We start from the raw sequence: 230,686 nt of genomic DNA on the forward strand, positions 1-230,686 counted from the left end.
CATAGGTGTCAAACATGGCTGAATGTATCAACAGACGAACGATTGTTCCGGCCTTGATTTCTGTTTCGTGGTTCGTACCTTTGGCCATTGTATAGTCACTGGCGGCTTGACGAAAAATATCTGGTCGTATTGGCCTGAAACGTAACGCTTCCCAAACCATAGCATCAAAAGCCGCTACATCACTACCTTGCGCTTTATCTTTTGCCTGCTTCAAGATGGTAGGATGTTCAATGAAATATTCAACCACCTGCGCCACGGCCTGAGACGTTGTTTCGATCGCCCCGATCAACAGGCCCCCCGCATTGGTGCCCACGCGGGTCAGCGGAAAATCAACCTGCTTCGCAAACTTCGTCCGGATCATGCGCATGACCATCGTGTCTGATCGTTTCGGTGAACCCATACCCAAAACACGATAGATCAGCTTCTGGATTGGGTTGAGGATCATATAAAACACACCCATAACTTTAACGCGAATAATCTTGCGCAACATCAAAACCGCAATATAGGCAACCAGTTCTTTTGATGCTTCGTCGTGATATTCTACGATACGCTTGTGTTCCTGATCAGAAAGCATATCAAAGGGCTGATTATTAAAGGCATCATACTGGTTCCAATAGGACCAACGGATCAATTTTTCCCGGTCGATCCCATCCAGACCAAAGTATTCCTGTACCAATCTGACCGGCACCATGCGGCAATAGTCATTGACCAGCTCGATACCGCCATCAGCATCATCCAGGATTTCCCGAGAGAATTCGGTGATCATTTTCCGAACACGCGGCAGATCGTTTCGGTTCAATAGCCCCTGCATCAATGACTTTTCCCGATAGTGCAACGCATCGTCATCATGCGCCATCAGGTATCCATCATCCGGCCCGGTCACACTCATTTTGACCTTGTACAAATCAACGGTGAATATCTTGGGCATCTGTAACATATCCCGCACATCGGTAAACTTGGCAACCAACGTACATTCCGGTGTTTGCAGGACGGGGCGTTCTTCTCGAAGCTGCTTGAAGAAGGGTAAAGGCTCTGTTCTCATCCAGCCCTGAACCAAAGGATATTTTTTATCTTCCGGCGCTGCATCATATTCTTTCAGATAATCTTTTCCAGCGGTATCCATATAACTCGCTCCCCTTCAGCTGCTGCCCTGCTAATGATCACTAGATTACAGTTCTCAATACCCTCAACGTCCCTAATAATCCTCATAGGGATTTCAGATACTCAACCAGATCCCAGCGATCTTGATCGGAAAATTCGCAAGCACCATATTCATGGCCAATATTCTTATTGCCCCTGATTGTGGTATCAAACCTGAAACCATTATAGCCCTCGGTCAAAAAGCCGACCTTTATTGGATCAAATTCACGCGCCCCAACCATAAAGGAATTCGTCCGGACGGCTGTAGTGGTACAGCCCCGATCATTGCCATATTTGTCCTGAAGCGACTTGGGCAAAAGCAACTCATAAAGGCTCGGCACAGACCCGTTGTGCAAATATGGCGCCGTGGCCCAAATACCGTTCAATGGCCGAGCACGATAAGATTTCAGGCTGTTATAGGGTTGCGCCGTGTTATCTGGAATATACTCACCGGCCTTCAGACTGGCTTTCACAGGGTTATCGAACAGTGTCATGACAAGAGCATAAATCCATTCAACAAAGCGTCTCGGCCACCATTTATCCGGATCAGGTGTCGTTACTGTGCCTCTGGTCGCTGCGGTTAATATTTGCGCAACCGGGGCTCTCCCCCGCTCAACAACCTTGCCAATACCAACATCCTGATAGGTGTCTTTAAAATTACCAGAATTCCCAAGATAGCTCGAACTGTTCTCTGCCATAGCATTATCGGTTGTTTCAGGGTGATTGATGCCAACCATATTACTCACAACTTTTCGATCCCAGTCATCGCGGACAATAACCTCGTGACAGGATTGGCATTTATCAGCATACAGCACCCGTCCCCGGGAAATTTTCTCCGCATCAAGCCTGATATCACCTTCCGCACACTTTCGTTCGTCGACGGGACTGTCGACAACACCCGTTGGCAAGTAGTATTCGCTCGTTTTTCCGGAACGACAGAAAGGCCATCGGGGTGATTCCAACGTTACAAGATGGCTTTCCAGACGCTGGAGATTAAAAAGATCAATGGACGATTTAAAATTGATAACTTTGCCTTTGGTCGCTTGACCACTGATAAAAGCTGGCAGACTGAACTTGGAAAACTCAGCCCAGAACCCCGTTTGCTCATGCCAGTCCAGGGTCGCAAAAACACCCGTTACTTCACCCGCATTACGCCCCAACGGACCAATAGCAGCATTACTTGCCAATCCGTTCCACTGAACGTAATCCGCACGCGTTATATCCCACAAAAAGGGGTAGCTAACGGGTGCATTTGCCGGATTGAAAATTTTATCCCGGACACGTAGCAAATCACGAATACCCAAATTGGGATACCCCGGTTTGTCAGATTGCAGGTTGACCAGAATTTTCCAGAATTCATCATCGTTCAGGATTGTTTCCCCCCGAACATCAGCTAGAACTTTATCAACCTCGGCATCGGTCAGTACACGCTGTTGAATACCGTTTCGCTTGACGGTAACCAGTTTAAGCGTCGTTTCTACCTGCTCATGATTAATTGCATGCTGTAAAACACGGTTGAAAATTCGGCCAAAGGCATCCAGACGTGCATAGCCATATCGTACTCGTTTATTTTCATAAGTACTTCGATTAACAACATTATAGAGCGATCTGACATTGACCCATTTTTCAAGATCCGCTTCGACTTCTTCTTGGGATGAATAGTCATTATCCATCGCCAATACACGCTCAACAAATCGATCCAGTCTCGGGTTTTCCTGATCCGGATTGCGTTGGGTTTCCTTTAGTGCCGTTGTCAAAGATGTTAAAAAACCTACCATATCTGCCATGGCTGGGCCGCCATCAATTCGCAAGGCACGCCCTTGATAGTTCACCTGTCCGGTATGACAGGCTGCGCAGGTATAACCGACATAGTCCCTTCCCTGATAAACGTCCTTAACAAATCCAACGGGCAGAGCATCCGGATTAAAAAGAGTATCTTTTTGGGGTAAATACCGAAAGTAATCAACATTCTCATCGCACAGAAACCACGGGCCTGTCTCCCCGTTCCGCGCGCATTCAAAAGGCTGCTCCCCTTCCGGCTGTTCCAGGGCCAACAAAAAGTCGTAGGGCAAAAGATTAGACCCCTGCGTGGTATTATAAAACCAGAGGCTATCTTGCCGTTTCCATCCCTGAGCCAGATATTCGGGCGTGGTGTAACTTTCGCCAAGCGTCGCTTGCTTGACAGCAAGAGCTCCCCGGTTTTCATCCCTGTCCAGATTTTGGTATATTTTTGTCCCGACTATCCCGATAAAAGGAAGTCCGACAATGACAAAAAGAAGCCCGAAAACAAACCACTTCGGTTTTTGAGATATGAACAACGCGATGTAGTACAACAGCCGACTTATCATAATGCTCTCCCGAACCAATAAATTGACTTTTTGGGAATTAATTATACCTATGATAGTTAAAAAAGGAAGCAATAACACTTAAACAGATAAAAAGGGTCCAGAATTTAGATACTAAAGCACGGCACACGAACTCATTAACTTAGAGTTTATGTATAATCTTCGGGCCTTTATAAAATTCTACTGCTAATTATTCTCTACAAAATAAGCACCAGACAGAATTAATCCCCATCTACACGCCTATTATTCTGCACAACAAGATCCCAAAAAGCCTCCGCAACAGGACCAAAGGGATGACCTTGGCTACGAGAAATATAGGCTTCGATCTCAACAGGACCGAAATCTGGTGAACTCAGAGCGATTAAATCGCCTGAGGCCAGCTCATCGCCGATCATATGCCTGGGAACACGCCCCCATCCCAGACCGGACAGAATGATCTGCTTTTTGGTTAGAAAGTCATTCACCCGCCAGGGTACACTGGTTTCCAGAACACCGTATTTACGCTCGTCACGGTTACGACTTCGATCTGCCACCACAATCTGTGTCGTCCCGTCCATATCCTCGACGGTAAGTTCAGCTGCATTCTTTGTCTGATCCGAACAACCTGACACCACCGGGATCAAGCTTACGGGGCAAAGCTTTTCATAGCGGGTCATCTCTATTTTATCGAACAGCTCTCCGCCCGCGACCAAAGCAATATCTGCTTCCTTGTCTTCCAGAATTTCCAGCGGCGCATTGAAGTTCTCGACAAACAAAGTCAGACGCGTTGCGGGATATTGATCACGAATAATACGCAACGCATCAAGAACGTGCTGAATGTCAAAAACTTCCGAGACAACAATACGCAATTCAGCCTCAATTCCCTGCGCATAGTGCTGGGCCAAATCACTCAATCCCTTGGCTTGAGAAAGAACAGTGCGGGCTTTTTGCACCAGAACTTTACCATGATCTGTCAGGGTCGGGCGATAACCGTCACGTTCAAAAATTTCAACGCGAAGTTCTTCTTCCAGGTTGCGGATTGCAATAGAGATCGCAGATTGGCTTTTATGTAAGGCTTCTGATGCAGCGCGAAAGCCGCCATGATCAACAACACTACAAAGTGCCCGTAACTGATCCAGGGTCATCAACAAACTCGATTTAAAAAATATATCAATTCAATCTAATATTTATACTTTTTTAAATCATGTTTCATCCGATATTTCAAGTGTAAGACAATGAATGGTTTCAATGCTCAACAACAGAACAATGAAATCACCAAACGCCAAGAGATGGAAGAAATGTTCAACACGCTTGAAAGTTATGGCTGGGTCGCCCGATTATTACACTGGAGCATAGCCGTGGCCGCAACAGGGCTTTTCGGCTTGGGCCTCTATATGGTTGAGCTAAGCTATTACGACCCCGCCTACAAAACTTATCCTGGCCTGCATAAGTCCATTGGCATTTTGGTGGCTATACTCATGGTTTGTCGGTTGATCTGGCGACTGGCTAATTTTGTACCCTTGCCGCTTTCAAACTCGACAGCGAAAAAACAAAGGCTGGAACACAGAGCAGCTTCACTGGTTCATTTTCTGCTCTATGCTCTCCCTTTTGCCCTCTTTCTATCCGGGTATCTAATCTCGACAGCTGATGGTCGCCCAATATTTGTCTTTGATGTCATCAAAGTTCCAGCACTTTTCCCCCCAAGCAAGGGACTGGAAGATACCGCCGGATTAATTCACGAAATCATCGCATGGTCACTGGCGGGCTTTGTCATCCTGCATGCCCTTGCCGCGTTGAAACACCACTTTATCAATAAAGATCGCACCCTAAAACGCATGCTTTGGGAGGCAACAAATCCGTCCCCCCAGGGAACCGCGCTCGGAAGTCACGGTAAATCAGCGACGGTAAATCAAATCAAGAAACGTTAAACATGCGCTCGGCCTATTAATCAGGTGCAGTTTTTCTTCACGTCAAACCCTTTATTCAATCATCTAAAACAGGAAAATACTGATGTTTAAATCCAAAATTAAATCTACCCTCATTGCCTCTCTGCTGGCTTTTGGTGTTTCTGGTGGCCTCATCGTAAACGCGACCACGGCACAGGCCGAAACTTATCAACTGGATACCCAGGGTGCCCATGCATCAATCCAGTTTAAAATCAGCCACCTTGGTTATTCATGGATCCTGGCACGCTTTAACAAGTTTGATGGTCAGTTCGAATTTGACGCCAACAAGCCCGAAGCCTCTTCCATTTCCATTACCGTCGACACCGCAAGCCTTGATTCCAATCATGCAGAGCGTGATAAACACCTGCGTAGTGCTGATTTTCTGGACGTTTCCAAATTTCCGACAGCCACCTTTGTTAGCACCGGCCTGAAACCCGTGAGCGAGAAAAAAGCCATCCTGAGCGGTGATCTGACCATCAAAGGCATTACCAAACCAATCACAATGGATGTGAACTGGATTGGCGGCGGTGACGACCCATGGGGCTATGTACGTCAAGGCTTTGAAGGCTCTGTGGTTATTCCTGTTGGTGATTACGGCATGATGGACATGGGCCCAAGCGCACAGGAAGTCGAAATCCTTGTCTTCTTCGAAGGCGTCCGCCCGAAGGGCTAAAACACTTCGTTGGTACTCAACAAGGTACGCACGAATCATAAAAGAGGAAGCCATCGCTTCCTCTTTTCTATTTTCAGATCAGCTTTTAATTTTTGAATGAAATCAAAAACCTAAATCAAATTTCAGCGCCTGATTTCATTCCAAAAATTCCGCTATTTATTATCAAAATATGAAAGAAACTTGACAATCTAAATTGGTCTGACCATTATTTAAACCCAAATGGTCAGACCAATTTTAATGGAGCGGATTTTGTCCCCTAGCGTTACCCCCCATACAGAACAAGATCCCAAAATATCGCGGACCCATGACGCCCGGATACTGGATGATCTGGCCCAGCTAATCGCAGACGAGCACATAAAACCGGGGGATAAGCTACCGCCTGAGCGAACACTGACAGCCCGCTTAGGTGTTGGCCGCTCGACCATACGCGAAGCTCTCACACGGTGGGAAGCCCTCGGCATGGTCGAGCGGCGTCAAGGCAGCGGTACGTACTTGATCACGCCTATTGAACCCACCTCTCCCCATGTTCCTATTGCTCTAAAAGTCGAGGCTGAAAGCCTGATCAGAACCATCGAAGTTCGTAAGGTTCTTGAGTGCGAAGCAATCGCCCTTGCCGCAGTCAATCGAACCGAAAAACAAATGGACGAAATTCGAAACTGTTGGCAAACCCTGAAAGATGCCCACGAAAAATTCGGCCCATCCCATGACGAAGACGTCGAATTCCACAGCGCCATAATGCGGGCCAGTGGCAACCCACTCTTCAATCAGATTGTTAACCAATTACAAGAAGCAATGCGGGTAGTTTACACCCGAAAACCACTCGGCAATGAACATATCGGGGACACGTCTTTCCCTCTTCATTACGACCTGTTGCTTGCGTTGGAAGCCAAAGATCCCGACGCAGCGCGCGAGACAATCAAGGATATTATTGAGATCACTGAAAACGAAGTCAGAGAGTTTTTGAAATGAACGAGAAAATCAATCAAAACTCTTTGGCTAAACCCACGGTAAGTGAAAACGATTTACCTGATCACCACGCTTTGGCTGGCAAGCATTCACCTGAAAACTCTGCGGATTTTATGCCTGACACGTTGTTAGCACATGATCCCGCATGGGCCGATAACGCAATGGTTCCCCCTATCGTCCAAAGCAGCCTTTTTACCTTTAAAAACTACAATGAAATGGTTGCTCGTTTCAAAGGTGAAAGTGACAGCAATATCTATTCGCGCATATCAAACCCGACCGTCAGGGCGTTTGAAGAGAAAATGGCCCTGATGGAAAAGGGGGACGAGGCTTTGGCTTTCGCCAGTGGGATGGCCGCAATTTCAGCCGCCGTCCTTGCCCACGTTCAGACTGGCGACCGTATTTTGTGTGTGCGCCATGTTTACCCCGATGCCTATCGCTTGTTTCAAGGTTTCATGCCCCGTTACGGGGTTCATACCGATTATGTTGACGGCACTGATTTAGCAGCAATCGAGGCCAAGTTGTCAGGTGCAAAGATCTTGTATCTGGAAAACCCGACAACCATGACCTTTGAAACACAGGATTTGGCCGCAATCGCCAAACTGGCCAAGGCCTATGGCGTCATAACGATTATAGATAATTCCTACGCAACCCCGATCAACCAGACGCCCTTGACCCATGGTATTGATATTGTTGTTCATTCCGCATCAAAATATATCTCAGGTCACAGCGATACTGTTGCCGGGGTACTGGTCGCCAATTCAAAAATCATAGAACATATTCGTAGTGTGGTCGTGCCCTATATGGGCGGCAAACTCGGCCCCTTTGAAGCCTGGTTACTTTTGCGAGGCATGCGTACCCTTTCGATCCGCATGGCCAGACATGCGCAAAGTGCCCAGATTTTAATCGATGATCTAAAATCACACCCCGCGATCACCAAAGTACTAACCGCGAACTATGAACAAAGTGCCAGCCTCAAAGCCACGTCTGGCCTATTTTCCATAGATCTGGACCCACAGATTAATATTCCTCGTTTTGTCGATAACCTGAAACTGTTTCATCTGGGCGTTAGCTGGGGCGGGCACGAAAGCCTCGTCATCCCCGCAAAGGCATCTTTGGAACAGGCAGGCACACATACGTCAATGCGAGATTTCGGTATCCCCGAGACCATGGTTCGTTTGAACATTGGTCTCGAGGATGTGCAAGACCTGAAAGCAGATCTTCACTCTGCTCTCAAACTGGCGGACGAGAGAAAATTGTAAGAACCCCGCCACCGTCGCCTTAACAACAGGGAGTCTAATATGAAAAAAATAATAAATGCAATGGTTCTGGGCGTTACCGTGTTATCTGGTTCGGCCTATGCTGATACCACCTTGAACCTTGTCGAAGTTATCACAAGTCCAAAACGGACAGAGCTTCTCAAACAACAGGTTGCGGCCTTTGAAGCTGCGAACCCCGGCACAACAGTTGAAATAACGTCTCTTCCTTGGGGGCAAGCCTTTGAAAAGCTGGCAACGATGGTCAGTTCTGGTCAGGCACCAGATGTTGTTGAAATGCCCGATAAATGGATGGGTGTTTATGGCAACGCCAATCAATTGGAAAACTTGGAAAGTTATTACAAAGACTGGGATCACGCCGCGACATTATCAGACAAAGCACAAAACATGGGGCGTCTTGTTGGTGGTGATCTTTATCAGATCCCTTATGGTTTTTACCTGCGCGCGATGTTCTACAACAAAACACTTTTTAAACAAGCTGGCATAGAACAGACACCTCATACAATTGAAGAATTCAAAGAAGCAGCCCGTAAAGTATCCGAGCTTGATGGCAAATACGGCTATTGCTTGCGGGGCAGCAAAGGCGGCCACGGCGGCTGGTTGATGTTCTCTTCCATTATGAACGGTTCTGCAGATTTCTTTGACAGCAACGGAAAAAGCACCATCGACAGCGAAGGCTCTAAACAAGGTCTTTCCCTGCTAGTTGATATCTATAAAAACGGCTGGGCCCCGAAAGACAGTGTGAACTGGGGTTTCAATGAAATTGTCGCAGGTTTCTATTCCAACACCTGTGCCATGCTTGATCAGGATCCCGATGCTCTTATTGCCATCGCGGATAAAATGTCCTCGGAGGAATTTGGCGTTATCCCAATGCCTGTTGGTCCCAGTGGCAAGTCCTACCCCGTTATCGGTTTTGCTGGCTGGTCCATGTTCTCTAGCTCGGAAAACAAGGATCAATCCTGGAAGCTTATTTCCCATCTGACCAAGCCGGAAAGCAATGTTGACTGGGCACAGTTTGTCGGCGTCATTCCTGTGCACAAAGGGGCCGAGCAAGATCAGCACTTTTCAAGCGAACAGTTTGCCGGTTGGTTTGAAGAGCTGAACAAACCTGAATATGAACCACTGGTCTTCCCCCATCATCTGAAACAGTTTGGTTACTTTGCTGACGTCAAACTGATCGAAGGCGGTCAGGAACTGTTGCTCGGCACCCGCTCTGTCGACGAAGTCGCCGCAGAATGGAGTGAATACCTGACTGAAGCACAGACTGAATGGTTGGAAAACAAGAAATAATGTCCAGCTCCGCTTCTACATCAGGCCCGGTGATCTCATCGGGCCTGACACCCCCACCAACTACGCATAGAAAAAGATCCTTCAAACGTCTGGCGGAGCCCTATTTCTATCTTAGTCCAGCCCTTATGCTCTTGGCGCTGGTGATGATCCTGCCGCTTGTGGTTGGTCTTTCCTATGCCTATCAAAATATCGAACTGCTGAATCCCTTTGATCGCGGCTGGGTTGGCTTCAAACACTTCATCGCGCTGGAAAGTGATCGCGTTTTCTGGTTAGCGTTGAAAAATACCTTTGTCTGGACTTTCGGATCACTTGGGTTGCAATTCATTTTTGGCCTTGGTCTGGCACTGTTACTTAATCAGGCATTCTATGGACGCAAGTTGATCCAGGCACTGGTACTTCTGCCATGGGCGGTACCAACGTTCCTTTCCGGTTTGAACTGGGCATGGCTGTTCAACCCGGTTATCAGCCCAATCCCACATTGGCTGGCCGCTCTCGGCATTCTGAACGAACCCTATAACATTCTTGCCGATCCTGAATTGGCAATCATCGGACCTATCGTTGCAAACGTCTGGTTTGGTATTCCCTTTTTTGCCATTACCCTTATGGCGGGGCTTCAATCTATCCCAAAAGACCTGTACGAGGCCGCCGTCATTGATGGCGCAACGCTGTGGCAGCAATTCACACGTATAACCCTGCCCCTGCTTGCCCCCATTATTGCCATTACCCTTTTGCTCAGGACCGTATGGATTGCCAATTTTGCCGATCTTATTGTGGTCATGACAAATGGCGGCCCCGCAAATTCCAGCCAGACCATAGCCTCTTATATTTTCTCAACAGCCTACAAGAAACTGGATTTTGGCTATGCCTCTGCTGTTGCAACGGTATTGCTTTTACTGCTGATCATCTATGCCGCACTTCTGTTTGGTATGCGGAAAAAGCTTCTGGAAAATTCAGGTAACTAGGAACCGGGTACATGACTGCTTACACAATCAACAGAAGACTTTGGTCAACCGGACGTTATCTGGCCCTGTCACTATACGTCCTCTTTGCCCTCTTCCCGCTTTTTTGGTTGTTCAGAGTTTCGATATCACCAACAAAACTGCTCTACACCGAGGGTACATCCTTGTGGCCGTCAATGGTTACAATTGAAAACTATCTGATTGTCTTGCAAGACACATCCTTTCCGACCTATTTCCTCAATAGCGTCACGGTTTCCTTGGGAACAGCCCTGTGCACAACCTTGATTGCCTCTGCAGCAGGATACGCCTTTTCCCGTTTCAAGTTCAAAGGCAAAGCTATTATCGCCTTTTTGCTTTTGCTCACCCAGATGTTTCCGCTGGTGATGGTCATCGCCCCGATCTATCGCCTGATGCAGCCCTTGGGGCTGACCGATAGCCTGACAGGATTGATTGTCGTATACACTGCTTTTAATACGCCTTTTGCGACCTTCCTGATGCAGTCATTTTTTGATGCTGTTCCCAAAGATCTTGAAGATGCCGCCATGATTGATGGCTGTACCCGTTTCCAGGCATTGATCAGGATCGTTTTACCCCTGACCCTGCCCGGTATGATGGCAACCCTCGGCTTTATCTTTACCGCTGCGTGGAGCGAATTGCTCTTTGCCCTGATGCTGATCAATAGCGAAAGCCAGGTTACCTTCCCTGTCGGGTTGCTCAATTTTATCTCAAAGTTCTCTGTGGACTGGGGACAAATGATGGCCGCTGGCTTTCTGGCCCTTATACCAGCCTGTATTTTCTTTGCTCTCATTCAAAAATACCTCGTCACAGGCATGACTGCCGGCGCAGTCAAAGGTTAAAACATTTAACAGGAGTACCGATAATGTCGGCAGTTACATTAAATAACTTTAGCAAGTCCTATGGCAAAATGTCTGTCTTGTCCGGTATTGATCTGACCATTAACAGCGGCGAGTTCATTGCTTTGGTCGGGCCATCGGGCTGTGGTAAATCCACCCTGTTACGGATGATCGCCGGATTGGAAGAAATTACAGGCGGCAATATAGAAATCGGGGATAGAACAGTTACCGACCTTGCCCCAAAAGATCGTAACATAGCCATGGTCTTTCAATCTTACGCGCTCTACCCACACCTGAGCGTACGCTCAAACATGGGCTTTAGCCTAAAGCTCAGAAAGGTTGCCACTGAAAAGATCACGTCTGCGATCAATAGTGCATCGACAATGCTTGGTCTGGATCAGCTTCTTGAACGCCTTCCAAAAGCATTGTCCGGTGGGCAACGCCAGCGTGTTGCCATGGGGCGGGCAATCGTCCGACGTCCCGATGTGTTTTTGTTTGACGAGCCCCTGTCTAATCTGGATGCAAAACTTCGGGTGCAAATGCGCTCGGAAATCAAAAGCCTTCATCAGGATATAAAAACCACGTCGATCTACGTTACTCATGATCAGATCGAAGCCATGACCATGGCCGATCGCATTGTTGTTATGAACAAAGGTAATATAGAACAGGCGGGCGCCCCGCTAGATATCTATGACAGGCCAGAAAGTAAATTTGTTGCCGGGTTCATCGGCTCCCCCGCCATGAATTTTTTCACCGCAGAATACAAACCGAATGGTTCGGATGGTTTCATTAATATCAACGATGAGTGCACCATCCCCCTTCCCAAGCTCAGGACCTTACAACAAGGAACTGTAGAATGCGGCATCAGGCCGGAACACCTGAGCCTGTCAAAAGAAAAGAAAACGGGTCATAGCATAAAGGTCACCGTTGATGTGGTCGAGCCAACAGGCTTGGCAACGATCGTGTATCTAAGCTTTGGCGATCAGAAAATATGTTTTTATACCAGCGATCGCCCTGATATAGGACCGGGAGATACAGTCTATCTTCAGCTTTCGGAAAACAAGTTGCATCTATTCGATGTAAATACCGGCAAAAGACTGAATTAACCTTCCTTTACCCAGTTAAGGTACCCAGTTGAGGTTGTGCTTGAATTATTTTTTGCACAGTTTCTTTTCTTTCACTACCGTAGCTTTGACAATATTGGAAACCAGATGCAGAAGCGATAGAAATGGCCTCGCAACCTAACACACGTCCAAAGATCAGAACCCGGTTGACCGACTTACTTGGCATTGAACACCCCATTCTTTGTGGCGGGTTGATGCATTTGGCTGATGCGAACTATGTTGCGGCTGTGGTAAATGCCGGGACCATGGGGTTTATTTCTGCATTGACCTTTCCCGACCCCAAACAGCTTCAGGACGAAATCCAGAAATGCCGGGATCTCTCCGGCGGTAAATCCTTCGGGGTAAACCTCTATATATCTCCCCGACAGGACGCCAATGACCGACTGGAAAAACTGCTGACAGTGGTACGGGATGAAAACGTTGCGGTGGTCGAAACGGCTGGCGGCAATCCCGGCCCTATCATCCCCTTCATGAAAGAAGCCGGGATCAAAGTCATTCATAAAGTTCCGGCCGTTCGCTTTGCCCTTTCTGCTGAACGTGCAGGTGTCGATGCAATCAGTCTGGTCGGGGCTGAGTGTGGTGGGCACCCCGGCTACATGATGGTCGGGTCAATGGTTCAAGCTGCTGACGGGCCGCAAAAACTATCTGTTCCCGTCATTCTCGGCGGTGGCATTGGTCACGGCAGTCAGCTAACAGCGGCCCTTGCCATGGGATGCGACGGCATTCTGATGGGGACCCGGATGCTGGTTTCCAGTGAGCTCCAAGCCCACAAAGACTATAAACAGCGCGTAGCCGAAGGCACCGGATTGGACAGCATCGTGGTTCAAAGCAAATTGAAGAACCACCACCGGGTTCTGGATAATCAAACAGCACAGGCAGTCCTCGCGCTGGAAAATCAGGGCAAGGAAACTTACGAAGATTACACGCATCTGCTCAATGGCAAGCTCGCAAAAGAAGCCTACACATCCGGCAATACGGATCAGGGATTACTCGATTACGGACAAAGTGCCTGTTTTGCCAATGCCATTGAGTCCGTAGAGACAATTATCACCCAATTTATGGATGAAGCATTCACTGCCAAGGGCCGGATATTAAAGCTAGATTTTTAGGGTTTCGAGATAAAGAACTCAATCCCGCTTGATCATAGGTTGGTAAAAATAGGGAAAACCTTCATCATCTCTATTGATAATCAAACTACCGCACACGTCCCATCCCTCATTGAGCAAGGAAGTCACTTTTTCATTGAGATCTTCGCGACTGTGTTCCAGAACCAGTTCATATTTCTTCATCTGAAATCCATATCCCTTTTCGGTATTGGTTTTATCTGACCTTTGTTAAGCATGCACCAGAAAGATTAAAAGGTTCTGAAAATTTGCAATTAACAGGTTTCAGGCATTGACTTGATATGCCCTAACTTTGTGGAATAATCATATCCTGTTGAATAATTGCGTTGAGCTTCTTTAACAGATCTGGAGACAGACTGTTTTTACCCAACATGATATGCACAGGTCCCAACTCCACCTTGACGTTTTCATGGGGAATAACAACACCTTCCAGGCCATCGGCCTTAATCCGCGCTTTACCTGTTTCCTTATCAACAAGAAACCCATCTACACGATCACTGATCAACATCTGGAAATTTTCACCACCTATCGCCTGAAAAACCCGGTCTTTAAATTTCGGATTTTCCATCAGCGTCAAATATTCTTCACCGTAATAGGCATTCCGTGAGACACCCAGCCTAAAGGATGAGCCGATAATATCTTTCAAACTCGTAAAATGGTCAAAGTCGTGCTGGTTGGCCAGCATGAAAAGCCAGACGGTTTCATTTCGATACGGCGCACTAAAGTTGGCGTATTTACGGCGCTCTTCTGTATTGGACATGCCCAAAAGTACGTCCAAACGTCCCTCTTCCAACGCTTTCAATAAACGTGCCCACGGCTTGGAGACATATTTCAGATCACAACCCAAAGCGCCGAGATATTTTTCCGCAGCGCTGATATCAACCCCTACAGGTTGAGTATCGTCACCGTTTTTGCCGACCATCTGATAGGGGGGCCAGTCAATCCACCCCACTGTAAGCTCTCCACAAGCCTCTTCGGCCTGTACAGACGACGCAAAAGTCAAGATTAAACCAGCTAAAACACCAGCAAAACCTCTTGCACCCAGCTTCTGCCCCCAAATCATTTCACACCCCTTTTCCAAAGAAATTCGGCTATTCCTTTGAATACGTTACATTTTACAAGCATTAACAGTGATATTGCGCCCGGCAATACCTTGTGATCAAGTGTTTATGTTTTAGAGAAGTAGTTTTAAGAAGCAGTTAACCGAAGTGTCTCTTTTTATTAAAAAATTATGTAAATAAAACTATATCAATACTGTGATTTCAAAATCCCAGAGTTCAAGTTATACAACTCAAACTCTGGAGCTCAAATTCTGGAACATCGACCAGGTATCGCCTCTGTACCCTCATATTGCACCTTACTGTCTTTCACTTCAGGCTCACTCGCATGCGGCAATGAGTTTTTTTGCCGCTGATCCAGCAAAGAAGATACCAGATGGTATTTCGCCATTATGGCAACCCATTCAGCATCTCGTTTCATAGAAACCACAACATCATTCAAAAACTTTTTAAGTCTTGGCATATAGCCATTAATCAATATCTGACGGGCAAAGATACTCTGTTTTCTTTCCCCCAGATGGATCTGATCCTCAAGACCAATTTCTTTGATCAAATATCTGGCAGAAGACTGAGATAAGATCCCCACATCGACACGATGATGAGAAACCAAACGAAGTAAAGCACGCTCATCCGGTACATTTGTGCGTTTCAATCGCCCCCTGCGCACACCTTCATCCACGCCTCTATAACGATACCCCAAAAGCCCACCGATCAGCTTGTCATCCAAGCTAGAGAGATCACTGACTTCGACGGGATTATTGCTGGCAGAGATAAACACATTCTCATCGTTCATAAGGGGATCAGTCCAACGATAGCGGTATGAATAGGGCCCCTGAAACTCTTGGGTAGAAGCCCAGGGAACAATAACTTTCCGGCCAAGTTCCAGTTCTCTTTCCAGACGCTTTTTCGGCAAGTGTGTGAGGACAAAATGATAGCGTCCCACTCCCTTACGGTTTAAATACGTTACGAGATCATAACTCAGGCCTCGTTGGGGACCGATAACAAAGGGCGGTGTTTTGTGATAATTATAAACGTTGACAGTTGTTACTCTTGCCTCTGTTGATAGAGCATTTAACGGCCACAGAGAACCAACTGCAAGAACAACAGAAAAGGCTACAAACACTTGATAAAAGAACAACGCACGCACAAGGTATAACATAACGAACACCTATCGCTTGTTTACCCCCCATTTCCGCATGCAACCACTTAGTTATACCATGCAAGACATCAAGCCTGAACCCGCAAAACATGTAAATTATTGTTTTCACGCTTAGCAAAAGTTGCAAAAAAATTCATAAACCTTCCGGCTACTCTACATACCTCGATCGAGTAACTGTTTTGCTCAGCTCAAACAGTTACTTAAAACAACCCACAAAACATAACTAAAAAATTATCTTTATTTATGTGCCAGAATAACAATTCGTCACTATTCACGATCAATTCACGCAGGCAAAGAAAATATCCCTTGGGAAGACTCCGCCCATCATCAGGTCAATCAAATGCCTATAGCTCTCAATATATACTCTTCACGTATAGACACAGCGTGTACAAGAACACCATAGAGATCACAGTCAGAAACCCAGGCATTCTGCCAAATATCACGATATTATGAACGTAAAACAGATTTTACCTTTTCTTATTCATGGCCCGAAAGGTATAAGCTGCCACTCAAACAAGCAGAATTAAGCAAAGGCAAAATGCTTTATTCACACATTTCATGGCAGAATAATATTGCACGATTACATGTGAAATAGCGCCGTGACGAAATCATGTTTAGTACGAACACTGGATAAGAGCTAGCGTGGCAGAAATACGCCGAGATCTGGAAGAAAGCATTAATCATCCCGCCATCAAAAGGTTCCTTGAGCTTTGTGATAAGGCAAGCGGTGACCGTGCGATGTCCTTACCCCTGATCCAAAGCCGACCTTTTGTCAGCTACTGGCCAACGCTCATCCTTAATCGCTGGCACGAAGATAAAAAAGATTTCCTCTATAGCTTTTGGGGATCAAAATTATCCGCTGTCTATGGAATGGATCTAACGGGAAAATATATTCTTCGCGGAGAATTCAAAGAGACCGAGACTATATTCTGGACGGCCCATAAAGATGTCATTACCGACCTCAAACCAGTTTACCTGAACACCAGCATTCACTGGCTCGATAAAGAGCACAAGACATTTAACGCCGTGATTATTCCCATGGAACGCGACGGAAAAATAACCGAGACTATCGCCTACGTCGCCTTTGATGGGTGAGCTATTTTTCGTGAATTATATAAATCACCACAAGGCATAACGACATACGGTTCAAAGGTTGGAGAAAATCAAAATTCCCGACTTTAATAATACTCGCTATACATCTGACAGCTTGATGAAATGCAGGCTTTGAGGGCCGCTGTCGTTGCCTCGTTTGCAATGCCATCTACGGCGCCAGAATAGTATCCCTTTTCGCTGAGCCAGTTTTGATCGCTCTCGATGCGTTCCTGCCCACCGACTTCCTGTGCTTTCAAATAGGCTTTAAGAGCTTCTTCCCACTGTCCATCTTCCACATAGGCAGCAGCCAGTGTATCCCATATTTCATAGTCATCTGGGTCGAGTTCCACAGCCCTTTTTGCAAAGCCAATGGCCTCTTTGCCATTTCGTGCAGCCTGGTCCGGATTGATAGCAAGAAGCCACGCCAGTGAATTCAATGCGTAGGAATCCTTGGGATTAAGGCGGACCGCAGCTCTGTAATCCAGAATGGCCATATCAAGTTGATCTCGATCAGAAAAAATACCGGCCCGATAATAGTAAGCATCTGCATTGCGCGGATCCCTGAAAATTACCGAATTATAATCTTCCAAAGCCAGATCATAGTTATCAAGATCACTATAGGCGGATGCTCTTTCAAGGTAATTGGATACCCGCTTGGGGTCATAAGAAATTGCCTGCGTCAAATCCGCAACCGCAGCCTCATACTGCCCGTCCTCAATCTGCGCTAGCGCCCGCAGCCGATAGACAATCCCATACCCTTTGTCCGGCAAATCACCGGAATGGATAAGCCAACTACAAGCCTCAACCCGCAATGCCGCCGAAGCATCCGGATTATTGCAATGTTTGGATTGCGTTTGAAAACTCTGCGCAAAACCCAGATGAGGCCAGAGAATAAAGTAAGACAATACAAAAGCGCACCAGGTTGGTTGCCAGAAAATCCGCCCCATTAGCTGCTTAAACAACCGCATCATTTTTCGCTTTTCTCCATATTACCTGTTTGAGCTATTATTAAAGACGCCAGCTTACAGTGGTTCAGTTCCCTTGTTTAACAAGGATATAAATTGATCATACATAAAGACTTTGTTTCGATCTTTCCCTGTAATCTCCTTAACAATTCCCAAATCCTCCAAAGCTTTCAGGCTTCTTAGAACAGTAGGCAACGAAACTTCTAGCGCTGTCTTAATTTTGCGTGTTGTCGTAACAGGATGGCTTTGCAGATAATAATGAATGGCCAGTACAGCAGCCGTCGATTTCCCTGAATTGTGAATGGTATCTTTATCCTGAGCAAACAGAGCGACAATTGCCTGCGCTGTTTCTGATGCCTGCTCTGCCGTTTCAATAACTCCGGTTAAAAAGAATTCAATCCATCTTTCCCAATCACCAGTTTCCCGCACTAACTGTAATAGTTCATAATAACGCTGGCGATGGGTTTTAAGATACAAGCTCAAATATAGAAGTGGCTGCCTTAAAACACCTTCGTGACACAGAATAAATGTGATTAACAGCCGCCCTAACCGTCCGTTCCCGTCCAGAAAGGGGTGTATGGTTTCAAATTGAACATGAGCCAACGCAGCTTTTACAAGAGCTGGTAACTTGACCGCCGGGTCATGCAAAAAAGTCTCAAACGTGTTTAAGTTGTCCATCAAATATTCCGGTGGTGGGGGCACAAAAGTTGCCGTACCGGGGCTGACACCGCCAAGCCAGTTTTGTGATGAACGGAACTCTCCCGGTTGTTTGTTTCCGCCGCGAGCATTATTCATCAGCTTTTCGTGGATTTCCTTAATCAAGCGAAGAGAAAGCGGAAAATCTTTCATTCTCTCCAGGCCATAATTCATTGCAGCGACATAACAGGAAACTTCTGTTACATCATCAATAGGTGCACCGGGGGCTTCCTCTGATTCAAACAGAAGCAAATCAGACAGCGAAGATTGCGTTCCCTCAATCTGAGAAGATAAAACAGCTTCTTTTCTGATATACATATACAAAAAAAGCGATGCATCAGGCAGCACGAGGCTCATACCATCCAAACGTCCCATCGCCGTACTGGCCTGATCTAGTAAAGGAAATAAATTAGTCATATCCAGCGGCGGCACTGGCGGCAGAGGTTTAGGGACATAAGCATGATAATTTTCCCCGGCCACAGCCGATCCCTTAACGAAGTGACCAACTCTGGATTTTTTGTCCATCCGCATACCTAACTAAAATTTTCAGCCATTTTTGTGAGTTGTTGAATGTAACTAACATCAATGAGAGCTACAAGCCCACAACTAACAAAATACGGCTTTTTTGTTAGTTGTTTAAATTTAACTAACACAGATGATAGCAGAAATAAATCAGCGCAAGAATAAGCGCCAACTTGCTAGTAACTGGACCTTTGTTCTGAGCCCCCATACTATAAGAAGGCAACCATACATAATAACAAAAGGCAGAGGTATGACACAGGCAACAAACGAACTTCTAATCTCATTAACCACACTCATTCTCGCAGGTTCTGTTATTGTCGTTCTGATTATCGGGCATCTTAATCGTAAAAGCGGCAAAGACGGGGAAACCCGGGGGATTGGCTGGCAGTTTATCCGCTACACTGTGCTGAGTATTGCCTTGCCGATTGTTGCTATCCTTGCGCTCAACGGCGCGTTGGAAGGCGAAGCAGCCACTATTATTGCCGGGGCGCTGGGCTATGCTTTTGGCAAAAAGGATGATAGCTAAGGTACGCGTACCCTTGATTTATAATTGATTTTACAGCTTATTTTCTATTCCCTGCCATCAACTATACAGCTTTCATCCCGAGAACATCTTTTCATGACAAAAACAAATAGCCTCGCTGGCGCAGCGTTTAAACAAACTGAAATAGAGGACTGGGAACGTGCTGCTTCTGACTGGCACAGATGGATGCCCGTGGTGAACGATTTCCTGAGCGTCGCTACAGAAATCATGCTGGATCAAGCAGGCGTAGAAACAGGACACCACGTTCTGGATATTGCCGCTGGTGATGGCAGTCAGTCACTTATAGCCGCAAAGCTGGTTGGTGAAACAGGGTCCGTTCTTGCCACGGATATTTCGCCCGCCTTTATCAAAATTTCTAAGGAAATCGCACAGGCAAGGGATGTCAAGAACATCGCTACCGAAGTAATGGACGCAGAAAACCTTGCCCTGATAGATAACAGCTTTGATGCCGTCATTTCACGTCTGGGTATGATGTTCCTGCCCGATCCTCTCAGGGGTTTACAGGAAATCCATCGCGTCCTGAAACCATCAGGGTCCTTTGCCGCCGTTGTCTTTACCACAGCTGATAAAAGCCCGTTCTTTACGATACCGCCACAAGTTATCCGGGATCGATTAAACCTGCCAAACCCATCAGATATGTCACCCGCCCCAAAAACACATCAGCCCGGCCCCTTCGCTCTGGGCACGCCGGATTTATTTGCAGATCTCTTTTCTCAGGCCGGGTTTATCAATATCGAACAGGAAATCATAGAAGCTCCTTTGCGATTTAAAACGACAGAAGATTTTGTCCAATGGCGCCGTGATATTGCCGTCTCCCTACAAAGGATGTTGGCAGGACAAGATACAGAAATACAGGAAAAGATATGGCAAGACGTGACCGAAGCCATGCGCCAATTTGAGGCCAATGACGGTTTTGAGACCCCTAGTGAACTCCTGATCTGTTCGGGGCAAAAGCCATCTGTCCAGAAATGAAAAACCCCCGCGCCTTTAAGCCGGGGGTTTCTTTAACGCCTGTCCTTTTGGATAAGCGTTTGCGTATTCATACAGTTTATAGAACGTGTTCTAGCAACACCGCTCTCACCGTATTACTACAGCATTTTTTACTGTATTCTTTACTGTGGAATAATGTCACGTACGAGGCGTGGATCCAGATTGTTCAGGATCTTGGCAACACGGCGTTCCTGACGTTTTGCTTTATGAGCAACAATCGCGTCTGAAACAGCGGTTTTAACAAGAGCAACGATGCCTTCTTTAAAGAAAGAGACGGGTTGTGCAACATTTACTGACACATGTGCCATAGTCTTAATCCTAATCAAGGGCCCGGTTCCGCAAATCCCGACAGCCAAGTTGTTTTTACTGAATCCTAGGTACGCTCAGTTAATCAAATCGACAATTGAAATTTCTTCATTCTGGCTATGCGTTTTGAGCATGGAACACCCCTTTAAAGCCCCTATTGATAAGGGTTTTGTCGCGTTTAAGATAAATGAGTGTCGCAAGTAAAGTTTATGGCCAAATTGCCATATTTCCCCGTGTTTCTTTTTGCAATAAAAATTTTCTGTTCCGGCCTTATTTGACGTCGTAATTAGCATAAAAATGACGTGATTTTTACACTCTGTATTTATAGCATCACGGCTCCAAATATTTTGAGCCATTTCTAAAAACATAAACACACCGAGTCTTCTCAAGAACATCCCTGTTCGAGAGTTTAACCAAGGAGGCTTCGCTCCCGCCTCACTGGGCATTTCGACATGGAGTAAGAAGCCACATAGAGTAGAAAATCTATTTATGTCAGCCCCTTTTTTAGAGTACCATCACGATAATTGTAGATTTACGCCACTTGATATATACAAAGCGGAATCAAAACTTAAGATTAAGTAGTGGGGACAAATGGCGATTGAAAATGCAACAGCCAACGAGGGCTTGGGAAGAAAAATACTATCAAGAACAGCATGGCCTGTGCTTCTTGTCTTTTGCATTTGTACTACAGCTTATGGATTTGCCATTGATCGTCCGGTGATCGTCTTTAACCTGACCTATCTGGCCTTGGCAATTGCGCTCTTTTTGCTGGAACGCAAAATGCCCTTCGAGCAGACGTGGTTGGAAAACGATGGACAGACCTTTGCCAATATCGCCCATACCCTGACAAGTAAAGGGCTTGTCCAAGGCTTGGTGACCTTTAGTGGTGTCATTGGCATTACCGCCTATATTACGCCGATGCAGGGCGAAGGTTATGGTATCTGGCCACGCGACTGGCCGCTGGCTATTCAGGTGATCATGACGCTTGTTGCCGCTGAATTCGGTCTCTATTGGGCGCACAGAATTTCCCATGAGTGGAAACCGCTTTGGAAATTCCATGCCATCCACCATTCCGTCACAAGACTGTGGATCGTCAACACCGGACGTTTCCACTTTATTGATTCCCTGCTGTCCATTATACTGGGCATCAGTATTCCTCTCGCCCTGGGCGCACCGTTAGAAGCAATCACGTGGCTATCCGCCATAACCGCCTATATCGGTATGTTGACACATTGTAACGTGGACATGCGCTTTGGCCTGCTTTCCATGGTCTTCAACACCCCCGGTCTGCACCGCTGGCACCACAGTAAAAAGATTATCGAAGGGAACAGAAACTACGGCGAAAATCTGATGGTTTGGGACATGGTTTTTGGCACGTGGATCAATCCTGATCGCCGCCCCCCAGCCAAAATTGGCATAACAGAAGAAATGCCCGCAAGCTTCCCGGCCCAGCTGGTCTGGCCCTTCAAAGAGATCAAGGAACTGGATCAAGAAGGCTGGACCACCCTGATCTCGGAAGAAAATACAAAGCCCAAAATTTAAGCCAGAAACAGATATTCAGAAGCAGATAGAAAAAGTCAGAATATCAATATTGAGTCATCAACCTCAGGAATATTAATCTCGTAAAAGAAAAATAAAGCCTGATCGGATTAAATAGGGTATGTTTAAATTCCAGGAATAATCACTTTTATTACAAACAGGTAGCAGTTCCTCTATATGCGCATTCTCTACGTAGAAGATGATCAGGAAGTCCTGAACTATATCAGCAACGGCCTCAAGCAAGAGGGGCATAATCTGGATACCGCAGACAACGGCAAAGACGGGCTGTTTCTGGCGACGACTGAAAATTATGACGTCATTATCGTTGATCGTATGCTACCGGAACTGGATGGCCTGACCATTATCAGAACATTGCGTGGTACTGATAATCACACCCCAGTTTTAATCCTCAGCGCACTTGGCGAAGTCGATGACCGGGTGAAGGGACTTAGATCCGGTGGCGACGACTATCTGGTAAAGCCCTTTGCCTTTGCCGAACTGCTTGCCAGAATAGAGGTCTTAGGCAAACGTAATGGCCCCCAGGGAAACCAGCAAGAAACGCGTTTAACCGCACAGGATCTTGAGGTGGATTTACTCTCTCGCAAGGTCAAGCGTGGCGGAGAGGCCATAGAACTGCAATCCCGTGAATTTCGACTGCTGGAATATTTGCTAAAGCACAAGGGGCAGGTTGTAACCCGGACCATGTTGCTGGAAAACGTATGGGATTACCATTTTGACCCGCAGACAAATGTGATCGACGTGCATATCAGCCGCCTTAGAGGTAAGGTCGATAAGGATTTTGATGTTTCACTGATAAAGACAATACGTGGTGCCGGATATATCATCGAAGACAACCCATAGATCTTACGCCCGCAGCTCAAGCTTTCAGATGGCCGTTCTGTTTCTCATGCTCTGTGGGACAGCGGTTATCATACTCGGTTATTTCAGCTACTATTTTACCCGTGGGCATTTTGTCCATGGCACCGAAGCCATCATCGACACCGACTTGAGTTACGTATCTCAGTGGCAAGACCCTATCCGTATTGCCAGCGCTTTGGACAGGCCTGATCGGGTTTACCTGCTCCTGTCACCGGATGGAAAAAAGATTGTCGGAAACCTTGATGAGTTGCCAGAAACAGTTTCTCTTCTTGCCGAAGGAACTCTGACTTTTTCGATACCGGTCGCTTCTGAGGCCAACAGTCCGGACACCGAAAAGGATTATGCCGCAAAGATATATACCTATCCCAATAAAAACCGTTTGCTGATAGGTGTCGACATCACACCCGTAACAAGTGATTACAAACTGATGCAATGGCTGAGCTTCCTCAGCATCGGCTTTATGGTTCTTGTTATCATCACCAGCTATCTGATCAGCCGTTTTGTCGCGACCAACACCAACCGTATTGCTCTTACGGCAAAACAGATTATAGAAACCGGGGATCTTTCTCAGCGCATAGAACTAACATCCCGCTGGGATGATCTTAGCTATATGGCAGGGGTTATCAACGATCTTCTCGATCGCATCCAACTGCTGATGCGGGGGATCAGGCAGGTATCGGATAACATTGCCCATGACCTGCGGACTCCGTTAACCCGCCTGCACCACAATCTGGAAGACCTGCGCTCGCAAGATCATATCGCTCAAAACCAACAAGCTTATGAAACTGTCGATAAACTGGTCAATGAAACAGATCAGATGCAGCGCACGTTTAATGCTCTCTTGCGCATATCCCGAATTGAATCAGGCAAACAACATTCCGCTTTCGAACCGCTTGAACTGGGTGAGTTACTCCAAGATGTCATTGAGCTCTATGAGCCTCTCCTTGAAGAGAAATCCATCACACTGAAGAAGGATTTCGAAACTCTTGTCTTACAGGGTGACAGGAACCTGTTATTTCAGGCTTTTGGCAACCTGATGGATAACGCGGTTAAGTTCACCCCGACCGGGGGCAGGATCGACCTCGGCCTTCACAAACAGGGAACAGAGACCGTCTTTGTCATTGAAGATAATGGCCCCGGCGTTCCCTCGACAGATCTGGAAAAAATATTCGAACGCTTCTACCGCGCAGAAAGCAGCAGACATACCCCCGGCAGTGGGTTGGGTCTTAGCCTCGTCGGGGCTGTTACTGATTTACATAAGGGACATATATCAGCAGAAAACGGTGAAAAAGGCCTGCGCCTAACCATCCGCTTTTCATGAAATCAAACACACCCATCAAGAAATCCACTATCAGTTAAACCAGCAAAGGATAAAACAAACCATTTCGTTCATTACCATTTTGTAATGTTCAGGACAGAAAGAGGTAAGACGGGATAGCTGATTGTAATCATATGAAAATAGCAATCATTGGCTCAGGTATTTCCGGTCTGGGAGCAGCATATTTGTTGCATCCCCATCATAACATTACCGTTTATGAAAAAGGGAACTATCTGGGGGGACATAGCCGTACGATCGACATCTCTCCCAAAGGGACGCGAACTCCTGTGGATACGGGATTCATAGTTTTCAACCACAAAAATTATTATCACCTGACCCGTCTGTTCAAGCACCTGAATGTGCCGACAATAGAAAGCGATATGTCTTTTGGTGCCTCTATTCAGGACGGCTGGCTGGAATATGGTAGCAAAGGTATGTTCGCGCAAAGGCGAAACCTGTTGCGGCCCAGATACTGGAAAATGATTTGGGATATTCTGAGCTTTAATAAAAAAGCCCTGCCCTATCTAGAAAAGAATAAAGATGCTTCATTGGAACAGTGCCTGAATGATCTTAATCTTGGCGATTGGTTCAAACGTTATTACCTACAAGCCATGGGTGCTGCCATCTGGAGTTGCTCAGTCGAAACCATTCTCAAATTCCCTGCCCGCACCTTTATTCGCTTCTTCGACAATCATGGCCTCTTAAGTGTTAATCAACATCCCCAGTGGTATACGGTAAAGGGCGGAAGCCGGGAATACGTACAGCGCTTAAGTACCAGCTTCTCAGATCATATAAGACTGAATTGTGGTGTCGTCTCTGTCAAAAGAGAAAAGGGAAAGGTTCAGGTATTGGACGATCAGGGCACGAATGAAATCTATGATCAGGTTGTTTTTGCCTGCCACGCCGACCAAGCCCTCAAAATGTTGCACAACCCGACCGAAGACGAACAACGTATTCTTGGAAACTTCACCTATCAAAAAAATACGGTTGTTGTTCATGGGGACACCAGCTTTATGCCACGTAAAAAAGGGTCATGGGCAAGCTGGGTTTATCTGTCCGAACAACAGGACGATCAAAGCGAAAGTGTTTCCCTCAGTTACTGGATGAACAATCTTCAAGACATTGATCACGATAATCCCGTCATCATTACGCTAAACCCCGGTAGACGCCCTGCCGGTCATCTTGTTTATGATGAGAATGAATTCGAGCACCCCGTTTTTACAAAAGAAGCTGTCGACGCCCAGGAACAGATCAGCACTATTCAGGGTGAAAACAATCTATGGTTCTGTGGAGCCTATCAACAATATGGATTTCACGAAGATGGGCTGGCAAGTGCCGTCAGGGTTGCGCAACAGATTGGAGTATCAATTCCATGGGAATAGCGCCCAAACGCCTTCCGAAACTTTTAAATGCCAAAGTTTTTCACAAGCGCTTTTCTCCAAAGGTGAACAACTTTACCTATGGCATCTATTACTATTGCCTACCGCTTTCACAACTCTCCCCCACGAGTACCAATCTGGAATTTCCTATAAATAAAAAAGGATTGGTGAGTTTCTATGAAAAAGATCATGGAAAAAAAGATGGCAGTTGCCTGAGATCGTGGGCCAGAGAATTACTTGAACGATTTGGAGTAACACAAGCTGATGGTGAAATCATGCTTGTAGCTATGCCGCGTATTCTTGGATATGTCTTCAATCCCGTAAGTTTCTGGCTTTGCCTTGATCAGGATGAAAAGCTTCGCGCCGTTATTTGCGAGGTAAACAATACATTTGGTGAAACCCACTGCTATCTATGCAAACACGAAGATGGCCGCCCCATTGAAGCAAACGACACGCTACAGACAAAAAAGCTGTTTCATGTATCTCCTTTTATAGAACGCGAAGGGCATTACGAATTCCGCTTCAATTTCAAAGTAAACCACTTTGCCGTCTGTATTGACCTTTTCAATGCCAGTGGAGAAAAAACCTTGGCAACGTCCCTGTGCGGCAAGTTATCCCCCCTGACAAAAGCGGCTGTAACCAAGGCCTTCTGGCAACACCCGCTGGTTACCTTCAAGGCTATTTATCTTATCCACTGGCAAGCAATCAAACTGATCGTAAAAGGTATAAAACACCTGACGAAACCCGACCAAAAGTCAGAAAAATTCAGTGTAACCAATAACCTTACTAAAAGTTCCAGTAACCTTACTAAAAGTTAATGTACACGTAATGTAGGGGTTATTTTCACCCCCGTATTCTGTAACCATCACAAAAGAAAAACCGTTTTAAGCGACCCAAAACAATTAACGAAACCCAACGAGGCCTGATAAAAAATGTTTGGACTAAAAGCATCATCACAACTGTTCAAAAGTCTAGATAGTCTCCAATATGGTTCTCTCGCCCTAACAACGCCAGATGGTCAAGTTCGTATTTTCGAAGGCAAACAACCCGGTATCAAGGCCAAGATGGAAATGCATGACTGGCGTGTGGTCACAAATCTGGCTGCACGCGGTGATGTCGGCTTTGCCGAAGATTATCGCCAAGGACACTGGGAAACAAATAACCTGCCCAACCTCATCGCTTTGGGACTACAAAACGATCAGGCATTCAGACGCTTTGTTTTTGGCAGCCGTATCTTTCAAACCTTTTCCCGCCTGACCTACCTCTTTCGTTTAAATACCCTGCAGGGCAGCAAAAGAAACATCCATGCCCACTATGACCTAGGGAATGATTTTTATAAGCTTTGGCTTGATCCCACCATGACCTATTCTTCTGGTTTGTACCTGAACGAAACAGATGATTTGGAACAGGCGCAAAACAACAAATATGATCGACTGTTAAACAAACTGGATCGAAAATCCGGATCACTTCTGGAAATTGGTTGTGGTTGGGGCGGTTTTGCAGAACGGGCCGCCAACCAGGGCGATTTCGACATAAAGGGCATCACCTTGTCGAACGAGCAACATCACTATGCTAGCTCTCGTTTGGGTGCGCGCGCCAAAATCGCCCTTGAAGATTACAGACATCAACAAGACAAATTTGACCATATCGTTTCCATTGAAATGTTTGAAGCAGTCGGTGAACGCTACTGGTCCACCTATTTTGACAAAGTCAAATCATTGCTGAGCAAAGACGGCAAAGCAATGATACAGACGATCACAATCGACGACAGCCGTTTTGAAAAGTACCGTCGCGGCGGTGATGTTATCCGCAGCTATATATTCCCTGGCGGCATGCTCCCCAGTCCCAGCAAGTTTAGACAAGAAGCAGCCAAATCAGGGCTTGTTGTCAACGAAGAGTTCCACTTTGGTCAGGATTACGCCCGTACACTCGAAGAATGGTTACATCGCTTTGACAGCCAGCGAAACAACATCAAAGCACAAGGCTTTGATGACAGTTTCATTCGCCTGTGGCGGTTTTATCTGGCGGCCTGTATTGCAGGTTTTTCAACCGGACGCACCAGCGTCATGCACGCAGAGTTGCGCCATGCGTAAAAGATATATTGCACCACGCTTCCTGTCGCGTCATTTGTCACTTGCCATATGCTTGACTTTGTCTCTGGTTTTAGCAAGCCATATTGCAATGTCCTCACCAGCCGCAGGCAATGATCTCGTCGCCCAGCATGTTCCCTCTGCTCAGGCCGTTGGCAAAGGTCGGCTGTCTATCTTGTTCTGGGATGTTTATGACGCTGAATTACTGGCCCCCAATGGTCAATGGAGTGCAGAAAAACCTTTTGCGCTGAGCTTGACCTATCTGAGGGACATTGATGGTCGAGACATTGCCGACAAGTCCGCAGAAGAAATTCGCAGCCTTGGGTTTGACGACGAAGTCAAGCTTGCGGCCTGGCATAACCAGATGCTCAACATCTTTCCGGATGTCAAAGAAGGCACCAACCTGACCGGGATCTATGCGGGAAATGGTGAAAGCATTTTCTTTCATAAAAACAAAGAGATTGGCCGGATAAGCGACCCAGATTTCGGGCATTATTTTTTTGATATCTGGCTCAATACAAAAACCAGTGCCCCGCAATTACGAGCAAAGCTTTTGGGGCAATCATGACCGATAACAATACCATCTCGAGAAAAAGCCTGTTCCAATATAGCTTTCTGGCAATTCCGCTGGCCTTTGCCGGATTGCCACTCTATATCCACGTGCCGGATTTTTATGCCACAACAATGGGGCTTTCTTTATCCGGGATTGGTATTGTCATTATTCTTGTACGGGTTTTTGACGCTGTTCAAGACCCCTTGATCGGTGTCTTTTCCGATCTCTACAACGACAAGCGACCTTTAATCATATTCATCGCCAGCCTTCTTATGGCGCTTGGATTTTTCATGCTCTTTCATCCTCAAAAAAGCATGGGGCTAGCAGGTTTGGCAATAAGTCTGGTTCTCGCGACAACCGCCTATAGTATTATGATCATCAACCTTAATGCTTTGGGCAGTACCTGGAGCCAGAACGGGGTTCAAAAAAACCGTATTACTTCATGGCGGGAAGCTTTTGGATTGATCGGTCTGATTATTGCCGCAGTTCTTCCGGGAATTATCACCTTTAATGAATATTCCTATGTGTTGATCCTCTTTCTTGTTCTCGGGTTTTCGGTTTTTATAATCTGGAATAAAGAGCACAAAAAGTATGATGCCCTTGTAAACTTGCGGAACAGAAACAACAAAGAATCAATCAACCTGAACGAATTGCTTCTGCCATCCAACAAATGGTTCTTCGGGATTTATTTTATCAGCACGTTGGCCTCTGCTATTCCCGCGGTTCTCATGGTTTTCTTCACACGGGATCTGTTGGGAGCAGAACAGTACACAGGTGCTTTTCTGCTGGTCTATTTTCTGTCCGGTGCTTGCGGTATGTCGGTTTGGTTGACCATCGCCAAACGATCCTCAAAGCTTTTTTCCTGGGCAATTGCCATGCTGCTTGCCGCCACAACTTTTGTCTGGGCCTTTTTCTTACAACCCGATGATATCTGGCAATTTGCAGTAATCTGCATTCTTTCCGGAATTGCCCTTGGCGGTGAACTATCACTTCCTCCTGCAATTCTGTCAGAACTAATCGACGCACAGGATAAAACGCGAAATACATCCTTTCTGTTTTCCATCCTTGCTTTCCTGTCTAAAACGGCGCTGGCCCTGGGCAGTGGTATTGCCTTCCTGATATTGGGAGCGACATCTTTTTCACCAGCAACACAAAATGATAGCGAGGCACTTTTGGCCCTCAGTTTCACCTATGCACTGGCCCCCTGCATCATCAAAGTATGTGCAGCTTTGGGGCTTCTTTCGTGGATTCGAAAATTAAAACAAAGGGAAGATCATGCGTATTCTTCTGGTTCTAACTCTTCTTTTGGGGGGCAGCATGATGCTTAGCGGTTGTTCCGGTCCTTCACTCAAACACTATGAAAATTCCGAACCGACAATGGATTTACAGGAATACTTTACCGGTCCAATCAAGGCTTGGGGACTGGTACAAAACCGTAAAGGTGAAGTGGTCAGACGCTTTGATGTGGTTATGCACGGATCCTGGGATGGTGATACAGGTACATTGGAAGAAACCTTTGCCTATTACGACGGCGAAACACAGGACAGAACCTGGACCATTAAACGCCTGGCATCAGGTCGTTACGAAGGGACAGCCGCCGATATCCTGGGTAAAGCCGATGGTCAGGTTACCGGTAGTGCCATGCGCTGGGCCTATCAAATGGATCTGCCCGTTGGTGACACGACCTACAAAATCACCTTTGACGACTGGATGTTTCGAATGAATGACGGCATTCTCATCAATCGGTCCTATCTCAAGAAATTTGGGTTTACGGTTGGCGAACTGACACTCTTCATGCAAAAGCAGGACGGATGATTAAAAGCTTCAAAGGGGCACATATCTGGATTTTAGGGGCCAGTAGCGGCATAGGACTGGCGCTGGCCCGCGAGCTTTCAGATGCGGGGGCTATTCTTGCCCTCTCGTCTCGCCGCCGCCCGGAACTGAACGACATTAACGAAGCCTTGGGTGGGCAGCATCTTGTTGTCCCCTGTGATGTCAGTGATGCCGCTTCCATAGAAGAAGCTTGTAACAAGATCACAAAACACTTCCCCAGGATTGATAGCGCAATCTACATGGCGGGCTATTATAACCCGACCAAATTTGAAGACATTGAAATCCAAGAGGTGCGGAAAACCATTGATGTAAATCTAACCGGTGCTTTTGTTTTCAGCACGCATATCCTGAAAGTTCTACGCAAACAGGACAAAGGACAAATAGCCCTTTGCGCCAGTGTCGCTGGTTATAGAGGACTGCCCAACGGTCAACCCTACAGCGCGACCAAAGCCGCTATCATCAACATGGCTGAAAGCCTACGCATAGAGAACAAAAACCCCGCCATCGACATAAAAGTCATCAATCCCGGCTTTGTCCGAACCCCCATGACGGATAAAAATCCGTTCAAAATGCCGATGATTATAGAACCTGAAAACGCAGCCAAAGCCATTGCTTCTGGCCTGCAAAGCCGAGCTTTTGAAATTCACTTCCCCAAAAAATTCACTTATTTCCTCAAGCTTCTTAGAATACTACCGAGCTGGATTTATTTTAGACTGATGAAAGATCAATAACACGCGTTATCATAAGCTTTGCTGGCGCATAATTTATTTGGACAAGCTATTTTATTTAGCTAAGTCTTGTATTCCCATAGCCCCTGCAGTTGAGTACAGTCCGCTAATCTTTAAAGTCAGATACCCCGGCACCGATATCCATAAAATCGCGGCGCATAACCGTTATGTTTTCCAACCTGGCATTATCGGGTATCTGCTCGTCTGTATCCGGTTTAATCTCATTACTCTGACACAAAACGATAGGGTTCGGGCTCATGTCGTTTTCCAATGGTAACATGAAAACTTCCAAAAACATGCGTCGTCCCGAAGACATCCCATGGTTTGAAACAACCCGCATACCGCAAGGCTGTTCAACCACAGAAAAGAATGACTGACTGGCCTTTACCTTGCGTTCATCAGCAACATAATCCAGATAGTTTTGCCCGGTAGGGTCAAAACCCATACGCTCACGCACTGCCGTTCCCGCAAGGCGAAATCGAATAAAATCCTTATTTACCATCTCATAGATAATCAGGCTGGGTAAAATCTGGGGCACTTTTTCTGGAAAAAAACTACTCCGCAGAGGCAAAACACCCTCACGAGGCAAACTTTGCCAGTAGTCCAACAACGCCTGACTACGGGGATGAAAAAGTTCAATAATTGCTCAAACTCCACACTGTCACACAAACAGTTTGATTGTACTATTTCATATAATAGCATTCATTCTTGAGGAAAAAGGTAAAAATTCAACGAATATACAAACTTTTATTTCAATCCTTTAGGAAAGCACCTTACTAATTCCTCAGAAAATTTCACTTCAATAACACATTGTAAACAAAAGAATTTTCGCATAATATTCTATAATAAATTATCCGATCCTGCTTCTAAAATGAGAAATCAATGCCTGTTTACCTAATTCGCCATGGCCAGTCAGAATTCAATGCAACAGCCCGTGACGGAATTGACCCTCTCATCTATGACGCCCCCTTGACGCCCTTGGGTCAATCACAGGCAGACCGGGCACGAGAAATGATTGCAGATCTCAACATTCAGCATGTTATTTGCTCTCCCCTTACCCGCGCAGTTCAGACGGCATTACGTATTTTCAAAGAAGATGTGCCAATAACCATCGAGGCCGGACACAGGGAAATGGTCTGTAACAGCTGTGATGTTGGCCGCCACCCTGATACGCTATCCCGTGACTTTCCAAATCTCTGCTTCGAACACCTTGATGATCACTGGTGGCATAAAGGTCCGGAAAACGAACACGGTGTTCCCCATGAGCCAGAAGATATTTTCAACAAACGTATAGAAGACTTTGCCGCACGTCTGAAAAACACGACTGTGCCCCCACTGGCAACGCGTCCACTCGCTATTGTCGGGCATGGGTTGTTCTTTCAGGGCCTGGTCGGACGCCTGATGGATAACTGCGAAATCATAAGATACAAATAGTCATGGTAAGGCACTCAGCCAATCCAGCGCCGAATACCAATCTCTCCCATAAATCCAACATCCGGATAAATAGCTCCGTACAAGCACCTAGTTGATAAATACTTCGGGGCAACTTGGTTGAGGAAAAGTTTGTCCAGAGATTATCTTTCCCGTAAAAACATTCGACTATTGTTTTAACTGCGATAGCGTCGTGATTTCGGCCTTAAAACTCTCCGCAATTGCCATCAACCAATCCCGAAATGTCTCAACATGTGATAACCCGGTCTTTGCTTTTTCAGTTACAAGGTAATGCGCCCCAATGGGTAGGGCCTCACAGGCAACAGCTGGCACCAGACTTCCCAACTTCAATTCATTTGAAACATACGCCAGATTAGCAAGGGCTATACCATGCCCCGCCACCGCCGCCTGAATAGCAGTATCGTCATGTTCAAACTTAAGGGCACGATCCAGCGCAAGTTCGACATCTCCCGATTTGACGGCCCAACTGCGCCAATCTCTCCCTGTGGGTTCGTTAAAAATCACACGATGATCCTTTAAGTCCTGCAGTAACAACGCTTTCCCACTACTCACTCTTTCTGTTTTACCATTCTTTACAAGTTGCTCTTCCAGATACCCCGGCAGATATCCCGGTGCGCAAACTGGTAACAACCATTCAGTCATAATCAGCTCGCTGTTTTCAGGTACCCTGCTTGCCTTGTCTGCCGGATCGCCCAACTGATAGATAATCGACGCATCAAATCGGCGACTTTGTGCGGTTCCAGGGTAAGTAACGGTTTGCAGACTGATCGGAATATTGGGGTACAAGGCCTCAAACCCCGATAATCGTGGCATCAACCAACGAATGGCAAAGGACGTTGTTACCGAAAGGGTAAAATTGGACACACCGCCCAGTATTTCATCCGTTACCTGCGCAATTTGAAACAATGCCTGATCTGTCACATCATAGAGCTTGCGTCCCTCGTCACTTAATTGGACGCCACGGTGTAATCGCAGGAACAAGGTACATCCCAAATATTCTTCCAGTAACTTGATTTGCCGACTGATGGCACCTTCGGTGACACAAAGTTCACGGGCAGCTTCCTTGAAACTTAAGTGAGAAGCCGCTGCGGTAAAGTGCCTTATGGCAGTCATCGGGGGTAATTTCATTGCAGCCTCTTTGCCCTTACCTATCTTCATTCATAAACTCAATTAAGCAGACAACTTGATTTTTTGTAAAGCCATACTGATTTTAAATCGTTTGAGAAGATACCAGTATTTCGTATTCTTTTTTGCAGAACAAATACCTTTTTCAGAGAAAGTAAATGAAATGCCCAAAGATATTAAAAGTGATCTGGAAAGAATTTTTGCTGATACTCCCGGAAAAAAAAGCTGTATTCACCTGAATAATTGTGGATCATCCCTAATGCCTAAAAGTGTTCTACAAAGTCAGGTTGATCATCTTGAACTAGAAGCAGCGATCGGTGGATATGAAGCTGCAAACAAAAAACATGATGCCATTGAAGCCGTTTATGATTCTGTCGCTCGCTTGATAAATTGTCACAGAGACGAAGTTGCCGTTGTCGAAAACGCAACAGTGGGCTGGGCCATGGCCTTTTATGCTATTCCCTTTCAGGCTGGCGACCGTATTCTGACCGTCGAAGCGGAATATGCCTCTAACTACGTGGCCTATCTGCAAATTGCCAAAGAGAAAAATGTATTCGTCGAAGTAATCCCCAGCGATGAAAATGGCGTCATTTCTCTTGAAACATTGGAAGAAATGATTGACGACCGCGTCCGGGTTATTTCTGTCACCCACGTTCCAACAAATTCCGGTCTGGTGAACCCCGTCGAAGAAATCGGCATAATTGCCCGTAAACATAACATTCTCTACGTCGTTGATGCCTGCCAATCTGCAGGGCAAATGCCGCTGGATGTCGAAAAAATTCAATGCGATGTTCTCTCTGCCACCGCCCGCAAATTTTTACGTGGCCCCCGTGGCGTCGGTTTTGTTTATGTCAGATCATCTGTCATTGAACATCTACACCCGCCCATGATTGATTTGCTTTCGGCCACCTGGGTCAGCGAGAACGAGTATGTGTTAAGATCTGACGCACGGCGGTTCGAAAACTGGGAAAACAACTATGCGGCCAAACTGGGCATGGGGGCTTGCATCGACTATGCACTTGAAATCGGGCTGGAAAACATTCAAGCCAGAATAAACGAACTGGCAAACTATCTACGGGATAACTTACGGGCCATCGACGGTGTAAATCTGCATACCCTGTGCCCCAAGCAATGTGGTATTGTTACCTTCTCTATTAGCGGCAAAGAGTCTGCAGATGCTGTACAAACGATCCTGCAAAAGGGCGTGAATGTCAGCACATCATCACCGTCCAGCACATTACTGGATGCCACCAAAAACAATCTGCCTGTTCTAATCCGTTCGTCCGTGCACTATTACAACGATCATCAGGAACTCGACACGTTTATCAGTATCATCCACGAAATTGCCAAAGAATAATAAACTCAACATATCAAAGATCAGAGAAAAGGAATTAAAAGAGAAGGCATCAAAAACAAACCCAAGCTGCTATTTTTTCACAATAAATTATGCTTCGCACCAAGAGGCTACGTAAGATCGATCAGAAAGTTGACCTAAAAATACGACAAATAGCAGCTTGGTCATATTATGTTTAGAATTTATGACATATCCTGATACCTGCTTGTGAAAATTACACGGTGGTGACACTCCATGTTCATTTCCGCGCAATCGGATTTGTCAGAACTCAAAGAATATCCACGCTTACTTGAGAGCTGGTATTGGTATTCCAGTCTTTGCGAAAAGCTTGGACACCTTCCCTCACGACAAGATATTAACCCGTTGGATATCAAGTTCGCGCTGGGGTATGAAATGCTGGTCGAAAATGATCGCCAGAATAAAAACCCGCGCGTTCGATTGGTTGGCATTGTTGCAGAAGAATTCATGGGCCTGCCTGTCAGTGCTACAGGGAAAACCTATGATACCTTTCTCACGGACGAGAGTAGGGTCGCCGCCTGCGGTAAACTTACGGAAGCACTCGATGAAGGAAAGCCTTTGTTCGGAACAACAACATACGTCCGCAAAGATGGACGAACTCTGGGTTACGCCAGATTAATTTGTCCTCTTCACTCACAAAACAATGAACCGGAAATGGTATTCATCATCTTCCAGGCCTTTACAGAAAACGAAGACCGCGAAACTGGCGCAAAAAAAGAAGAGGCCATGAAACGCTGGCTTTAATTCGATCGATTTAAACCACCTATTTCATTATGAGATAAACGGCCGTCTGATCGTATTGCGTTTAGAATCGTCATATAATATTTAGAATTTATAACATATCCTGATACCTGATTGTAGAAATTACAGAGTAGGTGACACTACATGTTCCTTTCCGCGCAATCGGATTTGTCTGTACTCAAAGAATATCCACGTTTGCTGAAAAGCTGGTATTGGTATTCCGGGCTTTGTGAAAAACTGGGGCGGTTACCTTCCCGCCGGGATATAGACCCCATAGATGTCAAGTTTGCTCTGGGGTATGAGATGCTGATCGAAACAGATCGCAAGAATATGAATCCAAGGGTAAGACTAATCGGAACAATTACCGAGGAATTCACGGGTCTCCCGCACAGTGCAACCGGCAAGACCTACGACGCCTTTCTATCAGACGAGAGCCGTATAAAGGCCTGCAATTATCTTATAACAGCACTTGACCAAGGACAGCCCCTTTTTGGCATTGCAAGGTACGCACGAACGAATGGACAGACCTTTAGTTTCGCTAGGATAATATATCCGCTCTCCCCCCTTGAGAATGAGCCGGAAATGACTTTTGCCATCCTAGAAAAATTTAAGGAGAATGACGACAGAGAAGCGGGCGCCCAAAAAGAAGAATTCATGAAACGCTGGCTTTAATTTAATCGAAAAATCACGCAACTAATTATTTGATAATAAGCCGCTTGGTCATATTCTGTTTAGGATTTATATCTTATCCTGATAGCTGTTTATAATAATTACATCGTGGTGACAGTACATGTTCCTTTCTGCGCAATCGGACTTTTCAGAACTAGAAGAATACCCCCGCTTGCTGCAAAGCTGGCACTGGTATTCTGAACTTTGTGAGAAACTGGGACGGTTACCTTCCCGCCAGGATATAAATCCCGCCGATATTAAATTTGCCCTAGGCTATGAAATGCTGGTCGAAAATGACCGCGAAAATAAAAACCCGCGCGTTCGTCTGGTTGGTATTGTTGCAGAAGAATTTATGGACCTGTCTGTCAGTGGTACAGGTAAAACATATGACGCTTTTCTAGATGACCCCAGCAGAATTAATGTCTGTGATGAAGTGACTAGAGCACTGGACCAAGGACAACCATTGTTCGGGATAATGACCTGCACCCGCAAGGATGGGCGCTCTTTTCACTATGCACGCATTATCTGTCCCCTTCAAAAACTGGAAAACGAACCCGAAATGGTCTTCATTACCTTCCAGTCCTTCACAGAAAACGAAGGTCCCCAATCAGGCACACAAAAAGAAGAAGCCGTGAAGCGTTGGCTATAAAGGTTACTCAGGGGAGTATGTTTACTAAATACCTATTATGAGTACATGGATACATTTTTCTGAATAACCTTCAAGTTAACTGTCTAAAAGGTTCAACTCGAAATTATATAAAACTCAGAAAATCCAACAAGAAAAACATATCGCTATCCCTTCCGCAGAATATAGAAAATCACAAGAACGATGTCTTCTACAGCCTATTTATAGATCCAAACCCTAGATTGCTTCCTTTGAAAGCTTGAGTTTATTTTCGTCTAAAACCCATCTCTTAATAAGCTCTACCATCTGATTGGCAAGTATAGCTTCATCTTCAGCAATTAATTCTGCAATCAACCCCCATGTATTTCCTCCTCGACTTGCTTTAATGGTATTAAGGCTTATCTCATATTCTTTTTTTTGGTTATCTTGTCTAGTTAGCACAATTGTGGATGACAGTTTGTTGTCTCCCCCAAAAAACTTGGGATCTCTGAGATCTGTTACTAGAAGAGATAGCTCCAATGCTACTCCGTCTATCTGATCTGATACTGGAAGGTTTTTAAAAGCTGTTTTGAGGTGCTCAGTAATCTCTTCTGATTTAATATTGGGTTCTTTTTTTATAATAATCGATTTTACGAAATAATTCTCAGAATCATCTTCAAACAATGTTGCTGATGGCACAGGCCTGTATTCATTCTTTGCACAAGCAGTAAGTAAAGCTACAGCTATAATTATTCCCGATATTAAAGATAGTTTTTTCATTAGGCGCCTTTTAAAATTGAATATTCGATTGATATTGCATATTAAAGTTGATTTTTAAGCAAATCTATTAATTAGATCAAGCCTCTAATAGCATTGACACTAAAAAACTATTATCAAAAAATAAGAAACAATCATTATACTTTTTCGCATATTATCATTTGGCAAAAAAGGCGCATATTAGTCACCAAGGGCAACCACTCTTTTATGAGTATCACCAAAAGGACTAATTCGATGAAACCCATCGTAACTGCCAAAGATTTTGATTTTACAGCTGCTGATATCGACTTTCATGTTCGTGAAGCACACCGCCTGCGCTCTGAAGCTGCAGGTCGCCTGTTGACTGCTATGTTCAAATCTATCAAAGATTTCCTGAGTAGCATGAGCTACCACAAAATGAAACACGCCTAAGTCATTGAGCCAGAGCTTCTGTTTCAAAAACTCAGATAGTGCTAACCCCACGGTGTGTTGTTTTCATCCGAAAGGAAACAACACTCATATCATCTGACCAAGTTGAATACGAAGATCGGTTGAATACTCAGGTCTAAAAAAAGAGGATGTCATTTCGACATCCTCTTTTTTTGCCCACAACACAGTTACCAAGACACAGTAATAAGTCTGCTCGATTTTTAAAATCGGGGTTCTCGAGGCCTTAAATCCTTATATTTTAAGGTCTAGAAGCCCAGAATTCTTTAGCGGAAAAATATAAAAACAATAATAGGTTATCAAGAACATCATTCTTGACCAAAGATGATTATTGCCCCCTGTCGCTAACTTGTTATTCTTTTTCGAAACCAAAGAAGCAGTAATCCATTTAGTAAAACGGTTCCTTCCAGATGGCACAAACAGCACTCTTTTCAGAACAAGAAGAACGGGAAATAGATCTGTCGACATGGCCTCGGCAAAGCCAGTACGCCATGTTCAAGGATTTTGCCTCTCCCCATTTCAGCATCACAACACGTATTGATGTCACGGCCATAATGAAGGCAAAACACAGCAATGGCGCTTCCCCCTTCAATGCGATGCTCTTTTGTATCATGCAGGCATTCAATGCCGTGCCAGAACTCCGGACCCGCTTTCGCGACACAAACGGACAACCTTCGGTTATAGAACACAACTGGGTTCATCCCTCGGTCACCGTTCCAATTGAAAATGATCGTTTTGCCTTTTGTGAAATTCCCTATACCCCCGGCTGGCAGGCATTTAACGAAAACTGTCACAGTGCGGTTACAGCAGGAAAAGCGCAAACAGAACTGGATGAAAAAACCGCCAGTACGGATTACTGGATTTTTATGTCCTGCCTTCCCTGGTTAGACTTTACGGACATGCAACACCCCCTGAAAGGGCCGGATGACTGTATTCCCCGTCTGGCATGGGGGAAATTTGTCCCCCGGAAAAACCTATCCGATGCAACAGCATCAAACCAGGAAAGCTGGGATGTTGCAGTTAATCTGACCGCCCATCATGCCCTTGTCGACGGCATACACATGGCACAGTTTTTTCAAAATTTAGAAGGGAATTGTCGCAATTTTTCATAACGTTACCTAATTAACAATAATTGAAATCCATTCCTGCCTTAAAGAGAAAAATGATTTTTAATCACGTACAGATAAAAGTAAAAGACCTTGAAATCAGTAAAGCCTTTTACGACCGGATAATGTCAGCATTGGGATATGATCAGGTTCTGGATATACCGGATATGGTTATCGGTTATGGCACCAGTGTTCACGACATGTTTGAAATACGTCAAGCAGACGAAGAGGCCCCCCTATCCCAGGCAGTTCATATATCTTTTAACGCCCGCGACAGAAAAAGCGTTGATGAGTTTTATCGTATTGCCCTTGAAAATGGCGCAACTTGCAATGGTAAGCCGGGCTTGAGACCTGAATATGAGGAAGGATATTACGCTGCTTTTATTCTGGACCCCGACGGCCATAATATCGAAGCGGTTTACGCTGAATTACGGGAATAGACGTTACCCCCGCTGCATTTCCTGTTTGGGGCTGACACCATAACGGCGGGTAAATGCCCGCGACAGTGCGGCTGAACTGGAAAAACCGATCCGCCCTGCAATGGCCTTTAGCGGCACGCCCTTGACCAGCTCTGTTCGCGCCAGGGTTAAACGCCAGTTCGAAAGATACTGCCCGGGCGTAACACCCACCAGTTTACGAAAGGAATTGGCAAAATGGGTCCTGGACATCGCTGATATCTCGGCAAGGTCTTCCAGGTTCAGGTTGCGGTCCGGGTTGTCATGCATCGCAATAATTGCCAACGAGATATTCGGATCTGCCAAGCCTGCCAATAACCCGACCTCTGTTTGCCCCGCCTCGATCAAATGTCGCAACAGACGTATCACCACGATTTCACAAAGACGATCAATAACAGCACGCCCCCCACAACGCGGGGCAATTGCTTCCTCTAACAAAATATCGGTGACAGCCCGTAACGGAGCCGATTGACCAAGCCGCACAATAACCAGATCAGGAAGCGCCAAAGCGATGGGGTTCGCCTCTCCCCCTGTATCGACGACAGCACACACAAAACCATTTGCACCCTGAGCTTGATCCAAGCTGCTATGTCCGAACGCACCTCGAGAAACAATCTTGAAATCATTGGGCACACCACGTGGATAAAACACCAACAAGGGAACATCTGCTTCCATCCCCTCAAACTCTGGGGCAGACGATGAAATCTGTCCTCGCTGAACAACAAAAAAGTTGGCCTCCCCAATGGGAAATCCAGCATGCAAAATTTCAGCGCCTCCATCCATCTCGGGCCTTAACTTCGTTAGATTATCATGCCCGAGTAAATCCGCGGAGTTTGCGGATTGACTTCCCGTCTCTAACGCTTGTTCCAGCTGAAGATTTTGCCCTTCGATTTCAGATACTGACAGATCACATCCGATGCTCTGCACACGGGCACGAATGTGAAACCTCTGAATAAGGGACGACAATCGATCAGCTTTTTTAAATGATTTTTCCAAGACAATCTCTTTTTCAGCACGTCAATTTTGTACGATAGATCAATTTTTATGCACAAAAAGAACTCCTGAGTTCACTATATTAGAAATCAAGCGCTGAAGTCCAGCCAAATGATTTACCAGACCATATGCCCTTCAGAAAGGTACCCCTTGTAATGCTGATGCCTCGTCAGAAAACCCCGAACCTCTCTTTGCCAACACTCAATGATGGCACTTTTAATCTCAGCAGTGATGGTGCCGAGCGCTATACACTGGTGACTTTCTACCGTGGCCTTCACTGTCCGATCTGTGCCAACTATCTGAAAGAGCTAGAGCGTCTGACCCCTGAATTCGCTGAGCGTGGTGTAAAGACCATTGCCATCAGCTCTGACGGGAAAGAGCGTACAGAAGAAATGGCAGCAAAAATCGACGCCAAGAGCCTGCGTTTTGCCTATGATCTGCCGCTTTCAGTCGCCAGGGAATGGGGGCTCTATATTTCTACGTCCCGCGGCAAGACGTCTATCGGTATCGAAGAACCTGCTCTCTTTTCTGAACCTGGTGTCTTCCTCGTCACACCTGAACAGACACTCTACTATGCTTCAGTCCAGACAATGCCGTTTGTCCGCCCTGTATTCAAAGAAATGATTGGCGCATTGGATTTCGTCATTGCCAACGACTATCCCGGTCGTGGCGAATACACAGGCGAAGTTTAAAATCGAAGTCAGTTAAAGAAAACAGACATATCGAGTTTCTGGAGATAACCCGTATTTTGGCAATGTTGGCGTAGTCAAGATACCTCCTATATCTCCAGAAATGAGTCCCCGGCCCACCACACACACAAGCAGGCCGGGGACTTTTTTATTGCGAGATTCCAAGCGCTAAAAATATCATTCACTCAGATCTATTACTCAACTGCATTTTACAGGCAGTGCCCATGCAGGATCCTTGTGCTTATCCCAATAAAGCTGATGCACTTGCCTATATACCAGGCCAAGCTGACCATCACCGACAGCAGCGTTATTTAACCGTGTTACAGGCATAACCCCGCCAGCGGTGGACGAGATAAAAATTTCATCTGCAGCAATCAACTCATCCCGGGATATTTGAGTTGCTTCACAAGTAATACCTAACTCAGCACAGAGATCAAAAACTGTCTGACGAGTGATGCCCAGTAACACGCCACTGTCTGGTGTTGTCACAAAGCCATCTTTGACAGCAAAAACATTAAAACCGGGACCTTCCGCAATATTACCCTGATTGTTAATCAACAGTGTCGTTTCTGCCCCTTTTTCATAGGCATCATAAAGCCCCTGAACCAGATCCAGCCAATGATAATTTTTTATCGAGGGATCAACTGAGCTTGATGGAATACGAACCCTGTCACTGATCGCAAGGTGTAATCCCCGCTCCATCTGCGTCTTGTTCGCAACAGATCCAAAGGGAATGGCAAAAGCCATGAAGCGATTTACAGCATTTCGGGGATCGCGACTAAAATCAGGAGAGTTTCCCCGTGTACAAATCAGCTCGACATAAGCATCCTGATGCCCCGACAAAGCCACACAATTTTGTAGAATTTCGGTTACCGCCGTCCTGTCATAAGCAATAGACATGTGAAGCTTTTCCAAGCCAGCAAAGAAACGATCCAGATGTAAATCAAGTCTGAAAAAAGCCCCTTGCCAAACATGGACAACATCATAGGTAGCATCAGAATGCAGGAAGCCATAATCCAGAACAGAAACTTTCGCCTGATCCATAGGGACATATTGATCGTCAAGAAAAGCGATACCCATGGGGTAACGATGAGGATCGCGATAGGTTTGCGTTACTTGTGGTAAGGGCATCAGATCTCCAACTTTTGGGAGCATGAAAAATCAGAACTATTCACGAGCTGTTAGCTAACAGCCCTTTTCCCGATGCAGTCAATAAGTTTTCGCGACTAACAGCTCCCATCTATCTTTTAACAACCTAATCTATTTCTAGAACCGTGCGAGTGATCACTTCACCATCTTCGTCAAAATCATATTCGTGCTGAAAGCCAAACTTGGAGAGAATATGCAAAGACGCAGCATTTTTCTTTTGCGCAAAAGCATGGATCTTCTTCATACCCAGCTTCTCTCTCCCAAAATCAAGTACCGCTCGCGCAGCCTCTGTGGCCAGGCCACCCCCCCAGAATTCCGGTAACAGGCCATAGGAAAGTTCTATCATTTCACTATCAGGCATATCATCGGTTTCATTCTCTTCCCGTAAGCCACATTCACCCATGAATGCTTGACTTTTACGATCAAAAACAGCCCAGAGACCAAAGCCACGGCGCTGCCAGTGATCGGTTATAATTGCGAGCTGAGAATCACTTTCCTGACGGGTTTGTGTGCCAATTTTACGGATCGCCATAACCTGATCATTGCCATAAAGTTGGAACAAAATATCACCGTCTTTTGAAGAAAAAGGGCGCAGGATTAATCGCTCGGTCATAAGGGTGTTGCCGGCAAGGGTTTGAGCAGAGGAGATTTTGGCATGCATGAGAATGAACCTGATGGGAAAAAATTTGAGAACAAAAGCTAACAGAGAAATCAATAATCCATACGGTCTATTTTAGAGACCATTTGGATTTCTGATAACAACACATGACTTCCTTTATAACCTAACAAAAGAAAGACGAATCATAGAGAGTTGATTTTATTTACTTTTCTCATGGAAGATAAAACCAATAAAATTCATCAACAGTTGTGCTGCCAGTATCTGCGTACTTTCCGTAGGGTCATAAGCGGGGGCAACCTCAACCAGATCAATCCCGACAACATTCCCCTGTTTGGTCAGCCCCTGTAAAATTTCCAACACATCGTAATAGGCAAAACCACCATGACTGGGGGTCCCTGTCCCCGGTGCGATAGACGGACAGAACGCATCAATATCAATGGTCACATAATAACGTTTATTTTTCGGTATTCGATCAAGAACACCTTCGGTACCAAGCTTGCGTACCTGACGAACGGAGAGAATATCAGATCCCCGAGAACGAGCATCGTCGTAACCTTCTTTAGCTGTAGAAGACACATTACGAATACCCAATTGTGTCATGCCGGATACGTAATCTTTTTCAATCGCCCGCCGCATAGGGTTGCCATGCCCATGGGTCACACCATGTCGCTCATCTACAAAGTCCAGATGCGCATCAATTTGCACAACATGAATGGAGCCCTTTTCTGCCGCATCATCCGCAAAAGCATTTATACAGGGAATATTAATGGAATGGTCACCACCGATGACAACCGGCAACGCACCCGCAGAGAGAACTTTACGAACACCCAGCTCTATGTTGGCATGACTTTTTTCCGTTTGCGTGTGGATAATATCCGCATCCCCGATATCCACAATACGGACATCAGATCCTAAGTAGGTCGCTTCATCTTCGTGGTCATAGGCACCCGCATGGCCAAAAGAAAAAAGGGTCGATGCTTCTCGTACGGCCCGGGGACCAAAACGTGCCCCGGCTCGCCACTGTGTGCCAAAATCAAAAGGTGCGCCCAGAACAGCGACATCTGCATCGATTTTGTCCCAATCAGCAACATACTCCCGTTTGCCAAAAGTTGAAATTCCAACAAAGGGCAAATCTAACCGCCCTGCTTCGTAACCATGATCTGCCATTATTTACTCCATCTGCTACCAAGCCTGACAAAGGCCTGTTCACCAAATTGAGCCAGATCTCATTACATTATAAAATATGATTTTAATTATCTTTACATTGTATTTTATAATGTAATATGAAAACTCATTAACGAAGAGAACAAAGCCATGAGCCTCTTTTCAGAAAAACTTCTCCGTACTTTTTGCAAGGTCGTGGAACACGGTGGATTTTCCGGTGCACAATATGACCTCGGCATAAGCCAACCAGCCATTAGCAATCATATCCGTGATCTGGAAATCATCCTGGGCTATCGCTTGTGTGAACGGGGACGAAGCGGCTTTCACTTAACGGATAGAGGACAACAAACTTATGAGAGATGCCGAAAAATGCTGATCCAGTTTGAGGACTTCGAAAGTGATCTCCTTGGATTACGAAACACCTTGAAAGGATCATTACGAATTGGCGTAGTAGATGCACACCTGACAAACCCTGCTCTTCCCATCAGCACAGCAATAAATAATTTTTTCGACAGAGAAAATGATATCCAGTTTCAGTTTCATGTCGCACCGCCTAATGAACTTGAGCTGGAGCTCATCAACGGTACTCTACACCTTGCCATCGGCCCTTTTACGCAAAAAATCGAAGGCCTCAGTTATCAGTATTTGTCTTCAGAACATCATTCTCTCTATTGCGGTACGTCACATCCTCTTTTCAACGCCTCTTCCGATAAGATCACCCCGCAGATAATAGAAGACCATCAACTCTGTCTGCGCAGCTACAATACCCATTCCGGTCTGGAGTTGTTGAAAGGCAAAGGTCAGACCGCACTGGTTTCCAATATGGAAGCACAGGCCAGCCTGATCCTAAGCGGAAAATTCCTGGGGGCTTTACCCGACCACTATGCAAAGAGATGGGTAGCTCGGGGAGACCTAAAAGCTCTGAAACATAAAGATTTGAGCTGGACGTCAGACTTTCATCTCGCAACACGACAATCCCCTGCTCAACGAGAAATCATAAAACTTTTTACACAGGATTTTTTAAATCTAATCCCCCTAGAAACATCACCCGATTAAACTATTCTGCGACAATAACTTCGCCATTGCGGAACATTTGAAGCAGAAGATTAATCCGATGGTCTCCCTTGAACTCTGGCCGATGCACCAACGCAATATTGATCTCTGCATTTCCGCCTTCCAAAGGAAAGACCGCAGCTCTGTTCTCCAACTCGAAACTCTCAACGATGGACCGTGGCAAAACAGAAGCACAGAGCCCCGCTTTGATACAGGCGAGAATACCGTCCAGTGTCGAAATCTCCATCATCCTGGGGGCGGTTAGATTTTGTGCCCGATACCAGTCAATTGCAAAATTGCGATAGCCACAGCCTTCCTGAATCAAAACCATGATTGGCAATTCCAGCGCCTGTTCCAGTCTGGTTAGGCCTTTTGGCGCAATGTAAACCAATGGCTCGGTAAAAAGCATATGCGTTGTTAAGTTATCCTGATCTGTACTGCGTTTTCGACGATCAACCACAACCGCCGCATCCAGACGACATTCATTCACCGCGTTATTGAGAAAGCCTGAGACCCCGGTATCCACAGAGATTTCTGCATCCGGATGAAAACGACGGTATTCCGTGATAAAGCGTGGCAACAGATGAGATGCCTGCGTATCCACAAACCCCATTCGGATATGACCGACATCCCCGGGGTTTACCGCTCCCTTTGCTGCCCGTTCCAAAGTCAGCATGGCATTGGCATACTCCAACAGCTTCTCTGCCTCATGCGTCGGCACCAAACGACGATGTGCCCGCAGGAAAAGCGAAACACCCAGCTCGTTTTCCAGCTTTCGAATACGAGCCGTCACATTGGGCTGTACTGTATTCAAACTTTCTGCCGCAGCCGTCACACTGCCCAGATCCATCACCAGTTTAAATGTACGTAATGCCGATAAGTCCATCTTTGCCGATCCCATAAAATCAATAGTTCGCATCATTATTTTTTATTTATTAATAAAAACAAACTATTTTTTTTGATTTTATTTTTATTGTTAACTTTCTTCTGTTCAGCCTTCGTTAAAAAATCATCCCTGAAAAAGAGATACCAGAAGCTTGAGTCAACACAGAACAACTGGTCCGGATCACAATTGGGCCAACTAAAGAAAGTTTATCAGGAGCCCGTAATGACCTTTGAAATCTGGATCGCCTTTGTTTTTGCCGCGAGCGCAAATATTCTCGCCCCCGGTCCCGCGATTGTGCTTGCGATCAGAAACGGTTTGTCATTGGGGATGGGAAAAACAATCTATTCAACCCTAGGCAATGTTGTAGCCATTGGCTGTGTTGGCCTCGCTGTTACACTTGGCTTAGGGGCAATCATAACGACAGAACCAAAAATCCTTTCCGTTCTGCGGGTTCTGGGCGGTAGCTACCTACTCTGGCTCGCCTATCAGAACTGGCAAAGGGGCATGATCTCGCTTGACCATCTTTCCCTGGATGACGAGAACGCAACAGATACTACGGGGGATGCCGGAGCCGACACCGATTGCATCCACCGTTCCTCTGCGTCATCACGTCAAAGCCAGAGATCTGCCCCTTATCTTTTCCGCCAATCTCTGCTGGTTGGTCTGACAAATCCAAAGATGATTATCTTCCTGCTTGCCCTCTTCCCACTCTTTCTAAATACAGAGGTCGCAACCACACCACAGCTCCTGCTCATGACAGGAACCTTTATGGGGCTATCCTTTCTCTCTCTCAGTGCCTTTGCCTATACCGCCGTCAAGCTATCTCGCCTGATCCGAAAACCGGCAACTGTCACCTTTATCAACAAGTTCATCGCCCTCATCTTTTTCGGCTTTGGTTCCAGCCTCATCTATTTCGGCATGACAACGATATAATTTTTCGTTCTTTTTGTTCCGGTACAATTCAGCCTCAAACCTAAGGTATGATCGCTTTATCTTGAAACATTTTCCCGGATGGTGTTTGCTGAATTCAAAAGCTAGGAAAAATAAGGCGTTCGATTGCGATAGGGAGAGGCAAAATCATGCCAGCAATAAACGGGAAAAACAGTACCTCGCGCTACAGAAATGCCCTACCTCAACTCAAAGGGGGCATATTTCTTACCGATGCTGGAATAGAGACGGATTTAATTTTTAATCGCGAAATCCCGATTAAAGCTTTTGCCGCACATACTCTTTTGCCCGATGAAAAAGGTCGCGCGGCACTGACGGATTATTATTTGGGTTTTCTATCTCTCGCGCAACAAATGAACACTGGTTTCATCCTTGATGGACAAACATGGAAAGCGCATGCTCATTGGGCTGATGACCTTGGGGAAGACATTAACACCATTGAATCAGCAAACCGGGATTCTATTGCTTACATTGCAGATTTACGTGAAATGCGGGCCCAAAAAAACCAGCACCCCATCGTATTAAACGCATCACTCGGCCCGCGCGGTGATGCCTATGCTCCGGACTATCAAATTTCAGTAAAAGAAGCCGAAGACTATCATGCTCAACAGGTAAACTGGCTTGCCACAACCGCTGTCGATATGCTTACCGCTGCGACTTTTACGCAGTCAGAAGAAGCGATCGGGGCCGTACGTGCCGCACAAAAAGCAGAGATACCCATCGCAATTTCTTTTACGGTCGAAACAGATGGCTTACTCCCTACCGGGCAATCGCTTGCTGATGCCATTGATCAGGTTGACCGGGAAACCAACTCGCAGGCGATTTATTTCATGATCAACTGCGCACATCCTGACCACTTCCCTAACGATTTGTCAGACAGAAATTTGAGGGATCATAACTGGGCAAAAAGAATAAAAGGCATCCGCTGTAATGCATCCCGGATGAGCCATGCAGAACTGGATAATTGTGAGACACTTGATGCTGGAAACCCCAGCGAGTTGGCCCAACAATATCAGGAAATCTATGCCAGAATGCCGTGGCTCAATATTTTTGGTGGTTGCTGTGGTTCAGACCTGCGTCACGTGACGGAAATCGCGCGCTCAATCCTGCCTGATCCCGGCACATAATTACCTAACGGTTCCAGACTAGAAGGCGATATATTTTGTTTTGATAACTACTCCTGAGCGGACCAAAGTCATGCATCCGCAAGCGAGGGATAAATAAACTCTTCAACGCCATCCAGACCCGCGCCAATATCAATAAATTGCCTTTTGAAAATCTTCAGATAATCAAGATTTTCCGTATTGCTATCCGGAATACGTTTTTCACAATCCAGTTCATTTTTTTGAAAAAGGATCATCGGGTTCCCCCCGTCACTATTCAGCAAGGGAAGGCCAACGCTTTCAAGACAAATGCTCAACCCGTTTTGCATGACCTGTTCAACAACACCGACAATACCACACGGTTTATTCACAACCGTCCAAAGAGACTGTGATGCCTGTATTCTGCGATCTTTTCCAACAAGGTCCAGATAATTCCCCCCCTTACATGCGTCCCCGAATTTTTCGCTCAGGTTCGACCCAAGCAGGCGGATCTTGATATAATCGTCCGAGATCATCTCGTAGATCATAAAATTGGGGAGTAATGACGGCACTTCTTCAGGGAGAAAACTATCACGCGACGGCGCATAACCATCGCGAGGTAAATCAAGCCAGTACCGATAAAACTCTGCAGATTTCGGATGTCTAAAATCCATAAACAGCAACAGCCTTTTCTTATATTCACGCAAGCAAAGCAGCTTCCAGAACAGGAGTTGCACTCTGGCTCAAACACCTTGTAAAAATAAGGATCGGGAAATCACCAAAACCGGAACTGAAAACGACAGACAGGATCATGCCCGTGTCGGTTGACTTTAATCAAGGACTATCTTGATGATTTCACTGCTGTTTTGAAAATAACCAAAAACAGAATCTAGTTACGATATAAAATTACACAAACAGGTTAATTTCATACACAAAATTACTCATCCTATTCAACACAAAGTCATTGTAAATGAAAGAAAAATTACAACAGAACGATTCCAGTTGCGAATCAATCTCTGAACTCGGAAACCCCGGCCCCGAGATCGAAAAAGGTTCGTTCAAAAACCCGAACATATTTCAATAAACGATTTTTTTTATCATCAAGCTGGTGCTGATCTATCAATGAGACATCATCCTGATCCCGGCTGATCTCATTATTCTGAAACAGGATAAGCGGATGCCCACCTTCAATGTTTGAAATGGGTAAACCGACAGCCTCAATAGAGGCTATCCGACCAGACATAAGTTCCTGTTCCAAAAGCACGTGCATCCCGCAAGGCTTCTCAACCTGCGACCACAAAGCTGCCGATGCACTTGGCTTGCGATGTTCTTCGACCACATCCAGATAGTTAGTCCCCGTTCGGTGGCCGCCAAACCGTTCTTCAACCGTCGACCCAATGAGCCTTATCCTGATAAAATCGTGGGATACCAGTTCATAAACCAGCATTGTGGAAAGAAGGCTTGGAATTTCTTCCGGCTTGAAACTACTTTTATCCGGTAAAATTCCTGTCCTTGGCAAATTATGCCAATAATCATAAAAGGCCTGATTTTTAGAGTGTCTGAATTCAATCAACGCCTTTGTGCCTTTCTATTTCACTCGCAAGCATCGTTCCAGTCGAGGGACCTGAGCCCAGAAAAGTATTAAACCCGGAAACCAGAACAGAGATATAAAAACACAAACGAAATAGTTAATAAAGTGTTAACAAATTTTTTGCTTACATTACATTCTATGGGAGAAATTAGATCGCAATTTTACAGAAACCACGAAAAAAGAGAAAAATTTATTCTTAACCAATGAAATAATTTTACCAAAGGTTCCTCATAAGGGATAAATAAAATGCCCCCTATTCCTTTGAAGAAAAAATTCCCCAATGAGACAATCTCTAAGACAAAAAATCATCGAAGTCTGCGACCTAAAGATGGAGAAAAAGGGTGAAACCGTTGGCCTTTCTTTCTACGCTTTTTTTGCGAATAGGAACGACGACCCTGATCTCTTGATGGAAGCTGCCACATGGTGGATACAGACTCATAAACTTGACCATTTTGAAAAAGCCAAGAAGATCAAAGAGATGGTTTTAAGCGGTAAATAATCAATAGATCGTCAGTAAATAGCCCCGAAATAGTTAGTAAATAATCAGGGAAGAGAAAGCAAATACAATCAAGATTAAGCACCTATACCTGATTGGCCCCGGTGGTGTTGGCAAGACAACCGTCGGTACGATTGCTGCCCGACGCCTGAACCTTCCCTTGATTGATCTGGATACAGAATTCTGTGAAGGCATAAACAATATCGGGCAGTACATTCGTAATAATGGTTACGAAAAGTATGTCATCGAAAATTCCAGACTGTTTACAAAGCAGCTTTCCATCCAGACACGACCATCGCTTTTTGTTTTATCCTCGGGCTTTCTCGCAACAGATACGTCACCGGAAACTCTGGCGCGCAACCAAAAACACATAAGACAAAGCGGTACGTCTATCTTGCTATTACCAAGTCTGGTTCCAGCAGAGGCTGCAGAGATTGTCTCCACGCGCCAAATGCAACGGGGTTTAGGTTTAACCCCCGCGACAGAAACGGCAAAATACCTGAGCCGTATCAGTACCTATCAAAATTTTGCCGACCATCAGATTGTGTCCAATAAAAAAACCTGAGGAGATAGCACAAGAAGTGTGCGAACTCATACGATCCTTAAAGCTGGGATAATTTAAACGGCATGATTTAATTTGGTATGGATTTTCTGTATCAGCCTGCCCTCTAGACATTAACTTTAACTCAGAGCAAGCCAATTCACCCTATCTTTTGCGTTCCCCGCTTTTGATACACATCAGAGCACCGAAAAGCATCTCTGGTTAAACTTATGCCTTCAAGACAAGCAATAGTATCCCTGCGTTGAAAGGCTGTGCGCAGCCGTTGAGCATTATGTGCGAATAAAATCAGGCCAAATACAATGACACTGGAACATGAGCATTCAACAGAGGCCATTCGGAAACGTTTTGCCAAAGGTCACAAAGCAAGTTACCTGCAAGATTGGGTCTATGGCAGTATTGATGGCGCCGTTACCACCTTTGCCGTTGTATCCGGGGTGATCGGCGCACAACTGTCTGTACGGGTCATTCTTATACTCGGCGTTGCCAACTTACTAGCCGATGGCTTTTCCATGGCAGCGGGCAATTACAGTGCAACCAAATCTGAACTGGATGACACAGAACGCCTGCGAGCCATTGAACGAAAGCATATAAAACAGGTCCCAGAGGGGGAGCGCGAAGAAATCCGACAAATCCTGTCAGCAAAAGGACTAAGCGGATCAACACTGGAAGAAGCCACAGATGCCATAACATCAAATGAAGAGCTTTGGATTAACACCATGATTACGGAGGAATATGGCATCTCCCCAACCTCACGGGCTCCGCTAAAATCTGCACTATCAACATTTGGCGCATTTTTTATCGCAGGCGCAATTCCCTTGCTGCCCTTTATCTTTTCTCTGCCCAATGCCTTTACACTTGCCTGTGGCATGACAGCTTTGGCGTTCTTCATCACAGGCATGATCAAAAGTCGCTGGTCGCTGGCCCCGTGGTGGCGTTCCGGTACAGAAACACTTTTGATAGGTGGCTTGGCCGCTGCTGTTTCTTACGGAGTTGGATATCTATTACGCGGTATTGTTGACTAATTCTTATGTTTAGACTTGATATAGCTTAGGCTTTAACTGCTCGCCGGTAAGCTCCGGGACCTTGATTAAATTGTCGTTTAAAACGACTGGAAAATGACGGTGTTGATGCGTACCCGCAAAGTTCAGCAACGCTATCGATTGAATAATCGGTGCTGGAAAGTAAAAATCGGGCTCTCATTAACCGCCAAAGCGTAAGATATTCGATCGGCGGCAAGCCAACCATTCGTGTAAAATAATCAGCAAAACGTGCCCGAGACATCCCCGCCACCTCAGCAAGAGAACTTACTTTCCACGCCTTTTCCGGGGTCTGATGGATCGCATTTAATGCTTTGGACAGTTGGATATCCGAAAGGGCAGCAATAAAACCTTTATGAGTATGTTCTGGATCTAAAGACAATCGACGAACCAGTTGAATGAAAATAATTTCTAGCAGGCGTGATAAAATGCCGTTCCCGCCCTGCCCCGTAAGCTCAGCCTCTAGCTTTAACAATTGTAACGTCCCAGACATCCAGGGTTCTGAACCAAGATTCTTTTGATTAAGAACCAACAACGAAGGAAGGTTAATTAAAACCGGATGATCAATATCCTCGTCAAATTGACAAAAACCACAGAGAAGCCGGCACCTCCCTTCACCGCTACCATAAACAAAAGCCCCGTCAGCAAAATGCCCCTGCTCCATAGCTTTGGCCAAAGCTATGCGACGTGAATAATGATAAGTCTCGTTATGAGAAATAACCTGCGCCACACCATCCGGAACTAAAACAAGATCCCCTTCGTTCAATAATTGAGGTTCCATCCCATCTGGCGTTAACCAGCACGTTCCCTGCAAAACCAAATGAAACCGGATGCGACGCTGTTCATGGGGTAACTCAATTGCATAAGGACCTTTGAAATCAGTTTTAAAATAAAGCTTACTACGAAGTCTTAACGTCGAGAAAACCTCGCTCAAAAGATCAGAATTTATATTTTGCGAAAGCATATTATTTGGAACACCAAAAAATGAGACGATTGAATAAAAATTAGAGACGGATCAAAAGTGATCCTGCCTCTCTATACTGTCAAGCTAAGGCATCAAAAACTGCCCTGCATCATCCAATTCACAGGAAATATTTAGAATGCCACTAGAGACCATACTTGCTATTTTTGGCTTTGCTTTTGTCACTTCAATTTCCCCGGGACCAGGTAACTTCCTGCTCTTAACTTCCGGTGTTAACTTTGGCTTTATTCGCTCTATTCCTTTAATCTTGGGCATCAGCCTTGGTTTTTTGAGTATGGTATTCGCGATTGGACTTGGTTTTGGACAGATCTTAAAATCTTTTCCGCTATTATACAGTGGCCTTAAATATTGCTGTCTTGTTTATGTTCTCTGGCTTGCATGGAAAATTGCGACAAATAAATCATTGGGAAATGATGCCAGCAGTTCAGTGGATTCAAACGGATTTGATAGCCCCATCAGCTTTGTCCAAGCCGCCCTTTTGCAACTCCTAAATCCCAAAGCCTGGGCAGTATCACTGATTATTACCGTCAGTTACACCACACCCGAAAGTTACCTCAGCAGTTTAATTTTGCTCATTATTTTCTTTGCCATAGTTAATGTACCAAGTATTTCAATTTGGGCGTTATCAGGCACATTTCTGCGCCGTACACTTGTTCAGGGGAACCGCATTATCATCTTTAACCGGATTATGGCACTACTGCTTATCGGTTCAATGATCCCTGTCGTTCTTAGTGCCTAAAACAACTTCAAACAGTCGTTAGTATTTTCATTCCTTAAGTTTACCTAGATGTAAGGGCAATAACATCAAGCCGGACAACAAAAGCAAGACACCTATAGCTTCTCGATTTCTTCCATCGTGCGTCCTGGTTTGCTTTTATAGGTTGGTAGGTTCCAGCCATAATAAAGGGCACCGCCACGAATGCCAAAAGCCACAAGAAAACCAAGAATGGACCCGACAGCATTGCCTAGTCCCGCATGATAAGAAAGCACCCAGGCCACTGCGCCGAAAAGAGCGGCAGTCACATAGATTTCCCTGCGCATCAGAACCGATTGTTCACCGGAAATAATATCACGCAGAACACCGCCAAAGGTCGCGGTCAAAATACCGGTGACAATGGCAACTGAAGATGATTCCGTTGCCAAAAAGCCGATTTCAGCGCCCTTGACTGAAAAGACAGCCATACCGATCGCATCCAGCCACAACAAGACTTTATAGCGGGACTCAAATCGGTGAGCCGTGAAAAAGACCACTGCGCCTGTCCCCGCACAAATCAAAAGATAGATATGCTCTTGCACCCAAAAAACAGGTGTTTGTCCCAAGATGGCATCCCGGAAAGTACCGCCACCTATACCAGTGGCTGCGGCCAAAAAAAGAAACGCGATGAAATCCAGCTGCTTACGTGAAGCTGCCAACGCCCCCGTCGCGGCAAAAACCGCAACCCCGGCATAATCCAGCCATTGAACAATATCCACCTGCTTCCCCCTTGTCCTCTGTCAATAGTGGTTAGAACCACGCTTTATCTAAGTAGCATATACTGGGCTTAAATAGCAGAATAATTAACGAATACAGTGAACTAGAAAGATAAAATTTTAACACATAGAGAGATAACTTGCGGATAATCTAGAGCGCACAGGGTTAAAGCACAGGATCAATCAACAAAAACCGGGACGCCCTTACCAAGGTCAATGATGTTCCGCTCAACAACCAGAATAAGTTTAAGACGTTCCCCCGCCTGATAACCTAAAGGATCCAGATCGTCGATTTCGTTACTTTGATAAATTATAATCGGATTAGGCGTGCTGCCATTAGGTGTTGGGATATCATTGTGTAGGGGAAAACCAATTGATTCCACGGTTATATTACGCCCGCTCGACAAGGCATGCTCCAGAACAGCGACAACTCCACAGGGATGTCCTGCCATCAACCAAAAAGCATCAGATGCGACATTTTTGCGATCGTCTTCAACATAATCCAGATAGTTGCCCCCGGTCATATCATGACCAAAGCGTTCGTTGATCGCCGTGCCTTGCAAGCGAATTTTAATATTTTCGCGAGATATCAGCTCGTAAATAATGATATTGGGCAGTAGTGAGGGAATATCTTCCGGACGAAAAGCGCTTCGCTTAGGCACCGCAGTGCCTTCGGCCTTTTCCAAACTTTGCCAATAATCATAAAACTGGCGATTTCTGGCATTTCTTATTTTCACAAAATCTCACTCTATTCTTGTCAGGCGCTAACATCCCGTCATATGTCCCCAACCATCTGACGTCAGGCAGCCTATAGATTTTTTATGTAAGCATACAGTGATTTTTCTGATTTTTTTTCGCCTGAGCTTAACTTTCTGCTACAAGGAAAATCAAGTACGACACAAGGTTGAAGTTTATGATAACCTAACAATCAAGCATCCTCATATTCCTTCTTGACCTGCGTCAAAAGGGATGGTTTTATATTTTCACATTTCACGAAAAGTAGCTGTTAGACCTCATGGCATTTTTGATGGTCCATCAGATAAGCGACCGGATATCGAATACTCGAATATCAAATCCAAGATTTTAATGGTGTCTTCCAGACATTGAACAAAATCCTATCGAGTACAGGTACCCGGCCATAACCTAAAACACATAAACCTTCCGCCCCTGTTATTCGGGGAATGTTTGCGCCTTGTTTTGTTCGTCCAGTTACGCTCTAAGCAAGCCATGCTGCGGGCGCTTATTGTTTGAGCCAACATTGTATCTGTACCGGGTACCTTTTGGTTTAAGCCGGGCAACCATGTTCTGTTGACTGGTTTCACACTATTTTACTGCAATTAGGTTGTCGCTACGCAATCTGGTAATCGATAAAGACACCCTGCGAAACAGGGTGACAAAATGGAGAGTTACAATGTTGACGCTATTTCATGCACCAGGAGCTTGTTCTTTGGCCTCTTGCATAGCGCTGGAAGAAACCGGTGCAGAGTTTGAGGTGACAAATGTTTCCTTTGCTGATGGTGAACAACATAAGGCAGATTATCTGCAGCTAAACCCCAAAGGACGTGTGCCAGCACTTGTTGTTGAAGGAAGAGCAACAGAGAGCGGCATCCTGACCGAAACACCCGCAATTCTCTACTACCTTGCTCAACGCTTTCCCGATGCAAAACTAGCCCCGCTTGGAAACGATTTTGCGCTGGCACAGATGCAGTCGTTCAACAGCTTTCTCTGTTCAACAGTACATGTTGCGCATGCTCATAGATTGCGTGGTGCCCGCTGGGCAAATGAGCAAAGTTCATGGGACGACATGCAAGCTAAAGTGCCGGAAAACATGTCAGCTCTTTTTACATTGATTGAAGAAACCTATCTCGACCAGCCGTGGGTGCTGGGCGAGCAGTACAGCGTTAGTGACACCTATCTTTATACCATCGCGCGTTGGCTGGAAGGTGACGGTGTTGATATCACCGCCTTTCCCCGCGTCAATGCGCATTTCAAACGTATGGAAGACCGTCCCGCTGTACAAAGAGCCCTGAGGCACTAGCCCGGCTCAAGACCTGATAACACCGATCTATTGTGATGCTTCAGGTCTCAAACGACAAAGATAGAACCTATTATGAATAAAAGTCCTTTAAAGCTGCCCGAGTTCGTCATTCTTTTTGCCCTACTCACCTCCATTACAGCCTTGAGCATTGATGCCATGTTGCCTGCCCTGCCGCAGATCAGCACGGATCTTGCCATTTCTGATCCTCTTGATAGCCAGCTAATTATCTCACTCTTTATTTTCGGGATGGTTTTTGGTGAACTATTTATCGGCCCCGTGTCAGATGCCATCGGTCGAAAAGGCGCGATCTTACTTGGCGTCGGAATTTATGTTGCCGGAACCCTTGTTGCCATGACTGCCTCTACATTTGAGGTCCTGATCCTGGGGCGTATTATACAGGGTATTGGCGCCTCCGGCCCCAAAATAGCCACGCGCGCCCTGATCCGTGACCAATACGAGGGCGAAGCCATGGCCCGGATCATGTCCTTTATCATGGTGATTTTTATCATGATTCCAATGATTGCGCCTGCGTTTGGTCAGCTAGTACTCGCCGTTGCAGAATGGCGGTATATCTTCTTCTCTTTCCTCGTTCTTTCCCTCTCAACAGGGATATGGTTGATGGTCCGCCAGCCTGAAACCTTGCTAAAAGAAAACCGGATCCCTCTTTCCCCTGTGAAGTTGATGCAATCCACCGGGCGCATTCTAAAACACGGGAAGGTCATGTGTTACTCCGTCTCGGGTGGTATGATTTTCGGCGCTCTATTGGTCTATGTCAGCACGTCACAGTCTATCTTTGAAGATCTCTATGGCATCGTGGACAACTTCCCGCTCTACTTTGCCGTATTGGCTTCTTCCGTTGCTCTCTCATCCCTGATCAATTCGCAACTGGTCATGCGATTTGGCATGCACAGAATGGTTGTAGTTGCCCTGAGTGCCCTGATTTTCTTTACGGCTACGCTATTTTTCTTCGCGTTGCCCTATGACGGTGTTCCCCCCTTTGCCGTCTTTATGATCAATGGCTTCTTCATTTTTCTCTGGGTAGGCATTCTCTTTGGCAACATCAATGCCATGGCCATGCAGTCTCTGGGGAAAATGGCGGGATTAGGCGCGTCGGTTATTGCCTCAATCTCAAGTCTGGTTGCCGTCGCCGTATCCATATCTGCCGGGCGGCTCTATGATGGAACCGTAATGCACATGGTCATCGCTCTGGCTTTTTGCGGGGCCACAGCCCTTGTTCTTGTCCTTGTGGCAAAACGTAGCAAGGCGGGTATGTTACTTCCCGCTTGATATTTCATTTTTTCGGCTTATATGTCGAAAATAACTAATAATTTAGCTTTTCCTCTTCCCCCAAAGAGGATACTAAAAACTGAATTATCTATTTAAGTATGGGCTCGCATTATTCTGGCCCTGCTTAACGGGGTCCATCATATCCCCCTTAGTGATGGACCCCACCTCTTCTTCCAAAACCAGCCTCTTTATTTCACCAGTCTCTTTATATCAATTGTCTCTATCTAACTGACGGCATTTCACCTTCCCACACCACACGCATAACGATATAAAAAAACACAAAAACACTCTTAGGTTCAGAAAAATTTAAGACTCTGATCTTATTCTTTTGATACTTGGCGTGCTTTACGACAGAGGTATCCGCCTTCAGTACAGTTACATGCACGATGCCGTTACTGCTCTATTTCCGCCAAAAGGACAGGGAAAGATTTCAAAGGATACATAACATGTTCAAGCTTGGTAAAACGCCTCAACCCGCGGACCTTCAACCTCGAAATTGTCGTTTTAACAAATCAGAAATGGATTTCATCCTATCTGCCTTGAACAGGTCTCAAGCCGTCATCCAATTTAAAACAGACGGTACAATTATTACCGCAAACAAGAATTTTCTGGCGGCGATGGGCTATACATTGGAGGAAGTCAAAGATCAGCACCACAGTATCTTTGTAGAAGAGGCCTATAAAAATTCATCCGAATACAAACAATTTTGGGAAAGTCTTAACAAAGGAAAATTTCAGTCCGCCGAATACAAGCGTATTGGCAAAGGTGGTAAGGAAATTTGGATCCAGGCATCATATAATCCAATTATGAATGCAGTAGGTAAAGTCGTCAAGGTCGTCAAATACGCCACCGATATCACCCAGCAGACGTTACAAAATGCGGATTACAAAGGCCAAATTAACGCAATCGGAAAGTCGCAAGCCGTAATCTCTTTCAAGTTGGATGGAACAATTCTGGATGCCAACGATAATTTTCTAAATACAGTGGGCTATCGACTTGATGAAATCCAAGGCCAGCATCACCGTATGTTTGTTGAACAAAAAGACAGAGAATCAGAAGAATATACCAACTTCTGGGCCTCTTTACGCCGCGGAGAATTTCAAACAGCTGAATATAAAAGGCTTGGTAAAGGCGGCAAGGAAGTATGGATACAGGCTTCCTACAATCCAATTTTTGATCCCGAAGGCAGGCCCTTTAAAATTGTAAAGTTTGCTGCCGATATCACGCCACAAGTTATCAATCGGCAAAAAGCAGCCAAGGTTGGCGAAATTGTTGATGAAAATCTGGGAAAAATTCTCGAGGCCGTTGTCGCCGTCAGCAACCAGTCATCTAGCGCGGCAGAGGCATCGAATGAAACCTTGCAGATGGTTGAGTCTGTTGCATCTGCATCAGAAGAATTTCAGGCCTCTGTTACCGAAATTGCCCGTAGCATGACGGCCTCACAAGATGATGTTAGAAAGGCAATTGAAGAAGCCCGTACAGCCGATGATCTGACTCAAAAACTCACGGATCAAGCCTTGTCAATGGATAGCGTAGTCAGTGTTATCCAGGACATTGCCGGACAAATTAATCTGCTTGCTCTGAACGCAACTATTGAATCAGCCCGCGCTGGTGAAGCAGGAAAGGGTTTTGCTGTCGTCGCTTCCGAAGTGAAAGCGCTAGCCAACCAAGTGGGAAGTGCAACAGAAAAAATCTCCGGCGAAATCAGTGGCATGCAATCAATTTGCAGCAGTGTAGTTGAAAACCTTAACAGCATAAGAAGTGCCGTCGAATCAGTGGAAGGCAGCGTTACATCAGTTTCCGGTGCAGTCGAAGAACAGACTGCAGCATCCGGAGAAATAGCATCCAACATTCAAACGGCAGCCTCGGCCGTGAACGCCGTAAACAACAACCTGGATAGTATCAGTCATGCGGTTGGATCAGTCGAAAACAGCGTCACAGCGGTCTCCACTGCTGTCGGGGAACAGACTGCCGTGAGTTAAATATCCCAAATATTATCAATGCATATAGCAAACGGTAAAAGTTTCACAACAAAGAAGCAAAATTCCCGGCACTAAATACGCCAACATTATAATCGCGTTTGGAATTGAAACATACACAGGATGCCGTGCCCTGTTTTGCAAAATAAGATACAACGACAGGTATATCACCACAAAATATCTTTTAAATTCAAGGATGTAAAAAAGACATTAAAATAAAAATTTAGTAAAATTTAACCATTTAGCGTTCACTATGACGTCGCCGAACAACCATTGCCCAAGATATTACCTCGTAGGATATCTTCATTAACTATGACTTGTCCTCAAAACCATTTGAGAAAGTCTGAAAGGATATGTGCGTATGTTTTCGTTTGGTAAAGCCCCTAAAGCAGTGAGTGATGAGCCTAAAAATTGTAAGTTCAGCAAAACAGAGATGAACTTAATTATCAACGCGCTCAACAAATCACAAGCAGTCATTCAGTTTGAAATTGACGGAACTATAATTACGGCAAATAAAAATTTTGTTGATGCTATGGGCTACACGCTTGAAGAAATAAAAGGCAAGCATCACAGCATATTTGTGGAACCTGAGTACAAGAACTCTGCAGAATACAAGCAGTTTTGGGAAAACCTCAAAAAAGGTGAATTTCAGGTCGCAGAATATAAACGCCTGGGCAAAGGCGGCAAACCAATATGGATACAAGCGTCCTATAATCCGATTGTAAATGCGGCAGGCAAAGTCATCAAAGTTGTAAAGTACGCGACCGATATTACTGCGCAAACACTTCAGCATGCCGATTACGAAGGGCAGATCAATGCCGTAAACAAATCACAGGCTGTTATCTCCTTTAATCTTGATGGAACAATTCTGGATGCAAACGATAATTTCTTAAACACTGTTGGCTACAACCTTGAAGAAATAAAAGGTAAACACCACCGCCTCTTTGTCGAAGAAGAGTACAAAAAATCGGATAAATATGCAGAATTCTGGGCTTCATTAACACGTGGCGAATTTCAAACAGCTGAGTACAAACGCCTTGGTAAGGGCGGTAAAGAGATATGGATACAGGCTTCTTATAACCCAATCTTTGATCCTGACGGGAAACCCTTCAAGGTCGTCAAATTTGCAACCGATATCACCCAACAGGTTCATGATAGGAACGAATCTGCCAGAGTAGGACAACTCGTTGACGAAAATCTTGGTAAAATCCTTGAAGCTGTCGGAAGTGCAAACGAACAATCGTCTGTAGCAAGCTCTGCATCTGGTAATACGCTGCAAACCGTACAGTCAGTCGCCTCTGCATCTGAAGAGTTTCAAGCCTCGGCAAACGAAATAGCCAGAAGCATGAATACATCGCGAAACGATGTTAAAAAAGCGATAGAAGAAGCAACAAATGCAGATCAACTCACACAACGACTGACCGAACAAGCCTTGTCGATGAATACTGTAGTCAGTGTCATTCAAGACATTGCCGGGCAAATTAATTTACTGGCCCTGAATGCGACTATTGAATCTGCGCGGGCAGGTGAAGCAGGCAAAGGTTTTGCCGTTGTTGCATCAGAGGTTAAAGCACTCGCCAATCAAGTCGGCACTGCCACAGAACAAATTTCATCGGAAATCAACGGCATGCAATCGGTCTGTGATAACGTTGTTGAAAATCTGAACAGTATCAGAGGTGCTGTCGCATCAGTGGAAAGCAGCGTAACCGCAGTATCCGGAGCTGTTGAAGAACAAACATCGGCATCAAGTGAAATAGCTTCAAGCATGCAATCCGCCGCCACAGCCGTCAGTGAAGTGAATGAAAACCTGATGTCGATTACCAGTGCCGTTGACAATGCTCATGGTTTCGCCAGAGAAGGCACCGACCTGTATCGAAGCTTAAAAAAACACGCGAGCTAAAACGAAATATATTACCTACATAACAAAGGCCGGAACAATTCCGGCCTTTGTTTTGTTTAGGCAAAATACTAACGCGTCTAGCTTCCGTAAATCTCATCTTTCGGGAAACGTCCAACGCCCTGTCGATTTGTATCAAGTGGTGCAAAGTATCCCTTGGCCTGTCTTGTTGCTTCGATAGCAATCGCCTGGGCTTGAAGCTCATCAACGGGACTTGTCGCGACACCAGCTTTATAGGCATTTGCAACGGCACGGGTAATGACGGGCGCAGCGACAGAAGTTCCATCCAGTGTAACGGACACACCGGAATTGACACCTGATGCCTGTACTCCCCGAACGACAGGACTGCGATCACTTTCCGCAGAAACAAAAGGCGTTTTAGAGTGTTCAGGCAAACCGGTACCAGTTGTTTGATAGCCACTATAAACGGCGGCACGTCCTGTTGCTTCGACGTGACTTGCGACAGCAATAGGAACTGTGCCTGTTGCCAAACCATTCGATGATCCGGCTCGCTTTACAATAGAATGGTTATCTTCCACCTCTAGCTTCCCTTCGCGATCATAAAGCTGATAAGCCGTATCATCGAAATAGGACTGTCGGCCCAGCGCAGGATAGCCAAAAGGCGATGCGTCACGCTGGATACGAACATGGATAGGTTCTGACAGTGTTTTACCAGACCTTTTAATCACCCGTACTGTCCACAACCCATTAGGAACAGACTTCAGATGCTCAACAGTATCTGTGCGAACTTCTGTTGGCGCGAGGACCACCATAAAACGACCACGCTCGTCCTCTTCTGACAAAGGGGTATGCCTGTCATAAGACAGGCGCGCAACCGCTCTCGATCCACGATTAAGCACAACCGCACTATTCACCACACCTGATAGTCTTTGTGGCAAAATATTATCTGTTGTCGGTGGAATAACTTCCACCTCAATGTCTCCGTCTTGATAACCTGATTTAGGCATCCAGATTTCGAGATAACTGGACGTGCGATCATTAGGTTGCACACGCCAGGGAAGATCACAGAAACAATCAGTCGTTCCTGCACTTCCACCCGCACCATCAATTTTAAAGTCTGCATCACTCATGACAGCATGGGATCGCTGTAGATGATGATTACCTGATGGCAAAACCACTGATGTCGCGGCCACCCTGTCGTTCCGGGCAGTCACAATCTCATCAATCGCCTTTTCCAGCAGTGATGTGCCATCATGCGGACCGCCAAAAAGCCCGTAGCTGAAATTAATCACCACAGGCAGCTTCGGGGCAATGCGATCAGCACGATCAAGGATATAGTGCACCCCGGCCAAAATAAAACTGTCCAGCCCCATACCCGACGTATCCCAGGTAACAGCAGCTGGCACCTGTACCGTGATGATGCGATCTTCTTCCAAAACATCTGATGATGTGTTCTCATAATCGGCACCAGCAGCCAGATCCAACACATGTGTGCCGTGTGCCGCCTTACCATCCAGTGAATTGGGCATCACCTTGCGGCTATCAACCAGTCCCAACGCCCGATAAAGAGCAGCTTCATTTGTTGCCCCCAGTGCATCGGTGTGTTCAGCGAGGGCATCATCAATATCAGCCTTGGTATATTCACGGCCAAATGCAACATTGGAACCAGATAACGCATCACCATCTTGCACCCAGGCAAAATCAATCCGCGTGCTACCAAGTTCTGACTGGAAACGGCGATTGGCAATGGCAATACCATCATCAATAACCCCAACGACAACCTTTGCTGACGAGGAGACAACAGGATTAGTAGTCATTCCGGGTTCATAGCTTTGATTTACACTTGCCGTACGTAAGGGAACACCAATTCGGCGTTTTATCCCTGAAGTGCCATCCTTCGAATTTTCAAAAGCATTTCCAACAGTACTTTCCCGAAGAACAAAAGGGCGAAAGCCCGGTTGCACGCCATCTGGTCGGTAAAGTTTGGGATAAATAGCATCAGGATTTTCATCGCCAGCGATAAAGTTTTCTGAAGCTTCGGTTCCGGTATAACAATGCGCCTCATTTGGCGGTCCAAAAGGAAAGCCATAGCCCGCCCCCGTATCCAGCAACCAGTCTTCGTAAGGATCAACAGCCTTAATGCCATCATCCCGCCAGTGATAGGAATCAGCCATTGCTGCCTCCTGCCGCAGGCGCTTCCTCCCACTCGCTTTTGGCCTTGAGCCAGAGCCAACGGAACAGGTTATCCGGCTCGCCATGAACCTCTGACGTACCCCACTTCACGACAGGGTCACTGTCTGCATCACCCAATGCAATAACCGATTTATCAAAATCACCCGTGGCGTTATTGCCAATAAACTCAACCGCATCAATATCACCACTTTGCCCGCTGGCAAGTTGCAAGAGATAATTACCAAGTGTCGTCCCCAATGCCGCCCCGGCCGTACTATCCGCCGGGAAATGCACACCCGCAACCGTACGGTTCACAGCAATGCGTTCTGCCACGGAAAGCAATAATGTTTTAATCGAAGGACTTTGCTGAAAAGACATAATAGTATCATCCAGCAATGCCCCAAAGACGGTTGCAACCGTGAAAGCCTCTGTCGCATGACCGCTTGGTAGTGTTCCATGTCCCGGTGTTGGAATAATCGGCTGTATCTGTGCTGAATAGATGTCCGGGCGACGACAAGCCAAACTATGCTTAGTTCTGAGCACGACATGCGATGCAAGTTGTTGGACAAGGCTGATCAATTGCAAAGTATGAGTATTTGTTACTGCATTTAAAGGCACAACAGATGCAAAGAACTCAGTAGGATAACCAACCTGTGCCAAAATTTCCGCAGCACGTTCTGATCGTTGATCCGCATAATTCCGTACATACTCTAATTGTGAACGAAACACTTCTTCATTTGGGCGTGATAACTTGGCCAACTTTGAATAGGAAGGGTGCGGCGCATGATCCAACCCTCCATGAGGATGGTCATGTTGGAACCAAATTGAAATAGCCCCTTCACTTTCATTTCCTTTAAAAGACAGTCGAGCCAGCAAATCAGCTAAAATTGTTGAGGACCGAACACGAGGAGACCATCGGCCAAGATTGTTCGTCTGATCTGCGATAATATGTGGAGGTTCAACACCTGGCTCCGGCAGGTTCCAAGGATCTCGAATAGCATCTGAAGAAGTTAAATGTGCTATTGTGCCAACTCCGCTAACTCCACTGACCCCGCTAACTCCGCTGCCCCCGCTAACTCCACTAACCCCGCTAACTCCGCTGACTCCACTGACCCCGCTGACTCCACTGACCCCGCTAACTCCACTGACCCCAGAATTAATTGACATAATAGACTTCCTTTCGCCGACTTTGTGGTCGCGTTACACCACTAATTTTCAATCATAAATTTGAACAGTAATCACAGTTCAGGTACACCTGATGCCTTAAGAGCCTTCGCCCATTCTTGTCCTGTACCAAAAGCAGCAGCTGGATGCTTTTTCAAATACCCAGAGATCGTTAAGTGTGGCTCTAACTTCATTAATTCTGCCGCAGTGCATTTTGCTTCTTTTTGCTGGCCTAAAGAGTGCTGTGCTACAATTTTTGCTCTCAGTGTAGAAGTATGACTTTTGTTAGCTTTTAATGATAACTCAGCTAATCCAAGCGCCTCTTGATACTGCCCATTTGACAATAAAGCGGTAGAATGAAGTGCATCAAAATAATATTTATAAGGATCTAGCGGCGATAAAGAGCGAGCACGTTCTGTAAAAGAAACGGCCTTTTCACCTTCATCCATAAAAGCATGAAGTGTTCCCTTGAGTAACCATGCCAAAGCATCATTTGGGTTAAGCTCTACAGCTCGGTCAAAACGGCTAAAAGCTATATCAAACTGCTTGAGAAGATTATTCTGCACTAATCCGTCAACAGCTAACGAAAAGGAATTATCCGGATCCAGATCCAAGGCTTTAGCCGTGCAATCACTTGCAATTTGACTATCTTTTTTAAGATCACTACTCCACCCTTGCTGGACTGACAACACATACCACTTCCCCAGCCAGGCATAGAGTGATGCGTGATTAGGTGATTTACGAATAATTTCTTCAATTAATGGTCTGGCCTTGGCAAAACTGGCGAGTTTTAGCCTGTGCATCAAAGCGACACCGGAAACCAATAATGCGTGACTGGCCACTTCGGGCAGCGGTTTACTTGTCGCAAGTTCAATAGAGGTGGATAAAATGGATTGCCCAATCTGACGAGAGATATCAGCGACAATTTCCTGTCCGCCATTGAGAAAGTCTGACATCCGTGCAGAAAACTGGCGAGACCATATAATACGTCCACTGTCTGCATCCAGAAAATCAGCATCCAGATGAAATCGTTCTCCATCCTGACGGTAGCTGCCGTGAATAACATATTCGACATTTAGTGCGCGTCTTACATCTGCCAAATTTAAAAGTCGCATATTGAGGTTACGGCAAGACAGATGAGAAATGACGTCAATCAGTTGAGATCTGGACAGCGCGCGCGAGACTTCCTCGGCCAACATATCGCCGAGAACATTCTCCCCATCTCGTTGAAAGCTTTGTAAAAAAGGAAGAACAGCGACGGCAGGCAAGATACCCGTTTTGTCAGAAGGGTTAAAAAACTCTAATGAAGATATTAATTGCGGACGGTTATTCCTCTGTTCATTTACCCAAGAGGTAAAACCACCTTCGGCAATCTCGATACCTTCAAGAAACTCACCTTCGGTTGGTGTGCCCACAAGTTCAACAACATCATCATTAAGAGCAATGTTATCATGTGACACATCAAACAGCGCTTCAAAGTCAGGGCCAATTGCTCGTTTCAAATCACTTAAACCACGGCGCAAACTTGCACGACCAAGTTCCGCCCCCGATAAAGACCAAAGCTTATCCTGCAGCCACGAACGTGTTCGGGTCATATCTGGGGCCATTGCCAAAAGGGCAATCATTGCCCGTAGCTTTGTACTACGTACATTGAGCTTGGTACCATCAGACCATTCTGCGCTGAAAGTACCGTAAAGCCGAAGTTTAAGTGTTTTTTCTGCCGGGTTATTTTGCATTTTTGTACCCAGACCCTATTCCCCAGATCAGAAACATTAGAATAATGTTCCTAAAATTACCCTTTTAAGTTCACAAAGATTACCACTTGTAGAGAAAGTTAAAAAACCTTTTACGTTTTTTTCACGCTTTTTGGACGCTACCTGGGCACGTAACTGCTTCATAATGCATTATATAAAAAATTAAATTTTGAATTGGCGGATACTGACTTGACCAGTGCTCAACATAAACTTTGCCCTTAATAACACAACAAGAAAAAACAAAAACACTTATACAGCAAAGACTTGAAGCCAAAAGAATAGGAAAAATCTGTGACCGGCAGTAACAAACCGACCCCGCAATTAGTACCAGATCAAGACTCTCTAAAGCCAAGAGATCTAAGTGATTTTTGCCAAAAATGGAATGACCTGAAAATACACGCAAGCGACGAACAACTGGAAGCAGCAAAGCTTTCGCCAGAAAGCCGCGAGGTTATTTCCTGGCTCACGATCCTTGCAGATAAAGTTTGTCATACCGAAGATTTTTAGATAGCTCACCGCGATAGTTATAAAGTCACAGGATTACCCGCGCTTAACTTTGCGTTCGCGCCAGAAGGAATAGAGGCCAGTGATAATCAACAGGCTACAGCCTGTTACGGTCGCTGTGTCCGGAGTTTCTCCAAAAATATAATATCCAACCAGAAGCGCCCAAATCATGACGGTATAGCGAAAAGGCGTCACAAAAGCGACTTCGCCTACCCGCATTGCTCGGATCAAGGTAATGTGGACCAGCATGATAAAAACTGCGGCCCCCAATAAAAGCCCGACGGTGTCGCCTTTGACCTCTTTCCATTCCATCGTTGGCAATAGCAGGGCACAGACCAGTGTGACCACAACCATGGTGACAAAGGCCACAAAAAGCGACGGTAAATTCGATGATATCTTTCGGGTCGCAAGATCGCGCAGGGCAACGGATAACATGGAAGCTAGCGCCCAAAGAGAATAGACACTAAAACCGTCTGTTCCCGGCTGGACAATGATCAGAACACCAACAAAACCCAACGCAATACCACCGTAACGCCGCCACCCAACTGTTTCGCCCAGAAAGACAGCGGCCCCCAATGTCACAACCAGCGGCAAGGCTTGAAGGATTGCTGTCACATTGGCAACTGGCATATTAAATAACGCCATGAAATAACAAAGGGATGCACCAACTTCGCCGATCACCCGAATTGTCAAAACCCTGGCATCTGCCCCGGTTAAGGTAACAAATAGTTCTTTGCGATAAAAAGCAGCACCGCCCAGGACAACAGCCGCACAACATCCCCGAAGAAAAATCGCCTGAAAAAGGGTCAACTCAAAAGAGACCAGCTTCATCAATGTAACATTGCCAATAAAAGCAGCCATCCCGAGTGACATTAATAAGGCCCCACGCAGGTTACCACTTGCGCCCTGTTCACTTTCGTCACCGTCAGTGATATCTACAAAGAGATTTTCCTCAGGTGTCGGGCCATTGCCCTGTTCTCTCATAATACGGGTCCACTCAATAGATTGCCCTCAACTCACTAGCGATTGATCAGTTCTTCTGCTTTCTCCAGATCTTTTGTTTTCTCAGGCCAAATTCCTTGATCATCTTTGCCCTCAGGAAAATCCCCCTGCGTCTCGGTTTCAGCGCGCAGAGTTGCTGCTTTTTGAGCATCCGCTCTCTTCTTTAGCTTGTTTTCACGGTAGAAAGTGTAGCCACCTGTGATAACCAGAATAATACTACCGACAATCGTCCAGAAATCCGGTAGCTCACCAAAAACAAAAACACCAAGCAAAATCGCCCAGAGCAAGATGGTGTAGCGGAAAGGCGACACAAAAGAAGTTTCCCCCATACGCATTGCGGCAATAACGCTGAGATAGCCGATCATCAGAAAGCAACCTGCGCCAGTTAAATAGCCCAAGGATACGGCTTGAACAGGCTGCCACCCCGTCGCCGGTAACAATATCGCAGCGGTCAGTGTTAGCGAAATTGATGTCAATAACGCAACATAGATAGACGGAACGTCGTTGGAAATTTTCTTGGTTACAAGATCACGCAAGACAATGAAAACCACAGCAGCCAAGGCCCAGAAGGAATAGGCATTAAATCCGTCAGCCCCCGGACGCACGATAATCATCACGCCGATGAAACCAACCGCGATAGCAGAATATCGGCGCCAGCCAACGGTTTCCCCCAAAAAGAGAGCCGCACCAAGCGTAACCGCGAGAGGTAGGGCCTGTAAAATCGCCGTCGAATTGGCAATAGGCATATGAAAAAGTGCCGTCAGGTAACAAAGCGTGGCCCCAACTTCACCAATAACCCGTAGCGCTAATATCTTGCGATCTGCCACTGGAAGCGGGCGGAATAGTGCCCCTGCTCTCCAAGCAATCAGCCCCAGGAAAAAAGTGGTAAAAAGACCGCGTAGGAAAATTGTCTGGAAAAGAGAAAGATCAGTAGAGGCCAGCTTCATCAAGGCATCGTTAAAAACAAATGTTGCCTGACTCAACACCATAAAGGCAGCGCCCTTGAAGTTTTCAGCCGCTGTAACCTCAGTATTTCCCGAGTTTGCCGAAGCCCCGACACTCCCAGAAGGATTACTATTCTGTGGGTTCATTGACCTATTCCATTTTCCATAAGCATTCCATCATAGAGCAAGCTTTCACGTTCAATTGCAAGAAAGATTGTAGAAAATATGCATTTTGGCGAAAGCAGGATATTATAGTGCGAAAAAGGCTTGTCAGGTGTCGTTCAGAGACACGTTTTCCTGATATCTTCAGCTTGAGACTTCTTAAGACTAAACAAATCAAATCTGGGCACGACTTGATAATATTCGCGAAACAATCAGGGAGTTTCTTGAAAAACATGCGCCCGGCTTTCATATAATACAAGCAATACTCATCAGGACACTTCCAAACATGACAGAATACCTCTGTGCAACCTGTGGCACGCAATATCCGGAACAAAAGCCAGATCCTGCCAGCCCCCCGTCACACTGCCCTATATGCGAGGACGAGCGCCAGTATGTGCCAGATACAGGTCAAAAATGGATTACATCATCGGACTTGAAAGCCCAACATCATATAAGACGTGAAAGACATAGTGAAAAATTGCACAGCTTGATCATTGATCCACGTGCTGCAATTGGACAACGTGCTTTTTTGATTGAAACATCCTATGGAAATGTTCTCTGGGATTGCCTTGCCATTCTTGATCAAGCAACGCTTGACTGGATAAAAAGCAGAGGCAAGCTCGCTGCTATCGCTATTTCTCATCCTCATTACTACACTGCGATGGGTGACTGGAGTGATGCTTTTGATCAGATCCCTATCTACCTTCACCAAGATGATGCTCAGTGGGTGCAAAAGCCACATCCAGCCATTCACCATTGGACAGAAAATACTCTTTCAATCAATCCAGATATTACCCTTATCAAATGCGGCGGTCACTTTGAAGGCGGCACGGTTCTCCATTGGCGAAAAACCAAAGGTTACCTGTTCACCGGGGATATCATGCAGGTCGTCGCTGATCAGAAATACGTCAGCTTTATGTATAGCTACCCAAATTATATTCCCCTGTCCCATCGTAAGGTCGAAAACATTGGACTCTCTGTTGAATCATATGATTTTGATGTCGTACACGGGGCTTTTGAAGGCAGATCAATAAATCAAGACGGAAAGCAAGCCATTAGACGTTCTGTAAACCGCTATCTGAAAGCTCTAGAGGCTTAAAAAGCTTCTTCCCAGTAAGGATGATTGCCACCAAGCTTATCAACCAAAAAATCAACAAAAACCCTAACCTTAGCGGGAAGATGGCGGCGTTCGGGAAAAACAGCATATATTGTCTGGCTCGGTAGTTTATGATCAGGCAATAAAGGTTTCAGACGTCCTGCTGCTATTTCCTCATTCGCAATAAAGGTAGGAAGTCGCCCGATACCAACCCCGGCAACAAGAGCTTCACGGAGAGCCTCTGAATTATTTACCTGATAGCTGCCTTTTGTCTCAAGGCTAACCCTTTCGCCACCATCTTGTATAAACTGCCAAGTATGGATTGTGCTGGCATAGGCATACTGCAAACAATTATGATCCCGTAGATCTTCTAGCTTTTGCGGGATACCGTGCTTCTCAAAATAGCACGGTGCTGCACACAAAAGATTATGGCAGGGCGCAAGTTTTCTGGCAATTAACGCGCTATCTTCCAGAGTTCGTACCCGGATCGCCAAATCAAAACCACCTTCCACCATATCAACAACCCGATCATCCATGACCATATCAATCCCAACCCCGGGGTAGGTTTCGAGAAACTCTGGAATAAGAGGGGCAACATGCAAACGACCAAAAGACATTGGTGTATTTATACGTAATCTTCCCTGTGGTGCCCCCTGTAGTTGTGCAACGGCATCCTCGGCATCTTGCGCCGCAGCCAATGACTGAATTGCGTGGGTTAAATACTGCTCTCCCGCCTCACTTAGGCTTAATTTGCGCGTCGAACGATGTAAAAGCTGCACTCCTAAATGAGTTTCCAGTTGAGAGATCCGCTTGCTGATCGCCGATTTAGTTACGCCGACCCGGCGCGCAGCTGCCGCAAAGCTGCCCTCTTCGACGACAGCCACGAATATCGGAATCGCATTCATGCTTTCCATAAGTCTCTCCTGCGAGCAGCAAAATTTGTCAACTTTTTCTCACCAATAGGTTTCCATATATACCTATTAAATCACAAACGGAAACAACTTATCTTTAATTCAGACACATCGACTGTTCTCTTTTACTGCGACCAATCACAGTAAAAAGAAGATGCACTTTGAAAGTTTCAGGAATTGAAAGGAGAATTCCATGGTACGTTTTGAACACGCCAATTTAGTTGTTACCGATTTAGCGGCAACTTTGAGTTTTATTCAAACCGCTTTTCCCGAATGGATTGTTCGCGGGCAAGGGGAAATGAAATGGAAAGGAAAACCACGCCGCTGGTTACACGTGGGGGACGATACTAGCTACATCACTTTGAATGATAATGGCGAAGGCGAAAACCGTGAACTTTCTGGACACACCCCCGGCCTCGCACACCTTGGTTTTGAAGTCGATGATGTGGATGGCATCATAAGTCGCCTTCAAGCCAAAGGGTTTGAAATCGACATTCAGGGAGCTGCCCATCCTTTTCGCAAAACGGTTTATTTCCTGGATCCCGAAGGTTTTCAGTTCGAATTCATCCAGTACTACAGCGATGATCCTGCCGAACGAAATCTCTACGACACGCCATAGTGGCCATAGTTAAATCAATCCATATCCCCACATAAAACGATAACAAGAGATAACAATGACAAACCTTGCATTTAAAACACCTGTGTCAGATATTGAAAATCCTCTGGAAAATGCTGAAACCTTGATAACAGCCCTATACAAAGCAGTGGATGGGAAAAGTATATCCAGGCTTGGCTCTTTCCTTGCTGATGACCTTCGTTTTCAATTGGGAAACTTTGATGCTGTCACCGGTAAAGAGGCCGTATTGGAAGCCAATGAGAATTTCTTTCAGATTATTGACACCATGACCCACAGAATTGACGGCATCTGGGCCCAAGACAATGACATCATTTGCAAAGGCGAAGTCCATTATAAACGACTGGATCAAAGCGAACTCTCTCTACCGTTTGCAACAGTTTTACAAATGAAATCCGATCTAATTCAAGACTATCAGGTTTATGTGGACGTTACGCCACTCTAATCAATGACAGTATAGTTCTACTCAAACGATAATCGCTTTTTCTGGTATCAATCGTTATAGAGAGTCAGTACGTTGACTGACTCTCTAATTCTCTCAATTTCATCACTGAGATCTTTTACAATAAAAATTTCAGACTTTTAGCGATCAAAAGCTTCATAGTGATGCACCCAACAATCAACGATGAACTTCTCCATACCTGCTGGAATATGTGCCTCGTTCCATCTTTCCCCTGCAAATTCCTTCAAAGCAACTTCATTGATCCAGGTTGAAATCATTACATATTCATCCGGAGCCCAAATGGTCGGCTTACCGATCGTTACAGATATATATCCCTCGGCCCCTTGCACTGCGTCTATGGATTTCACACGATAAAGTTCCTCAAATTCCTCGCACAATTCGGGGTTAATTTGCACCCTGAATATACGTGTGATCATTTTGTTATCCTTAATTTATTGCTCTTAAGGCGTAGCCAGAAAATTTACTTTAATTACAAGAGCCAAAGCAATCAAACACAGCTTATTCCCGGCGGCGATCCGATTGGTTTTCTTCTGCTTCACCTATAGTTTTTTCAGCTCTTATCTGATACCATCCACATAGTACCTTTAAGCGGGGGCTAAAAAGGGGGCTGAAATGAACCGTAAAAGATCGTTGGCATTTGCTGCCAAGCTGGTAGTTGTTACAGGCCTTCTCATCAGCCTATTCAAAACAACAGCTTGGGCAGAAGAACAGCCCTTTGTTCTCTGTGCTGAAAACCAGAGCTATCCCCCCTATTTTATGGGAGAGCAAGACACCTTCCCCAAAGAAAAGCCCGGTATACTCGTTGAAATTATTGCCGCCTCTCTCAAGGAAACAGGCTTTTCTGCCCAGTTTATACGACGCCCCTGGAAACGCTGTCTCAAGCTTTTGGAACAGAACAAGGTTGATGGTATTTTTGCCTCTATCCACCTAAAGGAACGCGAGTTTATTGGTCGCTACCCTTATTTACCTGTCAGAGTCAGCATCAGTAATAAGCCGGACCCTGATCGGCGTCTTCGCCGCGTGACCTATAGTCTTTTCAAAAAGAAGGGCAGCAGTTTTGACTGGGATGGTAAAAATTTCAGCAATATGAAACATTCCATTGGTGCACCCGCCGGCTATGTTGTTGTCAAAAAGCTCAAAGATGATCACAGCATGATGGCAAACACCCGTCACTTGCCTGCAAAAGGTTTGCAACATGTCGCCGCCGGACGTCTGGATGCCTATATTGTGGAAAGTACGATCGGTAAGGGCCTAATCAAAAAGCACGGTTTAGAGAATAAGCTGATACAAATCAAACAGCCCTTTGCCAGTTACGACTGGTACATGATGATCAGTCATAAGTTCTATAACACTGATCCTCAACTCGCTGATAAAATCTGGACAACTCTCGGACAATACAGACAACAGAATATCCAGAGACTTATCAAGCACTACAATAGTTCACCATGATATCTCCGAGTATTTGTAAAGCTTATTTAGCTCTTATTTCTGCCCGATAGTAACGCTGTATCCCGATCAATCAAATTTCGGATAGCACGCGTGTTATCATCAAAGTCAGTCTGTTTTTTACCATAGGACAGGTTAAAGCCATAATCAAAATCATCAGGGTTCTTGCCCTGTGTGTGCTGCAGAACGGTTTCCAGCTTATCCAGCGCTTTTGCCAATTGAGATTCTTTTGAGCTTCCCTGATCATAGTCGTCCCACAAGGACATTATTTTTGTTTTTAAATAAGCGGGTAAAACAGATGTAAGTTCATCAAGGTCTTGTCGCTCCTGTAGGTTTTTATCGAGATCCCCTGATTGATTTATTGCCGGAATATCCCCATTAATAACCTCGCCCAGATCATGAACAATACAGATTTTCAGAAGCTTGAGCATATCCAGTTCCGGATACCCATCTTCCAACAATAATGCCATCAAACAAAGCCGCCACGTATGCTCTGCTGTGCTCTCTTGACGCCCAGAGGCCGTGTACCCACTGCGCAAGGTAGATTTTAACGGCTCGCTGGCACGTAAAAAATCCAATAAGGCGACGATATCTGGTTTATTCATAGGAAAAATCTTCTTTTAAAAGCAGAACCATACAACATTTGCGCATTATCCTCTCTAGCAACCACGATATTTGGGAACTCGCCGTTCAATCCAGGCATTTAGCCCTTCATGAACATCCTCCGTCACTGCCATACGCGCAAATTGTTCGCTTTCTATCTGTAAACCTTCTGTAATAGTAGAGTTGATACCACGAGTAACAGCCGTAATGATTCGAGAAACCGCAAGCGGTGAATGTCGAATAATACGATCAGCCATACTATATGCTGATCTTAATAAGTCGTTATTAGACACAATTTCATTAACCAATCCAATCTGATAAGCATGTTCTGCGTTAAACCTATCACCAGTAAGAAGAAGTTCAAGTGCACGCTTGCGCCCCGCTAATCTTGGCAACCGTTGTGTTCCACCAAAAGTCGGAGGAATACCTATGTTTATTTCTGGTTTGGCAAAAACACTTTGATCACTGGCAATTGCAATATGCGCGGCCTCCGTAATTTCGCACCCTCCGCCAAATGCAATACCATTTACAGCGGCGATGATTGGTTTTCTAAATGCTTCAATACGCCCAGTCATTGCCTGTCCTCGCCTGACAAAATCTTTAACGGCAGTTTCAGCTCCCTGCTTGATCGACTTGGAAAATTCGTGAATGTCTCCACCCGCCGAAAAAGCTTTATTTCCTGCCCCCGTAATGATTACAACCCGGACCTGATCATTATCTTCAATATCATCCAACAATTCAATTAAACGATCAATCATCGCATAATTCAAAGCATTGAGTTTCTCTGGTCGATTGAGAGTCAAAAGGGCTACGTTATCTTTCAATTCACATAAAACACTATTAATCATGGCGACTAACCTTTCATTTCATTGCTATTGACATAAGGTTAGTGATCTCACAATATTATGTACACTCACTGGTTAGTATACATAATTATGAAACAAGATATTCCATCAACAAAAGACCGCATCTTAAATGCAGCAAACTCTTTATTTTATGGCGAAGGCATCAGAGCTGTAAGCGTTGATGCGATAGCTGAGAAAGCAGGCATTACAAAAAGAACCCTTTATTATCATTTCAAAAGTAAAGATGAACTCGTGGCCGGGTATTTAGAATCTCGTGACCAGCCAAATCTAAAAATATTTGCTGAATGGTTTGAGAAAGCTGATGGCGATTTGTCCGATAAAATTGCAGCAATTTTTATAAATCTCGCTAAAAATTCTCAACATCCCAAATGGAAAGGGTGTGGTTTTTTGCGGACAGCAGCCGAACTTGCCAACATGCCAGGCCACCCTGCAATTAAAGTTGGTGCGACCCATAAGAAGAAATTCGAAGCATGGCTTGCAGAACAATTCTCAAAAAATAATATTACCTGTCCGAACGAATTGGCTCGTCATATCATCCTGCTAATGGATGGTGCTTTTTCCACGATGCTTATTCACCGAGACCACAGTTACATTGAAGCAGCTGGAAATGCAGCAAAGAGCATGGTTATTGCGGCACTAAACAAAGCATAACATCACAAAGTAAAACCCGAGCTTTGTCGATTAACTTCATTATTCAGGGCGCTTGAAATGATCCCGCGCCTCCTTCACCTTATCACGCATAAAACACTCTTCCACATGATCGTTGATCAAGCCCATTGCCTGCATCAAAGCGTACATTGTGGTCGGGCCAACAAATTTCCACCCCAGCTTCTTCAAATCTTTCGACAGCGCGATTGATGCCGAAGATGTCGATTGAGTTTGCGGTGCCGATAGCTCTTCTTCCCGGGGTTCGTATCGCCAGATAAAAGCCGCCAACGATCCTTCGCGCTTAACCAGTTCCTGTGCACGCTTTGCATTGTTAATCACGGCTTCAATTTTGCCGCGATGGCGAATGATCCCAGCGTCCTGCAATAGACGATCCCGATCTTCATCTGTAAAAAGCGCCACCTTGTTGAAATCAAAATGGTGAAACGCTGCGCGGAAATTTTCTCGCTTTGCCAATATGGTGCGCCAGCTCAAACCAGACTGGAACCCCTCCAGACAGAGCTTTTCAAACAATCGATAATCATCGCCAACCGGAAAGCCCCACTCCCTATCGTGATAATCGATAAATTCAGGGGCGGAATCACTCCATCGGCAACGGTGCTGACCATCTGGCCCTACAGTCGTTTCACTCATTTTCCATTTCCCTAATTTAAAAGAAAGCTCAACCTGTCATCAGCTTTGGCCGGATCAATTTCCAGTATTTCAGCACTGACGATATTTTCTGCGACAAAAGGATCTTCCTCTACCCGTTGTTCCAAGTCTTCCAAAGAGCTGTTATGGGCAAGAACCACCCCACCAACCCCGGGCTTCAAACTGCCAACCATCAGAAAGACATCCTCATCAAATCCTTGTTTGATCCAGGCCTTGTGCGCGTCCATGAACTGGCCAGCATTTTCTTTGTTTACTGAAAATTTGAGTAGTACGATAAACATCAGATCACCTTTGTTCTAACAGCGTATGTTTCAAAAAACTTGTATGTTTCAAAAAATTTTTTCAGGCTTTTCATCATTCTCCGGCTTATACCTGCACTTGATCACAAGCATTATTCTTTAGGCACATAAGCATTCAGCCACTCACACATCTGAGTAACTTCATCATCGATAAACTTTGCGTCTTGAAAGGCACTAGCCAAAGTCGCAACCCCCTGTGATCTGGCCAGTAAATGCATTGCCAGATTATCCGCATCAGCTGGGTGCCCCAGCTGAGTGAACTGCTCTTTTAACCAATTCCGGAACAGAGTGAACAAGGCATTTGCTTCTTCCCGGGAAGCATGTTTTATCTTTGCCAGTTCGGTTGTCAGTGTACCGACAGGGCACCCGTAGTTCAGAATTTTATCCCGATTAGTGACAAGAATACGGATAAAGCACTTGATACGATCTTCTGGTCGAGAACCTTTCAATTCCCATTGAGTCAGCATTTTACGGGTTTTATCCATGCGTGCGCTGATGACAGCCTCGAGAATGTCATCCTTTGATTTGAAGTGATAATAAAAATTACCACGTGAAATCTGTACTGCATCAGATATGTCTGAAAAAGACGTATGCTCAAACCCCTGCTGATAAAACAGTAGATCCGCAGCTTCGACAATATGATCTCGCGTTTTTTGCTTCTTCATTTTTAGTCACAAAGCTCCTTTATTACGAGACACCTTCCAAACACCTTTAGGACGCTCATCCTAAAAAAATAGGACAACCGACCTAATCAGTCAAGACTTGTCGAATAAGTAATAACGGAACCGCGCCAACCGCACTCTAAAGCTAAATATTTAACTGCTGGCGGACGCTCCTTAGCTAGTCCTTTCAGCTCCCTTCCAAAGCACACATCATACACATTATCGGGTAAATAAAATATTTTACGTATACGTTATAGTATGCAAAAATACGCCATACTTTCATGTCACCCATCTATTCAAATATGGAAAACAGCGAACTTAGCTTTCCCTCGAACTTTTCACGTAAAGAAAGACATCGTAAGAATGAAAAAAGCTGGCCCAATAAATGATAATAAAACATCGAGAGATATCGATGATGCTATGGCCGAACTGGAGAAAGCATATAATCAGATTTTTGATAATTTAAAACAAAACCCCCAAAACAAACCTGTCTATGAAAAGAGCATTACAGCTGTTTTAGAAGCAAAAAAAATTATCGAAAAAATGAAAGAACATTACGGCTTGGATAAATATTATCCTATAAAACAAGGTGATGAGTAAATATTTGCATACCATTCAAAACTAAATTTACTGTCCTCGAGAATAATTAATATCAGAGAAAAATCGTAATAGATATCCATCGGGGTCTTGCACAAGAAACTCACGATTACCTACTTTACGATTACCAGCACGATACCATTGGTCTTCTAACTGACGGAACAAAGGCCAGTGCGCCTTTTCCAACCGATGATGAACTGCTAGAACATCACTGACTTCAATCATAAAATTAACGCCTCGCCCGTAAAGTTATGTTGCTCTGGCCGTCCACCAATCCCCTTCATCAGTACTGGTTTCCTGTGTTTCATCCAGCATAATTTCAACGCCATCCATTTCCAGATAGGCGAAGCGATCTTCCGGGCGATCATAAAGAATTTTAAAGCCAATAATATTGAGATAAAAATCCAGACTTACTGTCAAATCAGAACAGAGTAACTCGGGAACCAGTTTTGGACGTGACATAATTATTCTTCTTTTTATTATTTAGCATAAAACTATAAAGCACTATAAAGTCTTAAAATCATTATAAAAATTTCAACAAAGAAAAGAAATCGGGAAAAAAGAAAATTAATCTGTCACACATTGGTTTCTTTTACTGTCTAAATAGATAGAGCAACAAAAAAGAGACATTGGCGTAATGCAAACAACTTTGGAACACTTGGTAACAGCAGCACAAGCTGGCGATCAAGCTGCCTTGGAGAAGCTGGTACAAAACATACAGGATCAAATCCACCATCTGGCAATGCGGATGCTGGTTAATCCTGATGATGCCCAGGAAGCAACACAGGAAATCCTAATTCTTGTGATTACCAAGCTTTCAACTTTTGAAGGCAAAAGTGCCTTCAGGACATGGGTCTATCGGGTGGCTGCAAATTACCTGATTACGGCTAAGAAGGTCCGTGACAAAGAACTGGGATTGAACTTTGATTTGTTCAAACAAGACCTTGAAACCGGACTTGATCCAAATGTTTCGCCTGCTATCGCGTCCTCCCAAACCACAACTTCTGGCGAAGACAGTATATGGCTTAACGAATTGCGGATTTCCTGCACAATGGCCATGCTGCTTTGTCTTGATCTCAAACACCGTCTTGCCTATGTCCTGGGCGACATTCTGGATTTTCCACAATCTGAAGCCGCTGAGATACTGGAACTCAGCCCCGCAAACTACCGAAAACGCCTTTCCCGTGCTCGCAGTGAAGTCGTCTCCTTTACGTCAAGCAATTGCGGGATCGCCAACACCAAAGCGAAATGCAGTTGTCCAAGGCGCCTGCCCGTAGCCCGAGAACTCGGGCGCATTCCAGAGAAAGGATCTGGCATCTCCCCTGCTTTCGCTTTGAGAGATGCACCAAACTACAACACTGTCGTTGAAGACATACAGGTATTGGAAGAAGAACTCCGAACCATCAAGTTACAACGAGCGACACCAACCTTTGCAAGCCCACAGGATTTGGCCAAGAAGCTCGTGTCTGTTCTGACACCGGACAAACAAAGACCCAATATCACTCATTAACAATTAACACCTCGTCACCCCCATAAATTCAGGAATTTTCCATGTTAAAGAAACTCCATCTTTCGGCAGCCTGCTGGCATGTCTTCTTCATAAAGCCGGTTGTAACAATGGCACTCACCATCAGCTTGCTTTCTTCCCCACTCTATGCGGCCTCACAAACCCAACTTAAAAGATCAACCTCGATGACAATACAAAAACAAACAATTGAAGAACAGAATGTGCTCTCTCTCATTCAGAAAATGACGTCAAACTTTGAACAGGGAAATCTGGAGGCGGTTATGTCCACCTACGAAGAAGGTGCCGCCATCATGTTCGAGCCGGGTACAGCCGTCACCGACAACAAAGTTTCTGAACAGATATTTGCCGAATTCAAATCACTGAACCCCAAATTCTCATACAGTGGGCACGAAGTCATTGTTACCGGCACCATCGCGCTTCATATCGCCCCTTGGTCCATGAAAGGACAAACACCAGACGGACAAGAGATTACCGAAACAGGGTTATCTGTCGCGGTCCTGCGCCAGCAAAAGGATGGTAGCTGGAAAATGGTTATCGATAACCCTCACGGGAGCCACTTGCTTAAGTAAGTCTGTGTTTTACCGGATCTCTTTTAAAAGAGGTCCGGTTTTACAAAGATGAACACTACCTGATGATACAAAAAAGTGTTATGCAGGACATTACTGCTCGCTATTTGTATTCTTCTAAAATACGTGGAATCACATCTTTATCATGCAATCGACCAACACCATAGACCAATTGATCCACAATCTCAGGCGCATTGTTCTTCATTTTTTCAGAAACCTGCAACCAGGCCGAAGCATAGCTTAGAAAAAGTGGCTTCCCCAATGCCTCACTTGAAGATGCATTTTTCTTCATATGATGCGCAATAGAGAGTTCCGGCCCAACGACAAGATCTGTCCGCCCAGCAATAAGCTGCTGGATAGCATTGGAAAAACGTCGGACAAAAATTTTCTTCAGGGACGAATCATTATCAAATTTATCAAGGTAATAGGTTCCATGTGTCACTGAAATCAGCCGTTCAGACAGATCACGGTATTCGTTAAGGTTTATACCTTTCATCCCGACAACAATATTTTTTAATGTGTATATACGTACTTTCGGGATTGCAATTTTTTCGCTTTTTGAGCTCCTGAAAAAAATAGCAAAATCAGAGGTTCCATTTTCCAGATCAAAGAACATTCTTTTATAAGGAACGATTTTCATTTGGATGTTATGACCTGTTTCTTTTTCGATCTCAGTCAATATTTCCGGGATAATACCAACAATTTTTCCTGATGCATCCCGCCCACCAAACGGCGGTAAATCAAACACGCTGACTTGTAGAGAAGTCGCAAATGCCATCGTGCTCCAAAGCATCCACAAGGAACTAAAAGCCATCACAAAGAAAGATCTAAATCGAATAATATTAATTTTAAAACTCTCTGATTAGAATCAAAGCTTCTTCAGTAAAGCACCGTTTAAGGCTATTTAATATACTTGTTCGTAATTTCTTCCATCACACCTTCATTCCACATCTTCGCTAACTCCTGATCAATCCTGTCCCGCAGATCTAAAACGTGTGAAGCTTTTTTTGAGTACCCAATATAAGCTGGGGTTCTGTTCAAAGGAGGTTCCACAATTTCGATATTTTCCCTCATACTGCTTTCTCGTAGCATGTAAAGAAAAGTCAGACGATCAGAGGCCATAGACTGCACACGGCTACTGGCAAGCATTTTCACCCCCGCCAAGCTATGAGGCACCTCTGTTTTCACCAATACTCCTTCTTCAAAACCAGCATCAATATTGGTTCCAAGGCTAAACCCTCTTGGTGTACCTATTTCCAATCCCCGAATACTTTCCAGCGAGCCATCAAACGGCGGCGTTTTTCCCTTTGGTACAGCGAGAATAATGTCTTCATAAGACAGGGGTTGTTCAGCATAGTGCATATATGCGGCACGTTCTTCCGTAAAAAAAAGGGTAAACATAAAATCGGCTTGTCCTTCCCGAATTTTATGCAAAGCACGCTTCATGGGGAGATGATTGATTTGCAGTTTAAGCCCCGCACGATCAAAAGCTGTTCGGACGATCTCCGTCACAATGCCCGTTATTTCTTCGTCTTCAATAATCATGTAAGGCGGATACGGTACTGTAAGGCCCTGATAAACTCGCTCTGTTTGAGGCTCAGCATCAGAAAAAGCAACACGCCCGGGAGAGATCAAAATCGCAAGAAACAGCAGACCCAAGAAGCATAAACGTGACAAAATCACTTTATTCCCTTTCCACCTCTTCCGATACAAAAACAGACTGTGATCACACTAACGAGCCTGACCACACTGACAAACGTAGCGTTTGCTTTATTAAAATACTGATAAGAGGTTATGGTTTTGGAAAAGTGATCCAAGAACAATTATCACTTTTCATCGACAACATTAATATCGTCACTTTCCATGCGCACGATGATGCTGCCTCTGATAATAAGAACTGGAATTATGGCGTGAAAAATGATGCCTGTTATGGTGATAGATTTTCTTATGCGTTCTGTGATGTTCTCCATAAGAAGAATGTTGGCGGTACGGCTTGTGATATCCATAACCAATAATCACCTGTCCTGACTTTTTGAAGGCAGCATAAGAACGTGATGATATACCGGAATGTCCGGATTGATAATTTTGGGGGTGGTAATTTCTGGATTGGGAATAATCAGAAAGAGAATAGCTGGAAGAACCCGTGTCCTGAAACGCGTCGACCGTCCCCATAGGCAATACGCTCGCCAAAATACCTACTAGAACAGTAAGGCTAAACTTTTGGATCAGGTTTGACCTAAAAATTTTCTAGAAAATTTAAAACCAAAAATCCCCACGATCATAGCAAGCAAAAACAGATAGATTTCGGTTGCCCCTATTGTCAATGCTGTCAGTGCAGGTCCCGGACACAGGCCGGTGATTCCCCAGCCAATACCAAATAAAGCAGCGCCCATAACCAACTTACCGTCGATTTCTTTTTTTACAGGTAATAGAAAATCAGACGATAAAACCGGGCGGCTTCGGGAAAATATCAGCTTATAGCCAATTCCGGCCGTTATAAGAGCACCGCCCATAACAAATGCCAGGCTTGGATCCCACTCCCCGGCAACATCCAGAAAAGCCAATATTTTTGCCGGGTTCACCATTTCGGACACGATCAATCCCAGACCAAAAATTAGCCCAGCAATTAACGCAACAAAGCTTTGTTTTATATTATCGCTAAACAAAAATCATGCCCCCAATACATGGCGGATCAGGAAGACAGTTAAGGCCGCCGTCGCCATAAAAATCAATGTTGCTGTGATAGAACGAATGGACAAGCGAGATATACCGCACACACCATGCCCGCTTGTACAGCCACTGCCTAGCTGTGTTCCAACACCAACCAGCACACCACCAAGAGCAAGAAGCGGCAGTGATGTATCAAAGTTAATTTCGGTGATTTGGCCGATAAAAATACGATATAAAAAGGGCGAAAGCACAAGCCCCACAAGGAAGATTACCCGCCAGCCAGTATCATTCGATTTGAAAGGAAAAATACCACCCACGATACCGCTAATTCCGGCAATCCGCCCGTTGAACAGCATCAACCCGATCGCAGCTAAACCAATTAATATACCGCCCCCTAAAGCAGGAATCAGTGAAGAAATATCCATTGGCTTCTCCCAGTATCCTTAACACATACGATTAAAATGAACATACAATCAATACTCCATTTTGAATAAGCAAGCAGCTTACTAAAATGACGCACCCACAGCCGGCTTTTCCCACAAAAACAGAGTATAAACACAATTGGCTTTGTGATGACCAGTCATGAACGACAAGTAACCACAAAGCCAATTCGGTTTCCCAATCAGTGTTGATTAGTCCCCCATAACCGTCCCTTCACGGCGAGTATCTGCGCCACCGACAAGCTCACCATCAAAGATCTGGATCGCATGAAGGCCGGAATTCAGGTCACGCACATTAACCTCGTGGCCCTTAGCTTCAAGTGCAGGGATCATGGCGACAGCATCTGTGCCCTCTTCAACATCTGTCGCGCCATTGCGATTAACGATATGTGGTTGGCTGATCGCAACCTGTGGGTCCATGCCAAAGTCGAGAATGCCAATGATGGATTGTGCCACATAGTTGATAATCCGTGATCCGCCGGGCGATCCGATTGCAAGAACAGGCTTTCCATCTTTCAGAACAATGGTCGGCGCCATGGATGATCTTGGGCGTTTGCCGCCTTCAACACGGTTTGCAATGGGCTTACCATCTTTTTCCGGTGCACGAGAGAAATCAGTCAACTCGTTATTTAACAGGAAACCGTTACTCATAACCCGAGACCCAAAACCGGTTTCAATGGTTGTGGTCATGGAAATCACATTACCGTCAGCATCAACAATCGAAAAGTGGCTGGTTCCTGGACGTTCCAATTGCGTATCCGGTGCGTAGAGACTTGCTTCCTTCCACGGTGGAGACCCAGCGTTTGCTTTACCCATGGTTTTTGCTGAATCAATCAATGCAGCACGTTCTTTCAGGTAGTTTTGGTCCAATAAACCTTCTGGCATTTTCACAAAATCGCTATCTGCCATGTAAAGTCCACGGTCGGCATAGGCCAGCTTGGCCGCTTCAATATATAGGTGAGTACTCTCTGCACCCGGCCCCATGGCTGGAAGATCATAGTTGGAAAGAACAGACAGAATTTGCCCGACCGTTAGCGCACCGGATGACGGTGGCCCCATGCCGCAGACTTCATACCCACGATAAGATGCACAGGCAGGCTTTCGCTCAACAACGTTATAGGCCTTCATATCTTCCAGCGTTAAAATACCGCCATTTTCCTCGGTCTTCACTGCCTCTACAATATCTTTGGCAATTTGACCTTCGTAGAAAACTTTGGAGCCTTCTTTCTGGATCATCGCAAGCGCAGCAGCAAATTCAGGGTTACGTAGCAGTGTTCCTTGCCTTAACGGTTCGCCGTTCTTGTCAAAAAAGTAAGCCCGTGTATGAGGCATGACTTCGAGCTTGCGCTTGCCTACAGCTTTGGCAATGGAACTCGCCATGCGGTGAGAAACCTGAAAACCGCCTTGTGCCAATGCACGGGTCGGTTCAATCAGCGTAGCCCAATCCTGATTTCCATAGCGCTGGTGCACGGTTTCAATCAGTTTAAGAGTTCCCGGCACCCCGACGGACCTGCCACCAACGACTGCATCGAACCAACCAACAGGTTGCCCGTCAACTCCCAACCAATAGTCTGGTGTCGCTGCCATCGGCGCTTTTTCACGCCCATCAAAAGTGGTCAGACTTTTGTCTTTGGCATCCCAATAAACCATAAAGGCACCGCCCCCAATGCCAGAGCTTTGTGGTTCTACAAGGTTGAGCATCAACTGCACAGCAACAGCTGCATCCGCCGCAGTCCCGCCACGTTCCAGTACTTCATAGCCCGCCTGGGTCGCGATTGGATTGGCAGAAGCCACCATAAATTTTTTGGATTTCACGGCCTGTTTTTCAACAACGGCGTGAGTTACCTCGGGTTGCACAGCTTCCTGAGCCATTGCCGTGCTGCCTAAAATGACAGAAGTATAGAGTGGTAAGGAGGCCGCAAAGGCCAAAAGCGGCTTTTTCGAAATTATGGACATAAAACTGTTCCCTATTTTAATGTTTCCCTGATTTTTGTCTTACTTTGGGTCTTTATTTTTGGTCTGTATCTTTCTGGCCAGATATTTGAACAGGTATCTGATCGTTTATTGATATGGGCTGAAGAGAAGCTTATTGATAGATTTTATTTATGAACTCGACAGTACGCATCAAGGCGCAAGTATAAAACAGCTCACTAAATACATGGAATATCTCTTATAAGCACTACACTCACGCTGAGGTTAACGGCTAAAGAGTTATAAGATCACCATCAACCTTATAAAATAAAATTATGAACTGATAGGTTGTTATAATAGCATAACCCGTTATGAATTTATTTGGCAACGAGACAAACAGAATTGACACATATTCACCCTGCTAACCTTCAAAATATGATCGCCAAAACAGAAAAAACCTATGGTAAAGCATAAAGACAGCAAACTCGCCCATCTGAAATCACTAGAGGCTTTTGCTGTTGTGATGGAAAGCGGCAGCATAACAAAAGCAGCGAAAGAGCTCGGCGTTACGCAACCATCTGTGAGCCAACACATCCAGCGGCTCGAAAGTATCTTTGAAACTGATCTCTTCATTCGCCGGAACGGCAGGGTCTTTCCAACCGAGCGCGCTAAAATTCTTTTTGAAGATGTGGAAGAACTCCTTTCAGGCGTTGATAAAACATTCAGCAAATGGCGACGCGGCCAAACCCGCGAAGTCAGCCAACTGCGTATCTGCGCTTCTTTTTCTAACTGTTCTCTGGTCCTGCCTCATCTACTGACAAAATTGCCCCGACAGAACAGTATGCACTTTCAGGTCACCTCTGCCTCGGTAGAAGAATCAATTACTGCTCTGATCGACAATCGTGCTGACGTTGCTTTTCAGACAAGACCCTTGGATCACAGCAGTATTGAAAACAATCTCTTTATTTCAGCCAGGCAAGTTTGTGTTCTTCCCAAAAATCACCCGTTGGCAAAGAAACAAATTATTTCTGCCACCGACCTTAACGAACAAAAGATGATTTCGGTTTCCAAAGGTGATCCTTGCTATCAAGAACATCAAGATATCCTGCGTCGCTATGGATTGAAAATTCAAAACCTTTTGGAAACCCCTTATTCTACCCTCGCCATGCAAATGGCCGAGGAATTCAACGCGCTCTATATAGGTAACATCCTGATCGCAGAACTTTTTTGCCAGAAAAACCCCGGCCTTGTATGGCGAAAAATCAAAGAGTTTGACCAGAAAACCAACTTCTACTTCGCCGTTTCGCCTTGGCTAAAAAATTCCGACACTGAAGAAGAGCTATCCAATGTCATTCAAAGTGCCTTTGCTGATTTATCTCAGAAGTTAGAGCTTTAAGTTGAATGCAGGAGATATAATAGGCACAACAGGATCACTTCTGCGATTATCATTGGCATCACCAGAAATGGAATCCCGTGCAATAGTATGAGTTCGAGGATTTTCTTTTAAGCTGCTTAATGACAGTAAAAATGATAAGGCACAGATCGCAGTCATTATGACTGTCAGTAAATTTGCAGCTCGGCGTTGGCTTCTTAAATTTTCAGTCATATCTTAGTTCTCTCCTCAACGGCTCATGGGCGTCGTTTGATGAATTTGACGCCGTAGTCATAACCTGTTGATAAATGCATAAATCGATATTCCGCTACGCCAGCAACGCTTGGAAGTTCTCGCGGATCATATCCAAGTTCGCCAACCAGTTGTGCACGGGATAGACCGACTTCTTCCAACCATTTATCGTCATAGGTCAGCAATGCATGTATCTCGCGCTTTCGGGCATTTTTCTGTCGCCGCGCAAGAAACCAGGATCGAATATTCGATATCCACGTATCGGCCAAAGGCGTGAATTCAGGACCTAGTGTGTTTTCAATTTTGTGTGTCATCTCACCAATTCCTTATTTCTGTTACTTCTGAATATAGGCGCGCACTAGACATTCCTGAAATTAATAGTTAAAATGATAGACATTCGAATAATTTATGATTATTCATTTTTCAGGACTGACTTATGAATCCCAATCTGGAAAGCGATCTTCTCCGTACCTTTGTCGCGATAGCAGAAACAAAAAACTTCACCCGCGCATCAGAGGTTGTTGGCAGAACACAATCTGCCGTCAGCATTCAGATGAAAAAGCTGGAAGAGATTGTCGATGGGAAATTATTTGACCGCGGCCCACGTGGTGTAACCCTGACCTCTTCGGGCGAACAACTGGTCAAAGATGCAAAACGCATTCTATCTTTGCTTGATCAAGCCGCTGCATCTCTACAATCAGATCCACTAAACGGTACTGTGCGAATTGGCATCCCAGAAGAATATGGCGGTACTTTTCTGCCCTGCGTTCTATCCCGCTTTGCCAAGACCCATCCCCAAGCAGAAGTAACCGTGCGCTGCGCACAATCTGCGGCCCTCAATACAGGCCTGGAGAAGGGCGAACTCGACCTGGTTGTCCTTCATGAAGAAGCCACCAAAATTGGTGGTGAAATCCTCCTCAATAATCCTGTGGTCTGGATTACATCAGATACGTACCGCCAACATGAATGTCTTCCGATGCCTGTTGCCGTCTATGATAGCGGATGCTGGTGGCGCGACTGGGCGTTGGCCTGTTTGGAACAGCAAAAAAAAGATTATAAGATCACTTATATCAGCAGCAGTACATTTGGTCTGCAAGCCGCGGTATCATCCGGAATTGCTGTGGGTATTTTGGCACAAAGTCAAATTCCTGCGGATTGCCGAGAACTAACACCAGAAGAAGGTTTTCCAAGGCTTCAGGGCACCAATATTGTTCTCCGGCAACGTATACAACACGAATGCAGTACCAAAGCAGGCATGGCACAGGCAATACGCGATGCCTTTCAACCATCTAGAGCACAATCGGCATAGGATTCAGATAGTCCTTTTTTGCTCCGCAACTTTCTTTTTCTCCACACTTTTCGTGGGCATATTAATCGCAGCAACACCAACCACAGCGGCCAAAATGCCAATTCCAACAACAACCGAAATCTCTTCACCCAGAAAAACCACGCCCAACATCACACCAACGCCTGCCCGTAAATATGCCTGACTGGCAACACCTAATGATCCCAGTGATTTGATCAGACGAAAATAGATCAACAGGGCAACACCCGTGCAAAAAATCGATAGAATGATCAAGGAGCCAAGCGCTTCTGAAGATGGCGTTAAGGTCCAAGGCTGATCAACCATCAGACTGACAGGCACAAGGACAAAACTAGCCCACAACATAGTACCCGTTGCGATAACCGGCGAGCTCAGGTGAGTAAAGCGTTTACCGTAAATCGCGGCACAGCCATAGAGAAATGCGCCACCTACAGCACAAAGCTGCCCCAAGACTTCTTGGCCCAAACCGTTAAAGGCATCCACACCTACAATAAAGATCACCCCCAAAAGGCCAAGGATCGCGCCAAAAAGCTTGAGGCCTGTTACCTTCTCATGGCGCGTGAAAAACAGCGTGATAAAGAAAACAAAGATAGGCGATGTAGAATTAAGAACACTGGCCAGCGCACTATCCACATACTGTTGCCCCCAGGCCAATATTGTCCATGCTGCAATAGAACTCAAAACAGATTGGACAAACAACATACCCCAGCTTCTTGCATCTCTGGGCAGCTTTTCTTTTTTCACAACCAACACCAGCGATAAAAAAATCGCAGCTCCACTCACACGCACTGCAACCAGTGTCAGCGGTGGAATCTCGGTTACAGCGACCTTGGCAAAAAGATAGGAAGATCCCCATAGTAACGCGAGTAGAGAGAGGAACCCTAATTCGATAAAAAGGACGGGTTGCTTCTGATGCATGATTAACTATCTACCTGAATTTTTAAAACAATTTCATATAACAACGACTTTACATCATGCATTCAGTAAAATGGTTCGCTTTAAACCGAACTATGATAAATATCTTTAGTCATATGAACTTTGTTGCCTGATCGCCCCGTTTCTTTCCAACCAAGATGCCCATACAGCTTTATATTGTTGGGCATATCCACGTGCGTACTGAGACGTATATCCTTAACTCCCTGATGTTTGCATTCCTTTTCCAGAAATAAGATCAGAGCCTTCCCCAAACCTTGGCCGAAAAAAGCAGGATCTATTGCAATGTTCTTTAAATGAGCAATATCGCCATTTATGGCGAGAATGGCGCCGCCAACAACTTTCTTCTGGACTTCAACAACCCATACAAAGTGCTGATCAATGTCTTCAGAAACACCATCAGATACATCAGGCAAATCTATAATTGTTGTTCGATAGATTGAATACGCAGCATCAATGGACTTTACGAAAGCAGCAACATCTTGCTGATTAGCTCGGCGAATTTCCCATTTTGACATTATTAGACTTTCAAATTCCAGTATCCAATAAGTAGAATTTATTGATAATTAAGTGATTCAAAAACAATTTTCTTCCTCTATCACCATAAGCTTAAAAGACTGAAAGACAAACCAATATGCTGCGGTAGCCACTATAAAAAGCCAATAACGCGTCAAATATCCCCCCGCTTAAATCACGATTATTTCATCCCCTTAAAGCAAAGTTATCGCATTTTTTTCGCCTTTAGGTTATGGTTACCAAATTGTTACCATACAATTTGGTAACCACTGATCTTATGATCCAAAAACAGTACCAAGCACCGTTATGCAGAGGGGGCTTTGTCACGTTGCGTAACAAGGCCCTGAAAAATAAAAACACAACAAGAGGGGAATCAAATGTCCGCTACATTAATAGTAGGACTTGATGGCACAGAGTCCGGTAACCGTGCCCTTGCCTATGCAAAAAAGCTTGCCAATCTGATTGGCGGGTGTGAACTACTCGTCGTCTATGTTATCGAGTGGTCACCCTACACTTTCCAAACAGCAGAAGAAAATTCCCAGCGACACAAACGCCGTGAAGAAGAAACCAAAATGGCGATGGAACGCATTATTGATCCTGCAGTGACTTCGTTAAAGGCAGACGGCCTCAATGCCAGAGGCATCGTTCGTCATGGCGACGTTGCTGAACTGATTGATAAGGTAGCCGTAGAAGAAAAAGCGGAACAAATCATTGTTGCCCGTTCATCGGAAGGTGGCTTTGTAAAGCGCGTCTTTGGCACAGCCACAGCCAATCTGGTCATGCACGCCAGCGTCCCCGTCACAGTTGTCGGATAAGGAGAGCACTCATGAATAAAATCTTTAAAATCCTCATGCCTGTGCTTGCCCTTTTGAGCACGACATCAATTTCCGCGGCACAGGAAGCCAGTAGTCTCGATGCCCAGATCAATGCAGGTTTTGCATCGGCAACCGGATGGTTTGTGAACTTTATCTTCGCCCCCTTCCCCGGTACGAGCTTCCCGTGGATTGTCATGTGGCTTGTTATTGCCGCATCAATCTTCAGTCTCTATTTTGTCTTTATTCAGTTTCGTCTCTTTGGCCACGCGATCTCTTTGGTCAAAGGTGATTATTCTGATCCAGATGATGCCGGTGAAGTCAGCCATTTCCAAGCTCTTGCAACAGCCCTGTCGGGCACCGTCGGTCTTGGTAATATTGCGGGCGTCGCCGTTGCTGTCGGCATTGGCGGCCCGGGGGCAACCTTCTGGATGATTCTTGCCGGATTACTTGGCATGGCATCCAAATTCACCGAATGTACCCTCGGTGTAAAATACAGGAACGAGTACGAAGATGGCACCGTTTCCGGTGGCCCCATGTACTATATTTCCAAAGGCTTTACCGAGCGCGGATTACCAGGCGGCAAATTTCTCGCAATCCTGTTTTCCGTTTTCTGTATTCTCGGCGCACTGGGTGGCGGAAATATGTTCCAGGCCAATCAGGCCCACGCACAGATCGCTGGTATTGTCGGCGACTATCCCGGTTGGATCACTGGTTTGATTTTTGCTGGTGTTGTCTTCGCGGTAATTGTTGGCGGTATCAAATCCATTGCCAATGTTACCGAAAAAATCGTGCCCTTTATGGGGATACTCTACGTCGGTGCTGCCCTTGTCATTCTTATCATGAATGCAGATCAGATCGGTTGGGCTTTTGGTCAAATCTTCGAAGGTGCCTTTACCGGACTTGGTATTGCAGGCGGTTTTGTTGGCGCCTTGATTCAGGGCTTTAAACGTGCAGCTTTCTCGAACGAAGCCGGTGTTGGTTCTGCCGCAATTGCACACTCTGCCGTGCGGACGAAAGAACCTGTGACAGAGGGTGTCGTTTCCCTGTTGGAGCCATTCATCGATACGGTTGTGATCTGTACAATGACGGCACTTGTGATCATCATCACTGGTCAGTTGACGATCAACCCTGAAACAGGGAACTACATTGTCGAAGGCGGCAAGATCGTTACAGCAACCGGAGTTTCCGGTGTGGCACTGACGTCTGCTGCATTTGAATCAGCCTTTGACTGGTTCCCTTATGTGTTGGCGGTTGCCGTGGTTCTTTTTGCTTTCTCGACGATGCTGTCCTGGTCTTACTACGGCCTCAAAGCATGGACCTATATGTTTGGTGAAAGTAAAGGTGCAGAGCTAACCTTTAAGATTATTTTCTGTGTCTTCGTCGTGATTGGTGCTGCAGCTAGCCTGGGCCCGGTTATCGACTTCTCTGACGCAGCAATCTTTGCAATGGCCGTGGTGAATATCACTGGTCTTTACTTCTTGATGCCAATCGTAAAACGAGAGCTGAACAGCTATATGGCTCGCCTCAAAAGCGGCGAAATCAAAAAGTTCTCTGACCAAGCAGGTAAAAGCGCTGCTGAATAGGCATCCTGAATAAACAGCTGGCAAGAAATTGCAAGAGCTACGATTACAAACGGGCGGCTATCAGTCGCCCGTTTTCTTATACCTGTTTCCTCTCTCTGGCTTTCCTGCTCTGGCAACATATATCAGTCAAAAGCCAGCTCCCAAACACAAGGGAGTTCAAGGCAACTATTTTCACATTAAGTATGAAATTACTATCTATACGCTCTGCTTTACTCTACTGAACTTTAATAAGAATTTATTCTGCAAAAACTTTCTTAACGGTTGATAACCTGTTAGACTGCTCATGTGAAATATGAAAAGATGAAAACAAATAAACGCAAGATTATTGAGATCGGCTGGCGAGAATATGTCGGCCTGCCGGAATTTCATATTGAACACGTCAAAGCCAAGATTGATTCAGGTGCACGCACGTCCGCGCTTCATGCTGAAGAAATCACCCCCTTTGATCAGGACGGGGTTGGGTTTGTATCTTTTCTCATTCCCTTTATCGGTTGTGAACAAGGCGTCCGCTGTTCTGCGAAGATCGTTGATAAAAGACCTATAAAAAATACGAGTGGTGTCGCAGAAGATCGCTACATCGTGAAGACGATACTCACCTTGGGGCAAGAGCGATGGCCGGTAGAAGTGTCCTTAACCAGCAGGCAATCCATGCGGTTCCCTGTCATTATCGGACGTACCGCAATCAGGGAAAAAGGGTTCTTACTCAACGCGGGTAAATCTTACCTATCAGCACGACCTGGCTACATATCCTCAAAGCCAGATTAACAGATCAATCTGTTTACGAAAATCGAACACGAAGCATAAAATCCATACCATTGAAAATGGAGTAACATCATGAAAATTGCGATGTTGGCACGGAATGCCAACCTCTATACGCACCAGCGCTTGAAAGCAGCCGCTGAAGACCGGGGACACGAACTCGATATCATTAACACCTTACGGTGCTATATGAATATCGCCTCACGTCGTCCCGAAGTTTATTACAATGGCGAAAAGTTAACCGGATATGACGCTGTCATTCCTCGTATCGGTGCTTCCGTAACCTATTACGGTACCGCAGTTTTACGACAGTTCGAGATGATGGGGGTTTTCCCTCTGAATGAATCAGTTGCGATTGGAAGATCCCGGGACAAATTACGCTCCATGCAGCTTTTGGCACGTGATGGCATTGGCCTGCCCGTGACAACTTTTGCTCATGACCCCAAACAAACCGACGAAGTATTGAAGCTCGCAGGCGGCGCCCCCTTGGTTATCAAGCTTTTGGAAGGAACCCAGGGCATCGGTGTTGTCCTCGCTGATAGTGACAGGTCCGCAACCTCCGTCATCGAAGCTTTCCGTGGCGTTAAGGTGAACATTCTGGTTCAGGAATTTATCAAAGAAGCAGGCGGCACCGATATTCGTGCCCTGGTCATTGGCGGCAAAGTGGTTGCTGCGATGAAACGGACAGGTGCCGAGGGCGACTTCAGATCAAACCTCCATCGTGGGGGCAGTGCAAAACCGATCAAGATATCACCGGAAGAACGCTCAACAGCTATTCGCGCCGCAAAGGCAATGGGCCTCAACGTTTGCGGTGTTGATATGCTACGTGCCAACCACGGTCCCGTTGTCATGGAAGTCAATTCATCCCCCGGCCTCGAAGGTGTTGAAAAAGCAACAGGAATTGATATCGCTGGCAAGATCATCGAGTTTCTGGAAAAGAAAGCAAAACCTGGCCAAACGAAAACCAAAGGTAAAGGATAATGCCTGGTCGTCCTCCTTTTCAACTTGGTGAGTACAATATCGAAGCCGGTACACGTCAAACCGTGGACCTGCCGGTCAGTACTCTGTCCGACCACACACCGGTCTCTATGTCTGTACATGTTATCCACGGGAAAAGGCCGGGGCCAACGCTTTTTGTCAGTGCCGCCATCCATGGTGACGAAGTCATCGGGGTCGAAGTCGTCCGGCGGTTGCTTCGAACCAATGGCCTCAACAAGTTGAGGGGTACCCTGCTGGCGATCCCGATCGTCAACTCCTTTGGTTTTATGAACCATTCTCGCTATCTGCCCGACAGACGTGATCTGAACAGGTCTTTCCCCGGCTCCCCCAAGGGATCACTTGCCTCTCGCCTCGCAGATATTTTTATGGAAGAAATTGTCGCCCGATCAGATGTTGGTATTGATCTTCATTCTGCCTCCTTTCATAGAACCAATCTGCCCCAAATCCGTTTGACACCCTCCAAACCCGAAACCATGGCATTGGCCAAGGCTTTTGCAGCCCCGCTAATTCTGACATCAAAAATTCGCCCCAACTCTCTGCGGCAGGCGGCACAGGAAAAAGGGGTCGATATTCTGGTTTATGAAGCCGGCGAAGGATTGCGCTTTGACGAAATGGCTGCACGTGTCGGCACTGCGGGTACTATCAGGGTCATGCGTCATCTGGAAATGCTCCCGGCAAAAAGCTCGGCAAAAGCCAGGGTAAAACCGATCATCTCCTCGTCCAGTTCCTGGGTCCGAGCTCCGGCTGGCGGCCTGCTACGCCTGTTCAAAAGTGCTGGCGAAGATGTCAAAAAAGGTGACGTTCTTGGTATCGTTTCCGACCCCTTCGGCGAAATTGAAACCGACGTTCTGTCAACAGAGGAAGGTTTGATTATTGGCCGGACCAACCTGCCCGTCATCAACGAAGGCGACGGCTTGGTCCACATTGCAAAAATCAATGGAAATGCCGACCCCGCAGCAACCATCGACAGCCTGACATCTCAACTGGAACAGGACCCTCTGTTTGACGAGGATGAAATTATCTGAATTTTCACCCAATTTCGTGACCAGTATAGAGATTTACCAGTGTAAAAAATTTAATCGCCTCCGCAATCCGCGCCGCAACCGTTGCTGCTATCATGCCCGCCACTATTCCCATCGTAATCTGGATTGGTCCACGATGCTTCTTGCATAATTGCCTATGCACCCGTCCCCCCATAGACGCTTAAAGCAGAAGCTCTTATCAAGCACCCTATCTGATCATTTATGCCTGTAAAACACGGCAACCCGTTTCGTCACAGGAAGCTTCTTTTCCCTGTTCTTCGTCAGAAATATGGCCTTTGCTTTGTCCAGCCTTGAATGGCTGTTCCTTTATCAAGGACATAATCTCAGCGCCTAATTGTAGATCAGATATCATCCCAAATTTTTGTCGTCGAAGCTTACCCTGCCGATCAATAAGGATTAAAGTTGGCGTGCCTTGCAACTGATAACGGGCCATTGTCTTTGGGACTGGGCCTTGGTCTGCGGGCATATCGATGCCAACAGGAAATGTAATACGATACTCGTACAAAAAAGCCTTTAGACTTTTTGGCCCCATCGCAGCGTGATGTTCAAAAACAGAATGCAACCCAAGCACGACAAGATCATCCGATGAAAATAGTTGCCGCGCTTTCTGAGCTTGCGGAAGACCATGTTCTACACATCCCGGACAAAGCATCTGAAAGGCTTCGATTAGGACCACCTTTCCGAGGCAACTCTTTAAGCTAATATCTTTATCACTGTTCATCCATTCGGATATCTGTTGTTCTGGAGCTTGTTGAAATTTATTCCTCATTCACACTTACCTCTAATTCTCTGTCACACCAATAATCATTGGCTGCAATTGTTGTCTGATAATGAATAACCACGACTTATAAGACAGCGATCAAATCAATCATAAGTTTCTCGTAATTCTCTCCTGCCTTAGCGTCCCCACCAGAGAAGGGGGATATTTTCTCTGGTGGGGAAGATCCCTAGGCTTCTAACAACCGTCCGGATCTAGATTAATTAGACGTAAGATTGGCCTTCCCTTCCTGCATGATGATACCAGGGAAAGAGAGGTCTCCCGATGCCACATCGTGTGCCTGATTTACGCATAGCAAAGGATTGTGACTGTTCTCTTCTGATACATTAAGTACAGCAGTCATGGCATCAAAGTGAGCGCCTTCGGCACCCTTAACTGGTAAAGTTACCGTTAGCTGATTATCAAAAAGAATGGGGCTTTGTCCCGGCGCATCCAAAGCGATCGGCAAATCAGGCATCGTCGCGGGCACAAGATCTTGTCCTGGCGAGATTTCCCGAACTTTAAAGCCAGCACCACAAGCTGCATCCTTTGCCAGAACTGCCCAGTGAGCATGCCATGTCTTACCATCATTAGCAGGATCACCATCATTATTTTCATCATAAAGCGGCGTATCATCAAAATCAGGATGAGATGTAATAGCTAATGCCAACACGCCAGAATTAGGGGTAAAACCGACACCTGATGGATCGATTTTAGTCGGCCAGACATAAGCAAATACAGATGAACCACGAAATGCACCTGTTACTTCAGGTGTAACTGTTCCAGCCTCACCAGCCAACTCCATCAAAAAAGTCGCCCACCGCCCATCAGTATTGGCAGAAGCCTTAATGATATCAAAAGGAGGAATGATATTTTTGTCCACGGAACTTTTAATATCGTGCGCCATTGCTTGGGTACTGACAAGTGCCCCTGCTCCAACAATAACCCCTGTGACAAAAACAAAAGGCATCAGATAAGCACTATTTTTTTTGAATAAATTAGTCATGTTTGACTATCTCCTTAATAATAGTATCGACTCGAAACATTATTATAGATAACATATCTATTCACACTTGCAAGAACTGTTTTTACTCGATACTATTATTGGATGAATAAGCCACAACAATTTATCAACCTGTTATCCCGACTTTCTCGCTTGGTTAACCATGATGGTCATTCTAAGGGCCTCAAGCCTGCACAATGGGATGCAATACGCTATCTCGCACAGGCTAATCGTTTTTCGCGTAGCCCCGGCGCCCTAACCATCTATCTCGGCGCAACCAAAGGCACGATATCCCAAACTTTGATGACGCTGGAAAAAAAGGGATTTGTGGCCAAAACTCAAGATCTACATGACAAACGTGCAGTGGCTCTCAAACTAACAACAGCAGGTGAAAATCTTGCCAAGGAAGACGCACTGAAACCTTTTCAGAGAATGCTATCGGATCTTCCAGCCAATGAACAAAACGATATCACTCTTGCTTTGGAAAAATTACTCCTCGCCAAACTGAGAAGTGACGGCAACAAACCTTTTGGCATATGCAACACATGTCGGCATTTCAGGAAAAATAATCAATCCGGGTCCCCACATTTTTGCGATCTGCTTAAAGAGCCTTTGTGCGACATTGAGAGTGAAAAAATCTGTGTAGAACAAACCCCGGCTTAATTTGAAATCATACACATATAACAAATCCCCATTGCATCCCGCTTAAAAGAGGCGCAAGCTATAACGAATTTAAAGCTCTGTTAGATTGCAGAGCTTTTGTCTGTTTATACATTTCAGACGAACCACCTTGTTCACACGCCTGTACTGGTTCTTCCTCTTCATCAGATCAGAGCCAGCCTTTGCCAGAATCAACTTTTCACTGACAAAGATCTGACATCGCTCACCTTAACAGGACGTCGTATCACCCTGACCTGTGTCAAACGGGCCAATTATTTCCTCCCTACAAGGGCAGGATAACAGAGGACTTTCGCAGCATGCAGTTCGTACCCGAACGCATATCAACATACTGGTTAGAAGATCTCCTTCCCGAATTTTCGGGGCGATGGAACACAATCCCCGGCAATATCCGCGGGGCTATTCTCGTTCTTTTCGCCACCTTGAGCGGTTCGATTATGGGAGCTTTGATTAAGGTCGTCGGGCAGCGTGTACCCGTTTTTGAAATCCTCTTTATCCGTCAGCTTTTTGCCCTGATCATGATTGCCCCGATCATTATTAAATCAGGTTCCTCTGCCTTTAAAACCAGCGTCTGGAAACTTTATCTTCTCCGCGGCGCCTTTTCCTTCGTCGCCATGAGCGCAGGGTTCACCGCCGTCGTCTATATGCCCCTGGCAGAGGTCACCGCCATTGGCTTTGTTCGCACACTTTTCACCACACTTCTTGCCATTGTCTTCCTGCGCGAAGTGGTGGGTATCCGTCGTTGGTCGGTCACAATTATCGGGTTTATTGGCGTGTTGGTGATCATTCGCCCTGATACCGGGGAATTTAATATCTACGCTGTTTTAGCCGTGATTTCAGCCTTTTTTGTTGCCGCCATTATGATTATTCTGCGCAAGGTTTCACAAATCGACAAGCCATCAACCATCATGGTTTATCAATCCCTTCTCGTTACGCTTTTCATGGCGGGTCCCGCCTGGTGGTATTGGACAGCCCCAACCCTAAGCGAGGTGTTAATCATTATCCTGATTGCCTTGTTGCTCTCTGCCATGCAGTGGTTTTACATTCAGGCCTATCGCGTTGCCGAGGCTGTTACCGTTGCACAGGTAGAATACGTGCGCCTGCTCTTTGCCACCGGTATCGGCATCCTCTTTTTCTCAGAAATCCCGACCCTCTGGACCCTTTTGGGGGCAAGTATAATTGTTGCCTCAACCTTCTATACCGTCCATCGTTCCGCCGTACGCAAAAAAGAGCGAGAGGCTATCGGGGATAGGTAAAAGCCCCCTGGAATTTTGATATCGCAGGCTTCTTGCGACTTCTCACCCCCCACACGACCTTCTTGTCACTTAATCGGTAATACAGAAGAGCAAATAATTATACAATATGTATAATTATTTGTATTATCAGGATAATATCATTTTAAGGACGAGATGAATTATGTCCAACACTGCTAAAGTACGAAAAGTAGGGAATTCACTTTCTGTTACCCTAACAGACGCCCTCAAACGGCATCGCATCCTGCTTGGTCTTCTTACGTATTAACGGCGAGCCGAGTTTATACCGGAAGCCGAGGGTACGATTAGAGTATTGGACTTACTGACAGATAAAATAACAACTGACGATTTTTCTAAATGGCTAAAAAAGTGCAGCATATTGAGAATAAAGAAACAAACCGCCCCAGCCGATCAACATTGATGAATAATCTTCATACAATTACGATCCTGAGTGTCAATATCCGTTTATGGGTGATATCAAATCAATATTTTTGACATGCTCCCACGAAAGAATAACTCGACAAATAACGAACCCGAGTATGAGGCAACGACATGAACGAACATATCCTGATGTCTTATGATTTTGACGGACAAGGTGGTGGCCAGGAAATCGTCGATACAGATGCCATCAGCCAAAAGATAAAAGATGACAAATTTGCCTGGATACATCTCGATCTAAACCATCCCGACACACAAGACTGGTTGGAAAAAGAGATCTCTTATCTCGATCCCTTCATTGTCGATAGTCTTACCGCGGAAGAAACCCGCCCTCGCATCACTGAAATTGGTGATGGCGCACTCGTTATCCTGCGCGGAGTTAATCTTCACGAAGGGGCTGATCCCACAGACATGATTTCCATTCGTCTGTGGATAGACCAACACCGGGTCATCAGTGCCCAAAAGCGCCAACTCAAAGCTGTTTATGATATTGCCAACAAGCTCAAAATTGGCAAAGGCCCTAGAGATGCCGGACACTTCGTGGCTCTTTTGATTTCCCATCTGTCCGAGCGCATGGAATCTGTGCTCATTGACCTGAATGAACAGGTGGATCAACAAGAAGAAGCCGTCATGGAGCAAGCGGATAAATCGCTGCGGGAAACGGTGGCAAACATCCGAAAACAGGTCATCATTCTCCGGCGCTATATTTCTCCACAACGGGACGCCATATCTCAACTAAAGGTGGCAGAGCTTGATTGGCTCAGTAATCAGGATAAACGCCTGATGCAAGAAAGCTTTAACCAGGTTACGCGTTTTGTCGAAGATCTAGATGCTCTGCGTGAGAGAACCCAGGTTATCAAGGACGAACTGGTCAATATCCTGTCAGATAAACTGAATAAAAATATGTATACCATATCGGTCATCGCAGCGATCTTTATGCCACTTGGCTTCCTGACCGGATTACTTGGCATTAATGTTGGGGGCATACCCGGCAGTAGCAGTGACAGTGCTTTTTGGGTATTCTCTGGCTTACTCGTCCTTGTGGTTGCCATCCAGATTTATATCTTCAAAAAATTCAAATGGTTCTAGATATAACAAATCGTTAGTTATCTTAGGCCTGCAGGCAAATAATGTGTGAGTGAAATTCAATTATTGGAGAAATGCAACTGACTGGGCGAAAGCTTTTTTCATTAAGAAAGTAATAAGACACTGGAATTACACTACCATAGATAATATCATACAATAATCATTCACTCCTTATAGAGGCTAAAGCGTGGGTTACGAACTGGATTTTAAAAACCTTGAATGCTGCATTGTCGACGATGAACCCTTTATCCAACGCATAGTTAAATCAATTCTCACATCTTTGGGGGTAAGAGACATCCGCATGGCTGGCGATGGTGCCGCCGGCTACAAGCTACTACAACGAAAACCCGCGGATCTTATTTTCATCGACTGGACCATGAAGCCTATTTCAGGCATCGACCTTGTCAAAAAAATCCGTGCATCCGATCAGAAAGAGATCGCAGAAATTCCCATTATCATGCTAACCGCCCACTCGGAACGTGAATACGTCGAACAAGCTGTCCTGGCCGGAGCAAACGATTATCTGGTAAAGCCGGTATCCCCCAAACTTTTACGTCAACGCATCGAAGGTATATTTAAAACCCGCCTTCCCCTCAGCGAAGAAACCAGAAGGACAAAACCGAACAGGATTGTTCCGCCTTCGTCTAAGAAGGAAGATGATGATTTTCTGGAAATTTCAATTGAAGACGATTAAGAGGAGGCCAAGCCTCCTCTTTTAATACGTACCAAATAGTAAGAAAACGTTGATCCATTACAAGATCAACTACTAGGCCACATCCTCATTCAGCCATGCCGACGGATTTAAGAAATTCGTATTCCGTCATGCGGGGATGGTCACCGGCAAAGTTATAGCCTGCGGGCTTGCTGTCGACGTAAATTTCACTGGTAAGTGAAAAGTCATCATTTTTATCAAAGGCCCCCGCCCATACAACGGTCATGCTGCGATCACGCAGGCGATAAAACAGATGTGTTCCGCAGTTTTGGCAAAATCCTCGCTCAGCCCAATCAGAAGACACGTATGACTTCACATTATCTTCGTTTTCGAATTCCATGCCTTCGACATGAATTCCCATAGTTGGCCCGCCTGACCATTTCCGGCAAGTCCCGCAATGACATACACCATGGTCACCACCAACACCCGTCGCTGTGAATTTCACAGATCCGCACAGGCATCCACCTGTCATCGCCTGGCCATTTCCATTTACTGTATCAGTTTCTGGCATATTTTTATCCCCTCTAGGTTCAGATAGAAGCAATACTTGCGATGGTTTCCCCGGGATGGCTTCCTCGGCTCGCAGGCAATCACTTCAAATGTTATCTATAACATAAAGCAGATCATACATACCCCCTACTGACACCATTATGTCAGTAGGTTTTCTATTTAAAATATTCCCTTCGCGCAGGACTTTAGCTATGGTGCATAACATCAAAACAACCTGTTCCAGACATCATCTAAAAACACCCGACAAGACACAGGGCGAAAACACAGACAGAAATGTTTGGCGCAGCAGCAAGTTTATTGGGGGATCACAGTGACCAAAAGTTCTTTACTACATGCAGGTTTGATTCTTTGCACTCTTACTCTCACCCCCATAGCGGTATCTGAAAGTAATGCAGATGAATATAGCGATGCCGTTATTGCCTATGCGAAAGGTGATTATCAAACAGCGCTGAAGCTTTATGAATCTATTGCTGCAAATAAAGATCCTCTGTCCGCAGCAAAAGCCCAATACAGCATTGGACGCCTCTATTTACACGGACAGGGCGTTGAGAAAAATCTGGAAGAAGCTTTTGGCTGGACCCTAAAAGCCGCCAGAAACGAATATGCCCTTGCTCAGGACACAGTGGGCAATATGTACGCCCGGGGTATTGGCCGTCCAATGGATGGTGAAGAAGCCTATAAATGGTTTTTAAAGGCTGCCGAACAAGGTTATGCAAAGTCCCAATACAAACTTGGCTTTATGTATGCTGACGGCCTCGTTGTGCAGCAGGACCTAACCGCAGCTTATGAATGGTTCAAAAAATCTGCACGTCAAGGTTTTGCCGAAGCCATGTACAGTCTGGCTGTTGCCTATGACAACGGACAAGGCGTCAAATCAGATCCAGCCAAGGCAGCCAGGTGGTACCAAGAAGCCGCTCATAAGAACATTGCTGACGCCCAATATGAACTCAGCGTTCTGTTGCGCAAAGGACGCGGCCTTGAGCAAAATATTGTTGATGCTTATAGCTGGGCTGAAATTGCGGGGCAAAACGGTGCCGATGGCAGTGCAGAACTCAAAGAAGAGTTGGCTAAGAAGATGACGTCAACGCAAATTTCCGATGCAGAAAGCAAAGCTCTTGAATGGATTGCCAGTCACTAGCAACGACCACTCAAATATAAGTGGTATTAAGGACAAGAAAGAGAAGAAGTACGATAATACCCCTGTCCATACCTTCAAATAAACCACACATATAGACAAAATATATGGAATATTTAAGGATTTCAGCCCCGAAAAAGACCGAGTCCACATAAATTCCAAATGTTTATTTCACATGGAATTGTTGTAATAACAACTTTGGATATAATATAACTGGTATTATATTTTTAAAATTACACATATAAATCAATGCAATACATAAAATCACACACCCTCTATAAGTGTAGAGATTTTTTCACGCTTTTTTCACTCCACATATTTCCAAAAAACGTGTTCAATACTCCCACGCAAGCAACTTATCCCGATTTCTGAAGCGCTCGCACTGCGCACCATCTTAATCAGAAATCGGGATTTGCTTATTTCCCGAAGAATAGAGTAATCCAAGCTACTGCCATCTTTTGAGCAGGTTGCCTTAGATATCTTTTATAGCTTCTTTAAAAATTTCATTCCGATTAATTTATAGTCGCACCCGTTTGCGATTAATTCTGCTATTATTAGCTTCTGGTATTATGAATTTAGCACCTTTGCTTTTCATAACTTTCAAGAAATGAGTGACTGAATCGCATAAATATCCCTCATATACGCGATTGAACTTTTTACCGTGAATTGTTTTTCACGGTCTTTTCACTCACACTTTAGGTCGAAATTAGGTTTATATACTCATGCAAGCAACTTCCCCCGAACTGACAAAGCGTTCCTTTTGCACCACGCGATGTCAGTTCGGGGGTCGTATTAAGTTATATACTTAACTTGGTTTTACTCTGCCTGTTATATTTTGGCTTTGCTTGCTGTTTTATTTTGGTCACTTCCTGAGTGACCCATTTCAGTACGATTTATTTCAGTACATAGCCGATATTATTTTATCGGCACACCCTGAACTAGCCTTACCCGGCCGGCAATTTATTTGCCTGCTTTTTGACTCTTGTTGACTTTGTTAGGGGGACAAATTCAGCAAGGGTCATTTTTTTATGTTTTAATCAAAACCTATATTCAGCAGGGCTTTAACCTCAAACGATTTCATAAAAAAGCCTGAGATTTATTTATCTCAGGCTTTTTTAATTCTCTGCTGTAGAAAAAGACTAGGCCGCGGCCATGCGTTTTTGGATTTGGTGCGCATCCTCTTCCAAACCAATTTTCCAATAGGCCGATACATAGGTATCTTCCTTTGGAATTCCGCGTTCTTGGTAAAGGTGCGTGCGCAGTTCTTTCACCACGCCGGACTCACCGGCAACAAAAACGCTTGGGTACCCGGGACGCCACCGCATCTTTCTGATGAAATCACTTTGCTGGTAACTTCTTTGTTTCGGGTTCTCATGGACCAGCCAGTGAATGTCTATACCAACAGGCGCATCTATAATTTGCTGATCATCTTCCGACGTGACCTCAAAAACAGCAGTCCCCACAGCATCTTTTGGCAGCTCTTCCAAGGCCGCAGCCGCAGCCGGGATTGCTGTCATGTCGGCAGCAAGCAAGAACCAGTCAGCATCAAGGTAAGTCATCTTCTTAGGGCCAGGGCCAAAGAGCCCGATATAATCTCCTGGTAAAGCAGCTTGTGCCCAATTACTCGCAGGCCCACCATCGCCATGAATGGCAAAGTCAATATCAAGCTCATTCTCATCGGCTCGATGATGACGTATCGTATAGGTTCGCATTACCGGACGCAGACCATCTACAATCTCTGCAACGAATTCGGCTGGGTCAATATCTCCCTGCGGGATCAAGACCTTCACATGCGCGCCTTCCTGATTTTCAGGAAACCCATGTAGGCCAACTCCACTAAATGTCACGCGTAACATATGTGGCGTAAGCTGTTCCTTACGAACAACAGTTAAAATTCTCGGCGGTTTACGCTTACTCATTTAATCCCCCATTCGGCCTCTATTTGGCCCCTATTCGACAAGGTGAGTATATGACCATCAATTCCATTCATTGATTGCTGGCCAATGTCGAGGCGTTGCGAGCGACCTAAGTGTCATTACCAGCGCGGGTATATCTACAGGGAATATAAGACGTAATTATGACAATGCAATGAGAATGATTCTCAACAAAAGAAAAAGTACCGTAACTTATTAATTTTAAAGTAAATATTTTTTCTCTTACTTCACCAATTTTTTTGAACCATTCAAGACCGTCTAGTTAGAACCTTGCTGATATTTTCTATAATTCAAATAAAAAAATCGCCCTATACGTGTAATACAATATTCAATAAACGCCTGTCTAATACAGGCCTTAAATTACAGGCACTTATACATATACGTCGTCGAATCCAAGCGATCGGGATTGTGCGTGTCCCGGCAAAAACCAGGAATGATCCCCGCCGTCTCATAACCTAACTTATGATAAAGCGGCTCTGCCTTGTCACCCGTTCTTGTATCCAGAGTAACCAAGGTTCTCTGGTATTTTTGCGCCTGCCTTTCCAGTTCGATCATCAAGGATTTTGCGATACCTCGTTTACGAAAAAGCGGTGATACCAAGAGCTTTGAAACATCAGCTCGATGCATTTGATTAGGCATTGTTGCCAAACACAATTGCACAGTACCAACAATCTGCTCTTCAAGCGTATAGACCATAAGAACAGCCTGTTCATTTACAACCAAAGGGCGGACCTTTTCGCGCCAGAAACTTAAGCTATCGTCTTGTGAAAAGGGCATAACAAACCCCACACTGGCCCCATCCTGAACACAGGCAACAAGCAACGAAGCCAAGTCCTCTATGTTTTTGTCAAAACTTTCGATGCCGAAACATCGAATATTCCCCTGTTCGCCCATCACTCAAAACTCACCTAAATATTTTTCTGAACAATTCCCAAGAGAACCTCGCAAAAGGCCTCTCGAGAAAACTCTCTCCACCCTCACAGCACAACAAGCGTATATAAAGCCCCACGGTCTTTATCAGCCCTGAAGCAATTAGCACCCTGCAGCTTGTAGCGTAAACAGTCACCGGGCTGTAACAGGTAGGACTGCGCGTCAATTGTTATTTCCAGCCCCCCTTCCCTCAGCAATAAATGATGCTCCAACCCATCTTTAGGCCAATTGTTTTTAGAAAAGCCCGAATAGGTGATTTCAGTGCCGGGATTTAATCGGCATTCAAGAATTTCACAATTCAGACTTTCAGAGGGTGGTGAAACAGATCGACGCTCAAAGCCTGTTTTTGTGTCGTTCCAGATTGCCTGATTATTCCGGCGAACCAACGGAGAATAATTTTCCTCCACCATGGCCATTAAACGCGACATCGTCATTCCATAGGCCGCACATAACCTCCCTAATACAGCTGTGGTTGGACTGACTTCTCCCTTTTCCATGCGAGAGAGGGTTGCACGGCTAACATCAGTACGCTCAGCAAGTTCATCAAGTGCCCACCCCCGTTCACCACGTAAGATTTTTAAACGCTCAGCAAGACGTTTGTCTTGATTATTATCATTAAATTTTCCCATATAAGAGAAATATTCTCATATTTGATAATTGTCAATATCGTAAAAATTAACGTCATTATGACGGTTTGTGGTTGAGACAGAGCTCATAAAAGTGAGAAGATATGATAGAAAGATATTGATAGAGTTATCCTGATCAAAACCCGAGCGAATACAACATACAAAGAGATCAATGGATTTACGAAAACGAATGACCCCACAATTCAAACTTCGCCTTTCCTTCTACCTCTTTGCGCTATGGGCAATATTTCTTATTACGCCTCAAATATCAGATGCTGGCGATTATGAAGATGGCATTGCTGCTTACCGGGCCGGGGAATATGGCAAAGCCATCGAATTGTTAAGCAATGCAGGAAATCAGGGAAATGCAAAGGCCCAGTATTATCTCAGCGTACTTTATGAAGGTGGATCAGGGATAGACAAAGACATGGAAGCATCTCTGAACTGGCTCAAACGCGCCGCAGAGGGTGGTATGGTCGAGGCTCAGCGCAATCTGGGAGCTTTTTTCCACGATGATATCGACGATCCGGATGACGATATTGATCAGGCGATCTATTGGTATCAACGCGCAGCAAGCCAGGGAGATCTGACGGGGCAATTACGCCTTGGCATTCTGCTGGATAGAGAGAAAGACACCACCTTTGATCATCGCGAAGCCATCCGTTGGTATCTGCTCGCAGCACGACAAGGGGTTGCACAGGCACAGCACAACTTGGGAGTTATGCACAGTCAGGGGCGCGGCACCCCTGTTAATCCGGATAAAGCACTAGACTGGTTCTTTAAGGCAGCAAAACAACGTTACACAAATGCGATGGTCGCCATCGGAGAAACATATCTTGCAGGTAAGGGCGTTCCCCAATCAAATGTCGAGGCCTATAAATGGTTTCAACTCGCCGATATCAATGGTCATGAGACCATCGCCCGGCAAATGAAGGAAATCGCCGCAGACCTGACCAGTGAACAAATCAGACAGGCCGAGCATTCTGCAAATGTATGGCTCACAGAAAACTGAGTACAAGCACTTTAAGACTGAGGCAATTCTTGTTTACCTGGCTCTTTCCTGTTTCTGAACACAGAAGAAAAATCCTGTGATAGGCAACGATTATCCGCCGCGCAATTTCACTTCAAAACCGGTACGGTCGCGCTGAATTTGTTCCAAAACATCCTGCTTGGCGTTTTGTCGATCATCATATTTGCCACTCCAGATTATCAATTCGATTAATATCGGGGCAAGATCGTACCCTTTGGCCGTAAGGTTATAGACAAAACTGCGGCGGTTCTCAGGGTCTCTTTTTTTTTCAACAATTCCATTACTCTCAAGGTGCTTGAGTCGATCAATAAGAATATTTGTCGCGATTCCCTCTTCGGCTTCCAGGAACTCACTATAGGTTCGTTTGTCCCTCAGCATGATTTCGCGGATGACCAGTAAAGTCCAGCGATCCCCGAAGGTATCAAGCCCGAATGCGACGGGACATCCAGAGCTGCGTATCTTGTTTTCTGATTTCATTTTGGCATCATAAAAAAATAACTTGCAAATTACAATACGTCACGATAACAATTTACGTATTGCAATTTGCAAGTTAAATGGAGAACACATTATGCCAATCACACTTACACTCACAGAAAACGTCCTTCCTGCAGGACAGGAAGCAGTTGCCGCCTCAAAAATCACAGAAGCTTTCCTCAAACATCACGGATTGAGTGGGAACACGGTAATGACACCAAATGTAACCACCCATGTTGTCCTTATCGCAAAAGGACACTCCTTTTCTGGTGGCAAGCCAGTTGAAGGTGCTTGGGTTGAAACTAAAACCCCCTCCTTTGCCCTGGCAGATCATGCCGTGCAAGCCGAGTTTTTCGGTGAAGCCACTCAAATCCTCCACGACCTTTCAGGCGGCACTCTCTCCAAAGATCGTATCTGGTCAAACGGTGTTCACACCGTCGATGGTACATGGAATATGTCAGGCAAAGCCCTGACTAACGCTGCCATCGGCGAGGCAATCTCAGCGGGATAAGGACGGATACTGCCCTTAGTCACCAATATAGAGCCGCACCTGGCGGAGCTATTGATGCTCCGTCAGATGCCCAACTTTCAGAGGGAAAAGATGCAGACTAACTCTGGCTTTACACACAATATCGATGCCCTGCCGTCGCGTATTCTTCACACCATGATCCGCGTCAGCGATCTGGAAAGGTCAATTGCCTTCTATCAGGACGCATTGGGCATGATTGAACTGCGCCGTGAAGACTATCCAGAAGGACAATTCACCCTGTCGTTTTTGGGGTACAACCATGAGCCCGAGAGCTCAGTTATCGAACTGACATACAACTACGCCGCCGCTGAATATACACATGGCTCAGGCTTTGGTCACATCGCGATTGCAGTATCCGATATCGATGCCGCGTGTAAGCGTTTGTCAGCGATGGATGTCAAAATCATTCGCCAACCCGGACCAATGGCTTACACCGCGACCAACGGTCAACGAGACGTCATAGCCTTCATTTCAGATCCGGACGGCTACCAGATAGAAATAATATCCACACCAAACGCTGAACGTCATTAACGTAAAAATTTTATCACCTTTCCCAAACACCAAGGAGTACGCCATGCCATTCGTTCGTATCCATCACCCTTCGGGTAACGACCCTCATTACCCCAAAGCCCTCAGTCAGGGCGTTCACCGTGCTTTGGTTGATGCTTTTGGCATTCCAAACGACGATTACTTTCAGGTCGTGACTTCCCATCAGGCAGGCACCGAGTTAATTGGGCCGGCAGAGTTTTTGGGTATCGCCCACTCAGATGATCTGGTGATCATTCAAATCTCCTGTGCTGAAGGCAGAACAACAGAACAGAAAAAAGCACTTTACGAAGCAATCGCAGAGAACGTCAGCAATGACGCCGGCGTTCCAAAAGACGATGTGATTATAAATTTGGTTGAGACAAAACGTGAAAACTGGTCGTTTGGTAATGGTCAGGCACCCTTTGCCTAACGTGAGCCTGCAAAAAATCTAATGGTAGTCGAAACCCGATCATCATTTAAGTATTAAAAAGATAGTCAGGGGTGCGCATTCCCCTGACAAACCGCTATATCAACCATCACAGACACTCAACAACTGAGGTAAAAACGACCCGGTATAAAACGCGGATAATTGCCATCAGGATCGTGCGCGATCAGCCTTGATTTTCTTTTTCCAGTTTTCCAACGTCACGATAAAACTATCATGGGACAAAAACAGATCCCCTGTATATTGCTCATGCAAGGGCTCCAACCGTACCCCGGTTCCATCAATGCAAATCAGGTTCGCATTTGCGGAACCTTCCCATTGATAGCCTGTGTCTTGCAGCGCTGCTTTTGCTTTTTCAATCAAAACATCAGCCCACTGCAAATCAAACTGTACATCAGTACGTAAAAATTCTTCTATGCGGTTTTCTTGCGTCACGACCAGCCTCAATCTTTAATTTTGCCCAACTTTTGCGCCATAAGTTTTTTCATTACAAAATCCCAATGAAAGAAGGCAGAGTTTACCCGCCTTCTCATCATTTATCATCTCTGAAACAAATCAAGATGAATTAAACCCAGAAAATTAGGGCACGATCGGGAAGGCTGTGTTAATGCGCCCATCACCCAAATAATACACCTGAATTGGAAAATCAGCCCCCTGTATTGTTCGGCAAGTCGGGCCGGAATCATCACCGTTTGACGCATTCGCAATGGCAGTCAAAACATCGTTATAACTGCAATGATCCGGAAACATCGTTGAAATTGCTTTCACAGCCGTCACACCATTATCGGTAATATCAAAACCAGTCAGGTTATAAAGACCCGTAGGAACCTCCTCACCATCGACAACAACCATGTACTGGGTAAGGCCAGCGGTTGAGGTATCAACGGTCGCCGGATTATCTCCACCAGGACGCGAGTGAAAACCCTTGGCCTTTTTCTTCTTCACTTCGCCACAGAAAATATGCTTCCTGTTAACTTCAACAGTTTGAACCGGATCAGTTCCCGGCACATTAACTGTAACCCAGTGATCCTGCGCTCCATCACAGGCAACCTGCGCCGATGCAATACCAGCATGGGCAATCATAGCACCAATAATAAGTCCCAGAGCACAAAGTCCCTGAAAAACAATCTTAGACATGGCTTTTAGGTTCATAATCTTCCCTCGTTTTCGGCACGCACCAGTCTCACAGAAAAGAAACGGAAGGGTTCGGGGAGACATTACCGCCTCTCCTGCAAGACCAGCACGTATTCATTAAAGAGTACAGGTAATTTCGTCACGAATTACCCAATAAATCACTTCAGAATTTACTTCTGAAATAGCGAGCCAGAGCTTGTTACTGGTGGAAAACGCCACTTTTCCCGTCATAGGTCATGGCAATCTCATTGACACCACCACCAAACTTGGCAACTGCCTTATTACCCGTGATATCAGTGACAATTGTCGAGCTTTGGAAATGCCCTTCTAACCAGATATAAACATCCGTGTAAGGCGTAATCTGAATAGACTGCGTGGCCAAAACAGAGCTCGCGGAAATTGGCTTGCGGTTTTGAATTTCCTGATTGACCTGCGCGGTTTGAGACAATCCAAAAGTCAGGGCAGGGTATTTCCCGTAAGACATATTATTAACCGCAGAGAAGGTATCCGTTGGCACATCAGGATTCTTAACTGCCGTGCCAAAAGTTGCATTATCACTAAAGGGATAAACAGATCCGGAAAGAGCCGGTCCGGGTTGTACTTCGGACAGCTTGGTAATCTTTGTCCCGCTTTTGGTGACAGAGGCCGTACTGGCGTAGAGCCAATATTCTTCTGACCATTGGATTGTATTACTTTCAAAGGCATCAAATGCCAGCCAGATTACATCAGCCTTGGCATTTCCAACAGGTTTTGCCAAGGCAATCTTTTGCTGAGCGCCATTGATAATGTCCAGATCTCCGGGGGCAACATTAAGTGTTAATGTGAAATCCATTATTATCTCCAAACTAAATTGAACAGCGAGCGACATTGCTCGTAAAAAGGAATAGCAACGAATCAAACACACCTATAACGGGAATCATTCCCCTTAAGCTATCGGAAAATATGAGATAAGACGAATTCATCGGACACATGCACAGGGATACCGATATGGAACGTCATATTTTCAAAGGCATACCAATTTATGATGAAGATGTATTTCAAACACTGGAAGATCTATTCAATGAAAACAGGGGTCAAGTGCTTGCAGCCCTTCCCTGGCTTGTTTCAGAATTAATAGAATCATTGAGCTTTAAAGAAGCCATGACCTTTATCTACATAAATGGCGGGCGCAAGCTTTACATCAGCAAGGATTGGCATGATTTGGCACAAAAGTTCGGGTTTCCAATATCTGAACATCTGTATAACCAAATTATGATTTTATCCGACAGCAGTGGATATCTCGAAATTCCATCGCCATGGGGTGTTTCAGAACGCATTAGAAAAGCCCTTGTCGTTTCCGCTTATAACAAGGGAAGATCACGGGAAGAAATCAGAGAAACATTTGGCATTTCAAGCAGATCTTTGACAAACCTGTTTCGCAATAGCGCCCGTACAACAAAGAATCTGGCCCTGTAACATTTGACACACGACCCCGGACACAAAACTAAAGGCACTCCTTACCTTTTGTTTTGTCCAATATTATCAGTGCGCATTTTAAAAACTTTGCCACCTCGGATAACGGTACGGTCTTGTCCACGCCGGGATGTAACAGACAGCCTCTGTCGCCAGTTTGCAACGGTTTGGGGTGATGTACCAACTTGTCGGGCAATTTCCCGATCTGACCAGTTTGTTCGTTCCGGGTCCGTTAAGTACGCCGTTATGGCTTCTCGTTTTTGCGCATTTGTCAGACGGGGTTCATCCCCCGCCTCGCGCAACAAACGTGTCTCAAGCGCATCGACCCGTGCCTGTAAGGCCGCGATCTCATCGTCACGACTTTCAATCAAGTCTTGCGCCCAGCTTCCCCACTGCTCCATTTGGACCACACTTTGGCGTAAACTTTCCTGGAGCACAGCAAACTGTTCCTTTGACCTTGCCAAGCGTTCTCTTTTTTTATCACTTATTTTTTTGGGCCTTGAGCCGCCATCGTTGTCTTTAGAAGCCATAATTTTAATCTATGCGCCTTGTTCAAGCCTCAGCGCGCAGGCCCATTGCCCGCTCTAGCGCATTTAACTTCGTCATATCCAAATTAGCGCTATTCACCTTTGTAGAGTTCGTACTCTTTAGTCCATCAGCCGGAAGAGCTTCATCATTACCTGCCTCGACAACAGCTGCCATAACCTGATGCCTGTCTTCCAGACGCGCCCAACGATATTCCTTTCCGATGGATCTATCCTCTCCGCCAACAAGGTTAAAAGCCGCCTGCTCTGGCCGGTCCGGATGCTCATTTACGATGTCGACGATTTCCTTCGTGATGTCATCAGTATTTGTTTTCCGGCGGGCGACCCCAACAGGATTGGCGATTGGGACAGTCTTCTTCTGTACATTTTTCTGGACCGCTTTCTCGGCTTGACCTGACGTTACGCCTGCGTTCTTTTTCATACGCTGACGCAAAGCCGCTTTTGGCCCAACGCCGGTTTCCTTTTCAAAAGCCTGATACTGGCCTAATTGCCGCCTCAGTTTCTCGACCTCTTCTTTTCGGTTCAGGGCCTCTTCCATCTGCACGGCATGAGCTTTTCGCAAGCCAATCAACTCCCCTTCCTGAGCATGACGTTTTGCCTGCTCACTCTGGATCATTGCGGATTTCTCCTCTACGGACTGACGTAATGCTGCGACTTGCAGCTCATGCCGCGCAAGGGACCATCGTAAAGATTCAAGTTCTTGCTCCAGCCTTTGCACCTGGGTTGTATCAACCACCTGTACAGGTTCTTGAGCTAATCCTTGAGAACTGGAGATCCCCACCTTTAGCTCTCTAAAGCTAATATCTGCACCCGCGAGCATATGTTTGGCACGCCCCAAAGCGGCAATAGCCTCTCCTTCGACGGCTGAATCCAGCAAAGCCAAAACCTTCTCAAACCGATGCAAATCCAGTTGCGATCTCTTCACGATGTCCCCCTGCAGAGCGTTTTAACACTCATCTGTCTAATTTATTAGATGATACTATTTATTATTAAAATATTAATCAACTACAAAATTAGGCAGATGATAAAAAATATAACAAGATCAACCACAAGACCAGATAAACCGCAGAAACCTTAAGTCGTGTGAGGTTGATAAGTTTTAAATAGCTAAAGGCTCTAAGGAGTGAACAAGGCGATCGACTGTCGGAAACAGCACAGACAACTATCCATTCATATCAATTTGGACAGTTGATTTTCTGGGAAGCGAACCGCCTACAATTTATAAAAAGGATGGCAAAAGAAAAGGAATAAAGATTATTCCTTGGTTAACCACAAATAAGACAGAAACAGGATAAGGGAATAACGGATTGAAAGAGGCAAAAAGATCCCGGCAACAAAAAACCTGCCGGATATATGCCACCTATTCTACAGGAACAAGAAGCGTCCGCTCCTCTTCTGGCACAGGCTCTTCATAACAATCCACGTTGGCGAGTGAGCGATAGCAATAGGTCGTTGGCGTTGGTTCAGAAACCACAACAACCTCTTCTTTTTGAAAAGCATTCTGGGAACAACCATTCAGCACAAGAACTATCGCCAATATCAAAGCTGATTGAAAAAATCCTGTCATGACCTGCTCCCTTGCTCTTTTAAAAATATAGAGTTACCCGAATACCCATACAAGAACTGCGCCAGTTCCCCCTGCCTCACTTAGCTAAAAGCAAAAACAATAAAGCTAAGCGCAAATCACTTTTACTCCCCAAGGCTAACCTCTTGGTTAAAAACAATAAAGCAAACCTATAAAGAACTTATTAACCCCTTAATGAGATCATAGCCCTATGGTCGTAAAAGACAGACCTTTTTCGTGCCTGTTGGTTCAATCATTTAGCCTATGACATAAATGACGCCAACCATCTGTCACGTTAACAGGTTGATCCTTAGCTTGGGCTTACTTCGGGGGTTTACTTCGGGACGCGCTAATTTAGCCATTTCTCTGGACGAGGTTGTAATGATCGACGAAAATGATGAAGATGAATTTGAGCACATAGAAAGCTCGCTTGATGACCTAAGTCATGCAGAGTTTCTTATGATTTATCAGGAAGCTGGCGAAAATCTTTTGTTTGCCAAACGCCAACAATGGCAATCGATTGCCTATTTAAGCCTGGCCTATGTTGCAATCTACTTCCTCGCTAAGGCAAATGCCTATGATGCAAAATTCCTTAATTACCTTATTGCTTGCTCCTTAGTTTTAACAGTATTTGCAATTGCGACAGAAATCTTTCTGCAATTCTGGCAGATAAACGAAAAACGGATTATTCGTGAAGTATCCAAACACCTATCAACATCGACACAACGGGTTCGCGCCCTCAAATCGCGTGGAGAGTCCAATGCCCATCGCTATACAATGCTCTTCATGCTGATGGCCTATATTCTTATGGCCCAAATTGCCCTCTTACGTGTGTTGTGGAATATGGCAAACTGATCGCTCTCTCCTATTCTATTTCACAACACTCGCAGGCCCGCCCGATAATAACTTGTGGCGGGCCTTTTTCTTCCAGTAAGTGTATTATTCCATTTGCAAAAATTCTTATCATACATTTGAACCTTCCCTAAATTAGTAGGAATTGCTACTCTATCTTTTCTGTAAATGTCCAAGGAAAACCAGTGACGTTCTCAATGCAAAACAACCGACAGAATATCATTTTTGCATTATTAATCGCGCTTGCCTGTTCAACAACTACGGACCATGTCCACGCCAAATATGTCACCATATCCAAAGCCCCTAAAAGCTTTCTAAATAAAACGCAACAAGCTCAGTTCCACCACCGCTGGTTACGTGAATTTCATTCCTACAATAAAAATAAATCAAAGCGCGTTCGGAACTGGTACCAAAATCTGATGGCTCAAAAATCGAGTGACACAGTCAAGGAACTCAAATCTCTCTATGCCCTGGCAGGTCGTAATGTGAAGTATAAAACAGAGCGCAAAGACTATTGGTCAACTCCAGGAGAAACCATCGCCCGTGGATACGGAGATTGTGATGATTATGCGCATGTTTACCTCACATCGGCAGCTTTACTGGGCTACGATCAGCGCGACCTCTGGATGGTTGCGGGGACATTTTACGGGCGATACGGCCCGGTTGGCCATGCGGTTGCAGTTGTCGAAACAAAGTCGGGCGATCAATACGTACTCGACAACCTCTATCAACGGGTCATTTCCGAAGAACAACATCACAGCTTCAAACCCAGTTATGAAATCAATATGGAAGAACAAGCTGCGTTTGTCAGCGTAAATACGCAATTTCATGATGCTTTCTGACTCTACTTAGCAACATCATTTTCTCTTTAACTCATGCCAAAGCGATAAAATGAAAAAGTCCATCCCTAGCAACTTAATAATCACGGCTCTTTTTCTGACTTTGGGTCTTTCTTTGTGTTCGCAACTTTCACAGGCCGAAGCACAAGACAATACGCTAGAAAGAATCAAAGAAACTAACAGCTTTGTCATTGGCTATCGCAATGAAAAACACCCCTTCTCCAATGTCACGGCAGCAGGTGACGTAGAAGGTTATTCGATCGACCTTTGTAACGGTATATACGAAAAGTTGAAACATGACCTTGATCAACCGGATCTTGAATTAAAAATGGTTGAAGTGACAGCCGATAACCGCTTTGACTATGTACAAGATGGGAAGGTGGACATTGTTTGCGGCACGACATCCTGGACATTCAAGCGTCAAGAGAAGGTAGGATTTAGCCTCTTAACCTATGTCACAGGTGCTGAAATGCTCGTGAAAGATGATAGTCGGATCAGAAGTCTTAAAAGCCTCAAAGGGAAAAAGGCTGGTATAATCTATGGTACTCTCACTGCCGACACCATCGCCAAACGCGTAGAACGTGACCAACTTGACATTGAACTCGTTACTTACAAGCATCCCAAGACAGGTATTGAAGCACTAGAGAACGGAGAGATTGATGCTTACATAGCTGATCGTATCATCTTAATCGGTTTACTTGATGCAGCAGATGCTCCGAATGACCTTAAGCTGGTCAATCGCTTTTATACTTACGATCCCTACGCCTTAATGTTCGCACGTCAGTCATTAGACTTCAAACTCCTTGTCGACCGTTATCTGGCCGGTCTTTACCGCAGTGAAAAATCCCTGGAACTCTTTAACAAATGGTTCTCGCATATGGGAATTCGTTCCAATGAAAATATCCTTCGCGCCATGTTCAAATTACAAAGTATTCCTGAATAGGCCTTACAAATCTTGACCAAAAAATAAATTTTCCAACACAAATCGAATTAAAAAGAGTACACTCAAGAATTGAGAAAGAGCTGTTTGCAAGGCACCGGAGTGTATAACTTGAAGTTTTTGCCCCTGGTTTTCTTCATTCTATCCTGTCCATTTGTAGCTGCAGCTACACCGTTGAAGCTGGCCTTTCCTGAAAGCTACGCCCCCATGGTCTGGACTGAAGACGGGCAGATGAAAGGCGTTGTTATTGACGTTCTTAATACAGTTCTCAGAAACAAACTGAATATAGAGACCCAATACGATGGATACCCCTGGTCTCGCGCCCAAGTGAACGTCAAAAAAGGGATCGCAGACGCTTTTGTCACCATACCAATACCAGAACGGCTTAAATACACTGCCTGCAGCAAGGAACCTGTTTTTTCCGGTGACATTGTCATTTACACCTATGTAGATCACCCTCAACGCGATCAAATCTTGGCAATCAAGTCAGCCCAGGATCTTATGAAGTTTGTCCTGGTGGATTACAGAGGAAATGGCTGGCTCAAAAGCAAACTTCCAGATGCAAAAGTTGTCTGGACAGACACACTGGAACAAACCTACAAGCTACTCGCGAACAAACGCGCAGATATTATTGTCCGGGACACTGTCAACTTCGATTACTTCGCACGAGATAACCACTATACAAACCGCATCGAAAAAACATCCGTGGTTGTCGACACAATCAATATTCATCTATGCATCAACAAGAAATCAAAATACACAAACATACTGCCGGACTTTGATCGCGCCATTAAAGACCTCCACAGCCAAGGAACCATCAACGCTATTATTGATAGCTATACCAAACCATCCGTTCCCTTAAATTAGCAATATCCGTCAACAAAATAACGCTACATATGATCAAAATATCATCGCAGTAGTTGTATTTTAATTAAGTATTTCTTATCAAAATTATATCACTGTGATGCCATTAGGATTTAAGACTAAAGCTTAGAACTAACGGCAAAATATTTTCCACTATCAATAGATGCTCAGATCATAGGATCATATGACCAGGCCATTGGAACAAGGACATAAGACAGGTGACACCCTTCTCTCTGAGCAAGAGCAGAAAGCATCATCCCCTGATGCTTTTGCTATTTTCAATAAACGTGGCCTGCTGATCAATTATAGCCACGATCTGCAGCAAGTGCTTCACCCTTCAGATAAGTCACTAGACAAAATCATAGAACCGAATATCCCTATCTCCTCATTTATGGACAGAATTGTTGCTGATGCCGGGCGACATTTAACGGAAAGCCAACGAATTTCCTGGCGCAAAGACTTACGGGATTATGAAAACGGCAAGCTGACGAGCATTAACCTGGCTGGTTTGGGAAACTTAAGAATTACCAGCACAAGACACACGCTTCATGATGGTGCGATACTCTATACCTTCAGAGCATCGCCACTCTTGCCACGCACATCACACGAAGCTCAAAAAGTTGCTGAACAAGTTTTATCTGCACTGGAAGACATCAGTGTCGGCTTCATCCTCTACGATGAACAAGGCAAACTCGTATTTTGTAATGCCCGCCATAGAGAACTCTACCCTGAAGTCGCTCACATGTTTCAATCTGGTGTTGATCGTCAGGAAATACTCAACGCTTATTGGGACAAGATAGGCGATAAAGCGTCTGCCATTGATAAAGGAGCCAAATGGAACCGGGATGGCCTTTCACCACGCGGAGATAAAGAACGGCAACTTCCAAATGGTCGGTGGATTCAAATCAGCGAGTTGGAAAGTAAAGCCGGTGGCATTGTTGCGGTAAGAACTGAAATCACAGACCTCAAAGCTCATCAATCCGTTCTCTTTAAAGTCAATGAACGGCTGTTGGAACAGGCACAAGAACTGGAAGATACTTCGAAGGCAGCCAAGAAGGCAACAGAAGCCAAATCAAGCTTTCTCTCAACCATGAGCCATGAAATTCGAACGCCCTTAAATGGCGTTATCGGCATGGCACAGCTGTTAAGGGACTCAGACCTTAACAATGATCAGAAAACCCAACTGGACATTATTATAACCTCAGGCCTCAGCCTTCTTGAAATCATCAATGATATTCTGGACATGAGCAAGATCGAAACCGGCAACGTAGAGCTGGAACATACAGCTTTTGACCTGCAGGAAATGATCGAAACAGTCACAACGCCTCTCCTCTCCCTTGCGGAAGACAACGGGCTTTACCTCACCACAAATATTACAGAAACTTGCCCACAACACATCAAGACAGACAGTACAAAGTTACGGCAAATCCTGACAAACCTATTGAGCAATGCCATTAAATTCACCCTAAGTGGCGGGGTTACACTATCTGTTGAAAAGCTCTCATTCGATGATCCTCGTTGTCGTGATTTCATGTCCATGAAAAGTAAAACCACACGACAACAAAATATCCTGATTATAAGCGTCAGAGATACTGGAACAGGCATTGCCGAAGACAGAATAGAGTCAATATTTCAATCCTTTACCCAAGAAGACAACACCATCACTCGTAAGTTTGGCGGCACTGGACTTGGTCTGGCGATTGTGAAAAATTTGGCAGAAATGCTGGGGGGAAAGATCAGAGTATCAAGTAAACTCAATATTGGCAGTGAGTTCGAGCTTATTTTCCCCGTCTATACACCAAATAGCGAAGAAATCACCCTGCTGGAAGAACAGCATATACCGCTGGATGAGCTGAATTGTCCGCCTCTCGACATTCTGGTTGCCGAAGACAATATGGTCAATGCGACCATCGCAAAAGCTTTCCTTGAAAAATTTGGCCACCATCCAACCATCGTTATAAACGGACAACAAGCGGTTGATGCCCTGAACCATAACAGTTTTGATCTGATTTTTATGGATATTCACATGCCGCAAATGGACGGCATGGAAGCCACCTCGATCATACGTGAAGGGGAAAGGCAACCGGATATACCTATTATCGGCCTGACAGCCGAAGCCTTTCGAGAACGTCATGCCCATTTCAAGGAAATAGGTATGAACGATGTCTTGTCAAAACCCTTTACTGAACAACAACTAAAAGGCACTATCGTTAAATATATGGACACAATCAATCAGCAAAGAAAAACTGATCCATCAAGACCTTCGCAGTTTTCGTCTCGCACAAAAGAAACTGTGAAAGAAGAGTTCACAGAAGAGGTTTCGCCGAACATGACAAGTACCCCAGATGAAACAGGCATGCCAATCGGCTCCGAAGAGGAATATGATCTCATGAAATCGCAAATAGGCGACGAGGTCTTGGCTGAGTTAATCGGAATGGCACCGGATACGATAAACACCCAAATAGACAAATTAAAAGAAGGCGTGTCATCAGCTGACAGCGAGTTAATTTACCTCGCCGCACATACAATCAAAGGATCAGCCAGTTCCATGTTTGCACCCCGTTTGGCAGAACAGGCAAAAACCATGGAAAGCCATTCAAAAGATATGACTGCTGCAGGCAACTATTTACCAACGCTTCAGCAAACAGCCGAAGAGACAATTAACTGGTGGAACAATAAACTTAACGCATAAGAAATGACCCTTATCAAAAGTGTCAGATCTATCAGCACGACAATCATACCTGTACAAAATCGGTATCTTTAATTTGCGCCGGCCAAAAAGCGTCTGGTGTGAGAAGGCACTAGAGGATCCTCAGTTGGAACAGATGGACATCTGTCTTCTGCTCCAACCAATTTAGATACAGCTAAAAAAACTGTATGCTTTTAATGTAACTTTCCCTCCGGAAATTGGTTTTTGGGAAATTGGCCTTTAGAGAGTTCATCTCGGGCAAGTCGGTTTTGATCTGAATGGTGGCGAAAAGATACATGCTCCTCGGGGAAAACCTCATTCAGTACAGATCCCAAGCGCCTTGATTTCTCCAGTAACTCTTCCAAACCAGGCCAATACCCTGCTCGGTCAAGTGTCAGTCGCCCAGCTGTTTCCATCGCCAAGGTATTTTCGGTTCTCGCGGCCTGTATCAACCACAACGAATTTAGCTCGGTCACGCAGATTTGCTGACGACAGATTTCACAACAAGATACAATAAACTCAAACGATGCCTTTCGTTCGTTTCGTATCGTCCGGATAAAAGCAGCCGTTGCGTTGACCACCCACGCCCCATCATAGGGACCCAACTCTTTTTCCCCCAAAGCAAAGGCCTTTTCCCAAGCCAAAGAAGCAGGATCGGCATAGGATTGGCAATAAAAACGTAGCAACTCCAGAACCAATAGCTCTGACGATTGAAAACGGTAATTACTCAATGGATAACTTTTAGATCTTTGCGACCAGTTGCCGTAATCTGGTGTTTTTGAACAGGTCATTCTCTTCACTTTCCAGCTCAAGTCCGATAGAGGAAATAATGCGCAGTTTCCGTCACATCATTATGCTCTGTCTGATCAAGCCTTATGTTTTAAAATGTCCTGACGTTTTTCTTTTGAGACGACCATTCTTGTGTGGCCAATCTTGCATGTAAGCACCGGGATTATTGAAAATCCATAGACCGGGGTCAAGAGAAGTAATTCAAAATAAATCAAACAATACCAATAAGCTAAAAGATTTAGATTTGTCATATATAATATAATCTTAACTATTTGGCGCTATTCTGTCCGTAATAATAAATACGAACAGGTACACCGTGTTCATTTCTTTAGTCAGTGAATGAAGCCGTCTCAAGAAATGCACATCACAGTTTCTGGAATAATAATAACAAGCCAGATTGCAAACCTGACAAGGGTTTAGGTTGTTACAAAAAATGAATAATTCAACGGTATCACATGTGATGATACCGTCAAAAACAGAACACCACTGCCATTGTAAAAACAGGCAGCTTCAGCAGCAGAACTGGATCACCTATGGCTGATTTGGTTTCTCCTGAATGGCAAAAGCTTTGTGCAACCCAATTACCGATCCCTGTTCTTTATGTGGATGATGACACTTCTTTTGTCGAAGAAGTCAAAGAAGCTCTCGAGCCTTTGGGGTATAAAATAACCTCAGTCCCCTCGGCAAAAGACGCATCTGAATTTCAAAGCCTGTCACCTGCATTTCTGGTTATTGTCAATCACACATTACCTGATAGTCCCGGTATAGATCTTATCAAACGACTACTGGCTCTCAGCCCTCAACTGCAGACCGTCTTTATTACGTCCCAAGAAACAGAGTATCAGGCCGCTGAAGCTCTACGGGCGGGCGTGACCTGCTATATTAACAAAGACCCCAAAGTTGTTTTCTTTGATGTCTTGCCAGCAATCCTTGAACGTACCTTGCTTCGCGCCGAGACAGCAAAAAGACAACAAGAACTGGAAACTGAAGTTCGGCAATCACAGCTTCGTCTATCACAAGCCGTTACTCTTTCTGAGCTTGGATTTTGGGAATGGGATGAAAAAAGGAACACTGCCCTATACTATTCGCCAGAACTCTTGAAAATTTATGAAATGGATGCCAGCCAGGTTGAATTGGGTTCCTGGACAGCAAATAAAGATCTAAAACACCTTCACCCGGAAGACTATGAAAACTACCGCTACAAGTCCCATTTTCATGATGGCATATCAGACCGTTTTGATGTGGAATTCAGGATAATCAAAAAGGATGGGTCTATTGCACACCTGCGTGAAATCGGGCAGGCAATTCGTAACGACAAAGGAAATATTATCAGGTCCTATGGCACCGTTCAGGATATTACCCAAATCAAGACGACTGAACAAACTCTGCAACTAGCTCTGAGCGAAGCAGAAAAAGCGAACAGAACCAAAGCGTCTTTTTTGGCAACGATGAGCCACGAACTGCGAACGCCCCTAAACGCTATATTGGGATTCAGTGAGATTCTGACAGGGGAGCATTTCGGCCCTCTCGGGTCAGAAAAATATATGCACTATGCGCAGGATATACATAATTCCGGCAGTCATCTGCTAAATCTCATTAGCAGTATTCTCGAAGTATCCTCTGCTGAAGCAGGTCAGCTTGAGATAAAAAAGGAACGCCTGCAGCTTTGCCAACTCATCAAAGACTGCTTTGAAGAAGCTGCGCCAACCCTTACAAAGGCAGAGATATACACAGAGATCTTGACCCCCAAAAATACGACCATCATAAACGCAGATGCCAGAGCACTTAGACAAATATTATTTAATTTACTCACGAACGCTGCCAAGTTTACCCCCAAGAATGGTACTGTAACAATTACGCTTGACGAAGTAGCGGTTGAACAAACACATCAGTCTTCAGAAAATGTACCCGAACAGGATAGACAAAAGGCTACTATCCAAAAGCACGCACATATATCTATTGCAGATAGTGGCATCGGGATGGACCAAACAGATTTGTCCAAACTACAGCAACCCTTTACCAGAATGAACACCGATCCTCACCTGTCACAAGAAGGGATGGGGCTGGGACTCGCAATTGTGAAATCTTTGATCGAAGCTCACAATGGTATCATGGAAATCGAAAGTTATCCTGAACAGGGAACAACTGTGCACCTCTACCTTCCCCTTTAAAATTTCTCATTCCCAAGACTTTAAATAGCTAAATCAAAACCTTATGAATGCTTGCCAGCCAAAAAGCATTCATAAGGCATCGAAGAAAATAACAATTAATAGTATAAATTCCTAATCAAATGACTTACTCTGTCATCAAAAGAGCACCAATAAAATTAAAGACGGTGCCACTAGTCATCAGGGAAATAAAACATGGCCGATACTTCCAAAGGGAACACTGCACCCAATAGCACCCAGGATCCGACAATCAAGGATAATGCCCGGGTAAAAAAAAGAAACCCTAACTGGCCGGATGTTTACAGTCTTTCGCCAGCTGTTATTCCCGAAATTTTAAAAGCCGGGATGTCCGATTTCTTGAATTCAATCCGCTATGGCCTGTTCTTTGGCGGGATCTATGCTGTTGGCGGTTGGGTACTGATCATTCTCTTGCTGGAGCTTGAGCTGCCCTATCTCGTCTATCCACTTGCTATTGGCTTTGCCCTTATTGCCCCCTTTATCGCCAGTGGATTTTATTTCATCAGCCACCAGTTGGAAGAAAACAAGCCCCTTAGTTGGGGGCGCGCTTTTGGTGTCGTCAAATCGATGTTTAATCGAGATCTCGGTTGGATGGCTCTGGTGACCGGATTTTCACTTTTCATCTGGCTCGATATGGCAGCCTTTATCACCCTCAGCTTTTTTGGATTTAAACTTTTCAGCATGGCTGAACTGATTGACCTGATCTTTACAACGGAAAAGGGATTATTATTCCTGTTTGTCGGGCATATCGTCGGCGCAATCATTGCCCTGATTGTTTTTTCCTTTTCAGTGATTTCCTTTCCCATGCTTTATCACCGCGACATTGACTTTGTGACCGCCATGGTGACATCAGTCAGATTGGTCAAAAACAATCCGCAGACAATGATCCTTTGGTGTATCACCATCGCAGTGCTGACCGTTGCTTCCATTCTCGCTGGTTTGTTAGGATTGTTTGTAACCTTACCACTTCTGGGGCATGCAACCTGGCATCTATACAAACGTGCCGTAGGTCCTCAACCTAATGCTACATAAATCTAACATATACTATCTGTTAGATAAGCAACAGAAACACCGGTTATTTTGTTCGGTTTATCATTAGAATAAAATATTTACAGGAAAATATCTGTAAAACCACCCCGTTTTAACACTGCGTTAATTGCCGGGGGCTAAACTTTTTAACGAATAAGGGGTGTTGCCGTAACGTTAGAGTTACATAAATAATAAAGGAAAATATTCCTAAATCTGATATTTATGTCTATGTTATATACGATATCAAGTTTGAAAATAGAACGCCTCCCCCTATATATAAACTTCGGGGTACCGACTTTGGGACGAATTTAACCATGGCAATTGCCGCAACAGACGAACGCCTTCACAAAGAACTAGAAAAACTTGTCCTCTATGTAGAACGCTTGCGCCAGGAACTTGCCGATGCCATGCGCAAAAAAGGGGACCGGACAGATTTTGAGAACATGTCCGTCCAGCTTGATGCACTTGTAAAAAACACAGAAGAAGCATCAAATGGCATTCTGAAGTCTTCCGAAGAAATTTTGGATGCTGCTGAAAAGCTTCGTGAAAACAACAGCGAGGAAGATCGTAATAAACTCTGTGATCAAATTGTTGCCAACGCCACCAATAACCTCGAAGCCTGTAGCTTTCAGGACATAACCGGACAGCGTGTCACCAAGATTTTGCGATCAATGCAGTTTGTCGAAGACAGGGTGAGCAACATGGCTGAAATCTACGGCGAAGCAGCCATTCAAACACTGGGCTTGGAAATTTCGGCAAAAGAAACACCAAGTGAAGAAGTTGCCATGGACGGGCCTGCGATAGAAGTCGAAGAAGCTATCTCTCAGGATGAAATTGATGCTCTTTTTGACTAGAGCATGATTAATCTGTTCGCGACAGAAAGTTCCGTTCTGCGCAGCGGATATCTATGTAACAAAACCATCCCATGTCTTAGTTAAATAACAAAGTCCCAGTTGAATAACAAAAAACCTTCCAAGCCAGAGAAACAATCCCCAGGCCTGAAAGGTTTTCCTTAGCACATAATCGCTCTATGACATTCAGGACAGAACGACCTACTCAGCAGCAACTTTATCCTGTGTCTTCAGGTCAAAGTCGCTGGCGTGGTGACGTTCATGCAGCTGTGTATCCAAATCACCCCATGTACGGTTGACCATTCTGCCACGTTGCACTGCGTCACGTTTATCGATTTCCTTGGCCCAGCGCATCACGTTGGTATAGCTTTCGGCATCAAGGAATTCAGCAGCATCATAACTTCTGTTCAAGACCACAGATCCATACCATGGCCATATCGCAATATCAGCAATGGTATAGTCATCACCACACATATATTTGTTATTGCTCAAGTGGCGATCCAACACATCAAGTTGACGCTTCACTTCCATCGTGAAGCGATCGATACAGTATTCCATTTTGAAGGGTGCATAGGCATAGAAGTGACCAAAGCCGCCGCCAAGGTACGGTGCGCTCCCCATCTGCCAGAAAAGCCATGACAGGCATTCTGTGCGCTTAACAGGGTCCTTTGGTAAAAAGGCATCAAATTTTTCAGCCAAGTACAGTAAAATTGAACCTGATTCAAAAACTTTGATCGGCGTGTCAGGGCCATTATCCAGCAAAGCAGGAATTTTCGAGTTCGGATTAATATCAACAAAACCGCTGGAGAACTGATCGCCGTCACCAATTTTGATCAAGTAAGCATCATATTCAGCCCCTTTATGCCCCTGGCTCAAAAGCTCTTCCAACATAATCGTGACTTTGACACCGTTTGGGGTCGCCAAAGAATAAAGCTGTAACGGATTATCACCAACCGGTAGGGTTTTATCATGTGTCGGGCCAGCGACAGGGCGATTGATACTGGCCCATTCGCCACCATTCTCACTATCCCATTTCCATACTTTTGGGGGTGTATAGTCGGCGGGATAATTATCGGGGGTATTCGCAGGATTACTCATAAAAATTCCTTACCTGATCTCTTTTAGCTGGACGATGTAACTCAAGATACTGGTTACAAAAGATTATAGGCCAAGCACTCCCCTTGCTCTTAATCATTTCGGAGTTGCTTGATCGTTCATATGTCACTTAGAGATTGGTTGTGCTTTTTCAAGAACAGCTGCCAACTATAATACAATGGGTAAAGAAAATTGTACGCCCGGTAATACATATAACGGGTAATACTTTCAGCCAGCGTAATTCATAAAAAGGTCTAACAGTGACTCTCCTTTTAACATTCGCATAAATACGCTAGATCATCATATAAGATTGTTAAGCCCACCTACCGAGGACATAACTTGAAACTCTTTATATCCGATTTGGACTTTACTCTATTGGACACCGTCGGGGATCTGCCCAAGAGCTCAGTTGAACGGCTCAACAGCCTGATTGAACGAGGCGTGAATTTTACAGTCGCAACAGCCCGGGCGACCCCCTCCATAAAACACCTTATGGAAGAGGTTAATCTCAAACTACCGATTATCGAACTGAACGGCGCCATTATCAGGGATCTAAAAACGGACCATATTCTGGATCACAAAGGTTTAGGGCTAAACAATGCCATCCGGGCGTTTGATTGCTTTCAGGAACTTGGTCTGATCCCTTATGTGTCTGGCCTCAAAGACGATGACAATCCGCTTTATTATCCAGAGCTGAAAAACAAAGGCATGCAATGGTTCCATGACGAGAAAGTCATTCGTCGTGACCCGCGACTGAGCGAGCTACCGTCCAACCTTTTCAACTCCTTAGCAGATTCAAACCCGCAGGACCATAACCTCCAATCACAGCCCCTATTGGATGATGTGCTCTGTTTTGTATATTTGGGAAGCAAAGAAGAAATTTTTGCCATTAAAAGCCTGATCGAAGAAAAGCTCCCTCACCTTCTGATCATTCTTTACCCAAACCACTATATCGGCGGCTGGGAAATCATAGTGTCCGCCCCTGAAGCCAACAAAGGTTTCGCAGTAAAGTCTCTCCTCGGTCACATCAAGGACCGCCACAACCTAACCATCAAAGAAACCACCGCCTTTGGTGACAGTTCCAATGATCTGGATATGCTCCGTAGCGTCCATACGCCAATTGCCGTCGCCAACGCCAGCGAAGAGATCAAAGCCCAAGCCCACAAAATCATCGGCCACCACAACGAAGAATCTGTGCTGAGCTATATAGAAGCACTGCATAAGTAAAAATTATCTTCAACAAAGATGTAATCACAATCATTAGGAAGCCTTTGGAACGATTCTTTTCCCAGCTCACTGAACAATACGTTACAAACACATTAAATCAGGGTCGACTTGCGGTAAAAAAACTTAAACTTTTATTAGCCATAATATGACTTTTTGATGATAACGACATCTTAGAGGCTGCCAAATTTTAAGCCACACACATTCCAAAATTCAGAGAATTCAATAACTTTCACGGCGAACCCTCCTGAAACATACCCCCCCTCTATCCCGCAGAAAATGTCGGTTTTATGACATGCACTTTCTGCATATCCGAGTTGTAGGATTGCCACTCGTAAAAAATAATCAGTGAGATTATATCTCTGGTCATCGGACGAACACGAACTTATCGCGAAGCGTCTAAACTTTATTTATCTACTGTTTAGGAGTTAAAACAATGGCTACAGTAACATTCACAGAAACACTTCCTGTAAACCCAACTGCAACTTATGCAGAGCGTATTGGTTTTGCACTTGGTAACCTTTTTGTTTCCGCGATTGAAGCCATTGAAAATTTCAAGCTTCGCAGAGAAACACTTATCGCTCTGGAAAACTGCAGCGATGCAACTCTTGAAGACATCGGTCTGGCACGTTGCGATATCGCAGGTATCGTTTCTAAAATCTAATAGATTTAGCTGACCGTGTTCATAGAAGGCTCGCTTTAAAAACTACCCTCCCATAGTTTTTAAAGCTTGTAGCTTTCTCGATGAAAAGACCTCAAAGAGCAATCTTTGGGGTCTTTTTTTATGGCCAAGATATTCTCTTATTATGGTCGCTCATTGTCGGCTAACTGTTGTCAGCTAACTGGCGACTTTTTGGGTTAGCTGAGCTCTTATTCAGAACTGTTCAGGCGCTTCACGGAATAGAGCATAATGATATTCACAAAATCATCGTCATCCGAAAGCGGTAAAAACATAATTTCCTCGTGGAAAAATTTCCCTATTTTGTCTTCATCAACCGTGTGATCATAGATGAATGATTTACACTCACAGACGTAGCGATAATTTTCTTCGACCTCTTCCCAGCTATCCCCGTAGAAATGTTCCTTCACCGGCTTTCCCGTGGGATCTTTCTTTCGCAGTTCCACCGCTTCGGTTCCGGCCAGTCGATAAAAAAGTTCACCCGTTTCACGGTCTTTTTCGACAAGGGTAATACCAGAAAGGAAACTTTTAATATCCAGCGGATCAAAATCCTTGCGTCCCGGCATTGTGCGTCCCTGCTTGCGCGCGCAGTACTCCTGATAGAACGCCGCTATTTTTGGATCGCATTTATCCAGAAAACTCTCGTCATAGATCTTATTACGCGGGTACATCAATTCGAACATAAAGCTTTCTTCCAGATCGCAGGCAAGCATTTGTGACGTAAATCATTATTACGTTTAATTATTATTGTTTCGTAAAATTTTGGGTCATGACAACTGCGATAACGGCTGGAAATCGGTCAATCGACAAAAATTAGCGACGTAACCCAAAACCGGGAAATCAATTCCAACAACAGTTTTACTTATTAGTATTGCGCAAACTGCTGTACAGAAAACAACATGATCATATTAACAATATTATCATCATTTGAAAGTGGTACGAACAGAGTTTCGTCATGAATAATTTTATTCGATTTATCAGCATCATTGGTATGGTCATACAGAAACGTTTTATACTTGCTCACATATCTGTAATTTTCTTCTACCTCTTCTGCAATTACCCCATAAAATTCATCGCGAATACTTTTACCAGTAGGGTCTTTTCCCCTGATTTCAACCTCTTTGGTCCCGACCAAACGATAGATAAAATCATTGGTTTCCGGCTTCACATCAACCAATGTCAGGCTCGGCAGAAACTCTTTCATTTCAAGGGGATCAAAATCTGCTCGGGAAGGCATTGATTTTCCCTGCTTTTTTGCACAGTAAAACTCATAAAACCTCAAGATATTAGTATGACAGACGTCGAGAAAAGACTCATCATAGATTTTATCTTTCTTATGCCTGAGTTCCATCATACCACCTGATTATTTCACGTCCTACTTGCTTATAACTTCATTTACCAGAAACTAAGATTCACAGAAAATTAAGTCATCATTACTCAGATATAGGGAAACATAAACAAGCACAAGTCCCCTGCCCCGGATCGCTTTCAATCTCTAACCGTCCCCCATGAAGTTCTATAAATGATTTAACCAATGGCAAGCCTAGCCCGGTTCCATTATCAGTGTTTGTAGAAACATCGCCAACTTGCTGGAAAGGAATGAGCGCAAGGCCCAGATCAGCCTTGTTCATACCGATACCTGTATCCTTGACACCAATAACTTTTCGGTTTTGTTCGTCGTGGGTAAAAAACAAAACGACTTCCCCACCTTCGGGCGTATATTTACAGGCATTGGAAAGCAAATTGACGACCATTTGCTTGGTCATTCTGGAATCAGCATAGAGGGATGCGTTTCTATCGTTAACGTCAATAGCTATTGTTACACCACGGGTAACAGCCAACCCCTTCATCAAGCGTGCACTTTCATGCAAAAGTTCAGTCACATCAATTGGCTCACGATCCAGTTCCATTTTACCGGCTTCGACTTTTGCCAAATCCAGAATGTCATTGATAATCGCTAATAGATGCTGACCACTTTCATGTATTAAAAAGGGATATTCTTCGTACCTATCATTTCCGATATCCCCAAAAATCTTTTCTGTCATCATTGACGAAAAACCAATGATTGCATTCAAAGGTGTTCGCAGTTCGTGGCTCATCATGGCCAGGAATTCACTTTTGCTGCGATTTGCCTGCTCGGCAAGTACCTGCGCTTTCAACGCGTCAGCATGCGACTGTTCCATAGCCTTGGCTGCTTTGGCCAATTGTTTATTGGCCTGAGACATCTCGTCCCGGAATTTCTTTTCTACCGTGATATCCCGACGCAGATTAACAAAGCCAACCCCGGGAATACGCATTTCATTTACCACATGCCACCCCACCCCCGTGTCTTGTTCAAAGGGGCCATCATGGGGATTGTGCAAACGATCCAGACGTTTTTGTAAATAGGCTTCCGGATCAGATTGACAAAGGGGATCCGTGATAACCCCCGGCGCTTCCATCGTTATGCGAATAACATCCAGATAATGCTTGCCCACAAGTTCTTCGAGCGGTGGCATATATGAAAAGATCTTGCGATAAGCCTTGTTAAAATACATCAAACGATCATCAACATCATAGATAATCATCGCATCCGGCATATGTTCGACAGCCAGACGTAACAGCGCACCAACCTTTAACATCTTTTGTTCGTGGGATATCGGCGTCAGGGAAACAAGCTGTTGCACAACTCCTGCTATTTCAAGGCTGCCAGACGAAACACGACAAAAAATCGACTGTCCATTAGCATGCCGTAAGGTTACCTCATCTTTGACAAGAGCCCATAAATTCCCGGTTTTTGTTGAACAGGGTGAGAAATCAATTAATTCATCAGGAGCCAAAGCGAGCAACTCATCACGTGAATAACCAAGCATTTCAGTCGCGCGATCATTCACGTCAAGAAGGGACAGGCAATCATCAGAAAGCACCAGGATGGCTGCTTCCACCCTGTCTTCCTTACGTGTTTGGGATAGCCCCCCCTGATCAGGTCCCTTGATTTCTACTGACATACTTTAAACCTACTCACCTCTGTCAGCATCTGACATTGTGGTTCCTCCGAATTTATCAGAGAAATCACAATATAACACATCCTGTCCAGACAACTAGCCGTGAATAGACTCTAGGTAAAACAAGCTAAACAACTCTTAATTTTTAAATGATCAGGGCTTACAAACCCAAGTTTTGGGGTTCCGGGCCTATTATTGACACCTGACCAAGGAGATTTCAGCTTGCTGGAAAGATGTGCAGTTACAAAAGAAATATTTAATCTTTTCCCCATAAGCTTTGATGTCACCGATAAGGCACGCAAACCTATTCCTGTTAAATGATTAGGGTTTTCAATGATCTCGATCCTTAAAGATGCCCACAAAGCGAACATGCACAATCACCCTCTCGTGTGTAATTCCCGATTTACTGCCCAGTTTACTGCCCTATTTATTGGTCGGTTACTGTTTACGACTGGTATCATGCTGATGGCCAGTTTTAGTCCTGCAGTTTCATCTGTTCCGGAAAGTAAGGAACCTGTCAGGGTTATTATCAATAACTGGACCAGCCAGATCGTTATGGCAAAAATCTATGGTAAAACGCTTCAATCCAAGGGTTATACTGTAGAATACAAGGAACTAACGACAAAGGATCAGTGGGCCAGGCTTCATCGCGGCCTGGAACATGTACAGGTCGAAGTCTGGCAGGGCACCATGGCTGAAGACCTGCAACGAGTGCAGAAAAAGGGACAAATTGTTGTTGCTGGTGATCACGCAGCCAAAACCCGTGAAGAATGGTGGTACCCCAGCTATGTAGAGAAAGTCTGCCCCGGCTTGCCCGATTGGAAAGCCTTGAAAAAATGTGCCGCCCTCTTTTCCCATAGTTCAACAGCCCCTCAGGGAAGGTATGTCGCAGGGCCATGGGAAAAACCGGAAAAAGCACGTATAAGAGCCTTAGAGATGGACTTTACAGTCGCCCCGGTTACTAAAGCAGACGACTTGTGGATCGAGTTGGATAAGTCCTACAAAAAACAAGAACCTATTGTGCTTTTCAACTGGAGTCCGAATTGGGTGGAAGATCGCTTTGACGGGAAGTTTGTTGAGTTCCCGGATTATGCTGAAGAATGTGAAAATGATCCTGCCTGGGGCATTAACCCCAAGCGTGTTCATGATTGCGGCAATCCAAAAGACGGGTGGCTCAAAAAAGTTGCATGGATAAAAATGGAAAAAAACTGGCCCTGTGCGTTTGCCATCCTCAGTGATATGAATTTTACTAATGCCATGATCAGTCAGGTTTCTGCGCTAGTCGATGCAGACGGTTTGAACCACGATCAAGCCGCAGACAAATGGATTGAGGAAAATCAGGCGTTGCAAGCCACTTGGGGAAACAAAGCCTGTTTCGACAGTTAAGGAATACACCTAGAGAATAATTGATTGAGTGATTAACGTGCAATCAGAGGACCTGTTCACGCCCAAGATCCAAAAACGACTTGCATCCAAGGTCGCGAGATCTGTGATCTTTGTTGCGCTGCTTATTGGCCTTTTGATGAGTGCTGTTGTTGCCTATCTGGATTTAAAAGAAACCAAAGAACATTTTATCAAGACAGTAGAACAGGTTATCCAAACTGCAAATCAACCCGCGGCACGTGCAGCCTATAACGTGAATGATGATCTGGCTGGGGAAGTAGCTAATGGCTTGATGGAATATCAATCCATAATATCAGTCACCATTCTCGATGACTTGCACAATACCCTTACCAGTAGATCCAGGGTTCTCGCCAAGTCCCCCCATCGCTGGATTGCAGACAGTGGATTTGGCGGATTACAATCTTTTGAGATTGAATTACGAACCCTTGACGATCCCGAAGTCAAAGCTGGCTTCCTTCAGGTTATTGCTGATCCAATTGATATCGCCACAGAGTTTGTCCAAAGAGTAGCATTGGAAGTTTTGGTCATTCTTCTGCAAAGCCTTATTATAGCCGGTATTTTCTCTTTGATCTTTTACCGTTTGCTGATTGGGCCCCTGCAAAATATCTCGAAAGCACTCGCGCGCACCAATCCTGACGAACCATTGGCAACAAGACTTGTGGTACCAGCCAAAAATCATGGAGATGAACTCTACGTCCTCGCGGAATCAGGAAATCGCCTGTTGCAGTCCGTAGCAAAACGTATTCACGAACGGGACAAAGCTGAAACAGACCTTAGAAAAGCGGCAGAGACACTGGAACAACGTATCATTGAACGAACGGCTGAACTGGCCGAACAGTACGAGGCAGCAAAGGCAGCGAGTAAAGCCAAACAGGAATTTCTGGCATCCATGAGCCATGAAATCCGCACGCCCATGGCCGGTGTACTTGGGTTGGCAGATATGTTGCTGGAAGACAAAATCTCTTTAGAAACCCGGGAAAAGGTTGAAAAGATAAAGGATGCCACCCGATCTCTTCTCGTGATTATCAATGATATACTTGATCTATCAAAAATTGATGCCGGTAAGCTCAAACTTGAAAATATTAATTACCAACTACATCGGGAACTCAACAAAACACTCGAACTGGTAGAACAATCAGCACAGGAAAAATCACTGGAACTCAATCTCCAAATTGCGGACGATATACCCGCAAATTTACACGGTGACCCAACCCGCCTGAGACAGGTTTTGATCAATCTACTGGGCAATGCCATCAAGTTTACGGAGGAAGGAGAAATCACCCTCTCTGTCAGGCAGGAACAGCAATCAAAAGATCTTTCATGGCTTGTCCTCAAAGTCTCAGATACCGGGATTGGTATCCCGGCAGACCGTCTGGATGAAATTTTTGACGAATTCACCCAGGCCGATGCCTCTATTTCCCGCCGCTATTCAGGTACCGGGTTAGGGCTTGCCATATCAAAACGGTTGGTGAACATAATGGGCGGGCGCATCACAGTTTTATCCGAGGAAAACCAAGGCACTGATTTTGAGTTCAGAATACCTTTGAAAGAAGCTGATAAAAACACACCTTCTCCGACAGAAGACATTGAGCCCGACTATTACCAAGCCAGGCGAAACCTTGTTATTCTCGCGGTTGATGATAACCCGCTCAATCTACGCATTGTCTCTGCACTGATGGAGAAATATGGTCATGTTGTTCACGAAGCAAACACAGGAAAAGAAGCCGTAGATCAGTTATCAAATACGGTTCAAGGTGAGGAACCCGATCTGATCCTCATGGATATTCGAATGCCGGAAATGAGTGGTCCCGAGGCCACTAAAATCATTCGAGAACTTGATGGTCCTATCGCAAAAACACCTATTATTGCCCTAACTGCCGACGTGGTAGAGGACCATGTAAAGGAATACTTTGAAGCAGGAATGAATGCTTTTGTTGCAAAGCCCATTAACCCGACAAAGCTTTTAGAGGAAATAAATAGCGTTCTCCAGGAACCTATCCACGAACCTGTTTTTCAAAAAGAACAAAGTGCATAAAGGGCAGAAAGTAACAAAGATTGGCAAACAATTTTCGTCCCTCTGCTAATCATTTTTCGTCCAGTCACAAAGCCCCTTTTACATCAAATGAGTCGATCTTGGGCCAACAATTAGAACACCATAATATGCGGTGATTTCTCTTATTGCCATTAACCCTGCTTTAAGAACACAGCATTAGGATATACGTACGGGAAAACAGGTGCTTCTATATGTCAATCCGTGTTCGGGTTATAATAATCTTTACCCTTCTCATGGTGTTGCTTGGCGCGACAACACTCACCCTTGGGTTGCTATATGACAGCTCAACAAAATTAACTCACAAAGAAATTCAACGCCTGGAAGCTTTAAAACTCGCCGATCGATTGCGACAATCCTCTGACGATTTGACACGCATGGCCCGAAGTTATGCCGTCACTGGTGAACAACGGTTTGAACAATATTTTAACGACATTCTGGATATTCGGGATGGGAAAAGTCCAAGACCCCAAAATTACAACAGTATCTATTGGGATTTTGTTATTTCCGGTCAACCCAATGATGACGACCCCGAACCAGCGGCATCATTATTATCCCTGATCAAGGCTGTAGGGATCAGTGAAAAAGAACTCGGTCTTTTGGAAGCTGCCAAAACAAACTCTGACGATCTCGTATTTCTGGAACGAAAAGCTTTTGCCGCACTCAATGGCCTCTTCACAGATGAGAACGGAGGTTTAACCAGAAAGGCCCCTCCCGATCCACAGCTTGCGGCTGATATCTTGTTCAGTGATGCCTATCATGACGCCAAGGCTAAGATTATGCGACCCATCAATAGCTTTGGCATCGAAATTGATCGGCGTACAGCCCGTGAAGTCGCTGTGATTGAAAGTAAAATCAATCGCCTCACAATCATGGCGGCCATTCTGGTGCTCTCGACAATCATCTTTGTCATTATCAGCTATTTTCATCTGCAAAGCAGACTTATCCGTCCAATCCTTCATCTTGCTGATGTCAGCACCGAAATCAAATCAGGGAACCTGAATATAAGGCTTCAAGACACCAGCAATGATGAAATCGGGCAGCTTGGCTATAGCTTTAATAGCATGTTAGACAAAATTCAGGAAAGCTTGGCTTCCCTTCATAAAGAAATTACAACCCGACGAGAACTGTCTGAACGGCTTGATAAAAATAACGACAGCCTCTTACGCGCCCAGCGTGTCGCCATGATGGGGCACTGGTTTTGGGATTTAACGAACGGGCATGAAGAGTGGTCGGAAAACCTATTCAGTGTTTACGGTCTTCGTGATGACGTAACACCGGGCTACGACACCTTTATTACCTGTGTGCATCCAGATGATCGAGAGCGCGTTGAACGCATTCAGGCAAAAAACCTGGAAAGGGGAAGTAAATTCTCTCTCAGCTATCGTGTTGTGCATGGTAATGGGGATGTTCGGCACGTAACCAGCCATAATGATCTTAACTGTGACGCTTCCGGCAAAGTTCTTCAGGTGACGGGACTTGTTCAGGATGTCACTGAGCTCAAGTTAACCGAAGAAAGGCTGGAAAAAGCCAAACAGGAAGTCGAAGAATTTAACCGTAATCTGGAAGCTAAGATCAAGCAGAGAACAAAGGCATTGGAAGAAGCCAAAGATGCCGCAGAAACCGCGAATTCTGCCAAATCCAATTTCCTGGCAACTATGAGTCACGAAATCCGCACGCCCCTGAACGGTATGATCGGCATGGCTCAGCTCTTAAAAAATACGCCTTTGAATGCAGATCAGGAACTCAAGATTTCAACATTGATTTCATCCAGTCAGAGCTTACTGGAAATCATTAATGATGTTCTGGACATGAGCAAGATTGAAAGCGGCGCTCTGGAGCTGGAAAACAGAATTTTTGATCTGCCAGAAATACTTATCCCACTTGAGGCCACCTTTGGCACGCTTGCCGATGAAAAGGGGATCGAGTTTGTCACAGATATTGATCTACAAAATCACAAACTGATCTACAGTGATCAAACCCGGTTGCGGCAAATACTGAATAACTTATTGAGCAATGCTTTTAAATTCACCAAAGAAGGACAAGTAAGACTGTCAATTTCTCTTACAACCGTAAACAATACCACCGAACTAAGTATCCTTGTCGAAGATACCGGTGTTGGTATCGCAGAAGATAGACTGGATAGTATTTTTGATGCTTTCACCCAAGCCGATAATACCATCACTCGGAAATTTGGGGGAACAGGTTTAGGCTTAAGCATAACAAAAAGCCTGATCGCGTTATTAAAAGGAAACATCAGAGTTACAAGTAAATTGGGTGGCGGGACATCATTTTGGATTGAGCTCCCCATTACACTGCCCAGCAGCGAAGAAATTGATTCTTATTACAATCTCCTTAACCGTCCGCAACAAACTGATATCGGCAAGCTATCTATCCTGTTGGCAGAAGATAACCCGGTTAACGCCATGATTGCCAAAGCCTTTATCACAAAGTTTGGCCACGAGATCATTCGGGCCGAAAACGGTCAGGAAGCAGTTGATCTTTTCGCACAACATGACGTAGATCTCATCCTTATGGATGTCCACATGCCAGTTGTGAATGGCATCAGTGCCACAGAACAGATCAGGGCCACAGACAAGGGAGCCTATGTTCCGATCATTGGTCTAACAGCCGAAGCCTTCACCGACCGCCACGAAGTTTTTCGCAAGGCGGGAATGAACGATGTTCTGACAAAACCCTTCAAAGAAGAGCAGTTAAAAGAAGTAATTGAGCAGTGTTATTTATCATCTCTTGATCAGCTCCGCACGGCCTAAACATAAGCCGGTTATTGGAAATTTTCAGAAATCAAAAAAACTTAACGCAAAGTAACTGCGATCCAAAACCGATGTGCATTAACAACAAGGATAATTTCACAGCACCATTCCTACATATTTCCGTTCTCACCTCATCAATACTATTACCCAAGAACATGACCCGATAACGTAATAATGCCAGATAAACGCGCTTTAGATCACTATCATGATCCGGTTCTTACCCGTCTTTATGACGAACAAAACCCTTGGGGGCCTGACTGTGACTTTTTTCTCTCACTGATCCAAGACGTGCCTGTTCCACAAAAAATACTTGATATTGGCTGCGGCACAGGGTTGCTCACCACTGCTTTTGCCAAAGCAGGGCATTGTACAACCGGGATTGATCCCGCTCAGGATATGCTAGACATCGCATTACGCCGACCTTTCAGTGATAAAATCGCTTGGGTTAAATCTGACGCAGCTACCTATAAATCTGATAGCCGCTACGATCTTATTATCCTGAGCGGTCATGCCTTTCAGGTGTTTCTAACTGATCGAGATATACAAGCCGCTCTTTCCAATATGAAATCTCACTTAAACCCCAATGGCCGCATTGCCTTTGACACCAGAAACTCGGCAACCAAAGCTTGGTTAAACTGGACGCCGAAACAAACAATAGAGACCTTTATCCTTCCCCAAGATACTGATCACTCAACAGGCAAAGAGATTGAAGTATGGCATGACGTTGGTCGTGTCAGACAAAAGGGTGAAGGAGCGATTGTTCAATATTTCACTCTTTATCGTGAAAAATATTCCGCCCAAAAAAATCTAACGCTCAACGCTAGAAAACATCAATCTGACACAATAAGAACCGAGGCACACATACGGTTTCTCAGTCAGCAAGAACTATCAAGCCATCTTGAAAGCGCAGGATTGAAAACCGAATATCTATACGGCGATTGGGATCAATCACCATTTAAGAATGACCATAAAGAAATGATTATCATTGCCTGTGCAAGCTAATCAAAACTGATCAGGCTAGACAATGAAAAACAGCCCGAAGCAATATCCCCGAAGCAATATCAATGCGTCGGGCTGCCGTAAGATACAAGTCGTTCTGTTCGTCTTGCCTCAGCTCTTTGCCCATGCCCAGTAAAGTTCGCGGGCCAGTTTGCTCACGGGCCCGATGGAATACTCCACATCTTCGAACTTAACCACTGGCGTTATTTTAGAGATATTTCCACTCATAAAGACTTCATCTGCGCCTTCAAAATCTTCAAAGGTAAGTGTTGTCTCAACAACGTCACGTCCGGCGTCTCGAAGAAGACTAATAACGCGTTGTCGAGTAATACCGTTTAGAAATGTGCCGTTTGGAACCGGTGTATAGATCACATCATTCTTGACCATAAACACATTAGACGTACCGGTTTCAGCAACATTTCCCAACGCATCCGCAACAAGAGCATTATTATATCCGCGCGCCTGTGCTTCGCGGATCATGCGACCATTGTTCGGGTAAAGACAAGCTGCTTTGGCGTTTACCGGCGCCATTGAAACCATCGGACGGACAAACTTCGTCCGACAAAGAGTTTGCGTATAGCTGGTTGGAGCCATTGGAAACTGTTCCAGACAGAGACAGAACTCGGTAGAATTCTCATCGGGAACAACTGTGCCCGCGCCACCTTCCTTCGACCAATACATCGGACGTATATAAACAGCGGCATCGTCTGCAAACTTTTTCAGACCTTCCATGGTCAAGTCTATCAGTTGCTGGGTCGTCATGGTTGGCTTCAGCCCCATAACTTCAGCAGACGCATTCACACGGGCTGAATGAAGATCCAGATCGGGGACAACACCTTCAAAGGACCGTGCACCATCAAAAACAAGAGAACCAAGCCAGGTGCCATGATCTGCGGCCCCCATAATCGGTAGATTACCTTCGTGCCATTCACCCTGAAAATAGGTCCAGATTACTTCGCCGATTGCCATCCCTTTGCCTTCTCTGTTTTTAAATTGGGTTTTCAAAATTGGATCTGAAAATATTTTTATATATTAGCTTTATTAGGCCAAGGATAATTCTTCAAGCCCAGTTTATCTAATACTGTTATAAAAGATTTTCTAATCTGAGGGATAAAATAACAAGATGAATGCCAGATAACTAAACCGAAACCTTGAATAAAAGCCTTGGTCGCGGTGTAAAGCTCAGATAACTACCCTATTTGAAACTTCACATAAAACAACCATTAGCTACAGGATAATCCCCTACGAAGCAGAACTGTAAATATGATCGTAAAAAATAATTACAACGATACCCTACTTTTTTCATCTAGTTTTGCGAGAAAATCAATAAACGTTCTGATTTTATGTGATGTTTCTCTGTGATATGGGTAAACCGCATAAAGTGCATGTGCATCCGCCTTCCATGCGGGTAACAACCTTATCAATTTGCCGGCTTCCAATTCATCGTGCACAAGGATCTCAGGTGCCAAGATAACGCCCAAATCTGCTAATGCCGCTTGTTTCAACGCCAAACCATTATTCACGACATAAGACCCCGCAACCAAATTAAGTTCTCTTATTTCATTCTCATTTTTAAAGACCCAATTCGTGGGTGATGACGACAAACTGTAGATGAGGCAATTATGGAAACTTAGGTCATCCGGTTCCAAAAGTTCAGGTGCATTTTCTATATAAACAGGGGACGCACAAAGAATACGATTAAGCTCAAACAACTTGCGTGAACGAAGACTTGAGTCTTTTAATTGGCCCCCACCTCTGATGGCAATGTCAATCCCTTGATCAACCAAGTCAACATATTGGTCACTCATTAAAACATCTATATTCACCTGAGGATATAACTTCATAAACTGGCACACTGCGGGATTTATCGTTTCTAATCCAAAAGACATCGGCATACTTATTCGTAGTTCTCCCCTAAGCTGTTGAGTGTTTTCTAGAATAGATAAATCTGCGTTGGCCATTTCATCCAATATGTTACGAACATGGTTGTAATAATGCTGACCATTCTCCGTGACATTCATTCTTCTCGTCGTTCTCATGATTAAGGGGCTTTTTAGATAATTCTCAAGCTCATTGATGTTCTTGCTAACAGCCGCTTTTGATAAATTTAAATCTTCAGCAGCAGCTTTAAAACTACCTAGTTCAATAACCCGTCGAAAAACTGTGATCGCTCGAAATTTATCCATAATCTTAATTCAAATAATATTATTTACTATTGGTAAATTATCTTATCACTAAACCACTGTTTATCAACCAAATCTAAATAATTATATTTATATCCAGTTACAGCCACATGGCAAAACTACATTTATATATCGGCGACTTAACGCCCCAATTATTTAGGAAGATACTATCATGAAGAAATGGATTGGCTTAACCCTTGGCGCTTTGCTGTTTACGTTACCTGCAACACAAAGTTTTGCAGGATCATCTATTACTGAGGATCGCATTACACTTTCATATAGTGACGGAAGCCCTGAAACAGTTGGCCTTAAAGGTATAAATAAAGTTTTACGTGCCGTAGGTGTAAGGGTGAGCACGGTACCACTCCCTGAAGAAGCCTTGCCACTTCTGAAAGCTTCACATTCCCGCGCCGTCACTGAAAATGAAGTCGCCGAGTTGCTCTCCTATTTTGAACTGACACGCGAAGACCTGTTGTCCGAAATCGAAGCAGCTGGCCGCAAACCTACTGTTGAAAATGGCGGCTCGTTGACAACTTCTGAACCGGGCGTTGCACCTTATCCAAAAGTCTATGACATGAGAGCAATGGATGCAGATACTCGTGTTTGGGCACAAAATAAATTCGGCCCACTGCACATCAACCATTCGAAAGAAGGTGTTGGTATTGACGAAGTCATGACCATCGTGTCAGGAGGGCCTTGGGTTTGGTTCTTTGAACTGCCCGGCAATGTCACTGGCAAATTGACATTCGGTTACGTTGATCTAGATGGCGCGGCTTGGCGCGTAAGTTACCCTGGTATCCGACCTCATGGTGGATTTCTTGACCCAGAGTTCGGATTGGTTATTGCTTACGCACACGGACCTGAAGAATTTATCATCCACTTCGATGAGAAAAATCTCGCAGGTTCCAAACTAGTGGGTACGAACCCCTGGATTGACCAATCCGGTGCGACCCCCAAACTATTGGACTAATAGAGGCGGTGTGGAAAGCGCATGAGCCACATAAATGCACTTACCTCCCCTTTCCACACCTTATTAAAGCCACTCAGAACGATATTTTAGCTCTTCAATCAGTCCCAAGAAGAAGGATCTACGTCATGGCAGTTTTAGACAAAGGAATTTGGTACCCCAATAAGGAAGAACACGAATTATCCGTTATAGATACCTTTACCCTTTCAAAAGCAATTGAGGCAGGCAGATATCATTTATACATTTCACTTGCATGCCCTTTTGCACACCGTCCTTATGGCGTGATTAACTATCTTGGGTTGGAAGATGTTGTGTCTATTTCTTCGGTAGCCCCAGAACGTTATGAAGACGGCTGGCTCTTTAATGAAGAATATCCCGACGAAATTAACCAAACAAAAAACCTGGTTGAGCTTTCGACCCTGTCCCACCCGACTTATTCAGGAAAAGTAACTGTGCCCATTTTGTGGGATAAAGTGCACAACGTTATTATTGGTAATGATTCAGCTTCTCTTGCAATGGATTTTGCGACACGCTGGTTACCTTTAGCAAAAAACAAATTTAATCTTGTTCCTGAGAATTATAAGGATGAGATCATTGCCCTGAATGAATGGTTACACAGTAATGTCAATCGACGAGTTTACAACTTTGGTTTTGCGCAAGATCAAAAAACTTACAACACTTCAAGCGAAATCTTCTTTGATGCGTTAGAGATACTCAATGCACGTCTAAAGAAATCACGTTATTTGTTTGGTGATGACATAACCTTATCAGACTTGTTTTTGATGCCAACATTAGTAAGGTTTGAAACCGTATATGAAATACATTTCAAAGCAAATAAACAGCGTTTAAATAGTTTTGAAAGCTTATACAGATATATGCTGGATTTAATGGCAATTCCAAGCCTTCGAAAAACAGTCGATATAAATCACAGTAAACTTCATTATTACATATCTCATAAGCATATCAACCCGACTGGCATCGTTCCTGCTGGACCTATAATCGCTTGGTAAGTGAATCGTCAATTCGACGGCAGTTTAGGACCAACCTGAATATTTCCGATCAAAAAACTCTTCTATATTCGTAAATAAGCAAAAAATACAATAGGCTTGGAGCGATCATCAATATTGAAGAGGCAAACTCACAAAAACGGTCGTGCCCTCACCATATTCACTTTCAAGCCGAAGGTCGCCTCCCTGTGCAACCGCGAGTTTTTTGGCAAGGCTTAACCCTAAGCCAACGCCTTCGTGCGCACGGGTCATACTATCTGCCACCTGACTGAATGGTTCCATTACCCGCTCCAAATTTTCGTTGGTAATGCCAATTCCGTTATCCCTAATGATAAAATCAATATATTCCGGTTTATTGATTTCAGCAGTAAGAATGACTTTCCCTTTGGACGGGGTGAACTTGATCGCATTGATCAGCAAATTGGCAATAATTTGCTTCACATGCTGTTTGTCCGCATAGATATAATAATCCCCTTCGGGTTCTATAATCTCATAGGTTACGCCCTTGTCATTGGCCCTGTTCTTAACCAGCTGCATACAACAGCCCATCAATTTTTTAACTGGCAAATTTTCAGGTTCCGGTGAAACCTTTCCCGCTTCAATAAGGGATATATCCAGAATATCGCCAATAATATCGAGCAGGAAATGCGCCGAAGTTTGAATATCTCCGGCATAAACCTTGTATTTATTGTTACCAAGCGGTCCGAACAGCTCTTTTTCCAGTATTTCTGAAAATCCAAGCACGGCATTCAGGGGTGTTCTCAACTCGTGGCTCATATTTGCCAAAAACTGACTTTTGGCATGATTTGCCGTCTCGGCCCGGTTGCGTTGCTCAATCAATTCATATCTAGCGTTATGGCTCTCTATCGCTCCGCGACAGCTATAGGCCAGGGACTGAATAAGAGTGAGCTCTATTTCTGTCGGTCCGCGTGTTGTTCTGTAGTAAATTGCGAAGGTTCCATAGGTCTTGCCCTCAGAACTCACAATAGGATGCGACCAACAAGCCCTGTAACCAGTGTCCTTGATAACATCAATATAAGGCGCCCAGTTGGGGTGATTGTAAATGTCTTCGACAACCACCAGTTCCTGTGTTTTTGCTGCGGCCCCACAAGAACCAACCGTCTCACCAATTTCAATGCCATCAACAGCTTCCGCATATTCATCCGGGATACTTGGGCCAGCAAAACTACGGAGATAATTTTCGTTCTCTGACAGCATAATCGCGCAATTCATATGCGGGAAAATGGCTTCCACATTGTGTATCAGGCGTACAAAATTTTCTCTTAAGGGCATCCCCTTGGTGATGTTGACCAACATCTCATTATAGGCCTCCATGGTCTTTTCACGGCTTTTTAATAATGAAATATCAGCACTGACACCAAGATAATATTTGTTTGTATCCCCTTTAAGCTCTAGCGGGCAAATCGATAACTCTTCCCAATAGTAAGAGCCTGATCGCCCCATGCAGCATATTTCGCCCGTCCAGGTTCCTCCCTGACGCAGGATCGACCACATTTCTTCGTAAAATGAGTCAGGGTGATATTGGGATCGCAAGTTTAAAACCGACATTCCCTCTAGCTCATCAACAGTAAACCCGGAAAGATCAGCTAGTTTTTGGTTGGAATATTTGAGTATTCCATCATCTGACAGAATATAGACAAGCGCATGATTGTTGATTAATCGAAGCAGCTCTTTCGCAGGACCATCAATAAAACTATCGAAAATTGGTGGTTGATCCATTAAGTAAAACCTTCGGGAAAGGTTAAAATTCTCAACATTACCTCATGCGTAAAAATATATTATACACAAGAAATAGGGGATATTCTAGCGACAAGAACATCCCTGACTATTCTATGGTATCAACATAAGCTTAATTGAGCTTTAAAAGACCTAGACCCCGAGAATTTTGCATACACTTGTCAAACCCTGTTATGGCAGCAAGATAGTTGATCCGGTTGTCTGGCGAGATTCCAGTTGATCATGGGCTTTTGCCACGTCTGTGAGGTTAAAATTTTGATTGATGTTGATCTTTATATCGCCCGAAGAAATCATGGCGAACAGAGCATCCGCCGCCGACTGCAAATACCCGGACTCAGCGGTAAAATGAAACAGGATTGGACGCGTTACAGAATAAGATCCAGCGGCGAGATCAGATAGTTTGAAATCAAGTGCTGGGCCAGAAGATTGCCCAAAACTGACCAACGAGCCAAAATTTTTCAAGCAATGTAAAGACCCGGGATAAGTATCCTTGCCGATACTGTCATAAACCGCATCAACGCCCTGCCCTTCGGTGATTTCCCGGATCCGTTCGACAAAATTTTCTGACTTATAATCAATCATCTGACTATAGCCATGAGCCAATGCCAGTGCGCATTTTTCTGGGCCACCAGCAGTTCCGATTGCTGTAACACCTTTTGCTGCTAACCACTGTCCGGCAATAAGACCAACACCACCAGCGGCAGCATGGAAAAGAACCTTCTGTCCGGGTTGCGCTTCAAAACTACTATGCAAAAGATAGTGAGCCGTCAATCCCTTAAGCATTGATGCAGCCGCGACTTCATCGGAAATACCATCAGGTAATTTCACCAAATGTTTGGCTTCTATCGCTCGATGAGAAACATAGGCACCATTGGGAATGGTATAGGCAACACGGTCACCGACCGAAAAACCTGGCACGCCTTCTCCCACAGCTTCAATAATCCCGGCGGCTTCGCTGCCGAGCACCAAATCCTTTTCGACAGGCCACGGATAAAGCCCGGTGCGGAAATAGGTATCAATAAAGTTCACCCCGATGGCTGTGTGACGCACCACGACCTCACCTGCTGCAGCCTCTGGTTTGGCGACTTCCGCTTTTTCCAAAACGTCTCTGCCGCCCTTCTGGCGTGCGATAATTGCGTAGGTCATGTTTCAGGATCCGTTCTACAAGATGTTTGTTTTCAAGGCTATCATTACCGATAAAGCTAAATACAACCTAAATCAGTAATTTCAAGTTCTTAAAATGACATTCTCAATAAATAAGAAGATACTCGGCACAGTCTTTACTTAAATAAAAAATGGCGATTCATGTATTGATAAATCTCTAGTTAAATATATAAAATAATTTAAAAATTCCCTTTTAAAGAGTAAAAAAATGAACCATGTAAAATTATTGTCATTACTATCTTTGATGTTTTTAATTGTCGGTTGCGCACAACCAATTATAGAGCCAACAGCGCAACTATACAGTCTATCTGGTAAACATCAGATGAGTCCTGCTAAAACGGCGGTAATTCCCGAAGGACAAGCTCTTGTCCTACTCAGTATCAAACATGACTATCCTAGTGAACCATCAGAAGCTGTATCAACATACTTTACAACAAACTCTTTGGAAGTCCTCAAAACTGGTGGATATCGTGAAGACAAGGAAAAACAAGGAGAAATCAATACTTTCGTTTATAGATCAAAAGAAGCAAGGTATTTGGCTTCTTTAGTAAAACCTGGAAAGTATAGGTACATAAGTACCGCTCTAGGGAATTATAAAACTATTTCAAGATATACACCTTCACGAGACTTGAGCTTTACTGTATCAGAAGGCGAAGCTATTTATGTTGGCGATTTGACTTTAAACGATAAAGCTCAACCCTACGACTTTATTTTTCAAGTGTTAAACAATGAAGATAAAGCTCGAAAGTTTTACTCAGAGCTTGAAATTTCTCAAAGCATACCTTTACAGACACGTCTCATGACAAATAATCCCGTTAAGGGATACAAAAGATACAGTAACCCTAATTGCGACCGCTTCTGGAATGCTGTCTTAGAACCCAGAGGACTATGTACGCCCCTATTTGATTGGTAATTGATCTAAAATCACTCCTCCAAAAGAAATTCCGGATCAGTTGGCACCTGCAGCGCAGTGGCCAACTGATTGGTTTTTGACGCCAACGCCACGATCTTGAGGACTTCAGCATGCTGTGCCTGCGTCATGCCTTTGGCTTTGGCCCCTGCCGTATGGGAATGCACACAGTAGTTACAGTTATTCACAATGGAAACCGCAAGATAGAGCATCTCTTTGGTTAGAGGGTCCAAATCGGAAGGCGTTGCCATCACCGCCTTCACCTCGCCCCATGTACGCTCCAAAAGATCTTCATCAAAGGCCAGATATCGCCAGATATTATTGATAAAATCCGTCTGACGCGTCGCCCGGATATCATCAAAGACAGCTTTTACCCGTGGGTTATTCTCCAGATCTTCCGGCGGGAGGACAGTGGACATATCATGCTCCTGAAATGGCTGAAAAAATCAAGTTCAGCCAATAGCATAATCACATAGCGCACACGATCACCAGTATTAAAACCGCACACCAAAGCTAACAGCGCCAAAAACAGCCGGATCGTCTTGTCCTTCGAATTCCTTAGTACGGTAAACCATGGTGTAACTCATACGATAACGGTCATAGGTCATAGCTAACCCGCCATTAATATCAGCGACAAAATGATGCTTATCTACAGAGTGTGAGTCACTGAAGGTATTGCCATCCAGAAAGATATTACGCGCCACGGCACGCCCTTCAACGCCCCCAAAGAGATACCAGCTCCACCCATCATCAGGAGTATCAAAGTACCCTGTGCCTGGAAGGCCGGGTTTCACACGTACAGGTGCGTCCTGCCAAACGTCCTGGTCAGGCGTCAACTTAAAGTTAATACCCACATCGGCAAAGGTGTGCACATTGCCCAGAGTTGCGCCGTAATATGGCGAAGCCCCCAGACTTAACCCGGCCACATCAACGGACCAGTATTCGGGAAAGCGTCGTTGCCAACCAAGAGATACCGCTGGCTCATGATTGAGCTGATTTGACCAGCCGTGCGGTGTCGGGCTGCTGGGGGTCACATGGGTATGAACAAATTTTTGGGCCTGTTCTCCCAATGCTGCTGGGCCAACAATACCAAGAGAAGCCTCTATTTCATCCAGATGATTATCTGTAACAGTCACAAGGCCAATTGACCCATAAAGATGTGCGGCCCAAGGACGATCATTCGGATCCTGTTCGCGTTGGCGGATATCTCGTGGCGTATAGATGTTCTGCCCCAGAGAATAGAAAACACTGGACGTTTCATTAATACCAAAAGTAGGGATAACACGGTCCAGCGTATAGGCAATATCTGGCAAGTCTGCATTTACGTCCAGATAGCCTAGACGCACACCACTGGTATAATTTTTATCGGTTCCCGCTGTGCCAAGGGAATCATTTTCGATGACCAGCGAAATATACTGATCTTCTTTTTTGTTCGCGACCCGTCCAGTCAGTTGTTCTTGAAAGGTCGCATCAGACTCTGTTGATGGATCAGCATCTTGCGCAAGCACTGGTGAGCTACTGCAAATAAGAGCACCCGATATTAATCCAGAAAAGAGTGATGTAACTTTCAAACCGGGATACCCCCAACCAGCTATTTAAATCCTATAACATATAAGCGCCCTATCCCTACAAAGAGATCATGGCGGAAAAATGTCATCCCCATTTTCTAACAGATAACCGAAGCAAGATAAAATCTCCCTCAGTTGAAGAGGTCGTATTTATAAATTTTCCATAAATTTGGCTTTCCCTGTTCTCAAATACTAAAAAAGATCCTCCGGAAGAGTCTTGATTAAAAGAGAGCTATTCAAAAGTTTTCAACAGATAGCCATCTAACCTGCTCTTCCAATTATTGCTGCCCAAATCATCACAGCTGGATTTTTGGAAAACACGTAGAAACTCGTTCGACAATTCAAGAACAAAGTTACCCGAACAAGGATTCATAAAGCCGTGCAAAGCTCTGCTTTGGTAACAAGTGACAAAATCTTTTCTTCGCAGATTGTCCATACTATCCTGAACAGAAAAATGGGCCTCTTCTCTCGGGAAAATTAAAGTAGTCGGACATTCCGGATTAATGGAAAGATGATGTCGGATCTGACCCGGATAAAAGCCAACAAAACGTTGAACTCTATTCGCAACATCTAGATGTTCCAATACACGCCACGCTGTTGAAGCTCCGACGCTGAACCCCAAAAGGTACAATGGTCCCTCAGTCTGTTGGATTTCTTTTTGTAACAAAGCCAGATATCCATCATGCCCACATTCACGCATGAAGTGATCATAGGCTTGCTGTTCGTCGTTAAAGACAGGCCGTTTTCCACCATAGGGATCAAGTATCTTGGCAGGGATACCTTGCTCAAGAAAGGTTGTCTCGAGTTCCGAGATAAAAGACGTACGCCCATATATTTCGGGAAGGATAATAATCTGCATTGATTTACTGGTACCCACTTTCAAGAACAGGTTTTCCCAAACGGACTGACCAGCACAGGCTGTAATGCCAGATTACTATAAAATTGGGGACCTTGCCTTCCAATCTTTAGAAGAAGACAACATCCCCAATCAAATAAAAAGTGCTCACAAGCCGAAATTAGAACATCGCAAAAATACGGGACGGGCCACCTGTACCGCCACGATGCTTTGGTGAGCCCACAACCAGTGTCGCCCCCTTGGCTGGAACCTTATCCAGATTGGCAAGACACTCAATGCCCCATCGGTTGGTAGGTAACCAGGCGTAATGAGAGGCAAAGTCTGCTGATTGCCCATAATCCAGCGACAGACTGTCCGAAGCCAATCCTACAGCATTTGTTTCCAACAGCATCTGTGTTGCTTCAACATGGAAACCCGGGAAATGCATTTTCTCGTCATCACCAACATTACGGAACTTGTCACTATCCGTGAATTTATCCCACCCGGAATTCATCGCCACACAAGCCCGATCAGGAATAGGACCATTTTTAGAAACCCACGCTTTGATATCATCCGGTGTAACCTGTGCATCAGCATTGGCAGCCGCTTTTTCCTTAATATCAATCACACACAAGGGAACGACCAAATTTTCCACCGGAATTTCAGCAACGGATTGACCATTTTCAGAAAAATGAAGCGGTGCATCCAGATGCGTTCCGGTGTGCTCATTCACTTTCAATTCCAGTAGATTGAACTTGTGCTCGGCATAGTTAAATTTTTGTTCTTTGAAAAAACCCTGAGCCCCGAAATAGGTAGGAAAGTCTTCGTGAAGTTCATGCGTCATGTCTTCGACTTTACTTGCCCCGGCTGCCAGAACAGGCGTCGAAGCCCCAATTGAGGCCCCAGCCCCACCAACGACACCAACAGCAGCTGTCGCAGCAGCCGTTTTAAAGAGATCACGACGGGATAACATCTTTTCTTTGACGGCTTCGATAACACACGCGTCACACATAGAACTTCCTCCCAGGTTTAATCGCCAACTTTAATGGCCAGATATATTTAATCTTAGAATTATCTTCAGAAATTGATTTCCAAACGAGAGTTCAGAATTAATCATTGGAAATGTACAGATCATAAAACAAACCGGTACAGTAATAACGCAGGAATATATTTCCGCAGGTTCCTGACCTTAACACTATCAAACCCGTTCGCCAAAACTTGATATAAATCCGTTATGAACCGTAACAATCGAGTGAGTTCCCTCAAACAAAGATTTTATAAACTCGAATTGCCACAGCTCAGTTTTTAATAGGCTTGATCTTCTAACTGTTGCTTAAAGACATCGCTGCTGTCCAACAAATTTTCTTCGAGTTCAGTAACAGCCTGATTGATATCGGACAGGTGTTTATCTGCAGCAACTTTAGGCGACAGAGCAGAAGAAAAAAATACCATATTAATCGACGCGACAACCTGCCCCCGGTAGAATACAGGTCGGGCGATTGATGAAATCCCCTGTGTGGTCTCATCAATGCTTTGTGCATAGCCACGCTCTCGTGTCACGCGAACCAGGTTTGCTACATGAGTTTGATCCTTTGCTACGCGATCAGCCGGATCATTTGAAGCCTTTAAAACACGAAGGATCGATGCCCTCGTCTTTTCATCCGAATAACAAAAAAATGCCCGCCCCAGAGATGACGAGAGAACCGGCCATCTAACACCAACCATGGATCTGTGGTTTGAAAGCGGGCTGAATTTATGTGTTGTCTCGCGTATCAGCATTCCCCTGCCATCAAACGCAGCCAAATCAGTCGGCCATATAACCTTTTTGAGAAGCTTGCCCAGCACTGGTGCACCAAGTTGTGTCACCCAATCCCTATGATCGTATCCCTCGCTCAGGGTTTTAACCCCTATCTTCAAATGCCATAGCGATGAAGATAAAGCGCCGGATTGAACAAATTCATCGCGTTCCAGTGTTTCCAACAAGCGATAAACCGTCGTCCGGTTTAACCCACTCGAATTGGAAAGCCCCTGAACAGATAATGGTCCCTCGCGATTTAGAATCTGCAAGAGAGCAAGTCCTCGTGAAAGAGCCCTTACCGGTTTATATGGGGCTGGCTTGCTCTCGTTTGGTTTATAATCGTCACGATCCATAAGAAAAAATCTTCACTTTTAATGAAGGGAAGTTGTCCCTGAAACATACCAATGTTCGCATAGTGAACATTTTCTAACATTCTATTGTTTGAAATACAAAACCAGTTACAAAAGAAGACAAGAAGATTGCGATGTCTTTATAGATTTTTGTCCCAGTATGTTTCTGTCACGATAAATTTTCGAAAGACAAAAACGTACTGTTCGCGCCAGATACAGATATAGCCTTTGATTTTTATCATCGGGGTTATTTGATCCAAAAAGCATTTCAGGTGCAAAGCTCTGTTGCCGAACCAGATCTTAGCGCTGTTTAAAAATGCCCAAGGAACCCTTCCCAACTGTATTTGCTGCAGCCTGACTGTAGTTATAGAGCATCGCAATTTTCCATCGACAAAATCCAATTTTTTGAACAAGAACCAACGTTGAATACCAACGTTTAGATAAACGACGGAGTTATACTGGTGCTCACTTTTGAGGTCCTCGCACTCTTTTTTCCACTCTGTATTCTGCTTGCTCTTACCCCGGGGCCAGATAATATCTTTGTGCTGACACAATCAGCACTGAACGGAAAAATGGCTGGTATTCTTGTTGTATTGGGCCTTTGTACGGGTGTACTGGTTCATACCACGGCTGTTGCCTTGGGCGTAGCGGCTATCTTCAAGGCATCCCCCACCGCATTCAATGTCCTGAAAATCATTGGCGCACTTTATCTGCTCTATCTGGCATGGGGCGCGTTACGAGCTAAAGCTGAAGACATTTCGGTCACGAAAGACAACCTTAATGGAGAGCAAGACGTAAATCGTGCTCAAAAAATCGGGTACTTCAAGTTATACCGACGTGGCATCATTATGAATGTGACCAACCCAAAAGTATCAATTTTCTTCCTGTCTTTTTTACCACAATTTGCCGATCCGACACGTGACAGCATGTCATTACAGATGATCCAGCTTGGCGGCTTCTTCATTCTTTCAACGATTTTGATTTTTGGGAGTATTGCCTTGCTTGCCGGTGCAATTGGCGGATATCTTCAACGATCATCCAAGGCACAAACCATAATGAATAAAACCGCTGGCGTTGTTTTCATTGCCCTGGCAATCAAGCTTGCAACGATCCAGCAATAACAAGCCCTCTCTTCAACATCGCTTTTGGGATGGGGCTTGATCCAAATCAAGTTCTCATCGACCGGAATCAGCTAAGCTCTTTCAAAATCAGTGCTCAATGATGCCCTGTACCCAATTATGTCCGGTGCCAGAATATATCCGGAAAAGGAGAGTAATCGGCATGTCGCAACATACGCATACATCCAGGGAGAATCACTTTCATTCTCCTTTCCTTGAGCTGACCGCAGAAAAAAAAAAGTTCTCTTACCGCTTAGTCGTATAGAAACCTTTCCTGCGGGGACAACTATTGTCAAATTCGGTGAAAAAGCCGAAAATTTTTATGTTCTCGAAGACGGATATGTCCGTCTTTTATTAAACTCTACCTGTGGCGATAAAAAATCTACCATTGATGTTCTCGGACCCGGTAGCGCTTTTGGTGAAGAATCAATCACCACTTCAACCCTCAACAACTTCACCTGTGTTGCTTTGAATGACGTTGAAACAAGGGTCATCCCCGGGGATGTCCTGCGGCGAATTCTACTTGAAGATCCTGCCTTGCTCTTCCGCATGATGGGCAGTATTTCTCTCAACATGCATTCTCTGATGACCCAAATCGCCGACCTGAAAATGCGATCCACTGCAGAACGCCTTAGCATGTTTTTAATAGAACTTTCAGATAAGGATGAAGGGGGCGATACTATTACCCTGCCCTATGACAAACGCATCATTGCAGACAAACTCGGTATGTCGCCTGAGACCTTATCCCGTACCTTTGCCAAACTGAAAAAAATCGGCGTAAATACACAACCCGGCAACAAAGTTGTTATAACAAACATCGAAGAGCTTGCAGATTACTGTGGCTATTCATTTACCTAAAAATAACCGTTGCCTTAAAACACTGTAAAAGGTCGAGGCTCATAACATGAAACATTTTACAATCGGGGATAGCGAGCTTCAAACCCTGAGCAATGTCGCAATTTTCTCTCAACTTTCACCAGAGCTTTTGCAGGGGCTTTTTGAAAATACTCCCGGAACCTTCTATGAAAACCAGACCGATCTTTTTATGGCGGGTGATGACGCAGACGACTTTTACATTCTCTTGTCTGGCGAAGTGCACCTGACAATTCTAACTGCCGACGGTGCTCAAAGCCTTGTCCGTATTGTTGAACCTGGCGAAAGCTTTGCCGAAGCAGCCATGCTTGGGCTAGGAGAGTTTCCGATTAACGCCACAGCGATGCCAAAATCACGCATTGTCAAAGTTTCAAAACCCGTATTTGAAAAGAAAATATTGAGTGATCCAGAAGCATCTCTTCATCTGTTGAGTGCCCTTATTAAACGTCAGCAATTTTTAATCAGTGAGATCAAAATATTAAAAAGTCTATCCCCCTGTCAGCGGGTCGCATCCAAGTTACTTTCCCTTTACGAAAGTAATAAGTGGAAAGGATCGGGAAACCTTCCCCGGTGCAAACAAACCATGGCCAGTAATATCGGCATTGATCCTGCCAGCTTTTCACGGGTTTTACGTCGACTTGAAGATGCCGGGATCGTTTGCGAAGGACAGGAAGTCATCATCACAGACCCGGAAAAACTGCGTCTCTACTGTGCCGGATTTGGTTATGTTTTTGACGATAACAAGCTCTTGATGTCGGCTTAAATTCAGAACACATCACACGACAGGATAGATCTGCTATGAACAACGAGACAACTTCCAAAGACGGTGGTGCAAACCTTCATTATCTTAGGGTTGAGGATATAATAGCAGAAGGTCATATTCCTGTTGATGTCGTCACCGATACTCTCTTCAACTCAACGGACGAGACAGAGGTCATGCTGCAGTCAAATTTTGATCCTATCCCTTTGCGGATGAAACTTACCAAAATGGGATGTATCATTTATCGCCAAGACACTCCAGAAGGATGGCTTTTTCATATATACCGGGATCAAACGCAACTGAAGAAAGAAAAAGATACAGCCAAAGCGGTTTTTAGTTTCGACGATGATATCATCACGATTGACGTTCGCGCCTTTACCCATCCCAATGATTTTCTCGAAGTGTTGCGTTTTATGGATACGTCACTTGATGCCAATTGTTTCGGGCTAAAGATAAGGCGTTTATCGAATAAGTTTAGAGACATCCTGTCAGAGCGCCGATGGATCTGTATATCAGACACAAAGGTCAACGATAGCAACGAAGATGATATGGGTGAGTATCGGTTTTTGATTCTTGAAAAAGAGTGACATGTCAGAAGAAGCTTTCCGACACATCTTTTGCACTATTAGGCTTTCTCTTCCATTACAAGGCGAAAACCCACATTATTTGGCGGAGACCCAACAGAACATCCACCTATTTTTGGATCTCTGATCAACTCGGACTGATAGGATCGATGCTCTCCCTGCATAATCCGCACACCGCCACAGGCTTCACTACGTTCTTTTGACGTTGTCAGATCGCTGTAATTTGTACTCCAACAAGTTTGTGTCCATTCCCAAACATTCCCTTGCAGATCAACCAACCCATATTGATTTGTACCATATCCGCCAACAATCTTGGTCTTGCTGGATTTTGGACGATTACTAAAGGTAACGTAATCTGCCGCCCAAGCCAGCCGGGGATCATCGAAAAGCTTTTCAGGCGGGCTGATGACATCGCGAGAAAAATAATTCCATTCTGATTCCAGCGGTAAACGAAAAATCTGTCCAGTTTTCAAGGAAATCCAGCGGACAAATTCTTCCGTATCAAAATAACTAACTTTTGTTACTGGATGCTGAAGGGTTTCATTGTCACGCATCTTCGGCTGGTAACTACAGCCTCCATCATCGTAACAGGCTTGCCAATGCCCAATTGTTACCTCTGAATAGGTCACAAAAATCGTCTTGCGATTTGTATAACTTGACGTGGCGGTTGGTTCTAAATCTACCTTGACCAATCTGGGGTGATACGCGGGATTTTCAGCCATCACAGCATCCAATCTGGTCTTTTCTTCGGTATGCTCTTTCAAAACAAAAGCACCGCCACTCACGACAAGACCAAGAAACAAAGTTACAAAGATATGTTTGCTATTCATCGCCATATCACCCCAAATAGATCTGGGTAAATCAGAACCAAGCCACCTCTGGCTTATGACTTACGTTAACTTAACTCTCATCACCTTTCTTAATCTGCTTCATGAGATCATCATCCCATTCCCCTTCGACAACCATATGAGCAACAGCCCCTAACTCAGTTGCCTCGATCAGATTATGATTTACATAGGCATAGACGCCTGGTTGCAAAAATTCATAATGGAAAACACCAGCTGATCCGCCACGGATAATCGCGGTTTCGTGTCCCCGACCAGCAATGTCATCAAAAGATCCCGCTTCCCAGGAATAGTTCCAGTGACCGCCAATAAGATGTGGACGACAATCTCTGTTCGCTTGGGAATGGATAAAGAGAACTTTTTCACCCACCTTGGCTTTCATGGCACCATCGCCGGTTAAGGCACCGACTTTACCATTGAAAACTTCGTGTGTCGGGATCAGGCCACGGGCAAGGTCCATAACTTCAGAGAAATCTTCGCCCGCTTCGGTGAACTTCATGTATTCGCCGTTTTCATCTTTTGGCACATAGAAATCCTGTTCCCCGATGTAGTACATTTTATCGTAAGTAATGGCTTTACCACGACCATCAGTAAGTCCATCACGAGGCAGAACAACAACGGCACCATTCATGCCTTTGATCACATGGTAAGGAATCATGGATCCGCCCGGCGCACAGTGATAAACAAAAGCACCTGGCTTTGTTGCTTTCCAACGCATAATAGCTGTCTCACCCGGCAGAACATGAGTCAGTCCACCGCCGCCCAAGGCACCAGTTGCAGAGTGGAAATCAACATTGTGTTCCATTCCGTTGCTTTCCGGGTTTTCCAGTGTAACTTCTACATAATCCCCTTCGTGAACAACGATCAAAGGCCCGGGAACACTACCGTGGAAGGTCAAGGCAATTGTTTCAGCCTCATCGTCGATCTGCCATGGCTTTTCTTCAATCGTGATCGTGACTTCAACAACCTTAGGGCCACCTTTGGCAACGTGATCGTGTTCTGGGGCAAAAGGTGGTGCAACCAGCTTCTGCTTAACACGAGGCAGCTTGGCAATCTCTGCTTCACTAAGGGATGGTTTTGACTTTATCTCGGCACTTGCAATCTGATCATACCCTGACTCTGTATTGGCCGGAGTACCTGTATTTGCTGCTCCGGCAGTGCCTGCCATTGTCATAGCACCCAAGGCAGCCCCTGTTGATGCGAGTGTCGTTCCGCGCAAGAAGCTGCGACGATCCATTGTTTTGTCGTTATTGTGTTCCATAATCTTGCTCCTAGATAAGGTTCCAATCTCTGTCGGAACTCTTGTGACCCCTTGGGTTTACAGGAAGGGATAGGCCTCTGATCGCGAGCCGTCCTAATATCAACTCACGCCTAAGGAGTAATTCAAATTTCCTATCAGTGATTTGACTTTGAGCAAGTAGGGCAACCACACTTAATTTTCTTAAGGAGAAGAGACTCTAAATATCTGTTTTTAAATAAATAAAATTACCTTGGCACATTTTGTCGCACTGTTCGGTTTTCTTTAAAAACAGTCAAATCACGGGCACTTTGGCATTAAACAATTCCTCGCAAGGAAAACATACAAATAAAGCCCATCCTCTCCTGACTTGACCATCGTCAAATATAAAGATGTGGCGTGGATGTATCTATAAAGACAGGTGGAGAGACTGACGACATACCGTCGTGGTCTTTCGCATCCGTCTAGCAAGTTGGGAGATCCATTATGAATGAGCGCTTATCAATCAGCGCCGCCCGGAACATCTTCTACGGAGGGACTATCTTCTTTGCCGTGATCTTTATTGGTCTCGTCATTGATTCTGTTTACTACGCAACTGATCCTGAAACATCAAATGCGGAAGAAATCAACGAACAAGTCGCCCTTGGTAAAGAAGTATGGGAACGGCATTCCTGTATTAACTGTCACAGCCTTCTTGGTGAAGGCGCTTATTTTGCACCGGAACTCGGGAACGTCTGGGTGCGTCGCGGGGGCGCGGAAGATCCGGAAGGTGCTGCCGATTACATCAAGGAATGGATGAAGTCGCAGCCAACCGGTATCGAAGGCCGTCGTCAGATGCCAAACTTTGACCTCAGTGAAGAAGAATTGGACGCCCTTGTCGAATTCTTCAAGTGGACCAATGGGATAGATACCCAGGGTTGGCCACCAAACGATGAAGGATGAGCCAGGAAAACGATCACATGAAATATCAAACTCAACAAGTCGCGCTCTACTACTTTGTCGGTGCGCTCGTCTTATTTCTTTCCCAGGTAACCTTCGGGGCCTTGGCCGGAGCCGTTTATGTGTGGCCAAATCTTTTGGCGGAAACACTTCCCTTTAACATCATTCGAATGATTCACACTAACAGCCTTATTGTCTGGTTGCTGATGGGATTCATGGGTGCCGCCTACTATCTGGTTCCCGAAGAAGCAGAAACAGAAATCTACAGTTCCTTTTTGGCAAAGTTGCAATTCTGGCTGTTTCTAGGCGGTGGTGCCGCCGCTATCGTAGGCTACATCTTCGGGGTTCACGGCGGCCGTGAATTCCTGGAGCAGCCTCTATGGATCAAAATCGCCATCGTAGGCGTGATGCTGATCTTCCTCTTCAATCTCAGCATGACCATCCTCAAGGGCAGGAAAACAGCCGTTTCCGTGGTCCTTATTATCGGGTTATGGATGGTTGCCCTTCTCTTCCTTTTTGCCTTTTACAACCCCGTCAACCTCGTCCTCGACAAGGTCTTCTGGTGGTTTGTCGTCCATCTCTGGGTTGAAGGTGTTTGGGAACTGATCATGGCATCTATCCTCGCCTTCTTGATGATCAAGATGACAGGCGTGGACCGTGAGATTGTTGAAAAATGGCTTTATCTGATCGTCAGTCTGGCGCTCTTCACCGGACTACTCGGAACAGGACACCATTACTACTGGATCGGGACACCCGGTTACTGGCAGTGGATTGGGTCTGTCTTCTCAACACTCGAAGTTGCACCATTCTTTGCCATGGTTATGTTTACTTTCTACATGGTCTGGAAGGGCGGTCGAAAGCATCCAAACCACGCCGCTATTCTCTGGGCACTTGGTTGTTCCGTGTTTGCCTTTTTTGGTGCCGGTGTCTGGGGCTTCCTTCATACCCTGGCCAATGTAAATTACTACAGTCACGGTACACAGGTTACAGCCGCCCATGGTCACCTCGCCTTCTATGGCGCCTATGTCATGGTCAACCTGGCAATCATTACCTATGCCCTGCCCAAGCTTCTGGGACGTGAACCCTACAACCAGACACTGAATATGTGGGGTTTCTGGATCTGCTCTTCCGGGGTTGCCTTCATGACCTTTACCCTGACATTTGCAGGGGTCATCCAGTCCCACGTTCAACGTTACCTGGGCGAGGCCTACATGGATGTTCAAGATCAGATGATGTTCTTCTATCAGCTGCGTCTTGGTTCTGGTCTGGTTGTTGTTATCGGTGCGTTCATCATTGTGTATTCCCTTCTTGTTCCAGGAAAAGAAGCACAGCGTGTAAACTCAACGGCTCAACAGCCTGCGGAATAATTCCTGTAATATCAGGACCGTATAACTATTGGGGTTCGCCCTGCCGAACCCCAATAGTTCCAGTAAAAACTGACAATTTATTCGTTATTTCATTTATAAAAACAGGTGTTTGTTATGGCACAGTCACAACCTTATTATGAACCAACAGCAAATGAGTGCCTCCTTTTTGAACAGGCATTCAAGAACAAACTCCCTCTGTTACTCAAGGGACCAACAGGATGTGGCAAGACACGCTTTGTCAGTCATATGGCTCATCAAATCGGTGTACCACTTCACACAGTCTCCTGTCATGACGACCTCTCTGCCTCTGATTTGACCGGACGGTATTTGCTTAAGGGGGGCGATACGGTTTGGACTGATGGCCCCTTGACAAAAGCCGTTCGTGAAGGCGGGATCTGTTATCTGGATGAAGTGGTTGAAGCCCGTAAAGACGTCGCTGTTGTTCTCCACCCCCTGACTGACGATCGGCGGTTACTGCCACTGGAACGTACGGGCGAAATGTTGGAAGCACCGGATGATTTCATGCTGGTTGTTTCTTACAATCCCGGTTACCAGAACATGATGAAAAGTCTCAAGCCCAGCACGCGACAACGCTTTATCGCAGCCGAGTTTGACTTTCCAGATGCCCAAACCGAAACACGCATTGTTTCAACCGAAAGCGGCCTTGATCCCGATCGTACAATGGGCCTCGTCAGACTGGCCCGCAAACTTCGGGACATGAAAGGACAAGATCTGGAAGAAGGTGTTTCAACCCGCCTTTTGGTCTATTGCGCAACACTTATACAGGCGGGACTTGGATATGACGAAGCCATTCGCCACGCCATGATAGAACCTTTAACGGACGAACATGATGTCAAACAGGGACTGGAAGAAGTGGTTCGGGTCAGCTTCGGATAACCCGATTTTGCCTCCAGTAAACAACCCTAAATATTAAAAGTAAAAGCAGGAAGTCGTGCCATGGGTATAATGGAACTGATAGAGGTAGAAGAGTTTGTCGGCAGACAATGGCACAAACTTATCGCCAATGCAGAAAGCTACCCTGCTTTTACTGATCAGGTTGTGGTTCTTGATGACGTCAAGGTTCTGCTCAGCGTTTTCTTTCGGGCTTTGGGTGGGGAAAACGCCATTGAGATTGCGGCCAGTAGCAGTGAAAAATCCAATCACCGCCTTTCCTTTCGTCAAAAGCTAGGCATAGACATCGAAAAGCTATCCCGCCCGACCCTTGATGGCCGGACGATGATGCTGCCGGATCAAATTGCTCTTTTTCCCCAACGATCTCTCAATAGAGATCTTTACCTTTGGCTGGCCGCTTTCTTTTCCCAGCAACAAAGCGAAAATCCGATTGATGTTAGCAATCCCTTGTTGGCAGACATCCTGTTCATTCGTCAAGCACATCAGGTCTCTCAATTCATTTTGAACGAATTACCAGGGTTACAGAAAGTCTATGGGACGCTTTCCCAAAACCTGCTGGAATTGCGCCCCAAACGGGACTACTTGCCCGATCAGGAAAAAGCCCTTGAAGACGTCATCCTGTATTTGCTTAATCAAGATATAGAAGAACAGGTCCCGGCTTTTTCCAATCGAGCCAAGTTATACCTCGCCATCATCCAGTGCCCGTCTTTAACAAATTTAGACCTCAGCGGGTTTGAGCAAGCCAAACAGAATTATCGACCTTTCCTACCCGTTCCCCTATGGGGTGAAATCATTCCGACAGCCAGTACCAATAGCGCTTCTGAAACAGACAGCGGCGGCGGAACTAACAAACAATCACGGGATAAAAAAAAGAGACGGGCAGAACGACAGGAACTGGACCAGACTGAAAAAGGCGACGGCTTCTTCGTCAGTGTTTACGACAAGCTCATGGCTGTGTCCGATGTGATCAACCTGAACAGGAATATTAAGGAAGACGAAGAAGAGGACGCGCTGGAAACAGCAGATGATATTGACCGTATCACCCTGAGCAACCATCAAGAGAAGGTTGCGACCCAGATCAAGATGGATCTCGATTTACCTGCAAATGAGCTGGATGAAAGCAGGGTAGAGGCCAAACGCACGGTTCACGAATGGCACTATCGCAAGAATGCTTTTTTACCAAACTATTGCGCCATTACCATGCGAGAAGCATCTGACGAAGACACAGGCTGGGAACTGGGTAAAGAAGCTGGAAAACGTATTCGCCTAGTCCGTCGACAATTTGAAGCCTTCAAAAATGATCGCAAACTCTTACGCGCACAACCGGAAGGCAACGATCTTGATATCGAGGCATTAGTCCGGGCACAGGGGGACCTAAAGGCAAGCGGGATCTGTTCTGATCGGATTTATCTCAACACCCGAAAGATTGATCGCGATATTGCTGTCTCTATCCTTATGGATGTTTCTCTTTCCACCGACAGTTGGCTGGACGATCGCCGTGTGATTGATGTGGAAAAGGAATCTCTGGCAATTCTGGCAAATGGCCTGGACGCTGCAGGGGATGATCTGTCGATCCACACCTTTACCTCTCGCAAGCGCCATTATATCCGTCTGGATCGGGTAAAGGGTTTTGAAGAACCCTTAAATGACAAGGTCATGCAACGCATTGGCGCACTGAAACCCGGTTATTACACTCGTATCGGTGCGGCGATCAGGGTTATGTCTGAAGAACTGGACCTTCGGCCTAACAAGCAGAAACTCTTATTAATACTGACGGACGGCAAGCCGAACGATGTGGATCACTACGAGGGGCGTTATGGTATTGAAGACGCCCGAAAGGCTGTACAGGAATGCCGCCGCAGGGGGATTACAGTCTTTGGCGTCACCATAGACCAGGAAGCCAAAGACTATTTCCCTACAATCTTTGGACGCGGTGCCTATCACATTGTTGGGAATGCCGCGCGGCTCTCTCAGGCATTACCAAAAATATATCGACAGCTGGTGAACGCAACGAATTAACATCAAATATATCGAAAATTATTGGCAAATTCGAAATAAAAAATCAAAATAAAGCTAGAAAAGACAATCCATTAACTTTATTTCATCATTCAGGTGCTACCTTTACGCAGGTTTCTTGAATATGGAAGACTTTATGGCTGCTTCTTTGCCATCCCTACAACGCTTTGCGCGGCTTGATAGTAATTCTGATAAAACCGAAGTCAGCGAAGTTGTTGCTGCGGTCATCGAAGACCTGCGCATAACGGTTAAGAATACGATTGATCCCGCAACGGCCCGCAGATCCATTGCTGATCTACTGGACTTCTTAAACAGCCTGAAATCCACCGTGCATCCGGGCCGCGTAGAACTGGCACAATCCATTTCACAAAAAATCATCCCCGAGCTTTATCAAAAGGATGAGCCAACCGAATACGACGACTATGAATACCTGCGCGCAGAATATTTACTGGTCAATCACATCTGTAGCAAAATTGCAGATAACCTTTCGCTGATAAGGGGGGAAGTCTCTGCCCATCCCGGTTTTAGAAAAGGTCGTCGCGAGTTCCCGGTTCACCCCCTGTGCATCTATGCCACTCTCTATGCTTCTGGTATTAGAGACCTGATGACCAAGCTCATTACACTGCGCTTTCGGAATAAAAAGATCCAAACCACAATTTATGAACCCCTCACCCGTGATGTCATCGGGGTTGGAAAAAACCATGCGTCTTTCTTCGAAGACAATGTGATTTATATTGATGAGCAGGTCACTAAACTTCTCGATTGGGGGATCGCTGCTGAACAGAACATAGAAGCCAAGAAATCAGATTCATCTGACGCATCACAAGAATTTACGGGCGAAGAGCTTCTTGTGCAGGAGTTACGCGATAAATTAAAACTCCATTCAGAAATCAATGAATACTTTCTGCCACAAAGTGCAGGATTTGTCTTACTCAAACAGCTCTATACGCTCAACAAAGGTCGCTTCCTGCACTCGGTCAAAGAAATCCAGAACGCGACCAAGTATGGTAACGATCATAGCCAAACCGTTTTACAAATTGACCAGATCGTCAATGAAACAGAAGAGCTGGAATTCGACATTATTGCCCTGTCTGCCCATGCCGTGGGCGAAGAAAGAAGCTTGCTGACCTATAAGGCACTCCAGGACATCTGTATCGGATCAGCAAGAACCCGCGATGCTATGCTCGAAGCGCGCCCACTGATTGCCGCTGAACTTGGTCGGCAACCTATTCACATGGCAAAACTGATTGTCTTTGAAGCACAGAAAAAAGTTGGCAATATCCAGAAGATCGAAGAGATGTTTGAAAACTTCCGCGAGATGATCAGACGCCTGAACCAGAAAAGGTTTGAGCCGGAAATCAAAACCTGCGCCAGTATGATGCTTGCCTCTAAAAGTTTGCACCCCTTGGTCAAATGGTTGGAAAACGAAGGAGCCGAAGAAGGCACCTTCTTCCTGCGCATGCAACAGGTCCAGATTACTCTCAAGAAGAAATGGAATATCGTCTAGCAAGGTTCGCCGTAGATCAAAGCCATTCATACCTATTAAAACAGCTATCAGCCCAACAGAAATAACAGGTGTGATCCCTGTTGGGCTGAAGCAAACTATCTTTTACCTATGACAGTGGCTCAAAGCTGGCCGTAAAGTGGCGCAGCATTTTTGGCTCTTTGGTAATTCGATATCCCGGCAAGGTATCTTTTATGGCGGAAAGCTCTTCGAAAACCTCGACCATATAATCCGCGTGAGATTGCGTATAAACCCGACGCGGAATAGCCAGACGTACCAGATCCATAGCTGCAGGCTTTTCAGATCCGTCTGGGGCACGTCCGAACATGACCGTGCCGATTTCGCACCCTCTGATACCACCCAGTTCGTAGAGCGCACAGGCAACAGCCTGTCCGGGATATTGCAGCGGCGCAATATGGGATAACCAGCGCCGGGCATCAATAAAAACCGCATGACCACCTGCTGGCTTCACCACAGGCACACCCAATGCATCCAACCGTTCACCAATATATTCGTTGGTGCGAATACGGTACCGCAGATAGTTTTCATCAACGATCTCGGTCAGTCCCTGAGCAATGGCATCCAGATCCCGCCCGGCAAGACCGCCATAGGTGGGAAAGCCTTCTGTCATGATCAGACGCGCACGACATTTCTCAGCTAATTCATCATCATTAAGCGCAAGCCAGCCCCCAATATTGGCAAAGGCATCCTTTTTTGCCGACATGGTCATACCATCCGCAAGGGCAAAACAGTCGCGTACAATCTCCTTGATTGTTCGGTCACGCTGCCCGGCTTCGCGCTGTTGAATGAACCAGGCATTCTCTGCAAAGCGACAACCATCAATGATAAAGGGTTTGCCAAAACGTTTGGCCAGAGCAGCGGTTCCACGGATATTTTCCAAGGATACGGGTTGCCCGCCCCCGGCGTTATTGGTGATGGTCAGCATCACACAAGGTATTTTATCGCCATACTCCCCCAGATAACTTTCCAGCTTGTCCAGATCCATATTCCCCTTAAAGGGATGGATCAACGCGGGATCTTTCCCTTCGGCAATGACAAGATCCGTGGCCTCCGCACCACTGTTTTCAATATTTCCACGCGTGGTATCAAAGTGCGTGTTTGATGGAATATACTTTCCCTCACCTCCCAGGATGGAAAACAGGATTGCCTCGGCCGCACGCCCCTGATGTGTTGGAATGATATGTTTGAAATCCATCAGATCGCGCACAGCCGCTTCAAAGCGATAGAATGACGGCGAACCAGCATAGCATTCATCCCCAGCCATCAGCGCAGACCATTGCTGTGATGACATGGCCGAAGTCCCGCTATCGGTCAAGAGATCAATCAGCACATCATCAGAATGTAGTTTAAAGAGGTTGTAGTCTGCCCGTTTCAACAAATCACGCCGTTCTTCCAGCGTCGTCATACGAATGGGTTCAACTGATTTAATACGAAAGGGTTCAATTATGGTCTTCATCAAAAGGGTTCTCCGCTTTCGCCCCTTTTAGACGCTTCACTCCATAAAGGAGATAAAGACCGTATCCAATCGGGGCAAAGCGCCGCGGTTGCCTGCTGCTCATCAGCCTGCCGCGCTCAGCGCCCAAATTCATACCCTGTAAAATTAGCTTGTTAGAAAAAATGTTTCAAGAGCGAAGTGAATTGCAAAAAGCTATTTAGCGATGTTATCGCTGAACCCAAATCGCTGTAACATCATCAGAGGGAAGTGCGGGAGAACGGGCGTAGAAATCATTCAACAGGACCTCTAGGGGCCTTTTCTCATTTGATTGAGACAGTGTTTTGCACACCAGCTTTAAAAGCCCATCATCCTCCAATGAAATTGCTTCTTCATCTGGCGTTTCAATAAGGGCATCCGAATACAAAAACAAAAACCCGCCAGGGTCCAAAGCAACCGCGTGATCTTCGAATTTGACCGATTTTTTAATGCCAATAGGCAAGCCATCCGGCTTGCCAAGGAATACCTCATTCATTGATGAGGATTCTATAATAGGTGACGTGTGCCCAGCCGATGCGTATGTGAGCATGTTTTGTTCAACATCAATAATGGAATAGTTTATTGTCGCGAACTGCCCCCTTGGAATAAGATCGATCAACTGATCATTGAGCTTTTCAAGGTACCGGGCCGGACTTTCAATATCTGGCTGTAAATCGTTCATCACGGTATGAAGTCGAAAGGTATTGACCGCGGCACCAACGCCATGACCGGTAAAGTCCACAATAAAAACACCGAACTTGGTATCAGTGATAGGATGAATACCCCAACAATCACCACTCAGTTCAGATGAAGCCTGATAGTGCCAATCAATCTTTACGCCATATTTTTCTTTGATGGAGAGAATATCCCGTTCGCGGGGCAGTAACTGCAACTGCATGGATCGCGCAGCTTGTAATTCCTGCTCTACTCTTTGCTGATACGTCTTTAGACTTAGAACCAGCAAACGATGTTCCAAGTGCGTCCTGACGCGCAGGCGGAGCAGCTTAAAGTCAATTGGTTTCGAGATAATATCCGTCGCACCAGCCCGAAGAACTTCATTTCGAAAGGCTTTATCATCATGCCCGGTTTCTACAATGATGGGCATGTCATCAAAATCAGGATCGGCCCTTACTTTTTTGAGAACATCGATGCCGTTCATCCCCGGCATCTGGATATCCAAAATCACCAAATCAGGTTTGGTGTCGCTAATTTTCTTCACACCGTCAAGACCATCTTCAGCGACATCAATAGCGCTAAATCCCGCTGAACTTAACTGGGCTTTGATAAGTTCGCGGATTAACATCTCATCATCAACAACCAATATCTTACAGGCTGTTATATCAACAAGCTTTACTGATACATCACCCTGTTCATCTGCCCCCGAACTATGAGATGCACCGACACTGGTTACTATTTCCATACCGAAAACCTGACTGACAAATATTGATAATGGCGATCCCCCCGAACTTCGTCGCCACACAATGTGTATAATCTTTTCCTGCAAAAAGTATGCAGAGCATTCTCTTACAGAAAGTTACGATGTAATCTTGATAATTTCGGAAAACTTAGAGATTTCAAGCATCTTTTGAACTTGGCCTGTAGGCTTACAAAGCTCAAAACTTTTGCCGTTTTCTTCAGCAGCATCATTGATAATCAACAGCATACCTAGCCCAGCCGAATCAATTGAGTCCAAGCCACTCAAGTCAATGGAACAATGCGAACCACCATTTTCTTTTATTTCTGCAATGATTGCCTGTGTTTTAGGATTGTCAGGAAACCCAAAATCCCCCCGAAAAGAAATGGATACAGTATCGCCATTTTGTGTCGTTGAATAATCCAATGTCCTAGAACCTTCTAATGTCGTAACCAGTAATACCGTAAAGCTTTATAAACTTAGCCCACAGACTTTAAGAAACTTTGAATTTCAGCCCGGAAAGTCTGCATTGTTTCGTCCAAAGATTTGGCTTCCCATAACATCTGAACTGACTTTCGTGAAGAACGCGCAGCTGACATAGTCAGGGTGCCCACACTATCAAGCACCATGTTTGCATCAGTACTGACACTGTTTGCTGTCCGCGCAATTTCCTGCGTCACTGCATTTTGTTCTTCTATCGCACTGGCAATGATCGTTGTTGCAGAATTGACTTCGTCCATGACACCCCCAATGCGTTCAATCGCAGTCACAGATTCACCCGTAGAATTTTGGATCGTAGTAATAATCGCTGAAATTTGCTCAGTGGCTTTTGCTGTCTGGGTTGCCAGATTTTTAACCTCTGACGCCACAACGGCAAAGCCTTTACCGGCATCCCCTGCCCGCGCGGCCTCAATGGTGGCATTCAAAGCCAACAGATTTGTCTGTTCTGCAATGGCAGAAATCATTTCTGAAACTTCACCAACTTTTTGACTTTCCTCTTCCAGTCCACGAACCATATTCGTCGCTTGCTCAACTTCCGAAACCGCCGTTTCAGCGATGGTAGAAGACTGGGTTACCTGTTGAGATATTTCAGAAATGGACGCTGACAGTTCCTCTGCTGCTGCTGCAGTAGAATCAACATTTGATGATGTGCGCTCCGCCGCCAGTGCAACCTCGAAAGATCTGTTACCAGTTTTTGTCGTTTCTGTACCAGAAGATGATGCCGCACCATCTATACGTTCGGCCACTTCCGCCACTTGGGCAATCAACACTGCAGATTGGTTCTCAAAACTTTTGATAGCTTCTGCGACTTCCTCTGCGCGTTGCAACTTGGCTGCCTCTGCTGCTGATTGTTCTTTTGCCAAACGCTCGGTTTCAAGCATACTGTTCTTAAAGACCTCAACAGTCACTGCCATCTCGCCGATTTCATCGCCGCGCCCTTGTGCCGGGATTTCCACAGTTTTATCACCTTCGGCCAACTTCTGCATTGCTTCGGTCATACCTTTAACAGGTCCGCCGATAACACGCCCCAGAAGCAACGCAAGAGCAACCGCCATCGCCAGTCCAACGATACCGACAACAACCAATTCCAGCTCAGCCAGTGCTATTTCCTCTTGAGCCTGAACAGCTATTTCATGTTCATGCTCAGCGGCAATACGGGCCAGTTCTTCTGATGTATTCAATATGATCGCTGAAAAATTAGGCATTTCAACGTCCATCATCTCAGTCAATTCAATCTGATCCCGCAGAACAACCTGGTAGGTTTCTTCATATTTTGCCCTAAGATCCTGCAGCTCTTTATAAAGTTGGCGCTCATGATCTGTATGAAGTTCCGGTTCTGCCGCCTTCAAGGTTTTATCAAATGCCTTGAATTCATCTGAAACCTTTTTTGCGTATTCTTTCTTCCCTTCGAACAATAGGCGGCCTGTGTCAACTTGAATAAGAAAGGCATGTTCCCGGGCTTCAAAGGCCAGATCAGTTAACTTGGTATTATTTTCAGCCCGCGCATCGGCAATCAACACATCCAGATCCTTGATCATAAGATCAGCTGCAGGTTCCAGGTCCTCATCGACCAATGTCAGGAATTCGTGTTTTTTCTTAGCAACGATCAGAAAATCTTTGGCATAGGTTTCAAAAGCCACCTCAATATCTGAAATCAGCTTTTTATGCTCTTCGATCGGAATGCCTTCTTTAGCAAGTTTAATCGCTTCGGCTGTTTCTTTTTCATATTTATGTGTGGCGGCCTCTGATGCATCATCACCTTTTTGCACAAAAGCACGTGCCGCCCGGCTCATCTTCAAGAATTTGAGTTCAATATTTGTCGCCAGCTCCAGTTCTTTGGCAGCAAGCTCCATTTCCTCGACTTCATGCCCGACTTTAACAAAGTTCCAATAGGCCAATCCCATAACTGAGAAAAATACGAGGATAACGACCCCAAAACTGCCTAGCAACTTTGTGTTTATTTTCAAATTTGAAAGAAAATTTAACGCACGGACACTCTTTGTCGAAATCCCGGATGTTTTATCGGTCATGGAACACCGCCCTAAATAACATTTATATTGGGGGTTATTTGATACCAAACCGTGTAAATTTTTAGTTAATCAAACTCATAACAATATTTTTGATTAATGACCTTTGTATAAAACAGTCCAGATTTTCTATATTTATTCTTATTTATCAGAGTGCTAATTCGTCATCGAGGCAACAATAACCTTACATTTAAAGTGGATATATTACCCCTCACCGGATCATCTTTTGCAGCCTCGGATCATAGTAAAATTCTGTCTTTTCGAGTACTTTCAATTCGTCACTATCGGGGTGATTGGGGTTGATTAGAATATTATACTCATCCCGTACAATAGCCGACGGGATTTCAAGCCCGGCTTCTTTACCTTTTTCCAACCATTTCGTGCCAAAATCACGAGATACATAAGTATCTGGCAGATGATCCCAACCCTTTGGAAGTTGCTTTTCCGTGACGCGTTTTAGCGGCAGATTATCAGGCGCCCAGATCGTGAGCATGACCAAAGGCGGTAGAGTAGACGCAGCCTCATGGACAAAGCGTTCCAGCGCAGCCAGAGAACGCGAAGAAGCAGTATAGAGAACCGGCACCCCCTTATGATGCCAACGGCCTGAACCGTAAAGCCCGCCCCGCCCTGATAGATCTGTATAGTTTTTATGGGCAAGCCGATACAGTTCCACTTTAGGCCGTCATCCCGTATTTCATGCGGTTGATGATGTCATTGACAAAGCTGATACCCGCCATCGTGTCCAGGTAGGAAAACGCGTTTTTGTTTCCCAAGGCAATCTGTGGCGTTTTCATCCATTCCAACGCCGTTTCCCGGTCATTGAAATAGTCTGTGGCAGAGGTCAGAACTCCCATGATCGCCAAGGTATGCTCACTCTGTTGCGGGGTAAGATTCCCGTCGCCTTTTTTACGTTGAATACTGCGCAGGTTTGCCCCAATCAAAGGCACCAGATCACCTTTGGCCACACGCAAAACGTCCCCGGCATGATCAATCATATCTACCGGTAGACCCTGCCGGATCACATTCAACGCATTTTCTGTGGTATTCATTGCCTTGGCATTGCCCCCAAGCAGGGCATATTCCGTCGCGTACATGATCACCTCTCAAAGGTTAGTATCACTTCACCTATAAAGATAGTGACAAATGACGCTTTGTCAATGGACATATGACACAATACATTCAAGGTTATTGGTAAAAGTCTCAGATTATCAATCGAGAAATGAATTCAAATTTCATTCAGTATTTGAGCTGCTCTCTTAACAAAAACTTTTTGACTTTCCCTGTGGATGTTTTGGGTAATGCGTCAAAAACAACCATTTTCGGTGTTTTGAAACCCGCTAGATGGTCACGGCAAAAAGCAATAATCTCTTCTTCATCACAGTCTCTTCCCGCTTTCAGTTCCAAAAAAGCACAGGGAACTTCCCCCCACTTGTCATGCTGCTTAGCAACGACAGCCGCAACCAAGACGGCAGGATGTTTGTAGAGAACATTTTCAACCTCAACGGATGAAATGTTTTCCCCGCCGGAAATAATGATGTCCTTGAGCCTGTCTTTTACCTCTATGTATCCATCACCGTGAACAACTGCGATATCACCGGAATGAAACCATCCACCCTCAAAGGCTTCGTCTGTGGCTTCTGAGTTTTTCAGATAGCCTTTCATAATGGTATTGCCACGGATCTGAATTTCACCCATGGCTTTCCCATTTTTGGCAACTTCCTCGCCCGTTTCCAGATTGACAACACGCAATCCCTCTGTGGTTGGAAACCGCACCCCTTGGCGGGCTTTCAAACCAGCTTGTTGGGCATTGGGTAATTGATTCCATTCTTCTTTCCAGGTGCAATGGACCACATGACCATAAGTTTCCGTCAGGCCGTAAACCTGCATCACGTCAAAGCCAAGCGCCTGTATGCCCGCCAGAATAGATGGCGGCGGTGGCGCCCCAGCCGTCATAACCTTGATAGATTTCTGACTATCGACCAAATGCCTGATCAGCTTGCGTTCCCGATCAGTGGCATTGACCAGCATATTGAGGACAACCGGTGCCCCGCCAAAATGGGTAATGCCCTGTTCGCTAATCGCTTGGAAAATGGCCTCTGCTGTTATCGTACGACAGCAGACAACCGTGCCCGCCAAGGCAGCCATCGTCCATGCATGCCCCCAACCATTACAGTGGAACATCGGAACGGTATAGAGATACACAGGATGTCCCGCCAGTTCCCAGCCAAGAACAGTCCCCATTGCCATAAGGTATGCCCCCCGATGATGATAGAGGACACCCTTGGGCCGCCCACTGGTTCCCGATGTATAGTTAAGCGCCAGCGATTGCCATTCTTCTGTTGGTAGGAACCAGTGATCATCAAAAGTACCACTTTCGAGAAAAGCCTCGTAATCCATAACACCAAGCCTCGAAAAGCCTGGATTTGTTTCATTCACTAACGAGCCATTTTGTAAACCTGCGGATACATCCTGCCTATCCACAATATCAATCACGGTAATGTCCTGACGATTTGCCAGCGCCAGAGCTTTTTTCACCACAGAAGAAAACGCAACATCCGTAAGCAATACTTTGGTTTCCGCATGCTCGAAAATATAAGCAATTGTATCAGGATCTAATCGGGTATTAATGGTATTGAGAACCGCGCCAGACATGGGCACGCCAAAATGGGCTTCGAACAGTTCAGGTGTATTTGCTGCAATAATTGAAACAACATCGCCTTTTTTCACACCCTGTTTTGTCAGAGCGGAAGCCAGTTGTGTGCACCGCTGATAGGTTTGCGCCCAACTGTATTTGCGAGTGCCGTAAATCACAGCAGCGCGTTCAGGGTAGATATCTTTGGCGCGCTCAATAAAGGAAAGAGGAGAAAGCGGTACATAATTCGCCAGATTTTGCGCAAGTTCATGATGGTTTTGACCTCCAGAACGATGATTATCCACCATACTTTCTCTCCTAAAATCGCGTTACAAGACCCTTGTCGTCAGTCTTTGTCACCAGTTCTTGTCATCAGGCAAATAATTAACCGGACCAATCAATCTGGCAGATTTCTGCACTACGGCCTTCGAAATCCCACACTCGGCCAAAGGCGCGAACACGCCCTCGGTTTGCTTTGGCAATCGTAACATCGGCACCCATCCAGTATTCTGTATTGGTGACTTTAACTTCCTGTTCTTCATCCTTGCCACCGATGGGTTCGATTTCACCAATGATTTTACGGCCCACAGCGAGGCGGCGTTTATTGCCTTCGGTCTGGTATTCAACAGGTGCTCGTTCTGCCCCTAGAAAGGTTCCAACCAACATGGAAAAAAGACCTGTGGTTCCCCCGGCCTGTCCCGAGAAGATTTTCAAAATCCCTTCATAGGCATCTTCACTGGCCCGCTCATCAATATAGGCCCCAACGGTCCAGTTTCCTCGCCCCATATTGCCGGGAATGTCCAATACCATTCCGACATTCAGGCCAGAAAGATCAGCATCATTGAAATGGCCACTATCAATGCGCACCCCCAACCAGGCCTGACAATAGCCTTCTGTAGGCGGGTGCTTGCCAAGGGATACAACACAGGGACAAAAAACCGTGCAGTTACAGTTCAGTATCAATTCACCCTTGATGGACCAATTTGTATCAGATTTGGCAGACATTGATGTAACTCCGTAATAGATAAACCAAACAAAAAGGGACAACGTTCCAATGAAACTAGGGTCCCAATGAAACTAGTGATCCAGACGAAACCTAGCTAAGTGACAAGACACCGAGTGTCTGTCCTAAAAACAGAAATGCCGCGGCCAACAGAACGATACCCAGCGGTCGAGTGATATAACGACCAATATCAGGTAGCTTTTCGCAGATCATTAAAACCATGGCACCGAACATCCACAGCGGGTTCATCGTGCCACCAACAAAACCGAGAAGCATCAAGGCCCAGCAGCAACCAACGCAGATTGCACCATGATGCAATCCCATTCGATAAGCACCCGCTATACCCGGTTGCCAGCGACCCATAAAATAGGCCATCGGGGAACGGCATTTGCTCAAACAGGCTTCTTTAATCGGAGTGAATTGATAGATACCAGCCAGCGCCAACAGGCCTGTTGTAAGCCATCCAGACAAGCTGGTGCCATCAACGGCAAGCAGATCAAATGTAGCGAGCAGTAGCTGTAATCCCGCAGCCGGAATTGAGAAGCAGATCCAGACAGTCAGATAGCCGCCCAGCAAAGCCCAAAAAGCGCGAGGCGATATCTTGCCATTACCCGCAACCAAAATGTCTTGATAACTTTTCAACATTGGCACGGCGGTCGGTGCCATCATGGCGAGGGACATGATCGACCACATCGCAACAAGACCAATAAAGGTCAGCTCGTTCGTTGCGGTTAAACAGAGAGAAAGCAAAAGATCAGCATTTATGCCTAGTGGCAAAGACGCTTCTGAAGAAGAAGATGACAGATCAAAACCTGAAGAGGGAAAATCACCGCCAGAAAACGAAGTATTACGGATGGCATTGTGTTCTACCGACATCCATAACAAGGCCCACCAAGAAACAATAATGCTAACAAAGAATGTTACCCACGCAACAGCTGGCCCGTAGCTGCCATAAGATTGAGAAAAAGACGGCGTGGTAATTTTTGCTGACATCCAACCGTAACCATTCCAGTAAAATCAGATTTTACATAAATTCATGTACCTCTAAAATTTACCCAAAAACGGATAACAATGTAATACGGGTAATTTTCATAGCATCATTAAAAAATTTGATAATGATACATTCAATGCACCTTCCCCAAACCTTGTTTAACAATTCAAAAAATGCCTTTTTAAACATCCCACTTATTTAAAAATTTTCCATTATGCTTCACGATATTTTTTTAAATTCAAAGGGCTTGAGTATTTATCCTGTGATAGATCCAAATATCAAATAGCTGTTACAGCAGTAACGCGACTCAGAGCCAGTTCGACAATTTTCAAAGCAACGTCGGCGTATGACATATCAGAATTACCATTTTTCTGTCGGCTTTCTGAGCTGTTAAATATACAGGCGCGAGGAAAATAACTGCTGTCCGGTGTCATCCCCGGCATCAGGTTGGCTTCTAGAAAATGAGGTTTACCATAAGAATCAAGCTTGATATCAATTCGACCGAAGTCCTGTGCGCCAAGTTTGGTAAAAACATCTCCCGCCAGCTGGTTGATTTCCGAACGCAAGGGCTCTTCAATCAAGCGGAGACGTTCTTCATTTTGTAATTTGGCTTCGCTTCCCAGTATGCGATCACCTTTACTGTTTTTTGGTGGAATGATTTCCAGCGGCAGAATCATCCGTGTTGTCTTTACCTTGTTATCTAGAACAGCAACTGTAAACTCGCGCCCCGACAACACTTGTTCTACAAGTACCTTAGCTCCAAAGGCAAGAAACAGTTCGGCTAGTTTCAGGCGATAACTTTCAAAATCACGCACGATTGAATTTTCATCAATCCCGTTACCGTTCGCAGCATCAAGTGGTTTGAGAAATAAAGGCAGAGGCAGGGGGAGATGACTTTCGCTCTTGAATTCATCCGGGTGAGCCAGAAAAAATCTGGCCGTCGCAATACCGTTGTTCAACAGAACTGTTTTTGCCTTGCTTTTATTCGAATCAAATTCAAGCGTTTCTCTATCAGATCCAGTAAAAGCAATACCGTGAATAGCAAAGTACTCAGAAAACCAAACCTTATCATTGGCTGTTGTTGCGGGTAAATATTTACTGCACAAAACAACAAGGTCTGGCCTTTCCCTAGCGATTATATCCAACGAGGATTTTGTTGTTACTTCATGAAAAGTCACCCGTTGATAACGCTCACCAAGCGCATTGTAAAAGGCTTTACACGTCTCAAGAGAACCAAAGCCTGTTTCCTTCATACCTTCGGTATTTGTCGCCACAACTGCAATATGTTTTTTTATTTTAGGATCATATGTAATGGGTGTTAATTCCTGCGCATCCGTGCCGATTAACTTCATGATTTTATACCTGTTTTATATCGCTTGGCGTTGCCAAAGCGGCCTTTGTGCAAGTGAGACGACATGCACCATAAGCAAGATTCAGAGAAAAATGACGCCCAATTTTTGATTCATTGAGCGTCGCTATAAGCGTTAATTTTTTTTGCTTCCGGGGGCGTTTTGTTGGAAAAACTACAGCTTCCTAATCCCAACTCACAAACCCCGGATTCCGGCTCTCAGTACCCGGCTTCTCAGTACAAGGTACTTCGGTGAATTATTTGATGTAGCGACTTATCGCAGGATGCATTCTTCACCATTCTTTTCGAACGGCCTGTCACATTCCCAATCTGTACCGAAATAATCCAGATGGGCGTTAGCCGGTAAAGAAACGGGCACACATATTCCTTCCTGTGTTTGATAACCACGTTCACATTTCCAACCGCCATCAAAGGAATCTCCGGTCAAATAAGCATGATCAGGCACGTTGATTTCTTGGCATTTATTGTTGACCTCAATAAAACCGTGCCTGCACTCCCACCCGTTTCCAAAGGACGAATAAGTAAGTACAGCATTTTTTGGGGCAGTAATCATCAGGCAAGAATTTTGGACTTTTCGAAAAGGAGTTTCGCACTCCCATGCGTTCCCCTGACGTACTAGAAAAGCATTTTCTGGAATATCAATAGCCTTGCATAGCCCGTTATTATTTTTCTGGAAGCCACGGTCACATCGCCATTTCTGACCAAACGCATCAAGATAAGCATTTCCCGGAATAACAATCGCGCTGCAAAGTTCGCCTATGGCTTCAAAGCCTCTTTTACATTCCCATCCCTGGCCATAAGGTCGCCCCGTCAGATATGCATTTTTCGGGGCTATAATGGCATCGCAGGCTTCCCCATTTTTACGAAAGCCTCTTTTACATTCCCATCCCCCGACATATGTACTAGCTATTGCATTAAGAGGCATAGGTGATTGTGGTAATTGTGGTGTCTGTCCAATAGCCCTTAGTGGGTAAATTAAACCAGCCACTAAAAGAAGGCATGTCAGTAATTTTTTGAACTGAGAAAGACCGTCAAAATCAGCGGTCAAAAGTCGAAAAGCTTTTTTACAAAAAGCTAAAAATTCGAGCGAACCAATGAAAAAGCCACCCGGAAAAGAGAATAATTCTCTACATTTAATGTGAACACCCCGACCAAAGTCGTTTTAATCAACCTCGATATTATGCACGGCGACTTTACCGCTATCAGGGTCGGTATGTGTATCAAATTTTACTTTTTGCCCCTGTGTCAGGCTTTTAATGTCCGCACGAGAAAGAGCAGAAAGTAAAATACGAACATCCTTCTCGCTATCGTCAGGCTTGATATACCCAAAGCCTCTTTCAGCATTATAAAATTTCACTGTGCCTTTAATCATTGTACCGTTAATCATTTTATTTCCCATTTTTGAAGCAGTAAAAACCACTCTCGAGCTCATGCACGAAAGTTCAGTGAATTATTCAATTTTTAGAATTTTCAGAAATACCCTTCAGGGACCAATGCACAATCAGGCACATTACCTTTCAACGGCCGCAAGGCTTGCTTAGCTATACGTATATGGTGACGATAAAAGTAATTTCAATTGGTACGCAGCTATTTATCTCTCAAAAATAGCTTTTCTCGGCATTCCTGTTCTGCATTCTGGTTTTTCACCTCTACTCCAACCAAGAACGCCTATCACGTTGGAAGCTCCTAGGAAGCAATATCCCGATTGATTTTACGACAGAGAGAACCCATGACACGAGATCTGGCTGATCGAACCTGACGTTGCTTATATTGTTCGTGCGATGCCTCGCCATTGCGGTTGGCCTGATAGCTCTCTTCATCCTGTATCTGGATTTCATAGGGGAAATAAAAACGACGCGGACTACCATCTGTATCTCTGAGCTTAATCCGCTGGCGACAGGTAAACTGCAAAGCGCGATAGCTATCACCACTAAAGACATTATCGCTCATACGCCCCACTTCTTTTGGATACTGCATTTCCTGCAGATCCGCGCTGACCTGTGCCAGATCTTCAACACCTTTCCAGCGTTCTTCGACCCAATCCACGTCTATAAGACTATTGCGAGATCGTGATGGCTTGATATTGGCGAACATCACAACATTATGGTTCCGCAAATAGCAAAGAACCCGAAGTGCATCCAGTGGATAGCGTGTCACCATGCGGATCCCGATCCAGTCAAAGATATCAGCAGCAACATTCTCAGCTTTGTGTAACAGCTTAAGCACCGCAGACTTACGGGATTTGGACGCCCGGCTTTCATATGACATCAGCTCTATATCTCCGATAAATATACCGTTGGATGTATAGCGGATGTGTTGTTCAAAGCGATGAAAGATCTGATCTTGAATTTGACCATGGTAATGTTCGTTAAAAAAGGATCCGCAGTGCGCAAAGGTGTGCATGACACGCAACAAGGCACAGCTCCACTGTGAGCGCTCTGTCGTTTTGGTCTCGGACACCCACATCAACAGATGCAAAATGTTTTCCTGATTGCGGACCTCTGATGGAATTTCTTCATCACTTTCCAACAAAACATCTTCTATAAAATCGATGGCTTCCTGACGGATAGATTCGATTTCCTGACGGTCTTCAAGTTGATCGTAGTCATAACCATAACATTCAAGGAAGGCTTCGCCCTCTTCAAGTGAAGTGACCTGTAATCGCGGGGAATCAATAATGGATTGACCGTTAAGTACCGTCTTTAACGATGCGCCAGCCCAAAGTTTGAGTTCTTCGTTCATTAAATCAGAATTTCCCATATGGATCGACCCACTCGAATAACGCGTTCGGGTAGCCTACAGGTGGGGTAAAAACAAACTGACTTCGCAAGCAAGCGGGTACTTTGACAAATGAAAGCTAAATAAAGATTAAATTTGCTAATAAGTATAAAAGCCCGCCTCTCCAAATTCCCCAGAAGAGCCAATTTCCCCATAGAACACTGATCACTTTTAATAGGGCTCTCTTCATTAAAGAGCCTACTGTTAATCATCCAGTGAAAGAGCTATGTTTTATCTGGTCTAGAGGCAAAAATTTTCAAGCAAAAACAGATCAAAACCCCGTGAACAATTAAGACCCTGTGAACAATCAAGATCAACTATCTAAAAGCTGGACCGTGCACCCACGCAACCAAAGCGTATCGCGTACCCTTTGTCACTGGACGCACCTGATGCTGTATAAAGCTGGAAAAAATGACCGCCGTTCCCTGATCTTTTGGCGCGGCCCAGTCTTTACCTTCGTTATCCACACTCAATTCACCACCATTATAGCTTGCGCCATGACTGAGTTGAATAGAAATGGATAACTTTCGACTAACTGTAGAACCAGAAGCACCAACATCCATGTGCGCACCGTAATGCCCGGCTGGTGCTTTGGGATCTTCCGGTGCATCGTATCTGATTAGCTGCAAACCTTCTTTGAAATCGTCCAGATCAAACTGGAACCAGTCCTGATTAACCCGAGACACCAATCCGGCAAGCTTTTTGAAAACCCATGACGTTTCGACTGTATCATCCAGCCACAAATAGCTGCACTCACGAAGCTTGCTCTTTACCCCGCCAGCCAATTTGGCCTCAGCCACATCAGACGAAGCTTCAAACAGGTCAATTAGCTGCTGACATTCCCTGGGGGACAGTACTTTTTCCCTCACACAGGGACGGGTCATTTTCATAGTAATGAAAGCTCACATTTATAAATAAACGCACAATTCTGTTGTGGATATATCAGCCACAAAACACCCCCAAGATACAAGGGAAAAAATTTAAAAAGAAATTGTATAATTTTGTGGATCTGTGCATCCTCTGTTTTAAAATAATTATCTATTTCAGAGAGATAAGAATAAATCGCAACAACCCATGATTACAAATCAAGTCAATACTTCAAACATAAGAACATAAAAATAATAACAAAGATCAACGATTGGCAGCTAACTTATGATATGCTGCACACGTTAACGACACATTAGTATTTTTCGCCTCAATATTATGCTGTCAGGGGAGTCATAATGAAAAAAATAGAACGGCGAACGTTTTTGAAAGGGGCTGCCGCCCTTTCAGCTGGTGGTATCGTATTCAAGGGTATCACAGACAGCGGTTTCAGTTACGCACAGGAAGTCCTCGCCAGCACGTCACCACTGGGAATTTCTGACGACCTGCGCAATCCACCGGAATTAAGGTCTGTGGACGGACAACTCCGTGCCCAGATATATATGAGTTATAACAAGGTTGAACTTCCCAGTGGCACTGCGCTGTTGCGAAATTTCAACAATAGCCTGCCCGGTCCGACATTACGCATTGATCCCGGCGATACACTCGAACTCGCATTTGAAAATCGCATGCCGGAGAATTCACCGGATCAACCGACCGAAGTGAACATTCCAAATCACTTCAACACCACAAACATGCACTATCACGGGTTTCATGTCAGCCCGAAAGGCAACAGCGATAACGTCTATTTGAATATCGAACCAGATCAGAAGTTTAACTATGTTGTTGAAATACCGGATGATCATCCCGCGGGTAGTTACTGGTATCACCCGCACCGCCACGGATCTGTTTCTGCTCAGGTGGCCTCTGGTGCTGCGGGCATGGCAGTGATCACTGGTACGCTGGATGATGTACCGGAAATCAAAGAAGCGGTTGAACGCGTTCTTGTTATTCAGGCCCCGATCCCCGGGGTTGATGGCATACTTGATGCTGAAGATCCAATCTGGCCCCTTGATGCGGAACGCAACTTTTTGGTCAATGGCGAATACCAGCCTCGGATTTATATCCGTGAAGGCGAAGTTCAACGTTGGCGTATTCTGCATGCTGGTGACGCCCAGTTCTTCCCCTTCAAAATGGACGGATTGGAAATTTATGAAATTGGCCGCGATGGTAACCCGCTGCCCAAAGCCCAGCGTCGCGAGGAGATTCACCTCGCCCCTGGCAATCGCGTTGATATTCTGGTCAAGGCTGTTAAGCCCGGTGCCTACGTTCTTCGCCGCCCGATGTTTGATCAGGGCAAAGCATCTTTGCCGCCCGTGCATCTCGCCAATGTCTTTGTAATCCCCAAAGACGATCCTCGGGTTCCGGCGGGCACGCCCTTTGGGCGGGCTATTCCACAAGGTGATCTGCCAAAAAACAGGATACTTACCGATATCACCGACGACGAATTGACGGGCCATCGCAAGATTGTTCTGGGCGTCGAAGATGTGAAGGGTTTCTTCCACGACACTCTCTTTACCATTAATGGAGAGCCTTTTGATCCACGCCGTGATGACGTGGTCTCCAAGGTTGGCGCAGTCGAAGAATGGACGTTGATCAATACAACGCCTTTCCCGCACCCGATCCATATTCATGTGAACCCTTTTCAGGTGAGATCAATCAATGGTGTTCCTGATCCGGACAAACCCTGGATGGATACTATCGGGGTACCTGCCGCAGGCTCTGTGACCTTCCGGACCCGTTTTCTGGATTTCTCTGGTCGCTATGTCATGCACTGCCACATTCTTCCCCATGAAGACACCGGCATGATGATTAATGTGAATATCGAAGCTTAGATCCGCTCAACGAACTGGATTACTGAACATGACGAAATTAAAAACGATTTACGCCACCAGTGCCCTTTTGGTTGGTGGCATATTCCTAGGGAACACAGTGCTGGCTGATACTCCCGCTCCTACGCCTATTCCAGCGTCAGGCTCGCAATGCCTTTCCTGTCACGGTGAAGACGGGCGCCCCGCCTTGGCTGATGTGCCGATCATCGCCGGACAACAACCGATCTATCTGGCAAATGCCTTGCGCCATTACAAAAACGGACAGCGCACAGGCGGACAGGCCCTCGTGATGCAGGAAATGGTCAAAGACCTTACAGACAAAGATATTGAAGAACTCGCAAAATGGTTTGGAGAACAGAAATGAGAACGTTCCTATTAAATACAGTTGCCGCAGCCACTCTTATTACTCTGTCCCTAACTGGTGCCGTGCAGGCTGACAGCACGACCAAGGCTGATAACAACATCTACCTAACCTCGCCACAGGGTGAGCAACTCTTCCGCGATGCCGAAATTCTGACGGATTACCTAAAACTGGCAAGCTATCTGGAAAGCGAACACATCCTGACTTTCTGTGGCCCCGCCTCCATTGCGGGGGTTATGAACTCACTGGATATTGAACGCCCTGTGCCACCACAGCTTTATCCTTGGCCCCTCTTTACCCAGGTCTCAATCTTCACCCCGGAAAACCAGAAGGTAAAATCCTATGCCATGGTTGAACACGAAGGGCTGGAATTACCGCAAATAGCCCAGTTCTTCATTAACCTAGGGGCAAAGGCAGAGTTTAAACACGCAGATGACTTTGATGAAAACTGGCTGCGTGAAACCATTACCAAAACGCTTGCCGATCCGAACAAACGTTTTGTCGCCAACTATTCACGCAAACCTATCGGTCAAATCGGTGGTGGACATATTTCACCCGTAGCAGCCTATGATGCCGACACGGACCGTGTCCTGGTAATGGATGTTGCCCGCTATAAATACCCGCCAGTGTGGCTCACTATTGCCGAACTATATGGCGCAATGATGGACAAAGATTCCACATCAAACAGAGCACGTGGTGCTGTCATCGTCAGTCAATAGATCAGCACTTGGAGTAGCCTCATTCGCTGGGCAAAAGATCCACCAGCAACCAACTCACAAGGGCACCAAGAGAACCGCATAAAAAAACAAGACCTCTATAGAGGTCGTCAGGAGAAGTCATATGAAACTAAGCAGACGCTCTTTACTGGCTTCTGCAGCGCTGATCCCCTTGGCAGGACAGGCACAGGCGTTAAGTCTGGGGTCGGGTTCTCGGGTATTTAGCGAAGCAGTTCGTCAGATCGGTGGCGTGGTTGATATCGCCGATCATATGGTCCGTGCAGTCGAGACAGAGTTCCTTGCTGTCTATGGACAAGATGCCATGAATACCTTTATCCAGCTGGTTGACGGGCGCTCGATTACCGAGGCCCTGATCAGTGCCAGCGATGACTTCAAGGAACAGACAAAACTAATCGCCCGGGTTCTCTATACCGGCGAAATCACGCGCACAGATGATAAGGGTAACAGCACAACAACTGTCCCGTACTATCCCTGGTCACTGGCCTGGTCATCCCTTGCCTTTGCAAAAGCACCCGGCATCTGCGGGGGGCCTAAGTTCGGGCACTGGACACATGGCCCTATTAAGGGAGGTGTGATGTAATGGCTGAAGAAAACAAAATGAATGCCGATGTGGTCATTATCGGTGCCGGTATGGCCGGCGCACATCTTGCCCGCTCTTTACGCGAAAAAGGCATAGATGTCCTGATTTTGGAAGCCGGGGACAGACGCCCCCGCGGTGACTTCCTCAAAGTTTTCTACGAGAACCCGGTTAAAGGTCCTCAAGCCCCCTACCCAAGCATACCTTCAGCGCCACACCCTGAAGATAACGGCTATGCTGATTTCTATGTTCAAGACAAAGATACATTGAAAGAAAATCTCTTTATCGGGGCTTACTTACGTATCTTTGGTGGGACAACATGGCACTGGACGGGTTTCGCAGATCGCCTGCGCCCGGCAGATTTCCGTATGAAGAGTCTCTATGGCGTAGCCGAAGACTGGCCCATCGATTACGAGCTTCTGGAACCCTTTTACGAAGTTGCAGAAAAACGCTGGGGTGTCGCAGGTGATCCCAACCACGTCTGGGGAGCACCGCGCAAGACACCTTATCAGATGCCACCAATTCCCGAGACTTATCTAGATATACAGGTTACCAAGGCACTCACCAAGATGGGCCTGCATTCGGCGATCTTCTCTCATGCACGTAATTCTGTGATCTATGATAACCGCCCTGTTTGCTGTGGTAACAATACCTGCGTCCCAATCTGTCCTATTGGGGCCAAATACGACGCATCTGTGGATGCACAAAAGGCAGAAGAAGAAGGCGCACGTATAGAGGTCAATGCCCTTGTGACCTTTATGGAAGTTGATAAAGACCAGAAGATCACCCGCGTCAAAGTCCAAAAGCCGGATGGATCAACCTTCTGGGTTGGCGGCAAGGCTTTTGCTCTTTGTGGTCACGCCATCGAAAACCCAAGACTCTTGCTCAATTCCAAACAGGAAAACGCAAGCAAAGGCGTTGCAAATTCATCTGATTCTGTGGGGCGCTATTTGCTGACCCAGGCAAATCAGGATACTACCGGATTTACCCCGGATCCCGTCTTCCCCTATCGCGGGCCACAACAGACCTCTGGTCTCGTCGAGCGACGCGATGGTGAATTCAGAAGCAAGATGGCCGCCATTGGTACATCCTTTATGAATAATGGTTGGTCAGGGAACAGCGATGCTATCAACATGGCCCACGATCTTATTGATCAGGGTGTTGTCGGTGCAGAGCTTTCAAAACAGATTAATGAGAAGGTTTCCCGTCACCTACGCCTGAATTCTTCGGCAGAGGTATTACCGGATCGAAACAATAGGCTTGAACTTTCTGATCAAATGGACACCGCTGGCATCCCCAAACCCAAGATTACCTTCAAGATGGATGACTATACCAAAGAAGGCCTCAAAGTAGGCTTGGACATCAATCTGGAAGTCTTCAAAAACATGGGGGCGACAGAGGTCAAACACAACGATCCTTACCTGTCCAATGCCATCATTGGCGGCACGACACGTATGGGAACCGATGTAAAAACCTCTGTGGTTAATGCTGATCTGGTTGCGCACGATCACGACAATCTTTATATCATTGGCTCCAGCAGTCATGTCACCACTCCGGTTAATGCCCCGTCTCTCACCATTGCAGCGCTTGCCATCCGTGCGGCAGGACACATGGAAAAGAAACTGGCCCAAACACCATAGTTAAGACAAAACAATCGCAGGACAAGTCAGGTACTTGCTCAATGAATAAGGTTTAAACTCAATGAACAAGATATTTGGCGTTGTCAGTCTGGAAATTCTCTCTTTTGTCTTCCTCGGAAACGCATTGAAATCTGTTGTCACCTCGACAGTTTTTGTTTCCGAGGGCGAATTTGCCAGTTTCCTGAATATCTCTGTCGACAAAACCCAAATCCTAGTCGAGTTGCTGATTGGCAGTTCAGTCATGGCACTAGCAGTGGCGCCCTTTTTGCTAACGCGTCAACGGGCACACAAAATTGCATCTATCTCAGCCTTGGTCGCCGCAGGATGCTATGCCGCACTTGGCCTGACCATGACCATGGGGCCAGCTCTTTTTGTCCGTGAGTTAATGGTAATCATCACCTTTGCATTGGGCGGTTTTTTTATCTCTTTCTTTGCCCCCATAGCCCAACTGGCCATCAACGATGTGGAGAACGAACGTGAACGGGTTTTCCTAACCACCGTCTGGACCTCGGCGCAACCCGTTGCTTTTTTGATTACACCACAGTTGGTTAAATACGTTGCGCTGGATATCGGAACTGGAAATTACTTTCTGATTTTTGCCATTTTCCCAATCTTTTACCTGTTTCTCACCCGGACAGTTTTAAAAACCGTCACGGATCAAAACACCCGTCAAACAGTAGAACAAAACAAACCGTTGGAAAGTGGCAGGATTGACTGGCGCACCATTGGCTTTATCATCGTCGCGATAGCAGCATTCGAAGCATGGACCCTGTCCAATTCACTCGCAGGGGTTATATCACCAATAAGTCTTTCGTTAATGGTAGCCTTTTTTATAATTGCGGGAATTTCCGGCCTTTATCTCAAGAGAAAACAACAAAAAACAAAGGCACTCTATAGCTCCGCAACCTCTGTGCCCAAGGGTCTTCCGCCAACGGCGACTTTCATGCTGATTGGCCTTTTTATTATGGAGATTCCCTCTACAGGTTTTTTTGACGGGGCCTATCTTGTCCGGCACCTTTGCGCTCCGGGACTTATCGAAGATCGTGCCTCGTTAGGTGCAGCGGCCCAAATTGCCGCGGTCGCCCTTGGCGGTGCACTTTTTGTCCGTTGGCCTCGTATGATGCCGGCCTTGCTCATTATTGGCATTCTTCTGCTGCTTGTTGGGTCCATTGGCTTTATCCGCTATCCGGACCTGCCAGTTGATGCGGGCTTCTTTTACACGTCCAAGATGATCGCTTCTGCTGGCATGGGGCTTGTCACAACCATCATCGTTGGTGTGGTCATGGCAGAGTGTCGCGGCAACCCGGTTATGGCGCTGTTACCTGCCCTCGTCATCATGTTCGGAACTGAATTTGGACTTGAGATACTGGAAATCGTTTATCAAGGGGCCAAGCTTTATGGCTTGGAAGAAGTCGAAACCTATCGCGCTATCTTTATCGCACAAGTTATCGTCATTGTTTTTGCCTTGATCCCCTGTATCGAAGGTTTGTATCTCAGGCACAAACAGCTCAAAGCTTCACAAATTGCGACGACCTCGTAAGGACCCCGCCATTATGATCGAAGCCTATAAAATCCTCGAAGATACGCCAGAGCGTATAACCTATGAATACAATGCTCTTCTAACCTGGGGGATTTTCGCAGCCCTCGGCATGGGTTTAGCCGGGGTTTTCCTCGGGATATTTTTGTTACAGGTACTCTGCGGTATTGCGATGGTGATTTATCTCTATATCGGCTTCACAAAGGTAAATCCGATTAACAAAAAAGTGCGAAAAGCCCTGCGCGAGGGGACCCTTACTATGGAAGGCAGCAAGTATTCCTTTCAGCGTCCCTTACGCCTGACGATCACACACAGCAACGCAGAGTAACAGATGAGCAAAACAGACTTACCAATTCTGGAACAGCGCCGGATAGAGGCAAATATCATTAAACCAATCTATGATGAAATGGTTGCCGAAGTCGGTGCTGAACGAGCTAAGTCAATTTTGAAAAATGCCATTGTTAAAAATGCAATCTCACACGGCAAAGCCTATGCAGACACGCAAGAAAAAGACACATCGCTGTTAAGTTTTCACGCGCTGTTGCCACAATGGATGGCAAATGGTGCGTTAGAGATTGATGTCCTTCAGGAAAATGAAAACAACGTGGATTATAACGTAACGCGTTGCCGCTTTGCTGAAATGTACGCCGACATGGGATTAGGCGAAATCGGTCATATTCTATCCTGTAGCCGGGATGGAACCTTTTGCACGGGCTATGACCCTAAAATCAAACTAGACCGTAGCCAAACCATTATGGAAGGCGCAAGCCATTGTGACTTTCGCTATCACTACAGCTCAGATAATGCCAATCCAAATTATGATGGCCCAAATCATAACGGCCCAAGCCACAAAGATAGTGGCGATGACAAGGACACCTAAAAATTAGGCCTTGAAGCAACAGGTTTCTCTATTGCTTCAAGGCCATTACTTACCACCAGATATATCACTGGCACATATCACCAGATATCAGAAGTTAATCTGCCTGGAATAATTACCCCAACACATCCAGACTATCTGAATCCAACAGCGACTTAATAGCATCCAGTTCAGAAGTTCCGCCGTTGAGCAGGTTCACATTATCCAGTTCGATAACAACGTTATCCCCACCCGGTAGCGCCCCATTACTATCAACGGTAATGGTTGTGTCTGACCCATTGGTAGAAACATTAAGGTAATCGTTCAGTGCAGCAGCCAGTTCAGAATTATCTGTCGCAGCAGCCAGTGATCCGTCATCCATTAACAGCTCGCTTAGGTCCAAAACGTCACCTTGGCCAGTATTAAAGCCGACAATTGTATCGGTACCGTCTGCATCTGCGCCAGAGAACTGGTATGTATCTGCACCTGATCCGCCGTTCAGTATATCATCACCGGCACCACCAATCAGAAGATCATCACCACTTTCGCCGGACAGGATATCGTTACCAATACCACCGATCAGCGTATCTTCGCCGTCACCAGTCCACATTCTGTCGTTTCCAGCACCACCATCAACGGTATCATTGCCAGACCCATTATAGCGATCATCAAAGGTATCATTACCACCTCCTAATGAAATTTCGTTATCCGTAGCACTACCATAAACGTAATCTCCAAAATCAGTTGCGACCAGATTATCAATACCTTCAAGGCTTTCATCGCTGACCAGCTCTTTAGAAAGTCCGACTTTGCCTTTAATCTCAGAATTGTTCGCACCACCCGAAGGTGCATTGGCACCGCCAACCGGACCACCGTCATAATCCAGAAATGCCTGAATTCCGGCTGTTGCAGTTGAATAGTCAGCATTGGCACCATCCACAACCAGACTTAATGTACTGGATGCCGTATCACCGTCACCATCTGTAACTTCATAGGTAAAGACATCTGTGCCTGCACCCTGTTCTTCTGTGGTAAAGCTAACCTGACGTACAAAGTAATCAGATGAATCGCCCCGGCGGCTACCGCCATCAGCATAGTCAATTGCATCAAATACCAGATATTGGAACTTAACACCCCCGGTATCAATTGTCGCAGTACCTACATTGCTGCCGTTGTAATCAATTGTTGGGTCATTCAGAATACCAGACGCAACCTTGTTGCCGTCGGCATCATAGGCAGTCCACTGTCCCTGTTCGCCCTTGCTCTCTGTTTTATAGAGGTTAGAAACTTTAACAGTGGCTGATGTTGCATCCGCTTGCAGATCAATAACCAGCTTTTCACTTTCACCAGTTACCGCGTCATGATTGATCTGAGTAGGTGCAGGCGATCCACCGGATACACCAATACCGCGACTACCAAATGTTACATTTGCGCCTGTGCTTGCCAAAGCATCAAAATCAGGCGTGTCGCTCATGCCATATGCATATAGTTTAACATCACCCCAATCACTGCTACGACCACCCGTTCCCGAGCGACCAACAGAAAAATTACCACCAGCCTGATAGCCTGTCGCCGTATAGGTATAAGCACCATCTGCGGAAATCTGTAGCGTACCGTTCGTGCCAACGATCTCTGTCACACCATCTGCAGCAACAGCATGTTCTTTACCGTCAAAAGTAACCGATGTAATCGTCCCACCATCCGCACCAACACCGTCGTTATCAAGAACATTACCTGTTACTGATGTATTTGTACCCGTACCCGCCAAGGTTTCACTATCGGCAACAGCAACGGGAACATCATCTTCAATTGTTACTGTAACCGCAGTTTCAAGAACAACCTCGTCACCATCAGTATCAAAGGCTTTGAAAGCACCTGAAATATCAAGATCAAGCGATTGCCCATCATCATTGGCAGGGGTATTCGGTGTGTGATCAATTTGATCTTTAAGGGCAAAGTTAAAATCGTCACCATCTTTGGTTAGCTCAAAAATAACGCGCTCACCATCACCAGAACCTGTGACACCCTGAACAGCAATAACCGTACCCGAACCATCGGTAATGACTTTATAGCTTACGGCTTCACCCTGAGAGGTTATACCAACCGGGCCAGCGATGTTTTCGTTAAAATCAAAACCGCCCAGACCATCTGTTCCGGCATCAACCGTGGTTGCCAAAGCTTCGGCAGTAATCGTAATTTCAGTTGTCTGACCTTGGCCAGTTTCAGCATTCGCCCCTTTTAAGGCATCTTCGTGAACTTCAACATTAACAGGTGCCACAGCATTATTAACCGGCACACCATTTAATTCTGCCAGAGTTTCTTCGTCGCCATCATCCAACAAATTAAAATCAAGCTCAGTACGGCCTAATGTGTCCTGTGCGTCCAGTAGATCAACAAGATCACCCGTCTCATCATCATACTGACTGCCGCCGCCACCTTGTGGTCCAGCACCTGCACCTGCTGCTGTTTCCAATGTTTCTCCGGCGTTTAGTGCTTGTGCCTGACCAATCAAAAGACCAGCGGAAAGTTCAACACCACCGATAATTAGAACCGGCGCATCAGCACCTTGCGCTTCTTCAACCAGGTTTTCAAAAATGATCCGACTATCGGAAGCACCATCGCCATTACGATCAAAGGTCAGAACAAAGTCATTACCTTCGAGAACGGGGGTTGCACCAGATGCGTCAAAATTCAGGTTGGCTGATTGCCCTTTGGTAAGCGTAACCGTTGTCGTCTCGCCCGCATTCGGAACCGTTACATCAACAGTTGTTGCCGCTTGACCAACAAGCTGATCGCGACCAGCTTCGCCAGAAACATCACCTGTAGGTTTATCAGAGACAATTTCGCTTGCAACTTTAGTCAACATAATCACCATTATCTAAATTCATAACATAGCTCTGGTTGTACCCAAGACCTTAAATCAACAGGTCAAAAAGAGCTTTTTTGCACCTATACATCATAGCTGGAAATACAAATTTTTGATAGAAAAACATCTTAAAAGCCTACACAAATATGTATGATATAAATTTAATAATTATTTTATTTTTATCTTTAATTTTAAATAGTTAGTAAAAATGACCATTTAGATAAAAATTGATGTAAATACATTTTAAATTCAAAAATAATTTCAGATAAAATCAATCTTTTTATCGCAATTTTTTTTCAATTGTTTGGCGTATGTTTTTGGACCAAAAACAATCCTATACAGCCCCATACCAGAAAACAGATCAAATGCCTTTTCATTGAATTTTCACAACGTGGAGAGAGTGAAATGGAAGGTATCTCTGTCATTTCACAGATAAATGGTTTTGTACTATTAGAAGAAAGCACCTTCATCCAACATAGGATGGGAATGATCATCAATGAGCATCTGACCACTCCAGATGGCTATAAAAGTATAAAAGGCGCTTTGTTACAATCTGTCATAGAATAAAAAGAAATCATAATATTAATGGATACATTTATGACCATGATCAGACCTATAAGATAATTGAAGAGATCGAGGCTCTATTACCTTTGAGTATAACTCGATCCTCAGCTGGGCAAATCCTCAGCGGCCTTATCATCGCAATCCATTTCTACCTCGCTATCTTTCAGACCGTTGCGATCACACGAGAAATACGAGTAGCCAAGCGTGCAAATTTACTCGAACTCAAAGGCAGCAAACATTCCCTTGCCAATCCTCTGTGCTATTCTCTGACAAAAAATTCCAAATCACTTTGTTAACAGCCACATAGATACAAAAAAAAGCCCCGGACAATCAAGTCCGGGGCTTTTTAATTCTTCGCAGAACAAAGATCGTTACAATTTACTCTACAATCAAATTATTTGCATCAAGCAAAGATTGGATCGCATCGTGTTCTGAAATCGAACCACCAGAGGTGAGATCATTATTCTCAAGCCTGATTGTTACATCGCTATCAGAACCAGAGCCATCTTGATCTATGGTAATTACTGTTGTCGAACCATCCTGACTGATTGACAGATAATCTTGCAGAACTGTTGCTGTCGCATCGCTATCAGCACCAGCGGCAAAACCTGTAAGAAGTTCACTCAGATCAAGAGCATCACCATCAGACGCTTTAAAATCTCGAACAGTATCGATATCACCAACAGTATCAGCTTTGAAGACAAAGGTATCAGAACCAGAACCGCCAGACATACGGTCATTACCTGAACCACCGATCAAGATATCATTACCAGCTTCACCTGACAGGTTGTCATTGCCAGTACCGCCGATCAGGATATCTTCTCCATCGCCGGTCCACATGGTATCGTTACCAGTACCGCCATCAACACGATCATTGCCTGAACCGTTATGACGATCATCAAAAGTATCGTTACCCGCACCAAGTAGAACAATGTTGTCTGCCTCGCTACCGTACACATAATCTCCGTGATCAGTCGCAACCAGATTATCAATGCCATCAAGCGTGCCGTCTGCTTCTCCAAAGAGCCCAGAGAACCCATCAGCAGGTCTGCTTCCTGGTGCATTAGCACCACCCACAGGACCATTATCATAGTTCAAGAATGCCTGGATGCCTTCACCACTATCTGAGAAATCAACAGTATTATCAGCATCAACAGAAACACTAAATGTACTGCTGGATTTATCACCGTCACCGTCTGTGATTTCATAGGTAAAGACATCATCACCACCGGCTTCACTTGCAACCAGACTTACATTATCAATGTAGGCCCCAAATGTGTTCGCTGTTCCGGCACCTTTAAAGGCCAAGACTGTATCAGCAGCCCCTGTTCCTTTAACAACAACGGTAATCGTTCTCCAACCATTAGCCAAACCGGTTGAGTCAATCTCTTTGACCTGAACCCCATTCCAGAACACGTTCATGCTACTGCTATCAGCAGCGCCATCACCTGGACGTGGAGAGTAAGAGAACGTCAAGGTATAGTCCTGCCCCTCTTTGGTTCCAGCTACAACTTGTTGAACAGTGGCATTAGGATTGCTACCATGTCCATCAAGTTCAACCTTGGCAGTACCATCTTCAGCTTCCAATCCACCAAGTTTACCAGAACTGTTCTGAACTTCGAACTTTGATCCGTCACCCTTTGTCCAGCCCTCAATACTGTCAAATGTTCCCCATCTGCCATTACCAAGGCCATGGCCATTTTCAAAACTACCATTCTGGATCAAGTTAGTATCATCATTCTGGAAAGCTTCGTAGCGAAATTCACCATCAGACGAAATCGTCAATTTACCATGATCGCCAATAATGACAGTCTCAACAGATGTAGAAACTGCATGTTCGTCACCTTCAAAAGTTACCTTGGTAACCTTAGCACCATCAGCACCCTGAGTATCATTATCAAGAACATTGCCCTCAACAACATCATCACCATAAGCAATGGCAGACGCGGTATCCGCAACGGCGATAGGTTCGTCATCTACGATATTCACACGAATATTTGCAGTCGCCGTATCACCATCACCATCGGTCACTGTATAGAACAGTTTATTCAGGTTGATATCTTCGTCGTGCGACCCTTTATTCGGATGTTCAACACCACGGTATTGAACGAAATAAACATTAGCACTTTCTGAAGATGTAGAATGCGACATGTAGGCAACAAAAACAATTTCACCGCTATCCAAACGCCCTACGACGGTGTTTTCATCTTCGCTAAACAGCTTGATATCTTGATCTGTCGCTGCATCTTTCAAACCGGATAATTCGCCAGTATAGGCATTGCCGTCAGCATTTGTCAGATCAACTTTTCCGCCAATTTTGTCTTTACCAAAATCAAAGGAAAGGCTCTCTTTAGCCGCTGAAATCGGATCTCCATCAACAAGATCAGGGAAATCATTTGGCAGATCTCGGAAGCGGATCTCATCTGTATTGCGCTGACGTCCAGATGTTTCATCAGTATAAACTGCATCTGCCTGGGCAGAAGGACCATCATCATCAATGTTGATTGTTGCAACTGCAGAAGCCGTGTCACCATCACCATCGGTCAATGTCACATTGAAACCAAGCGCAAGCAGGTCATCATGATCCGCAGGTGTAGATCCATCCTGATCGTGATCAAGCTGACGATACTGTGTGAACTCGTATTTACCGTTAGTCGTATCAAACACGAAGGTATAAACAGCATCACCGCCAGTTGTTTCCGCTTCAATTGTAATAAAGCGGCCATCAGCAGAAGTAGAAGTTTCCGTTGTGACGGTTTCTGTTGCTGATGTAACACCCGTTGGGGCCTCAACATTAAAGCTATGACCAACCACGTCGGTTCCAACATCAAATGTCATTTGACCGACGGCCACACCACATCCATCAACAGGGTCAGCACCCGTCACCTTAACAATTAAGTTTACATCATTGTAATCCCCATCACCTTTAGGATTACGCAGATCTTCCCAATTTTGGTTGCCGGGATACGTGTTGTTCACAACATGCGAGGAACCATCCGGGTTCAGACCAGAGTTAGAGAAATAAGCAGGCTCTTGGCTACCAGAAAGAGCATCAGTGCCTTTATAAGCAACCCACTTGCCGCCTTCAAATTTGAAGGTAACATCATCACCAGCCGCAAGGCCTGAATTTTGATTATCACCATTCGGGATCAAGAAGATACCAACGGTGGCACCCTCTGGGTAATCAGCTTTGTTAAAGGTAACAGAGGTAGAAGTCAGATCGTGCGCGTCTGGCTGAATAATTTTGCCACCGATAGGATTGCCGTCAGCATCGGAAACATAGTATCCGATCGTGTTATGGAACCCTGCAGAATCGCGCCCGGCATCAGCAACATCAATTGTTACGGTCTCATCAGCACCAAACAGGCTGTATGTACCATAAAGTGCGTCACTTTCATCCATCGACGCAGATGAAGTTTGGATTGATGGGCCATCATCTTGAACAGTTACAGTAACGCTCTGAGAAGCTGCATCACCCTCGTCATCAGTAACTTTGTAAGCAAGTTCGAATGAGAATGTATCATCATACTCACCTTCGTCACCGTCACCGTCTGTAGAGTGATCGATCTGCGCATACTGTACGAAAGTAATCTGACCAGTATTGTCCCCATCATTCAACGTACCGTCAATGTGAAGGGCAAAGACTATTCCACCGTTCGAAGTCACCCCCCAAACAACCTGTGGATCAGTTGGGTCCTGCTGCAAAGAAACAACTGAGCCAGCTGATTCCATACCGTTAAGATTCACGCTGGAAAGATCAAATTCAATGGCTTCCTGCTCATCAGTAGCAGCATTGTCATTCGCAAGATCAGAGTTATTTTCCTCATCATTTGCGCCATCTGTTTTCAGATCATAATGAATAGCATTTACCGCCTGACCGATTGCCTCGGGAAGTGATCTTGGCGGAAGAATAATCTGCTCGCCTTCTGTTACAGAAGCAAGGGTTGGTTGCTGCGGCACACCAAACATGCGATTAAAGCTATCTGTGATATCACTTGGAACATCGATTTCTTCATCATTTTCGCCACCATTCACATTCCCCTTACCATCATCATTAGCAGTTCCAGGTGTTTCATCGTGAACAAGCGTTACGGGTTGAAGTTCTGGTGCATCTTCGGCCACAGAAACATTTACAATAACAGTATCTGTAACCGCTTGATTATTCTCATCAACAGGTGTTCCATCAGCGTCCGTCAACTCATCACCAGAAGTCGCATTGCCGACTTCTGTTGCAACAGCACGAATTGAAATATTAGCATCACCATCTTTGTGCAATTGACCATTGGCAAGACGTTGATCTGTCCAGTCATTTGGACTGAAGACAACATTTGTGGTTAATGTGCCGCTTCCATCATTATCAGAATCAAAGTTGCCGCCATCATCTACGTCATCGTTTTCTTTATCAACCTTTTCGGACACGTCGATGATATAGCGAACAAAGTTGTCACCGCCTTGTTCGCTTTTTAACGGCTGGAAAGGTGCTTCGTCATCAGAAGGATCAACATCAGTAATTGCAAACTGAAGGGCAGCAGGCCATTTAGAAGTATCCGTAATAGGATCACCAAGCACCGCTTCACCATCTACAAAGGTTACTTCCCTGACAACATCCCCATCGACTTGCCATATTTTTGCACCACTTATCTCGTGGATGCTCCAGTCTGTAGGCACACCATCCAGAACCAGTTCATGAACTTCTGAATCATCAGCATAGTCCGGGAAAGTAACCGTTACAGGTAATCTGATATCCGCATTATCAGCATCTCCCTCGTTTCCGGTTTCACCCTCTCTATCGGCGCCCTCTTCCTTAATTGAAACGTCCTTCAGGCTCTCTGTCTGACTTCTTAAATCATCACTATTATTACCATCTTCAAAAGTTGGTAAATCAGCGGCTGCATCAACAATAGCAACCGATGTTGCTGGAATTGACGCGCTTTCGCCAGAATCAGGATCTGAAATATTTGCCGTTGCATTCACGGTAATGTCAGCATCGGAATGTTCTGGTGGGCGAATAAAGACAGCATCAAAATCTTCTGGATTAATCGTAACCGGGAAAGAGCCTGTAAAGAGGTCCCCCGCCTCACTTCCGCCGATATATAGCTCAACACCTTCAGGCAGAGCTTCAATTACAACAGAATCAAGTGTTTCGTTATCAGCAGGGGTAAAGTTAAACTCAACCTGCATTGGGAATGTACTTTCATCGCCCAAATGCTGATTTGGCTGCCAGTCTTCAAAACCGCCAGAGAAAGTACCGGAAACAAAGTTTTCTTCGTCACCTTCATCAGGAACTTCAGTTTGTACTGTCAAAAATGACAGTTCAAATACTCCTTCGGCCGGATCAGTGATATCACCACCATCAGCAAGTAACTCAAATTCCAGACCAGTACCACCAAGTCCTTGCTGCGCTTGTAACAAATCAATAATGTCACCAAGATTTTCATCATAGGTGCTACCGCCACCGCCTTGTGGGCCAGCGCCTGCGCCAGCTGCGGTCTCTAGCGTTTCACCTTCGGCAAGGGCTTGGGCCTGACCAATCAGAAGGTTGGAAGAAAGTTCGATACCACCAATAACAAGAACAGGCGCATCCGCACCCTGTGCGTTTTCAACCAGATTCTCAAAAACGATACGACTGTCGGCGCTACCGTCACCGTTACTGTCGAAGGTCAGAACAAAGTCATTGCCTTCCAGTACCGGGGTTGCAGCTGTCGCATCAAAGCTCAGAGTTGCTGTCTGACCCTTCTCAAGAGAGATGGTTTTGGTTTCACCACCTGCAGGGGCTGTTACCTCAAGAGCAGAAGCAGCCTGCCCAACCAGAAGATCTTTGCCTTCTTCTCCAGAAACAGTTTCGTTACCTGTATTTGTCAGACCATCAGTCATATGTGAGAACCCCGTTCGATATTTCGTCAAAACAGGCTGTCACAATTTAATCCGGCAGCCTGTAAGAAAACTAATAATATTGGCATCAACTATATAGATGATTGGAAAAATCGCAATCGCGTTATCTTGAAAAACTATAGTAATATGTATGATTTTTATATTGATTATATAGCTTATTTATTTTTAATTTTATACACTTATCGGAATCGGGTTATTTCTGGTGCACAAAAATACATGTTCCCTAAATTGTTTATTTCCTCAAAGTCTGAATATCATTATCTTCAACTCAGAGAATATAAGCACAACACATAAAGCATACATAAAAAGCATCGGGGGCCTGAATACATATGAAAACTATCGATTATTATTATTCAACACGGTCTAACTTTACCTACCTCGGTGCTGCCCGCTTGAATGCGCTGGCACAAAAATATAATCGCAAAATTATTCATCGCCCGATCATCCTTTCGATCACGATGCCTGCCATTGGCGGCCTCCCCTTTGATAATCGTCCGACGATGTTACGTAACTACGCCATGAATGATGCGCTACGTTGGGCAGAATATCTCGGCATTTCTCTCCAGCGCGAACCCATCCACCACGATGGCCCTGTAGAGCTCCCTTCTGGTATTGTTATTGCCGCTCAACGCGCAAAAGAGCGTGAAGAAACGGGAGACCTGAATTTACTCAGCCTCAAGGTTGTGGAAGCCCTTTGGCGGGATGATCGTGATATCGCTGATGAAGATGTAATAGTAGAACTTTGCGAAAGTGCTGGTTTTGAAAACCTGCCAAACCTTATCAAAGAAGCGCTGTCGCCCGAAGTTCAAGCTGAACTGCAGCGCAATTGTCGAGAAGCCATTATGCGCGGTGTCATTGGTGCCCCAACATACTTTGTTAATGGCGAGAACTTTTATGGGCAGGACCGACTGGACTTTGTCGAACGTGCGATTCAAGGTTAACAAGACAAACTCCAAAAAATAAAACAAAGCCCGCGTCAGGTCGGTGTTTCCAATCGTGGGCGCCAGTCTTCCACTTCAAGGCGAGACAAACGCTTGTGGACCAGCGCTTGCCAGTTTTCTGCCAGCTCTTTCAATGATGCCAGTGCCTGCAAATTTTCCCGATTGAGAGTGTCAACATAGAGGACATTCTGAATACGTGCCAAATTCCAATCTGGATTAGGTTGCTCGATCAAACTTAATACATCACCTTGCTCAACACTTCCTTCTTCCAGAACACGATAATACCAACCCGTGCGACCAGTTTTCTGAACAAGCGCCGCCATTTTGGAAAAAGAAAAGCGGACATTCAGTTTCCAGCAAGGCTGACGTCCCTGCGCAACCTGAACGGTCGCAGACCCAAAGCGGAAGACGTCTCCGATGCAAACATCCTTTTCCTGCAATCCTGATGTCGAAATATTTTCGCCAAACCCGCCAACCTTCAACACATCAGGATTGATATCCGGGTATTCAGAAAGCCAAGTTTGATAATGATCACGCGTATAGTGGTGCAACGATTTTTCCGGCCCACCGTGATGTCTTGGATCAGCTTGCTCATCATCAACAAAGCCCAGCTTTGTAACTTTCAGCACACCAGACACTGATTTCTTCGCGATAGCACTTGGCTGCCCCTTTGGTCCAAAGGGCACAGATTTTCCCGTTAGAATATTCTCAAGAATATAATTCTGGTTGACCATAAACAGGATCTCAATTCTGGATATCAAATAATATAAGGCAGGATTAAAACTTATCCCAAAGCTCCTCATGAGAAGCAAGATCAAACAAGGGCCTGGAAAATCATTCCAGGCCCTTGTTTGATAGTATCACTATTCTAATGCTGCTCTTAGGCTATTCGGATCAGGAGTTCTTAGCGGGTTCCGTATCCGTAAAACGAACCGGTTTCCCCTGTGGATCACCAATCAACTCACCATCTTTCATGACAACAGTGCCACGGATAATTGTCGCCATCGGCCACCCCTTAACCGTCACACCTTCGAAAGGAGACCACCCGCACTTATAGGCTAGCCAATCTTTGCTGATGGTTTCTTCCTTGTTCATATCAACAATCGTGAAGTCGGCATCAAAGCCACAAGCGATGCGCCCTTTCCCCGCGATATTATAAATACGTGCCGGACCTGAAGCCGTCAGATCAACCAAACGTTCAAGCGACAGATTGCCCTTGTTCACATGATCGAGCATTAAAGGCATTAACGTTTGCACGCCCGGCATGCCCGATGGGGACGCAGGGTAAGGCTTTTGTTTTTCTTCCAGTGTATGAGGTGCATGATCTGATCCCAGCACATCAACAATGCCCGTGCGAATACCTTCCCATAAACCAAGACGATGTTCTTCATCCCGAATTGGTGGATTCATCTGGGCAAAGGTACCAAGTTCTTCATAACATCCCGGCGCACTGAGCGTCAGGTGTTGCGGCGTGGTTTCAACCGTCACCAGGTCTTTGTTTGCCGCAAGAATTGGCATTTCATCCTTACTTGTCACATGCAACACATGGACACGGCGACCTGTCTGGCGAGCAAGACGACAGATCCGGGTTGTGGCCAGGACAGCCGCTTCCGGGTCTCTCCAGACTGGATGCATCGTCGGCTCCGCACCGTCACGGACGAGGGAAAAACGTTCTCTAAGGCGGTTTTCATCTTCTGCATGTACCGGGCAGCGACGTGTTCCGTTTTTCAGAACCTCAACCAACAATCCCTCTTCTTCGACCAGTAGGCTTCCGGTTGAAGAGCCCATGAAGATCTTGATCCCGGCACAGCCCGGAAGCTTTTCAAGCTCGCCAAGTTCATCCACATTCTCTTCGGCAGCCCCGATAAAGAAAGCATGGTCGGTCCAAGCTCTGTTTTCACAACGGGCCAGCTTGTCAGCAAGCTCCACAGGACCAAGGGTATTAGGATTGGTATTCGGCATCTCAAAGATGGCAACAATACCACCCAACGCTGCAGCAGCGGTACCGCAAGCCAAGTCTTCCTTGTGCTCCAGTCCGGGTTCGCGAAAATGAACTTGAGTATCTATGGCCCCGGGCAGAACATGTTGTCCTGTCGCATCATATTCATCTCTGGACGTTGCCCCATCTAGATTACCGAGAGCAACAATGCGCCCGTCCTTCACACCGACATCAATTTTCTCGGTTCCGTTCGGTGTAACAACATCACCGCCCTTAATGATCAGGTCGTAGCTTTCGCTCATGAAGCAATCCTTTTTTCTTGCGCTAATAGTTTCTCAAAGAGATCAATGTAGTTTTGTACACATGCCTCTTCTGTATAGTCTTTCCTGTAAGTCTCAAAACCAGCTACCGACAGGCGCTCGGCCAAGCCTTCCTCATCTATAACCCGGGAAATCGCCGCTGCCATCCCCTTATAATCATCAACAGGTACCATAAGTGCATCATGATTGTCAGCGGCCATCTCTTCCGGTCCGGCTGTCCGCGTTGTCACCAACGGCGTTTTTGTGGCCCAAGCCTCGATCATAACAGAACCAAAAGGTTCGAACCGAGAGGGGAAAACACAAATATCTGCCGCCGCCAATAATGCCCCGCGATCATTGCGCCAACCCAAAAAGCGGACACGATCCAGTACACCAAGGTCTTTAGCCAGGGTCTCAAGCTCTTCACGAAGAGGCCCTTCACCCGCAATCCATACATAGGGGCGGGTTTCTATTTCCACCGCACGCAACAAGATATCAAAGGCTTTGTTTTCATGCAGTCGTCCCAAAGACAACAGGACAGTCGCATCATCAGGTGTATTCAGATCCGCTCTGGAAGCTGGGGCCGCATCAACCTCAACAGAGGCAAAATTGGGGACGTGGTGGGATTTTTCCGCAGGCCATCCAACTGACGTCAAATAATCCACGATATCCCGAGTATTACCGATCAGATGATCACAATTTTTATAGTTCTTGAGCTTATAGTACCCCCCCAAACGGGCAATGTGCAAAAAATCACCTTTTGGGCACAAGGACGTGGCCCTGTTCATAAAGGTCATGACCACATCAGGCCTGAATTCTTTGATTTTCTGCTTTAGTCCTTTTTTGGTCTTAAAATCAAAAAGCTTACCAAAGGGAAGAACAAGCGTCTCGATACCCGCAAATTTAAACAGATCAACACGATTATCGTTTTGTCGAAGAGCAGCTTGAGTTTCAATACCTGCACGATGGAGAGCCAGTGTTATATGTATATAGAAGGTTTCAGCTCCGCCTTCGCCCCCTGCGCCCAAAACCAATAGGACCTTCACCTTGTCGGTTCTCCCCGGTTAAACCCTGATACCTGATTCGCCCAATCATTTATGAGCATGTACTCAAGATGAAAGCTCAATAATTCAGCCTTCTCTTTACCCTAGATCTCAATAAAAACAAACTTTAACTAGACGATTAAGTAAAGATAATCACTAATTAACTGAAATAATATCTCTAAATATATAAAAGAATTTTTGTGACCAAATTGCGTCCAAGGCACAAAACCATATTCTTAAAAAAAAATTTCGATTAAGCTATTACACTATAAGGTTTTCATAACACTATTTTCAGATTACATCCTTATCGACACCTTTCATACTGAAAGTGTGCTATGCTTGCTGTTTTCAAGTCTTGGCTGTTTTGGATTTTGGAGAAAGTTTTATGCTTTCATAAATTATCGGTATAAACCAACCAACGAAGCCAAACTAACAGTGTGTTCGAAGAAATAAACTAACATGGTAGAAGCATGACAGTTGAACGCCCTGACATAACGACAGAAGACCCTGATCTTGTTGCCTTTGACGGCGCGACGAATGTTGGTGACACCACACCAACACCAGGGGTTCCCAAACGAGTTTTGGTCATTAAATTATCAGCTTTTGGCGATTTCATTCTCTCCATACGTTCATTCCAAGCTATTCGAGCATATCATCCAAACGCGGATATCACTCTATTAACCACGAAACCCTACCTTGCACTTGCAAAAGCCAGCGGCTGCTTCAACTCTGTACTTACAGACAGCAAACCAAAGATCTATGAAATACCCGCCATTCTAAAACTTCGGAAAACCCTGCGTTCGCACAAATTCGACCGAGTGTATGATTTACAACGCAATGAACGCACCAGCTTTTATTACAAGTTGTTTCCAGCAAAAAAACCAGAATGGGTCGGGAATGTTCGCGGGTGTTCACATTATTATGAAAAGCCAGCCGAGGGTATTTTTCATATTTCTGTAAGAGAAAAAGCACAGCTTGCTGTCGCCGGTATTACAAATATCCAACTTCCGGATCTGTCATTTATCAAAGCAGATGTCGATGATCTCGCATTACCAAGATCTTACGCCCTTCTTGTACCTGGTGGGGCTCCTCATCGCCCTGAAAAACGATGGCCCGTTGTGCGTTATTCCGAGCTCGCCAACCATATGACTCATTTGGGGATCACACCGGTCATTATAGGAACAAAAGCAGAGCGGGAAGAATGCGATCAAATCAAAAATTCTTGCTCGGCAGCAGTTAATCTTTGTGAAAAAACAAATCTGGAACAAATCGCCGTTATCGCAAGAAAAGCTCAGTTCTCAGTTGGGAATGATACCGGACCAATGCATCTGATTTCTGCAGCGGATTGCCCTGTTGTTGTGCTCTTTTCAAATGCCTCAGATCCCAACAAAATTTCCCCGATTGGCCCGGATGTAGAAATCATACAGGTTGATGATTTACAGAATCTAGAACTTGAAAGAGTGGCCGCCGCCATACCTGCATCAAAGTCCCATTAATTCGCGCAACAGTTTGATCCTTAAGGCTTTAACTGTTCTGCTTCGTAGCGTGCCTTAATATGCGAAACCATCGGATAAAGTGCGGCAAACGTTGCGATAAGAAAACCATAGCCCCCTTCCCTATACCCTTTCCGGCGGACAAAACAGCGCCAAAAACGGCTAAAAATACGGCGGGCATTATGCGGCATGGTCCCGATCTCGCCACTATCAATCAAATCTTTTGCCCTGGCTGTGGTATAGGAATCAAAACGCCTGATCATATCAGAAATATTATTATCCACATAATGAACTAATCTGTTTTCCAGTTTTACGCCGCGACGAGTACCTTCTTTCCAGTGCAGCTTAGGGTGTACCCGATCATTCCCCCAGCGCTTAACGCCTTTTCTACACAAACAAGAAGCAGACGCTTTTCCAAACTGAGCACCCCATCCATAGCGAACCAAATTACTGCCGATATAATTATCAACTGGAATTAAATAATAATCAGCATCATCCCGCTGAATAGTTGATCTGATTTCCTGGGCCAATTCAGGGGTAATATGTTCATCAGCGTCAATTTCCAGAACCCATTGCCCTCGACACATATCGTTGCCCGTATTTCTCCGGTCACCTTCTATAGGCCAACCGCCCTCAACAATACGATCTGTATATTCCAAAACAATGTCTTTTGATCGATCAGTACAGCGGTCAAGCACAACAACAATCTCGTCGCAGAACTTAACACGTTCAAGACAATCACGAATACGCTCTTCCTCGTTATGGATAACAAGCAACGCCGACAACTGAATATCAGCGTGGGGCGTATCATTTTCTATAAGCATATATTTTTCCTATATACAGGCGGGAGCTTTTTATAAAACGGTATCCATGTTGTGCCCCCGATTGTAGAGCTCTTCTGCTGCAGTAACAACGGTATCAACAGCAAGGGATCTCATATAACTCTCAGCACCATGCCTATAATCATAGTTTGGATGATTGATAATTTCCCGATAGCTTTCTGGCGTCCGGACACAAGCACAATCGCCCCCCCAAGGATGATAGCGCCACTCAGGGCTAGGACCAAACAAGCCCAAAGTTTTTACACCGGCGGCAGCGGCAAGGTGCATCAAACCAGAATCATTGCCAACGAAAAGGCTGCTCCGCTTTAGGCAAGCTGCAACTGTAACCAAATCATGACCAATAAGATCAATCACCCGGTTTTCAGGTAAAGAGGTTAATACAGATGCGATCTGTTCTCTCTCATGTGACGCAGCCAGAACCACAAGGCGCGCATCGGGCAAGAGACCACGGGGACGGACCAGCATTTGTACTAATTGAGAAAAATTTTCTGCGGGCCATTGCTTACCACTCCAATTTGCCGCAGGGCCTATAGCCAGAACTTCTTTGCCATCAGGGATAAGCTCTGCAGCTTTTTTATTGTGATTAGCATCAGTCCAAATAACTGGAGAAGGAGGTTCCACACTATCTAACACTTTTGATAGCTCAACAACACGATGAACCTGTCCATCTTTCGATGTGTGAATCAATCGGCGCTTTGCGGCGAGAAAATAGCTAATGCCCGTACCACGCATATCCACGACCACATCCCAACGTTTTTTGACACACCGTGCCCAAAGTTTGAGCCAATGAGCATGATATTTTAACTTTGAGACAGGGATTATCTCTTCCAGACCGGGTACTGCTTCGTAAAGGGAAGCCACAATGCTCCCTGTAGCAATAGTAACTTTAGCACCCGGATATTGATCTAACATTGATTGTAAGACACCATTTGATAAAACGGCATCACCAATTCTGTTAGATGTAATAAAAAGTATTCTCAACGCAGCTATTCCAGCAAAGGGCTTAAATAAGTTTTAGATGATTTATAGCAAGCTTACTCTTTCATCAACACTTCTAACAGCTTATATATCATACTAAATATTTCAATGCGGCTGACTACCCTCACAAACATCCTGGTTATTCAGTTCATCACATAATCGTTCACAGAGATTGAAAAAAATGAGTGATATTGTTGTAACAAAACTTGAACATCGAACTGCTCTAAAACTGGACGGTGACGAACTCATTCCCTTTTTGCAAGCTGTTGTTACTCAAGATATTAGTCAGGTTACCTCGACAAAGTCAGTCTGGTCAGCTTTGTTAACACCGCAAGGTAAATTCCTTCACGAATTTTTTGTGACCTCATCTCCTTATGGAGGTCTTTTTCTGGATTGTGAAAAAGAGCGCGCCGCCGACCTGTTGAGACGCCTTAAACTTTATAAGATGCGATCAAAAGCAACACTTGAACAAACAAATGATCAATACACAATCCTTGCATTACAAGGTCGCGACCTAAGCAAACAGTTTGAGGTCCCAAACGAAAAAGGTGTCAGCAAAGAAGTATTAGGTGGCTGTATTTACATCGACCCCCGCCATCAGGCCATGGGGGCAAGAGCTATTATCCCCACTGAAAGCCTTGCCGTATTCCTTGAAAAATATGCCCTAACAGAAGGTACTCTCGAAAACTATGACCGAGCAAGGGTCGCTCTTGGAATTCCTGACGGTAGCCGCGACCTTGAAATCGAAAAGTCAATCCTACTTGAAAATGGCTTTAATGAGTTAGGCGCGATTGATTGGGATAAGGGTTGTTATATTGGTCAGGAGCTTACAGCCCGTACCAAATACCGTGCACTCATAAAAAAACGCCTTGTCCCTGTGACATTAACAGGTTCGTTACCCGCTATTGGTTCAGATATCACCAACACAGGAGAAAACGTTGGTGTCTTGAGGTCCCTTTATGGCAATCAGGGCCTAGCAACACTTAAAATTGACGCACTAGGATCTGACCAGTTGCTTTGTGATAAAGCAATTGTAACACCCCAACTTCCCGACTGGATAGAAATCACTTCATGAAAAAGCTTGATCAAAAATTCAAGCAAAACCCGGTAGCCGACACCGATGCCTCCTCATTAATCAAGTTGATAAAATCTTGTTATGAGGAGTACAAAAATCAAGGTGTTATCTTCGATATACAGGAAGAAATAGAACTTCTGAAACCTGCGTCTCACTTTGAAGATCACAATGGTAAGCTATTAGGGATCCGGTCATCATTTGATCCAGAAAACTTAGTCGCAGTTTGCGGTTTTACACAATCAGAACCTCGCTTATCGGGCACTAGGAAAATGGAGTTAAAAAAGCTCTATGTTTCACCCAATTACCGGGAGCATGGCCTTGCGCAACACCTGGTGAATGAAGTCATAAAAGAAGCCCGCCATAGAAATATTGCGGAACTATTTCTTTGGACGGATACACGCTTTACCAAAGCACATCAATTATATGAGAAGTTAGATTTCATCAAACAGGCAACAACACGAAAATTACCAGATAAAAGTAATTCAGAAGAATTCTGCTATCGTTTAGCTATAAAACCAGCGAATGGATCAATGTCCTGATGCATTTGAAATCAGATTAAGGATTAGCACTCCGCCTATGATCATTCCGATCCCGATAACACCAGCCAGATCCATTTTCTCACCGTAGATGACAATGCCAAGTCCGGCGGTTAGAACGATACCAGCACCAGACCAGACGGCATAGGTAACACCAATAGACAGTTGTCTGGTCACAATCGACAACAAATAGACCGCGATTAAATAACCAACAATCGAGACAGTCGTCGGCAAAGGCTTTGTAAAACCATCCGCTGCTTTTAATGAAAGCGTTGCTATGACTTCGCTTACGATCGCAATTGCCAATATGACATAAACGGACATGGGACTTAGCCTTTAGGTAAAAGATAGCTCACAATTAGAACTCGTCATCCATTTAGACCATAAAGCTATCTAAAGGACTAGTTTGTTTGCGGCACTTCAATCCAGTTTTTAAGAAAAGTTTTTAAGTCTGCAATATCCGGCCATCCCGCCACGACATCAATATGCATCTGTCGCGCGCGTTCCCGATCATGATCAGGTAAAGAGCGGTAACTAAAAATAGCTGTTTTACTGGCAGGCGCCCCTAAATCTTTTAGCCAATCCAGTTTATAGAGCATCGTACTCGATGGGCCTGAGGAATGAGAACTGGAGCTAAAATACCCGGTTTTACACTCAATAAGATAGAGACGATTGTTACAAAGAAAGGCAATGTCAATTTCGTTTCGCGAGCCTGTTGGTGCTTCAATATTTACGCCACTTGCAATGTCACCAATCTGCACCGGATAATTCTGTTCTGCCCATTCGCGTTTGAGCTGGTTAATAACAGCATAGCCATATAGCTCAAACCAACCACCTCTCAAAAATTTCGCAGCATCCTGTCCCCTGAACACCAAATGCTGCTTTTTCCATTCAAGAAATCCAGTTTCTCGAAAGCAATCTACCATATGTATAAAATCATTATTTTTAAGTAACTTATGTGAAACAGGTCCGGCTTGGTAGTAACCTTTGTTTTCTTTTACCCGGCTCATATATCCGTTAAAAGCACCAATAACTGGTGAAAATTTCTTCGCATTTTTGGCCATTCTCTCCCCAAGTCGCACCATCTTCTCGCTGAGATCATGTCGCACAGGATTCGGTGAGGTAATTTTAAATCCATTACCCGATAATACATCTTCAAGAGAGGCATTATCAGGAATATCAAGATTTGATCGCTCCGCGCCGCTTAACCACACAATTCGATCATTTTTTGCATCCACCAAAAAAGCTGGAAGGTGATTACGCATAAAAACGGATACAGCAGCTAAACTAAGTGCTTTCCCGCCGCCAGAAGCATTGAGTACAACTGATTGCTTTTCATCAGGAGAAAGAGTTTCGAACACAGTAGAAATTTGCCCAACTAAAGGTGAAATTTCTACCGGATCAAGCCCGTCGCCAATGGTGTGAATATCAACAGCTATTTGGTGATCCACAAGTGTCTCTTTAAGATAACGCGCCTGTTCCAGATGGCGGGTATCACATAGAAGTAATACACGCTTGGCAGGGAAAAATCGGCTCTCTGCTATCTTCGCCAAAGCCGGATTGAGGTTTGGCAAACTGGTATCAGATACCAGACAGATATGGACAGGCCCTGATCTTGTCTCTGTCATTCAGCTATCACAAAATCAAGTTTACTATTTATCTGCCCCAACAGTTTAAAGGGAGAAAATTGATCTAAATTATCGGATAGGAGTTTTTTTTGCTGGATAAAATCAAGGCCTTTACGTCCAAAGTTCTCTCTTAGTCCCTCAAACAACCAATGCTGTGCCTGTCTGTAACGCCTTTCAGTAAGTTTTCCGTTTGCTTGCATATACTGATAATGCTCATCAAGGGCGGATATGAATTCCTGCACACCATTCTGACTATTGGAGGTATGATCTTTTGCTGAAAGCGATAAAATTCGAATATCCCATTCATCTGAACGTGTGGACGTCAAAGATAAAGCCCCGCGCAAGTCGGCTTTTGCCCGCTCTGCCGTTTTCCCTAAATCGGCCTTTGTCACCAAAGCTATATCAGGAATTTCAGCAATACCGGCCTTCATAAATTGTAAGGAATCACCCGATCCAGGTTGAACGCAAAACACAATGCTATCCGCAACACTGGATATATCTGTCTCAGACTGCCCGACCCCGACGGTTTCAATCAAGACGATATCAAATACAGCGCGCATCAGAACCATTGCGGCAGTGGCGTGATCAGCCAGTCCCCCTAATCTTTGACGTGCCGCCATCGACCGCACAAAAACCCCCTGATCTTCCGGATCCGTAACAAAACGAACCCGATCCCCCAGAAAAGCCCCACCAGATTGTTTTGACGAGGGATCAATTGCAATAACCCCGACGGTTTGTCCCTTCGCGCGATAGAGCGAAATCATTTCAGACAACAAAGTCGATTTACCAACCCCGGGCGGCCCTGTAATGCCAATGACCTGGGCACAAGGTTCGGCATAACATTCACTCAAAAGGGGCAGCATTTTCTCATAAGATTGTTCCAGCCCGGAAAGCGCGCGTGAAAAAGCTAACTTTCCACCTTGCCGAAGAGATACCAGCCCCAGTGTCACACACTCTGTCATTATCCAATGTGCCCCTTAATCAAACTCTGCAAAGCGCAATGCTAGCAAAAGCAACCTGCCACGGCATTAAAATAACTACCGCTTTGCTTTATTTCACTATAGATTTCTTAGATAATAAAAGCACATCCACCTAAAGCCCCGAAACAAAAAGAAGGTCAAGGATGAGACAAGAACGTGGGATGAAAGAAGAGCGTCAAATGAAAGAAGAGCAAGGTATTAAATATGGTGACGAGACTAATCTTGCAGAAAAAGTCGCAAGTTTGCTAAAGGTAGATACCTCCTATCTACGGCATGAGACAAGTAATCAAGAGAGCAATGACAATACACAAAAGCCCCCTTACAGTGCGCAGGATTTTTCAGTTTTTGATCATCTCCATTCCAGAGGCCGTGCCTCGACACAAGAACTAAGCGAATACCTTTCCGCACATCCCGGATCCGAGCTTCTGGATATTGGCTGTGGCATTGGTGGACCAGCTCGTTTTATCGCCGAGAGATTTGTCTGTAAGGTTCATGGCATTGATCTGACAAAAGATTTTTGTGAAACAGCAATATTGCTAAATCGTCTTTGTGGGTTAGATAAACGTATTCATATCACCCATGGAAATGCCTGTAACATGCCCTATGACGATAATCATTTTGATACCGTCTGGACCCAGCACACATCAATGAATATTGCAGATAAAAAAGCTTTTTATTCCGAAATAAAACGAGTTCTTAAGCCCGGTGGCACGTTTCTGTTTCACGACATCTTTTCGAACGATAGCCTTAAAACAGACGAAGAACGTCAAATACACCTGCCGGTTCCCTGGGCAAGCCGTGCCGAACACAACCACCTGGTCGCCGGAGAAGTCATTCGGGATATTCTGAAAGATCTCGGATTTCACAGAGAAATCTGGACCGATGTAACCGCTGAAACTCACTTGTGGTTTCATAACTACAGCGCTACAGGGAATGACCAGAACAAATTATCTAACGACCTTAATCCAGCACTTTTTATTGGCAAAGATTTTCCTGAACGCGCCAAGAATTTGAAAAAGAACCTGGCGCTAAACAAAATATCCGTCATTCAGGGTGTTTTTAGAAAGGGCTAATACTTATAAGTCATTACGAAGGAAAGTAATCCGGCAAGAAAGTATTGAAACCTCAAATAACATTAGAAAACATACTCCAATAAAAAAACATGAGAAAGCTATAAAGATGCTAACACCTTTCCATATTGCTGTTCCGGTTCGGGATATTGACGAAGCCAGAGAATTCTATGGCACAAAGATGGGCTTTTCCGAGGGCAGGAGCAGCGATAAATGGATTGATTACAATATGTTTGGGCATCAATTCGTGGTTCATCTGGATGAAACATTGGGGAAAAACGGTAGCGTCGCTCAAATCCGAAATGCCGTTGATGGCCATGGCGTCCCGGTTCCACACTGTGGGGTTGTTTTACAAATGCAAGACTGGCAAGCCCTCGCAGAACGCATGCGCGGTATCATCGATGATTTTATAATAGAGCCTTACATTCGCTTCAAAGGGGAAGCAGGGGAACAAGGAACCATGTTCTTCACTGATCCCACAGGGAACGCGCTGGAGTTCAAGGGCTTCAAAAACATTGAAAAAGAGCTATTTGCTACCTGAATAGAAAATCAATAACCAAATTTATTTTTCCCTGTTCGTATTCTATAGCAATACGGCATTAGCCGATAGAAGATATACCGCAGCAAAAAGGGCCGCAAAATGCGGCCCTTTCTTCTTTGCTTTCGGATGGAACCTATCGGGGAATAGAAAACCCGAAAGCGCAGAATTAGTTTTACGCCCAAAAAGAAACATTGGTATTACTTACTAGAAATAGTAACTAAGGCGCACCTGAAGATGGTCATCCCGACGAACGTCATACTGCAGTTCTTTAGTTGTCAGACCATCAGTGATCCGCAACTCCGCTTCAATTGTCCACCTGTCATTAAGGCGTCGATCTGCCTCGATAGAAAAGCTTCGAGCATGACTTAAACGGTCAACAATAACACCTGCGAGGAAGTCAGTATCTTCAACATCGTTGAGAGTTATACGCGCCCCAACGAAGATATCATCATCCAACACAGCACCAGGTGCTTCATCCTGATCTCGACCATCATAGTGATATTCGGCCAGTAATCCCAAATCACCAGAATCACCGATAATCCCAAAGAAAGTATATTCAACACCCCCGGAAAAGGCGATGAAGTCATCCCCCTGCCCTCGGCGATATATGCCTTCACCTTTCCAAAGCCACTCATCAAAAGTGGCCTGAACATCAATCGAGCTTTGATTGATAATATCATAGAAAGGAATCAATTTTGGCTGCCCGTTACCATCCGGTTTAACCACAAACCGAGGTTCCCGGCTTGTTCCATAAAAATGAGCAAGTCCCAGATCCCAATCACCAAGAACAGTCGAATAACGTAGAGCAAAATCAGGATGGAACTCTTCCAGATCAGACTCATATTCTGCGTTATCAGTATCTACGGGCAATGCAGATCTTAAGCGCCCTTTCCGCCCTGGGAAGGTACGCTCCCGGAAATAGGGCATAGCAAAGATGTTAATGTCACCCCAAGTATTCTGGATACCCAGATTGACCATGGGTTGGCCTAGTTTGTCTTCACCATCGACATCTTCAACGCCATCAGTTTGATTGATAATATCAACAAGATGTCGTGATTCTGTTACGCCCCAAAAGACCTTGTCTGCCCCGACTTTCAGATCCCAACCATCATCAATGTGCTGGTATTTCAACTCGCGGATATCACCGTGGCGACGCTCATCATCCTGTGCATCCAGTCGAAGAAAGGGTTTAAAGTCGATACGATCATCGCCATCGTTCCATTCCACCAGAAACTCTGGTTCCAGAACGACAGAGGGGTTCAAATGTTGATCCCGTTGTCCGCTGTGCAGGGCTGAATCAGGAAAAACCCGTAAGTCCAAACTCGCAGAACCAGAGTATTCCCAATAAATGTCGCTTTCTTCTTCATCTGCCTGTTCCTGAGCTTGCGCCTGACTGGCAGATACCGCAGAAAGAATAGACGCCCCCAATGCGACGGCCCCGGTTACAATAACCAGAGCAGCCAACTTGATCAGCTTCACTTTTTTAAAAAGGATGAAACGCGATCTCATCTATTCACTTTCTTATCTCACACGCTTGAGCGTGTTTTTGGTAAGCTCGCTATCCTTCAAGCCCTTCTGGAACTCGATCTTGGAAAAGACAAGACGTGTCTTTTTGCCCGTTTGATGATTTTCCATGTACATGTTGTAGGGACGCCAGTACTTATCGAGATGCTGTTTGAAGTCCGAAGAAATAAGTGTTTTCAACAGCTTGCCCTTACGATCATAATAATCGATTTTCTGCTGGCGATATTCTGACAGGTCATACCAAGTGATCATCTTGGTATAGCCAGAATTCTCATAGGTTGGCGTTTGCTCGACAACAGCACACTGCAACTCGCCACAAGGCTCGTCTCGCAGCCATTTGTAGGTGTATTTTTTCAACTCTTGCGCTGATAAATCTTCATAGGCAAATTCTGACCCCAAAAATGGCCCGGATTTATTCTTGGAGGAAATACGTTTCACACGTTTAACAGCTGGCAAATACATCCATTGATCATCAGGATCAAAAATCTTGGCAAAGCTCAAGAACGCAGTCCCTTTAACATCCCGTGGCTTGTCAAAGATCGTCAGACTTTTATCCCCGACATCGTGTCCCGGAACTTCCAGCGTTTTCTGGCGCATTTCACGGATAGACTTATCACCGTGACGGTTTTCCAACTGCATTTCCATAAAGGATTCAGTATCACCAAATCCCCAATCACGGCGATCCCATTCCTCGGCAATCGCAGTTCCCTTTGCAATATCTGCAGCTTCATCCGCCAGTGCGGCGCTAGAGAGCGCCGTACCGGAAGTGAATGCCACAAGGGAAAGAGAGAAAATCGTCGATAACAGTTTTTTACTCATTTTTAAAAACTCCAACTTCTTTATTCTGCTGGCGCAGCTGGTGCTGTACTTGTTGTCGTTGCCTTTTCGCCATCGAACAACATCAACAGTGGCGGCAACAAAAGGAAATCGATGAACAGTGCAATGGCAATTGTAATCGCCGTCAACAAGCCCATATCGGCATTCACAGAGAACGTAGACAGGGACAGGATCGCAAAACCGGCAACCAGTACAGCTGTTGTAATCCACAGCGCACTCCCCACAGTTCTAAAACCATAGCGAACAGCATCAGCAGAAGATTCACCCCGCTCTGTACGAGCACGATTGTACTTGCTGAGGAAGTGAACGGTCGCATCAACAATCAGACCAAGCGATGTCGCTGCAATCACGGAAACGGCCAAACCGACCTGACCAACAAACAATCCCCAAACACCAAAGGCCATAATCGCAGGAACCATATTTGGGATCAGGCTAATCAGACCCAACTTCAGGCTACGTAGTGCAAATACGAGGGAAAGAGAGATCAGGACAAAAGCCAGGGCTGTACCACTCAGCATGGATTTAATGTTACGATCAGCAAGGTGGGCAAACATCACCGAAGCACCGGATCCATCAGCTTCCATGTAACCCGGGGCATTATCCCGCAACCACTGTGTTGATTCCAGAGCGATATCACGCATGTCGTTGGAAGAAACATTATCCAAAGTCACAGTCATACGAGATGCCGATTTGTCGATATTGATCTGGCTGTTAAGGTCAAGACCATATGGCAAAGACATTTCATACAACAACAGATACTGTGCCGCGAGATCACGCTCATCAGGTAATTTATACCAACTGTCATCATCTCCATGCATTGATTTGTTCAGGCGTTTGAGAATGTCTGTTATAGAATTTACATGAACAACCTCTGGCTTTGAACGCAACCAGTTTGCGAAATCTTCCAGATGCGCCAGATATACTGGGCTGGAAACACCACCTGATTCTTCTGCATCAATTGAAAATTCGACCTGATAAACCCCGGTCAGATTATCCCGTGTAAAGTCACTATCAACACGGAAAGGAACAGTTGTATCGAAGTATTCGATGAAGCGGTCATCAAGCTCAATCTTTGAGATAAAAGATGATGTCCCAATAACAATCAGTCCCATGCCTAACAGAAGTTTTGTTCTGTGGCCGATTACAAACTCGCCAAGACGTTCCATTACAGATGATTTACCTGTTACAACGGGTTTAACCCGAACAGGCATCACGGCAATAAAGGCAGGCAAGAAAGCAATAGAGATAATCCAGGCCGCGATAACTCCAACAGCCGCAATGTTTCCAAGATCATGGAACGGCGGTGCTTCAGAGAAATTAAGGCTCAGGAAACCAATAACTGTTGTCAATGACGTTAGGAACACAGGCTGCATATTAACGCGCAGACTTTCCACAATAGCATCGCGTTTTGCCGTACCGTGACGCATTTCATGGAACATCGTCACCAAAATATGTACGCAGTCAGCAATGGCAATTGTCAGAATAATTGTAGGTGCCATAGCAGACGGCGGTGTCATTTTGATGCCTGCAAAGCCCGCTGCGCCCATAGCAACCATTGTCGAGAAAATCGTCACCAGCAATGTGCCTAAGGTACCCGTGAAAGAGCGCAAAAAAGCAACCAGGAAGATAATGATCACGAGGAACATCAATGGTGTCAGTGTGCTCATATCTGCCATGGAAGCCGCTGGAAAGGCATTACTTAATGGTGCAAGGCCTGTAATTGCCACTTCCAATTCTGGATTAGCTGCTTCTATGTTTGCAGCCATATTTTCGGCGTACTTTACAGCCTGATCAAGAGCAACAGCATCATCTGGCGGAAGCTGAAGAGTAATCTGGACCCCGGTTGTCGTGCTGTCTTCGGAAATAATACGCTTTGCCAATGCTGGCTCACTCAGCGCAATTTGTTCAATCCGATCCAACCCGACCTGGCTTAAACCACCGGTTTCTTCAACCAAGTCAGCAACCGTCAAATCGTCTTCTACGGCTTCCGTATGTTGAAAATTCGTAATGGAATCCACACGAATAGAATAGGGAATTTGCCAAGACTCTTCGGTCAAATCCTGTACAACTTCCAACCACTGTGGGGTAAAGACTTTGCCATTATTTGGCTTGAGAACAAAAAGAATATTATCCGTTTTGGTATATATATCCTGCAAACTTTCGAATGCATTCAATTGTGGGTTATCGTCACCAAAAAAGACACGATAATCACTTGTAAAGGAAAGAAAACGCCCACCCGATGCGACGCCCAATGTCGCCAAAATTGTGACCAGGAGGACGAGCCAGCGCCAGCGGATTATGCCTTTTGCATAACTGACTGACAGGCGGTCCATGAAATTGCTCATTTGCCAAGCTCCGAATAGATATCGTCTGCTTCGTGGCAATTATGTTTCTTTTGCTTTTCCCAAAACTGCCCCTCTGAAACCCGGCAAACTTTGAAGGAGATTCAGTTTTTTCCGCATCAAAGACTGCTTTTACTTTGGAAATCAGACGTTTTCCGGTATTACCTAACTTGAAACATAGTCACCACTAAAGTAAACTAGTCGGTGTAGTTTACTTATTTATATTTCAATGTAAACTACACGGTGTAGTTTATTTGGAGTCGAATTTGACAAAAGACAATTGCATCCTAGGCGCACTGGGGCGTAGAGCCTCTAAAAAAGAATTAAATACGGATCAAGACTCGGTTCAAAAGCCATCGGTTTGGGATCGGGACAAATGCCTTTTTGCCTCACTTGGTCAAAAATTAAGTCGCTCGGAACAGAAAAGAAACGACATTCGAAACGCCGCCAGTGAAATTTTTATTACGCAGGGCTTCGATGCCGCAAGCATGGATAAAATCGCGGCCCTTGCCGGCGTGTCAAAACGTACTGTCTACAGTCATTTTGGATCAAAAGAAGAACTATTTACACACGTTATTACTAATTTTTGTGACATCAAACGCGAAGAACTTGATGTTAAACCCGATCATAGTTTGCCCTTAAAAGAATGTCTCATAAAACTGGGAACAAAGTTTCTTCATATGCTGCACTATCATGGCAGTGTTTCCCTTTTTCGTATTCTGATTTCACAAGCAGAAACGGACCCTAGTCACGGCATTGAATTCATGAATCAAGGGCCAAAACTTTCAAGAGAGATTCTCGCTGCCTATCTGGAAGAAAAAATTTCAGAAGGAGAGATCGATGTTGCAGACCCTCTTGATGCAGCTCAAAGTTTTTATTCCATGCTCTTCGGGGCACGCTATCTCAACTGCCTGGTCACAGCGGCCCCACCACCATCTCATGAAGAGATCGATGAAATCGTGGAAAACACCGTCGAACGCTTTATCTATGGGTTGAAGGTTAAAAAGTAAAAATACACAATCAATTTTAATCCATTCCTGTTCAACTTAGCTATTGATTTTATTTGGCGAGGACGGGTTAAATATCCTGAAAATGATCCATCCCATGATCACTCGCACACACTTCAAATTCTAGCTCCTTAAACTTCTCATCATCCGGAAGAAGCGGTTGATGATCAAAATCATCAACACAAGACAACATAAGTTGTTCGGGTTTCAAATTCTCCGAAGTTCTAAAATCTGTTTTAGAAATATCCGCATTTTCAAAATTAACATTTTCTAAACTTGCAAAACTAAAATCTGTATATGTTAACGTTGTTCCAGCAAAACTAGCTCCATTTACTACACTCTCCTTGAAAGAAGCACCGAGCAAAAACGCCCCCTCAAAATCACTGTTCTGAAGCCAAGTATTTTCAAATTTTGCAGATTTTGCCCATGCCTTTTTTAGCTTAGCCTGTCTCATATCTGAATAATTAAAAACAGCTTCATAGAGCGTTGCATTATAAAAATTTACACCCAACAGAGAAGCAGCAGTAAGGTTAACGTGATTCAAGAAAGGTCCATGCTTTAAATCTAATGAAGAAAAATCGACACCGTCCAGCCTCTCTTTTTTAAACAAACAAGTTGTCGAGAAAGGTATACAGTATCTATTACGATTTAAGAATTCCAAGGCAGTTACTTTGCCCAAATTACCTGATGATTGCAGCGCCAATATCTGCCAAGCATTTATTTTTCTTTGTTCAGCCAAAGCAAATAATTCGGCATAGGTAACCCAAACTCCCAAAATAACAGTTAGAAGCCGAAAAATGGCACTCTTCAAAAAAGATGAAATACAGTGCTTTGTCAAAAATTTGTACGAATTGAAGAATCTTCTGACCTTACAATAAAGATCACTACCTAAATGTTGGATTTTGTTAACAATCGCTATATTCAGCATGTACATACCATCAACTACGTAAAAATTCACGGGGACCTTAAGTATTAAATCTCTGATGTAATCAAATTCAGCTGTGAACTAGGAAAGTGAAAATTCAGGAAAATATTACCTTTTTAACATCGGGTCACAAAAAGCAACCCCATGCTTTGTACTCTTTTAATTAGTAATTTGATCAGCCAATATCAAAGGTAATACCTTGGGCCAGAGGTAATTCGCGGGAATAGTTCACGGTATTTGTCTGGCGACGCATATAGGCTTTCCAAGCATCAGAACCACTTTCGCGGCCGCCACCAGTTTCTTTTTCGCCGCCAAAAGCACCACCGATTTCCGCACCACTAGGTCCGATGTTTACATTTGCAATGCCACAATCTGATCCGACGTCAGAGAGAAACTGTTCGGCTTCGCGCACATCCGTGGTGAAGATACAGGATGAAAGCCCCTGCGGTACGTCGTTCTGCATTTCTATTGCGGCCTCGAAGTCATCGTATTTCATAGCATAAAGGATGGGAGCGAAAGTTTCTGTCTTCACGACATCATTCTGTTCTGGCATTTCAACGACTGCCGGACGGACATAAAATCCATTGGGAAAAGTATCTTCCAGCTCGCGATTACCACCATGAACAATGCCGCCAGAATTTCTGGCCGCAGCAAGGGCACTTTGCATATTATCAAATGATCCCTGATCCACTAACGGCCCAACAAGTGTTCCCTGAACCAATGGATCACCAACCTGTACGGATTGGTATGCAGAGATCACACGCGGCATGAGTTGATCATAAATATCCTCGTGCACAATCAATCGGCGTAGAGTTGTACAACGTTGACCTGCCGTCCCCACAGCAGAAAATAAAATAGCGCGAACAGCCATATCAAGATCTGCACTCGGCGAGACAATCATCGCGTTGTTGCCCCCGAGTTCCAGAATGGAACGACCAAAGCGTTCGGCAACTTTGGGGCCAACCTGACGCCCCATCGCTGTACTTCCCGTTGCAGAGACAATCGGAACATCTTCACTACTGACCAGTACATCCCCGACATCACGACCACCAACAATCACATGATGCAAATCTTGTGGCGCATCACTCCCAAAACGAGCCACAGCCCGTTCAAATATCTTTTGACAGGCCAAAGCGGTCAAAGGTGTTTTTTCCGAGGGCTTCCAAATAACCGAATTTCCGCAAACAAGAGCAAGTGCTGTATTCCAGGACCAGACAGCTACCGGGAAATTAAAGGCCGAAATAACACCACAGACCCCTTGTGGGTGCCAGGTTTCCCGCATGTGATGCCCAGGCCGTTCGGACGCAATTGTCAAACCGTAGAGCTGGCGAGAAAGACCCACGGCAAAATCACAGATGTCGATCATCTCCTGTACTTCGCCCAAGCCTTCTTCGTAAATTTTACCGCACTCAAGCGTTACAAGGCGACCAAGATCTTCTTTGGATGCACGCAGTTCTTCCCCAAGCAACCTGACCAACTCTCCCCGTCTTGGCGCCGGGACGTTGCGCCATACTTTAAAAGCACTTTTAGAAGCCGAGATAATGCTCGAAACTTTGTTCGCGGGAATTTCATGAACATTAGCAATTTCTGAACCATCAACAGATGATGTAACACATAGGGAACCACCAGAGGTTTCTTCTTTTGTCAGACCAAGGCGTTCAAGAATATCTGTATAGCTCATTGTGGTTCTCCCGGGAAAAATCGTTATAAAGATAACGACGAAACATAAATTGTATATTTTCTAAAATATTAAATTAACCAAATCACGAAGAGTCGCAATAAAGGAATTATCGCAATATCATAACAAAAACTCATGAAGTTGATTGCATAGGGAGTAATTAAGGGTATATAAGCCTCCTTAACATGACATATTATCAAGCCTGATTTATCTGGGCCTTTACCAGAAATATAAACATCGCTTTTTAATTAGTTTTTTTCTTCGAACCGTGACAGGATAGCCCCGCTTGTCATTGAATTCGGTTTGTTACGCGTTATGTTCCTCTCCCCTGCACCTTTCGTGCAATTCTCACCAATTGATATTACTTCTCTCCATACCAACGGGAGCGAACAACAGGTGCAATTTTGAAAAATTCAGGAAAAAGCCCCGATACTTTCAAAAATTCAGTAGAGGATTCAGAGGAAAATTCAATAAAGAATTCAGGCCAAAACACTCATTCTGCTCATAACATAGAAATAGAAGAAGAGTTTTCAACGCCACTTCACTACAGTTTCGACAATCCCCCGATCCAAAAACCACCGCGTGTGGAGTGTTACCTGGATCAGGAAAACAACATCCGGCACATGATTTATATCGGGGTCATCCACCACGACCAACTGGTCCGGGAAGTTGTCGAAATCTGGCACAAAATTGGCCACCTTGACCGCTATGACAACCTGATTGACCTTCGGTTTCACAAAGGCGATGTTGGCTGGCATACTGTGAGGGAAATCGGACGCCAATGGGACCTTTATTTCAAAGGTGATGCTCCCCGGATACGCACGGCCTTTATCTCGCGCCACATCACGTTCAACCTCTTGATTAAAGCCATGCAGGCCTTGGCCCCGGAACATACCTTTCAGTCTTTTAAAACCAAGCAAGCTGGTTTGGACTGGCTCAAGGAATCAAAATAATTTTTCTATCTTTACGCAGATAATCGCGCATCTACATAGAGTGTATCACGGCTGGTTTTTTCCAGGTTGGTCATAACCCTGTAGGTCTCGTCAATTTCCTTGAGCTCTAAAACCTGTTCCGGCCTTCCATCGGCCAGAACTTCACCTTCCCTAATCAGCACCAGACGATCACAGAACTGAGCAGCAAGGTTCAAATCATGCAGTGCGGCAATCACAATCATATTCTTATTGCGCATAAAAGAACGGATCGTCGAAAGAATTGAAAGTTGATGGTGCAAATCCAGCGCGGAAGTTGGCTCGTCCAGCAAAACCAGTCTGGGTTCTCGAACCAGTGTTTGAGCAACAGAAACCATCTGCGCCTGACCGCCACTCAGCTTTGAAATTCCCCGATCCGAAAGATGTGATAGTCCCAGAGCATGTAAAACACTGGAGACGCGTTGCAGATCATCTTGTTTTACCCGCCAACCAGTCATTTGCTTTAACGCGAGCAGTACACACTCAAAAACGGTTAAAACCGCATTACATCCATAAGATTGCGGCATATAGGCCACGACCTTGGAACGTTGCCCCCGGCTGGCACGCCTGAGATCCCGCCCATCAAGCGTAATTGCGCCATCAGTTGGTGTAACAGCCCCGGCAATCGATTTAAACAAGGTCGATTTACCGGATGCATTTGGGCCAATAAGTCCGACAAACTCACCGCCCGACACCTTTGCAATCGAGACATTCTTGAGGATCTGCTTGCGCCCATAGCCAGAACAAAGTCCAGAAATTTCAAGCGTCATGATAATCGTTCCTTTCGAGTGCTTAGGATAAGCGAAATAAAAACAGGAACCCCAATCAAGGCTGTAATAATACCAATCGGATAAATGATCCCCGGGGTAATCATTTTGCTGATAATAGATGTAAGAGAGAGGGTCAGCGCACCGACCAACGCAGACAGTGGAATGAAAAAGCGCTGGTCTTCCCCGACAATCAAGCGGGCAATATGCGGACCGACCAAACCCACAAAACCAACGGTTCCCACAAAGGCAACCGCCGTTGCAGCAAGTAAAGAAATTACAATCAACATTTCAACTCGTAACCGAGCGACATCAATTCCCAAACTAATCGCCGTATCATCCCCCATCCGCAAGGCCGTCAACTGCCAGGTCCGATAGAAACTATAGGGAAGCGCAAGACTTAACAGGATCGCCCCCAGAGATATCTTTTCCCAACTTGCACGAGATAAAGATCCCATCATCCAAAAGACAATGCGGGCAAGCTCATCTTCGGATGCCATGTACTGCATCATGGCAAGTGCCGCATTAAAAGCAAAGAAGATGGCAATCCCGAATAGAATCATCGTCTCGGTGCCAACCCCTTTAATACGTGTTGCCACCAGAATGAAAACGCAGGTCATCAAGGCAAAAACAAAGGCATTAAACGTCACCAGCAAAGGCCCTAGATTGGGCACGATGCTCCACCCAACAACAATGGCCAAGGCTGCACCAAAAGATGCCGCAGATGATACCCCCAATGTAAAGGGTTCAGCCAAAGGATTGTTCAACACCGTTTGCATCTGTGCCCCGGCAAGCGCCAGAATGGCCCCAACCAATACAGCAGTAATGGCAATCGGCAATCGATAATCCCAGATAATGACCTCTAGTTTTATCCCGTGCGCCTGCGGGTTCAGTAACGTCTCAAAAACAACAGAGAGAGGAAAGTTTCCGGGACCATTAGACACATCAAAAACAAAAGAGGCACACAGCAATAGGCTAACGCCTAACAGGGTTAAATAACGACGCCGTAATTGCCGATGATACCCCACATGAGTAGTAAATTTTTCATACGTTTCGGTGGTAGCACCGACCTCATCTGTATTCCCGAACTTATCAGGGCTAAAGGACATCACTGATCTTTCTGAATTACATACTCTGAAACAGAAAACCTGTTGAGAGGTTAAGAAAAAACTTTCACGCCTATACTCAACATCAAAAGATAAAAGACCTGCGAGATATGTGCCCCAAAAGCTATTAAGGCGTATCACAAATCTCGCAGGCTTCATTTCATGTATTACTGTGTTGCAGGTAAGGAGCCCCAGAACACACCGCTATAGTCAATCGGGAGAAACTTGTCGTGTAACTCGACAAAGGTCGCTTCCGGATCGAGGTCGGCAAATTTCTCTGGATAAAACCATTTAGCGAAAGTTTGTAACGCCACGAAATGATAAGGGCTGTTATAGAATTGGTGATAGATAGAATGAAAACGTCCTGATTTCACAGCCTTTAGCTCGCTCCACCCTTTGCGACCCGCCAAGGCTGCCAATCTTTGATTAACCAGATCTTCACTTGCTTCATAGCCAAACAAAACCGCCATTGTACCCGGCTGAGCTTCCGACCAGTTTGCACCTGTTCCCATGATGATATCCGGATCGTCTGTAAAGATCACTTCCGGGTTCACTTTCCCCTTTAGTCCGGGGAATTTTTTCGTTCCCCAGTTCAATCCACCAGCCAGATCAACAAGACGCCCCAGGTTAGCACTGCCGTAAGTGGTGCAACACTTGTCTGGATTGTATCCCGCCGCATTTTCGATAAAGACAACAGGTTTATCTTCGTCTTTGATTTCTTCAATGCGTGAAAACACGGTCATCATGTTTTTCTGATAGTAATCAACAAACTCGTCTGCGTTATCGCGCTCATCAAAGATACGTCCCAGAATTTGTAAACTTGGAACAGTATGTTGAGTTGGACGTTGACGGAAATCGAGGAAAACCACAGGAATGCCAGCTTTGTTCAGCTTGTCCAGAAGACCGCTTTCCTGTGCTTTCAACAAATTACCCAGGTTAAGAAAAACAACATCCGTATCCAGCGAAATCACCGTTTCCAAACTATATTCCGCAGCATAAGGACTACCGAGGTTTTCAATGTTTGCCACTTCTGGAAAGCGCGCCATGTATTTACGGTAGGCATCAGGATCATAATTAATCAGATCATCTTTCCACCCGACAACTCGCTTGAAGGGGTTTTCTCTGTCGAGAACCGCGATGGAATAGATCATACGCCCCTCCCCCAGAACAATCTTCTCGGGATTTTTTTCCACCTCAACGGTACGACCAGCAATATCTGTAATCGTCACTTTGTCGGCCAGAGCTGTATTTGATACAGCAGCAAGCCCAACAGTCATCGCCAAAGTTGCAGCAAAACCAGTTGCAGCAGCTTTTAATTTCGTGATTTTCATTTGATTTCCTCCAACGGGGTCAAATTCCGCATTCAGTTGGGGGAAAAATAAGGATAATTCCCCCCCCAAGCACTGGCCAAAGCACTGGCCAAAGCACTGGCCAAAGCACCGACCAACGCATCGACAAAACATAGAATGGAGGCAGGATACTCAAAATAAATGAGAATGCAAATGATTCGCAATAATTATGATTATCAACTATCAAACAAGGCCATAACGTCAATCTGTCCCTATCAATAAATCCACATTGGCTATATCCATCAGCTTTTTTGCTTGATAGTGTGCTGAGTACTTTCCTGTTCTGGATCATCCCATCATGACAATAAGCAAAAAACCTCTGTGGTTAATACTTGCACCTGTAACTTTCACATTCCTTTGGGCCGGCGGTTACGGCATTGCCAAAGTCGGTTTGCAATATGCTGAACCCATGACGCTGCTTTCCATGCGGTTTTCATTTGTCGTGATCTTGCTTATCCCCTTTTATTTTTTCTTCAAACCATCTCTCCCCCAGCGGATGGCTGACTGGCTTCACCTGGTTGTTGTCGGGGTTCTGGTCCAAGCAGTATATTTTGGCTTTTGTTGGTGGGCTTTCAGATCCGGCGTATCAGCCGGTGTTTTGGCGATATTCATGTCTTTACAGCCCATACTTGTCGCGATATTAGCCCCCAAACTTGCACAAGAAAAAGTCAGCTGGCTTCGCTGGCTTGGCTTACTCTTAGGATTAACCGGCGTCCTAATTGTGATCATCGCCAGATCAGATATCGAGCCGCCTACCCTGATTGGCGTCAGTTTTAGCATACTTGGATTACTCGGGATCACCAGCGGGGTACTCTATGAAAAACGCTTTGGCGGTGGCTATCACCCGATTGTTGCCAATATGGTGCAATACGCCGCTGGCTTTGCGGTTGTAGCCCCTATCGCCCTGACCTTTGAGACCATGCAAGTAAACTGGACCGTCGAATTCTTTGCCGCCCTTGGTTATCTGGCAATTGGTAACTCAATTCTGGCCATGAGCCTGCTGCTTGCAATGATACGCGCCGGAGAAGTATCCCGGGTTTCATCGTTGATGTTTCTTGTTCCGCCGCTTGCTGCTTTATTCGGGTGGGTGCTTCTGGACGAAGAAATGCCTCTGTTTGCCTGGGCTGGAATGGCGGTTGCCGCCATTGGGGTATTGATCGTTTCCAGAAACAGAACCGCTTAGCCTCTTATTTCTTTTTACCCGCCATCACACGAACAGCCTTAAATGCATCCAGATAAAGCTTGTCCAGTTCGCCATTTTTACGCAGCAGTTCAATCTCTGTATTAAGAGCAGGAACCAGGTCTGCGTGACGTTTATGGAGATAATGGAATAAGGATACTATTTTAAGTGCAGGACCGTGTGTTCTTATGTTTCTTCCTTGATAGTTATTGAGAACTTCAAGGCCACCGATCAAATCTGTTGCAATTACAACATCAACATTTCCGGCATCCAGTTGCTCAAATAACTCTCCGACAGAATTAAAAAGAGACGGATTTAACCCTTTCGTCATTTCCTCGGAAATCAGCACTCCCTTTTCGATACCAATTCGTGTGTTCTTCCAACTATCAACTGTCGGAAAAAAGCCCGCTTCACGGTTCGTATAAATACGAAACCGAAGATCCACATGAGGGGAAGATAGCTGAATAAGATTTGGATAGTCCGACGATAAACCTGCCCGACGCATGTTTTCGCCATCTGTTATTCCTGCGTTTGCTTTTACTAATGATTCACGTCCTTGATAGTCAGCGAAGGAAATCTGGTATCCCACCCGTTCATAAATTTTCTCAAGCACATAGGAAATGGCAAGGTCCCCATCGCCGTGCCCCAATCGAGAAATGATCAATTTTTTTTCTGTGTCGGCAAAAGCACCTGTACAGGACAAGCTAATGACCAAAAGAGCCATCCAAGAAATTCTAAAACTTTGCCACATATATTGTTTTCTGCCTACTCTAATGATCAAACACATTACACGAGAATATTTTCACACTATCACATCAGTGTTGTTCGCCTGATTTCATCCAGAACAAAACACTCTATTTGGCCAGCATAGTATAAAGATCTTAATGGATTATTTTCTAGGTGCAGCTTTGGGCAGATAATTACTTCTAAAGAAAATGTTCAAGTTCACTTAGAAGATCTAATTTTATAGCCAACGAGCACGCATCGTCTCAACACCAATGGCTCCCCTACTCATTATCATCTGTCTGCGCACGAACGAATTTAAACCCTTCGACATAGAGCTTTTGTAATTCTCCGTTTTTGCGCAGATGTTCTATTTCTTTATTGAGTATCGGGACAAGGTGTTCGTTCTTTTTATGAAGATAGTGATACAGAGATATCGTTTTAAGAGTTTCTCCGTGAGCTTTGATATTTTCACGCTGATGGTTCATAAAAACTTCCAGGCCACCAATCAGATCAGTGGCAATGGCTACGTCGATTTTTCCCAGGTTTAGCTGTTCAAAAAGATCACCAACGGAATCATGCAAAACGGGATTTAACCCCCTTGTCATTTCTTCTGCAACGATTACCCCTTTGACAATGCCAATTCGGGTATTTTTCCAACTATCTGCCGCAGGTAAGAAGCCTTCATCACCTTTGATATAAAGTCGAAAATTAATGTCCACGTGTGGATAGGACAATTGGACCAGATTAGAGTAAACACTTTCCAGACCAGCGCGGCGCATATTTTCACCGTCGGCTTCCCCGGCATTCGCCTTTATAACAGATGTTTTCCCCGGGAAATCGACAAAAGTAATTTCATAGCCGATACGTTTGTAAATCTGTTCCAGTACATAGGAAACAACCTTGTCTCCATCAGCATTTTTAAACCGGGAGATAACAAGTTTTTTTTCTGAAGCTACTGCAAGTTCTGCGAAAAAAACCACACTAAATAAGCTGATTGCGGCAATTCCAATACACAAAGACCTAACGCTTTGCCACATTCCTTGTACCCCATCTACCCCAACAATCGAACACGCCTTACATTGGTGAATTATTTGGCTTCTATATTATTCTCACTGCCCCTAATCACATTTCAGACCACAAAGAAGCTCTTTTGTACAAGTATAGCTTGAAGACGTTAAAACATCCTTGCGCTATATTTATACCATTTTTTGTACGCTACAAACTTACAACAGAAAAATAAATACGTAAAAACAACTACATCAATCATTTTAAGAGCATGCACTGCAAAACCTTAAAGGTACCGCCTAAACAAAAAGGGTGGTCGAAACCACCCTTTTCCATAACTGCGTTTTTTGGCCAGTGTTATTTTTTGATCGCGGCCTGCGCGGCTGCAAGACGTGCGATTGGCACACGGAACGGAGAACAGGATACGTAGTTCAATCCAACCTTTTGGCAGAAGTTGATTGACGCGGGATCACCTCCGTGTTCACCACAGATACCCAGTTTGATATCGCCACGGGTCTTACGACCACGTTCCGCAGCAATTTCAACCAGTTCACCAACACCTTCCTGATCAAGAGAGATGAAAGGATCCTGTTCAATGATGCCATTCCGCTCGTAAGCACCAAGGAAATTCCCCGCATCATCACGCGACAGGCCAAAGGTTGTCTGCGTCAAATCATTGGTTCCGAATGAGAAGAACTCAGCTTCTTCCGCAATATCAGCAGCACGCAGCGCAGCGCGTGGAAGTTCAATCATCGTACCAACAAGGTACTTCATCTCCACACCTTCGGCAGCCATCACTTCTTTGGCAACACGGTCGACAAGTGCCTTGAGGATTTCAAGCTCTTTCTTCATGCCAACCAGTGGAATCATTACCTCAGGCTCAACTGTATGACCTTCGGATTTTGAAACCTGTGCAGCGGCTTCAAAAATAGCACGCGCCTGCATTTCATAAATTTCCGGATAGGAAATCCCCAACCGACACCCGCGGTGTCCAAGCATCGGGTTTGTTTCCGACATCTTTGCAGCACGCGCATGTAGCTTTTCAATCGGCACACCCGCCGCATCCGCAACATCCTGCATTTCTTCTGTGCCATGAGGCAGGAATTCATGCAGTGGCGGATCAAGCAAACGGATTGTAACAGGCAGTCCCGCCATAATTTTGAAGATCTCAACAAAATCTTCGCGCTGCATTGGCAGAATTTTATCCAAGGCTTTACGACGACCAGTCTCATCATCCGACAAAATCATTTCACGGACAGCAACAATACGGTCCGCATCAAAGAACATATGTTCAGTACGACAAAGTCCGATACCCTCTGCCCCAAAACTGCGTGCAGTACGACAGTCATTAGGTGTCTCGGCATTGGTCCGTACCTTCATGGTGCGAATTTTGTCTGCCCACTCCATAAGGGTAGAGAAGTTACCTGACATTTCCGGCTGGATTGTTGGAATTTCCCCTGCCATCACTTCGCCATTACTGCCATCGATGGTGATAATATCACCAGCTTTGAGTTCTTCGCCGCGGACAATCATGGTTTCATTTTTGTAATCCATGCGCAGATCACCCGCACCGGACACACAGGGACGTCCCATACCACGCGCAACAACAGCCGCATGTGAAGTCATACCGCCACGAGAGGTAAGAATACCTTTGGCTGCGTGCATACCGTGAATATCTTCCGGCGATGTTTCCGTCCGGCAAAGAATAACTTCCTTACCGGATTGAGCCATCTTTTCGGCTTCATCGGCAGAGAAAACAATCTGACCAGATGCTGCGCCAGGCGAAGCCGGCAGGCCGTGCCCGATAACATTACGTTCCGCTTCGGGATCAAGCGTCGGGTGCAAGAGTTGATCAAGTGCAGCAGGTTCTACACGGCCAACGGCTTCTTCCTTTGTGATCAAGCCTTCCTCGACCATATCAACAGCAATCTGAAGCGCTGCAGCCGTTGTACGCTTACCAGCACGCGTCTGCAGCATAAAGAGTTTGTTGGACTGAACGGTGAATTCGATATCCTGCATATCGCGATAGTGTTTTTCAAGGATATGACGTGTTTCATCAAGCTGCTTGAACACCTCTGGCATTGTCTCTTCCATAGATGGAAGGTCAGAGTTTTGTTCTTCTTTGCCTTTGATGGTCAGGTTCTGCGGCGTACGGATCCCCGCAACCACATCTTCGCCCTGCGCATTGATTAGATACTCGCCATAGAAAGCATTTTCACCTGTAGAAGGATTACGGGTAAAGGCAACCCCTGTCGAACAGTCATCCCCCATGTTACCAAAAACCATGGCCTGCACGTTAACTGCTGTTCCCCAAGCCGCAGGGATATCGTTTAGTTTGCGATAGGTGGTCGCCCGGGCGTTCATCCAGGAACCAAATACAGCAGATACCGCGCCCCAAAGCTGTTCTTTCGGGTCCTGCGGGAAAGGCTTGCCGTATTCTTCTTCGACAATCTTTTTGTACTGGACGATGATGCCCTTCCAGTCTTCAGCAGAAAGTTCCGTGTCGAGGATCAGACCGTTATCTTCTTTGTGAAGCTCAAGGATTTCTTCGAAGAAGTGGTGATCAACTTCGAGAACTACATCACTGTACATCTGGATAAAGCGACGATAGCTGTCATAGGCGAAACGTTCATCACCCGATACATTGGCCAGACCTTCGACCGTAATATCGTTCAGACCAAGGTTAAGGACAGTATCCATCATGCCTGGCATAGAGGCCCGTGCACCAGAACGAACAGAAACAAGCAGAGGGTTCGCGTTGTCTCCGAACTTTACACCAACAATATCTTCTATCTGGCCGAGAGCTTCATCAACCTGGCCAGCGAGATCATCCGGATAGTTTCGATCATTATCATAATAGGCCGTACAGACTTCGGTGGAGATGGTAAAACCGGGTGGGACCGGAAGTCCCAGCGATGACATCTCGGCAAGGTTAGCACCCTTGCCGCCGAGTAGTTCCTTCATGTCGGCTTTGCCGTCAGCCTTGCCATTCCCGAAACTGTAGACCCATTTGGTCATGTTCTCATCTATCCTTCTATTCGTGAGAAGTCTGCAACCTGCCCCAGGATTACACCAATCCGAGATAGCAAGCACAGACGGTTTTTTCGCAAGGCCGGATCATCATCGTTCACCGTTACCTTATCAAAAAACGCGTCCATCGGAGGACGAAGTCCGGCAAGTGCCGCCATCGCCTCGGTGAAATCTTCACGTTCCAGTGCCTTTGTGGCTTCCTGGGAAGCTCCTTCCAGAGCTTCGTGCAACGCCTGTTCTTCAGACTGTTGCAACAACACAGTATCGACTGTCGCATCGAATACCGTTTTATCTTTTTTCTCTTCGATCCGAACAATGTTCGCTGCCCGACGGTAAGCGGCCAAAAGGTTGGCACCGTCATCAGTTTTCAGCAATCCGGCAAGTGCATCAACACGGGCCAGCAAACGAACCAGATCATCTTCGTCACCAAGAACAAAAACGGCTGTGATCAGATCATGACGAACACCTTTGTCTTTTAGAGCGACCTTGAGACGGTCAGCAATAAAGGACATCAAACCATCAATGGTTTTATCTTCGGGTTCCGTCAATTGGCCTGTATAGGCCGAGAAACTTGCAGCGAATGCTTTGCGCAAATTAATCTGCAAGTTGTTTTCTGTAATCAGACGAATAATGCTAAGTGCCGCACGACGCAACGCAAAGGGATCTTTTGACCCCGTTGGCAGCTCATCAATGCCAAAGAAACCGACAAGAGTATCAATTTTATCAGCAAGTGCGACCGCTATAGAAATGGGTGCAGAAGGGCAGCGGTCAGATGGACCAAGTGGCGAGTAATGATCAGCAATGGCCTCAGCCACGAGCGGGCTTTCACCGTCATGCAAGGCGTAATAACGCCCCATAATGCCCTGTAGTTCCGGGAATTCATAGACCATGCCTGTGCTTAAATCCGCCTTGGCGAGTTCAGCTGCACGACGGGCGAACACAGGGTTACATCCAGTCTGCTCGGCAATGGAACCAGCAAGATCCTGAACCCGGATAACCTTTTCAGCCAACGTACCCAGCTTAGCTTGAAAAACAATCGTTTTCAGAGCTTTTACACGAGTTTCAAGTTTTGCTTTTTTATCCTGATCCCAGAAGAATTCAGCATCTGATAAACGAGACGCCAGAACACGCTCATTACCTGAGATAATGGTTTTGCCACCATCAACGGCTTCTGTGTTGGCTGCAAAAACAAAACGGTTTGCAAGTTTACCATCACCCTCAAGAACAGAGAAGTACTTCTGATGCTCTTTCATCGAAGTGGAGAGCACTTCATGAGGTACAGACATAAAACGGTCTGCAATGCGCCCCATCAGCAGAACAGGCCATTCCACCAGACCTGTGACCTCATTCAAAAGTCCCTGATCATCTTTTAAGCTCAATCCTTCAGCAACACACAGCGCTTTGGCCTGTGTTTCGATCAGGTCGCGACGTTCATTTTCGTCCACAAGAACCTTGGCGAGACGGAGTTTGTGCAGGTAATCGTCCAGGTTTTTAACTTCGAACCAGTCTGGCGCCAAAAAACGGTGACCACGGGTCTGGTTGCCAAAATCCAGCGTCTGATTTCCGAAATCGAACGCTCCCTTGAGAGTTTCGCCTTTGAAGATAGCCAGAATGGAATGCAGTGGACGCACCCAACGGAAAGAGTTTCTCGACCACTTCATGGATTTCGGCCATGGGAAACTCTTGATTGTTTCAACAACGATCTCGGAAAGAACCTCGGTGGTATCCCGACCTTTGATTTCATTGACCACAAAATAAAAATCGCCCTTGGGCGTATTCCTGATTTCAGCCTGATCGATGGACGTCAAGCTGTTGGCCTTCATAAAACCTTCCAGTGCCTTTTCATGCGCACCGACTTTAGGGCCTTTTTTCTCCTCACTGACATCGGGTTGCTTTTCAGGCAAGCCATCAAGGACCAGCGTCAGACGACGCGGCGTTACAAAGGAACGCGCATCGGTAAAGGCCAAACCAGCCGCTTTCAACTGATCACATACGATTTTCTTAAGATCGGCTGCGGCTTTTGCCTGCATACGCGCAGGGATTTCTTCGGAATGCAGTTCAAGTAGAAATTCAGACATACCCTTAAGCCTCTTCCAACTGGGTTTTATTCCAGGCTTCGCAACATGCTTTTGCCAACTCACGTACACGACCAATATAGGCCTGACGTTCCGTCACGGAGATCACACCGCGGGCATCGAGCAAGTTAAAGAGGTGACTGGCTTTCATACATTGGTCATAGGCAGGCAGAGGCAAGAGATTACCTTTTGCTTTCCCGTTTTTCTCGGCATTGGCTTCACCGAACTTCAAGATCCGCGCGCATTCAGCTTCGGCATCTTCAAAGTGTCGGAACAATTCGTCTGTGGAGGCAATTTCAAAATTGAAGGTAGAAAACTCTACTTCATTCTGATGGAAAACATCGCCATAGGTTTTCCCGCCTTCTTCCGCAGGAACCCCGTCCCAATCCAGATCATAGACGTTTTCAACGCCCTGTACGTACATAAAGAGACGTTCAAGACCATAAGTCAGTTCCAAGGGAACCGGATTACATTCGATACCGCCAACCTGTTGGAAATAGGTAAACTGGCTAACTTCCATTCCATCGCACCAGACTTCCCAGCCCAGCCCCCAGGCGCCCAGTGTCGGGCTTTCCCAGTCATCTTCAACAAAACGAAGATCGTGTTTGGATGAATCAATGCCAATAGCATCCAGAGATCCCAGATAAAGTTCCTGCGAATTCGCGGGCGACGGCTTCATAATGACCTGAAACTGGTAATAGTGCTGCAGACGGTTTGGATTATCCCCATAACGACCATCAGCCGGGCGACGGCATGGCTGCACATAGGCAGCGCGCCACGTATCCGGCCCCAAAGACCGAAGCGTTGTTGCGGGGTGGAACGTCCCGGCCCCGACTTCCATGTCATAGGGTTGAAGAATAACGCACCCCTGACGGGCCCAATAATCTTGAAGTTTAAGAATGAGGCGTTGCACACACCTTTCAGGGTCAACAATGACCTTGGTCTTGGGTGCGACAGACTTTGTAACGTCGGACTTTTTTGTGTCTGACTGGGACATATTGCTATTTGTCATTTTGCTGCAGTGCGAAATTTGAATGAACTTATAATGACCGGCATCGGGAATCAACAGCCACAATGCCGGAGTCGAGATATTTTTTGTCGTTTCTAGCCGTTGCCACCGCAAGAGCATTTACTCTTGGCAGGGATATAGGCTTTGCAAGCCGGGCACTGAACCATATCCAGTGACCCGTTATCATCTTGATTTTCTTGATTTTGACTTGGTGTACGTCCAGTATTTTTCTTGCTGCCATTACTACGAGATTGTTCTCGTCGACCTGCAGCTTTGAAAAACAGATAAACCCCGGCAATAACCAATCCGAGTATCAGCAACTTACCTATAGAGGGTATTCCGAACATACTATCCTAACCATACCGCGTATTACGGTCTTTATTTTAAAAGGAATCCGAAATAATAGTATCCCGGATTCCGTTTTCTTAAATCGGCCACAAGCCGCCGTGTTTCGTAAGCCTAAAGGCCGTAACGGTCCCAATGAGCACGCTCTTCAACAGCGGCCATCACACCACCAGCGATATCAGCCGCATTCACACCACCCAAACTGGCCAGTCCACCAGCACCTTTCAGAAGGGCATCACCGCCCCCAAGGCCCAGCTTTGCTTTAAGCCAACTGCGTTTGCCTTCAACTTTGATGAGCTTAACCTTCTCACCGTATTCAAAGCGCATGATCTGATGCATTGATCCAAGGCCATCAATCAGACCGTATTCTTTAGCCGTGACACCCGTCCAGAATTCACCGGAAAAAATCTCTTTCTCATCAGCTTTGAGCTTGCCTGTCCGGCGTCCACGGACCCAATCTATAAAGTTCTCATGGATTTGGGTCAGAATACCTTTGAGACGTTTCAC

Annotated in this window: 225 protein-coding genes (2 of these 225 running past the window's edge); 111 read left to right on the forward strand and 114 right to left on the reverse strand. The window is 45.3% G+C overall.

The features are described from left to right. The 3 genes from BKB51_RS02740 to BKB51_RS02750 form a co-directional block, all read right to left on the reverse strand. Nucleotides 1-1,123, reverse strand: partial view of a cytochrome P450 gene (locus BKB51_RS02740; RefSeq protein ID WP_085899560.1) — the 5' portion only. The gene continues 239 nt to the left of window position 1, outside the view; the window shows 1,123 of its 1,362 coding nt (coding positions 1-1,123); the start codon lies at nt 1,121-1,123; the stop codon falls past the left edge of the window. 82 nt (nt 1,124-1,205) lie between these two features. Beyond that, nucleotides 1,206-3,488, reverse strand: a complete 2,283-nt coding sequence (locus BKB51_RS02745) for a di-heme-cytochrome C peroxidase (protein ID WP_085899561.1) — start codon at nt 3,486-3,488, stop codon at nt 1,206-1,208. Between the two features lie 218 nt (nt 3,489-3,706). Further along, complete coding sequence (locus BKB51_RS02750) at nt 3,707-4,609, reverse strand: LysR family transcriptional regulator (RefSeq protein WP_085899562.1); 903 nt, start codon at nt 4,607-4,609, stop codon at nt 3,707-3,709. A 90-nt stretch (nt 4,610-4,699) separates the two neighbouring features. Between BKB51_RS02750 and BKB51_RS02755 the strand changes: the two genes are divergently transcribed. The 9 genes from BKB51_RS02755 to BKB51_RS02795 all read left to right on the forward strand — a co-directional run bounded on the left by BKB51_RS02755 (nt 4,700) and on the right by BKB51_RS02795 (nt 13,659). After that, complete coding sequence (locus tag BKB51_RS02755; RefSeq protein WP_198946608.1) at nt 4,700-5,392, forward strand: cytochrome b; 693 nt, start codon at nt 4,700-4,702, stop codon at nt 5,390-5,392. Between the two features lie 82 nt (nt 5,393-5,474). Then, a complete protein-coding gene (locus BKB51_RS02760) occupies nt 5,475-6,083 on the forward strand; it encodes a YceI family protein (protein ID WP_085899563.1) in 609 nt (202 codons plus the stop codon). Nucleotides 6,084-6,332: 249 nt separating this feature from the next. Continuing rightward, nucleotides 6,333-7,052, forward strand: coding sequence for a FadR/GntR family transcriptional regulator (locus BKB51_RS02765; protein ID WP_158090124.1), 720 nt, complete (start codon nt 6,333-6,335; stop codon nt 7,050-7,052). Further along, the gene (locus BKB51_RS02770) at nt 7,049-8,308 is read left to right on the forward strand and encodes an aminotransferase class I/II-fold pyridoxal phosphate-dependent enzyme (RefSeq protein WP_198946609.1); all 1,260 of its coding nucleotides are present in this window, start codon (nt 7,049-7,051) and stop codon (nt 8,306-8,308) included. Before BKB51_RS02765 ends, BKB51_RS02770 begins: the two co-directional genes overlap by 4 nt. A gap of 39 nt (nt 8,309-8,347) precedes the next feature. Beyond that, nucleotides 8,348-9,613, forward strand: a complete 1,266-nt coding sequence (locus BKB51_RS02775; RefSeq protein ID WP_085899565.1) for an ABC transporter substrate-binding protein — start codon at nt 8,348-8,350, stop codon at nt 9,611-9,613. Then, nucleotides 9,613-10,575: a carbohydrate ABC transporter permease gene (locus BKB51_RS02780; RefSeq protein ID WP_085900188.1), complete on the forward strand. Its 963-nt coding sequence runs from the start codon at nt 9,613-9,615 to the stop codon at nt 10,573-10,575. Before BKB51_RS02775 ends, BKB51_RS02780 begins: the two co-directional genes overlap by 1 nt. An 11-nt stretch (nt 10,576-10,586) precedes the next feature. Further along, nucleotides 10,587-11,429, forward strand: a complete 843-nt coding sequence (locus BKB51_RS02785; RefSeq protein ID WP_085899566.1) for a carbohydrate ABC transporter permease — start codon at nt 10,587-10,589, stop codon at nt 11,427-11,429. A gap of 23 nt (nt 11,430-11,452) precedes the next feature. Beyond that, nucleotides 11,453-12,532: an ABC transporter ATP-binding protein gene (locus tag BKB51_RS02790; protein WP_085899567.1), complete on the forward strand. Its 1,080-nt coding sequence runs from the start codon at nt 11,453-11,455 to the stop codon at nt 12,530-12,532. Between the two features lie 122 nt (nt 12,533-12,654). Next, on the forward strand, nt 12,655-13,659 hold the full coding sequence (locus BKB51_RS02795; RefSeq protein WP_085899568.1) for an NAD(P)H-dependent flavin oxidoreductase: 1,005 nt from the start codon (nt 12,655-12,657) through the stop codon (nt 13,657-13,659). Nucleotides 13,660-13,677: 18 nt separating this feature from the next. On the opposite strand, the gene BKB51_RS02800 is transcribed toward BKB51_RS02795, so the two are convergent. From BKB51_RS02800 to BKB51_RS02810, 3 genes are all read right to left on the reverse strand, one after another. Next, nucleotides 13,678-13,839, reverse strand: coding sequence for a DUF1737 domain-containing protein (locus BKB51_RS02800; RefSeq protein WP_085899569.1), 162 nt, complete (start codon nt 13,837-13,839; stop codon nt 13,678-13,680). 121 nt (nt 13,840-13,960) lie between these two features. Next, a complete protein-coding gene (locus BKB51_RS02805; protein WP_085899570.1) occupies nt 13,961-14,737 on the reverse strand; it encodes a substrate-binding periplasmic protein in 777 nt (258 codons plus the stop codon). A 242-nt stretch (nt 14,738-14,979) separates the two neighbouring features. Further along, nucleotides 14,980-15,891 carry a substrate-binding periplasmic protein gene (locus tag BKB51_RS02810; RefSeq protein ID WP_085899571.1) on the reverse strand — a complete coding sequence of 304 codons (912 nt, stop codon included), beginning with the start codon at nt 15,889-15,891 and terminating at the stop codon, nt 14,980-14,982. Between the two features lie 642 nt (nt 15,892-16,533). Between BKB51_RS02810 and BKB51_RS02815 the strand changes: the two genes are divergently transcribed. Further along, nucleotides 16,534-16,986, forward strand: coding sequence for a PAS domain-containing protein (locus BKB51_RS02815; protein ID WP_085899572.1), 453 nt, complete (start codon nt 16,534-16,536; stop codon nt 16,984-16,986). An 83-nt stretch (nt 16,987-17,069) separates the two neighbouring features. Here the strand turns inward: BKB51_RS02815 and BKB51_RS02820 are convergent, their stop codons facing one another. Both BKB51_RS02820 and BKB51_RS02825 read right to left on the reverse strand, forming a co-directional pair. Continuing rightward, nucleotides 17,070-17,954, reverse strand: coding sequence for a tetratricopeptide repeat protein (locus tag BKB51_RS02820; protein WP_085899573.1), 885 nt, complete (start codon nt 17,952-17,954; stop codon nt 17,070-17,072). Nucleotides 17,955-18,005: 51 nt separating this feature from the next. Then, a complete protein-coding gene (locus tag BKB51_RS02825; protein WP_085899574.1) occupies nt 18,006-19,169 on the reverse strand; it encodes a Fic family protein in 1,164 nt (387 codons plus the stop codon). Nucleotides 19,170-19,416: 247 nt separating this feature from the next. Between BKB51_RS02825 and BKB51_RS02830 the strand changes: the two genes are divergently transcribed. Then, on the forward strand, nt 19,417-19,692 hold the full coding sequence (locus BKB51_RS02830) for a hypothetical protein (RefSeq protein WP_085899575.1): 276 nt from the start codon (nt 19,417-19,419) through the stop codon (nt 19,690-19,692). A 93-nt stretch (nt 19,693-19,785) separates the two neighbouring features. Further along, nucleotides 19,786-20,682: a class I SAM-dependent methyltransferase gene (locus BKB51_RS02835; protein ID WP_085899576.1), complete on the forward strand. Its 897-nt coding sequence runs from the start codon at nt 19,786-19,788 to the stop codon at nt 20,680-20,682. Between the two features lie 140 nt (nt 20,683-20,822). Here BKB51_RS02835 and BKB51_RS02840 read toward each other — a convergent pair whose 3' ends face one another. Then, nucleotides 20,823-21,008: a hypothetical protein gene (locus tag BKB51_RS02840; RefSeq protein WP_047762982.1), complete on the reverse strand. Its 186-nt coding sequence runs from the start codon at nt 21,006-21,008 to the stop codon at nt 20,823-20,825. A 589-nt stretch (nt 21,009-21,597) separates the two neighbouring features. Between BKB51_RS02840 and BKB51_RS02850 the strand changes: the two genes are divergently transcribed. The 10 genes from BKB51_RS02850 (at nt 21,598) to BKB51_RS02895 (ending at nt 31,328) form a co-directional block, all read left to right on the forward strand. Continuing rightward, on the forward strand, nt 21,598-22,548 hold the full coding sequence (locus BKB51_RS02850) for a sterol desaturase family protein (protein WP_085899578.1): 951 nt from the start codon (nt 21,598-21,600) through the stop codon (nt 22,546-22,548). Between the two features lie 174 nt (nt 22,549-22,722). Further along, nucleotides 22,723-23,406 (forward strand): winged helix-turn-helix domain-containing protein, encoded by a 684-nt coding sequence (locus tag BKB51_RS02855; RefSeq protein WP_085899579.1) that lies wholly within the window; start codon nt 22,723-22,725, stop codon nt 23,404-23,406. 28 nt (nt 23,407-23,434) lie between these two features. After that, the gene (locus BKB51_RS02860; RefSeq protein WP_085899580.1) at nt 23,435-24,745 is read left to right on the forward strand and encodes a sensor histidine kinase; all 1,311 of its coding nucleotides are present in this window, start codon (nt 23,435-23,437) and stop codon (nt 24,743-24,745) included. A 131-nt stretch (nt 24,746-24,876) separates the two neighbouring features. Next, entirely contained in the window at nt 24,877-26,124 is a 1,248-nt protein-coding gene (locus tag BKB51_RS02865; RefSeq protein ID WP_085899581.1) for an NAD(P)/FAD-dependent oxidoreductase, read from the forward strand. After that, on the forward strand, nt 26,115-26,939 hold the full coding sequence (locus BKB51_RS02870) for a DUF1365 domain-containing protein (RefSeq protein WP_085899582.1): 825 nt from the start codon (nt 26,115-26,117) through the stop codon (nt 26,937-26,939). Before BKB51_RS02865 ends, BKB51_RS02870 begins: the two co-directional genes overlap by 10 nt. 114 nt (nt 26,940-27,053) lie before the next feature. After that, on the forward strand, nt 27,054-28,214 hold the full coding sequence (locus tag BKB51_RS02875) for an SAM-dependent methyltransferase (protein WP_085899583.1): 1,161 nt from the start codon (nt 27,054-27,056) through the stop codon (nt 28,212-28,214). Next, nucleotides 28,207-28,779 (forward strand): chalcone isomerase family protein, encoded by a 573-nt coding sequence (locus BKB51_RS02880; RefSeq protein WP_198946610.1) that lies wholly within the window; start codon nt 28,207-28,209, stop codon nt 28,777-28,779. Before BKB51_RS02875 ends, BKB51_RS02880 begins: the two co-directional genes overlap by 8 nt. Next, entirely contained in the window at nt 28,776-30,092 is a 1,317-nt protein-coding gene (locus tag BKB51_RS02885; protein ID WP_085899584.1) for an MFS transporter, read from the forward strand. Before BKB51_RS02880 ends, BKB51_RS02885 begins: the two co-directional genes overlap by 4 nt. Beyond that, nucleotides 30,040-30,579, forward strand: coding sequence for a DUF3833 domain-containing protein (locus BKB51_RS02890; protein ID WP_198946611.1), 540 nt, complete (start codon nt 30,040-30,042; stop codon nt 30,577-30,579). Before BKB51_RS02885 ends, BKB51_RS02890 begins: the two co-directional genes overlap by 53 nt. Beyond that, nucleotides 30,576-31,328, forward strand: a complete 753-nt coding sequence (locus BKB51_RS02895) for an SDR family NAD(P)-dependent oxidoreductase (protein WP_085899585.1) — start codon at nt 30,576-30,578, stop codon at nt 31,326-31,328. Before BKB51_RS02890 ends, BKB51_RS02895 begins: the two co-directional genes overlap by 4 nt. A gap of 103 nt (nt 31,329-31,431) precedes the next feature. Here the strand turns inward: BKB51_RS02895 and BKB51_RS02900 are convergent, their stop codons facing one another. Beyond that, a complete protein-coding gene (locus tag BKB51_RS02900; RefSeq protein ID WP_085899586.1) occupies nt 31,432-31,968 on the reverse strand; it encodes a PAS domain-containing protein in 537 nt (178 codons plus the stop codon). 239 nt (nt 31,969-32,207) lie between these two features. On the opposite strand from BKB51_RS02900, the gene BKB51_RS02905 reads away from it, so the two are divergent. Beyond that, a complete protein-coding gene (locus BKB51_RS02905; protein ID WP_085899587.1) occupies nt 32,208-32,759 on the forward strand; it encodes a histidine phosphatase family protein in 552 nt (183 codons plus the stop codon). A gap of 165 nt (nt 32,760-32,924) precedes the next feature. Here BKB51_RS02905 and BKB51_RS02910 read toward each other — a convergent pair whose 3' ends face one another. After that, complete coding sequence (locus tag BKB51_RS02910; protein WP_218043939.1) at nt 32,925-33,935, reverse strand: LysR substrate-binding domain-containing protein; 1,011 nt, start codon at nt 33,933-33,935, stop codon at nt 32,925-32,927. Nucleotides 33,936-34,065: 130 nt separating this feature from the next. Between BKB51_RS02910 and BKB51_RS02915 the strand changes: the two genes are divergently transcribed. From BKB51_RS02915 to BKB51_RS02930, 4 genes are all read left to right on the forward strand, one after another. Continuing rightward, nucleotides 34,066-35,259 carry an aminotransferase class V-fold PLP-dependent enzyme gene (locus BKB51_RS02915; protein WP_085899588.1) on the forward strand — a complete coding sequence of 398 codons (1,194 nt, stop codon included), beginning with the start codon at nt 34,066-34,068 and terminating at the stop codon, nt 35,257-35,259. A gap of 231 nt (nt 35,260-35,490) precedes the next feature. Then, a complete protein-coding gene (locus BKB51_RS02920) occupies nt 35,491-36,018 on the forward strand; it encodes a PAS domain-containing protein (RefSeq protein WP_085899589.1) in 528 nt (175 codons plus the stop codon). Between the two features lie 141 nt (nt 36,019-36,159). Further along, nucleotides 36,160-36,687 carry a PAS domain-containing protein gene (locus BKB51_RS02925; RefSeq protein ID WP_085899590.1) on the forward strand — a complete coding sequence of 176 codons (528 nt, stop codon included), beginning with the start codon at nt 36,160-36,162 and terminating at the stop codon, nt 36,685-36,687. A gap of 118 nt (nt 36,688-36,805) precedes the next feature. Further along, nucleotides 36,806-37,333, forward strand: coding sequence for a PAS domain-containing protein (locus BKB51_RS02930; protein WP_085899591.1), 528 nt, complete (start codon nt 36,806-36,808; stop codon nt 37,331-37,333). 213 nt (nt 37,334-37,546) lie between these two features. Here the strand turns inward: BKB51_RS02930 and BKB51_RS02935 are convergent, their stop codons facing one another. Next, nucleotides 37,547-38,068, reverse strand: a complete 522-nt coding sequence (locus BKB51_RS02935; RefSeq protein ID WP_085899592.1) for a hypothetical protein — start codon at nt 38,066-38,068, stop codon at nt 37,547-37,549. A 231-nt stretch (nt 38,069-38,299) separates the two neighbouring features. Here BKB51_RS02935 and BKB51_RS20705 point away from each other — a divergent pair, with 231 nt between their 5' ends. The 3 genes from BKB51_RS20705 (at nt 38,300) to BKB51_RS02945 (ending at nt 40,037) form a co-directional block, all read left to right on the forward strand. Continuing rightward, a complete protein-coding gene (locus tag BKB51_RS20705) occupies nt 38,300-38,476 on the forward strand; it encodes an RSP_7527 family protein (protein ID WP_158090125.1) in 177 nt (58 codons plus the stop codon). 425 nt (nt 38,477-38,901) lie between these two features. Then, nucleotides 38,902-39,603, forward strand: a complete 702-nt coding sequence (locus BKB51_RS02940; protein ID WP_085899593.1) for a CatA-like O-acetyltransferase — start codon at nt 38,902-38,904, stop codon at nt 39,601-39,603. Between the two features lie 50 nt (nt 39,604-39,653). Then, complete coding sequence (locus BKB51_RS02945; RefSeq protein WP_085899594.1) at nt 39,654-40,037, forward strand: VOC family protein; 384 nt, start codon at nt 39,654-39,656, stop codon at nt 40,035-40,037. A 3-nt stretch (nt 40,038-40,040) separates the two neighbouring features. On the opposite strand, the gene BKB51_RS02950 is transcribed toward BKB51_RS02945, so the two are convergent. After that, the gene (locus BKB51_RS02950; RefSeq protein WP_085899595.1) at nt 40,041-41,048 is read right to left on the reverse strand and encodes a helix-turn-helix transcriptional regulator; all 1,008 of its coding nucleotides are present in this window, start codon (nt 41,046-41,048) and stop codon (nt 40,041-40,043) included. A 152-nt stretch (nt 41,049-41,200) separates the two neighbouring features. On the opposite strand from BKB51_RS02950, the gene BKB51_RS02955 reads away from it, so the two are divergent. Beyond that, nucleotides 41,201-41,737 carry a peroxiredoxin-like family protein gene (locus BKB51_RS02955; RefSeq protein WP_085899596.1) on the forward strand — a complete coding sequence of 179 codons (537 nt, stop codon included), beginning with the start codon at nt 41,201-41,203 and terminating at the stop codon, nt 41,735-41,737. Between the two features lie 195 nt (nt 41,738-41,932). Here BKB51_RS02955 and BKB51_RS02960 read toward each other — a convergent pair whose 3' ends face one another. The 3 genes from BKB51_RS02960 to speB all read right to left on the reverse strand — a co-directional run bounded on the left by BKB51_RS02960 (nt 41,933) and on the right by speB (nt 44,669). After that, nucleotides 41,933-42,865, reverse strand: a complete 933-nt coding sequence (locus BKB51_RS02960) for an aminotransferase class IV (protein ID WP_085899597.1) — start codon at nt 42,863-42,865, stop codon at nt 41,933-41,935. A gap of 124 nt (nt 42,866-42,989) precedes the next feature. After that, a complete protein-coding gene (locus BKB51_RS02965; RefSeq protein ID WP_085899598.1) occupies nt 42,990-43,544 on the reverse strand; it encodes a GNAT family N-acetyltransferase in 555 nt (184 codons plus the stop codon). A gap of 156 nt (nt 43,545-43,700) precedes the next feature. Continuing rightward, nucleotides 43,701-44,669: an agmatinase gene (gene speB / locus BKB51_RS02970; protein WP_085899599.1), complete on the reverse strand. Its 969-nt coding sequence runs from the start codon at nt 44,667-44,669 to the stop codon at nt 43,701-43,703. Between the two features lie 147 nt (nt 44,670-44,816). On the opposite strand from speB, the gene BKB51_RS02975 reads away from it, so the two are divergent. Then, nucleotides 44,817-45,722, forward strand: coding sequence for a LysR family transcriptional regulator (locus BKB51_RS02975; RefSeq protein ID WP_085899600.1), 906 nt, complete (start codon nt 44,817-44,819; stop codon nt 45,720-45,722). Nucleotide 45,723: 1 nt separating this feature from the next. On the opposite strand, the gene BKB51_RS02980 is transcribed toward BKB51_RS02975, so the two are convergent. After that, nucleotides 45,724-46,605 (reverse strand): LysR family transcriptional regulator, encoded by an 882-nt coding sequence (locus BKB51_RS02980; protein ID WP_158090126.1) that lies wholly within the window; start codon nt 46,603-46,605, stop codon nt 45,724-45,726. A 222-nt stretch (nt 46,606-46,827) separates the two neighbouring features. Between BKB51_RS02980 and BKB51_RS02985 the strand changes: the two genes are divergently transcribed. Both BKB51_RS02985 and BKB51_RS02990 read left to right on the forward strand, forming a co-directional pair. After that, on the forward strand, nt 46,828-47,538 hold the full coding sequence (locus tag BKB51_RS02985; RefSeq protein WP_085899602.1) for a LysE family translocator: 711 nt from the start codon (nt 46,828-46,830) through the stop codon (nt 47,536-47,538). Nucleotides 47,539-47,684: 146 nt separating this feature from the next. After that, entirely contained in the window at nt 47,685-48,680 is a 996-nt protein-coding gene (locus BKB51_RS02990; RefSeq protein ID WP_085899603.1) for a homocysteine S-methyltransferase family protein, read from the forward strand. Nucleotides 48,681-48,748: 68 nt separating this feature from the next. On the opposite strand, the gene BKB51_RS02995 is transcribed toward BKB51_RS02990, so the two are convergent. Both BKB51_RS02995 and BKB51_RS03000 read right to left on the reverse strand, forming a co-directional pair. Beyond that, nucleotides 48,749-49,309 (reverse strand): PAS domain-containing protein, encoded by a 561-nt coding sequence (locus BKB51_RS02995; protein ID WP_125911769.1) that lies wholly within the window; start codon nt 49,307-49,309, stop codon nt 48,749-48,751. 335 nt (nt 49,310-49,644) lie between these two features. Further along, nucleotides 49,645-50,208, reverse strand: coding sequence for a PAS domain-containing protein (locus BKB51_RS03000; RefSeq protein ID WP_085899605.1), 564 nt, complete (start codon nt 50,206-50,208; stop codon nt 49,645-49,647). 298 nt (nt 50,209-50,506) lie between these two features. Between BKB51_RS03000 and BKB51_RS03005 the strand changes: the two genes are divergently transcribed. From BKB51_RS03005 to BKB51_RS03015, 3 genes are all read left to right on the forward strand, one after another. Next, nucleotides 50,507-50,725, forward strand: a complete 219-nt coding sequence (locus BKB51_RS03005) for a DUF6500 family protein (protein ID WP_085899606.1) — start codon at nt 50,507-50,509, stop codon at nt 50,723-50,725. A gap of 91 nt (nt 50,726-50,816) precedes the next feature. Beyond that, complete coding sequence (locus tag BKB51_RS03010; protein ID WP_276327911.1) at nt 50,817-51,287, forward strand: shikimate kinase; 471 nt, start codon at nt 50,817-50,819, stop codon at nt 51,285-51,287. 296 nt (nt 51,288-51,583) lie between these two features. Beyond that, nucleotides 51,584-52,306: a VIT1/CCC1 transporter family protein gene (locus tag BKB51_RS03015; protein WP_085899608.1), complete on the forward strand. Its 723-nt coding sequence runs from the start codon at nt 51,584-51,586 to the stop codon at nt 52,304-52,306. Between the two features lie 25 nt (nt 52,307-52,331). On the opposite strand, the gene BKB51_RS03020 is transcribed toward BKB51_RS03015, so the two are convergent. Then, nucleotides 52,332-53,285 (reverse strand): AraC family transcriptional regulator, encoded by a 954-nt coding sequence (locus BKB51_RS03020; protein ID WP_085899609.1) that lies wholly within the window; start codon nt 53,283-53,285, stop codon nt 52,332-52,334. Nucleotides 53,286-53,421: 136 nt separating this feature from the next. Here BKB51_RS03020 and BKB51_RS03025 point away from each other — a divergent pair, with 136 nt between their 5' ends. Then, nucleotides 53,422-54,042 carry a LysE family translocator gene (locus BKB51_RS03025; protein WP_085899610.1) on the forward strand — a complete coding sequence of 207 codons (621 nt, stop codon included), beginning with the start codon at nt 53,422-53,424 and terminating at the stop codon, nt 54,040-54,042. A 92-nt stretch (nt 54,043-54,134) separates the two neighbouring features. On the opposite strand, the gene BKB51_RS03030 is transcribed toward BKB51_RS03025, so the two are convergent. Continuing rightward, a complete protein-coding gene (locus BKB51_RS03030) occupies nt 54,135-54,776 on the reverse strand; it encodes a trimeric intracellular cation channel family protein (protein WP_085899611.1) in 642 nt (213 codons plus the stop codon). A 176-nt stretch (nt 54,777-54,952) separates the two neighbouring features. Further along, nucleotides 54,953-55,510, reverse strand: a complete 558-nt coding sequence (locus BKB51_RS03035; protein WP_085899612.1) for a PAS domain-containing protein — start codon at nt 55,508-55,510, stop codon at nt 54,953-54,955. A gap of 674 nt (nt 55,511-56,184) precedes the next feature. On the opposite strand from BKB51_RS03035, the gene BKB51_RS03040 reads away from it, so the two are divergent. The 4 genes from BKB51_RS03040 to BKB51_RS03055 all read left to right on the forward strand — a co-directional run bounded on the left by BKB51_RS03040 (nt 56,185) and on the right by BKB51_RS03055 (nt 61,977). Then, nucleotides 56,185-56,811: a glutathione S-transferase family protein gene (locus tag BKB51_RS03040; RefSeq protein WP_085899613.1), complete on the forward strand. Its 627-nt coding sequence runs from the start codon at nt 56,185-56,187 to the stop codon at nt 56,809-56,811. A gap of 72 nt (nt 56,812-56,883) precedes the next feature. Further along, entirely contained in the window at nt 56,884-58,098 is a 1,215-nt protein-coding gene (locus BKB51_RS03045; protein WP_085899614.1) for a multidrug effflux MFS transporter, read from the forward strand. A 446-nt stretch (nt 58,099-58,544) separates the two neighbouring features. Next, nucleotides 58,545-60,080, forward strand: coding sequence for a methyl-accepting chemotaxis protein (locus tag BKB51_RS03050; protein WP_085899615.1), 1,536 nt, complete (start codon nt 58,545-58,547; stop codon nt 60,078-60,080). A gap of 358 nt (nt 60,081-60,438) precedes the next feature. Continuing rightward, on the forward strand, nt 60,439-61,977 hold the full coding sequence (locus BKB51_RS03055) for a methyl-accepting chemotaxis protein (RefSeq protein ID WP_085899616.1): 1,539 nt from the start codon (nt 60,439-60,441) through the stop codon (nt 61,975-61,977). 77 nt (nt 61,978-62,054) lie between these two features. On the opposite strand, the gene BKB51_RS03060 is transcribed toward BKB51_RS03055, so the two are convergent. From BKB51_RS03060 to BKB51_RS03070, 3 genes are all read right to left on the reverse strand, one after another. Beyond that, nucleotides 62,055-64,109 (reverse strand): S8 family serine peptidase, encoded by a 2,055-nt coding sequence (locus BKB51_RS03060; protein WP_085899617.1) that lies wholly within the window; start codon nt 64,107-64,109, stop codon nt 62,055-62,057. Next, nucleotides 64,102-65,274 (reverse strand): phosphatase PAP2 family protein, encoded by a 1,173-nt coding sequence (locus BKB51_RS03065; RefSeq protein ID WP_085899618.1) that lies wholly within the window; start codon nt 65,272-65,274, stop codon nt 64,102-64,104. The genes BKB51_RS03060 and BKB51_RS03065 overlap by 8 nt, the downstream gene beginning before the upstream one ends. Before the next feature lie 71 nt (nt 65,275-65,345). Beyond that, complete coding sequence (locus tag BKB51_RS03070; RefSeq protein ID WP_085899619.1) at nt 65,346-67,007, reverse strand: hypothetical protein; 1,662 nt, start codon at nt 67,005-67,007, stop codon at nt 65,346-65,348. Nucleotides 67,008-67,316: 309 nt separating this feature from the next. Between BKB51_RS03070 and BKB51_RS03075 the strand changes: the two genes are divergently transcribed. Next, nucleotides 67,317-67,532: a hypothetical protein gene (locus tag BKB51_RS03075; protein ID WP_085899620.1), complete on the forward strand. Its 216-nt coding sequence runs from the start codon at nt 67,317-67,319 to the stop codon at nt 67,530-67,532. Nucleotides 67,533-67,565: 33 nt separating this feature from the next. On the opposite strand, the gene BKB51_RS03080 is transcribed toward BKB51_RS03075, so the two are convergent. Together BKB51_RS03080 and BKB51_RS03085 are read right to left on the reverse strand one after the other, a co-directional pair. After that, nucleotides 67,566-68,513, reverse strand: a complete 948-nt coding sequence (locus BKB51_RS03080; RefSeq protein ID WP_085899621.1) for a DMT family transporter — start codon at nt 68,511-68,513, stop codon at nt 67,566-67,568. Between the two features lie 35 nt (nt 68,514-68,548). Next, a complete protein-coding gene (locus tag BKB51_RS03085; RefSeq protein ID WP_085899622.1) occupies nt 68,549-69,622 on the reverse strand; it encodes a DMT family transporter in 1,074 nt (357 codons plus the stop codon). Between the two features lie 301 nt (nt 69,623-69,923). On the opposite strand from BKB51_RS03085, the gene BKB51_RS03090 reads away from it, so the two are divergent. Next, on the forward strand, nt 69,924-70,736 hold the full coding sequence (locus BKB51_RS03090) for an MBL fold metallo-hydrolase (RefSeq protein WP_085899623.1): 813 nt from the start codon (nt 69,924-69,926) through the stop codon (nt 70,734-70,736). Here BKB51_RS03090 and BKB51_RS03095 read toward each other — a convergent pair. Continuing rightward, entirely contained in the window at nt 70,733-71,647 is a 915-nt protein-coding gene (locus tag BKB51_RS03095; RefSeq protein ID WP_085899624.1) for a LysR family transcriptional regulator, read from the reverse strand. The two genes, BKB51_RS03090 and BKB51_RS03095, sit on opposite strands and share 4 nt — an antisense overlap. A 190-nt stretch (nt 71,648-71,837) precedes the next feature. Here BKB51_RS03095 and BKB51_RS03100 point away from each other — a divergent pair, with 190 nt between their 5' ends. Beyond that, the gene (locus tag BKB51_RS03100; RefSeq protein WP_085899625.1) at nt 71,838-72,263 is read left to right on the forward strand and encodes a VOC family protein; all 426 of its coding nucleotides are present in this window, start codon (nt 71,838-71,840) and stop codon (nt 72,261-72,263) included. Between the two features lie 55 nt (nt 72,264-72,318). Then, a complete protein-coding gene (locus BKB51_RS03105) occupies nt 72,319-72,723 on the forward strand; it encodes a nuclear transport factor 2 family protein (protein WP_085899626.1) in 405 nt (134 codons plus the stop codon). Between the two features lie 137 nt (nt 72,724-72,860). On the opposite strand, the gene BKB51_RS03110 is transcribed toward BKB51_RS03105, so the two are convergent. Beyond that, nucleotides 72,861-73,157, reverse strand: a complete 297-nt coding sequence (locus BKB51_RS03110; RefSeq protein WP_085899627.1) for an antibiotic biosynthesis monooxygenase family protein — start codon at nt 73,155-73,157, stop codon at nt 72,861-72,863. Between the two features lie 196 nt (nt 73,158-73,353). Here BKB51_RS03110 and BKB51_RS03115 point away from each other — a divergent pair, with 196 nt between their 5' ends. After that, nucleotides 73,354-74,190: a substrate-binding periplasmic protein gene (locus BKB51_RS03115; RefSeq protein ID WP_085899628.1), complete on the forward strand. Its 837-nt coding sequence runs from the start codon at nt 73,354-73,356 to the stop codon at nt 74,188-74,190. 26 nt (nt 74,191-74,216) lie between these two features. On the opposite strand, the gene BKB51_RS03120 is transcribed toward BKB51_RS03115, so the two are convergent. After that, nucleotides 74,217-74,792 (reverse strand): HD domain-containing protein, encoded by a 576-nt coding sequence (locus BKB51_RS03120; RefSeq protein ID WP_085899629.1) that lies wholly within the window; start codon nt 74,790-74,792, stop codon nt 74,217-74,219. 54 nt (nt 74,793-74,846) lie between these two features. Next, on the reverse strand, nt 74,847-75,638 hold the full coding sequence (locus BKB51_RS03125; protein ID WP_085899630.1) for a crotonase/enoyl-CoA hydratase family protein: 792 nt from the start codon (nt 75,636-75,638) through the stop codon (nt 74,847-74,849). An 87-nt stretch (nt 75,639-75,725) separates the two neighbouring features. Here BKB51_RS03125 and BKB51_RS03130 point away from each other — a divergent pair, with 87 nt between their 5' ends. Then, nucleotides 75,726-76,307, forward strand: a complete 582-nt coding sequence (locus BKB51_RS03130; protein ID WP_085899631.1) for a TetR/AcrR family transcriptional regulator — start codon at nt 75,726-75,728, stop codon at nt 76,305-76,307. A 39-nt stretch (nt 76,308-76,346) separates the two neighbouring features. Here BKB51_RS03130 and BKB51_RS03135 read toward each other — a convergent pair whose 3' ends face one another. From BKB51_RS03135 to BKB51_RS03145, 3 genes are all read right to left on the reverse strand, one after another. Continuing rightward, a complete protein-coding gene (locus BKB51_RS03135) occupies nt 76,347-76,955 on the reverse strand; it encodes a DNA-3-methyladenine glycosylase I (protein ID WP_085899632.1) in 609 nt (202 codons plus the stop codon). Nucleotides 76,956-76,966: 11 nt separating this feature from the next. Beyond that, entirely contained in the window at nt 76,967-77,254 is a 288-nt protein-coding gene (locus BKB51_RS03140; RefSeq protein ID WP_085899633.1) for a YciI family protein, read from the reverse strand. 110 nt (nt 77,255-77,364) lie between these two features. Beyond that, nucleotides 77,365-77,937 (reverse strand): TetR/AcrR family transcriptional regulator, encoded by a 573-nt coding sequence (locus tag BKB51_RS03145; protein WP_085899634.1) that lies wholly within the window; start codon nt 77,935-77,937, stop codon nt 77,365-77,367. Nucleotides 77,938-78,297: 360 nt separating this feature from the next. On the opposite strand from BKB51_RS03145, the gene BKB51_RS03150 reads away from it, so the two are divergent. Continuing rightward, nucleotides 78,298-78,534, forward strand: coding sequence for a hypothetical protein (locus BKB51_RS03150; RefSeq protein ID WP_085899635.1), 237 nt, complete (start codon nt 78,298-78,300; stop codon nt 78,532-78,534). 27 nt (nt 78,535-78,561) lie between these two features. Here BKB51_RS03150 and BKB51_RS20845 read toward each other — a convergent pair whose 3' ends face one another. After that, on the reverse strand, nt 78,562-78,756 hold the full coding sequence (locus tag BKB51_RS20845) for a VOC family protein (RefSeq protein WP_085905524.1): 195 nt from the start codon (nt 78,754-78,756) through the stop codon (nt 78,562-78,564). A gap of 24 nt (nt 78,757-78,780) precedes the next feature. Further along, entirely contained in the window at nt 78,781-78,993 is a 213-nt protein-coding gene (locus tag BKB51_RS20850) for a VOC family protein (protein ID WP_198946613.1), read from the reverse strand. A 175-nt stretch (nt 78,994-79,168) separates the two neighbouring features. Between BKB51_RS20850 and BKB51_RS03160 the strand changes: the two genes are divergently transcribed. Both BKB51_RS03160 and BKB51_RS03165 read left to right on the forward strand, forming a co-directional pair. Further along, on the forward strand, nt 79,169-80,041 hold the full coding sequence (locus BKB51_RS03160; RefSeq protein ID WP_085899636.1) for an RNA polymerase sigma factor: 873 nt from the start codon (nt 79,169-79,171) through the stop codon (nt 80,039-80,041). A 41-nt stretch (nt 80,042-80,082) separates the two neighbouring features. Next, nucleotides 80,083-80,628, forward strand: coding sequence for a YybH family protein (locus BKB51_RS03165; protein ID WP_085899637.1), 546 nt, complete (start codon nt 80,083-80,085; stop codon nt 80,626-80,628). 100 nt (nt 80,629-80,728) lie between these two features. Here BKB51_RS03165 and BKB51_RS03170 read toward each other — a convergent pair whose 3' ends face one another. The 6 genes from BKB51_RS03170 to ggt form a co-directional block, all read right to left on the reverse strand. Then, complete coding sequence (locus BKB51_RS03170; protein WP_158090127.1) at nt 80,729-81,403, reverse strand: substrate-binding periplasmic protein; 675 nt, start codon at nt 81,401-81,403, stop codon at nt 80,729-80,731. A 122-nt stretch (nt 81,404-81,525) separates the two neighbouring features. Then, complete coding sequence (locus BKB51_RS03175; RefSeq protein WP_085899639.1) at nt 81,526-82,308, reverse strand: substrate-binding periplasmic protein; 783 nt, start codon at nt 82,306-82,308, stop codon at nt 81,526-81,528. Nucleotides 82,309-82,451: 143 nt separating this feature from the next. Next, the gene (locus BKB51_RS03180; protein WP_085899640.1) at nt 82,452-82,631 is read right to left on the reverse strand and encodes a hypothetical protein; all 180 of its coding nucleotides are present in this window, start codon (nt 82,629-82,631) and stop codon (nt 82,452-82,454) included. Nucleotides 82,632-82,850: 219 nt separating this feature from the next. After that, complete coding sequence (locus BKB51_RS03185) at nt 82,851-83,291, reverse strand: DUF6691 family protein (protein ID WP_198946614.1); 441 nt, start codon at nt 83,289-83,291, stop codon at nt 82,851-82,853. A 3-nt stretch (nt 83,292-83,294) separates the two neighbouring features. Beyond that, the gene (locus tag BKB51_RS03190) at nt 83,295-83,720 is read right to left on the reverse strand and encodes a YeeE/YedE family protein (protein WP_085899641.1); all 426 of its coding nucleotides are present in this window, start codon (nt 83,718-83,720) and stop codon (nt 83,295-83,297) included. A 207-nt stretch (nt 83,721-83,927) separates the two neighbouring features. Continuing rightward, the gene (gene ggt / locus BKB51_RS03195; RefSeq protein ID WP_245813200.1) at nt 83,928-85,691 is read right to left on the reverse strand and encodes a gamma-glutamyltransferase; all 1,764 of its coding nucleotides are present in this window, start codon (nt 85,689-85,691) and stop codon (nt 83,928-83,930) included. Between the two features lie 415 nt (nt 85,692-86,106). Here ggt and BKB51_RS03200 point away from each other — a divergent pair, with 415 nt between their 5' ends. Further along, entirely contained in the window at nt 86,107-87,042 is a 936-nt protein-coding gene (locus BKB51_RS03200; protein WP_085899642.1) for a LysR family transcriptional regulator, read from the forward strand. Here the strand turns inward: BKB51_RS03200 and BKB51_RS03205 are convergent. Then, the gene (locus BKB51_RS03205) at nt 87,031-87,252 is read right to left on the reverse strand and encodes a hypothetical protein (protein WP_085899643.1); all 222 of its coding nucleotides are present in this window, start codon (nt 87,250-87,252) and stop codon (nt 87,031-87,033) included. The two genes, BKB51_RS03200 and BKB51_RS03205, sit on opposite strands and share 12 nt — an antisense overlap. A gap of 23 nt (nt 87,253-87,275) precedes the next feature. After that, nucleotides 87,276-87,584 carry a hypothetical protein gene (locus BKB51_RS03210; protein WP_085899644.1) on the reverse strand — a complete coding sequence of 103 codons (309 nt, stop codon included), beginning with the start codon at nt 87,582-87,584 and terminating at the stop codon, nt 87,276-87,278. A gap of 122 nt (nt 87,585-87,706) precedes the next feature. Here BKB51_RS03210 and BKB51_RS03215 point away from each other — a divergent pair, with 122 nt between their 5' ends. Continuing rightward, nucleotides 87,707-88,579 carry a LysR substrate-binding domain-containing protein gene (locus BKB51_RS03215; RefSeq protein WP_085899645.1) on the forward strand — a complete coding sequence of 291 codons (873 nt, stop codon included), beginning with the start codon at nt 87,707-87,709 and terminating at the stop codon, nt 88,577-88,579. A gap of 3 nt (nt 88,580-88,582) precedes the next feature. Here the strand turns inward: BKB51_RS03215 and BKB51_RS03220 are convergent, their stop codons facing one another. Together BKB51_RS03220 and BKB51_RS03225 are read right to left on the reverse strand one after the other, a co-directional pair. Further along, nucleotides 88,583-89,512: a DMT family transporter gene (locus BKB51_RS03220; RefSeq protein ID WP_085899646.1), complete on the reverse strand. Its 930-nt coding sequence runs from the start codon at nt 89,510-89,512 to the stop codon at nt 88,583-88,585. An 80-nt stretch (nt 89,513-89,592) separates the two neighbouring features. Beyond that, nucleotides 89,593-90,045: a GNAT family N-acetyltransferase gene (locus BKB51_RS03225; RefSeq protein WP_085899647.1), complete on the reverse strand. Its 453-nt coding sequence runs from the start codon at nt 90,043-90,045 to the stop codon at nt 89,593-89,595. Nucleotides 90,046-90,420: 375 nt separating this feature from the next. Between BKB51_RS03225 and BKB51_RS03230 the strand changes: the two genes are divergently transcribed. The 5 genes from BKB51_RS03230 to BKB51_RS03250 all read left to right on the forward strand — a co-directional run bounded on the left by BKB51_RS03230 (nt 90,421) and on the right by BKB51_RS03250 (nt 95,224). After that, a complete protein-coding gene (locus BKB51_RS03230) occupies nt 90,421-90,858 on the forward strand; it encodes a universal stress protein (RefSeq protein ID WP_085899648.1) in 438 nt (145 codons plus the stop codon). A gap of 11 nt (nt 90,859-90,869) precedes the next feature. Further along, complete coding sequence (locus BKB51_RS03235) at nt 90,870-92,441, forward strand: alanine/glycine:cation symporter family protein (protein ID WP_085899649.1); 1,572 nt, start codon at nt 90,870-90,872, stop codon at nt 92,439-92,441. Between the two features lie 300 nt (nt 92,442-92,741). Beyond that, nucleotides 92,742-93,206 carry an ATP-dependent zinc protease family protein gene (locus BKB51_RS03240; protein ID WP_085899650.1) on the forward strand — a complete coding sequence of 155 codons (465 nt, stop codon included), beginning with the start codon at nt 92,742-92,744 and terminating at the stop codon, nt 93,204-93,206. Nucleotides 93,207-93,275: 69 nt separating this feature from the next. Further along, nucleotides 93,276-94,181, forward strand: coding sequence for a 30S ribosomal protein S6--L-glutamate ligase (gene rimK / locus BKB51_RS03245; protein WP_085899651.1), 906 nt, complete (start codon nt 93,276-93,278; stop codon nt 94,179-94,181). Further along, entirely contained in the window at nt 94,181-95,224 is a 1,044-nt protein-coding gene (locus BKB51_RS03250) for a succinylglutamate desuccinylase/aspartoacylase family protein (protein ID WP_085899652.1), read from the forward strand. Before rimK ends, BKB51_RS03250 begins: the two co-directional genes overlap by 1 nt. Nucleotides 95,225-95,441: 217 nt before the next feature. On the opposite strand, the gene BKB51_RS03255 is transcribed toward BKB51_RS03250, so the two are convergent. After that, the gene (locus tag BKB51_RS03255; RefSeq protein WP_085899653.1) at nt 95,442-96,011 is read right to left on the reverse strand and encodes a redoxin domain-containing protein; all 570 of its coding nucleotides are present in this window, start codon (nt 96,009-96,011) and stop codon (nt 95,442-95,444) included. Between the two features lie 208 nt (nt 96,012-96,219). Next, entirely contained in the window at nt 96,220-97,005 is a 786-nt protein-coding gene (locus tag BKB51_RS03260) for a hypothetical protein (RefSeq protein WP_218043940.1), read from the reverse strand. 102 nt (nt 97,006-97,107) lie between these two features. On the opposite strand from BKB51_RS03260, the gene BKB51_RS03265 reads away from it, so the two are divergent. The 4 genes from BKB51_RS03265 to BKB51_RS03280 all read left to right on the forward strand — a co-directional run bounded on the left by BKB51_RS03265 (nt 97,108) and on the right by BKB51_RS03280 (nt 101,151). Further along, nucleotides 97,108-97,665, forward strand: coding sequence for a MarR family winged helix-turn-helix transcriptional regulator (locus BKB51_RS03265; protein ID WP_085899654.1), 558 nt, complete (start codon nt 97,108-97,110; stop codon nt 97,663-97,665). A gap of 314 nt (nt 97,666-97,979) precedes the next feature. Further along, on the forward strand, nt 97,980-98,936 hold the full coding sequence (locus tag BKB51_RS03270) for a DMT family transporter (RefSeq protein WP_085899655.1): 957 nt from the start codon (nt 97,980-97,982) through the stop codon (nt 98,934-98,936). Between the two features lie 549 nt (nt 98,937-99,485). After that, on the forward strand, nt 99,486-100,460 hold the full coding sequence (locus BKB51_RS03275; RefSeq protein WP_085899656.1) for a zinc transporter ZntB: 975 nt from the start codon (nt 99,486-99,488) through the stop codon (nt 100,458-100,460). A 184-nt stretch (nt 100,461-100,644) separates the two neighbouring features. After that, nucleotides 100,645-101,151, forward strand: coding sequence for a response regulator (locus BKB51_RS03280; RefSeq protein ID WP_085899657.1), 507 nt, complete (start codon nt 100,645-100,647; stop codon nt 101,149-101,151). 85 nt (nt 101,152-101,236) lie between these two features. Here BKB51_RS03280 and BKB51_RS03285 read toward each other — a convergent pair whose 3' ends face one another. Further along, complete coding sequence (locus BKB51_RS03285; RefSeq protein ID WP_085899658.1) at nt 101,237-101,680, reverse strand: GFA family protein; 444 nt, start codon at nt 101,678-101,680, stop codon at nt 101,237-101,239. Nucleotides 101,681-101,989: 309 nt separating this feature from the next. Between BKB51_RS03285 and BKB51_RS03290 the strand changes: the two genes are divergently transcribed. Beyond that, nucleotides 101,990-102,817 (forward strand): tetratricopeptide repeat protein, encoded by an 828-nt coding sequence (locus BKB51_RS03290; protein ID WP_125911770.1) that lies wholly within the window; start codon nt 101,990-101,992, stop codon nt 102,815-102,817. A gap of 1,136 nt (nt 102,818-103,953) precedes the next feature. Here BKB51_RS03290 and BKB51_RS03295 read toward each other — a convergent pair. The 3 genes from BKB51_RS03295 to BKB51_RS03305 form a co-directional block, all read right to left on the reverse strand. Beyond that, nucleotides 103,954-104,733 carry a siderophore-interacting protein gene (locus tag BKB51_RS03295; RefSeq protein ID WP_085899660.1) on the reverse strand — a complete coding sequence of 260 codons (780 nt, stop codon included), beginning with the start codon at nt 104,731-104,733 and terminating at the stop codon, nt 103,954-103,956. Nucleotides 104,734-105,108: 375 nt separating this feature from the next. Next, nucleotides 105,109-105,642, reverse strand: coding sequence for a GNAT family N-acetyltransferase (locus tag BKB51_RS03300; RefSeq protein WP_085899661.1), 534 nt, complete (start codon nt 105,640-105,642; stop codon nt 105,109-105,111). Between the two features lie 83 nt (nt 105,643-105,725). Further along, a complete protein-coding gene (locus BKB51_RS03305; protein WP_085899662.1) occupies nt 105,726-106,307 on the reverse strand; it encodes a helix-turn-helix domain-containing protein in 582 nt (193 codons plus the stop codon). Nucleotides 106,308-106,476: 169 nt separating this feature from the next. On the opposite strand from BKB51_RS03305, the gene BKB51_RS03310 reads away from it, so the two are divergent. Beyond that, nucleotides 106,477-107,316 (forward strand): tetratricopeptide repeat protein, encoded by an 840-nt coding sequence (locus BKB51_RS03310; RefSeq protein ID WP_085899663.1) that lies wholly within the window; start codon nt 106,477-106,479, stop codon nt 107,314-107,316. A gap of 90 nt (nt 107,317-107,406) precedes the next feature. On the opposite strand, the gene BKB51_RS03315 is transcribed toward BKB51_RS03310, so the two are convergent. Continuing rightward, entirely contained in the window at nt 107,407-107,811 is a 405-nt protein-coding gene (locus tag BKB51_RS03315; protein WP_085899664.1) for a winged helix-turn-helix transcriptional regulator, read from the reverse strand. Between the two features lie 91 nt (nt 107,812-107,902). Between BKB51_RS03315 and BKB51_RS03320 the strand changes: the two genes are divergently transcribed. Genes BKB51_RS03320 through BKB51_RS03330 form a run of 3 tightly spaced genes read left to right on the forward strand, consistent with a single transcriptional unit; the run spans nt 107,903 to nt 109,295 of the window. Continuing rightward, nucleotides 107,903-108,319, forward strand: a complete 417-nt coding sequence (locus tag BKB51_RS03320) for a 4-oxalocrotonate tautomerase (protein WP_085899665.1) — start codon at nt 107,903-107,905, stop codon at nt 108,317-108,319. A 54-nt stretch (nt 108,320-108,373) separates the two neighbouring features. After that, nucleotides 108,374-108,868, forward strand: coding sequence for a lactoylglutathione lyase (gene gloA, locus BKB51_RS03325; protein ID WP_338066523.1), 495 nt, complete (start codon nt 108,374-108,376; stop codon nt 108,866-108,868). Nucleotides 108,869-108,911: 43 nt separating this feature from the next. After that, nucleotides 108,912-109,295: a tautomerase family protein gene (locus BKB51_RS03330; protein ID WP_085899667.1), complete on the forward strand. Its 384-nt coding sequence runs from the start codon at nt 108,912-108,914 to the stop codon at nt 109,293-109,295. Between the two features lie 165 nt (nt 109,296-109,460). Here BKB51_RS03330 and BKB51_RS03335 read toward each other — a convergent pair whose 3' ends face one another. From BKB51_RS03335 to BKB51_RS03345, 3 genes are all read right to left on the reverse strand, one after another. Further along, complete coding sequence (locus tag BKB51_RS03335) at nt 109,461-109,745, reverse strand: hypothetical protein (protein WP_085899668.1); 285 nt, start codon at nt 109,743-109,745, stop codon at nt 109,461-109,463. A gap of 144 nt (nt 109,746-109,889) precedes the next feature. After that, on the reverse strand, nt 109,890-110,528 hold the full coding sequence (locus tag BKB51_RS03340) for an EndoU domain-containing protein (protein WP_085899669.1): 639 nt from the start codon (nt 110,526-110,528) through the stop codon (nt 109,890-109,892). Between the two features lie 115 nt (nt 110,529-110,643). Next, complete coding sequence (locus BKB51_RS03345; RefSeq protein ID WP_085899670.1) at nt 110,644-111,276, reverse strand: hypothetical protein; 633 nt, start codon at nt 111,274-111,276, stop codon at nt 110,644-110,646. 155 nt (nt 111,277-111,431) lie between these two features. Here BKB51_RS03345 and BKB51_RS03350 point away from each other — a divergent pair, with 155 nt between their 5' ends. Continuing rightward, nucleotides 111,432-111,899, forward strand: a complete 468-nt coding sequence (locus BKB51_RS03350) for a hypothetical protein (RefSeq protein ID WP_085899671.1) — start codon at nt 111,432-111,434, stop codon at nt 111,897-111,899. Between the two features lie 41 nt (nt 111,900-111,940). On the opposite strand, the gene BKB51_RS03355 is transcribed toward BKB51_RS03350, so the two are convergent. The 3 genes from BKB51_RS03355 to BKB51_RS03365 all read right to left on the reverse strand — a co-directional run bounded on the left by BKB51_RS03355 (nt 111,941) and on the right by BKB51_RS03365 (nt 114,008). After that, nucleotides 111,941-112,426, reverse strand: a complete 486-nt coding sequence (locus tag BKB51_RS03355) for a helix-turn-helix domain-containing protein (RefSeq protein ID WP_085899672.1) — start codon at nt 112,424-112,426, stop codon at nt 111,941-111,943. A gap of 22 nt (nt 112,427-112,448) precedes the next feature. Then, entirely contained in the window at nt 112,449-113,366 is a 918-nt protein-coding gene (locus tag BKB51_RS03360) for a hypothetical protein (RefSeq protein WP_085899673.1), read from the reverse strand. 435 nt (nt 113,367-113,801) lie between these two features. Next, a complete protein-coding gene (locus BKB51_RS03365) occupies nt 113,802-114,008 on the reverse strand; it encodes a hypothetical protein (protein WP_085899674.1) in 207 nt (68 codons plus the stop codon). A gap of 378 nt (nt 114,009-114,386) precedes the next feature. Here BKB51_RS03365 and BKB51_RS03370 point away from each other — a divergent pair, with 378 nt between their 5' ends. From BKB51_RS03370 to BKB51_RS03390, 5 genes are all read left to right on the forward strand, one after another. Continuing rightward, the gene (locus BKB51_RS03370) at nt 114,387-114,860 is read left to right on the forward strand and encodes a hypothetical protein (RefSeq protein ID WP_085899675.1); all 474 of its coding nucleotides are present in this window, start codon (nt 114,387-114,389) and stop codon (nt 114,858-114,860) included. A gap of 182 nt (nt 114,861-115,042) precedes the next feature. Next, nucleotides 115,043-115,699 (forward strand): transglutaminase-like domain-containing protein, encoded by a 657-nt coding sequence (locus tag BKB51_RS03375; protein ID WP_125911772.1) that lies wholly within the window; start codon nt 115,043-115,045, stop codon nt 115,697-115,699. A 49-nt stretch (nt 115,700-115,748) separates the two neighbouring features. Next, nucleotides 115,749-116,639 (forward strand): amino acid ABC transporter substrate-binding protein, encoded by an 891-nt coding sequence (locus BKB51_RS03380; protein ID WP_085899677.1) that lies wholly within the window; start codon nt 115,749-115,751, stop codon nt 116,637-116,639. Nucleotides 116,640-116,747: 108 nt separating this feature from the next. Continuing rightward, complete coding sequence (locus tag BKB51_RS03385; RefSeq protein WP_085899678.1) at nt 116,748-117,503, forward strand: substrate-binding periplasmic protein; 756 nt, start codon at nt 116,748-116,750, stop codon at nt 117,501-117,503. Nucleotides 117,504-117,684: 181 nt separating this feature from the next. Further along, entirely contained in the window at nt 117,685-120,192 is a 2,508-nt protein-coding gene (locus BKB51_RS03390) for an ATP-binding protein (protein WP_085899679.1), read from the forward strand. 191 nt (nt 120,193-120,383) lie between these two features. Here the strand turns inward: BKB51_RS03390 and BKB51_RS03395 are convergent, their stop codons facing one another. Further along, the gene (locus BKB51_RS03395) at nt 120,384-120,980 is read right to left on the reverse strand and encodes a hypothetical protein (RefSeq protein WP_085899680.1); all 597 of its coding nucleotides are present in this window, start codon (nt 120,978-120,980) and stop codon (nt 120,384-120,386) included. A 531-nt stretch (nt 120,981-121,511) separates the two neighbouring features. Between BKB51_RS03395 and BKB51_RS03400 the strand changes: the two genes are divergently transcribed. The 3 genes from BKB51_RS03400 to BKB51_RS03410 all read left to right on the forward strand — a co-directional run bounded on the left by BKB51_RS03400 (nt 121,512) and on the right by BKB51_RS03410 (nt 125,047). Beyond that, nucleotides 121,512-123,149, forward strand: a complete 1,638-nt coding sequence (locus tag BKB51_RS03400; protein ID WP_085899681.1) for a hybrid sensor histidine kinase/response regulator — start codon at nt 121,512-121,514, stop codon at nt 123,147-123,149. Nucleotides 123,150-123,341: 192 nt separating this feature from the next. Next, nucleotides 123,342-124,196, forward strand: a complete 855-nt coding sequence (locus tag BKB51_RS03405) for a DUF2189 domain-containing protein (RefSeq protein WP_085899682.1) — start codon at nt 123,342-123,344, stop codon at nt 124,194-124,196. A gap of 311 nt (nt 124,197-124,507) precedes the next feature. After that, nucleotides 124,508-125,047 carry a hypothetical protein gene (locus BKB51_RS03410; RefSeq protein ID WP_085899683.1) on the forward strand — a complete coding sequence of 180 codons (540 nt, stop codon included), beginning with the start codon at nt 124,508-124,510 and terminating at the stop codon, nt 125,045-125,047. 198 nt (nt 125,048-125,245) lie between these two features. On the opposite strand, the gene yghU is transcribed toward BKB51_RS03410, so the two are convergent. Continuing rightward, the gene (yghU, locus tag BKB51_RS03415) at nt 125,246-126,142 is read right to left on the reverse strand and encodes a glutathione-dependent disulfide-bond oxidoreductase (RefSeq protein ID WP_085899684.1); all 897 of its coding nucleotides are present in this window, start codon (nt 126,140-126,142) and stop codon (nt 125,246-125,248) included. A 336-nt stretch (nt 126,143-126,478) separates the two neighbouring features. Here yghU and BKB51_RS03420 point away from each other — a divergent pair, with 336 nt between their 5' ends. Continuing rightward, nucleotides 126,479-127,366 (forward strand): HAD hydrolase family protein, encoded by an 888-nt coding sequence (locus BKB51_RS03420; protein ID WP_158090129.1) that lies wholly within the window; start codon nt 126,479-126,481, stop codon nt 127,364-127,366. A 433-nt stretch (nt 127,367-127,799) separates the two neighbouring features. Further along, complete coding sequence (locus BKB51_RS03425; protein ID WP_085899686.1) at nt 127,800-128,027, forward strand: YjiS-like domain-containing protein; 228 nt, start codon at nt 127,800-127,802, stop codon at nt 128,025-128,027. A gap of 206 nt (nt 128,028-128,233) precedes the next feature. Here BKB51_RS03425 and BKB51_RS03430 read toward each other — a convergent pair whose 3' ends face one another. The 3 genes from BKB51_RS03430 to BKB51_RS03440 all read right to left on the reverse strand — a co-directional run bounded on the left by BKB51_RS03430 (nt 128,234) and on the right by BKB51_RS03440 (nt 131,029). After that, nucleotides 128,234-128,755, reverse strand: coding sequence for a PAS domain-containing protein (locus BKB51_RS03430; RefSeq protein ID WP_085899687.1), 522 nt, complete (start codon nt 128,753-128,755; stop codon nt 128,234-128,236). 152 nt (nt 128,756-128,907) lie between these two features. Then, nucleotides 128,908-129,396, reverse strand: coding sequence for a PAS domain-containing protein (locus BKB51_RS03435; RefSeq protein ID WP_085899688.1), 489 nt, complete (start codon nt 129,394-129,396; stop codon nt 128,908-128,910). Nucleotides 129,397-129,475: 79 nt separating this feature from the next. Beyond that, nucleotides 129,476-131,029: a PAS domain-containing sensor histidine kinase gene (locus tag BKB51_RS03440; protein WP_085899689.1), complete on the reverse strand. Its 1,554-nt coding sequence runs from the start codon at nt 131,027-131,029 to the stop codon at nt 129,476-129,478. Nucleotides 131,030-131,359: 330 nt separating this feature from the next. Here BKB51_RS03440 and BKB51_RS03445 point away from each other — a divergent pair, with 330 nt between their 5' ends. The 4 genes from BKB51_RS03445 to BKB51_RS03460 all read left to right on the forward strand — a co-directional run bounded on the left by BKB51_RS03445 (nt 131,360) and on the right by BKB51_RS03460 (nt 138,256). After that, a complete protein-coding gene (locus BKB51_RS03445) occupies nt 131,360-132,412 on the forward strand; it encodes an ABC transporter substrate-binding protein (RefSeq protein WP_218043941.1) in 1,053 nt (350 codons plus the stop codon). Between the two features lie 28 nt (nt 132,413-132,440). Beyond that, nucleotides 132,441-134,465 carry an ATP-binding protein gene (locus BKB51_RS03450; RefSeq protein WP_125911773.1) on the forward strand — a complete coding sequence of 675 codons (2,025 nt, stop codon included), beginning with the start codon at nt 132,441-132,443 and terminating at the stop codon, nt 134,463-134,465. A 209-nt stretch (nt 134,466-134,674) separates the two neighbouring features. Further along, the gene (locus tag BKB51_RS03455) at nt 134,675-137,254 is read left to right on the forward strand and encodes an ATP-binding protein (protein WP_085899691.1); all 2,580 of its coding nucleotides are present in this window, start codon (nt 134,675-134,677) and stop codon (nt 137,252-137,254) included. Between the two features lie 174 nt (nt 137,255-137,428). Further along, on the forward strand, nt 137,429-138,256 hold the full coding sequence (locus tag BKB51_RS03460) for a class I SAM-dependent DNA methyltransferase (RefSeq protein ID WP_085899692.1): 828 nt from the start codon (nt 137,429-137,431) through the stop codon (nt 138,254-138,256). 108 nt (nt 138,257-138,364) lie between these two features. On the opposite strand, the gene BKB51_RS03465 is transcribed toward BKB51_RS03460, so the two are convergent. Further along, entirely contained in the window at nt 138,365-139,258 is an 894-nt protein-coding gene (locus BKB51_RS03465) for a branched-chain amino acid aminotransferase (RefSeq protein ID WP_245813203.1), read from the reverse strand. Between the two features lie 275 nt (nt 139,259-139,533). Further along, on the reverse strand, nt 139,534-140,439 hold the full coding sequence (locus tag BKB51_RS03470; protein WP_085899694.1) for a LysR family transcriptional regulator: 906 nt from the start codon (nt 140,437-140,439) through the stop codon (nt 139,534-139,536). Nucleotides 140,440-140,608: 169 nt separating this feature from the next. Here BKB51_RS03470 and BKB51_RS03475 point away from each other — a divergent pair, with 169 nt between their 5' ends. Then, nucleotides 140,609-141,406, forward strand: a complete 798-nt coding sequence (locus BKB51_RS03475) for a hypothetical protein (RefSeq protein ID WP_085899695.1) — start codon at nt 140,609-140,611, stop codon at nt 141,404-141,406. A 125-nt stretch (nt 141,407-141,531) separates the two neighbouring features. Beyond that, on the forward strand, nt 141,532-142,413 hold the full coding sequence (locus BKB51_RS03480; RefSeq protein WP_085899696.1) for a glutathione S-transferase C-terminal domain-containing protein: 882 nt from the start codon (nt 141,532-141,534) through the stop codon (nt 142,411-142,413). A gap of 108 nt (nt 142,414-142,521) precedes the next feature. Here the strand turns inward: BKB51_RS03480 and BKB51_RS03485 are convergent, their stop codons facing one another. Next, nucleotides 142,522-144,150 carry a PAS domain-containing sensor histidine kinase gene (locus BKB51_RS03485; RefSeq protein WP_085899697.1) on the reverse strand — a complete coding sequence of 543 codons (1,629 nt, stop codon included), beginning with the start codon at nt 144,148-144,150 and terminating at the stop codon, nt 142,522-142,524. A gap of 189 nt (nt 144,151-144,339) precedes the next feature. Next, nucleotides 144,340-145,314, reverse strand: coding sequence for a quinone oxidoreductase family protein (locus tag BKB51_RS03490; protein WP_085899698.1), 975 nt, complete (start codon nt 145,312-145,314; stop codon nt 144,340-144,342). A gap of 226 nt (nt 145,315-145,540) precedes the next feature. Here BKB51_RS03490 and BKB51_RS03495 point away from each other — a divergent pair, with 226 nt between their 5' ends. Further along, the gene (locus BKB51_RS03495; RefSeq protein ID WP_085899699.1) at nt 145,541-146,245 is read left to right on the forward strand and encodes a hypothetical protein; all 705 of its coding nucleotides are present in this window, start codon (nt 145,541-145,543) and stop codon (nt 146,243-146,245) included. Nucleotides 146,246-146,256: 11 nt separating this feature from the next. On the opposite strand, the gene BKB51_RS03500 is transcribed toward BKB51_RS03495, so the two are convergent. From BKB51_RS03500 to BKB51_RS03520, 5 genes are all read right to left on the reverse strand, one after another. Beyond that, a complete protein-coding gene (locus tag BKB51_RS03500; RefSeq protein WP_085899700.1) occupies nt 146,257-146,661 on the reverse strand; it encodes a carboxymuconolactone decarboxylase family protein in 405 nt (134 codons plus the stop codon). Between the two features lie 75 nt (nt 146,662-146,736). Beyond that, nucleotides 146,737-147,813 carry a lipid A deacylase LpxR family protein gene (locus BKB51_RS03505; protein WP_158090132.1) on the reverse strand — a complete coding sequence of 359 codons (1,077 nt, stop codon included), beginning with the start codon at nt 147,811-147,813 and terminating at the stop codon, nt 146,737-146,739. Nucleotides 147,814-148,042: 229 nt separating this feature from the next. Beyond that, nucleotides 148,043-148,687 (reverse strand): dienelactone hydrolase family protein, encoded by a 645-nt coding sequence (locus BKB51_RS03510; RefSeq protein WP_245813237.1) that lies wholly within the window; start codon nt 148,685-148,687, stop codon nt 148,043-148,045. 139 nt (nt 148,688-148,826) lie between these two features. Next, nucleotides 148,827-149,657 carry a cyclase family protein gene (locus BKB51_RS03515; protein WP_085899703.1) on the reverse strand — a complete coding sequence of 277 codons (831 nt, stop codon included), beginning with the start codon at nt 149,655-149,657 and terminating at the stop codon, nt 148,827-148,829. Nucleotides 149,658-149,950: 293 nt separating this feature from the next. After that, nucleotides 149,951-150,796 (reverse strand): IclR family transcriptional regulator domain-containing protein, encoded by an 846-nt coding sequence (locus BKB51_RS03520; protein WP_085899704.1) that lies wholly within the window; start codon nt 150,794-150,796, stop codon nt 149,951-149,953. A 458-nt stretch (nt 150,797-151,254) separates the two neighbouring features. On the opposite strand from BKB51_RS03520, the gene BKB51_RS03525 reads away from it, so the two are divergent. The 4 genes from BKB51_RS03525 (at nt 151,255) to BKB51_RS03540 (ending at nt 154,131) form a co-directional block, all read left to right on the forward strand. Next, entirely contained in the window at nt 151,255-151,914 is a 660-nt protein-coding gene (locus BKB51_RS03525; RefSeq protein ID WP_085899705.1) for a LysE family translocator, read from the forward strand. Between the two features lie 258 nt (nt 151,915-152,172). After that, a complete protein-coding gene (locus tag BKB51_RS03530) occupies nt 152,173-152,769 on the forward strand; it encodes a Crp/Fnr family transcriptional regulator (protein ID WP_255312430.1) in 597 nt (198 codons plus the stop codon). A 46-nt stretch (nt 152,770-152,815) separates the two neighbouring features. Beyond that, entirely contained in the window at nt 152,816-153,547 is a 732-nt protein-coding gene (locus tag BKB51_RS03535; RefSeq protein ID WP_085899707.1) for a Crp/Fnr family transcriptional regulator, read from the forward strand. 35 nt (nt 153,548-153,582) lie between these two features. Continuing rightward, nucleotides 153,583-154,131: a hypothetical protein gene (locus BKB51_RS03540; protein ID WP_085899708.1), complete on the forward strand. Its 549-nt coding sequence runs from the start codon at nt 153,583-153,585 to the stop codon at nt 154,129-154,131. A 38-nt stretch (nt 154,132-154,169) separates the two neighbouring features. Here the strand turns inward: BKB51_RS03540 and BKB51_RS03545 are convergent, their stop codons facing one another. Beyond that, nucleotides 154,170-154,958, reverse strand: a complete 789-nt coding sequence (locus tag BKB51_RS03545; protein ID WP_158090133.1) for a formylglycine-generating enzyme family protein — start codon at nt 154,956-154,958, stop codon at nt 154,170-154,172. A gap of 70 nt (nt 154,959-155,028) precedes the next feature. Beyond that, nucleotides 155,029-156,234: a copper-containing nitrite reductase gene (nirK, locus tag BKB51_RS03550; protein ID WP_198946616.1), complete on the reverse strand. Its 1,206-nt coding sequence runs from the start codon at nt 156,232-156,234 to the stop codon at nt 155,029-155,031. 462 nt (nt 156,235-156,696) lie between these two features. Between nirK and BKB51_RS03555 the strand changes: the two genes are divergently transcribed. From BKB51_RS03555 to BKB51_RS03575, 5 genes are all read left to right on the forward strand, one after another. Then, entirely contained in the window at nt 156,697-157,152 is a 456-nt protein-coding gene (locus tag BKB51_RS03555) for a c-type cytochrome (protein WP_085899710.1), read from the forward strand. Between the two features lie 17 nt (nt 157,153-157,169). After that, nucleotides 157,170-158,516: a cbb3-type cytochrome c oxidase subunit I gene (locus BKB51_RS03560; protein WP_085900197.1), complete on the forward strand. Its 1,347-nt coding sequence runs from the start codon at nt 157,170-157,172 to the stop codon at nt 158,514-158,516. A gap of 114 nt (nt 158,517-158,630) precedes the next feature. Then, complete coding sequence (locus tag BKB51_RS03565; RefSeq protein ID WP_085899711.1) at nt 158,631-159,413, forward strand: CbbQ/NirQ/NorQ/GpvN family protein; 783 nt, start codon at nt 158,631-158,633, stop codon at nt 159,411-159,413. 60 nt (nt 159,414-159,473) lie between these two features. Then, nucleotides 159,474-161,447, forward strand: coding sequence for a nitric oxide reductase activation protein NorD (locus BKB51_RS03570; protein WP_085899712.1), 1,974 nt, complete (start codon nt 159,474-159,476; stop codon nt 161,445-161,447). Nucleotides 161,448-161,568: 121 nt separating this feature from the next. Continuing rightward, nucleotides 161,569-162,951, forward strand: coding sequence for a hypothetical protein (locus BKB51_RS03575; RefSeq protein ID WP_085899713.1), 1,383 nt, complete (start codon nt 161,569-161,571; stop codon nt 162,949-162,951). A 106-nt stretch (nt 162,952-163,057) separates the two neighbouring features. On the opposite strand, the gene BKB51_RS03580 is transcribed toward BKB51_RS03575, so the two are convergent. The 14 genes from BKB51_RS03580 to BKB51_RS03645 all read right to left on the reverse strand — a co-directional run bounded on the left by BKB51_RS03580 (nt 163,058) and on the right by BKB51_RS03645 (nt 178,045). Beyond that, on the reverse strand, nt 163,058-164,425 hold the full coding sequence (locus BKB51_RS03580; protein ID WP_085899714.1) for a tryptophanase: 1,368 nt from the start codon (nt 164,423-164,425) through the stop codon (nt 163,058-163,060). A gap of 205 nt (nt 164,426-164,630) precedes the next feature. After that, the gene (locus BKB51_RS03585; protein WP_085899715.1) at nt 164,631-165,860 is read right to left on the reverse strand and encodes a PP2C family protein-serine/threonine phosphatase; all 1,230 of its coding nucleotides are present in this window, start codon (nt 165,858-165,860) and stop codon (nt 164,631-164,633) included. A gap of 114 nt (nt 165,861-165,974) precedes the next feature. Beyond that, on the reverse strand, nt 165,975-166,280 hold the full coding sequence (locus BKB51_RS03590) for an STAS domain-containing protein (protein WP_158090134.1): 306 nt from the start codon (nt 166,278-166,280) through the stop codon (nt 165,975-165,977). Nucleotides 166,281-166,333: 53 nt separating this feature from the next. Further along, entirely contained in the window at nt 166,334-168,385 is a 2,052-nt protein-coding gene (locus tag BKB51_RS03595) for a HAMP domain-containing methyl-accepting chemotaxis protein (protein WP_085899717.1), read from the reverse strand. A 208-nt stretch (nt 168,386-168,593) separates the two neighbouring features. Beyond that, nucleotides 168,594-169,055 (reverse strand): RES family NAD+ phosphorylase, encoded by a 462-nt coding sequence (locus BKB51_RS03600; protein WP_085899718.1) that lies wholly within the window; start codon nt 169,053-169,055, stop codon nt 168,594-168,596. A 1-nt stretch (nt 169,056) separates the two neighbouring features. Further along, on the reverse strand, nt 169,057-169,476 hold the full coding sequence (gene parS / locus BKB51_RS03605; protein WP_085899719.1) for a type II RES/Xre toxin-antitoxin system antitoxin: 420 nt from the start codon (nt 169,474-169,476) through the stop codon (nt 169,057-169,059). Nucleotides 169,477-169,618: 142 nt separating this feature from the next. Continuing rightward, the gene (locus BKB51_RS03610; RefSeq protein WP_085899720.1) at nt 169,619-171,322 is read right to left on the reverse strand and encodes an AMP-binding protein; all 1,704 of its coding nucleotides are present in this window, start codon (nt 171,320-171,322) and stop codon (nt 169,619-169,621) included. 76 nt (nt 171,323-171,398) lie between these two features. Beyond that, nucleotides 171,399-172,019 carry a DUF1326 domain-containing protein gene (locus BKB51_RS03615; protein ID WP_085899721.1) on the reverse strand — a complete coding sequence of 207 codons (621 nt, stop codon included), beginning with the start codon at nt 172,017-172,019 and terminating at the stop codon, nt 171,399-171,401. A 91-nt stretch (nt 172,020-172,110) separates the two neighbouring features. Then, on the reverse strand, nt 172,111-173,010 hold the full coding sequence (locus BKB51_RS03620; protein WP_085899722.1) for a DUF2182 domain-containing protein: 900 nt from the start codon (nt 173,008-173,010) through the stop codon (nt 172,111-172,113). Between the two features lie 276 nt (nt 173,011-173,286). After that, nucleotides 173,287-174,360, reverse strand: coding sequence for a D-alanine--D-alanine ligase family protein (locus tag BKB51_RS03625; RefSeq protein ID WP_085899723.1), 1,074 nt, complete (start codon nt 174,358-174,360; stop codon nt 173,287-173,289). 270 nt (nt 174,361-174,630) lie between these two features. Next, entirely contained in the window at nt 174,631-175,425 is a 795-nt protein-coding gene (locus tag BKB51_RS03630) for a hypothetical protein (RefSeq protein WP_125911775.1), read from the reverse strand. A gap of 114 nt (nt 175,426-175,539) precedes the next feature. After that, complete coding sequence (locus BKB51_RS03635; RefSeq protein ID WP_245813205.1) at nt 175,540-175,764, reverse strand: cold-shock protein; 225 nt, start codon at nt 175,762-175,764, stop codon at nt 175,540-175,542. Between the two features lie 299 nt (nt 175,765-176,063). Next, complete coding sequence (locus tag BKB51_RS03640) at nt 176,064-177,119, reverse strand: TIGR04552 family protein (RefSeq protein ID WP_158090135.1); 1,056 nt, start codon at nt 177,117-177,119, stop codon at nt 176,064-176,066. A 353-nt stretch (nt 177,120-177,472) separates the two neighbouring features. Then, nucleotides 177,473-178,045, reverse strand: a complete 573-nt coding sequence (locus tag BKB51_RS03645; protein ID WP_085899726.1) for a 2OG-Fe(II) oxygenase — start codon at nt 178,043-178,045, stop codon at nt 177,473-177,475. A gap of 333 nt (nt 178,046-178,378) precedes the next feature. On the opposite strand from BKB51_RS03645, the gene BKB51_RS03650 reads away from it, so the two are divergent. From BKB51_RS03650 to BKB51_RS03685, 8 genes are all read left to right on the forward strand, one after another. Beyond that, complete coding sequence (locus BKB51_RS03650; protein WP_085899727.1) at nt 178,379-179,914, forward strand: multicopper oxidase family protein; 1,536 nt, start codon at nt 178,379-178,381, stop codon at nt 179,912-179,914. A gap of 28 nt (nt 179,915-179,942) precedes the next feature. Continuing rightward, complete coding sequence (locus BKB51_RS03655; RefSeq protein ID WP_198946617.1) at nt 179,943-180,275, forward strand: c-type cytochrome; 333 nt, start codon at nt 179,943-179,945, stop codon at nt 180,273-180,275. Then, nucleotides 180,272-180,991, forward strand: coding sequence for a phytochelatin synthase family protein (locus BKB51_RS03660; RefSeq protein WP_085899728.1), 720 nt, complete (start codon nt 180,272-180,274; stop codon nt 180,989-180,991). Before BKB51_RS03655 ends, BKB51_RS03660 begins: the two co-directional genes overlap by 4 nt. A gap of 121 nt (nt 180,992-181,112) precedes the next feature. Further along, on the forward strand, nt 181,113-181,589 hold the full coding sequence (locus BKB51_RS03665) for a hypothetical protein (protein ID WP_085899729.1): 477 nt from the start codon (nt 181,113-181,115) through the stop codon (nt 181,587-181,589). Further along, nucleotides 181,589-183,226, forward strand: coding sequence for an FAD-dependent oxidoreductase (locus BKB51_RS03670; protein ID WP_085899730.1), 1,638 nt, complete (start codon nt 181,589-181,591; stop codon nt 183,224-183,226). Before BKB51_RS03665 ends, BKB51_RS03670 begins: the two co-directional genes overlap by 1 nt. A 61-nt stretch (nt 183,227-183,287) precedes the next feature. Then, entirely contained in the window at nt 183,288-184,766 is a 1,479-nt protein-coding gene (locus BKB51_RS03675) for an MFS transporter (protein ID WP_085899731.1), read from the forward strand. 13 nt (nt 184,767-184,779) lie between these two features. Next, entirely contained in the window at nt 184,780-185,091 is a 312-nt protein-coding gene (locus BKB51_RS03680; RefSeq protein ID WP_085899732.1) for a hypothetical protein, read from the forward strand. 3 nt (nt 185,092-185,094) lie between these two features. Then, nucleotides 185,095-185,643, forward strand: a complete 549-nt coding sequence (locus BKB51_RS03685) for an L-2-amino-thiazoline-4-carboxylic acid hydrolase (protein ID WP_085899733.1) — start codon at nt 185,095-185,097, stop codon at nt 185,641-185,643. 112 nt (nt 185,644-185,755) lie between these two features. Here BKB51_RS03685 and BKB51_RS03690 read toward each other — a convergent pair whose 3' ends face one another. Together BKB51_RS03690 and BKB51_RS03695 are read right to left on the reverse strand one after the other, a co-directional pair. Beyond that, complete coding sequence (locus BKB51_RS03690; RefSeq protein WP_125911776.1) at nt 185,756-188,485, reverse strand: type I secretion C-terminal target domain-containing protein; 2,730 nt, start codon at nt 188,483-188,485, stop codon at nt 185,756-185,758. A gap of 942 nt (nt 188,486-189,427) precedes the next feature. Further along, entirely contained in the window at nt 189,428-194,923 is a 5,496-nt protein-coding gene (locus tag BKB51_RS03695; protein ID WP_085899735.1) for a DUF5801 repeats-in-toxin domain-containing protein, read from the reverse strand. 347 nt (nt 194,924-195,270) lie between these two features. Here BKB51_RS03695 and BKB51_RS03700 point away from each other — a divergent pair, with 347 nt between their 5' ends. Further along, complete coding sequence (locus BKB51_RS03700; RefSeq protein WP_085899736.1) at nt 195,271-195,882, forward strand: 2-hydroxychromene-2-carboxylate isomerase; 612 nt, start codon at nt 195,271-195,273, stop codon at nt 195,880-195,882. Between the two features lie 35 nt (nt 195,883-195,917). On the opposite strand, the gene BKB51_RS03705 is transcribed toward BKB51_RS03700, so the two are convergent. The 3 genes from BKB51_RS03705 to BKB51_RS03715 all read right to left on the reverse strand — a co-directional run bounded on the left by BKB51_RS03705 (nt 195,918) and on the right by BKB51_RS03715 (nt 199,166). Further along, nucleotides 195,918-196,616, reverse strand: coding sequence for an MOSC domain-containing protein (locus BKB51_RS03705; RefSeq protein WP_085900200.1), 699 nt, complete (start codon nt 196,614-196,616; stop codon nt 195,918-195,920). A 160-nt stretch (nt 196,617-196,776) separates the two neighbouring features. Further along, nucleotides 196,777-198,123 carry a dihydroorotase gene (locus tag BKB51_RS03710; protein WP_085899737.1) on the reverse strand — a complete coding sequence of 449 codons (1,347 nt, stop codon included), beginning with the start codon at nt 198,121-198,123 and terminating at the stop codon, nt 196,777-196,779. After that, on the reverse strand, nt 198,120-199,166 hold the full coding sequence (locus BKB51_RS03715) for a glycosyltransferase (protein WP_125911777.1): 1,047 nt from the start codon (nt 199,164-199,166) through the stop codon (nt 198,120-198,122). Before BKB51_RS03715 ends, BKB51_RS03710 begins: the two co-directional genes overlap by 4 nt. A gap of 467 nt (nt 199,167-199,633) precedes the next feature. On the opposite strand from BKB51_RS03715, the gene BKB51_RS03720 reads away from it, so the two are divergent. Next, nucleotides 199,634-200,659, forward strand: a complete 1,026-nt coding sequence (locus BKB51_RS03720) for a glycosyltransferase family 9 protein (RefSeq protein ID WP_085899739.1) — start codon at nt 199,634-199,636, stop codon at nt 200,657-200,659. Nucleotides 200,660-200,679: 20 nt separating this feature from the next. Here BKB51_RS03720 and BKB51_RS03725 read toward each other — a convergent pair whose 3' ends face one another. Both BKB51_RS03725 and BKB51_RS03730 read right to left on the reverse strand, forming a co-directional pair. Then, complete coding sequence (locus BKB51_RS03725) at nt 200,680-201,480, reverse strand: glycosyltransferase family 2 protein (RefSeq protein ID WP_085899740.1); 801 nt, start codon at nt 201,478-201,480, stop codon at nt 200,680-200,682. Nucleotides 201,481-201,510: 30 nt separating this feature from the next. Next, nucleotides 201,511-202,479, reverse strand: coding sequence for a glycosyltransferase family 9 protein (locus BKB51_RS03730; RefSeq protein WP_085899741.1), 969 nt, complete (start codon nt 202,477-202,479; stop codon nt 201,511-201,513). Nucleotides 202,480-202,657: 178 nt separating this feature from the next. Here BKB51_RS03730 and ygfZ point away from each other — a divergent pair, with 178 nt between their 5' ends. Together ygfZ and BKB51_RS03740 are read left to right on the forward strand one after the other, a co-directional pair. Next, on the forward strand, nt 202,658-203,551 hold the full coding sequence (gene ygfZ, locus BKB51_RS03735) for a CAF17-like 4Fe-4S cluster assembly/insertion protein YgfZ (RefSeq protein WP_085899742.1): 894 nt from the start codon (nt 202,658-202,660) through the stop codon (nt 203,549-203,551). Next, nucleotides 203,548-204,090 carry a GNAT family N-acetyltransferase gene (locus tag BKB51_RS03740; protein WP_085899743.1) on the forward strand — a complete coding sequence of 181 codons (543 nt, stop codon included), beginning with the start codon at nt 203,548-203,550 and terminating at the stop codon, nt 204,088-204,090. Before ygfZ ends, BKB51_RS03740 begins: the two co-directional genes overlap by 4 nt. Here the strand turns inward: BKB51_RS03740 and BKB51_RS03745 are convergent. The 3 genes from BKB51_RS03745 to BKB51_RS03755 form a co-directional block, all read right to left on the reverse strand. Next, nucleotides 204,079-204,411, reverse strand: a complete 333-nt coding sequence (locus BKB51_RS03745; protein ID WP_085899744.1) for a DMT family transporter — start codon at nt 204,409-204,411, stop codon at nt 204,079-204,081. The genes BKB51_RS03740 and BKB51_RS03745 overlap by 12 nt on opposite strands. 77 nt (nt 204,412-204,488) lie before the next feature. After that, nucleotides 204,489-205,715: a Card1-like endonuclease domain-containing protein gene (locus BKB51_RS03750; RefSeq protein ID WP_085899745.1), complete on the reverse strand. Its 1,227-nt coding sequence runs from the start codon at nt 205,713-205,715 to the stop codon at nt 204,489-204,491. Next, nucleotides 205,712-206,677 (reverse strand): ArgK/MeaB family GTPase, encoded by a 966-nt coding sequence (locus tag BKB51_RS03755; RefSeq protein WP_085899746.1) that lies wholly within the window; start codon nt 206,675-206,677, stop codon nt 205,712-205,714. Before BKB51_RS03755 ends, BKB51_RS03750 begins: the two co-directional genes overlap by 4 nt. Nucleotides 206,678-206,838: 161 nt before the next feature. Here BKB51_RS03755 and BKB51_RS03760 point away from each other — a divergent pair, with 161 nt between their 5' ends. Beyond that, on the forward strand, nt 206,839-207,768 hold the full coding sequence (locus BKB51_RS03760; protein WP_085899747.1) for a class I SAM-dependent methyltransferase: 930 nt from the start codon (nt 206,839-206,841) through the stop codon (nt 207,766-207,768). 106 nt (nt 207,769-207,874) lie between these two features. Next, nucleotides 207,875-208,306: a VOC family protein gene (locus tag BKB51_RS03765; protein ID WP_198946618.1), complete on the forward strand. Its 432-nt coding sequence runs from the start codon at nt 207,875-207,877 to the stop codon at nt 208,304-208,306. Between the two features lie 204 nt (nt 208,307-208,510). Here the strand turns inward: BKB51_RS03765 and BKB51_RS03770 are convergent, their stop codons facing one another. From BKB51_RS03770 to BKB51_RS03780, 3 genes are read right to left on the reverse strand one after another with little or no spacing between them, the layout of a single operon-like run. Continuing rightward, nucleotides 208,511-209,815 carry a hypothetical protein gene (locus tag BKB51_RS03770; protein WP_085899748.1) on the reverse strand — a complete coding sequence of 435 codons (1,305 nt, stop codon included), beginning with the start codon at nt 209,813-209,815 and terminating at the stop codon, nt 208,511-208,513. 12 nt (nt 209,816-209,827) lie between these two features. Beyond that, nucleotides 209,828-210,649 carry an outer membrane lipoprotein-sorting protein gene (locus BKB51_RS03775; RefSeq protein WP_085899749.1) on the reverse strand — a complete coding sequence of 274 codons (822 nt, stop codon included), beginning with the start codon at nt 210,647-210,649 and terminating at the stop codon, nt 209,828-209,830. A gap of 20 nt (nt 210,650-210,669) precedes the next feature. Further along, nucleotides 210,670-213,012 carry an efflux RND transporter permease subunit gene (locus BKB51_RS03780; RefSeq protein ID WP_085899750.1) on the reverse strand — a complete coding sequence of 781 codons (2,343 nt, stop codon included), beginning with the start codon at nt 213,010-213,012 and terminating at the stop codon, nt 210,670-210,672. A gap of 263 nt (nt 213,013-213,275) precedes the next feature. On the opposite strand from BKB51_RS03780, the gene BKB51_RS03785 reads away from it, so the two are divergent. Then, nucleotides 213,276-214,019: a TetR/AcrR family transcriptional regulator gene (locus BKB51_RS03785; RefSeq protein ID WP_125911778.1), complete on the forward strand. Its 744-nt coding sequence runs from the start codon at nt 213,276-213,278 to the stop codon at nt 214,017-214,019. 67 nt (nt 214,020-214,086) lie between these two features. On the opposite strand, the gene BKB51_RS03790 is transcribed toward BKB51_RS03785, so the two are convergent. Continuing rightward, a complete protein-coding gene (locus BKB51_RS03790; protein WP_158090137.1) occupies nt 214,087-214,944 on the reverse strand; it encodes a pentapeptide repeat-containing protein in 858 nt (285 codons plus the stop codon). 172 nt (nt 214,945-215,116) lie between these two features. Next, entirely contained in the window at nt 215,117-216,622 is a 1,506-nt protein-coding gene (gene amaB / locus BKB51_RS03795; protein WP_085899753.1) for an L-piperidine-6-carboxylate dehydrogenase, read from the reverse strand. 401 nt (nt 216,623-217,023) lie between these two features. Here amaB and BKB51_RS03800 point away from each other — a divergent pair, with 401 nt between their 5' ends. Next, the gene (locus BKB51_RS03800) at nt 217,024-217,572 is read left to right on the forward strand and encodes a hypothetical protein (protein WP_085899754.1); all 549 of its coding nucleotides are present in this window, start codon (nt 217,024-217,026) and stop codon (nt 217,570-217,572) included. An 11-nt stretch (nt 217,573-217,583) separates the two neighbouring features. Here BKB51_RS03800 and BKB51_RS03805 read toward each other — a convergent pair whose 3' ends face one another. The 3 genes from BKB51_RS03805 to BKB51_RS03815 all read right to left on the reverse strand — a co-directional run bounded on the left by BKB51_RS03805 (nt 217,584) and on the right by BKB51_RS03815 (nt 220,791). Beyond that, nucleotides 217,584-218,357 carry an ABC transporter ATP-binding protein gene (locus BKB51_RS03805; protein ID WP_085899755.1) on the reverse strand — a complete coding sequence of 258 codons (774 nt, stop codon included), beginning with the start codon at nt 218,355-218,357 and terminating at the stop codon, nt 217,584-217,586. After that, a complete protein-coding gene (locus BKB51_RS03810; protein ID WP_085899756.1) occupies nt 218,354-219,463 on the reverse strand; it encodes a FecCD family ABC transporter permease in 1,110 nt (369 codons plus the stop codon). Before BKB51_RS03810 ends, BKB51_RS03805 begins: the two co-directional genes overlap by 4 nt. Nucleotides 219,464-219,627: 164 nt before the next feature. Next, the gene (locus BKB51_RS03815) at nt 219,628-220,791 is read right to left on the reverse strand and encodes an ABC transporter substrate-binding protein (RefSeq protein WP_085899757.1); all 1,164 of its coding nucleotides are present in this window, start codon (nt 220,789-220,791) and stop codon (nt 219,628-219,630) included. Nucleotides 220,792-221,107: 316 nt separating this feature from the next. Here BKB51_RS03815 and BKB51_RS03820 point away from each other — a divergent pair, with 316 nt between their 5' ends. After that, complete coding sequence (locus tag BKB51_RS03820; RefSeq protein ID WP_085899758.1) at nt 221,108-221,992, forward strand: DMT family transporter; 885 nt, start codon at nt 221,108-221,110, stop codon at nt 221,990-221,992. 4 nt (nt 221,993-221,996) lie between these two features. Here the strand turns inward: BKB51_RS03820 and BKB51_RS03825 are convergent, their stop codons facing one another. The 7 genes from BKB51_RS03825 to BKB51_RS03855 form a co-directional block, all read right to left on the reverse strand. Next, nucleotides 221,997-222,713, reverse strand: a complete 717-nt coding sequence (locus tag BKB51_RS03825; RefSeq protein ID WP_158090138.1) for a type 2 periplasmic-binding domain-containing protein — start codon at nt 222,711-222,713, stop codon at nt 221,997-221,999. Between the two features lie 283 nt (nt 222,714-222,996). Continuing rightward, nucleotides 222,997-223,752 (reverse strand): substrate-binding periplasmic protein, encoded by a 756-nt coding sequence (locus BKB51_RS03830; RefSeq protein ID WP_085899760.1) that lies wholly within the window; start codon nt 223,750-223,752, stop codon nt 222,997-222,999. 325 nt (nt 223,753-224,077) lie between these two features. Beyond that, on the reverse strand, nt 224,078-226,738 hold the full coding sequence (gene ppdK / locus BKB51_RS03835) for a pyruvate, phosphate dikinase (protein ID WP_085899761.1): 2,661 nt from the start codon (nt 226,736-226,738) through the stop codon (nt 224,078-224,080). An 8-nt stretch (nt 226,739-226,746) separates the two neighbouring features. Next, nucleotides 226,747-228,828: a glycine--tRNA ligase subunit beta gene (gene glyS, locus BKB51_RS03840; protein ID WP_085899762.1), complete on the reverse strand. Its 2,082-nt coding sequence runs from the start codon at nt 228,826-228,828 to the stop codon at nt 226,747-226,749. 4 nt (nt 228,829-228,832) lie between these two features. After that, nucleotides 228,833-229,837, reverse strand: coding sequence for a glycine--tRNA ligase subunit alpha (locus BKB51_RS03845; RefSeq protein WP_245813206.1), 1,005 nt, complete (start codon nt 229,835-229,837; stop codon nt 228,833-228,835). 92 nt (nt 229,838-229,929) lie between these two features. Beyond that, nucleotides 229,930-230,181 carry a hypothetical protein gene (locus BKB51_RS03850; RefSeq protein WP_085899763.1) on the reverse strand — a complete coding sequence of 84 codons (252 nt, stop codon included), beginning with the start codon at nt 230,179-230,181 and terminating at the stop codon, nt 229,930-229,932. A 112-nt stretch (nt 230,182-230,293) separates the two neighbouring features. Beyond that, nucleotides 230,294-230,686, reverse strand: the 3' portion of a protein-coding gene (locus BKB51_RS03855; protein ID WP_085899764.1) for a S49 family peptidase. The gene runs 507 nt beyond the window's last position; 393 of the gene's 900 nt are visible here — the last part of the coding sequence; its start codon lies beyond the right edge, outside the window — the gene reads right to left on this strand; the stop codon is at nt 230,294-230,296.

The organism is Kiloniella majae (genome assembly GCF_002118315.1).
In the GTDB taxonomy this organism is placed as follows: domain Bacteria; phylum Pseudomonadota; class Alphaproteobacteria; order Kiloniellales; family Kiloniellaceae; genus Kiloniella; species Kiloniella majae.

Excerpts from the sequence above, each read along its gene's own strand:
- BKB51_RS02745 (WP_085899561.1), bottom strand. The coding sequence starts at position 3,488 with ATGATAAGTCGGCTGTTGTACTACATCGCGTTGTTCATATCTCAAAAA.
- BKB51_RS02750 (WP_085899562.1), bottom strand. The coding sequence starts at position 4,609 with ATGACCCTGGATCAGTTACGGGCACTTTGTAGTGTTGTTGATCATGGC.
- BKB51_RS02755 (WP_198946608.1), top strand. The coding sequence starts at position 4,700 with ATGAATGGTTTCAATGCTCAACAACAGAACAATGAAATCACCAAACGC.
- BKB51_RS02760 (WP_085899563.1), top strand. The coding sequence starts at position 5,475 with ATGTTTAAATCCAAAATTAAATCTACCCTCATTGCCTCTCTGCTGGCT.
- BKB51_RS02770 (WP_198946609.1), top strand. The coding sequence starts at position 7,049 with ATGAACGAGAAAATCAATCAAAACTCTTTGGCTAAACCCACGGTAAGT.
- BKB51_RS02775 (WP_085899565.1), top strand. The coding sequence starts at position 8,348 with ATGAAAAAAATAATAAATGCAATGGTTCTGGGCGTTACCGTGTTATCT.
- BKB51_RS02780 (WP_085900188.1), top strand. The coding sequence starts at position 9,613 with ATGTCCAGCTCCGCTTCTACATCAGGCCCGGTGATCTCATCGGGCCTG.
- BKB51_RS02785 (WP_085899566.1), top strand. The coding sequence starts at position 10,587 with ATGACTGCTTACACAATCAACAGAAGACTTTGGTCAACCGGACGTTAT.
- BKB51_RS02790 (WP_085899567.1), top strand. The coding sequence starts at position 11,453 with ATGTCGGCAGTTACATTAAATAACTTTAGCAAGTCCTATGGCAAAATG.
- BKB51_RS02795 (WP_085899568.1), top strand. The coding sequence starts at position 12,655 with ATGGCCTCGCAACCTAACACACGTCCAAAGATCAGAACCCGGTTGACC.
- BKB51_RS02800 (WP_085899569.1), bottom strand. The coding sequence starts at position 13,839 with ATGAAGAAATATGAACTGGTTCTGGAACACAGTCGCGAAGATCTCAAT.
- BKB51_RS02805 (WP_085899570.1), bottom strand. The coding sequence starts at position 14,737 with ATGATTTGGGGGCAGAAGCTGGGTGCAAGAGGTTTTGCTGGTGTTTTA.
- BKB51_RS02810 (WP_085899571.1), bottom strand. The coding sequence starts at position 15,891 with ATGTTATACCTTGTGCGTGCGTTGTTCTTTTATCAAGTGTTTGTAGCC.
- BKB51_RS02820 (WP_085899573.1), bottom strand. The coding sequence starts at position 17,954 with ATGATGCGGTTGTTTAAGCAGCTAATGGGGCGGATTTTCTGGCAACCA.
- BKB51_RS02825 (WP_085899574.1), bottom strand. The coding sequence starts at position 19,169 with ATGGACAAAAAATCCAGAGTTGGTCACTTCGTTAAGGGATCGGCTGTG.
- BKB51_RS02830 (WP_085899575.1), top strand. The coding sequence starts at position 19,417 with ATGACACAGGCAACAAACGAACTTCTAATCTCATTAACCACACTCATT.
- BKB51_RS02835 (WP_085899576.1), top strand. The coding sequence starts at position 19,786 with ATGACAAAAACAAATAGCCTCGCTGGCGCAGCGTTTAAACAAACTGAA.
- BKB51_RS02840 (WP_047762982.1), bottom strand. The coding sequence starts at position 21,008 with ATGGCACATGTGTCAGTAAATGTTGCACAACCCGTCTCTTTCTTTAAA.
- BKB51_RS02850 (WP_085899578.1), top strand. The coding sequence starts at position 21,598 with ATGGCGATTGAAAATGCAACAGCCAACGAGGGCTTGGGAAGAAAAATA.
- BKB51_RS02855 (WP_085899579.1), top strand. The coding sequence starts at position 22,723 with ATGCGCATTCTCTACGTAGAAGATGATCAGGAAGTCCTGAACTATATC.
- BKB51_RS02860 (WP_085899580.1), top strand. The coding sequence starts at position 23,435 with ATGGCCGTTCTGTTTCTCATGCTCTGTGGGACAGCGGTTATCATACTC.
- BKB51_RS02865 (WP_085899581.1), top strand. The coding sequence starts at position 24,877 with ATGAAAATAGCAATCATTGGCTCAGGTATTTCCGGTCTGGGAGCAGCA.
- BKB51_RS02870 (WP_085899582.1), top strand. The coding sequence starts at position 26,115 with ATGGGAATAGCGCCCAAACGCCTTCCGAAACTTTTAAATGCCAAAGTT.
- BKB51_RS02875 (WP_085899583.1), top strand. The coding sequence starts at position 27,054 with ATGTTTGGACTAAAAGCATCATCACAACTGTTCAAAAGTCTAGATAGT.
- BKB51_RS02880 (WP_198946610.1), top strand. The coding sequence starts at position 28,207 with ATGCGTAAAAGATATATTGCACCACGCTTCCTGTCGCGTCATTTGTCA.
- BKB51_RS02885 (WP_085899584.1), top strand. The coding sequence starts at position 28,776 with ATGACCGATAACAATACCATCTCGAGAAAAAGCCTGTTCCAATATAGC.
- BKB51_RS02890 (WP_198946611.1), top strand. The coding sequence starts at position 30,040 with ATGCGTATTCTTCTGGTTCTAACTCTTCTTTTGGGGGGCAGCATGATG.
- BKB51_RS02895 (WP_085899585.1), top strand. The coding sequence starts at position 30,576 with ATGATTAAAAGCTTCAAAGGGGCACATATCTGGATTTTAGGGGCCAGT.
- BKB51_RS02905 (WP_085899587.1), top strand. The coding sequence starts at position 32,208 with ATGCCTGTTTACCTAATTCGCCATGGCCAGTCAGAATTCAATGCAACA.
- BKB51_RS02910 (WP_218043939.1), bottom strand. The coding sequence starts at position 33,935 with ATGAAGATAGGTAAGGGCAAAGAGGCTGCAATGAAATTACCCCCGATG.
- BKB51_RS02915 (WP_085899588.1), top strand. The coding sequence starts at position 34,066 with ATGCCCAAAGATATTAAAAGTGATCTGGAAAGAATTTTTGCTGATACT.
- BKB51_RS02920 (WP_085899589.1), top strand. The coding sequence starts at position 35,491 with ATGTTCATTTCCGCGCAATCGGATTTGTCAGAACTCAAAGAATATCCA.
- BKB51_RS02925 (WP_085899590.1), top strand. The coding sequence starts at position 36,160 with ATGTTCCTTTCCGCGCAATCGGATTTGTCTGTACTCAAAGAATATCCA.
- BKB51_RS02930 (WP_085899591.1), top strand. The coding sequence starts at position 36,806 with ATGTTCCTTTCTGCGCAATCGGACTTTTCAGAACTAGAAGAATACCCC.
- BKB51_RS02935 (WP_085899592.1), bottom strand. The coding sequence starts at position 38,068 with ATGAAAAAACTATCTTTAATATCGGGAATAATTATAGCTGTAGCTTTA.
- BKB51_RS20705 (WP_158090125.1), top strand. The coding sequence starts at position 38,300 with ATGAAACCCATCGTAACTGCCAAAGATTTTGATTTTACAGCTGCTGAT.
- BKB51_RS02940 (WP_085899593.1), top strand. The coding sequence starts at position 38,902 with ATGGCACAAACAGCACTCTTTTCAGAACAAGAAGAACGGGAAATAGAT.
- BKB51_RS02945 (WP_085899594.1), top strand. The coding sequence starts at position 39,654 with ATGATTTTTAATCACGTACAGATAAAAGTAAAAGACCTTGAAATCAGT.
- BKB51_RS02955 (WP_085899596.1), top strand. The coding sequence starts at position 41,201 with ATGCTGATGCCTCGTCAGAAAACCCCGAACCTCTCTTTGCCAACACTC.
- BKB51_RS02960 (WP_085899597.1), bottom strand. The coding sequence starts at position 42,865 with ATGCCCTTACCACAAGTAACGCAAACCTATCGCGATCCTCATCGTTAC.
- BKB51_RS02965 (WP_085899598.1), bottom strand. The coding sequence starts at position 43,544 with ATGCATGCCAAAATCTCCTCTGCTCAAACCCTTGCCGGCAACACCCTT.
- speB (WP_085899599.1), bottom strand. The coding sequence starts at position 44,669 with ATGGCAGATCATGGTTACGAAGCAGGGCGGTTAGATTTGCCCTTTGTT.
- BKB51_RS02975 (WP_085899600.1), top strand. The coding sequence starts at position 44,817 with ATGAGCCTCTTTTCAGAAAAACTTCTCCGTACTTTTTGCAAGGTCGTG.
- BKB51_RS02980 (WP_158090126.1), bottom strand. The coding sequence starts at position 46,605 with ATGGACTTATCGGCATTACGTACATTTAAACTGGTGATGGATCTGGGC.
- BKB51_RS02985 (WP_085899602.1), top strand. The coding sequence starts at position 46,828 with ATGACCTTTGAAATCTGGATCGCCTTTGTTTTTGCCGCGAGCGCAAAT.
- BKB51_RS02990 (WP_085899603.1), top strand. The coding sequence starts at position 47,685 with ATGCCAGCAATAAACGGGAAAAACAGTACCTCGCGCTACAGAAATGCC.
- BKB51_RS02995 (WP_125911769.1), bottom strand. The coding sequence starts at position 49,309 with ATGGATTTTAGACATCCGAAATCTGCAGAGTTTTATCGGTACTGGCTT.
- BKB51_RS03005 (WP_085899606.1), top strand. The coding sequence starts at position 50,507 with ATGAGACAATCTCTAAGACAAAAAATCATCGAAGTCTGCGACCTAAAG.
- BKB51_RS03015 (WP_085899608.1), top strand. The coding sequence starts at position 51,584 with ATGACACTGGAACATGAGCATTCAACAGAGGCCATTCGGAAACGTTTT.
- BKB51_RS03020 (WP_085899609.1), bottom strand. The coding sequence starts at position 53,285 with ATGCTTTCGCAAAATATAAATTCTGATCTTTTGAGCGAGGTTTTCTCG.
- BKB51_RS03025 (WP_085899610.1), top strand. The coding sequence starts at position 53,422 with ATGCCACTAGAGACCATACTTGCTATTTTTGGCTTTGCTTTTGTCACT.
- BKB51_RS03040 (WP_085899613.1), top strand. The coding sequence starts at position 56,185 with ATGTTGACGCTATTTCATGCACCAGGAGCTTGTTCTTTGGCCTCTTGC.
- BKB51_RS03045 (WP_085899614.1), top strand. The coding sequence starts at position 56,884 with ATGAATAAAAGTCCTTTAAAGCTGCCCGAGTTCGTCATTCTTTTTGCC.
- BKB51_RS03050 (WP_085899615.1), top strand. The coding sequence starts at position 58,545 with ATGTTCAAGCTTGGTAAAACGCCTCAACCCGCGGACCTTCAACCTCGA.
- BKB51_RS03055 (WP_085899616.1), top strand. The coding sequence starts at position 60,439 with ATGTTTTCGTTTGGTAAAGCCCCTAAAGCAGTGAGTGATGAGCCTAAA.
- BKB51_RS03060 (WP_085899617.1), bottom strand. The coding sequence starts at position 64,109 with ATGGCTGATTCCTATCACTGGCGGGATGATGGCATTAAGGCTGTTGAT.
- BKB51_RS03065 (WP_085899618.1), bottom strand. The coding sequence starts at position 65,274 with ATGTCAATTAATTCTGGGGTCAGTGGAGTTAGCGGGGTCAGTGGAGTC.
- BKB51_RS03070 (WP_085899619.1), bottom strand. The coding sequence starts at position 67,007 with ATGCAAAATAACCCGGCAGAAAAAACACTTAAACTTCGGCTTTACGGT.
- BKB51_RS03080 (WP_085899621.1), bottom strand. The coding sequence starts at position 68,513 with ATGAGAGAACAGGGCAATGGCCCGACACCTGAGGAAAATCTCTTTGTA.
- BKB51_RS03085 (WP_085899622.1), bottom strand. The coding sequence starts at position 69,622 with ATGAACCCACAGAATAGTAATCCTTCTGGGAGTGTCGGGGCTTCGGCA.
- BKB51_RS03090 (WP_085899623.1), top strand. The coding sequence starts at position 69,924 with ATGACAGAATACCTCTGTGCAACCTGTGGCACGCAATATCCGGAACAA.
- BKB51_RS03095 (WP_085899624.1), bottom strand. The coding sequence starts at position 71,647 with ATGGAAAGCATGAATGCGATTCCGATATTCGTGGCTGTCGTCGAAGAG.
- BKB51_RS03100 (WP_085899625.1), top strand. The coding sequence starts at position 71,838 with ATGGTACGTTTTGAACACGCCAATTTAGTTGTTACCGATTTAGCGGCA.
- BKB51_RS03105 (WP_085899626.1), top strand. The coding sequence starts at position 72,319 with ATGACAAACCTTGCATTTAAAACACCTGTGTCAGATATTGAAAATCCT.
- BKB51_RS03110 (WP_085899627.1), bottom strand. The coding sequence starts at position 73,157 with ATGATCACACGTATATTCAGGGTGCAAATTAACCCCGAATTGTGCGAG.
- BKB51_RS03115 (WP_085899628.1), top strand. The coding sequence starts at position 73,354 with ATGAACCGTAAAAGATCGTTGGCATTTGCTGCCAAGCTGGTAGTTGTT.
- BKB51_RS03120 (WP_085899629.1), bottom strand. The coding sequence starts at position 74,792 with ATGAATAAACCAGATATCGTCGCCTTATTGGATTTTTTACGTGCCAGC.
- BKB51_RS03125 (WP_085899630.1), bottom strand. The coding sequence starts at position 75,638 with ATGATTAATAGTGTTTTATGTGAATTGAAAGATAACGTAGCCCTTTTG.
- BKB51_RS03130 (WP_085899631.1), top strand. The coding sequence starts at position 75,726 with ATGAAACAAGATATTCCATCAACAAAAGACCGCATCTTAAATGCAGCA.
- BKB51_RS03135 (WP_085899632.1), bottom strand. The coding sequence starts at position 76,955 with ATGAGTGAAACGACTGTAGGGCCAGATGGTCAGCACCGTTGCCGATGG.
- BKB51_RS03140 (WP_085899633.1), bottom strand. The coding sequence starts at position 77,254 with ATGTTTATCGTACTACTCAAATTTTCAGTAAACAAAGAAAATGCTGGC.
- BKB51_RS03145 (WP_085899634.1), bottom strand. The coding sequence starts at position 77,937 with ATGAAGAAGCAAAAAACGCGAGATCATATTGTCGAAGCTGCGGATCTA.
- BKB51_RS03150 (WP_085899635.1), top strand. The coding sequence starts at position 78,298 with ATGAAAAAAGCTGGCCCAATAAATGATAATAAAACATCGAGAGATATC.
- BKB51_RS20845 (WP_085905524.1), bottom strand. The coding sequence starts at position 78,756 with ATGATTGAAGTCAGTGATGTTCTAGCAGTTCATCATCGGTTGGAAAAG.
- BKB51_RS20850 (WP_198946613.1), bottom strand. The coding sequence starts at position 78,993 with ATGTCACGTCCAAAACTGGTTCCCGAGTTACTCTGTTCTGATTTGACA.
- BKB51_RS03160 (WP_085899636.1), top strand. The coding sequence starts at position 79,169 with ATGCAAACAACTTTGGAACACTTGGTAACAGCAGCACAAGCTGGCGAT.
- BKB51_RS03165 (WP_085899637.1), top strand. The coding sequence starts at position 80,083 with ATGTTAAAGAAACTCCATCTTTCGGCAGCCTGCTGGCATGTCTTCTTC.
- BKB51_RS03170 (WP_158090127.1), bottom strand. The coding sequence starts at position 81,403 with ATGGCATTTGCGACTTCTCTACAAGTCAGCGTGTTTGATTTACCGCCG.
- BKB51_RS03180 (WP_085899640.1), bottom strand. The coding sequence starts at position 82,631 with ATGGATATCACAAGCCGTACCGCCAACATTCTTCTTATGGAGAACATC.
- BKB51_RS03190 (WP_085899641.1), bottom strand. The coding sequence starts at position 83,720 with ATGGATATTTCTTCACTGATTCCTGCTTTAGGGGGCGGTATATTAATT.
- ggt (WP_245813200.1), bottom strand. The coding sequence starts at position 85,691 with ATGTCCATAATTTCGAAAAAGCCGCTTTTGGCCTTTGCGGCCTCCTTA.
- BKB51_RS03200 (WP_085899642.1), top strand. The coding sequence starts at position 86,107 with ATGGTAAAGCATAAAGACAGCAAACTCGCCCATCTGAAATCACTAGAG.
- BKB51_RS03205 (WP_085899643.1), bottom strand. The coding sequence starts at position 87,252 with ATGACTGAAAATTTAAGAAGCCAACGCCGAGCTGCAAATTTACTGACA.
- BKB51_RS03210 (WP_085899644.1), bottom strand. The coding sequence starts at position 87,584 with ATGACACACAAAATTGAAAACACACTAGGTCCTGAATTCACGCCTTTG.
- BKB51_RS03215 (WP_085899645.1), top strand. The coding sequence starts at position 87,707 with ATGAATCCCAATCTGGAAAGCGATCTTCTCCGTACCTTTGTCGCGATA.
- BKB51_RS03220 (WP_085899646.1), bottom strand. The coding sequence starts at position 89,512 with ATGCATCAGAAGCAACCCGTCCTTTTTATCGAATTAGGGTTCCTCTCT.
- BKB51_RS03225 (WP_085899647.1), bottom strand. The coding sequence starts at position 90,045 with ATGTCAAAATGGGAAATTCGCCGAGCTAATCAGCAAGATGTTGCTGCT.
- BKB51_RS03230 (WP_085899648.1), top strand. The coding sequence starts at position 90,421 with ATGTCCGCTACATTAATAGTAGGACTTGATGGCACAGAGTCCGGTAAC.
- BKB51_RS03235 (WP_085899649.1), top strand. The coding sequence starts at position 90,870 with ATGAATAAAATCTTTAAAATCCTCATGCCTGTGCTTGCCCTTTTGAGC.
- BKB51_RS03240 (WP_085899650.1), top strand. The coding sequence starts at position 92,742 with ATGAAAACAAATAAACGCAAGATTATTGAGATCGGCTGGCGAGAATAT.
- rimK (WP_085899651.1), top strand. The coding sequence starts at position 93,276 with ATGAAAATTGCGATGTTGGCACGGAATGCCAACCTCTATACGCACCAG.
- BKB51_RS03250 (WP_085899652.1), top strand. The coding sequence starts at position 94,181 with ATGCCTGGTCGTCCTCCTTTTCAACTTGGTGAGTACAATATCGAAGCC.
- BKB51_RS03255 (WP_085899653.1), bottom strand. The coding sequence starts at position 96,011 with ATGAGGAATAAATTTCAACAAGCTCCAGAACAACAGATATCCGAATGG.
- BKB51_RS03260 (WP_218043940.1), bottom strand. The coding sequence starts at position 97,005 with ATGACTAATTTATTCAAAAAAAATAGTGCTTATCTGATGCCTTTTGTT.
- BKB51_RS03265 (WP_085899654.1), top strand. The coding sequence starts at position 97,108 with ATGAATAAGCCACAACAATTTATCAACCTGTTATCCCGACTTTCTCGC.
- BKB51_RS03270 (WP_085899655.1), top strand. The coding sequence starts at position 97,980 with ATGCAGTTCGTACCCGAACGCATATCAACATACTGGTTAGAAGATCTC.
- BKB51_RS03275 (WP_085899656.1), top strand. The coding sequence starts at position 99,486 with ATGAACGAACATATCCTGATGTCTTATGATTTTGACGGACAAGGTGGT.
- BKB51_RS03285 (WP_085899658.1), bottom strand. The coding sequence starts at position 101,680 with ATGCCAGAAACTGATACAGTAAATGGAAATGGCCAGGCGATGACAGGT.
- BKB51_RS03295 (WP_085899660.1), bottom strand. The coding sequence starts at position 104,733 with ATGAGTAAGCGTAAACCGCCGAGAATTTTAACTGTTGTTCGTAAGGAA.
- BKB51_RS03300 (WP_085899661.1), bottom strand. The coding sequence starts at position 105,642 with ATGGGCGAACAGGGGAATATTCGATGTTTCGGCATCGAAAGTTTTGAC.
- BKB51_RS03305 (WP_085899662.1), bottom strand. The coding sequence starts at position 106,307 with ATGGGAAAATTTAATGATAATAATCAAGACAAACGTCTTGCTGAGCGT.
- BKB51_RS03310 (WP_085899663.1), top strand. The coding sequence starts at position 106,477 with ATGGATTTACGAAAACGAATGACCCCACAATTCAAACTTCGCCTTTCC.
- BKB51_RS03315 (WP_085899664.1), bottom strand. The coding sequence starts at position 107,811 with ATGAAATCAGAAAACAAGATACGCAGCTCTGGATGTCCCGTCGCATTC.
- BKB51_RS03320 (WP_085899665.1), top strand. The coding sequence starts at position 107,903 with ATGCCAATCACACTTACACTCACAGAAAACGTCCTTCCTGCAGGACAG.
- gloA (WP_338066523.1), top strand. The coding sequence starts at position 108,374 with ATGCTCCGTCAGATGCCCAACTTTCAGAGGGAAAAGATGCAGACTAAC.
- BKB51_RS03330 (WP_085899667.1), top strand. The coding sequence starts at position 108,912 with ATGCCATTCGTTCGTATCCATCACCCTTCGGGTAACGACCCTCATTAC.
- BKB51_RS03340 (WP_085899669.1), bottom strand. The coding sequence starts at position 110,528 with ATGTCTCCCCGAACCCTTCCGTTTCTTTTCTGTGAGACTGGTGCGTGC.
- BKB51_RS03345 (WP_085899670.1), bottom strand. The coding sequence starts at position 111,276 with ATGGATTTCACATTAACACTTAATGTTGCCCCCGGAGATCTGGACATT.
- BKB51_RS03350 (WP_085899671.1), top strand. The coding sequence starts at position 111,432 with ATGGAACGTCATATTTTCAAAGGCATACCAATTTATGATGAAGATGTA.
- BKB51_RS03355 (WP_085899672.1), bottom strand. The coding sequence starts at position 112,426 with ATGGCTTCTAAAGACAACGATGGCGGCTCAAGGCCCAAAAAAATAAGT.
- BKB51_RS03365 (WP_085899674.1), bottom strand. The coding sequence starts at position 114,008 with ATGACAGGATTTTTTCAATCAGCTTTGATATTGGCGATAGTTCTTGTG.
- BKB51_RS03370 (WP_085899675.1), top strand. The coding sequence starts at position 114,387 with ATGATCGACGAAAATGATGAAGATGAATTTGAGCACATAGAAAGCTCG.
- BKB51_RS03380 (WP_085899677.1), top strand. The coding sequence starts at position 115,749 with ATGAAAAAGTCCATCCCTAGCAACTTAATAATCACGGCTCTTTTTCTG.
- BKB51_RS03390 (WP_085899679.1), top strand. The coding sequence starts at position 117,685 with ATGACCAGGCCATTGGAACAAGGACATAAGACAGGTGACACCCTTCTC.
- BKB51_RS03395 (WP_085899680.1), bottom strand. The coding sequence starts at position 120,980 with ATGACCTGTTCAAAAACACCAGATTACGGCAACTGGTCGCAAAGATCT.
- BKB51_RS03400 (WP_085899681.1), top strand. The coding sequence starts at position 121,512 with ATGGCTGATTTGGTTTCTCCTGAATGGCAAAAGCTTTGTGCAACCCAA.
- BKB51_RS03405 (WP_085899682.1), top strand. The coding sequence starts at position 123,342 with ATGGCCGATACTTCCAAAGGGAACACTGCACCCAATAGCACCCAGGAT.
- BKB51_RS03410 (WP_085899683.1), top strand. The coding sequence starts at position 124,508 with ATGGCAATTGCCGCAACAGACGAACGCCTTCACAAAGAACTAGAAAAA.
- yghU (WP_085899684.1), bottom strand. The coding sequence starts at position 126,142 with ATGAGTAATCCTGCGAATACCCCCGATAATTATCCCGCCGACTATACA.
- BKB51_RS03425 (WP_085899686.1), top strand. The coding sequence starts at position 127,800 with ATGGCTACAGTAACATTCACAGAAACACTTCCTGTAAACCCAACTGCA.
- BKB51_RS03430 (WP_085899687.1), bottom strand. The coding sequence starts at position 128,755 with ATGCTTGCCTGCGATCTGGAAGAAAGCTTTATGTTCGAATTGATGTAC.
- BKB51_RS03435 (WP_085899688.1), bottom strand. The coding sequence starts at position 129,396 with ATGATGGAACTCAGGCATAAGAAAGATAAAATCTATGATGAGTCTTTT.
- BKB51_RS03440 (WP_085899689.1), bottom strand. The coding sequence starts at position 131,029 with ATGTCAGTAGAAATCAAGGGACCTGATCAGGGGGGGCTATCCCAAACA.
- BKB51_RS03445 (WP_218043941.1), top strand. The coding sequence starts at position 131,360 with ATGATCTCGATCCTTAAAGATGCCCACAAAGCGAACATGCACAATCAC.
- BKB51_RS03455 (WP_085899691.1), top strand. The coding sequence starts at position 134,675 with ATGTCAATCCGTGTTCGGGTTATAATAATCTTTACCCTTCTCATGGTG.
- BKB51_RS03460 (WP_085899692.1), top strand. The coding sequence starts at position 137,429 with ATGCCAGATAAACGCGCTTTAGATCACTATCATGATCCGGTTCTTACC.
- BKB51_RS03470 (WP_085899694.1), bottom strand. The coding sequence starts at position 140,439 with ATGGATAAATTTCGAGCGATCACAGTTTTTCGACGGGTTATTGAACTA.
- BKB51_RS03475 (WP_085899695.1), top strand. The coding sequence starts at position 140,609 with ATGAAGAAATGGATTGGCTTAACCCTTGGCGCTTTGCTGTTTACGTTA.
- BKB51_RS03480 (WP_085899696.1), top strand. The coding sequence starts at position 141,532 with ATGGCAGTTTTAGACAAAGGAATTTGGTACCCCAATAAGGAAGAACAC.
- BKB51_RS03485 (WP_085899697.1), bottom strand. The coding sequence starts at position 144,150 with ATGGATCAACCACCAATTTTCGATAGTTTTATTGATGGTCCTGCGAAA.
- BKB51_RS03490 (WP_085899698.1), bottom strand. The coding sequence starts at position 145,314 with ATGACCTACGCAATTATCGCACGCCAGAAGGGCGGCAGAGACGTTTTG.
- BKB51_RS03495 (WP_085899699.1), top strand. The coding sequence starts at position 145,541 with ATGAACCATGTAAAATTATTGTCATTACTATCTTTGATGTTTTTAATT.
- BKB51_RS03500 (WP_085899700.1), bottom strand. The coding sequence starts at position 146,661 with ATGTCCACTGTCCTCCCGCCGGAAGATCTGGAGAATAACCCACGGGTA.
- BKB51_RS03515 (WP_085899703.1), bottom strand. The coding sequence starts at position 149,657 with ATGTGTGACGCGTGTGTTATCGAAGCCGTCAAAGAAAAGATGTTATCC.
- BKB51_RS03520 (WP_085899704.1), bottom strand. The coding sequence starts at position 150,796 with ATGGATCGTGACGATTATAAACCAAACGAGAGCAAGCCAGCCCCATAT.
- BKB51_RS03535 (WP_085899707.1), top strand. The coding sequence starts at position 152,816 with ATGAAACATTTTACAATCGGGGATAGCGAGCTTCAAACCCTGAGCAAT.
- BKB51_RS03540 (WP_085899708.1), top strand. The coding sequence starts at position 153,583 with ATGAACAACGAGACAACTTCCAAAGACGGTGGTGCAAACCTTCATTAT.
- BKB51_RS03545 (WP_158090133.1), bottom strand. The coding sequence starts at position 154,958 with ATGAATAGCAAACATATCTTTGTAACTTTGTTTCTTGGTCTTGTCGTG.
- nirK (WP_198946616.1), bottom strand. The coding sequence starts at position 156,234 with ATGGAACACAATAACGACAAAACAATGGATCGTCGCAGCTTCTTGCGC.
- BKB51_RS03555 (WP_085899710.1), top strand. The coding sequence starts at position 156,697 with ATGAATGAGCGCTTATCAATCAGCGCCGCCCGGAACATCTTCTACGGA.
- BKB51_RS03560 (WP_085900197.1), top strand. The coding sequence starts at position 157,170 with ATGAAATATCAAACTCAACAAGTCGCGCTCTACTACTTTGTCGGTGCG.
- BKB51_RS03565 (WP_085899711.1), top strand. The coding sequence starts at position 158,631 with ATGGCACAGTCACAACCTTATTATGAACCAACAGCAAATGAGTGCCTC.
- BKB51_RS03570 (WP_085899712.1), top strand. The coding sequence starts at position 159,474 with ATGGGTATAATGGAACTGATAGAGGTAGAAGAGTTTGTCGGCAGACAA.
- BKB51_RS03575 (WP_085899713.1), top strand. The coding sequence starts at position 161,569 with ATGGAAGACTTTATGGCTGCTTCTTTGCCATCCCTACAACGCTTTGCG.
- BKB51_RS03580 (WP_085899714.1), bottom strand. The coding sequence starts at position 164,425 with ATGAAGACCATAATTGAACCCTTTCGTATTAAATCAGTTGAACCCATT.
- BKB51_RS03585 (WP_085899715.1), bottom strand. The coding sequence starts at position 165,860 with ATGGAAATAGTAACCAGTGTCGGTGCATCTCATAGTTCGGGGGCAGAT.
- BKB51_RS03595 (WP_085899717.1), bottom strand. The coding sequence starts at position 168,385 with ATGACCGATAAAACATCCGGGATTTCGACAAAGAGTGTCCGTGCGTTA.
- parS (WP_085899719.1), bottom strand. The coding sequence starts at position 169,476 with ATGTACGCGACGGAATATGCCCTGCTTGGGGGCAATGCCAAGGCAATG.
- BKB51_RS03610 (WP_085899720.1), bottom strand. The coding sequence starts at position 171,322 with ATGGTGGATAATCATCGTTCTGGAGGTCAAAACCATCATGAACTTGCG.
- BKB51_RS03615 (WP_085899721.1), bottom strand. The coding sequence starts at position 172,019 with ATGTCTGCCAAATCTGATACAAATTGGTCCATCAAGGGTGAATTGATA.
- BKB51_RS03620 (WP_085899722.1), bottom strand. The coding sequence starts at position 173,010 with ATGTCAGCAAAAATTACCACGCCGTCTTTTTCTCAATCTTATGGCAGC.
- BKB51_RS03625 (WP_085899723.1), bottom strand. The coding sequence starts at position 174,360 with ATGAAGTTAATCGGCACGGATGCGCAGGAATTAACACCCATTACATAT.
- BKB51_RS03635 (WP_245813205.1), bottom strand. The coding sequence starts at position 175,764 with ATGATTAACGGTACAATGATTAAAGGCACAGTGAAATTTTATAATGCT.
- BKB51_RS03640 (WP_158090135.1), bottom strand. The coding sequence starts at position 177,119 with ATGAACGAAGAACTCAAACTTTGGGCTGGCGCATCGTTAAAGACGGTA.
- BKB51_RS03645 (WP_085899726.1), bottom strand. The coding sequence starts at position 178,045 with ATGAAAATGACCCGTCCCTGTGTGAGGGAAAAAGTACTGTCCCCCAGG.
- BKB51_RS03650 (WP_085899727.1), top strand. The coding sequence starts at position 178,379 with ATGAAAAAAATAGAACGGCGAACGTTTTTGAAAGGGGCTGCCGCCCTT.
- BKB51_RS03655 (WP_198946617.1), top strand. The coding sequence starts at position 179,943 with ATGACGAAATTAAAAACGATTTACGCCACCAGTGCCCTTTTGGTTGGT.
- BKB51_RS03660 (WP_085899728.1), top strand. The coding sequence starts at position 180,272 with ATGAGAACGTTCCTATTAAATACAGTTGCCGCAGCCACTCTTATTACT.
- BKB51_RS03665 (WP_085899729.1), top strand. The coding sequence starts at position 181,113 with ATGAAACTAAGCAGACGCTCTTTACTGGCTTCTGCAGCGCTGATCCCC.
- BKB51_RS03670 (WP_085899730.1), top strand. The coding sequence starts at position 181,589 with ATGGCTGAAGAAAACAAAATGAATGCCGATGTGGTCATTATCGGTGCC.
- BKB51_RS03675 (WP_085899731.1), top strand. The coding sequence starts at position 183,288 with ATGAACAAGATATTTGGCGTTGTCAGTCTGGAAATTCTCTCTTTTGTC.
- BKB51_RS03680 (WP_085899732.1), top strand. The coding sequence starts at position 184,780 with ATGATCGAAGCCTATAAAATCCTCGAAGATACGCCAGAGCGTATAACC.
- BKB51_RS03685 (WP_085899733.1), top strand. The coding sequence starts at position 185,095 with ATGAGCAAAACAGACTTACCAATTCTGGAACAGCGCCGGATAGAGGCA.
- BKB51_RS03690 (WP_125911776.1), bottom strand. The coding sequence starts at position 188,485 with ATGTTGACTAAAGTTGCAAGCGAAATTGTCTCTGATAAACCTACAGGT.
- BKB51_RS03695 (WP_085899735.1), bottom strand. The coding sequence starts at position 194,923 with ATGACTGATGGTCTGACAAATACAGGTAACGAAACTGTTTCTGGAGAA.
- BKB51_RS03700 (WP_085899736.1), top strand. The coding sequence starts at position 195,271 with ATGAAAACTATCGATTATTATTATTCAACACGGTCTAACTTTACCTAC.
- BKB51_RS03705 (WP_085900200.1), bottom strand. The coding sequence starts at position 196,616 with ATGGTCAACCAGAATTATATTCTTGAGAATATTCTAACGGGAAAATCT.
- BKB51_RS03710 (WP_085899737.1), bottom strand. The coding sequence starts at position 198,123 with ATGAGCGAAAGCTACGACCTGATCATTAAGGGCGGTGATGTTGTTACA.
- BKB51_RS03720 (WP_085899739.1), top strand. The coding sequence starts at position 199,634 with ATGACAGTTGAACGCCCTGACATAACGACAGAAGACCCTGATCTTGTT.
- BKB51_RS03725 (WP_085899740.1), bottom strand. The coding sequence starts at position 201,480 with ATGCTTATAGAAAATGATACGCCCCACGCTGATATTCAGTTGTCGGCG.
- ygfZ (WP_085899742.1), top strand. The coding sequence starts at position 202,658 with ATGAGTGATATTGTTGTAACAAAACTTGAACATCGAACTGCTCTAAAA.
- BKB51_RS03740 (WP_085899743.1), top strand. The coding sequence starts at position 203,548 with ATGAAAAAGCTTGATCAAAAATTCAAGCAAAACCCGGTAGCCGACACC.
- BKB51_RS03745 (WP_085899744.1), bottom strand. The coding sequence starts at position 204,411 with ATGTCCGTTTATGTCATATTGGCAATTGCGATCGTAAGCGAAGTCATA.
- BKB51_RS03750 (WP_085899745.1), bottom strand. The coding sequence starts at position 205,715 with ATGACAGAGACAAGATCAGGGCCTGTCCATATCTGTCTGGTATCTGAT.
- BKB51_RS03755 (WP_085899746.1), bottom strand. The coding sequence starts at position 206,677 with ATGACAGAGTGTGTGACACTGGGGCTGGTATCTCTTCGGCAAGGTGGA.
- BKB51_RS03760 (WP_085899747.1), top strand. The coding sequence starts at position 206,839 with ATGAGACAAGAACGTGGGATGAAAGAAGAGCGTCAAATGAAAGAAGAG.
- BKB51_RS03765 (WP_198946618.1), top strand. The coding sequence starts at position 207,875 with ATGCTAACACCTTTCCATATTGCTGTTCCGGTTCGGGATATTGACGAA.
- BKB51_RS03770 (WP_085899748.1), bottom strand. The coding sequence starts at position 209,815 with ATGAGATCGCGTTTCATCCTTTTTAAAAAAGTGAAGCTGATCAAGTTG.
- BKB51_RS03775 (WP_085899749.1), bottom strand. The coding sequence starts at position 210,649 with ATGAGTAAAAAACTGTTATCGACGATTTTCTCTCTTTCCCTTGTGGCA.
- BKB51_RS03780 (WP_085899750.1), bottom strand. The coding sequence starts at position 213,012 with ATGAGCAATTTCATGGACCGCCTGTCAGTCAGTTATGCAAAAGGCATA.
- BKB51_RS03790 (WP_158090137.1), bottom strand. The coding sequence starts at position 214,944 with ATGCTGAATATAGCGATTGTTAACAAAATCCAACATTTAGGTAGTGAT.
- amaB (WP_085899753.1), bottom strand. The coding sequence starts at position 216,622 with ATGAGCTATACAGATATTCTTGAACGCCTTGGTCTGACAAAAGAAGAA.
- BKB51_RS03805 (WP_085899755.1), bottom strand. The coding sequence starts at position 218,357 with ATGACGCTTGAAATTTCTGGACTTTGTTCTGGCTATGGGCGCAAGCAG.
- BKB51_RS03810 (WP_085899756.1), bottom strand. The coding sequence starts at position 219,463 with ATGTCCTTTAGCCCTGATAAGTTCGGGAATACAGATGAGGTCGGTGCT.
- BKB51_RS03815 (WP_085899757.1), bottom strand. The coding sequence starts at position 220,791 with ATGAAAATCACGAAATTAAAAGCTGCTGCAACTGGTTTTGCTGCAACT.
- BKB51_RS03820 (WP_085899758.1), top strand. The coding sequence starts at position 221,108 with ATGACAATAAGCAAAAAACCTCTGTGGTTAATACTTGCACCTGTAACT.
- BKB51_RS03825 (WP_158090138.1), bottom strand. The coding sequence starts at position 222,713 with ATGGCTCTTTTGGTCATTAGCTTGTCCTGTACAGGTGCTTTTGCCGAC.
- BKB51_RS03830 (WP_085899760.1), bottom strand. The coding sequence starts at position 223,752 with ATGTGGCAAAGCGTTAGGTCTTTGTGTATTGGAATTGCCGCAATCAGC.
- ppdK (WP_085899761.1), bottom strand. The coding sequence starts at position 226,738 with ATGACCAAATGGGTCTACAGTTTCGGGAATGGCAAGGCTGACGGCAAA.
- glyS (WP_085899762.1), bottom strand. The coding sequence starts at position 228,828 with ATGTCTGAATTTCTACTTGAACTGCATTCCGAAGAAATCCCTGCGCGT.
- BKB51_RS03845 (WP_245813206.1), bottom strand. The coding sequence starts at position 229,837 with ATGACAAATAGCAATATGTCCCAGTCAGACACAAAAAAGTCCGACGTT.
- BKB51_RS03850 (WP_085899763.1), bottom strand. The coding sequence starts at position 230,181 with ATGTTCGGAATACCCTCTATAGGTAAGTTGCTGATACTCGGATTGGTT.